The sequence below is a fragment of the Paraburkholderia sp. WC7.3g genome (genome assembly GCF_050436345.1).
Lineage (GTDB): Bacteria > Pseudomonadota > Gammaproteobacteria > Burkholderiales > Burkholderiaceae > Paraburkholderia > Paraburkholderia podalyriae.
Window position 1 is genome coordinate 683,182 of the sequence record NZ_JBNDMA010000001.1, and the last position, 230,686, is coordinate 913,867.

196 protein-coding genes and 5 pseudogenes (1 of these 201 cut by a window edge) are annotated in these 230,686 nt (G+C 63.3%); 103 read left to right on the top strand and 98 right to left on the bottom strand.

Translation table 11 applies throughout. The features are described 5' to 3' along the window. From OKW43_RS03230 to OKW43_RS03265, 8 genes are all read right to left on the bottom strand, one after another. A protein-coding gene (locus tag OKW43_RS03230; RefSeq protein WP_429445207.1) for a calcium incorporation protein MxaA crosses the window boundary here: on the bottom strand, positions 1-360 show its 5' portion. The gene continues 564 nt to the left of window position 1, outside the view; the window shows 360 of its 924 coding nt (coding positions 1-360); it begins with the start codon at positions 358-360; its stop codon lies beyond the left edge, outside the window. Then, entirely contained in the window at positions 357-1,256 is a 900-nt protein-coding gene (locus OKW43_RS03235; RefSeq protein WP_429445209.1) for a DUF58 domain-containing protein, read from the bottom strand. Before OKW43_RS03235 ends, OKW43_RS03230 begins: the two co-directional genes overlap by 4 nt. Positions 1,257-1,276: 20 nt before the next feature. After that, complete coding sequence (locus OKW43_RS03240; RefSeq protein WP_429445211.1) at positions 1,277-2,299, bottom strand: AAA family ATPase; 1,023 nt, start codon at positions 2,297-2,299, stop codon at positions 1,277-1,279. A gap of 208 nt (positions 2,300-2,507) precedes the next feature. After that, the gene (locus tag OKW43_RS03245; protein WP_429445213.1) at positions 2,508-3,512 is read right to left on the bottom strand and encodes a LysR family transcriptional regulator; all 1,005 of its coding nucleotides are present in this window, start codon (positions 3,510-3,512) and stop codon (positions 2,508-2,510) included. Between the two features lie 5 nt (positions 3,513-3,517). After that, a complete protein-coding gene (locus OKW43_RS03250) occupies positions 3,518-4,291 on the bottom strand; it encodes a hypothetical protein (RefSeq protein WP_429445215.1) in 774 nt (257 codons plus the stop codon). After that, positions 4,288-5,199, bottom strand: a complete 912-nt coding sequence (locus tag OKW43_RS03255; RefSeq protein ID WP_187633293.1) for a substrate-binding domain-containing protein — start codon at positions 5,197-5,199, stop codon at positions 4,288-4,290. Before OKW43_RS03255 ends, OKW43_RS03250 begins: the two co-directional genes overlap by 4 nt. A 32-nt stretch (positions 5,200-5,231) precedes the next feature. Then, positions 5,232-5,651 carry a c-type cytochrome gene (locus OKW43_RS03260; RefSeq protein ID WP_187633294.1) on the bottom strand — a complete coding sequence of 140 codons (420 nt, stop codon included), beginning with the start codon at positions 5,649-5,651 and terminating at the stop codon, positions 5,232-5,234. 162 nt (positions 5,652-5,813) lie between these two features. After that, positions 5,814-7,631 carry a methanol/ethanol family PQQ-dependent dehydrogenase gene (locus OKW43_RS03265; protein ID WP_429445217.1) on the bottom strand — a complete coding sequence of 606 codons (1,818 nt, stop codon included), beginning with the start codon at positions 7,629-7,631 and terminating at the stop codon, positions 5,814-5,816. Between the two features lie 413 nt (positions 7,632-8,044). On the opposite strand from OKW43_RS03265, the gene OKW43_RS03270 reads away from it, so the two are divergent. From OKW43_RS03270 to OKW43_RS03310, 9 genes are all read left to right on the top strand, one after another. After that, positions 8,045-8,443: a 4a-hydroxytetrahydrobiopterin dehydratase gene (locus OKW43_RS03270; protein ID WP_429445219.1), complete on the top strand. Its 399-nt coding sequence runs from the start codon at positions 8,045-8,047 to the stop codon at positions 8,441-8,443. Positions 8,444-8,702: 259 nt separating this feature from the next. Further along, positions 8,703-9,728 carry a beta-ribofuranosylaminobenzene 5'-phosphate synthase family protein gene (locus tag OKW43_RS03275; protein WP_429445221.1) on the top strand — a complete coding sequence of 342 codons (1,026 nt, stop codon included), beginning with the start codon at positions 8,703-8,705 and terminating at the stop codon, positions 9,726-9,728. A 70-nt stretch (positions 9,729-9,798) separates the two neighbouring features. Beyond that, positions 9,799-10,725: an NAD(P)-dependent methylenetetrahydromethanopterin dehydrogenase gene (locus tag OKW43_RS03280; RefSeq protein WP_429445223.1), complete on the top strand. Its 927-nt coding sequence runs from the start codon at positions 9,799-9,801 to the stop codon at positions 10,723-10,725. Positions 10,726-10,736: 11 nt separating this feature from the next. After that, complete coding sequence (locus OKW43_RS03285) at positions 10,737-11,960, top strand: ATP-grasp domain-containing protein (protein ID WP_187633495.1); 1,224 nt, start codon at positions 10,737-10,739, stop codon at positions 11,958-11,960. Further along, positions 11,923-12,966, top strand: a complete 1,044-nt coding sequence (mch, locus tag OKW43_RS03290) for a methenyltetrahydromethanopterin cyclohydrolase (RefSeq protein ID WP_429445225.1) — start codon at positions 11,923-11,925, stop codon at positions 12,964-12,966. The genes OKW43_RS03285 and mch overlap by 38 nt, the downstream gene beginning before the upstream one ends. Further along, complete coding sequence (locus OKW43_RS03295) at positions 12,963-13,964, top strand: ATP-grasp domain-containing protein (protein ID WP_429445227.1); 1,002 nt, start codon at positions 12,963-12,965, stop codon at positions 13,962-13,964. The genes mch and OKW43_RS03295 overlap by 4 nt, the downstream gene beginning before the upstream one ends. After that, positions 13,964-14,872, top strand: coding sequence for a triphosphoribosyl-dephospho-CoA synthase (locus OKW43_RS03300; protein ID WP_187633496.1), 909 nt, complete (start codon positions 13,964-13,966; stop codon positions 14,870-14,872). The genes OKW43_RS03295 and OKW43_RS03300 overlap by 1 nt, the downstream gene beginning before the upstream one ends. A 175-nt stretch (positions 14,873-15,047) precedes the next feature. After that, positions 15,048-15,557 (top strand): formaldehyde-activating enzyme, encoded by a 510-nt coding sequence (fae, locus tag OKW43_RS03305; protein WP_187633301.1) that lies wholly within the window; start codon positions 15,048-15,050, stop codon positions 15,555-15,557. A gap of 174 nt (positions 15,558-15,731) precedes the next feature. Beyond that, a complete protein-coding gene (locus tag OKW43_RS03310) occupies positions 15,732-16,109 on the top strand; it encodes a hypothetical protein (protein WP_429445229.1) in 378 nt (125 codons plus the stop codon). A gap of 51 nt (positions 16,110-16,160) precedes the next feature. On the opposite strand, the gene OKW43_RS03315 is transcribed toward OKW43_RS03310, so the two are convergent. After that, entirely contained in the window at positions 16,161-16,667 is a 507-nt protein-coding gene (locus OKW43_RS03315; protein ID WP_429445231.1) for a dihydroneopterin aldolase, read from the bottom strand. Between the two features lie 392 nt (positions 16,668-17,059). Here OKW43_RS03315 and OKW43_RS03320 point away from each other — a divergent pair, with 392 nt between their 5' ends. From OKW43_RS03320 to OKW43_RS03330, 3 genes are read left to right on the top strand one after another with little or no spacing between them, the layout of a single operon-like run. Continuing rightward, positions 17,060-19,099: a sigma-54-dependent Fis family transcriptional regulator gene (locus tag OKW43_RS03320; protein WP_429445233.1), complete on the top strand. Its 2,040-nt coding sequence runs from the start codon at positions 17,060-17,062 to the stop codon at positions 19,097-19,099. Then, positions 19,096-19,725 carry a flavoprotein gene (locus OKW43_RS03325; RefSeq protein WP_187633305.1) on the top strand — a complete coding sequence of 210 codons (630 nt, stop codon included), beginning with the start codon at positions 19,096-19,098 and terminating at the stop codon, positions 19,723-19,725. The genes OKW43_RS03320 and OKW43_RS03325 overlap by 4 nt, the downstream gene beginning before the upstream one ends. Further along, positions 19,704-21,086, top strand: a complete 1,383-nt coding sequence (locus OKW43_RS03330) for a DUF6513 domain-containing protein (protein ID WP_429445236.1) — start codon at positions 19,704-19,706, stop codon at positions 21,084-21,086. The genes OKW43_RS03325 and OKW43_RS03330 overlap by 22 nt, the downstream gene beginning before the upstream one ends. Before the next feature lie 13 nt (positions 21,087-21,099). Here the strand turns inward: OKW43_RS03330 and rpe are convergent, their stop codons facing one another. From rpe to OKW43_RS03370, 8 genes are all read right to left on the bottom strand, one after another. After that, complete coding sequence (gene rpe, locus OKW43_RS03335) at positions 21,100-21,807, bottom strand: ribulose-phosphate 3-epimerase (RefSeq protein ID WP_187633307.1); 708 nt, start codon at positions 21,805-21,807, stop codon at positions 21,100-21,102. Between the two features lie 21 nt (positions 21,808-21,828). Further along, positions 21,829-22,866: a class II fructose-bisphosphate aldolase gene (gene fba, locus OKW43_RS03340; protein WP_429445238.1), complete on the bottom strand. Its 1,038-nt coding sequence runs from the start codon at positions 22,864-22,866 to the stop codon at positions 21,829-21,831. A gap of 44 nt (positions 22,867-22,910) precedes the next feature. Beyond that, positions 22,911-24,962, bottom strand: a complete 2,052-nt coding sequence (gene tkt / locus OKW43_RS03345; RefSeq protein WP_429445240.1) for a transketolase — start codon at positions 24,960-24,962, stop codon at positions 22,911-22,913. A 59-nt stretch (positions 24,963-25,021) separates the two neighbouring features. Next, entirely contained in the window at positions 25,022-25,894 is an 873-nt protein-coding gene (locus tag OKW43_RS03350) for a phosphoribulokinase (protein ID WP_187633310.1), read from the bottom strand. A gap of 55 nt (positions 25,895-25,949) precedes the next feature. Beyond that, positions 25,950-27,053, bottom strand: coding sequence for a class 1 fructose-bisphosphatase (locus OKW43_RS03355; protein WP_429445242.1), 1,104 nt, complete (start codon positions 27,051-27,053; stop codon positions 25,950-25,952). Positions 27,054-27,080: 27 nt separating this feature from the next. Next, entirely contained in the window at positions 27,081-28,076 is a 996-nt protein-coding gene (gene cbbX, locus OKW43_RS03360; RefSeq protein ID WP_429445244.1) for a CbbX protein, read from the bottom strand. A gap of 45 nt (positions 28,077-28,121) precedes the next feature. After that, complete coding sequence (locus OKW43_RS03365; RefSeq protein ID WP_027195078.1) at positions 28,122-28,550, bottom strand: ribulose bisphosphate carboxylase small subunit; 429 nt, start codon at positions 28,548-28,550, stop codon at positions 28,122-28,124. 117 nt (positions 28,551-28,667) lie between these two features. Continuing rightward, positions 28,668-30,167, bottom strand: a complete 1,500-nt coding sequence (locus OKW43_RS03370) for a form I ribulose bisphosphate carboxylase large subunit (RefSeq protein WP_429445247.1) — start codon at positions 30,165-30,167, stop codon at positions 28,668-28,670. Positions 30,168-30,663: 496 nt separating this feature from the next. On the opposite strand from OKW43_RS03370, the gene pqqA reads away from it, so the two are divergent. The 3 genes from pqqA (at position 30,664) to OKW43_RS03385 (ending at position 32,213) form a co-directional block, all read left to right on the top strand. Continuing rightward, positions 30,664-30,738, top strand: coding sequence for a pyrroloquinoline quinone precursor peptide PqqA (gene pqqA, locus OKW43_RS03375; protein WP_113062024.1), 75 nt, complete (start codon positions 30,664-30,666; stop codon positions 30,736-30,738). 105 nt (positions 30,739-30,843) lie between these two features. After that, positions 30,844-31,443, top strand: coding sequence for a DUF447 domain-containing protein (locus tag OKW43_RS03380; protein ID WP_429445249.1), 600 nt, complete (start codon positions 30,844-30,846; stop codon positions 31,441-31,443). Between the two features lie 26 nt (positions 31,444-31,469). Next, positions 31,470-32,213 carry a (5-formylfuran-3-yl)methyl phosphate synthase gene (locus OKW43_RS03385; protein WP_429445251.1) on the top strand — a complete coding sequence of 248 codons (744 nt, stop codon included), beginning with the start codon at positions 31,470-31,472 and terminating at the stop codon, positions 32,211-32,213. Positions 32,214-32,235: 22 nt separating this feature from the next. On the opposite strand, the gene OKW43_RS03390 is transcribed toward OKW43_RS03385, so the two are convergent. The 3 genes from OKW43_RS03390 to OKW43_RS03400 form a co-directional block, all read right to left on the bottom strand. Continuing rightward, a complete protein-coding gene (locus tag OKW43_RS03390; RefSeq protein ID WP_187633316.1) occupies positions 32,236-32,826 on the bottom strand; it encodes an aspartate kinase in 591 nt (196 codons plus the stop codon). A 66-nt stretch (positions 32,827-32,892) separates the two neighbouring features. Beyond that, the gene (locus tag OKW43_RS03395) at positions 32,893-34,005 is read right to left on the bottom strand and encodes a hydantoinase/oxoprolinase family protein (RefSeq protein WP_429445253.1); all 1,113 of its coding nucleotides are present in this window, start codon (positions 34,003-34,005) and stop codon (positions 32,893-32,895) included. After that, entirely contained in the window at positions 34,002-35,045 is a 1,044-nt protein-coding gene (locus OKW43_RS03400; RefSeq protein ID WP_429445255.1) for an ATP-grasp domain-containing protein, read from the bottom strand. Before OKW43_RS03400 ends, OKW43_RS03395 begins: the two co-directional genes overlap by 4 nt. A 14-nt stretch (positions 35,046-35,059) precedes the next feature. Between OKW43_RS03400 and OKW43_RS03405 the strand changes: the two genes are divergently transcribed. From OKW43_RS03405 to OKW43_RS03460, 12 genes are all read left to right on the top strand, one after another. Continuing rightward, positions 35,060-35,821, top strand: coding sequence for a HisA/HisF-related TIM barrel protein (locus OKW43_RS03405; RefSeq protein WP_429445257.1), 762 nt, complete (start codon positions 35,060-35,062; stop codon positions 35,819-35,821). Positions 35,822-36,031: 210 nt separating this feature from the next. Beyond that, the gene (locus OKW43_RS03410) at positions 36,032-37,396 is read left to right on the top strand and encodes a formylmethanofuran dehydrogenase (RefSeq protein ID WP_429445259.1); all 1,365 of its coding nucleotides are present in this window, start codon (positions 36,032-36,034) and stop codon (positions 37,394-37,396) included. Then, complete coding sequence (locus OKW43_RS03415; protein ID WP_429445261.1) at positions 37,393-39,087, top strand: formylmethanofuran dehydrogenase subunit A; 1,695 nt, start codon at positions 37,393-37,395, stop codon at positions 39,085-39,087. The genes OKW43_RS03410 and OKW43_RS03415 overlap by 4 nt, the downstream gene beginning before the upstream one ends. Before the next feature lie 10 nt (positions 39,088-39,097). Beyond that, a complete protein-coding gene (gene fhcD / locus OKW43_RS03420; protein ID WP_429445263.1) occupies positions 39,098-40,069 on the top strand; it encodes a formylmethanofuran--tetrahydromethanopterin N-formyltransferase in 972 nt (323 codons plus the stop codon). After that, complete coding sequence (locus tag OKW43_RS03425; RefSeq protein ID WP_429445265.1) at positions 40,066-40,902, top strand: formylmethanofuran dehydrogenase subunit C; 837 nt, start codon at positions 40,066-40,068, stop codon at positions 40,900-40,902. The genes fhcD and OKW43_RS03425 overlap by 4 nt, the downstream gene beginning before the upstream one ends. Positions 40,903-40,984: 82 nt before the next feature. Further along, complete coding sequence (locus tag OKW43_RS03430; protein WP_429445267.1) at positions 40,985-41,569, top strand: cytochrome b; 585 nt, start codon at positions 40,985-40,987, stop codon at positions 41,567-41,569. Then, positions 41,566-42,600 carry an alpha/beta fold hydrolase gene (locus tag OKW43_RS03435; RefSeq protein WP_429445269.1) on the top strand — a complete coding sequence of 345 codons (1,035 nt, stop codon included), beginning with the start codon at positions 41,566-41,568 and terminating at the stop codon, positions 42,598-42,600. Before OKW43_RS03430 ends, OKW43_RS03435 begins: the two co-directional genes overlap by 4 nt. Further along, the gene (gene pqqB, locus OKW43_RS03440) at positions 42,597-43,511 is read left to right on the top strand and encodes a pyrroloquinoline quinone biosynthesis protein PqqB (RefSeq protein ID WP_429445271.1); all 915 of its coding nucleotides are present in this window, start codon (positions 42,597-42,599) and stop codon (positions 43,509-43,511) included. Before OKW43_RS03435 ends, pqqB begins: the two co-directional genes overlap by 4 nt. A 75-nt stretch (positions 43,512-43,586) precedes the next feature. Next, the gene (gene pqqC, locus OKW43_RS03445; RefSeq protein ID WP_429447315.1) at positions 43,587-44,345 is read left to right on the top strand and encodes a pyrroloquinoline-quinone synthase PqqC; all 759 of its coding nucleotides are present in this window, start codon (positions 43,587-43,589) and stop codon (positions 44,343-44,345) included. Beyond that, positions 44,342-44,620 (top strand): pyrroloquinoline quinone biosynthesis peptide chaperone PqqD, encoded by a 279-nt coding sequence (gene pqqD, locus OKW43_RS03450; protein ID WP_429445273.1) that lies wholly within the window; start codon positions 44,342-44,344, stop codon positions 44,618-44,620. The genes pqqC and pqqD overlap by 4 nt, the downstream gene beginning before the upstream one ends. A gap of 4 nt (positions 44,621-44,624) precedes the next feature. Next, positions 44,625-45,881, top strand: coding sequence for a pyrroloquinoline quinone biosynthesis protein PqqE (gene pqqE / locus OKW43_RS03455; protein ID WP_429445275.1), 1,257 nt, complete (start codon positions 44,625-44,627; stop codon positions 45,879-45,881). Further along, positions 45,878-46,540 (top strand): response regulator, encoded by a 663-nt coding sequence (locus OKW43_RS03460; protein WP_429445277.1) that lies wholly within the window; start codon positions 45,878-45,880, stop codon positions 46,538-46,540. The genes pqqE and OKW43_RS03460 overlap by 4 nt, the downstream gene beginning before the upstream one ends. On the opposite strand, the gene OKW43_RS03465 is transcribed toward OKW43_RS03460, so the two are convergent. Further along, entirely contained in the window at positions 46,510-47,505 is a 996-nt protein-coding gene (locus OKW43_RS03465) for a histidine kinase (RefSeq protein WP_187633330.1), read from the bottom strand. The two genes, OKW43_RS03460 and OKW43_RS03465, sit on opposite strands and share 31 nt — an antisense overlap. A gap of 186 nt (positions 47,506-47,691) precedes the next feature. Between OKW43_RS03465 and OKW43_RS03470 the strand changes: the two genes are divergently transcribed. The 13 genes from OKW43_RS03470 (at position 47,692) to OKW43_RS03530 (ending at position 67,733) form a co-directional block, all read left to right on the top strand. Then, a complete protein-coding gene (locus OKW43_RS03470) occupies positions 47,692-50,067 on the top strand; it encodes a TonB-dependent receptor (RefSeq protein ID WP_429447317.1) in 2,376 nt (791 codons plus the stop codon). A gap of 650 nt (positions 50,068-50,717) precedes the next feature. Further along, a complete protein-coding gene (locus OKW43_RS03475; RefSeq protein WP_429445280.1) occupies positions 50,718-52,406 on the top strand; it encodes a filamentous hemagglutinin N-terminal domain-containing protein in 1,689 nt (562 codons plus the stop codon). Further along, positions 52,378-59,205: a hemagglutinin repeat-containing protein gene (locus OKW43_RS03480; protein ID WP_429445282.1), complete on the top strand. Its 6,828-nt coding sequence runs from the start codon at positions 52,378-52,380 to the stop codon at positions 59,203-59,205. The genes OKW43_RS03475 and OKW43_RS03480 overlap by 29 nt, the downstream gene beginning before the upstream one ends. Continuing rightward, on the top strand, positions 59,202-59,459 hold the full coding sequence (locus tag OKW43_RS03485) for a hypothetical protein (protein ID WP_187633504.1): 258 nt from the start codon (positions 59,202-59,204) through the stop codon (positions 59,457-59,459). Before OKW43_RS03480 ends, OKW43_RS03485 begins: the two co-directional genes overlap by 4 nt. A 36-nt stretch (positions 59,460-59,495) precedes the next feature. Then, a complete protein-coding gene (locus OKW43_RS03490) occupies positions 59,496-59,906 on the top strand; it encodes a hypothetical protein (RefSeq protein WP_187633333.1) in 411 nt (136 codons plus the stop codon). A 42-nt stretch (positions 59,907-59,948) separates the two neighbouring features. Further along, on the top strand, positions 59,949-60,722 hold the full coding sequence (locus tag OKW43_RS03495; RefSeq protein WP_429445285.1) for a hypothetical protein: 774 nt from the start codon (positions 59,949-59,951) through the stop codon (positions 60,720-60,722). Between the two features lie 414 nt (positions 60,723-61,136). Next, positions 61,137-62,573, top strand: a complete 1,437-nt coding sequence (locus OKW43_RS03500) for a UbiA family prenyltransferase (RefSeq protein WP_429445287.1) — start codon at positions 61,137-61,139, stop codon at positions 62,571-62,573. Positions 62,574-62,587: 14 nt separating this feature from the next. Further along, positions 62,588-63,757: a hypothetical protein gene (locus OKW43_RS03505; protein ID WP_429445289.1), complete on the top strand. Its 1,170-nt coding sequence runs from the start codon at positions 62,588-62,590 to the stop codon at positions 63,755-63,757. A gap of 2 nt (positions 63,758-63,759) precedes the next feature. Continuing rightward, complete coding sequence (locus OKW43_RS03510) at positions 63,760-64,098, top strand: small multidrug resistance protein (RefSeq protein ID WP_187633337.1); 339 nt, start codon at positions 63,760-63,762, stop codon at positions 64,096-64,098. After that, complete coding sequence (locus tag OKW43_RS03515) at positions 64,095-65,882, top strand: ShlB/FhaC/HecB family hemolysin secretion/activation protein (protein ID WP_429445291.1); 1,788 nt, start codon at positions 64,095-64,097, stop codon at positions 65,880-65,882. The genes OKW43_RS03510 and OKW43_RS03515 overlap by 4 nt, the downstream gene beginning before the upstream one ends. 57 nt (positions 65,883-65,939) lie before the next feature. Further along, positions 65,940-66,620: a CsgG/HfaB family protein gene (locus OKW43_RS03520; RefSeq protein WP_187633339.1), complete on the top strand. Its 681-nt coding sequence runs from the start codon at positions 65,940-65,942 to the stop codon at positions 66,618-66,620. A gap of 83 nt (positions 66,621-66,703) precedes the next feature. Continuing rightward, a complete protein-coding gene (locus OKW43_RS03525) occupies positions 66,704-67,057 on the top strand; it encodes a DUF4810 domain-containing protein (RefSeq protein ID WP_184061995.1) in 354 nt (117 codons plus the stop codon). A gap of 10 nt (positions 67,058-67,067) precedes the next feature. After that, a complete protein-coding gene (locus OKW43_RS03530; protein ID WP_429445293.1) occupies positions 67,068-67,733 on the top strand; it encodes a DUF799 domain-containing protein in 666 nt (221 codons plus the stop codon). A 938-nt stretch (positions 67,734-68,671) separates the two neighbouring features. On the opposite strand, the gene OKW43_RS03535 is transcribed toward OKW43_RS03530, so the two are convergent. The 3 genes from OKW43_RS03535 to OKW43_RS03545 all read right to left on the bottom strand — a co-directional run bounded on the left by OKW43_RS03535 (position 68,672) and on the right by OKW43_RS03545 (position 70,828). Continuing rightward, entirely contained in the window at positions 68,672-69,103 is a 432-nt protein-coding gene (locus OKW43_RS03535; protein WP_429447319.1) for a sensor histidine kinase, read from the bottom strand. 618 nt (positions 69,104-69,721) lie between these two features. Beyond that, the gene (locus tag OKW43_RS03540) at positions 69,722-69,961 is read right to left on the bottom strand and encodes a hypothetical protein (protein WP_429445295.1); all 240 of its coding nucleotides are present in this window, start codon (positions 69,959-69,961) and stop codon (positions 69,722-69,724) included. 594 nt (positions 69,962-70,555) lie between these two features. Continuing rightward, positions 70,556-70,828: a hypothetical protein gene (locus OKW43_RS03545; protein WP_429445297.1), complete on the bottom strand. Its 273-nt coding sequence runs from the start codon at positions 70,826-70,828 to the stop codon at positions 70,556-70,558. Positions 70,829-71,208: 380 nt separating this feature from the next. Between OKW43_RS03545 and OKW43_RS03550 the strand changes: the two genes are divergently transcribed. Beyond that, positions 71,209-71,430, top strand: coding sequence for a hypothetical protein (locus OKW43_RS03550; RefSeq protein ID WP_429445300.1), 222 nt, complete (start codon positions 71,209-71,211; stop codon positions 71,428-71,430). A 408-nt stretch (positions 71,431-71,838) separates the two neighbouring features. On the opposite strand, the gene aroQ is transcribed toward OKW43_RS03550, so the two are convergent. Genes aroQ through OKW43_RS03580 form a run of 6 tightly spaced genes read right to left on the bottom strand, consistent with a single transcriptional unit; the run spans position 71,839 to position 76,149 of the window. Continuing rightward, positions 71,839-72,276 (bottom strand): type II 3-dehydroquinate dehydratase, encoded by a 438-nt coding sequence (gene aroQ, locus OKW43_RS03555; RefSeq protein ID WP_429445302.1) that lies wholly within the window; start codon positions 72,274-72,276, stop codon positions 71,839-71,841. Positions 72,277-72,294: 18 nt separating this feature from the next. Then, entirely contained in the window at positions 72,295-73,128 is an 834-nt protein-coding gene (gene aroE, locus OKW43_RS03560) for a shikimate dehydrogenase (RefSeq protein ID WP_429445304.1), read from the bottom strand. A 7-nt stretch (positions 73,129-73,135) separates the two neighbouring features. After that, entirely contained in the window at positions 73,136-74,350 is a 1,215-nt protein-coding gene (locus tag OKW43_RS03565) for a CaiB/BaiF CoA transferase family protein (protein WP_187633345.1), read from the bottom strand. Further along, positions 74,347-74,808 carry a MaoC family dehydratase gene (locus tag OKW43_RS03570; protein WP_429445306.1) on the bottom strand — a complete coding sequence of 154 codons (462 nt, stop codon included), beginning with the start codon at positions 74,806-74,808 and terminating at the stop codon, positions 74,347-74,349. Before OKW43_RS03570 ends, OKW43_RS03565 begins: the two co-directional genes overlap by 4 nt. A 1-nt stretch (position 74,809) precedes the next feature. Beyond that, the gene (locus OKW43_RS03575) at positions 74,810-75,202 is read right to left on the bottom strand and encodes a VOC family protein (protein WP_429445308.1); all 393 of its coding nucleotides are present in this window, start codon (positions 75,200-75,202) and stop codon (positions 74,810-74,812) included. After that, positions 75,199-76,149 carry a ketopantoate reductase family protein gene (locus OKW43_RS03580; protein WP_429445310.1) on the bottom strand — a complete coding sequence of 317 codons (951 nt, stop codon included), beginning with the start codon at positions 76,147-76,149 and terminating at the stop codon, positions 75,199-75,201. Before OKW43_RS03580 ends, OKW43_RS03575 begins: the two co-directional genes overlap by 4 nt. Positions 76,150-76,253: 104 nt before the next feature. Between OKW43_RS03580 and OKW43_RS03585 the strand changes: the two genes are divergently transcribed. The 6 genes from OKW43_RS03585 to argE all read left to right on the top strand — a co-directional run bounded on the left by OKW43_RS03585 (position 76,254) and on the right by argE (position 85,181). Continuing rightward, positions 76,254-77,174, top strand: a complete 921-nt coding sequence (locus tag OKW43_RS03585) for a LysR family transcriptional regulator (RefSeq protein ID WP_187633349.1) — start codon at positions 76,254-76,256, stop codon at positions 77,172-77,174. 393 nt (positions 77,175-77,567) lie between these two features. Next, a complete protein-coding gene (locus tag OKW43_RS03590) occupies positions 77,568-79,715 on the top strand; it encodes a molybdopterin-containing oxidoreductase family protein (RefSeq protein ID WP_429445312.1) in 2,148 nt (715 codons plus the stop codon). Between the two features lie 908 nt (positions 79,716-80,623). Continuing rightward, positions 80,624-81,667 carry an AraC family transcriptional regulator gene (locus tag OKW43_RS03595; protein WP_429445314.1) on the top strand — a complete coding sequence of 348 codons (1,044 nt, stop codon included), beginning with the start codon at positions 80,624-80,626 and terminating at the stop codon, positions 81,665-81,667. Between the two features lie 308 nt (positions 81,668-81,975). After that, positions 81,976-82,908, top strand: a complete 933-nt coding sequence (locus OKW43_RS03600; RefSeq protein ID WP_429445316.1) for a hypothetical protein — start codon at positions 81,976-81,978, stop codon at positions 82,906-82,908. Positions 82,909-82,953: 45 nt separating this feature from the next. Continuing rightward, on the top strand, positions 82,954-83,526 hold the full coding sequence (locus tag OKW43_RS03605; RefSeq protein ID WP_187633353.1) for an OsmC family protein: 573 nt from the start codon (positions 82,954-82,956) through the stop codon (positions 83,524-83,526). Positions 83,527-83,984: 458 nt separating this feature from the next. After that, a complete protein-coding gene (gene argE, locus OKW43_RS03610) occupies positions 83,985-85,181 on the top strand; it encodes an acetylornithine deacetylase (RefSeq protein WP_429445318.1) in 1,197 nt (398 codons plus the stop codon). 12 nt (positions 85,182-85,193) lie between these two features. Here argE and OKW43_RS03615 read toward each other — a convergent pair whose 3' ends face one another. Beyond that, positions 85,194-85,925: a GntR family transcriptional regulator gene (locus tag OKW43_RS03615; RefSeq protein WP_133663808.1), complete on the bottom strand. Its 732-nt coding sequence runs from the start codon at positions 85,923-85,925 to the stop codon at positions 85,194-85,196. A 475-nt stretch (positions 85,926-86,400) separates the two neighbouring features. Between OKW43_RS03615 and OKW43_RS03620 the strand changes: the two genes are divergently transcribed. The 7 genes from OKW43_RS03620 to OKW43_RS03650 are packed head-to-tail and all read left to right on the top strand — an operon-like array spanning position 86,401 to position 93,850. Continuing rightward, positions 86,401-87,318, top strand: a complete 918-nt coding sequence (locus OKW43_RS03620; protein ID WP_429445320.1) for an ABC transporter substrate-binding protein — start codon at positions 86,401-86,403, stop codon at positions 87,316-87,318. A 10-nt stretch (positions 87,319-87,328) separates the two neighbouring features. Continuing rightward, a complete protein-coding gene (locus tag OKW43_RS03625; protein ID WP_222945495.1) occupies positions 87,329-88,390 on the top strand; it encodes an ABC transporter substrate-binding protein in 1,062 nt (353 codons plus the stop codon). Then, entirely contained in the window at positions 88,387-89,286 is a 900-nt protein-coding gene (locus OKW43_RS03630; RefSeq protein WP_187633356.1) for an ABC transporter permease, read from the top strand. The genes OKW43_RS03625 and OKW43_RS03630 overlap by 4 nt, the downstream gene beginning before the upstream one ends. 25 nt (positions 89,287-89,311) lie before the next feature. Further along, a complete protein-coding gene (locus tag OKW43_RS03635) occupies positions 89,312-90,100 on the top strand; it encodes an ABC transporter ATP-binding protein (RefSeq protein ID WP_187633357.1) in 789 nt (262 codons plus the stop codon). Next, entirely contained in the window at positions 90,097-90,978 is an 882-nt protein-coding gene (locus OKW43_RS03640; protein WP_429445323.1) for a carbon-nitrogen hydrolase family protein, read from the top strand. Before OKW43_RS03635 ends, OKW43_RS03640 begins: the two co-directional genes overlap by 4 nt. A gap of 29 nt (positions 90,979-91,007) precedes the next feature. Next, positions 91,008-92,549 (top strand): amidohydrolase family protein, encoded by a 1,542-nt coding sequence (locus tag OKW43_RS03645; protein WP_429445325.1) that lies wholly within the window; start codon positions 91,008-91,010, stop codon positions 92,547-92,549. Beyond that, a complete protein-coding gene (locus OKW43_RS03650; RefSeq protein ID WP_429445327.1) occupies positions 92,549-93,850 on the top strand; it encodes a M20/M25/M40 family metallo-hydrolase in 1,302 nt (433 codons plus the stop codon). Before OKW43_RS03645 ends, OKW43_RS03650 begins: the two co-directional genes overlap by 1 nt. 81 nt (positions 93,851-93,931) lie before the next feature. Here the strand turns inward: OKW43_RS03650 and OKW43_RS03655 are convergent, their stop codons facing one another. Beyond that, positions 93,932-94,678 carry an SDR family NAD(P)-dependent oxidoreductase gene (locus tag OKW43_RS03655; RefSeq protein ID WP_429445329.1) on the bottom strand — a complete coding sequence of 249 codons (747 nt, stop codon included), beginning with the start codon at positions 94,676-94,678 and terminating at the stop codon, positions 93,932-93,934. Between the two features lie 271 nt (positions 94,679-94,949). On the opposite strand from OKW43_RS03655, the gene OKW43_RS03660 reads away from it, so the two are divergent. Further along, a complete protein-coding gene (locus tag OKW43_RS03660) occupies positions 94,950-97,103 on the top strand; it encodes a hypothetical protein (RefSeq protein ID WP_429445331.1) in 2,154 nt (717 codons plus the stop codon). 156 nt (positions 97,104-97,259) lie between these two features. Here OKW43_RS03660 and OKW43_RS03665 read toward each other — a convergent pair whose 3' ends face one another. After that, positions 97,260-98,165, bottom strand: a complete 906-nt coding sequence (locus OKW43_RS03665; RefSeq protein ID WP_187633362.1) for a lipid A biosynthesis lauroyl acyltransferase — start codon at positions 98,163-98,165, stop codon at positions 97,260-97,262. A 518-nt stretch (positions 98,166-98,683) separates the two neighbouring features. After that, positions 98,684-99,787 carry a beta-propeller fold lactonase family protein gene (locus OKW43_RS03670; protein WP_187633363.1) on the bottom strand — a complete coding sequence of 368 codons (1,104 nt, stop codon included), beginning with the start codon at positions 99,785-99,787 and terminating at the stop codon, positions 98,684-98,686. 180 nt (positions 99,788-99,967) lie between these two features. Here OKW43_RS03670 and OKW43_RS03675 point away from each other — a divergent pair, with 180 nt between their 5' ends. The 5 genes from OKW43_RS03675 to gph all read left to right on the top strand — a co-directional run bounded on the left by OKW43_RS03675 (position 99,968) and on the right by gph (position 103,628). Then, positions 99,968-100,732: a TonB family protein gene (locus tag OKW43_RS03675; protein ID WP_429445334.1), complete on the top strand. Its 765-nt coding sequence runs from the start codon at positions 99,968-99,970 to the stop codon at positions 100,730-100,732. Between the two features lie 45 nt (positions 100,733-100,777). Continuing rightward, a complete protein-coding gene (locus OKW43_RS03680) occupies positions 100,778-101,557 on the top strand; it encodes a MotA/TolQ/ExbB proton channel family protein (protein ID WP_429445336.1) in 780 nt (259 codons plus the stop codon). Further along, complete coding sequence (locus OKW43_RS03685) at positions 101,548-101,970, top strand: ExbD/TolR family protein (RefSeq protein WP_429445338.1); 423 nt, start codon at positions 101,548-101,550, stop codon at positions 101,968-101,970. The genes OKW43_RS03680 and OKW43_RS03685 overlap by 10 nt, the downstream gene beginning before the upstream one ends. A gap of 147 nt (positions 101,971-102,117) precedes the next feature. Further along, positions 102,118-102,939, top strand: a complete 822-nt coding sequence (locus OKW43_RS03690; protein WP_187633367.1) for an HAD family hydrolase — start codon at positions 102,118-102,120, stop codon at positions 102,937-102,939. Further along, positions 102,936-103,628 carry a phosphoglycolate phosphatase gene (gph, locus tag OKW43_RS03695; protein ID WP_429445340.1) on the top strand — a complete coding sequence of 231 codons (693 nt, stop codon included), beginning with the start codon at positions 102,936-102,938 and terminating at the stop codon, positions 103,626-103,628. Before OKW43_RS03690 ends, gph begins: the two co-directional genes overlap by 4 nt. A gap of 9 nt (positions 103,629-103,637) precedes the next feature. Here the strand turns inward: gph and OKW43_RS03700 are convergent, their stop codons facing one another. From OKW43_RS03700 to OKW43_RS03755, 12 genes and pseudogenes are all read right to left on the bottom strand, one after another. Then, positions 103,638-104,324 (bottom strand): ankyrin repeat domain-containing protein, encoded by a 687-nt coding sequence (locus OKW43_RS03700; RefSeq protein WP_429445343.1) that lies wholly within the window; start codon positions 104,322-104,324, stop codon positions 103,638-103,640. Between the two features lie 16 nt (positions 104,325-104,340). Further along, positions 104,341-104,961, bottom strand: a complete 621-nt coding sequence (locus OKW43_RS03705; protein ID WP_429445345.1) for a c-type cytochrome — start codon at positions 104,959-104,961, stop codon at positions 104,341-104,343. Then, positions 104,958-106,691, bottom strand: a complete 1,734-nt coding sequence (locus tag OKW43_RS03710; RefSeq protein WP_429445347.1) for a pyrroloquinoline quinone-dependent dehydrogenase — start codon at positions 106,689-106,691, stop codon at positions 104,958-104,960. The genes OKW43_RS03705 and OKW43_RS03710 overlap by 4 nt, the downstream gene beginning before the upstream one ends. Before the next feature lie 301 nt (positions 106,692-106,992). Beyond that, the gene (locus OKW43_RS03715) at positions 106,993-107,865 is read right to left on the bottom strand and encodes a VOC family protein (RefSeq protein ID WP_429445349.1); all 873 of its coding nucleotides are present in this window, start codon (positions 107,863-107,865) and stop codon (positions 106,993-106,995) included. Further along, the gene (locus tag OKW43_RS03720) at positions 107,826-108,296 is read right to left on the bottom strand and encodes a hypothetical protein (RefSeq protein WP_429445351.1); all 471 of its coding nucleotides are present in this window, start codon (positions 108,294-108,296) and stop codon (positions 107,826-107,828) included. The genes OKW43_RS03715 and OKW43_RS03720 overlap by 40 nt, the downstream gene beginning before the upstream one ends. A gap of 123 nt (positions 108,297-108,419) precedes the next feature. Continuing rightward, complete coding sequence (locus OKW43_RS03725) at positions 108,420-108,710, bottom strand: contact-dependent growth inhibition system immunity protein (RefSeq protein WP_187633373.1); 291 nt, start codon at positions 108,708-108,710, stop codon at positions 108,420-108,422. Between the two features lie 78 nt (positions 108,711-108,788). Continuing rightward, positions 108,789-108,941 (bottom strand): annotated as a pseudogene (locus OKW43_RS03730) (RNase A-like domain-containing protein); the annotation flags it as partial. Positions 108,942-109,283: 342 nt separating this feature from the next. Next, positions 109,284-110,327, bottom strand: coding sequence for a pyridoxal-dependent decarboxylase (locus OKW43_RS03735; RefSeq protein WP_429447321.1), 1,044 nt, complete (start codon positions 110,325-110,327; stop codon positions 109,284-109,286). 237 nt (positions 110,328-110,564) lie between these two features. Further along, positions 110,565-110,960, bottom strand: a complete 396-nt coding sequence (locus tag OKW43_RS03740) for an RT0821/Lpp0805 family surface protein (RefSeq protein ID WP_429445353.1) — start codon at positions 110,958-110,960, stop codon at positions 110,565-110,567. A gap of 25 nt (positions 110,961-110,985) precedes the next feature. Next, entirely contained in the window at positions 110,986-112,737 is a 1,752-nt protein-coding gene (locus OKW43_RS03745; protein WP_187633375.1) for a SulP family inorganic anion transporter, read from the bottom strand. A gap of 83 nt (positions 112,738-112,820) precedes the next feature. Continuing rightward, on the bottom strand, positions 112,821-113,780 hold the full coding sequence (locus OKW43_RS03750) for a DUF2950 domain-containing protein (RefSeq protein WP_429445355.1): 960 nt from the start codon (positions 113,778-113,780) through the stop codon (positions 112,821-112,823). Between the two features lie 9 nt (positions 113,781-113,789). After that, a complete protein-coding gene (locus tag OKW43_RS03755) occupies positions 113,790-115,283 on the bottom strand; it encodes a DUF3300 domain-containing protein (RefSeq protein ID WP_429445357.1) in 1,494 nt (497 codons plus the stop codon). 349 nt (positions 115,284-115,632) lie between these two features. Here OKW43_RS03755 and OKW43_RS03760 point away from each other — a divergent pair, with 349 nt between their 5' ends. From OKW43_RS03760 to ydiK, 3 genes are all read left to right on the top strand, one after another. Next, positions 115,633-116,106 (top strand): glycine zipper family protein, encoded by a 474-nt coding sequence (locus tag OKW43_RS03760; protein WP_429445359.1) that lies wholly within the window; start codon positions 115,633-115,635, stop codon positions 116,104-116,106. A 43-nt stretch (positions 116,107-116,149) separates the two neighbouring features. Beyond that, positions 116,150-116,737: a hypothetical protein gene (locus tag OKW43_RS03765; protein ID WP_429445361.1), complete on the top strand. Its 588-nt coding sequence runs from the start codon at positions 116,150-116,152 to the stop codon at positions 116,735-116,737. A gap of 73 nt (positions 116,738-116,810) precedes the next feature. Continuing rightward, entirely contained in the window at positions 116,811-118,022 is a 1,212-nt protein-coding gene (gene ydiK / locus OKW43_RS03770) for an AI-2E family transporter YdiK (RefSeq protein ID WP_429445363.1), read from the top strand. Between the two features lie 22 nt (positions 118,023-118,044). Here ydiK and OKW43_RS03775 read toward each other — a convergent pair whose 3' ends face one another. The 18 genes and pseudogenes from OKW43_RS03775 to OKW43_RS03860 all read right to left on the bottom strand — a co-directional run bounded on the left by OKW43_RS03775 (position 118,045) and on the right by OKW43_RS03860 (position 140,080). Continuing rightward, positions 118,045-119,064, bottom strand: a complete 1,020-nt coding sequence (locus OKW43_RS03775) for a hypothetical protein (RefSeq protein WP_429445365.1) — start codon at positions 119,062-119,064, stop codon at positions 118,045-118,047. 19 nt (positions 119,065-119,083) lie between these two features. After that, a complete protein-coding gene (locus OKW43_RS03780; RefSeq protein WP_187633381.1) occupies positions 119,084-119,341 on the bottom strand; it encodes an RNA-binding protein in 258 nt (85 codons plus the stop codon). Positions 119,342-119,373: 32 nt separating this feature from the next. After that, positions 119,374-120,156 (bottom strand): enoyl-ACP reductase FabI, encoded by a 783-nt coding sequence (gene fabI / locus OKW43_RS03785; protein WP_429445367.1) that lies wholly within the window; start codon positions 120,154-120,156, stop codon positions 119,374-119,376. Positions 120,157-120,168: 12 nt separating this feature from the next. Next, positions 120,169-121,344, bottom strand: coding sequence for an acetate/propionate family kinase (locus OKW43_RS03790; RefSeq protein ID WP_187633383.1), 1,176 nt, complete (start codon positions 121,342-121,344; stop codon positions 120,169-120,171). A gap of 4 nt (positions 121,345-121,348) precedes the next feature. Continuing rightward, positions 121,349-122,353, bottom strand: a pseudogene (locus OKW43_RS03795) (phosphate acetyltransferase); the annotation flags it as partial. Positions 122,354-122,387: 34 nt separating this feature from the next. Continuing rightward, the gene (locus OKW43_RS03800; protein WP_187633385.1) at positions 122,388-124,724 is read right to left on the bottom strand and encodes a DUF3141 domain-containing protein; all 2,337 of its coding nucleotides are present in this window, start codon (positions 124,722-124,724) and stop codon (positions 122,388-122,390) included. 131 nt (positions 124,725-124,855) lie between these two features. Beyond that, entirely contained in the window at positions 124,856-125,455 is a 600-nt protein-coding gene (locus OKW43_RS03805) for a PqiC family protein (protein WP_246529981.1), read from the bottom strand. Between the two features lie 8 nt (positions 125,456-125,463). Then, a complete protein-coding gene (locus tag OKW43_RS03810) occupies positions 125,464-127,077 on the bottom strand; it encodes an intermembrane transport protein PqiB (RefSeq protein WP_187633386.1) in 1,614 nt (537 codons plus the stop codon). Next, complete coding sequence (locus OKW43_RS03815; protein ID WP_187633387.1) at positions 127,061-128,341, bottom strand: paraquat-inducible protein A; 1,281 nt, start codon at positions 128,339-128,341, stop codon at positions 127,061-127,063. The genes OKW43_RS03810 and OKW43_RS03815 overlap by 17 nt, the downstream gene beginning before the upstream one ends. Continuing rightward, positions 128,338-129,852, bottom strand: a complete 1,515-nt coding sequence (locus tag OKW43_RS03820) for an efflux transporter outer membrane subunit (RefSeq protein ID WP_187633388.1) — start codon at positions 129,850-129,852, stop codon at positions 128,338-128,340. Before OKW43_RS03820 ends, OKW43_RS03815 begins: the two co-directional genes overlap by 4 nt. A 1-nt stretch (position 129,853) precedes the next feature. Next, positions 129,854-133,087, bottom strand: coding sequence for an efflux RND transporter permease subunit (locus OKW43_RS03825; RefSeq protein WP_429445371.1), 3,234 nt, complete (start codon positions 133,085-133,087; stop codon positions 129,854-129,856). A 13-nt stretch (positions 133,088-133,100) separates the two neighbouring features. Then, positions 133,101-134,348 (bottom strand): efflux RND transporter periplasmic adaptor subunit, encoded by a 1,248-nt coding sequence (locus OKW43_RS03830; protein ID WP_187633390.1) that lies wholly within the window; start codon positions 134,346-134,348, stop codon positions 133,101-133,103. Between the two features lie 16 nt (positions 134,349-134,364). Next, positions 134,365-134,781, bottom strand: a complete 417-nt coding sequence (locus tag OKW43_RS03835) for a hypothetical protein (RefSeq protein WP_429445373.1) — start codon at positions 134,779-134,781, stop codon at positions 134,365-134,367. 160 nt (positions 134,782-134,941) lie between these two features. Further along, positions 134,942-135,328, bottom strand: coding sequence for a response regulator transcription factor (locus OKW43_RS03840; RefSeq protein ID WP_187633392.1), 387 nt, complete (start codon positions 135,326-135,328; stop codon positions 134,942-134,944). 164 nt (positions 135,329-135,492) lie between these two features. Then, positions 135,493-136,113: a response regulator transcription factor gene (locus tag OKW43_RS03845; RefSeq protein ID WP_429445375.1), complete on the bottom strand. Its 621-nt coding sequence runs from the start codon at positions 136,111-136,113 to the stop codon at positions 135,493-135,495. A gap of 5 nt (positions 136,114-136,118) precedes the next feature. Further along, positions 136,119-137,357: a PAS domain-containing sensor histidine kinase gene (locus OKW43_RS03850; protein ID WP_429445377.1), complete on the bottom strand. Its 1,239-nt coding sequence runs from the start codon at positions 137,355-137,357 to the stop codon at positions 136,119-136,121. 1,138 nt (positions 137,358-138,495) lie between these two features. Further along, on the bottom strand, positions 138,496-139,083 hold the full coding sequence (locus tag OKW43_RS03855) for a BPSL1445 family SYLF domain-containing lipoprotein (protein ID WP_429445379.1): 588 nt from the start codon (positions 139,081-139,083) through the stop codon (positions 138,496-138,498). Positions 139,084-139,399: 316 nt separating this feature from the next. After that, positions 139,400-140,080: a hypothetical protein gene (locus OKW43_RS03860; RefSeq protein WP_187633395.1), complete on the bottom strand. Its 681-nt coding sequence runs from the start codon at positions 140,078-140,080 to the stop codon at positions 139,400-139,402. 233 nt (positions 140,081-140,313) lie between these two features. Between OKW43_RS03860 and ppk2 the strand changes: the two genes are divergently transcribed. Beyond that, positions 140,314-141,129: a polyphosphate kinase 2 gene (gene ppk2 / locus OKW43_RS03865; RefSeq protein ID WP_187633396.1), complete on the top strand. Its 816-nt coding sequence runs from the start codon at positions 140,314-140,316 to the stop codon at positions 141,127-141,129. A gap of 130 nt (positions 141,130-141,259) precedes the next feature. Here the strand turns inward: ppk2 and OKW43_RS03870 are convergent, their stop codons facing one another. Further along, positions 141,260-141,421 (bottom strand): hypothetical protein, encoded by a 162-nt coding sequence (locus tag OKW43_RS03870; protein WP_187633397.1) that lies wholly within the window; start codon positions 141,419-141,421, stop codon positions 141,260-141,262. 476 nt (positions 141,422-141,897) lie between these two features. Between OKW43_RS03870 and OKW43_RS03875 the strand changes: the two are divergent. The 3 genes and pseudogenes from OKW43_RS03875 to OKW43_RS03885 all read left to right on the top strand — a co-directional run. After that, positions 141,898-142,071: pseudogene (locus OKW43_RS03875) on the top strand (3-(3-hydroxy-phenyl)propionate transporter MhpT); the annotation flags it as partial. A 54-nt stretch (positions 142,072-142,125) separates the two neighbouring features. Beyond that, entirely contained in the window at positions 142,126-143,268 is a 1,143-nt protein-coding gene (locus OKW43_RS03880) for a porin (RefSeq protein ID WP_429445382.1), read from the top strand. An 11-nt stretch (positions 143,269-143,279) separates the two neighbouring features. Then, positions 143,280-145,007 carry a tannase/feruloyl esterase family alpha/beta hydrolase gene (locus tag OKW43_RS03885; RefSeq protein ID WP_429445384.1) on the top strand — a complete coding sequence of 576 codons (1,728 nt, stop codon included), beginning with the start codon at positions 143,280-143,282 and terminating at the stop codon, positions 145,005-145,007. A 136-nt stretch (positions 145,008-145,143) separates the two neighbouring features. Here OKW43_RS03885 and OKW43_RS03890 read toward each other — a convergent pair whose 3' ends face one another. From OKW43_RS03890 to OKW43_RS03900, 3 genes are all read right to left on the bottom strand, one after another. Continuing rightward, entirely contained in the window at positions 145,144-147,027 is a 1,884-nt protein-coding gene (locus OKW43_RS03890; RefSeq protein ID WP_429445386.1) for a feruloyl-CoA synthase, read from the bottom strand. 107 nt (positions 147,028-147,134) lie between these two features. After that, a complete protein-coding gene (locus OKW43_RS03895; RefSeq protein WP_429445388.1) occupies positions 147,135-148,586 on the bottom strand; it encodes an aldehyde dehydrogenase in 1,452 nt (483 codons plus the stop codon). A 38-nt stretch (positions 148,587-148,624) separates the two neighbouring features. After that, a complete protein-coding gene (locus OKW43_RS03900; RefSeq protein WP_187633401.1) occupies positions 148,625-149,452 on the bottom strand; it encodes a p-hydroxycinnamoyl CoA hydratase/lyase in 828 nt (275 codons plus the stop codon). A 169-nt stretch (positions 149,453-149,621) separates the two neighbouring features. Here OKW43_RS03900 and OKW43_RS03905 point away from each other — a divergent pair, with 169 nt between their 5' ends. Then, positions 149,622-150,506, top strand: coding sequence for an amidohydrolase family protein (locus tag OKW43_RS03905; RefSeq protein WP_429445390.1), 885 nt, complete (start codon positions 149,622-149,624; stop codon positions 150,504-150,506). A gap of 70 nt (positions 150,507-150,576) precedes the next feature. Here OKW43_RS03905 and mhpT read toward each other — a convergent pair whose 3' ends face one another. Beyond that, a complete protein-coding gene (gene mhpT, locus OKW43_RS03910; protein ID WP_429445392.1) occupies positions 150,577-151,806 on the bottom strand; it encodes a 3-(3-hydroxy-phenyl)propionate transporter MhpT in 1,230 nt (409 codons plus the stop codon). A 339-nt stretch (positions 151,807-152,145) separates the two neighbouring features. On the opposite strand from mhpT, the gene OKW43_RS03915 reads away from it, so the two are divergent. The 4 genes from OKW43_RS03915 to OKW43_RS03930 all read left to right on the top strand — a co-directional run bounded on the left by OKW43_RS03915 (position 152,146) and on the right by OKW43_RS03930 (position 153,798). Further along, entirely contained in the window at positions 152,146-152,520 is a 375-nt protein-coding gene (locus tag OKW43_RS03915; RefSeq protein ID WP_429445394.1) for a MarR family winged helix-turn-helix transcriptional regulator, read from the top strand. A gap of 205 nt (positions 152,521-152,725) precedes the next feature. Then, positions 152,726-153,304: a DJ-1/PfpI family protein gene (locus OKW43_RS03920; RefSeq protein WP_429445396.1), complete on the top strand. Its 579-nt coding sequence runs from the start codon at positions 152,726-152,728 to the stop codon at positions 153,302-153,304. A 10-nt stretch (positions 153,305-153,314) separates the two neighbouring features. Further along, entirely contained in the window at positions 153,315-153,446 is a 132-nt protein-coding gene (locus OKW43_RS03925; RefSeq protein ID WP_429445398.1) for a hypothetical protein, read from the top strand. Between the two features lie 13 nt (positions 153,447-153,459). Next, positions 153,460-153,798: a ribbon-helix-helix domain-containing protein gene (locus OKW43_RS03930; RefSeq protein WP_187633406.1), complete on the top strand. Its 339-nt coding sequence runs from the start codon at positions 153,460-153,462 to the stop codon at positions 153,796-153,798. 14 nt (positions 153,799-153,812) lie between these two features. On the opposite strand, the gene OKW43_RS03935 is transcribed toward OKW43_RS03930, so the two are convergent. Beyond that, a complete protein-coding gene (locus tag OKW43_RS03935; RefSeq protein WP_187633407.1) occupies positions 153,813-155,051 on the bottom strand; it encodes an MFS transporter in 1,239 nt (412 codons plus the stop codon). A gap of 192 nt (positions 155,052-155,243) precedes the next feature. After that, complete coding sequence (locus tag OKW43_RS03940; protein WP_187633408.1) at positions 155,244-156,128, bottom strand: hypothetical protein; 885 nt, start codon at positions 156,126-156,128, stop codon at positions 155,244-155,246. A gap of 707 nt (positions 156,129-156,835) precedes the next feature. Between OKW43_RS03940 and ptsP the strand changes: the two genes are divergently transcribed. From ptsP to OKW43_RS03965, 5 genes are all read left to right on the top strand, one after another. Beyond that, positions 156,836-159,382 carry a phosphoenolpyruvate--protein phosphotransferase gene (gene ptsP / locus OKW43_RS03945; protein WP_429445401.1) on the top strand — a complete coding sequence of 849 codons (2,547 nt, stop codon included), beginning with the start codon at positions 156,836-156,838 and terminating at the stop codon, positions 159,380-159,382. Positions 159,383-159,404: 22 nt separating this feature from the next. Then, complete coding sequence (gene ptsG / locus OKW43_RS03950; protein WP_187633410.1) at positions 159,405-161,213, top strand: PTS glucose transporter subunit IIBC; 1,809 nt, start codon at positions 159,405-159,407, stop codon at positions 161,211-161,213. A 120-nt stretch (positions 161,214-161,333) separates the two neighbouring features. Further along, positions 161,334-162,662 carry a c-type cytochrome gene (locus tag OKW43_RS03955; RefSeq protein ID WP_187633411.1) on the top strand — a complete coding sequence of 443 codons (1,329 nt, stop codon included), beginning with the start codon at positions 161,334-161,336 and terminating at the stop codon, positions 162,660-162,662. After that, the gene (locus tag OKW43_RS03960) at positions 162,659-163,141 is read left to right on the top strand and encodes a (2Fe-2S)-binding protein (RefSeq protein WP_187633412.1); all 483 of its coding nucleotides are present in this window, start codon (positions 162,659-162,661) and stop codon (positions 163,139-163,141) included. Before OKW43_RS03955 ends, OKW43_RS03960 begins: the two co-directional genes overlap by 4 nt. After that, positions 163,138-165,456, top strand: coding sequence for a molybdopterin cofactor-binding domain-containing protein (locus OKW43_RS03965; RefSeq protein WP_429445404.1), 2,319 nt, complete (start codon positions 163,138-163,140; stop codon positions 165,454-165,456). The genes OKW43_RS03960 and OKW43_RS03965 overlap by 4 nt, the downstream gene beginning before the upstream one ends. A gap of 120 nt (positions 165,457-165,576) precedes the next feature. On the opposite strand, the gene OKW43_RS03970 is transcribed toward OKW43_RS03965, so the two are convergent. Continuing rightward, positions 165,577-166,050: a carboxypeptidase regulatory-like domain-containing protein gene (locus OKW43_RS03970; protein ID WP_429445406.1), complete on the bottom strand. Its 474-nt coding sequence runs from the start codon at positions 166,048-166,050 to the stop codon at positions 165,577-165,579. Positions 166,051-167,317: 1,267 nt separating this feature from the next. Between OKW43_RS03970 and OKW43_RS03975 the strand changes: the two genes are divergently transcribed. Genes OKW43_RS03975 through OKW43_RS03985 form a run of 3 tightly spaced genes read left to right on the top strand, consistent with a single transcriptional unit; the run spans position 167,318 to position 171,099 of the window. Further along, positions 167,318-167,572: a type II toxin-antitoxin system ParD family antitoxin gene (locus OKW43_RS03975; protein WP_187633415.1), complete on the top strand. Its 255-nt coding sequence runs from the start codon at positions 167,318-167,320 to the stop codon at positions 167,570-167,572. Further along, a complete protein-coding gene (locus tag OKW43_RS03980; protein WP_429445408.1) occupies positions 167,569-170,715 on the top strand; it encodes a CheR family methyltransferase in 3,147 nt (1,048 codons plus the stop codon). Before OKW43_RS03975 ends, OKW43_RS03980 begins: the two co-directional genes overlap by 4 nt. Before the next feature lie 9 nt (positions 170,716-170,724). Further along, positions 170,725-171,099 carry a response regulator gene (locus OKW43_RS03985; protein ID WP_187633417.1) on the top strand — a complete coding sequence of 125 codons (375 nt, stop codon included), beginning with the start codon at positions 170,725-170,727 and terminating at the stop codon, positions 171,097-171,099. A gap of 149 nt (positions 171,100-171,248) precedes the next feature. Here OKW43_RS03985 and OKW43_RS03990 read toward each other — a convergent pair whose 3' ends face one another. Both OKW43_RS03990 and OKW43_RS03995 read right to left on the bottom strand, forming a co-directional pair. Further along, positions 171,249-172,355: a lactonase family protein gene (locus OKW43_RS03990; protein ID WP_429445410.1), complete on the bottom strand. Its 1,107-nt coding sequence runs from the start codon at positions 172,353-172,355 to the stop codon at positions 171,249-171,251. Between the two features lie 66 nt (positions 172,356-172,421). Further along, positions 172,422-173,978: a methyl-accepting chemotaxis protein gene (locus OKW43_RS03995; RefSeq protein WP_187633418.1), complete on the bottom strand. Its 1,557-nt coding sequence runs from the start codon at positions 173,976-173,978 to the stop codon at positions 172,422-172,424. 450 nt (positions 173,979-174,428) lie between these two features. On the opposite strand from OKW43_RS03995, the gene OKW43_RS04000 reads away from it, so the two are divergent. Continuing rightward, positions 174,429-174,773: a BON domain-containing protein gene (locus tag OKW43_RS04000; RefSeq protein WP_429445413.1), complete on the top strand. Its 345-nt coding sequence runs from the start codon at positions 174,429-174,431 to the stop codon at positions 174,771-174,773. Between the two features lie 207 nt (positions 174,774-174,980). Here the strand turns inward: OKW43_RS04000 and OKW43_RS04005 are convergent, their stop codons facing one another. After that, positions 174,981-175,268, bottom strand: a complete 288-nt coding sequence (locus OKW43_RS04005) for a hypothetical protein (protein ID WP_187633420.1) — start codon at positions 175,266-175,268, stop codon at positions 174,981-174,983. Positions 175,269-175,805: 537 nt separating this feature from the next. Between OKW43_RS04005 and OKW43_RS04010 the strand changes: the two genes are divergently transcribed. After that, positions 175,806-176,090, top strand: coding sequence for a hypothetical protein (locus tag OKW43_RS04010; protein WP_187633421.1), 285 nt, complete (start codon positions 175,806-175,808; stop codon positions 176,088-176,090). Between the two features lie 320 nt (positions 176,091-176,410). Here OKW43_RS04010 and OKW43_RS04015 read toward each other — a convergent pair whose 3' ends face one another. The 5 genes from OKW43_RS04015 to OKW43_RS04035 all read right to left on the bottom strand — a co-directional run bounded on the left by OKW43_RS04015 (position 176,411) and on the right by OKW43_RS04035 (position 180,655). Continuing rightward, on the bottom strand, positions 176,411-176,635 hold the full coding sequence (locus tag OKW43_RS04015) for a hypothetical protein (RefSeq protein ID WP_429445415.1): 225 nt from the start codon (positions 176,633-176,635) through the stop codon (positions 176,411-176,413). 276 nt (positions 176,636-176,911) lie between these two features. Continuing rightward, positions 176,912-177,115 (bottom strand): cold-shock protein, encoded by a 204-nt coding sequence (locus tag OKW43_RS04020; protein ID WP_012428559.1) that lies wholly within the window; start codon positions 177,113-177,115, stop codon positions 176,912-176,914. 356 nt (positions 177,116-177,471) lie between these two features. Next, positions 177,472-177,831, bottom strand: a complete 360-nt coding sequence (locus tag OKW43_RS04025; RefSeq protein ID WP_429445418.1) for a PHB depolymerase family esterase — start codon at positions 177,829-177,831, stop codon at positions 177,472-177,474. Positions 177,832-178,122: 291 nt separating this feature from the next. Beyond that, positions 178,123-178,380 (bottom strand): DUF4148 domain-containing protein, encoded by a 258-nt coding sequence (locus OKW43_RS04030; protein WP_429445420.1) that lies wholly within the window; start codon positions 178,378-178,380, stop codon positions 178,123-178,125. Between the two features lie 1,342 nt (positions 178,381-179,722). Beyond that, entirely contained in the window at positions 179,723-180,655 is a 933-nt protein-coding gene (locus tag OKW43_RS04035) for a LysR family transcriptional regulator (RefSeq protein ID WP_018422346.1), read from the bottom strand. Between the two features lie 189 nt (positions 180,656-180,844). On the opposite strand from OKW43_RS04035, the gene OKW43_RS04040 reads away from it, so the two are divergent. From OKW43_RS04040 to OKW43_RS04050, 3 genes are all read left to right on the top strand, one after another. Continuing rightward, complete coding sequence (locus tag OKW43_RS04040; protein ID WP_429445423.1) at positions 180,845-181,645, top strand: putative hydro-lyase; 801 nt, start codon at positions 180,845-180,847, stop codon at positions 181,643-181,645. 151 nt (positions 181,646-181,796) lie between these two features. Continuing rightward, positions 181,797-183,104 (top strand): MFS transporter, encoded by a 1,308-nt coding sequence (locus OKW43_RS04045; RefSeq protein ID WP_429445425.1) that lies wholly within the window; start codon positions 181,797-181,799, stop codon positions 183,102-183,104. A 50-nt stretch (positions 183,105-183,154) separates the two neighbouring features. Next, the gene (locus tag OKW43_RS04050) at positions 183,155-186,787 is read left to right on the top strand and encodes a hydantoinase B/oxoprolinase family protein (RefSeq protein ID WP_187633427.1); all 3,633 of its coding nucleotides are present in this window, start codon (positions 183,155-183,157) and stop codon (positions 186,785-186,787) included. A gap of 39 nt (positions 186,788-186,826) precedes the next feature. Here OKW43_RS04050 and OKW43_RS04055 read toward each other — a convergent pair whose 3' ends face one another. Further along, positions 186,827-187,723: a LysR family transcriptional regulator gene (locus OKW43_RS04055; RefSeq protein WP_429445427.1), complete on the bottom strand. Its 897-nt coding sequence runs from the start codon at positions 187,721-187,723 to the stop codon at positions 186,827-186,829. 102 nt (positions 187,724-187,825) lie between these two features. Here OKW43_RS04055 and OKW43_RS04060 point away from each other — a divergent pair, with 102 nt between their 5' ends. Further along, a complete protein-coding gene (locus tag OKW43_RS04060) occupies positions 187,826-188,689 on the top strand; it encodes an SDR family oxidoreductase (RefSeq protein ID WP_429447323.1) in 864 nt (287 codons plus the stop codon). Positions 188,690-189,119: 430 nt separating this feature from the next. Here the strand turns inward: OKW43_RS04060 and OKW43_RS04065 are convergent, their stop codons facing one another. Further along, positions 189,120-190,079 (bottom strand): GlxA family transcriptional regulator, encoded by a 960-nt coding sequence (locus tag OKW43_RS04065; RefSeq protein WP_187633430.1) that lies wholly within the window; start codon positions 190,077-190,079, stop codon positions 189,120-189,122. 157 nt (positions 190,080-190,236) lie between these two features. Between OKW43_RS04065 and OKW43_RS04070 the strand changes: the two genes are divergently transcribed. From OKW43_RS04070 to OKW43_RS04090, 5 genes and pseudogenes are all read left to right on the top strand, one after another. Beyond that, complete coding sequence (locus tag OKW43_RS04070) at positions 190,237-191,058, top strand: SDR family NAD(P)-dependent oxidoreductase (protein WP_187633431.1); 822 nt, start codon at positions 190,237-190,239, stop codon at positions 191,056-191,058. Between the two features lie 98 nt (positions 191,059-191,156). After that, on the top strand, positions 191,157-192,500 hold the full coding sequence (locus OKW43_RS04075) for an epoxide hydrolase family protein (RefSeq protein ID WP_429445430.1): 1,344 nt from the start codon (positions 191,157-191,159) through the stop codon (positions 192,498-192,500). Between the two features lie 163 nt (positions 192,501-192,663). Next, positions 192,664-192,888: a DUF4148 domain-containing protein gene (locus tag OKW43_RS04080; RefSeq protein ID WP_187633432.1), complete on the top strand. Its 225-nt coding sequence runs from the start codon at positions 192,664-192,666 to the stop codon at positions 192,886-192,888. Between the two features lie 36 nt (positions 192,889-192,924). Further along, positions 192,925-193,050, top strand: a complete 126-nt coding sequence (locus OKW43_RS04085) for a hypothetical protein (RefSeq protein WP_429445433.1) — start codon at positions 192,925-192,927, stop codon at positions 193,048-193,050. 257 nt (positions 193,051-193,307) lie between these two features. Next, a pseudogene (locus tag OKW43_RS04090) lies at positions 193,308-194,135 on the top strand (alpha/beta fold hydrolase). Between the two features lie 209 nt (positions 194,136-194,344). Here the strand turns inward: OKW43_RS04090 and OKW43_RS04095 are convergent. After that, positions 194,345-195,040 carry a phosphatase PAP2 family protein gene (locus OKW43_RS04095; RefSeq protein ID WP_187633434.1) on the bottom strand — a complete coding sequence of 232 codons (696 nt, stop codon included), beginning with the start codon at positions 195,038-195,040 and terminating at the stop codon, positions 194,345-194,347. 1,258 nt (positions 195,041-196,298) lie between these two features. Then, the gene (locus OKW43_RS04100; protein WP_187633435.1) at positions 196,299-196,706 is read right to left on the bottom strand and encodes a hypothetical protein; all 408 of its coding nucleotides are present in this window, start codon (positions 196,704-196,706) and stop codon (positions 196,299-196,301) included. Positions 196,707-196,763: 57 nt separating this feature from the next. Here OKW43_RS04100 and OKW43_RS04105 point away from each other — a divergent pair, with 57 nt between their 5' ends. Further along, positions 196,764-196,928: a phage integrase family protein gene (locus OKW43_RS04105; RefSeq protein WP_187633436.1), complete on the top strand. Its 165-nt coding sequence runs from the start codon at positions 196,764-196,766 to the stop codon at positions 196,926-196,928. A 160-nt stretch (positions 196,929-197,088) separates the two neighbouring features. Here OKW43_RS04105 and OKW43_RS04110 read toward each other — a convergent pair whose 3' ends face one another. Beyond that, the gene (locus OKW43_RS04110) at positions 197,089-198,111 is read right to left on the bottom strand and encodes an IS30 family transposase (protein ID WP_429445436.1); all 1,023 of its coding nucleotides are present in this window, start codon (positions 198,109-198,111) and stop codon (positions 197,089-197,091) included. A gap of 156 nt (positions 198,112-198,267) precedes the next feature. On the opposite strand from OKW43_RS04110, the gene OKW43_RS04115 reads away from it, so the two are divergent. Further along, positions 198,268-198,570 (top strand): hypothetical protein, encoded by a 303-nt coding sequence (locus OKW43_RS04115; protein WP_429445438.1) that lies wholly within the window; start codon positions 198,268-198,270, stop codon positions 198,568-198,570. Between the two features lie 382 nt (positions 198,571-198,952). On the opposite strand, the gene OKW43_RS04120 is transcribed toward OKW43_RS04115, so the two are convergent. Continuing rightward, positions 198,953-200,338, bottom strand: a complete 1,386-nt coding sequence (locus OKW43_RS04120) for a sensor histidine kinase (protein ID WP_429445440.1) — start codon at positions 200,336-200,338, stop codon at positions 198,953-198,955. Continuing rightward, the gene (locus OKW43_RS04125; protein WP_429445442.1) at positions 200,325-201,008 is read right to left on the bottom strand and encodes a response regulator transcription factor; all 684 of its coding nucleotides are present in this window, start codon (positions 201,006-201,008) and stop codon (positions 200,325-200,327) included. The genes OKW43_RS04120 and OKW43_RS04125 overlap by 14 nt, the downstream gene beginning before the upstream one ends. A gap of 148 nt (positions 201,009-201,156) precedes the next feature. Here OKW43_RS04125 and OKW43_RS04130 point away from each other — a divergent pair, with 148 nt between their 5' ends. From OKW43_RS04130 to OKW43_RS04150, 5 genes are all read left to right on the top strand, one after another. Continuing rightward, entirely contained in the window at positions 201,157-201,834 is a 678-nt protein-coding gene (locus tag OKW43_RS04130; RefSeq protein WP_429445444.1) for a response regulator transcription factor, read from the top strand. 143 nt (positions 201,835-201,977) lie between these two features. Then, positions 201,978-203,453 (top strand): efflux transporter outer membrane subunit, encoded by a 1,476-nt coding sequence (locus OKW43_RS04135; protein ID WP_429445446.1) that lies wholly within the window; start codon positions 201,978-201,980, stop codon positions 203,451-203,453. Beyond that, complete coding sequence (locus OKW43_RS04140) at positions 203,450-204,661, top strand: efflux RND transporter periplasmic adaptor subunit (RefSeq protein WP_187633442.1); 1,212 nt, start codon at positions 203,450-203,452, stop codon at positions 204,659-204,661. The genes OKW43_RS04135 and OKW43_RS04140 overlap by 4 nt, the downstream gene beginning before the upstream one ends. After that, on the top strand, positions 204,658-207,771 hold the full coding sequence (locus tag OKW43_RS04145) for an efflux RND transporter permease subunit (RefSeq protein WP_429445448.1): 3,114 nt from the start codon (positions 204,658-204,660) through the stop codon (positions 207,769-207,771). Before OKW43_RS04140 ends, OKW43_RS04145 begins: the two co-directional genes overlap by 4 nt. A gap of 339 nt (positions 207,772-208,110) precedes the next feature. Then, positions 208,111-209,556: a DEAD/DEAH box helicase gene (locus OKW43_RS04150; protein ID WP_429445450.1), complete on the top strand. Its 1,446-nt coding sequence runs from the start codon at positions 208,111-208,113 to the stop codon at positions 209,554-209,556. Between the two features lie 388 nt (positions 209,557-209,944). Here the strand turns inward: OKW43_RS04150 and tnpC are convergent. From tnpC to OKW43_RS04175, 5 genes and pseudogenes are all read right to left on the bottom strand, one after another. Beyond that, positions 209,945-211,586, bottom strand: a pseudogene (tnpC, locus tag OKW43_RS04155) (IS66 family transposase). Positions 211,587-211,676: 90 nt separating this feature from the next. Then, positions 211,677-212,030, bottom strand: coding sequence for an IS66 family insertion sequence element accessory protein TnpB (gene tnpB / locus OKW43_RS04160; RefSeq protein ID WP_429445452.1), 354 nt, complete (start codon positions 212,028-212,030; stop codon positions 211,677-211,679). Beyond that, positions 212,030-212,488: an IS66-like element accessory protein TnpA gene (tnpA, locus tag OKW43_RS04165; RefSeq protein WP_429445454.1), complete on the bottom strand. Its 459-nt coding sequence runs from the start codon at positions 212,486-212,488 to the stop codon at positions 212,030-212,032. The genes tnpB and tnpA overlap by 1 nt, the downstream gene beginning before the upstream one ends. A 73-nt stretch (positions 212,489-212,561) precedes the next feature. Beyond that, positions 212,562-213,026: an amidohydrolase family protein gene (locus tag OKW43_RS04170; RefSeq protein WP_429445456.1), complete on the bottom strand. Its 465-nt coding sequence runs from the start codon at positions 213,024-213,026 to the stop codon at positions 212,562-212,564. Between the two features lie 123 nt (positions 213,027-213,149). Next, positions 213,150-213,464: an amidohydrolase family protein gene (locus tag OKW43_RS04175; RefSeq protein WP_312892516.1), complete on the bottom strand. Its 315-nt coding sequence runs from the start codon at positions 213,462-213,464 to the stop codon at positions 213,150-213,152. A 167-nt stretch (positions 213,465-213,631) separates the two neighbouring features. On the opposite strand from OKW43_RS04175, the gene OKW43_RS04180 reads away from it, so the two are divergent. The 5 genes from OKW43_RS04180 (at position 213,632) to OKW43_RS04200 (ending at position 219,954) form a co-directional block, all read left to right on the top strand. Continuing rightward, the gene (locus OKW43_RS04180; protein WP_429445458.1) at positions 213,632-214,714 is read left to right on the top strand and encodes an IS630 family transposase; all 1,083 of its coding nucleotides are present in this window, start codon (positions 213,632-213,634) and stop codon (positions 214,712-214,714) included. A gap of 84 nt (positions 214,715-214,798) precedes the next feature. Beyond that, entirely contained in the window at positions 214,799-215,485 is a 687-nt protein-coding gene (locus OKW43_RS04185) for a (2Fe-2S)-binding protein (RefSeq protein WP_429445460.1), read from the top strand. After that, on the top strand, positions 215,482-216,492 hold the full coding sequence (locus OKW43_RS04190) for an FAD binding domain-containing protein (RefSeq protein WP_429445462.1): 1,011 nt from the start codon (positions 215,482-215,484) through the stop codon (positions 216,490-216,492). Before OKW43_RS04185 ends, OKW43_RS04190 begins: the two co-directional genes overlap by 4 nt. Further along, the gene (locus OKW43_RS04195; protein ID WP_429445464.1) at positions 216,489-218,630 is read left to right on the top strand and encodes a xanthine dehydrogenase family protein molybdopterin-binding subunit; all 2,142 of its coding nucleotides are present in this window, start codon (positions 216,489-216,491) and stop codon (positions 218,628-218,630) included. Before OKW43_RS04190 ends, OKW43_RS04195 begins: the two co-directional genes overlap by 4 nt. Positions 218,631-219,057: 427 nt before the next feature. Further along, positions 219,058-219,954, top strand: coding sequence for an alpha/beta fold hydrolase (locus tag OKW43_RS04200; protein ID WP_187633448.1), 897 nt, complete (start codon positions 219,058-219,060; stop codon positions 219,952-219,954). A gap of 281 nt (positions 219,955-220,235) precedes the next feature. On the opposite strand, the gene OKW43_RS04205 is transcribed toward OKW43_RS04200, so the two are convergent. The 6 genes from OKW43_RS04205 to OKW43_RS04230 form a co-directional block, all read right to left on the bottom strand. Further along, positions 220,236-222,257: a sigma-54-dependent Fis family transcriptional regulator gene (locus OKW43_RS04205; protein ID WP_187633449.1), complete on the bottom strand. Its 2,022-nt coding sequence runs from the start codon at positions 222,255-222,257 to the stop codon at positions 220,236-220,238. Positions 222,258-222,272: 15 nt separating this feature from the next. Beyond that, positions 222,273-222,539 carry a hypothetical protein gene (locus OKW43_RS04210; RefSeq protein ID WP_187633450.1) on the bottom strand — a complete coding sequence of 89 codons (267 nt, stop codon included), beginning with the start codon at positions 222,537-222,539 and terminating at the stop codon, positions 222,273-222,275. A gap of 60 nt (positions 222,540-222,599) precedes the next feature. Beyond that, positions 222,600-223,106: an acetone carboxylase subunit gamma gene (locus OKW43_RS04215; protein WP_187633451.1), complete on the bottom strand. Its 507-nt coding sequence runs from the start codon at positions 223,104-223,106 to the stop codon at positions 222,600-222,602. Positions 223,107-223,149: 43 nt separating this feature from the next. Further along, positions 223,150-225,474, bottom strand: coding sequence for a hydantoinase B/oxoprolinase family protein (locus OKW43_RS04220; protein WP_187633452.1), 2,325 nt, complete (start codon positions 225,472-225,474; stop codon positions 223,150-223,152). A 10-nt stretch (positions 225,475-225,484) separates the two neighbouring features. Continuing rightward, the gene (locus OKW43_RS04225) at positions 225,485-227,632 is read right to left on the bottom strand and encodes a hydantoinase/oxoprolinase family protein (RefSeq protein WP_187633453.1); all 2,148 of its coding nucleotides are present in this window, start codon (positions 227,630-227,632) and stop codon (positions 225,485-225,487) included. Positions 227,633-227,933: 301 nt separating this feature from the next. Continuing rightward, positions 227,934-229,961, bottom strand: coding sequence for a sigma-54-dependent Fis family transcriptional regulator (locus OKW43_RS04230; protein ID WP_429445468.1), 2,028 nt, complete (start codon positions 229,959-229,961; stop codon positions 227,934-227,936). Between the last annotated feature and the right edge of the window lie 725 nt (positions 229,962-230,686).

The window sequence follows — 230,686 nt, forward strand, 5'->3', positions numbered from 1 at the left end:
CAACGCCGGCAACGTGATCTGCGTGAGCGTCTGCGGCGCGTTGACGACCTGATAGGCAATCACCATCCACTTGCGGCCGTTGGCATCGGTTTCGAGCGTCACGGGCCGGCGTTCGAGCCACACGCCGGTGCGCCCGACCGAAGGCGGCGTGACCGCGCCCACGTCCTGACCGTTGGCCTCCAGCAGCACGCGCTGCGTCAGCACGTCGCCGAGCACATAGCCGAACGCGCGCGGCTCCTGAACCCGCGCAGTCACTACGGCGGCGCTGGCCGTCGCGCACGCGGCGCCGCATAGCGACGCGATCAGCACGCGCATCGCCGCCCGGCGCGCGACACCACCGCGCACGCCCGGCGCGCTCATGCCGTCATCTCCAGAAAGTAGCGCGACATCGCTTCCGGATCGAACCCGCCTTCGACATAGAACGGCCGGATGCCGCGCGCGCCGAACCCGGCGGCGAGTTCGTCGCGACGGCGCGCGACGCCTTCGCGCCAGCGTTCGCGCACGCCTCGGGAGAGCCACACGCGCCGCTCCTCGCCGGACTCCGCATCGTTGACGGCCAGCAGCGACGCGTGGTGCGGCGGCGTGATCTCGGCCGCGTCCCACACGACCATCGGCACCACGCACGCATGCACCAGCATGTCGAGTACCGGCGATAGCCGCGCGAGCGGCCAGTGGAAATCGGACACGACGAACACGAGCGCCTGGCGTCCAGCGATACGGATCGCACACCGCCGCAATGCTTCGACGGCCACACGCGCGGCCTGACCATCCGTCTGACGATCCGCCGCGCGCGCCGCCGCCTCAGTCGCGCATTCGCGCAGCATGCTCGCGAGCAGCGCGCCGGTGCCTCGACCCGTGCGCGCCGGCATGAACAGATCGTCGCGCTCGCCGCTATCGAAGGCCAGCATGCCGAGCCGGTCGCCGACCCGAAACGCGCTATGGCCGAGCGCCTCGACGAAATCGGCGGCGACCTGCAGCTTGGTTTGACGACTGCCGAACCGCATCGAGGCCGACACGTCGACGATCGCGAATACCGGCACCGCGACGCGCTGCAAATGCACGCGCACGAGCCACTCGTCGCGGGCCGCACGCAAGCTCGCGCGCAGATCGAGACGGCGCGGGTCCGGATAGTCGAACAGCCGGCCGTGCATCGCGAACTGCTGACCCGAGCCGAAGCTCGAGCCCGGATGCGACCCGGGCCGCGCGCCGGCCGCGCGCATCGGCAGACGGTAGTGGAATTCCGCGGTGCCGTTCATCGTGGTGTGCGCGCCGGCGCTCAGCGAGGCACCGCGACGTTCGCGACGATCCGCGCGATCAGCGCTTCGGCCAGCGCCTGGCGGCGCAACTCGTAGATCGGCGTGAAGAACACGCGATGACCGAGCGCCGGCAGCAGTACTTCGTGGATGTCCTCCGGAATCAGATGCGTGCGGCCCGCGAGCCACGCGACCACGCGCGCGGCCCGCAGCAGCGCGCTCATGCCGCGCGGGCTCGCGCCCGCGAGAATCAACTGCTGCATGTCGACGCCGTCGAGCGCGATGCCGAACCGCAGCGGCGTCTCCGTTGCCTGCCAGATATCGAGCACGTAGCGCTCGATCGTCTCGCTCGCCTGCACGCCTTGCTGGATCGCCGCGCCGATCCGGTTCAGTTGCTCCCACGGCACGATCGACGGCGTCAGTCGCGAGAGCAGGTCGTCGACGTCATGGAACATCGTGTCGAAGACGAGGCTGCGCCGCGCGTCCACATCGGCCGGCGTCGGCATGTTCAGCTCGAACAGGAAGCGGTCGCGCGCCGCCGACGCGAGCTCGAAGGTCTCTTCCTTCTCGACCTTGTTGCGGTCGGCGTACACGGTCATGTGCGGAAAGCGGTGTTCGCGGCCGAACGCCCACACGGAACGCTCGGCCATTGCGCGCAGCAGCAGCGATTGAACCTGCGGTCGCGCGCGATTGATCTCGTTGAAGAAGAAGGTGGTCAGCTGCTCGCCGTGGCGCAGCAGCGGGCCCGGCTCGATGCGTGGCTTGCCGTCGGCATCGACATAGGTGTGGTAAACGAGGTCGCCCGGCATCAGATCGATCGTGCCTTCGACGCGCTCGAAGTCGCCGCCGACCACGCGCGCGAACGCCCGCAACACGGTCGTCTTGCCGACGCCGACGCCGCCTTCGAGCAACACGTGGCCGCGGGCGAACAGCGCGATGTTGATGAGCCTCAGCGTTTGCCGCTGGCCGACGACGACTCTCGCGACTTCGTCTTCGACCTGCTGGGCGTGAGAACGCCAGTCCTGAAGCTGCTCGCCAGAAACCATCGCTGCGATCCCCTTCCGTGGTGGCGGGCGTTTGATTGCGCGACGCCCCAACGTCGGCGCGCTTCGAGACTCGCCAGCCTTCCGTTCAAGCACGGTTTATGCCGGTCACGCCAACGGGACGCAGGAGTTAAATCGAATCCGAAAAGTTGGCAGCCTGTCACGACAGCCGGGTACAGACTGTGCCATCGACGGTTGCGCGGGTATAACGCTACCGCTTCGCACCGACCGGCGGTTTCGCAAACACCCCCGCAAACGCCGCATATTCCTGCTCCAGATGCACCGCCGCATGGTCGAGCAGAAACTGCCGGAACATCATGCTGGTCGGCGAAAGCTGCTTCGAGCGCAGATGCACGATCTGCCACGTGCGTTCGATCGGCGTGCCGTTCACGTCGAGCAGCGCGATCTCGCCGGTGCGCAATTCCAACTGCAACGTATGCAGGGAGATCAGGCTCACGCCCATGCCCGCCATCACCGCCTGCTTGATCGTTTCGTTGCTGCCGAGCGTGACGGTTTTCGCGGGCGTGAACAGATGCTGCCGGAACATCACCTCGGCCGCGATGCGCGTACCCGAGCCCGGTTCGCGCAGCAGGAAGGTGTCGTGGCGCAACTCCTGCAGATCGAAGCGGCGCGCGCCGCACAACGGATGATTCAACGGCGCGATCACCACCTGAGGATGGTTCGCGAGCGGCTCGGCCGTCGTATCGAGTTCGGGGGGCGGGCGGCCCATGATCGCGAGATCGATCGCGTTGTCCTGCAACCAACGCAGCAACGCGTCGCGATTGCCGACCGAGAAGTGCACGTCGACTTTCGGGTAGAGATGCGAGTACATCGCCAGCAGTTTCGGCGCGAAGTAGGTCGCCGAACTGACGATGCCCACGTTGATCGAGCCGCTGTCGGCTTGCTTCAGCGACATCATCGCGTCTTCGGTATCCTTGATTTCGCCGAGAATGCGGCTCGCGTGATGGGTCAGCACCTCGCCCGCTTCGGTCAGCGTCAGCTTGCGCGCGACGCGCTCGAACAGACGCAGGCCGACCGCATCTTCGAGCTGATGAATCTGCATCGACACTGCCGGCTGCGTCAGATGCAGCTCCTCGGCCGCGCGCGCGAAACTCGTATAGCGGCTCGCGACGACGAAGATCTGCAACTGCCGCAGGGTCAGCGTGCGAATGAAATTCAGCTTGACCCGGTTCGTCGCGAAACTCGCGTTCTGCATTTGATTCAGCGACTCGCTCGCGGCGCATTCGATGACGGTTTCGCCGGCGCCTTGCCCGGCGACGGCAACTTGTTCAGTGCGGATTGAAAGCTCAACGACTCCGTATGCGCCGGGTGCGCGAAGTCATTATTGGGTCCCGGCACGTCGGTGCGAATCTGCACGACCTGACCCGGCACGCCGTCGGCGAGCAGGAACGTGTAGCGCTTGCCCGTGTATTGCGCGAAGCGCTCCGCGTTCGGATCGTTCAGATACGGCTGCACGACGATGCGCCGCGCGCTGACCGGCTTGCCGCCAATCTCGCTCGGCACGCTGTCGATCTGCGGCCCCGCGGCGAGCGCGAGACGCAGACGCTGCTGGAAATAGCGGCGCTGGCCGCCGGTGAGACCCTGCATCTCCGCGATGTCGTGTTCGAGAAAATAGATGATCGCCGGATTGCACTGCAGGCCGCCGATCGGCAGGTTCACGCTGCCGCTATGGTCGGAGACCTGCGCATCGCCTTTCGCGTTGTCCTCGCTCAGCACCAGCACCTTGACGACGTCGGCGCTGCGCGACGGCTGCCCGGAATCGATCAGCGCGTAGTCGAGCTCGGTCTGCGCGGCGACGCCGTGCAGATGATCGGTCAAAAAAATCAGCCGCTCGGCCGGCGTGATCTCGTCGCTGCCCGGCGCCGACGCCGGGCTCGCCGCGCGCGCGACGGCCGGCGCGAGGCACAGTACGCACAGCGTCCCCATCAGCGCGGCGCGTGCCGCGCGCAGCCATGCGCCGCGCGCGCGCGTCATTGCGATGCGTCGCCAGGTTTCGCCGCCGGCGCGTCGACCGGTTTGAGCATCGGCACCTGGTAGGTCGCGAGGATGCTGTCGATCTTGTCGTGATTCGCGCCGATCCATTGATCCACCTTGTCCTTCCATGCCTTCTCGCCGTAGCGCACACCCATCGAAATCGTGTAGTCGAAGCGGATGCCGGGCCCCGCCGGGAACGGCACGAGCCTGACCGAGTCGCCGGCGCGCTTCGCGAAGTAGCCGGCGATCGGCCCCCACAGGAACACCACGTCGACGTTGCCGGCTTTCAGGTCGTGTTCGATCATCTGCCCCGGGTACATGGCCGGATCGCCGCTTTGCACCTGGTACGACACCGCCTGGTCGATCAGGTTGTGGCCGAGCAGCCAGTCCACCGCGGGGGTTTGCGAAAAGATGCCGAAGCGCAGCTTGTGGAGTTGATCGGGCGGCAGCTTGAGCAGGTCGTCGGGGGTCTTGATGCTCGCGAACTCGGGACGGTTCGGCAACACCATCGCGTAGGTCGAGCGCAGATAGGGCTGCGTCGTCGACGTCATGTCATAGCCCTTCGGCACGCCGATGATCAGGTCGCAGCGATAGCGGCCGCTGCCGTCATCCTTCTCGCGCAACGTATGGCGCACGAAGCCCATGCGCTGCGGAAAGTACGTGTATTCGAGCTTGTAGCCGAAGTCGCTGGCCATCTGGGCCGCGATGCGGTTCTCGTAGCCCTCGCCCTTGTCGTTGGACAACGGCATGTTGTTCGGGTCCGCGCACACCCTCAGCACGCCGTCAGCGCCGTCGTTGTTCGGCAGTTCGGGGCCGTCCGCCCGGACCGCGGCACTCGCGAGCGCCGCCCCGCATAGCGCGGCGGCGATGATGCCGACATGCACGGACATGCTTCTCTTATCACGCATCGTAAGCCTCCGGAAGAATGACGGCGCGGCGTTTATTTAGCGTCGATGGCCTGCAGATCGCCCGGCTTGATCTGTCCATCGGAGCGTCCTTTCAGATACGCGTAGAGGTTTTCCCAGTTCTTCTGCATCATCTGGCTGGTGCTGAAATCGGGCATGCCCTTCTCCACCCGGCCGCCGAACACCGTGCGATGAAACTCGGTCTTGTCCAGCGTCTTGAACGCGTCGATCAGCGACGGTCCGACCATGCCCTGCTGCTGCGCGCCGTGGCAGCGTTCGCAAGCGAGCGCGCGCCACGTCTTCCAGCCCTGCAGCGTATTAGTGTCGACCTTGCTGCCGTCGACCACCTTGTACGCGACCTGCGCAATCGACGGATTGTTCTGCGCGTATGCGACGGGCAGCACGACGAGCGCCGCGGGCAACACGGTGAGCAACAGGATAGATCGGCCTTTCATGCACATGTCTCCATCTGAAATAAGCCGCGCCCCGATGCGCTTCATCGACGCATCCACCAGACGGGCACGATTGGGGTGATTCACTGGCCTCGCGAGGCTGATGGGGCGGCCGTGCCTGCTCGGGCCGCCCCGCTCGTTCAGCCGTTCGATTGAGCCGTTGGTTCAGCTCTTTTCACCAGGAATCGCGAACACGAACAGCGTGCCGCCGAGCGCGGTGTACTTCGCGAGCTCTTTATAGCCGCCGACCGCGCCCAGACCTTCGGTCGGCTTTTCGAGGCCGGCCGCCATGCCGATGCCGGCCCAGCCGCCGATGCCCGAGTAGACGCCGACGTACTGCTTGCCCTGATACTCATACGTGAAGACGTTGCCGATGATTCCGGACGGCGTCTTGAAGCGCCACAGTTCCTTGCCGTCCTTGATTCGCACCGCCTTCAGGTAGCCTTCCAGCGTGCCGTAGAACGCGATGCCGCCCGCGGTCGCCAGCACCCCCGACCACACCGAGAACTTCTCCGGCTTCGAGTAGACGATCTTGCCCTTGCTCGCATCCCACGCGATGAAGTTGCCCATCGCGTTGCCCTCGTTGGGGCCCGGATACATCGACAGCGTGGCGCCGACATACGGCTGTCCGGACACGTAATCGACATCGAACGGCTCATAGTCCATGCAGACGTGGTTGGTCGGCACGAGGAACAGATGCGAGTTCGGATCGTACGCCGCCGGTTGCTGGTCCTTCGAACCGAGTGCCGCCGGGCAGATGCCCTTCACGTTGTGATCGGACCCGGCCGCCTGCGTCGAGTACGCCGCGTTGCGAATCGGCAGGCCGCTTTGCAGATCGACACGGTCGGCCCAGTTCACCGCCGGGTCGTACTTCTGCGCGACCAGCAGCTGTCCGGTTTGGCGATTGAGCGTATAGCCGAAACCGTTCCGGTCGAAGTGCACGATCGCGGGCACCTGCTTGCCGTTGATCGTCAGATCGGACAGGATCATTTCGTTGACGCCGTCATAGTCCCATTCGTCGTGCGGCGTCATCTGGTAGACCCATTTGGCCGTGCCGGTATTCAGGTCGCGCGCGAAGATCGACATCGACCATTTGTTGTCGCCCGGACGTTGCGTCGGGTTCCATGTGCCCGGATTGCCAGTACCGTAGTACACAAGATTGAGTTTCGGATCCCACGCATACCAGCCCCACGTGGTGCCGCCGCCGAGCTTCCACTGATCGCCCTTCCACGACTTCAGCGACGAATCCGCGCCCACCGGCACCATCTGGCCATTGGCGTACGTCATCGTCTTTTGCGGGTCGAGCAGCATGTCGTTGTCGGGGCCCGTGCTGTACGCGGTCCAGACCGGTTTGCCGGTCTTGATGTCGTACGCGATCAGACGACCGCGCACGCCGAACTCGCCGCCCGAGATGCCGGTCAGCACCTTGTCGCCGAATACGTGCGGCGCGTTGGTGTTGGTTTCACCGGCTTTCGGATTGCCGTTCTGCGCGCTCCACACCACCTCGCCCGTCTTCGCGTTCAGCGCGACGAGCTTGGTGTCCGCCTGCTGCAGGAAGATCTTGCCATCGCCGTATGCGAGACCGCGATTGACGGTGTCGCAGCACATCACGGAGACGACCTGCTCGTCCTGTTTCGGCTGATACTGCCAGAGGAACGTCTGATCCTTCAGGTTGACCGCAATCACCTTGTTAGGAAACGGGGAGTGGATATACATCGTGTCGCCGATCACCAGCGGCGCGCCTTCATGGCCGCGTAGCACGCCGGTCGACATAGTCCATGCGACCTGCATTTTGCCGACGTTGTTCTCGTTGATCTGCTTGAGCGGGCTGTAGCGGTGATTCGCATAATCGCCCGCCTGGGTCGCCCAGTTGGATGGGTTTTTCATCAGTCCGTCGAGCTGCGAATCGGCCTGCGCAGCCAGAGAGCTAAAGGCTGCGGATGCGAGGATCGCGAGCCCAAGAACCACAGTGCGTAAGTTCATGTCTCCTCCAGAATTGTCCTGCGTTCAACTCACGAATGACCCACGCTACCTCATCGCATCGGCGCGCCTTCTCGAGTGCAGGTAACGATTAACGCCCTATCCCGATTCGATGTCAGGCTTCGCGACGCATGAACGGCCAACGCATATTCCATGCCGGAATAGCGGCAAGCTTTGCCGCCAGTGCCGCGCGGGCCCGGCGACCCGGCACGCTCGGGCACGTGCGGCGCCCGGGCGTCGCACGGATGCTCGCGCGGCGGTAAGCTGGAGGCGTTGCGTCACGCGATGCGGCACATACTGTGTCACTTGCGTGATACGAATCGTGTCCTTTGCGAATCACACGCCGCGGCGCGGGCCTGTCCCTTGCAACGATGCTTCGTTCGGCGAACGATTCGCGCATTCGAGGAGCAACAGCCATGGCAAACACCGAGCACGTCTATACCGACGAAGAGATCCAGCAGCGCCTCGCCGGTCCGCTGCAACACTGGTATCTGGAAGAGGGCTGGCTGCGGCGCAAATACCGCACCGAGGGCTGGAAGGGAACGCTGATGGTGGTCAACACCGTGGGCCACCTCGCGGAAGCAGCGTGGCACCATCCGGATCTGACGGTCTCGTACGCCTTCGTGATCGTCAAGCTGAAGACGCACAGCGCGAAGGGCATCACCGACAAGGACTTCGCGCTCGCGACGAAGATCGAATCGGTGGTTCACTGGCAGCCCGGCCTCGAGGACGGCCCGCTCGAAGGCACACCGTCCGACGATCAGCGCTTCCGCTATATCAAGTACGACGCGCCGAAACCCGCGCAAGGCAGTTGACGCGGGCGCGTATCGCCGGATGAAACAGCGCGTGACACAGTGCGCCTTCGGCGTCACACAGCGTCCATGCCGCGGCCAAACCGCGCCGCGCGCGGCGGGTCATGCTGAAGATTGCAGCGGGCCCAACCCGCCGCGGCAACCGTTGCGCGCGGCTGGTACGGCTTTCGCTTGATGTCGCCGGGCGCACTGCCGCCGGGCCCCGCAAGGCCCCCGCGGTCCAACCCAATCTCGCGCACAAGGACACCTGAGGACACTCGAGATGCCGCTTCAGCTCCGCCGCCTGCCGCCACGCGCCCCTATCACGATCGATGCGCCCGCGCGGCTGCATCTGGGCTTCCTCGATCCGAACGCGTCGCTCGGACGTGCGTTCGGCAGCCTGGGGCTCGTCATCGATACGCACGGCACACGGATCGAAGCGCGGCTCGCCGAACGCGAGCAGATCGGCGGTGCGGTGAGCGCGGCCGAGCGCGAGCGCGTCGCGGTGAGCCTCGCGCGGCTGCAGGCTGCCTATGGACCGGCGACGCTCGCGATCGAGGTTCTGGAGGCGCCGCGCGCGCACACCGGCCTCGGCTCCGGCACGCAACTGGCGCTGGCCGTCGGCACCGCGTTCACGCGCCTCGTCGGCCAGCCGGCGAGCAGCGCCGAACTCGCCAGCCTGCTCGGGCGCGGCGCGCGCTCCGGCATCGGCATTCTCGGTTTCGAGTGCGGCGGCCTGCTGCTCGATGGCGGCCCGCCCGGCGATCTTCGTCAGAGCGTACCGCCGCTGCTGTCGCGTCAGCCGTTTCCGCAACCGTGGCGGCTGCTGCTCGTCAGCGACAACAGCCGCGAGGGCTTGCACGGTGCCGAGGAACGCAGCGCGCTCGCGTCGCTCGCGCCGTTCCCGCAGCGGCTCGCCGCCCATCTGTGCCATCTGGTGCTGATGCAGATCCTGCCCGGCGCCGCCGAGCACAACTTCGCGCCGTTCGCGCATGGCCTCACCGAGCTGCAGCAGACCATCGGCGAATACTTCGCGAGCGCGCAAGGCGGCGTGTTCGCCAGTCCCGACGTCGAGCGCGTGCTGCGCGCGGTCGCCGCCGAACGCACCGCCGGCATCGGCCAGACCTCGTGGGGCCCGACGGGCTTCGCGGTGCTCGCGAGCGCGCGTGAAGCCGAGCGCGCGCTCGCGACCGCGCGCGCGGTGGCGAGCGCGATGCCGCATATCGAATGCAGCGTCGTCGCGGGCCGCAATAGCGGCGCGGCGATCAGCGGCGCCCAGTCACGCGCGCCGCGCATCGACGCCGCATGATGCGCGGCCACGCGCGACATGGCGTTGCCTTGCGCCGTCCCCGAGATTGCCACTGAAACGAGCCCCTGCCATGTCAGAAACCATTGAAAGGCCCTATGTCCTGCACATGTTCACGGCCACGCCGCAGATGAGTCCGTTCGACGTCAACATGGCCGCCGACGCCGGCTATCAGGTCATCGTGCCGTATTGCAACGTCGAAGCGGGCATGGTTGCGAATCTGACGCAGGACGCGATCTTCTCGCGCGGCCCGAAAGGGGTGTCGCGCACCGGCATCTTCATCGGCGGACGCGACGTGATGCAGGCCGCCGATATGCTCGACACGGCACGCAAGGCGATGGTCCCGCCGTTCGAGGTCTCGGTGTTCGCCGATCCGAGTGGCTCATACACGACGGCAGCCGCGCTCGTCGCGCTGGTCGAGCGGCACCTGGGCAAGCAGCACGGCGTCGAGCTGGGCGGCAAGCGCGTGCTGATTCTCGGCGGAACCGGGGCGGTTGGGCGCATCGCGGCGGCGATCGCCGCGTCGCGCGGCGCCGACGTGACGATCGCGAGTCACCACGACCGCAATCGCGCGCTAGGTGCGTCGGCCGAACTCAACAAGCGTTTCGGCATCTTTACCAACGGCATCGGCACCACGACGCCGGACGAACTGCGCGGCGCGCTCGCCGACGCGGAAATCGTGCTCGCCACCGCGGTCGCGGGCGTGCAGGTGGTCGGCAGCGACGACCTCGCGCATGCGAAACGCCTGCTCGTCGCCGCCGACGTCAACGCGGTGCCGCCCGAGGGCATCGCCGGGGTGAACGTGATGAACGACGGCAAGCCGATCGACGGCGTGCCGAACGCGGGTGCGATCGGCATCGGCGCGCTGGCGATCGGCAACGTCAAGTATCAGGTCGAGCATCGGCTGTTCATGCGCATGCGCACGGGCGGCAAGCCGGTCTACCTCGGCTTCCCGCAAGCGTACGACGAGGCCCGCGCGGTAGCGGCCGGTGTCGGCTGAGAGCGGCCATGATGAAGTCGCACCGACCGCTCACGCATGCGCCGTTCGTCGCGCTCGCCGGCTTGTCCGCGCGTTGGCTCGCGCAGTCCGCGGCGCGCGCCGGCCTGCACGTCGCCGCGCTCGATATCTTCGGCGACCGCGACACGCGCGAGGCCGCCGAGCTTTGGTTCGACATTGGCGCCGGCGGTGGCGCGCTCGCGCTCGATCGGGCGCGGCTAGTCGATGCGCTTGCGCGCGTCGCGCGTCTGCCCGGTTTGCTTGGCTGGATTAGCGGCAGCGGGCTCGAACCCTGGATGCCGCAGTTGTGCCGCGAATCCGGCTTGCCGCGCTTTCTCGGCAACGATGCCGAGGCGATCGCGGCCGTGCGCGAGCCGCGGCGTTTCTTCGCGCTGCTCGACGCGTTGCGCATTGCGCATCCGGCTGTATCGTTCGAGCCACCGGTGACGGCCGAGGGCTGGCTGTCCAAGCGCGCGGACGGCTGCGGCGGCACGCATATCAAACCGGCATTGGGACCAGACGCCGCGAGAAATTCGACGCACAGCTACTTTCAGCGCATCGGCCAAGGCCGCTCGTTGTCGGCGCTTTTCATCGGCGCGCACGGCCGCGCGCATCTGATCGGTTTCGCCGAGCAACTCACCTGCGCGATCGGCGATCTGCGCTTCGTGCACGCGGGCGCGATCGGGCCGATCGAGCTGCCGCCAGCGCTGATCGCGCACGCGCAGCAAGCACTCGACGCGCTATGCGCACGCACCGGTCTGGTCGGCATCAACAGTTGCGACTTCCTGTCCGACGGCGCCTCGTTCGACGTGCTCGAAATCAACGCGCGCCCTTCATCGACGATGGCGCTCTACGAAACCGCGTCGCCCGATGCATGGCCAGCCGGCCTGCTCGCCTGCCACCTCGACGCATGCCGCCACGCTCGCGCGCCGTCGGCCGCGAGCCTCGCGCTCGCTCGCGAGCCGCGCTGGCGCGCCGGCCAGCGGGTGCTGTTCGCGCATCGGCCGTTCAGCGTGTCGGCGGCGTTCTCCGACACCTGCCTGCGCGATCCGCAATGCCGCGACGTGCCGATGCCGGGCACCCGCGTCGACGTAGGGCAGCCGGTCTGCACGCTGCATGCGCGAGCGGCATCGGTGGACGCGGTACGCACCGCGCTCGACGCGCAGCACGAACACGTCGTCCAACGAATCGAAACCTGCGATGAACCCGACCATGCCTGCCTCCACGCCCATTACTGACGGCTCACCGCCCGCCGCATTGCCGAGCGTGAACGCGTTGAGCGAGCGCCTCGTCGCGCGGCTCGTCGATCAAGCGGCGCACCTCGGCGTCGCGCTGACCCGGACGGCCGACGGCACCGTGATCGCGGATGCCGGCGTCGACGCACGCGGCAGCCTCGACGCCGGCGTGCTGATCGCGCGTATCTGCATGGGTGGTCTCGGCCGCGTCGCGGTGCGCGCGAACGTCGACGCCGCGCCGCTGTGGCCGACGATGCTCGAGGTCAGCACGTCAGCGCCGGTGCTGGCCTGTCTCGGCAGCCAGTACGCGGGCTGGAGCCTGTCGGCAACCAGGGAGCAGACTGGCGGCAAGAAGTTCTTTTCGCTCGGCTCGGGGCCCGCGCGCGCGCTCGCGGTCAAGGAGCCGCTATTCGACGAGCTCGGCTATCGCGACCGCCACGAACGCGGCGCGCTGGTGCTCGAAGTGGACCGCCTGCCGCCGTCCGTCGTGATCGACAAGGTGCTGCACGACTGCGGCCTCGCGCCCGACCACCTGACGCTGATCGTCACGCCGACACACTCTGTCGCGGGAACGGTACAGGTGATCGCCCGGGTCGTCGAAGTTGCGCTGCACAAAGTGCACGTGCTCGGCGTGCCGCTCGACGAGATCGTCGCGGGCACGGGCTCGGCACCGCTGCCGCCGCCCGCGCCCGACGGCATTCAGGCGATGGGCCGCACCAACGACGCGATTCTGTACGGCGGCCGCGTGCATCTGACCGTCATGCACGACGAGATCGCGCAGCGTCTCGCCGACAGCCTGCCCTCCGCCAATTCGCGCGACTGCGGCCGGCCGTTCGCGGACGTCTTCACGGCCGTCAACTTCGACTTCTACCAGATCGATCCCGCGCTGTTCGCGCCGGCCGAGGTGTGGGTTAGCAGCCTCGAAAGCGGCGCGACCTATCATGGCGGCCGCCTCGATGCCGGCCTGCTGCACAAACAGTGGGGCGGCGAGTCCGTCGCGCGCCGATGATCTCGCCAGGCCTGCGCATCGCGGTCATGACCGACGAAACCGGCTGGCACACCGGCCGGCTGAAAAAAGCGTTCCGCGCGCGTGGCGCCGAAGCGCGTTGTGTCGATCTCGCGGATTGCCGCATCGACACCACATGGCTGCCGCACGGCCTCGTGGTGCCGGGCTTCGGCCGCACGCTGCCGGACGCCGTGTTCGTGCGCGGCATCGCCGGGGGCACCTTCGAACAGGTGACGCTGCGGCTCGGCATCCTGCATGCGCTGCGCGAATCGGGCGTACCGGTCTACAACGACGCGCGCGCGATCGAACGCAGCGTCGACAAGTCGATGACGAGTTTCCTGCTGCATCGCGCCGGCGTACCGACACCGGCCACCTGGGCCGTCGAATCCGCCGCGTTCGCGCAACGCGTACTGATGCGCGAAGCGGCCGCCGGCCGCCAGGTCGTGCTCAAACCGCTGTTCGGCTCGCAAGGCCACGGGCTCAAACGGCTGGGCGCGCGCGGCGGGCTGCTTGCGCCGTTGCCGTCGCTCGCGCGCTATCGGCAGGTTGCCTATCTGCAGCGCTTCGTCGCGAGCGGCCGGCCCGGTTTCGACTGGCGCGTGCTGGTGATCGGCGGCAAGGCGGTTGCGGCGATGCGGCGCAGCGGCGGCAAGGGCTGGATTCACAACGTCGCGCAAGGCGCGCGCTGCGAGAGCGCCGAACTGACGGTCCCGCTCGCGCAGACCGCCGTGCGCGCAACCGCCGCGCTCGGGCTGGACTACGCGGGCGTGGACCTGATCCCCAACCCCGACGACGCCGCGCTGCCGCTCGTGCTCGAAGTCAACGGCGTGGCCGCGTGGCGCGGGTTGCAGTCGGTCGTGCCGCTCGATGTCGCGGCGGCGCTCGTCGACGATCTGTTCGATCGCAAGCTCGCGGCGCAGCGGCGCGCGAACGAGCAGGCCCGGCAAGCCGCTAGCGCCGGATCGCCCGAGCAGTCTGCGCAGCGCCGCGCTCGCGCGTGATGCCCGACACTCGCGCGATCCCCTTCGAGCACGCGCGCGCGGCCTTCCTCGCAGCCTGTGCGCTCGACGTCACCACGCCGAAACCCGGCAACGTCAGCACGCAAAGTCCGGGGCACGGCATGGACGCGGCGCAGTTCCTGGCTAGCGCGGACGCGTCGCTCGACGCGCTGTTCGCGCGCGGCGCCAGGGTCGGACAGCGCATTCTCGACGCGGTCACGCGCACCCGCGCGGCCGTCGGCTGCAATACGAATCTCGGCATCGTGCTGCTCGTCGCGCCGCTCGCCGCGGCCCTCGACGCAACCGGCGACCGGCCGGTGTCGGCGCAAACGTGGCGCGCGGCCGCGGGCGACGTGCTGAGCCGCCTCGACATCGAAGACGCACGGCTTGCCTACCGCGCGATCGCGCTCGCCAATCCCGGCGGTCTCGGCGACGCGCCCGAGCAATCGGTCCACGCGCCGCCGACGGTGGGGCTGCGCGAAGCGATGCGGCTCGCCAGCGAGCGCGACAGCATCGCGCGGCAATACGCGAACGGTTTCGCGGACCTGTTCGACACCGGCCTCGCCGCGTACGACGACGCGGCGCCGCAGGCGCACCCAACCGCGCCCGGAAATCCAGCCGAACGCGCGATGCTCAACGTGTTTCTCGCGTTCCTCAGCGGCTGGCCCGACTCTCACATTGTGCGCAAGCACGGGCTCGCGCTGGCGCAGAGTGTCACGCTGATGGCACGCGAGCAGCACGCGCGCTGGCGCCAAACACCGCCGGCCATACGCCCCTCGGCAAGCGATCCGCAGCTCGATGCCTGGGACGCCAAACTGAAGGCGCAGGCGATCAATCCCGGCACCAGCGCTGACCTCGCGGTGGCCACGCTGTTCGTCGCGCGCTGTGTCGAAGGGCGCGGCGAACCCTGAGTCGCACGGCCGGGCACGACCTGAACATGCGCGCCGGCATCCCCGCAGCCCAACTGGCACGGAACCTGTTAGTTAGTACCGCCGTGCATTCCCGCACCGTTCTCGCGATGCCTTTCCGGATGATCGAGGGCGGCGCCTCGTCAGCAGGTCCATACCTACGCATTGGAGGAACAGAATGGCCAAGATCAACCGCGTCATGATCGGTGAGTCGCTCGTCGGCGATGGCAACGAGGTCGCGCACATCGACTTGCTGATCGGACCGCGAGGTTCGGCTGCGGAAACCGCGTTCTGCCACGCGCTCACCAACAACAAGGACGGCTTCACGTCGCTGCTCGCCGTCGTCGCGCCCAATCTCATCACGAAGCCCAATACGATCCTGTTCAACAAGGTGACGATCAAAGGCGCCAAGCAGGCCGTCCAGATGTTCGGCCCGGCGCAGCACGCGGTCGCGCTCGCGGTGGCCGACAGCGTCGAGGACGGCACGATCCCCCAGGAAGAGGCCGACGATCTGTTCCTCTGCGTCGGCGTGTTCATTCACTGGCAGGCGGAGGACGACAAGAAGATCCAGGAGTTCAATTATCAGGCGACGCGCGAGGCGATCAAGCGCGCGGTCAGCGGCGACCCGAGCGCCGCTGACGTGGTGGCGAAGAAGGGCAGCGTCGCGCATCCGTTCGCGCCGAACTGACGGCGCATGCCTGGCGCAGGAGACGCGGCGCCGTTGGCAGTGTCGTGCGCGAGGCTATTCGCGGCGTCATTGCCGGCCCCGCCTCCTCGCGCATCCCGGGGCCTCGCGGCCGCCAGGCACGCACGTCGCGCAGCGGTTCGCGAAGCTGCTTCAATGCTCTCGCAGAGGCATTCAATGACCAACAGATGTCGCGCGCTTCTCGCCCTTACCACGCTGGTGCTCAGCGCGCCGCTCGCGTGGGCGGACGCCTACAACTATCCGACCGAGGGCCGCGTCGAATACGTGCTCAGTTGCATGGACGACAACGGCCACGATTTCGCGAACGTCTACAAGTGCTCGTGTGTGATCGACAAGATGGCCGCGTCGTTGCCGTACGACGAATTCGTCGATCAGTCGACCTTTTCGAAGTACGCGACGCTCGGCGGCGAAGGCGGCGCGGAATTCCGCGTCGATCACGCGAAGTCGCAAACGAAGCGCTTCCGCGCGCTGCAAACCAGCGCGTATCAGGCGTGCGGACTCAGTCCGCAGAGAACGTCGACCGTGGCGAAATGAACGCTGGCTGAAACGCACCGGGCGCCTGGCGCCCCCAGCTAGGCGCCCCCCTCAATTCGGCACCAGCCCCTCGCCCAGCGACGCGTAACGCGCGAGCCCCACGCCCGCCGCCGAGCCATCGCCGCGCCGCCGCTCGATCTGCACGCCGACAGCCGCCAGGTCGGCAAACTTGGCCGGTTTCGCGAGCGACACACGCACCCAGTGCGCGCCGAAGTCGGCGATCAGCAGTTGCGCGATCGTCTCGGCGAGCGCCTCCAGCAGCCGAACGCGGTGCGACGCGAATAACGCGAGCAGCGCCTCGCGCACGGCCGCGTAGTTGACCGTATCTTCGATCCGGTCCGTCGTGCATGCGCGGATCGCGGGCACGCCGATGGCCAGGTTCACGCGCACCGGCTGCGCAACATGCAGCTCGCCGCTATCGATACCGATGACCGTCTGGCCGATGAAATTCTCGATGAATACGATGTCGAGCCGATCGGGCAACCCGCCGGCATGCGGGCCGGGATTCGCGCCGAAGCTGGAAAATGCGGCAAGGCGAACAGTATCGATACGATCCATGATGGTCTCCGCCGCGGCGCGGCCCTAGATTGAACAGCTTGTGATGAAGAGCGGAACAGTAGAACAGTAGAACTGAACGGCGCGCGACACACTCTGTCCCGAAGCTGCGACAGGCATGCAACGTGCAGACCAGTTAACGCGGTCGCTAAGGCGGCCACGCATCGAGAAAAGCAAATTCCGGGCACAGTGAGGTAAACCCAGTGTGACTTTCTGTTGAACCGATCTTGCATCGGGCGTACAGTTTTAAACACTCGCCTGGTAGCAGGGCCGGCCGCGAGCGCGCAAGCGAACCGAGATTTCGCCGCACCGAGGACAGACAGGCTTGATAAAGCGGCATTCGCGGCGTGCGAAGCAGTCACGCTTGCCGAAATGACGCAACGGAGACAGATCCCATGTCGTTGCTTGCTGACAGCAATACGCACGTCCGGGAAGTTCTAAACGTCGTCAACCACCAGTTGACCACGCGGCCGACAAGCGAATCCGTCGCCCAATCGTGGACGCGCTGCATCAACGAATTCCGGCTGGACCCCGCGCGTTTCGTACCGCCGCCGGTGCTCACCGAGTACGAACTCAGCGCCCGCCGCGAGGCGCTCGGCGATCTGATCGCGTGTTCGAAGCTCGAAATGACGACGCTCTATCAGCAACTGGCCGACCCCGAACTGGCGGTCGTGCTGGTCGATTCGGGCGGCGTGATCGTGCATCAGGTGTCGTCCGTGCCGTTCGCCGAGGCGGTCGCCGGCGACGGCTTTCGCGTCGGCGCGCTGTGGAGTGAACGCGAAGCCGGCACCAACGGCATGGGCACCTGTCTCGCGGAGCGCGACTGCATCGCCGTCTGTCAGAACGAGCATTTCTATCCGCGCTATACGTCGCTAACTTGCTCGGCCGCGCCGATCTTCGACGACGGCGGCGAAATCGCTGGCGTGCTCGACGTCACGAGCCGCTCGAAGCTGCTGCAGCAGCACTCGCTGGTGCTGGTCGGCATGTCGCGGCAGATGATCGAAAACCGTCTGCTCGATGCGCGCTACCGGCACGCCAACATGATCCATTTCCACAGCCGCCCGGAATTCGTCGGCACGCTGCACGGCGGCAAGCTCGCGGTCGGCGACGACAGCACCGTGCTCGCCGCGAATCGCAGCGCGCTGTTCCAGCTCGGCTTCCGCTCGCTCAGCGAACTGCGCGGCCGGCGCATCGAGGAAGCGTTCAACGCGTCGCTCGAAGACATGATCGCGCGCAGCATTCGCGGCTCGTTCCATCCGGTCACCGTCTACAGCGCGAACGCGACGAACCGCTTTTTCCTCGTCGCGCAGACGCCGCAAAACGCCACCGGGCGCGTGACGCGCGTGCTCGTCACCGACTCCGCCGTGCGCGGCAGCGCACCGGACAAGCACGACAAGCACGCGCCAGCGCCGAAGCTCGACGAAATCGCCCACCTCGAATTCGGCGACCCGCGCATGGCCTCGCAGATCCAGTTGGCCGCGCGCGTGATCCAGCGCAAGATTCCGATCGTGCTGCGCGGCCAGACCGGCACCGGCAAGGAAGTTTTCGCGCAGGCGCTGCATAGCATCAGCCCGCATGCCGACGGTCATTTCGTGCCGGTCAACTGCGCGTCGCTGCCGGAGAATCTGATCGAGAGCGAGCTGTTCGGCTATCGCGCGGGCGCGTTTACCGGCGCGCAGCGCGAAGGCCGGCGCGGCAAGATCGTGCAAGCCAACGGCGGCACGCTGTTTCTCGACGAGATCGGCGACATGCCGCTGGTGTTGCAGGCGCGCCTGCTGCGCGTGATCGAGGAACACGAGGTCACGCCGCTCGGCGCCGAGACCACCGTCAAGGTCAATTTCCAACTGATCAGCGCGAGCCACCGCAATCTGCTCGAACTCGTGCAGACCGGCCAGTTCCGCGAGGATCTGTACTACCGGCTCAAGGGCGTCGAGCTGAATCTGCCGGCGCTGCGCGAGCGCGTCGACAAACTGCCGCTGATCCATCATCTGCTCGCCAACGAAACCGACGATCCGCCCGATCTGACGCCGGAAGCCGAACACGCGCTGCTGACCTACGCGTGGCCCGGCAACATCCGTCAGCTGCGTCACGTGCTGCAGATGGCGATCGCGCTGTCCGACGGTGAGCCGATCCGTTGCGAACATCTGCCGCCCGAGCTCACGCAACGCGCGTCGGCGCTCGACCTGCCCACCGCGTTGCGCCTTGCGAACGCGGACATGGACGGGCACCTCGCCGACGAAGCCGACATCTCGTCGCTGAACGCAATCCAGTTGAACGAGCGCGAAACGGTGCTGTCGCTACTCGACGAGCATCGCTGGAACGTCAGCAACGTCGCGAAGGCGCTCGGCATCAGCCGCAATACGCTGTACCGCAAGATGCGCCGGCTGCATATCCGGCTGTCGCACGAAGGCTCGCCGCTCGATCTCGACGCATGACCGAGTCGTCCCCCACGTCACGCAGCGAATCAGCTCGCAAGGGTGCCCGCGATCTCGCCGACTTCAAGCCGGACGCGCGCTTCGCGTGGTGCGTGACCGGCTCCGGACACATGCTCGATGAATCGATCGCACTCGCGCGGCGCTTGCCGCGCGTCGATCTGTTTCTCTCCGCGGCGGCCGAGGAAGTGCTGCCGCTCTACGGCTGGCCGCTCGACAAGCTGCGCGAACACTTCCGCGTGCTGCGCGACAACAGCGCGAGCGGCGTGCCGGTCGGCATGCTGTATCACGGCGTCTATCACACCGTCGTGATCGCGCCCGCCACCAGCAACACGGTCGCCAAATGCGCTTACGGCATCTCCGATACGCTGCCGACCAATATGTACGCGCAGGCCGGCAAGCAATGCATCGCCGGCATCGTCTTTGCATGCGACACCGAACCGAGCGTGATCACGCATAGCCCGGACGAATGGGTCGAACTGCGGCCACGCGCGATCGAGCTCGACAATGTCGAGCGTCTGGCGCGCTTCGAATACACGACGCTCGTGCGCTCGCTCGACGAACTCGAAGCGGCGCTCGCCCAACGCCTCGCGACTCTCGACCTCGCATGGACCACCTCCTCTTCCTGACCGGCCGGCTTGCCGAACCGAGCCTGCGGCGCGTGCTCGACGGCATGGCGCCGACGCCGTTCAGTTGGGAGGTGCGCGAGATCGGCCTGCAGGTCGCGGCGTTGATGACCGTCGAGATGATCCAGCGCCGCGTCAGCGTGCCGCTGGCCGCGCAGCGCGTGATCGTGCCGGGCCGCTGCCGCGGCGACCTCGACGCGCTGAGCGCGCACTACGGCGTGCCGTTCGAGCGCGGTCCCGAGGAGGTCAAGGACTTGCCGCAGTTTTTCGGGCGCAAGGCGAAGCCGTTCGATCTGAGTCGCTACGACACCGAGATTTTCGCGGAGATCGTCGACGCGCCGCGGCTCGACCTCGACGGCATCGCCGCCCGGGCGCGCGAGTATGCGGCCCAGGGCGCGGACGTGATCGACATCGGCTGTCTGCCTGACACGGCGTTTCCCCATCTCGAAGACGCGGTGCGGCGGCTGAAGGCCGAAGGCTATCGGGTGAGCGTCGATTCGATGCGCAACGACGAACTGCTACGCGGCGGCCGTGCGGGCGCCGACTATCTGATGAGCCTGAACCTCGACACGCTATGGATCGCCGACGAAGTGCCGTCGACGCCGATCCTCGTCGCGCGCGAACCCGCTGACCCAGCCTCGCTCGACGCCGCGATCGACGCGCTCCGCGCGCGCGGCCGCGCGTTTCTCGCCGATCCGATTCTCGATCCGATTCCGTTCGGGCTGGCCGCGTCGATTGCGCGCTATGTCCGCTTGCGCGAGCGCTATCCCGACATCGCGATGATGATGGGCATCGGCAATGTGACCGAGCTAACGGAGGCCGACACGAGCGGCATCAACGCGGTGCTGCTCGGCATGGCGGCCGAATTGCACGTTGGCGCGGTGCTCGCGACGTCGGTGAGTCTGCACGCGCGGCGCGCGCTGCGCGAAGCCGATGTCGCGCGCCGCGTGATGCATGCCGCGCGCGACGCGCGGGTGCTGCCGAAGGGCATCAGCACCGAACTCGCGACCGTCCACGCGAAGCGCCCGTTTCCGTACAGCGCCGAAGAAATCGACGAATTCGCGCGCGGCGTGCGCGATCCGAATTTTCGTGTACAGATCAGCGCCGACGGCATTCATGTGTACAACCGCGACGGCCACCGGCGCGGCGACGATCCGTTCGCGCTCTACCCGCAACTGAATCTCGAGACCGACGGCGGCCACGCGTTCTATATGGGCGTGCAGCTTGCGCGCGCCGAGATCGCATGGCGGCTCGGCAAACGCTTCGATCAGGACCAGCCGCTCGACTGGGGCTGCGCGGTCGACCGGCCCGAAGAAGATTTGAGCGCATGGTGCGCGCCGGGCGAGACGATGAAGAAGCGCTGAAAACGCAGCGCCGTCAGTGCATGGCGGCCACCCGCGCGGGTTCGCCGACGGTAGCCAGTTCGCCGCGCATGCCGCGAATCGCCTGCGCGCGATCGTCCGCGCCGAAGACGGCCGATCCAGCGACGAACACATCCGCGCCCGCCTCGGCGACACGCGCGATGTTCGACACCTTCACGCCGCCGTCCACTTCGATCAGCAGGGGCCGCCCGGTGCGCTGCATCGTCATGTCGACGCGCTCGCGCAGGCGCCGCAGCTTTTCCAGCGTTTCAGCAATGAACGCCTGGCCGCCGAAGCCCGGATTCACCGACATCACCAGCACGACGTCGAGCATCTCCAGCACATGATCGAGCACCGAGAGCGGCGTCGCCGGATTCAGCGCGAGTCCCGCGCGCGCACCGTGCGAGCGGATCAGTTCGATGCTCCGATGCACGTGCAGCGTCGCCTCGGGATGAAAGGTGATCAGGTTCGCGCCGGCCTCGGCAAACGCCGACACCAGCGGATCGACCGGCGTGGTCATCAGATGCACGTCGAACGGCAGCGTCGTGTACGGCCGGATCGCCGAACACACCAGCGGCCCGACCGTCAGGTTCGGCACGTAGTGGTTATCCATCACGTCCAGATGAATCCAGTCCGCGCCGGCCACCGTCACGTCGCGAATCTCGTCGGCGAGCCGGGCAAAATCCGCCGACAGCAGCGACGGAGCAATCAGAAATTCGCGCATCGCGTTCTCCGTGCCAGTGCGTTAGTGGTAGCGGCTCGCCATCGTGTCGAGCGGCAGCGGCTTGATGCGCGCCGCCTGCCCCGCGCAACCGAACGCCTCGAAGCGCTCGACGCAGATCGCGCTCGCCGCCGCGGTGGCGGCTTTCAATGCCGCGCGTGGATCGAACTCCGAGCGGGCATGGGCAAGCGACTTGCGCATCGCGCCGCTCATCGCGAGACGGATGTCGGTGTCGATGTTGACCTTGCGCACGCCGTGCGCGATGCCGCGGCGGATTTCGTCGACGGGCACGCCGTAGGTGGTCGGAATCTCGCCGCCGTACTCCCGGATCACCGCGAGCCATTCCTGCGGCACCGACGACGAACCGTGCATCACCAGATGCGTGTTTGGTATCCGCGCATGGATCGAGGCGATCCGGTCGATCGCCAGGATGTCGCCTGTCGGCTCGCGGCTGAACTTGTACGCGCCGTGCGACGTGCCGATCGCGATCGCGAGCGCATCGACGCCGGTCGCGTCGACGAAGCGCCGCGCTTCGTCGGGATCGGTCAGCAGATGCTCGCGCGTCAGCCTGCCTTGCGCGCCGACGCCGTCCTCTTCCCCCGCGGTGCCGGTTTCGAGCGAGCCCAGACAGCCCAGTTCGCCCTCCACCGACACGCCGACCGCGTGCGCGGCATCGACCACGCGCCGGCTCACGTCGACGTTGTAGTCGTACGCGGCGGGCGTTTTCTGGTCGGGCAGCAGCGAGCCGTCCATCATCACCGACGTGAAGCCCGAGCGGATCGCCTGCTGACACACCGCGGGGCTCGCGCCGTGATCCTGATGCAGCACGAGCGGAATGTCCGGGTGAGCTTCGAGCGCGGCGAGCACCAGATGACGCAGATAAGGCTCGCCGGCGTATTTGCGCGCACCGGCCGACGCCTGCAGGATCACCGGGCTGTCGGTGGCCTCGGCCGCGCGCATGATTGCCTGGATCTGCTCCATGTTGTTGACGTTGAACGCGGGCACGCCGTAGTCGTGTTCGGCCGCGTGATCCAGCAGTTGCCTCAGGGTGATGAAGGCCATTGCGTGCTCCTCGATATCAAATGAAATCTGCTCGGGCGGCGAGCTCAGTGCGCACGGTCCGCAACGCGCCGCGCTTCGTCGACCACCGCCTGCGCGTTCAGCCGGAAATGCTCGAACAACGCGGCCGCCGGGGCCGACTCGCCGAACCTATCGATGCCGACCACGCCGCCGTCGATCCCGACGTATTGCCGCCAGAACGCGCGCACGCCAGCCTCGATCGCCACCCGCGGCACGCCCGGTGGCAGCACGGCGTCGCGCCAAGCGCGCGGTTGCCGGTCGAACGCCGTGGTGGATGGCATCGACACGACGCGCGCGGCGATGCCGGCGGCTGCGAGCGGCGCGATCGCATCGAGTGCTAGGGAAACTTCCGAGCCGGTGGCGATCAGAACGATGCGCGCCGGTGGCGCGTGCCCTTGCTCATCGGGCCAATCGCGCAACACGTACCCGCCACGCGCGATCGCGGCGACCTGCCCGGCGGAGCGCGTCACGAAGCGCAGGTTCTGCCGGCTCAGCAACAGACATGTCGGTCCGTCCCGTTCCACCGCGCTGACCCAGGCCTGCGCGGTCTCGACGGTGTCGCACGGACGCCAGACGTCGAGCCCCGGAATCAGCCTGAGACTCGCCGCATGCTCGACCGCCTGATGCGTGGGTCCGTCTTCGCCGAGCCCGATCGAGTCGTGTGTGTAGACGAAGATCGAACGGATTTTCATCAGCGCAGCCATTCGCAACGCGTTGCGCGCATAGTCGGAGAACGTCAGGAAGGTGCCGCCGAACGGCAGGTAGCCGCGATGCAGCGCGATGCCGTTCATCACCGCGCTCATGCCGAACTCGCGCACGCCGTAGTGCACGTAGTTGCCGCCGCGTAGACCGTTTTCATCGCTGCGGACGTCGACTGCCTGTGGCCAATCCGTCAGGTTCGAACCGGTCAGGTCGGCCGAGCCGCCGAGCAGCTCCGGCAGGCTGCGCGCGAGCGCGCCGATCGCCTGCTGCGAGGCCTTGCGCGTCGCGATCGATTCGGCCGCGCAATCGGCATCGCGCAGCAGCGTGCGAGACGTGTCGTGCCAATGCGCTGGCAAGCTGCCTTCCATACGTCGCTCGAATTCGGCGGCCTCGGCCGGATAGTGCCGGCGATACGCGTCGAACCGCTCGCGCCACTCGGCTTCGGCGGCGGCACCGCGCTCGCTCGCGTCGAAATTGGCGCGAATCTCGTCGGGAATCTCGAACGGCGGATGCGGCCAGCCGAGCGCGCGGCGCGTGCGTTCGACCTCGTCGGCGCCGAGCGGCGCGCCGTGCACGTCGTGGGTGCCGGCCTTCGACGGCGCGCCCTGGCCGATCACCGTGCGGCAGCAGATCAGCGTCGGCCGGCCGGTGGCGCGCGCGGCGTGCAACGCGCGATCGACCGCGTCGACGTCGTGGCCGTCCACCTCGCGCACCACGTGCCAGCCGTAGGCGGCGAAGCGCGCGGGCGTGTCGTCGGCGAACCATTGCGCGACGTGGCCGTCGATCGAGATGCCGTTGTCGTCGTAGAGCACCGTCAGCTTGTCGAGCTTCAACGTGCCCGCGAGCGATGCCGCTTCGTGCGAGACGCCCTCCATCAGGCAGCCGTCGCCGGCGAACACGTAGGTGCGGTGATCGACGATCCGATGCCCGGGCCGGTTGAACTCGCGCGCGAGCAACGCCTCTGCGAGCGCCATGCCGACGCCGTTCGCGAGCCCCTGGCCGAGCGGCCCGGTGGTCGTTTCGACGCCAGGCGTCACGCCCACTTCGGGATGCCCCGGCGTTTTGCTGTGCAACTGGCGAAAGCGCTTCAATTCGTCGATCGGCAGGTCATAGCCGCTCAGATGCAGCAGTCCATACAGCAGCATCGAACCATGGCCGTTCGACAGGATGAAACGGTCGCGGTCGGGCCACGCGGGATTGCGCGGGTTGTGTTTCAGATGCCGGTCCCACAATGCGACCGCGATCTCGGCCATGCCGAGCGGCATGCCCGGATGTCCCGACCGCGCGGCTTGCACCGCGTCGATCGCGAGCATGCGCAGCGCGTCGGCCATCGGGCGCGTGGCGGGTGCGTCAAGCGGTTGCGCGACTGCACTCATCGAATCTCTCCTTGCGAAATGAAGCTCGGCATGAAGCTCGGCATGCATCGGGGTACCGGTCAGGCGCGCGAGCGCCGGTCGATCAGTTGCAGGATCATCGGCGTGAAGATCAGCTGCATCGCGAGTCCCATCTTGCCGCCCGGCACGACGATCACGTTCGGGCGCGACATGAACGAGTCGTGCAGCATCGTCAGCAGATACTGGAAGTCGATGCCCTTGGGCCGCGCGAAGCGGATCACGACGAAGCTCTCGTCGGGCTGCGGGATCTCGCGCGCGGTAAACGGATTGGACGTGTCCACGGTCGGCACGCGCTGGAAGTTCACGTGCGTGCGCGAGAACTGCGGGCAGATGTAGTTCACGTAGTCGGGCATGCGCCGCAGAATCGTGTCGACCACCGCTTCGTGCGTGTAGCCGCGCATCGTCTGATCGCGATGCAGCTTCTGGATCCATTCGAGGTTGATGATCGGCACGACGCCGATCAGCAGATCCGCATGCCGCGCGATGTCGATGTTCTCGGTCACCGCCGCGCCATGCAGTCCCTCGTAGAACATCAGATCGGTATTGGGCGCGACGTCCTCCCACGGCGTGAAGGTGCCGCCGTCCTGCTTGTAGAGCTGCGCTTCGCCCGCGTCGTGCACGTAGTGGCGAAACTGTCCGCCGCCGTTTTCGCCGTAGCGCGTGAACAGCGTTTCGAGCTCTTCGAGCAGATTCGCTTCCGGTCCGAAGTGGCTGAAATTCGGCACGCCGTCGCGTTCGCGCTCCTGCATCGCGGCGCGCATGCCGTTGCGGTCGTAGCGATGGAACGCATCGCCCTCGACGATCTGCGCATTGATGTGCTCGCGTCGGAAGATATGCGTGAAGCTCTTCATGACGGTGGTGGTGCCCGCTCCGCTCGAGCCGGTCACCGCGATGATCGGATGTTTGACTGACATGCGTTTGTCTCCGGATGACTGTGTTCTGTGCGCTGTGCTTGCGGTCGGTCGCTGATCACGCCATGAAATCCGGCAGGAACAGCGAGCGCGTGCCGAACAGCGGCGACGTGAAGGGCTTGTCCTCGCCGCGGTCATATTCGCCGTGATAGCGCGCAATCCGCTCGACCTCGTTCTTCGAGCCGAGGATCACCGGCACGCGGCCATGCAGCGCGCGCGGCGCGACATCGAGAATGCGCTCGCGGCCGGTGATCGCGAGGCCGCCCGCCTGCTCGACCAGAAAGCTCATCGGATTCGCTTCGTAGAGCAGGCGCAGGCGCCCTTCCATCGCCGGCGTTTTCGAATCGCGCGGGTACATGAACACGCCGCCGCGCATCAGGATGCGATGCACTTCCGCGACCATCGACGCGATCCAGCGCATGTTGAAGTCGCGCGCGCGGCAGCCGCTGCGGCCGTCCTTGCATTCCTGCACGTAGCGGCGCACCGGCGGCTCCCAGAAGCGCTCGTTCGACGCGTTGATCGCGAACTCTGCCGTTTCTTCCGGGATCCGGATGTTCGAATGCGTGAGCACGAAGTTGCCGATGTCGCGCTCCAGCGTGAAGCCATGCGTGCCATTGCCGACCGACAGCACCAGCATCGTCGCCGGCCCATACACGGCGTAGCCGGCAGCGACCTGTTCGCAGCCGGGCCGCAGGAACGCGGCTTCGCTCGCCGCATGTTGCGCGGGATCGCGCGCGCGCAGCACCGAGAAGATCGAGCCGACCACGCCATTGATGTCGATATTCGACGAGCCATCGAGCGGATCGAACGCGAGCAGATATTCGCCGCGCGGATAGTCCGGCGGAATCGCGTAGACGTGCTCCATTTCCTCGGACACCATCGCCGCCAGCAAGCCGTCCCACTCGCATTGCTGCACGAAGACGTCGTTGGTCGACACGTCGAGCTTCTTCTGCTCCTCGCCATGCGTGTTGATGGTCTGCGCGGAACCGTAGTTGCCGCCGAGCGCGCCCTTGGTCAGCATCGCCGAGACCGATTTGATGGCCGCCGCCACGTCGATCAGCAGCGCGGAGAGTCCTGCGGTGTCCCGCGTGCTTTCCGAACACGGCGGGCGATCGAGCGTGTCGATCAGGAACTTCGAAAGTGTCGTGCGTCCGTCCTGCATGGCGTTCTCCGTCGATAGTGTCGTGATTCAGCCCGGCGGCGCCGGAACGACGCGCGCGGTGCAAGGCGATGGCGAGGACGGCTGCGGCGGCGCGTCGAACACGCGGCTCGCGCGCACGTCGGCGGCGTCGATCAGCGTCAGCGTGGCGGCGTCGACCGGCTCGCCGCCCTGCAATGCGCTCGCGAACAGGCGGTTCGCCTGGCGCAGCCGCGCGCGGTCGAGCGCATTGCGCACCGAGCGCGCGTTGGCGAAATTCGGCTGGCGGATGCGGCGCGTCAGATAGTCGGCGAACGCGCGGCGCGACGCCGCATCGAAGCGGTAATGCATGGCGCCGAGCATCCGCTCGGCGATTTCGAGCAGCTCCGTGTCGGCGTAATCGGGAAACGTGATGTGATGCGCGATGCGAGACCGGAAACCCGGATTGCTGTCGAAGAACACTTCCATCCGCGACGCGTAGCCGGCCAGAATCACGACCAGATCGCTGCGCTGGTTCTCCATCGTCTGCAGCAGGATTTCGATCGCTTCCTGCCCGTAGTCGCGCTCGTTCTCCGGGCGATACAGGTAATACGCTTCGTCGATGAACAGCACGCCGCCCATCGCGCGCTTGAGCACGTCGCGCGTTTTCGGCGCGGTGTGGCCGATGTACTGGCCGACCAGATCGTCGCGCGTGACCGACACCAGATGATTGCGGCGAATATAGCCGAGCCGGTGCAGCACTTGCGCCATGCGCAGCGCAACCGTCGTCTTGCCGGTGCCGGGGTTGCCGGAGAAGCACATATGCAAGGTCGGCGCGCCGCCCGCGAGACCCAGCGAAGCCCGCGCGCGCTCGACCAGCAGATGCGCGGCAACTTCGCGAATGCGCGTTTTCACGGGCGCGAGCCCGACCAGATCGCGATCGAGCTCGCCGAGCACGTCGCCGATGCCCGAGTCGCGGTACAGCGCCGCGAGGTCGATATGGGGCGCGGCTGCGTCGCTGTGCGCGGCAGACGCGGGCAGTGCGTCCACGGTGGCGGCGTCTGTCATGGTTCCTCCTCGCTGCGGGTTGGGTCGTGCGAGCTGGCGGCGGCGTCAGCCCGCCGCGCCATAACGCTCGCCCGCGGGCCGGTCGCCCGCATAGCCCGTCATGCTGTAGCGCTGCGTGCGTCCCTGCGCGTCCTGCCGCAACAGACGGAAGCCCGGCTCCACGTCCGGCCGGTTGACGATGAACGACAGGCGCATCGTCTCGAAAGTACGCACCGAGTCGAACGCGTTGACCTTGATGTAGTGCTGCGGCCGCGCCTCGCGGCACGCCCTGACCTCCTGCAACACGCCGGCCGCGTCGTGCAGGTCGAACATCGGCAGACCCCACATTTCCCAGTAGGTGTTGCGCGGATGCGGGTCGTCGGTGAATTCGACCGAACAGGCCCAGCCCTGGCGCAGCGCGTAGTCGATCTGCAGGCCGATTTCCTCATCGGTCAGCTCGGGCAGGAAAGAAAACGTTCCTTGAGTAATACGCATGACGAACCTCGTGGATGGATGTCGCGTTCAGAACGGCGTCAACGGTGCCCCGCGCGGTGCCGTTGCACCGCGTGGCGGATGCGCTCGTGAGGCGCTCGCGGGAAAAGCTCGGCTTTGCTAGGCCGCCGTCGGCGTGGCGGCGAAATCGGGCGTATCGGTCGATGCGTAGTTGAAGCTCACGTCGCGCCACGTATCGAGCGCCTGCTTGAGCGGCGTGCACCAGCGCGCGGCGGCTTCGAGCACGTCGGGCCCTTCGCGCAGAATGTCGCGGCCCTCGTTGCGCGCCTTCACCATCGCTTCGAGTGCGACGCGGTTCGCGGTCGCGCCGGCCTGGATGCCGGCCGGATGGCCGATCGTGCCGCCGCCGAACTGCAGGATCGCGTCGTCGCCGAACAGCTCGAGCAGCTGATGCATCTGCCCCGCGTGAATCCCGCCCGAGGCGACCGGCATCACCTTGCGCAAGCCGGCCCACGGCTGATCGAAGAAAATGCCGCGCGACAGATCGACCGCGTTGTGCGCGTCGCGGCACACGTTGTAGTAGCCCTGCACCGACAGCGGATCGCCTTCGAGCTTGCCGACCGCGGTGCCCGCATGCGCGTGATCGACGCCCGCCATGCGCAGCCATTTGGCGATCACGCGAAACGAGATGCCGTGATTGCGTTGCCGCGTGTACGTGCTATGCCCCGCGCGATGCAGGTGCAGGATCATGTCGTTCCTGCGGGCCCAGCGCGACATCGACTGGATCGCGGTCCAGCCGATCACGAGGTCGATCATCACGATGCACGAGCCGAGTTCCTTCGCGAATTCGGCTCGCTCGTACATGTCCTCCATCGTGCCGGCCGTCACGTTCAGGTAGTGCCCTTTGAGCTCGCCGGTCTCCGCCTGCGCGCGGTTCACCGCCTCCATCGCGAACAGGAAGCGGTCGCGCCAATGCATGAACGCCTGCGAGTTGATGTTCTCGTCGTCCTTCAGAAAATCGAGGCCGCCGCGCAGGCCTTCGTAGACCACCCGTCCATAGTTCTTGCCCGACAGACCGAGCTTCGGCTTGACCGTGGCGCCGAGCAGCGGCCGTCCGTACTTGTCGAGCCGTTCGCGCTCGACGACGATACCGGTCGGCGGCCCCTGAAACGTCTTCAGATACGCGACGGGGATGCGCATGTCTTCGAGCCGCAGAGCTTTGAGCGGCTTGAAGCCGAACACGTTGCCGATGATCGACGCGGTCAGGTTCGCGACCGAGCCCTCTTCGAATAGATCGAGTTCATAGGCGATGTACGCGAAGTACTGCGGCTCGTCGGCGCGAGAGACCGGCACCGGCTCGACGCGATATGCCTTCGCGCGATACATGTCGCAGGCGGTGAGCCGGTCGGTCCACACCACCGTCCACGTCGCCGTCGAGGATTCGCCGGCCACCGCGGCCGCCGCTTCCTCGGGTTCGACACCGGGTTGCGGCGTGATGCGAAACAGCGCGATCACGTCGGTGTCTTTCGGTTCGTAGTCCGGCTGCCAGTAACCCATCTCGCGGTATTTCATCACGCCCGCCGCGTACCGCTCGCGCGGCGTGTGCGGATCGCGCGCATCAGATTCGGGCTGGATCGGCGGTTGACTGAAATCGTTCATGACGTGTCCTCGAAGGTGGCAAGCGCACTGACGGAAGAACGAAGCGCTTGGTTTGCACTGTAGACACGGACACGCCCAACGGGAATTCACGATTTTATTTGGCAGACTTAACGGATCGGTTATTACTCCAACTTCGGCTACCACATCGTGAGGTTCTTTTTCGAGCCGTGCGACGCGAATGGGAGCAGAATGTGTCGGTGAGCGATGCGGGCACGACGTGACAGCGCAAGCAAATCAGCGAATCGCGATGGCACACTTTGCTTCGTTTTCGCCACACCGCGCGGTGGCTTGCGTCTGGCATGCCGCGCGGACGCCACGGCGTGGCGCAATTCGCCGGGTGCTGTATTGGCTGTCGAACGCACGCCCGCCTGGTTGGCCGGTACGCGCATGGGCACGGAGCTTGCGTGATGCCGGCTGCCGTCGACACCGGGCGTTACGCCGGGCCGGCGGCGCAACGCTGTTCCACCCGCTGTTTCAACCGAAGGAGAAAGCGCGTATGCAATGGACGACTCCGAGTTACACCGACGTACGCCTCGGTTTTGAAATCGTGATGTATGTCGCTACGCGTTAAGCCCGCAACCGGGCCGCACGCTGCGGCCCCCTTGCGGTTCCCGTTTGTGTTCGACCTCTGCTGACGGCCGGCCTTCCGGCGCTGTCGGGACACACGTTCCCAGCCATGATCCACGAAACGATCGTCACCACGGCAGCGTGCGATGGCCGTCCTCATATCGCGCCGATGGGCGCGCGCTACGAGGGTGAGCGCATCATCCTTGCGCCTTTCCGCCCGTCGGTCACGCTCGACAACGTGATCGCGACGCGCGCGGCGGTGCTGAACTTCACCACCGACGTGCGCATCTTCGCGGGCTGCGTCACGCACTGCGCGACCGATTGGCCGACCGTGCCCGCCAGCCGCGTCGCGAGCGTGCGTCTGGCCGAATCGCTCGCCCACGCCGAGCTCGAACTCGACGAACTGCGCGACGACGCCGAGCGCCCGGTGCTGGTGATGAAATGCGTGCACCGCGAAAACCACGCGCCGTTCGCGGGCTTCAATCGCGCGCAGTCGGCTGTCGTGGAAGGCGCGATTCTGGTGAGCCGGCTCTTCATGCTGCCGGCCGACAAGGTCGATCACGAAATGGCCTATCTGCAGATTGCGATCGACAAAACCGCCGGCGACCACGAGCGCACCGCATGGGGCTGGCTCGTCGCCACGATCGCGCGATATCGCGCGAGCCTCGAAGGCGCGGCGCATCAGGCCGCCACTTCGGTCCATCACTGAACCCCTTCCCCTCGCGGAGAACCCCGATGACCGCATTGCTCGCGAGCGTCCGCTCGGCTGACGAAGCATTCGACGCGGCACGCGCTGGCGCCGAGCTGATCGACCTGAAGGAGCCGAACGACGGCGCGCTCGGCGGCCTGTCGATCGGCGCCATCACGAACATCGCGCGAGAGCTGCGCGCGCGCTACCCGGTCAAGCCGATCAGCGCGGCGATCGGCGACGTGCCGGCCGATGCGTTCGACGAGATCGCCGCGCGCGTCATCGACGTCAGCGACGCCGGCGTCGATTACGTGAAGGTCGGCGTCGCGCGCGGACCGGCCGCGCGCCGCTGTATCGAGCAGCTGGCGAGTCTGCCGGCCTCTGTGGTGCCGGTGCTGCTGTGCGACGGCGGCATGGACGACGAGTTGGTCAGCCACACCGCGGCGCTCGGCTTTGCCGGCCTGATGTTCGATACCGCGAGCAAGGACGGCGGCACGCTGTTCGATCACGTCGACGTCGACACGCTCGCGCGCTGGTTGCGGCTCGCGCGCCAGCGCGGCGCGATGGCGGGCATCGCGGGGGCGCTCGGCTGGGCGCAACTGCCGCAGATCCGCGCGCTGGCGCCCGACGTGGCCGGCTTTCGCACCGCGCTGTGCGCCGACGGGCGCCGCTCGCGGCTCGATCCCGAGCGCGTCGCGCAATGGGCGAGCGCGTTGCATCGGCCGGCCGCAGAGGTACGCGTCGATAATGCCGCGCCGTTGCCGGGCTCGACGAACGCGACGCGGCTCTAGGGTCTATTTAGCTGGTCACCGATCACACCACCGGAATATTCAGCAAACGGTCGCGCATCAGCGCGACGTTGCTCTTGTCGAGCAGTTCGACCACATAGTTCGCATCGGTCACATAGTCGACGAACCTGCGGTCGACCACCCCCGCCGCGACCAGCGTTTCGAGCGGATCGTCGGCGGCGATCGGACAGGATTTGACGACGATGAGCCGCTCCGCGTTGAGCATCGTCGATAGCCAGGCGGCGAGACTGTCCGAGGTCGTGTCCCAGTTGCTCATCGCATCCGGCGTGTCGCGCATCAGCGCGGTCGGCACCCACACGGCGACTTGGCCGTCGCGCAACGTGCGGCGAATCTTCGCCTCGCTCGACGCGATCACCAGTTCGGGCGAGACGCCCTGCATCAGCAGCGCGTATTGCGTCATCGCAAGCAGACACATGTTGTGCGCGGCCAGATCGTCGAAGTTCCACTCGCCCTGGTACTGGCGCACCTTGTCCGCGAAATCGCCACCGCCGGGCACGATGACCACGCGTCCGCCGCCGACTTCGCATAGCTCGCTGAGCCAGTGGCGCAGCGCCGGGTCGTGACTCAGGCTGCCTCCGATCTTGACCACCCACATAACTGTTGCCCTCGCGTCCAGTTGAGTGCCCGGCCCGGGCCGCTTCGTTTCGCAACTTCGTTCTACTCATGCCGCGCGCGCGGCGATACCACGCGTGCGTTGCCGCCGCGCTTCCGGTCGTTCGCGCGCCGCGAGCAGCGCGACCGCCACGCTCGGCGCGCAGGTCGCCGCCCATGCCGCGCAGGCGTCCGGCACGCCCGCCAGCGCGCCGAAGTCGATATAGCCGCGCGCCTCGTCGCACGCCAGGGCGGCGACGAGGAAGCGGCCGCAGCCAGCGCCCACCAGCGGCGCGGCCGCGAGCGCCGGATGCGCGGCAACCACTCGCATCAGATTCGCGCCGATTTCGCGCAATTGCAGCGCGCGCCAGCGCCGCGCAAAGTGCAGCCATTCGACGTCCGACGCGTCGTGCGCGTCGCGCCCGATCATCCGCGCGAGGCGCGCGCGGCTCGCCGCCTGCGTTTTCGGGCCCTGGTCGGCGCTTGGCTGCGCGTCGTGCAGCGGGTCCAGTTCGCCGGTCAGCCGGTAGACGTCGGCGGTCGTCGCGAACCATTCGTTCATCACGTTGAGCGTGGCGCCGCCGAATTCGATCCGATGCGCGACGCCGCACAACGGCGTGCGCACGACGCCGTGATACACGAGTTCGCCGGTCGCAAGCCGGCCCGCGTCGGTCGCGGCACGCGCGACGACGCGGCCGTCGACGATCGGAATGATGTCGGTGGTGGTGCTGCCGATGTCGATCAGCAGCGCGTCAGCCCTGCATGCGGCGACCCAGCTCGCGGTCGCGAGCCAGTTCGCCGACGCGACCTGACGCCAGCCGGCAGCGCAGTCGGCCGCGGCGAGCCAGCCGGCGGCGCCGGCGTAGAAATGCAGCGATGAACCGAGCCGCTGCGCGAGCGCGGCGACGATCGCGCGCACCCCTTCGGCGCGATCCGCGAACAGGTCGACCATCTCGCCGGTCATCGTCACCGCATGCTGCGCGGCGTCCGTGCGAGCCTGCGGCCAGCGCTCGAGAACGAGGTCGATCGTGCGGTGCAGATGGTCGAGTCCCTGCCATAGCGGACACGGCCATTGCACGACGTCGAGCACGGCGCCGCCGCCGTCGACGAGCGACACCTTCACGTGCGCGCCGCCGACGTCCCAGCCGAACCGCGCCGCCGGTTCCGAACGGACGGCGTTCAAGGGCGCACCTCGCGCATCGGCGAATTGGCGCGCGCCGCGCCGCGGCGCTCGATGCGCACGCCCTGCGCGGCCAGCAGCGCGCGCGTCAGCGCGCTCCCGCGCGCCGCCGACAGCCCCGCAAACGCGACCGTCAGACGCGGATTCACTTCGATCACGACTGGCCCGCGTTGCGGATGCCACACCACGTCGATGCCGACGAAGCCGCACAACCCCGGAATGGCTCGGGCGACGCGTTGCGCGAGCGTGTCGAGCGTGCGACCCATGTCGCTGCGACGATCGATCTGATCGACCAGCACACCGTCGAACTGGACGATCCGCGCGATGTCGCCCGACGCGTCGCCGCCACTCAAGCCGATCTGCTGACGGTTGATGCTGACGAGCTCGGTAGCGTCGCCGTGGCAGATCAGCGACAGGCTCAACGGCTCGCCGTCCACCCACGCCTGCAGCACCGGATTGCGCGCCGCGGCCGCGCGCGCGTCGTATTCGGCGCAGGCATCGGCGAAGCGCTCGTACACCATCGTGTCCAGCCCGCCCGCGCCGTCGTCGGGTTTGACGACCCAGCGGCCTGCGTGCCGCGCCGTCGTGTCGCCCGGTTCGAGCGCCGGCGTCGTCGCAATGCCATGCGCGGCAAGACACGCCGCGCTCGCGCTCTTGCTCGACGCGACGCGGATCGCTTCCTTCGCGCAGCCGAGCCAGCGCGCGGCGCCGACCGCATCGTGAAAGCGCAGCAGCAGCCCGTCGCATTCCGGCGCGACGATCCACGCGTAATCGTGCTCGCGCGCGGCGCGCGCGACGAATGCCGTCATCGATTCGCCGGGCGCGGCCATACAATGCGCGTCGCCCGCCGCTAACGTTTCGAAGCGCGAGGTCGCGAAACTCACGTGCACGCCGTCGAGTTCACGCAGAGCGGCAACCAGCGCGTCGCGCATCACGCGTCCTTCGACGATTAGCGCGCTCAAATCGGCAAGACTGCCAGGGTCGGCGAGTTCGGGGTCGATGCCGCCGCCGGTGAGATACTCATAGACAAAGATCTTGGTCAAAGGAAAGCGCCCCTATGCAGGTGATACCTGTTCTCGATCTGCTCGACGGCCATGTCGTGCGCGCGGTGCGCGGCGAGCGGAGCGCCTATCGGCCCATCCAGTCCCGCCTCGCCGCGACGAGCGAGCCGCTTGCCATCGCCCGCGCGCTGCTCGATGCCAGCGGCGCGCGCACGCTCTATATCGCCGATCTCGGCGCCATCCTGGAGCGCGGCACGCATGCGTCGACGCTCGCCGGCTTGCTCGCCGCGCTGCCCGGCGTCGAGCTGTGGCTCGACGCGGGTTTCGCCGACTACGCGTCGATGCGCGCGCTGTTCGAGCGCATCGACGACGCTGTCACCGAGCGCCACGACTACGACGACAGCCATGCTGCCGGCCCCCACCGCGCGACCCTCGTGCCGGTGTTCGGCTCGGAGACGCTGCGCGACATCCACGCGCTGCATGCGGCACAGCGCGCCGGTCTCGCGCCGATCCTGTCGCTCGATCATCGCGCGGGCGAACTGCTCGCCGCGACCGCGCTCGACCGCTCGTCGGCGTGGTGGCCGTCGCGCGTGATCGCGATGACGCTCGATCAGGTCGGCAGCTACGCCGGCCCCGATCTCGCGACGTTCGAACGCCTGCGCGCGCAAGCCGCCGCGCACACCACGCTGATCGGCGCGGGCGGCATCCGCAATCGCGACGATCTGGCCGCCGCGGCCGGCACCGGCGCAAGCGCATGGCTGGTGGCATCCGCGCTGCACGATCGACAGATCGACTGCGCGCATTCCGATTCCGCGTAGGCCTTCCATACAATTTCCATGCCACGCGATTCAGCGGCGCTTTATGTAAACGGAACACAAGCTGGACGGTTTGCGTGTGACACTCTGCTCCAGAACGTCACACATGTTGTATGGCGCAACAGGCCGTTGAACGCGCAGCCCGCTTCGGCGCGGCCCCCGCTCGCTGCCGCCGCGTCCAAACTCGGCATGGAGCTTGCTAAAAGCTGCCCCATGCATAGCCCCTCCATCGATCCATCGCCCCCCAGCCCGAGCGCAACGCGCGCCGCGGCGCTCACACGCGACTGGATCTGTCCGTTCTGCCCTTTGCTGTGCGACGACCTGGTCGCCGCTTGCCGCGACGACGGCACGCTCGAGGTGCCGGACACCGAATGTCCGCGGCTCGCTCACGCGCTCGCCCACTACGCGGCGACGGACGCGCAATGCGTTTGCAGCGTCGATGGCAACGAAGTGGATAGGGATGCCGCGCTGGCGCGCGCCGCGCAGTGGTTAGCGAACGCGCACCGCCCACTGTTCGGCGGCCTCGCCACCGACGTCGCCGGCACCCGCGCGCTGTACCCGCTCGCCGCCGCCTGCGGCGCGATCCTCGATCATCTGCACGGCGATGCGCTGACGCCCGCGACGCTCGCGTTGCAGGACCGCGGCTCGTTCTTCACGACGCTGTCCGAAGTGCGCACGCGCGCCGACTTGCTGGTGTTCTTCGGTTGTCAGCCGTCGCGGCGCTACCCGCGCTTTTTCATCCGCGCGCTGGCGGGCACCGAACTCGCGCGCGAGCTGATCTTCGTCGGCTGCGAAGCGGACCCGGCCGCGGCCGGCTTCGCGCAAACGCGCATCGACACGCTGCTGCCGGACGCTGATGCGTACGACACGCTCGCGCTATGGTCGGCGCTCGCCGAAGGACGCGACGCGGGCGCGCTGCGTCAAGGCGCCGGCAGCGACGCGCTCGCGTCGTTGCACGCGCGCATCGCCAGCGCGCGCTATACGGTGGTCGTCTACGAACCGGCCGCGCTGCCCGCGCCGCACGCGGCGCTGCTGATCGAAGCGCTGCACCGGATCGTGAAGGCCGCGAATCGTACGACGCGCGCCGCGTGTGTCGCGCTCGGCGGCGACGATGGTGCGTTGACGGTCAATCAGACCGTCACGTGGCTGTCCGGCTTGCCGCTGCGCACGCGCGTGTCGAAGCCGGCGCGCGTCGCCGGCGCCGCGCCGCTCGATCACGATCCGCACCGCTATCGCACGGCGCGGCTGCTCGCCGAACGCGAAGTCGATGCGCTGTTGTGGATCGCGGGCTTCGTTCCGCAGACATGGCCCGCGTCGCTCGATCCCGCGCTTCCATTGATCGTGCTCGGCCATCCGGCGCTCGCGGATGCCGCGAGAGCGCGTGGCGCGAACACCGTGTTCGTGCCGGTCGCGACACCGGGCATCGACAGCGGCGGGCATCTGTTTCGCGTCGACGGTACGGTCGTGATGCCGCTCACCGCCGCGCGTGGTGTTGCGCTGGAGTCGGTCGCGTCGATTGCCGCGAAGTTGAGCGAACGGATGAGCGAACGATCGAGTCCGCGCGAGGACCCGCCATGACCCTCGTTCGGCTCAAGGGCGGCACGCTGTTCGACCCGATTCACAACGTCAACGGCGAGCGCCGCGACCTGACCTTCCGCGACGGCCGCATCGTCGACGTGCCGCCCACCGCGCCCGCCGATCGCGAATACGACGCGACCGGCATGATCGTGATGGCGGGCGGCATCGACCTGCATTCGCATATCGGCGGCGGCAAGACCAATCTGTCGCGCCTGCTGCTACCCGAGGACCATCGCGCCGATCCGCCGCGCGAGGCCGCCTACGAAGCGGCGCGCGACGACAACGGCCGCTATCTGCGTCTGCCGTCGTGCGGCGTGTGCACGCCGGGCACGCTCGCGACCGGCTACCGCTACGCCGAAATGGGCTACACGGCCGCATTCGAGCCGGCGATGATGCCGTCCAACGCACGCCACACGCACCTCGAAATGGGCGACACGCCGATCATCGATCACGGCGCGTACGTGATGCTCGGCAACGACGAACTATTCCTGCGAATGCTGGCCGCGCGCGACGACTTCGAACGTCTGCGCGATTACGTCGGCTGGACGATCGACGCGAGCAAGGCGCTCGGCGTCAAGGTGGTGAACCCCGGCGGCATCTCGGCGTTCAAGTTCAACCAACGCTCGCTCGACGTCGACGAGCCGCACGCGCACTACGGCATCACGCCGCGCGACGTGCTGCGCACGCTGACGCGCGCGCTGACCGAGCTGCGCGTGCCGCATCCGCTGCACGTGCACACGAGCAATCTCGGCGTGCCCGGCAACCTCGCCTCGACGATCGCGACGATGGACGCCGCCGACGGCCTGCCGATCCATCTGACGCATATCCAGTTTCACAGCTATGGCACCGACGGTTCACGCAAGTTTTCGTCGGGCGCGCGGCAGATTGCCGAGGCCGTAAACGCGCGGCCGAACGTGTCGATCGACGTCGGCCAGATCATCTTCGGACAGACCGTCACGGCCTCCGGTGACACGATGATGCAATTCCGCAACGCGCCGCTCGCGCGGCCGCACAAGTGGGTCGTGGGCGATATCGAGTGCGACGCGGGCTGCGGCGTGCTGCCGTTCCGTTATCGCGAACAGAGCTATGTGAACGCGCTGCAATGGATCATCGGCCTCGAGATTTTTCTGCTCGTCGACGACCCGTGGCGCGTCGCGATGACCACCGACCATCCGAACGGCGGCCCGTTTACCAGCTACCCGCATCTGATTCGCCTGCTGATGGACAAGCCGTTTCGCGATGAGCAGCTGGCGAAGCTGCATCCCGAAGCGCAGGTCGCCAGTGCGCTGCCGGAGCTCAAGCGCGAATTCTCGCTGTACGAGATCGCGATCATCACGCGCGCCGGTCCCGCGCGGCTGCTCGGCCTACGCGATCGCGGCCATCTCGGCGCGGGCGCGGCGGCGGATATCGCCGTATATCGCGACGAGCCGGACCGCGAGCGGATGTTCACGTCGCCGGCCTACGTGTTCAAGGACGGCGAGCTGGTCGCGCGTGACGGCACGCTGGTCGCGACGCCGACGGGCGGCATCCATTTCGTCGCGCCGCAGTACGATCGCGGCATCGAGAAGACGCTGCGCGCGTATAGCGACGCGCATCTCGCGAGCAACTTCGCCCACGCCGCGATCAGCGACGACGAAGCCTGCCGCTGCTGCCGCGGCGGACGGCTATTGCCCGTCGAATGTCTAACCTGACGCGTCCACGATGAACGCTCCCGCCCCGCTCGACATCAACGGCACCGCGATCGACGCGACCTTCGCCGAAGCCTTTCCGATGAAGGCGACCCGGCTCGTGATCACCGCGCACACGCCGACATGGGCGATGCACGCGGCGAACTCGCTGGCGGGCTTCGCGACCTCGGTGATCGGCTGCGGCTGCGAGGCGGGCATCGAGCGCGCGCTCGCGCCCGATGCAACGCCCGACGGCCGGCCCGGCGTCGCGGTGCTGTTGTTCGCGGTGTCGTCGAAGGAGCTCGCGAAGCAGATCGGGCGGCGCGTCGGCCAATGCGTGCTCACCTGCCCAAGCACGGCCGTCTACGGCGGCATCGATCCGGCCACGAGCCGCGCGCCGCTGTCCGACCCGGCGCCGCTCGGCAGCGGACTGCGCTTTTTCGGCGACGGCTGGCAGATCGCGAAGATGATCGACGCAGGGAACGGACCCACGCGTTACTGGCGTGTGCCGGTGATGGACGGCGAGTTCGTCTGCGAAGACACGGCGGCGACGGTCAAGGCCGTCGGCGGCGGCAACCTGCTGCTGCTCGGGCGCGACCTGGGCGCCGCGCTCGCGGCCGCCGAAGCCGCGGTCGCGGCGATGCGCCGGTTGCCGAACGTGATCATGCCGTTTCCCGGCGGCATCGTCCGGTCGGGCTCGAAGATCGGCTCGAAGTATGCGGGCGCGACCGCGTCGACCAACGACGCGTTCTGCCCGAGCCTGATCGGGCTCGCGCGGCGCAGCGAGTTGAGCGCGGAGGTGGGCTGCGTGCTCGAGATCGTCATCGACGGCCTGACCGACGCCGACGTCGGCGCGGCGATGACGGCCGGGATCGGCGCGGCCGCCGGGCTCGGCCGCTCGGCCGGCGTACTGCGCATTTCGGCGGGCAACTACGGCGGCAAGCTCGGGCCGTACCACTTTCATTTGCACGAACTGGCGGCGGACCTCGACGGGAGCCGCGCATGAGCACGACCACGTTGCGCGTGAAGACACCGCCCGGCTTTCGCGTCGATGCGGCCGCCCTGTCGCCCGCGGCGCTGGCCAGCATCAGCGTGGCCGAAATCGAGCGCATCGTGCTGCCGGGCGGCAACGAGCGCTGTGTGGTCGGCGACATATTCGAGGTTTCGCGCGATGACGCGCCCGTGTCCGGCGACGAGATGACCACGCTGCTGATCGACGGCGCCGCGCGCTGGCTCGACCGGCTCGGCGCGCGAATGGACGGCGGACGGCTCGTCGCGCGCGGCTCGGTGGGCGATTACAGCGGCTTCAGCATGAGCGGCGGCTTACTCGAAATCGAAGGCGACGCGGGGCACTTCACCGGCTGCGAAATGCGCGGCGGGCGTCTCACGGTGCGCGGCGACTGCGGCGACTTCGCCGCCGGCGCGCTGACGGGCGATATGGAAGGCATGAGCGGCGGCACGCTGACGATCCACGGCAACGCGGGCGCGCGGCTCGCCGACCGGATGCGCCGCGGCCTCGTGCTGGTCGGCGGCAACGCGGGCGACTTCGCGGCGGCGCGACTGGTGGCGGGGACCGTCGGCGTGGCGGGGCAACTGGGCGCGCATTATGCCTATGCAATGAGGCGTGGCACGCTGCTGCTCGCGCAACGGCCCGAGCCACTGCCGCCCCCTACTTTCACCGGCGGCGGACACGGTTTCGACGTATTCTGGTCATTGCTCATACGCAGTCTCGCCGCCGAAATCGCGCCGTTTTCGCTGTGGCGCGCGGACCGTCTGCCGGTCCGCTTCACGGGCGACCTCGCGGTCGACGGCCGCGGCGAAATATTGATCGTCGGCTGACTCAGCGCTATGTCAGCCAGGACTGAAACGATGTTCGGCCATCAACAGACATCCCGCAACGATGTTGCATGGAGACAGGGGCATGACGACAGCGGATTCTGCCAACGCGAAGCCTGATATCGACGCCGACGCAGCCGCCAGTGCGGGCGGCCCGCGCTATGCCGGGCTGCTGATCGCGTTGCATTGGCTGATCGCGCTCGGCATCGTCGGGCTGCTCGCGCTCGGGCTTTATATGGTCGGATTGCCGAAGGGCTTGCCTGTCAAGGCGACGCTGATCAATCTGCACAAGTCGCTCGGACTGACGGTTTTCCTGCTGGTGCTTTTGCGCATCGTCGCGCGGCTGGTCCTTCACCGGCCTCCGCTGCCGCCGATGCCACCGTGGCAACGCGCCGCCGCGCGCACTACGCAGGGTCTTTTATATGTCGGCATGGTGGCGATGCCGCTTGCCGGGTATCTCGGCTCGTCGTTCAACACCTACGGCACGCGCTTCTGGGGCATCCTGCTGCCGAAGTGGGGCTGGGACGACGCGCATCTGCGCGCGCTGTTCTTCGGCCTTCACCACGCCATCGGCTTCGCGCTGATCGCGCTGACCGTGCTGCACGTGGCGGGCGCGTTCAAGCATCAGTGGATCGATCGCGACAACCTGCTTGCGAGGATGCTGCCATGACGACACGCAGCGCATCGCACCGCATGCAAGCAGCCGCTGCGCTCGAAGCACATACACTGCGCACGCGCGACGGTCATCGCGTGTGGTATGCACTCGCCGGCGCGCGCGACGGCGTGCCGGTCGCGGTGCTGCACGGCGGCCCGGGCAGCGGTAGTCAGCCCGGCGTGCTGCGGCTCTTCGATCTGCAGCGCTTTCGCGTCGTGCTGATCGACCAGCGCGGCACGGGTGCATCGACGCCGCACGGCAGCGTGCGCCACAACCGCACCGACTATCTGATCGCCGATCTCGAAGCGATTCGCACGCGGCTCGGCTTCGCGCGCTGGGGCGTGCTCGGCGGATCGTGGGGCGCGGCGCTCGCGCTCGCGTATGCGGGCCAGTGTCCGCAGTCGGTGGCGGGCGTCGTGCTGCGCGGCCTGTTTCTGACGTCCGCGCGCGAAGTACGCGGTTTGTTCATCACTTCGCGCAAGCGTGCGCCGCGCGCATGGTCGAGACTGCGTGCCGCTGCCTGCTGTGAGCAACCCGCGACGCTGGCCGCGCGTTGCGCCACCCACTTGCAATATGGCGCGAACGAAGCGCGGCAACGCGCGCTCGCGCTAGCCTGGCGCGGCTATGAAAACGCGGTGCTCGCGAGCGCATCGCCGGGTGGCGCCGCACAACAACGTGCGAACCCGCGAAACACGCGCGACTCGCACCGCCACGCCCGCAAGCTGATCGGCAAATACCGGATTCAGGCGCACTACCTCGCGCATCGCTGCTGGCTCGGCGAAACGCGTTTGCTGTCGTTCGCGCGCCGCGCGGCCGCGGCCGGCGTGCCGATCGCGGCCGTGCATGGCTCGCGCGATCCGGTGTGTCCGCGCGGCAATCCGCGGCGCCTCGCGCGCGCGGTTCCGTCCACGCGCGTCGAGTATGTGAGCGAGGCGGGTCATCTGGCGAGCGACCCCGCGCTGCACGCGCGCGTCGCGCACGTGCTCGCAGCGATGTTCATTCCCACCGTCGACGAGGGGCGCAGCAGCCTGCGTCGCGCGGCATGAAGATCAAGGTGCTCGGCTCGTCGGCGGGTGGCGGCTTTCCGCAGTGGAACTGCAATTGCGGCAATTGCGACGGCGTGCGTCGCGGCACGGTGAAGGCGACGCGCCGCACGCAATCGTCGATCGCGCTCAGCGCGAACGGCGAGGACTGGCTGCTCGTCAACGCGTCGCCCGATCTGCTCGCGCAGATTGCCGCGCATGCCGAGCTGCAGCCGGCTCGGCGCGCGCGCGACAGCGGGATTGCCGCGGTGCTCGTGATCGACGCGCAGATCGACCACGTAACCGGCCTCTTGATGCTGCGCGAACGCGACACGCCGCTGCCGCTGTATGCGACCGATGCGGTCTGGCAAGACCTGCGCTCCGGCTTTCCGGTCGCGCCGATCCTGTCGCACTACTGCGGTGTCGAGCATCGCCGTATCGCGCTCGACGGCGCGCCGCTCGCGCTCGACGCGCTGCCCGGCATCCGCATCGACGCGTTGCCGCTATCGAGCAAGGCGCCGCCGTACTCGCCGCATCGCGACGCGCCGCAGCGCGGCGACAACATCGGGCTCACGCTGACGAACCTGCAATCGGGCCGGCGCGTGTTCTACGCGCCGGGGCTCGGCGCGATCGAGCCGCACGTGCTGGCGGCGATGCGCGGGGCCGATCTGCTGCTCGTCGACGGCACGCTATGGACTGACGACGAAATGATCCGCCTCGGCCTGTCGAAGAAGACGGCGGCGGATATGGGCCATCTACCGCAGAGCGGCGCGGGCGGCATGATCGAAACACTCGATTCGCTCGGCGCGAAGCGCAAGGTGCTGATCCATATCAACAACACGAATCCGATCCTGATCGAAGACGGCCCCGAGCGGCGCATGCTAGGCGAGCACGGTATCGAGGTCGCGTACGACGGAATGAGCTTCGAGCTTTGAAGTGCGCGGTGAAGAGTACAGAGACAGATGCGGTAACGAGGCGCGGCTGTGAACGACGATAAAACCGGAGACGGCATGAACGCGAAAGACATTCAGCACACAATACCGACACGCGACGCGAATACACCCCAAACGCAAGGCACCGACCTGCCTGCCTGGAGCCGTGAAGAATTCGAGGCGCAGTTGCGCGCGAAGGGCACCGCCTATCACATCCACCACCCGTTCAACGTGAAGATGAATAGCGGCGGCTGCTCGCGCGAGCAGATTCGCGGCTGGGTCGCGAACCGCTTCTACTATCAGATCAACATTCCGCTGAAGGATGCGGCCGTGCTGTCGAACTGCCCGGACCGCGAGACGCGCCGCCGCTGGGTGCTGCGCATTCTCGATCACGACGGCTACGGCGGCGCGGAAGGCGGCATCGAAACCTGGGCGCGTCTCGCGGACGCGGTCGGCTTGACGCGCGACGAACTGTGGTCGCTCGAACACGTGACGCCGGGCGTGCGCTTCGCCGTCGACGCGTATGTGAATTTCGCGCGTCGCGCGCCGTGGCAGGAAGCGGTGTGCTCGTCGCTGACCGAGATGTTCGCGCCGCAGGTGCATCGCGACCGGCTCGCGAGCTGGCCCGAGCACTATCCGTGGATCGAACCCGAGGGCCTCGCGTATTTCCGTTCGCGCATCTCACTCGCGCAGCGCGATGTGCAGCACGGACTCGAGGTCACGCTTGCCCATTTCACGCGACGCGATCAGCAGGAACGGGCGCTCGACATCCTGCAGTTCAAGCTCGACATTCTGTGGACCATGCTCGACGCGATCGAGAAGGCGTTTCCGCAATGAACGACTCGACACGCGCCGACCCCGCCACGCCGCTCGCGATTGCGAAGCCATTTCGCCTGCAATGGGAGCCCGCGCAGAACGCGCACGTGCTGCTGTACCCCGAGGGCATGGTGAAGCTCAATCAAAGCGCGGGAGAAATCCTCAAGCGCTGCGACGGCACACGCGACATCGATACGCTGATCGCCGAACTCGAACGCGCGTTCAACACGGCCGGCATCGGCAGCGAGGTGCGGGCCTTCATCGCCGACGCGCATGGGCGCGGCTGGCTGGAGTAGCGCGATGACCGATCTCTCCCAACCAGGTTCCCAACCAGGCTCGCAAGCCGGCGCGCAGCCGCAGACCAGCGTGGCGAACGCGGTGCCGCCACCGCTGTGGCTGCTCGCGGAGCTGACCTATCGCTGTCCGCTGCACTGCGCGTTTTGCTACAACCCGCTCGACTACACCGACCACAGCCGCGAACTGACCACCCGGCAATGGCTCGACGTGCTGCGCGACGCGCGCGCGCTCGGCGCGGTGCAGCTCGGCTTTTCGGGCGGCGAGCCGCTGGTGCGCGACGACGTCGAAGTGCTCGTCGAAGAAGCGCACAGACTCGGCTTCTACACGAACCTGATTACGTCGGGCGTCGGTCTCACCGATCAGCGCCTCGGCGATCTGAAGGCCGCCGGGCTCGATCACATCCAGCTGTCGTTCCAGGATTCGACGCAGCAGTTGAACGACTTCCTGAGCAGCACGCGCACGTTCGAACTGAAGCAACGCGTCGCCGTCGCGCTCAAACGGCACGGCTTTCCGATGGTGATGAACTGCGTGCTGCATCGCTACAACCTGCCGCACGTCGACAAAATCATCGACATGGCACTGGCTCTCGGCGCCGAATATCTTGAGCTTGCGAACACGCAATTCTACGGCTGGGCGCGCGCGAACCAGGCGCAACTGATGCCGACGCGCGAGCAGCTCGAAGAAGCCGAGGCGGTGGTCGCGCGCTATCGCCGCACGCATGGCGAGCGCTGCAAGATCTTCTTCGTCGTGCCCGACTACTTCGAGCGGCGTCCGAAGCGCTGCATGAACGGCTGGGGCGCGGTGTTTCTCGGCGTCGCGCCCGACGGCGCCGCGCTGCCGTGCCACGCGGCGCGTGGCCTGCCCGGCCTGACGCTGCCGAACGTGAAGGACATGCCGTTGCGCGACATCTGGTACGACAGCGACGCGTTCAACCGCTTTCGCGGCTTGCACTGGATGAAGGAGCCGTGCCGCAGCTGCGACGAAAAGGAACGCGACCTCGGCGGCTGCCGCTGCCAGGCCTTCCTGCTCACCGGCGACGCAGCCAACGCCGACCCCGTCTGCGACAAATCGCCGTTTCACGAAAGCGTGATCAAGATCGTTCAGCGCGCGGCATCGGCATCGGAAACCGCGGCGAGCGCAGCGGCCCGCGAACAGACGATCCTGTTCCGCAATGACGCGAACTCGCGCAAGTTCGCGGCGGCGGCCCGCGAGCCTGACCCCTGCGGCGATGACCGGGCCTCACCCGGAACCCCATCATGAGTGCCGACACCATCTCCGTTCTACTCGTCGACGACCATGCGGTCGTGCGCGAAGGCTACCGGCGTCTGCTCGAACTGAACGCCGACGTCGAGGTATGCGGCGAAGCGGGCGACGCCGCGCAGGCCTACCAGCGTTTTTGCGCGCTGCGGCCCGACGTGGTCGTGATGGACGTATCGCTGCCGGGCGCAAGCGGCATCGAAGCGATGCGGCGGATGCTCGCGCGCGAGCCGGACGCGCGCGTGCTGATCTTCAGCGCGCATGAGGAATCGATCTTCGTGCGGCGCGCGCTCGATGCCGGCGCGCTCGGCTACGTGACCAAGGCGAGCGCGCCCGACGTGCTGGTCGAAGCGGTGCGCTCGATTGCGCGGCGCGCCGGCTATCTGAGCCCGGACATCTCGCAGGCGCTCGCGCTGCGCACCGCGTTCAACGAAGGGCCGCCGGGGCGTCAGTTGTCGGCGCGCGAGTTCGAGGTGCTGCGGCTGCTGGTGCAAGGCTATACGCTGCCGAGCATCGCCGAAAAGCTGGGCCTGAGTCAGAAGACGGTGGCCAACCACCAGTCGGTGATCCGGCAGAAGTTCGGCGCCGACAACGGCGTGCAGCTCGCACAGATGGCAAGCCGCCTCGGACTTCAGTTCACGGGCTCGGCCAGTCCCGCGTGAGCGGGCACCCGCGCGCAGAACAGAAACCCGCCTTGCGGCTCGCTCGCGACGTGAAACTCGCCACCGAGCGCCTCGACGCGTTCGCGCATGCCGATCAGCCCGAGCCCGCTGCGCGGCTTCGTCAGATCGGTGCCGGGGCCGTCGTCGGCCATCGTGACGACGATCTCGTCGATCTGCGTGCCGTTGTGTTCGCGCGGCGCGCGCACCATGAACAGTTCGACGCGCGCGCGGCGCGCGAACTTCGACACGTTCGTCAGTCCTTCCTGCACCAGCCGATACAGCGTGATCGTCAGCGCATCGCTGAGGCCGCTGAAATCGCCTTCGACCGTCACCGAGAACGACGCGTCGGGCAAGCGCTCGCGCCAGCCGTCGACGCAATGTTCGAGTGCGCTCGGCAGGCCGAATTCGTCGAGACCGATCGGCCGCAGCCGGCGGATCATGCCGCCGATCTCGCGATACACATGCGTCGCGCTCTGCATCAGCCCAAGCGCGATGCGATGAATCTCCGGCTCGCGCTCGCCCGATAGATCGCGGATGCGCGCCGCGTCGAGCGAGATCGCGTTCAGGTATTGGCCCAGCTCGTCGTGCAGCTCGCGCGCCATATGGCGGCGCTCCTGTTCCTGCGCCTGCAGCGCCTGACTAGCGAGGCGCCGGTTGTCGGCGAGCAGCCGTTCGGCCTGTTCCTCCAGCATGCGGCGCTGGCGCACTTCGCGGCGCGCATCGCGATAGCGGCGCCGCGCGAACCACGCCAGCGCGATCGACAGCACGAATAGCGTGCCCGGCAACTCGTCGAGCTGGAAGCGCTCCATGCCGCGCGTGAACCGGTAGGCTTTCTCGCTGACATCGAACGCGGCGCCGAGTACCGCCGCGAGCACGGTCACGCCGACGACCCAGCCGACATCGCGCCAGATCGGCGACGGCGGCGGGCGGCCAGCGGAAGAGGAATGGATCGGTTCGCTTGACATGACGCTTGCATTCTACTCAGCGCCGGCACGCGCAGCGGGTTTTGCGCGGGTTTTGGGAACGCTTCCCTGGCAGATCGGGAAAAGCTCCCGCGCGGCTTACAGACGCGTATGCGAAGCTTTGCAGCAACCTCAAACAATTAGCGACACGCGCACCGATCAAGCCGGCGGGAGACAACAACGATGAGCATGCGATCACAAGCACGCCGCAAACGCCGGCTTCAGCGGCGCGTCGGCATTACGTTTTGCGTCGGCATTACGTTTTGCGTCGGCGGTGCGCTCGCGGGTCTGTCCACGAGCGTATGGGCGCAGACCGAGCCGCCGGTCGCGGCGTCGGCGCCAGGCTCCGCGTCTTCCGCCGCAGCAGGGAACGACGCCAACAGCAACACGACACCCGCCACGACGCTCGCGCCGATCGTCGTCGTAGGCACCACGCCGCTGCTCGGCATCGGCACGCCGCTCACGCAGGTGCCGGCCAACGTGCAGACGGTCCACGCGGCCGATATCGAACGGCAGCACCGCCAGACGCTCAGCGATTTCCTCGCGGCGAATCTGCCGAGCGTCACCCTCTCCGATGCGCAGGGCAACCCGTATCAGATGAACCTGTTCTATCGCGGCTTTACCGCGTCGCCGCTGCTGGGCACACCGCAGGGCTTGTCGGTTTTCGTCGACGGCGTGCGCGTGAACGAGCCGTTCGGCGACGTCGTGAACTGGGATCTGCTGCCGCAACAGGCGATCGACACGATGCAGCTGATTCCCGGCTCGAACCCGGCTTTCGGCTTCAACACGCTCGGCGGCGCGCTGTCGATCACGACGAAAAACGGCAAGGACAACCCGGTCGGCGAGGCCGAAATACAGGGCGGCTCGTGGGGACGCAAGGCCGCGCAGATCGAACAGGGCGGCACGATCGGCCAGAACCTCGACTACTACTTCACCGCCAACGCCGCGAACGACAACGGCTGGGCCGAGCAGAACGAGAGCCGCATTCGCCAGGTGTTCGGCAAGCTGCGCTATACCGATGCCGACACGACACTGTCGTTGTCGGCCGGCGGCGCGGACAACGATCTGCACGGCGCGCAAACCATTCCGCGCTCGTTCCTCAATAACCCGAGGCAACCGTACACGTATCCGGACCGGAATCAGAACAGCGCCGGCTACCTGACGCTGTCGGGCGATCATGACTTCAACGACAACGTCGAGCTGAGCGGCAACACGTACTACCGGCACTTTCGCAACGCCAACACCAGCAGCAACGTCAACAACGACTACGGCAAGATCAACGCAGACGGCAGCGTCGACACGTTGCAGGCGACCAACCTGCAGTCCACCGTGACGACCGACAGCTACGGCGCGAGCCTGCAACTGACGCTGCTCGGCAAGCTCGGCGGTATGCAGAACCAGTTCATCGCGGGCATGGCCGTCGATGCCGCCGATTCGCGCTTCACGCAGTCGTCGCAGGACGCGGCGTTCACCGATTCGCGCGCGACGGTCGGCATTGGCAATTTCGCGCAGCAAACCGACGCGAACACGCACAACACGAACTACGGCATCTATCTGACGGACACGCTGTCGCTCACGCCGCAGTGGTCGCTGACGCTGTCGGGCCGCTACAACTGGGCCGATGCGACGATCGGCGACGAAACCGGCACGCAGCCGCAGCTCGACGGCCACCATACGTTCTCGCGCTTCAATCCGGCGGTCGGCATCAACTGGAATCCGACGCCGGCGCTCACCGCGTACGCGACCTACAACGAGGGCATGCGCTCGCCGACCGCGATCGAACTGGCCTGCGCCGATCCGAACGCACCGTGTTCGCTGCCGAACAACTTCATCTCCGATCCGTCGTTGCAGCCGGTCATTTCGAAGACTTATGAAGTCGGCGCGCGCGGCAGGATCGGCGCCAACACGACATGGAGCGCCGCGGCGTACAGCACGACGCTCGACAACGACATCGAGTTCATCAGCAGCAACGGCGCGGGCAGTTCGCGGGGCTTTTTCCAGAACGTCGGGCGCACGCGCCGGCAAGGCGTCGAACTGGCTGGGCAGACCCGGTATGGTCCATTCACCGTGACCGGCAGCTATAGCTATGTCGACGCGACTTACCAGTCGACGTGGCTCGAGAGCAGCCCCAGCAACTCGAGCGCCGACGCGAACGGCAACATCACCGTGCGGCCCGGCGATCACATTCCCGGCATTCCGGCGACGACCGTCAAGCTGCGGCTCGATTACGCGGCCACCGCGAAATGGCGAATCGGCACGAACCTGACGTGGCGCGGCAGCATCTACGCGCAGGGCGACGAGAACAACCAGGACGTGAACGGCAAGATCTCCGGCTATCTGCTGATCGATATGGACACCACGTACCAGCTGACGAAACAGTTGCAGGTGTTCGCATCGGTGTCGAACCTGCTCGACAAGCGCTACGCGAGCTTCGGCGCGCTCGGGGAGAACTTCTTTACCGGACCCGGCAATACGTTCAACGGCGCGGCCCCGGTCAACGAGCAGTTCGTCGGGCCGGGGGCGCCGAGGGGGTTTTGGGTGGGGATGAGGTATGCGTGGAAGTAGTGGCGCTTGGCGGGGCGGATCATATTGAAGCGCGGCGGCCGGGCGCCGCCCTGTTTCACTTCGTGGAAGCTGTCATGAGCACGCCGAACCGTCACGACATTATCCAGCCTGATTCGTTGGTCGAGACCATTGCGCGCATTCGTGTCAAGCGGGGTTGCGCCCGTTAGTGATTAGCACTCTATCGAGGCGGGCGAGAACGGTGATGCAACCCACACCCCGGTTTCATCCTGTTTCTGTTGTTCCATTTGACCGCTTCTGATTCTCCTGAAAACACCCGACGAATTAACCATCTGAAGGAGTCTCGGTCAACAGCTTTAATTTAAGATAGATCCGTTTTGACAAACATTGACAATAAACGTTAAAAAAAGTGGCAGACTTGTAACTCCTGGCTTTACCACGACGAAACACTAACCGGTTCTGTCAGCATTCCAATGAAGGCGGCTTGATTGCCGCCTTTTTCAATTGCGCAGCGAGAAGCAGACGTTTATTCGTTTGCATATTGGGTCCGCACATATTGGCGCTTTGCGTCCATCAGACAATTCCTGTTTTTTGATTTCTGTTGTTGCTTCGCACTGCATTGACAATTTTTAACTTCCCCGAGCGGTGGAAGGAGGTATTTTTCGGCAGGTTAAAAAAATACGCTACGCAGAATGAATAAGAACATGTTCAGGCTGGTTTTCAGCCGGTGCCGGAGTATGCTCGTCGCTGTTGCGGAAACCGCCATTGCCCACGGCAACGCAAGTCAGGGCGAGACCCATTCATCGGCCTCACGGCGCCCGCTCACACTGTTCGCCATGCGTCACGCAGCTTTCGCCGCGCTGGTGCTGTGCGGACTCGCACCTGTTCTCGCGGATGCGCAGATCGTGCCCTCGGGCGCGCACGCGCCGAATGTCATCCAGACCCGCAATGGCCTGCCGCAGGTCGATATCAACAAGGCGTCGAATGCGGGTGTTTCGGTTAATACGTATTCGCAGTTCGATGTGCAGAAAAACGGCGCGATCCTGAACAACTCGCCCGTTATCACGAACACGCAACTCGCGGGACAGGTGAGTGGTAACCCGAATCTTTCGCCAGGCCAGTCCGCGCGGATCATTCTCAACCAGGTCAACAGCAATTCGCCCAGCCAGTTGCGCGGCTATCTCGAAGTGGCGGGCAACAGGGCCGAAGTCGTCGTGGCAAACGGTTCCGGGATCGTGGTCGATGGCGGCGGCTTCATCAATACCACGCGCGGCATTCTCACCACCGGTACGCCGATGCTCGACGCGGGCGGCAACCTGAGCGGTTTTAACGTAACTGGCGGCATGATTACCGTCCAGGGCGCGGGCCTGGACGCGACCAATATTGATCAGGTCGACCTGATCTCCCGCGCGGTGGAGGCTAACGCGGCCATCCGTGCCAACGGCCTGAATGTTATCGCCGGCGCGAATCAGGTCAGTCACGATACGCTTGCGGCCACCCCTATTGCGGGCGATGGTCCCGCGCCGGGCGTGTCTATCGACGTGAGCCAGCTTGGCGGCATGTACGCCAACCGTATCCTGCTGGTGGGCACCGAGAACGGTGTCGGCGTATCGAATGCGGGCGTCATCGCCGCCCAGGCGGGCGACCTGACGCTCACGACGCAGGGCAGGCTGGTTCTCACCGGCAAGACAACCGCGAGCGGCAATCTTGCGGTGTCAGCGGCGGGCGATGTGGACAACAGCGGCTCAACCTACGCGCAGCAGAACCTGACCATCAGTGCGGGGAACGTCACGTCAACCGGCACCCTCGGTGCGGGCATCAATGCGGATGGCAGCGTTGGCCAGAGCGGCGATCTCAACCTGAGCGCGGCAGATACCCTTTCCGCGACCGGCCAGAACATCGCGGGTGGCAATGCCACGCTTAAGGGCAACAACGTAACGCTTACGGGCAGCCAGAGCGCTGCTAACGGCGCGCTCACTATTTCCGCCGCGCAGACGCTTGACACCAGTGCGGCGACGCTCAACGCGACGCAGCTATCGCTGGCGGCAGCGAACCTCACCAACCACGGCGGCACCCTCACGCAGACCGGCACCGGGCCGACAACCGTCAATGTGTCCGGTACGTTCGACAACACGAACGGATCGCTGGCGACAAACAGTTCCAGCCTCACGCTCACGCCCGCTGCGCTCATCAACGACGGCGGCAGGATCACGGATTCCGGGACCGGCACCCTGTACGTTGCCACCGGTTCGCTGTCGAACAACACGGGCACCATCGCCACGAATGGCTCACTGGACGTCCACGGGGGGTGTGGTATCGAACCGGGGCGGGACGCTGGCGGGGCAATCGTCCGTGACGTTTCAGGTGGCCTCGCTCGATAACCGCGCAGGCGGCTATGTCGGCGCACGCGACGTATCGATAAGCGGCACGGGCACACTGAACAACGAGGGCGGCACGGTGCAGGCCGACGACGTGCTTGACGTGTCAGCGCAGAGCGTTGTGAACGATGGCGGCACGATTGCGAACGGCGGCACCGGGGCTACGACGGTGAGCGCGAGCGGTGCACTCACGAACACCGGCAACGGACTGATCGGCGGCAACGGTGACGTGTCCGTCGCGGGAGGCAGCGTCAACAATGCGGGCGGCACGCTCACCGCGTCCGGCGCGACAACTGTCCAGTCCGGCAGCACGCTCGACAATTCAGCGGGTCTGATCCAGGGCAACGGCAGTGTATCGGCCGCGGCATCCGGCGCGCTCGTCAATACCGGCGGCCAGATCGAATCGGACGGCGCGGGTACGACATTGCAGGTGTCGGGCGCATCGGTGGACAACACGAATGGCCGTATCGCAAATGTCGGCACAGGCGCGACGACCATTAGCGCGGCAACCATCACGAACGCCAACACGGGCGGCTTGAGCGGCGCTGGTACGATTGGCGGCAACGGTGACGTGACTGTGAACGCGCAGACGCTGTCGAACACGGACGGCGCACAAATTGTGTCAGGTCACGACCTGACGCTTGACGCGACGCAGTCGGTGAGTAACACGGGCGGCACACTCTCGGGTGCGAATAACCTCACGCTCGACCAGGCAGGCGCGACGGTCGTGAACCAGAATGGTTCGATCCACGCCAACGGTGCGCTCGGTCTGAACGTGGCGACGCTCGACAACACGTCGGGACGGATCGGCAATGACAACGGTAGCGGTGGCAGCGTTGCCATCACGGCTGGCACGCTGGCCAACAAGGGCGGCGCAATCGGTAGCGACCAAGACCTGAGCGTCGCGACGAATCAGCTGACCGGTGACGGCCGCATCGTGGCGGGCCGCGACGGCGCAGTAACCATCAATGGCGACTACACGCTCGACACCGCCAACCTGATCCAGGCGAATCACGATCTGAGCTTCACCACACCAGGCAGCTTCACGAACCAGGGGACGCTCGCCGCGGTCAACGCGCTGACGGTCAATGCGGCGAACGTGGACAACCAGGCGGGCGCGGACCTCAATTCGGCCAGCACCACCGTCAACGCGGCGAACGCGATCACCAATGAAGGCCGCATCGAAGGCGACACCGTTACGACGAATAGCGCCACTCTGGCCAACACCGCCACCATCATTGGCAATACCGTCACGGCGAACGCCAGCCAGTCCATTGTGAACACCGGCCCCGCCGCCATCATGGCCGCCGCTTCGCAACTGAACCTGTACTCGCCCGGCGATATCTCGAACACGCGCGGCGCGAACCTGTTCAGCCTGGACGATATCAACATCGCCGCCAACGCGACGCGCGACGGTAACGGTCTGCTCGCGAACCGTAGTGATTCAGTCACCAACGACCAGTCCACCATCGAGGCGCAAGGCAACATCGAAGTCGCGACGCAGACGCTGACGAACTCGCGGCCCGCGCCCACGGTTAAGACGGTGACAACCGATGTCGAGACTAAACACCAGACCAAGCGCGACAAGTACATCATCTGTCCGACCGGTGGTTCGATTCCGGCCTGCTCCAATCCCACCTGGAGCGATGACTACAAGAATCCGCTCGACGCAACGTTCAGCGCCTCGCAGATCGTGTCGCAGACCTCGGGGCCGAATGCGACCGACAACGTGCTGGTCGTCAACGTCAACGGCCAGCAACAGACGATCTGGTACAACACACTGACGAAGAACGCTGACGGTTCAGTCACCGTCAACTACTGGGACGACTACGACCCGAACATCAACTACCTGCCGTCGACCGAATACCCGACGTTCAGCGGTGGACATAATGGTTATCAGGTCGTCGAGGTCGCGAGAGACACGACGACCACCACGCAGCAGGACCAGGTAACCGGTCCGCAGGCCCAGCAGGCGCAACTGCTGGCGGGCGGCAACCTGACGCTGGCGAACGTCGGCACGCTCAACAACAGCTATAGTGCGATCGCAGCGGGCGGCTCGATCCAGGTCGGCGCCAGCCAGCAGGACGGCGAGATTGCCAACGGCAGCGGCAATTACGGCGGCACGCTGGTGAACAATACCGGACAGACGCTGTACCAGTACCAGCGCCAGGACATCGTTTCCACCTATGCGTGGAACGTGGACACCAGCCAGGACCGGCAGACGGTGACGGAACCGTCAATCGTCCTGACGCCTGTGGCGATCGGTGGCACGGGCGGCACGATCATCGCGAATAACGCGGTCCAGATCAGCGGCACCGACATCAACAATACGAATGTTGCAGCGGCGAATTCGGCCACGGGCGCGACAGGCGGCACGCTCGGCGCGAATCAGGCGCTGACGGGCCAGCAGGCCAAGGCCCCACAGACGGTCGCGAGCAGCACCGGCGCGCTGAACGTCACGTTGCCAAAGAGTGGTCTTTACACGTATCAGACCGCGCCCGGCGCATCGTATCTGGTGGTGACCGACCCTCGCCTGACCAGCTACACCAGCTTCATTTCCAGCGACTACATGCTGCAGCAGCTCGGCCTGAACCCGCAGACCGTGGAGAAGCGCCTGGGCGACGGCATGTACGAAGAGCAGCTTGTACGCGAGCAGATCACCCAACTGACGGGCCGCGTCTACCTTCAGGGCTACACGAACAACCTGGACGAATATCAGGCGCTGATGACGAACGGCGTGAACGTGGCGCAGCAGTTCGGGCTCGAACCGGGCATTGCGCTGACGGCTGCGCAGATGGACGCGCTGACGAGCGATATCGTGTGGCTGGTCAACCAGACCGTCACGCTGCCCAATGGCAGCACGCAGCAGGTACTCGCGCCCGTTGTCTACCTCGCGCAGACCCATGCGAACGACCTGCAACCGAGCGGCGCGCTGATTTCCGCCGATGACGTCGAGATTCATGCGACCGGCAGCGCCACGAACAGCGGCGTGATCAAGGGCGGCACGCAGACGGTCGTGAGCGCCACCGATATCCTGAACCGTGGCGGCACCATCGGCAGCAGCGGGACGAATGGCACCACGGTCGTGGCCGCGACGAACGATGTGGTCAATGCGTCCGGGATGATCAGCGGCAACCGCGTTGCGGTGCTGGCGGGCAACAACATCATCAATACGACGCTGGTCGACACGGTAGGCGTGAGCAACGCGGCCAGCGACAGCAGGATGAGCACCACGCTGCTTGGTGCACAGGGCACGATTGCGTCGACCGGCGACATGGTGGTTGCAGCGGGCAACGACCTGACCATGCACGGCGCGAATATCACCGCAGGCGGTGACGCGCAGATCACGGCAGGACATGACATTACGGTTGACGCGGTGCAATCCACAACGTCGCAGTCCGGGATGCAGAACGCGCAGCACCATTGGGATGCGAGCAGCACGGTCAACGAGACGGGGGCGATCACGGCAGGCGGCAGTCTTGCGATGCAGAGCGGCAACGACACGACGCTCAGGGGCGCGGCCGTTGCGGCGGGTGGCGACATGGCGGTGGTCGCGGGCGGCAACCTGACGGCCACCACGGTGACGGACACCGCCACTTTCAACAACGTTGCAACGGACGGTCCCTCCCGCAAGGAGGTTGACCATACGTACGATGAGCAGGCGGTCGGCACGACGTTTACTGCAGGCGGCAATGCGACGCTTGGCGCGATCAGCACGGACACCAGCAAGGGCTATGTGACGCTGACCGGATCGACACTCGCGGCGGGTACGGGGGCAGCGACGATTGCGGCAAGCGGCGACGTCACGCTGAACGAAGCCCGCGAGGAACATGACAGCTACGTGGCGACCGAATCGAAGCGCGGTAGCGCATTTCACGGCTCGACCACGGACACGACACAGAACACGCAGGCAAATATCGGCGTGGCAAGTATAGTGGCAGGCGATACCGTCAACATCAGCGCGGGCAAGGACCTGACCGTGAAAGGCTCGACGGTGGCAGGCACGAACGACGTGAATCTCGGAGCGGCTGGCAACGTCAACATTACGACCTCGCAGGATACGCAGACTACGTCCACGTACTACCAGAAACATGAGTCGGGATTCGGTACGAGCGGCGGCGTCGGTATCTCGGTCGGCAGCAAGACGCAGACCGATACCACCAACACGTCGCAGGTGACGAACACGGGCAGCACAGTTGGCTCGCTCGCGGGCAATCTGAGCATCGCCGCGGGCAATGATCTGCATGTGACAGGCAGTGATCTCATTGCTGCGAAGAACGTCACCGGTACGGGCGCGAACGTGATCATCGACGCCGCCACCGACACCACGCACTATGACGAGTCGCATGCGGTCAAACAGAGCGGGTTCACTCTTGCCGTGAAAGCGCCGGTAATCGATGCCATATCGAATGCGGTTGACCAGACACATGCCGCCAGCAACAGCAAGGATGATCGGGCGGCGGCATTGCACGGCATGGCGGCAGCGAGCGCGGCGTGGGACGCGAATATGGCCGCCGGCGGCCTGGCCAGCGATCTTGCGACGGGCACCACGCCTCAGATGAAGGTCGAACTCAGTTTCGGCTCCAGTAGCTCGAAAAGCACCTACGCGGAGGACTCCACCACAACCGTAGGGTCGAACGTGACGGCTGGCGGAACAGCGGCGTTTGTCGCAACGGGTAACGCCACGCCCGGCAGCGGCAACGTGACCATCGCCGGTTCGAACGTGAATGCCAGCGACGTGATTCTCGCGGCGCAGAATCAGGTGAATCTCGTCAATACGACCGACACCGATTCGACGCGCAGCACGAACCAGTCGAGCAGCGGCAGCGTCGGCATATCCTATGGCAGCAGCGGTTTCGGCGTCGATGCCGCCATGTCGAAGGCGCACGGCGACGGCAATACCGATGCGGCCACGCAGAACAACACGCATGTGACGGCCGCTAATACGGCGACAATCATTTCGGGCGGCGATACGAACATCATCGGGTCCAACGTGAGCGGCCAGCAGGTGAATGCCAGCGTTGGCGGTAATCTCAATATCGCAAGCGTACAGGACACGATGACGAGCGCCGCGCATCAGGAAAGTACTGGCGGCGGATTCAGCATCAGCCAGGGCGGCGGGAGTGCGAGCTTCAGTCACACCGACGCGAACGCGAGCGGCAGCTATGCGGGTGTCAATGAACAGGCTGGAATCTCGGCCGGTGACGGCGGATTCAACATCAGTGTCGTGGGTAACACCGACCTCAAGGGCGGCCTGATCGCCAGCGAGGCCGATCCGTCGAAAAACACGCTTTCGACGGGTACGCTGACGTTCTCTGACGTTCAGAATTCATCCAGTTATGACGCACATTCCAGCGGAATCGGCGGGGGCATCACGGCGGGCGATGGTGGCGCGAACTACAGCACGCACGGCAGCACGTCAGGCATCAACGGGGGCGGCGTCGCGCCGATGCTAAGCCAGAACGACAGCGGCAGCGACAGCGCGACGACGAAAAGCGCGATCAGCGCGGGAACGATCATCACGACCGATGCGGCGAAGCAGACCCAGGACATTGCAGGTTTGAACCGGGACACATCGAACACGAACGGCACGGTAGCAAAGCTGCCGGACGTCAATGCTCTGCTTGACCGACAGTCCGACATGATGGCGGCGGCGAGCGCAGCGGGCGAAGCCGTTTCCCGGCGGATTGGCGACTATGCGAAAACGAAGTATGACGAGGCAGCCGCCGCAGGCGATCAGGCAAGCATGGACGCGTGGAAGGAAGGCGGCACAGATCGCGCGATGATGCAGGCGGCGGGCGCGGCCCTTGTGACCGGCCTGGCAGGTGGCAATGCCATCGGTGGCGCTGCCGGCGCTGCGATTGCGTCGATTGCGGCCGGACAGTTGAACAACCTGAGCGATGCAATTGCCGGTTCGAATCCGACTGGCAATGCCTCAATGAACATAGCCCTCGGGAACATCGTGGCCAATGCGATTGCCACGGGCGCAGGCGCGGCGGTGGGCGGCAACGCAGGTGCAGTCTCGGGGTACAACGTGGACCGGTTTAATCGGCAACTGCACCCTGAAGAAAAGACCCTCGCGAAGCAACTCGCGGATAAGAGCGGCGGCAAGTACACTGAAGCACAGATCGAAGACCAGATGCGAATCATGGGGGTGACGGCAAATGGTACCTACGAAACGGGCACAGCTACCACGTTAATAGGACAAGTCCCCACTGATTCGGGAGCTCAGTGGATCGGGGCTCCCGCAACGAGTGACGGACAGACGGTTCTCACGCGGAAGACTGCGCAAGCAGATTCGCAATTGCAGTCGTACATTCTTGCGAACTACAACTCTGCGTCGCCGGGTGGCGTGCCGAGTCAGTACACGTATGATCTTTCATCGGGCGGCGGCGCGTTGAACGTGACTGGACCTTTTACCAAATTCGATCAGAGCGATGTGGCGTTCATGCGTAACACGACGGCAGATGCGGCTGGAATGATCTCGACCAACGCGGGGCGCGTTGGGGCAGCAGCAGCGGCAGCGGGTGCGATTCCCTCACCTTACGCTCCTCTCTTTAATGCCGCAGCGTTTGGTTCAACGGTGACCGGTTGGCTCGCAGACGGGATTACACAAGTAGCGCGCCCCGACCCTGGCTCATACGTTACTGGGGGGATAGTTGATTTGACCTTGGGCGGAATATCGAACAAATATCCTTTGGCGGGTCCTGGCTTAACTGAGCTAGGAACTTGGTTAAAGGGGACTGGCGGTGTTACGGATGCCGCATCGAAACTGAACAGTGCCGTTGGGGCAAAAAAATGAAAATCATTGAAAACGGAAATTTCTCGTCGTGGTTCAGAATACTGTTATGGGCTGCTGGCATTACGATTAGCGTTGCGTCGTACAGACTTCTTTCTGGCATGTCCATGTTCGTCGGTGTGACGGTCGGAATGATTGTACTCGCGACCGGAACCTACGCAGAGAGAGCGAATTTATTGCGTTTGAAACCCTTTGACAACAGCTACAAGAAAGCACGCGATAGCTACAAGACGAAGGACGACAAACAGGACGAATGAATCGTTAAGGCAGCCGCCGCAGCCGATCAGGCTGGCATGGACGCGTGGAAGGAAGGCGGCACAGATCGCGCGATGATGCAGGCGGCGGGTGCGGCCCTTGTGACCGGCCTGGCAGGCGGCAATGCCACCGGTGGCGCTGCCGGCGCTGCGATTGCGTCGATTGCAGCCGGACAGTTGAACAACCTGAGCGATGCGATTGCCGGTTGGAATCCGACCAGCAATGCGGCAATGAATGAAGCCCTCGGGAACATCGTGGCCAATGCGATTGCCACGGGCGCAGGCGCAGCGGTGGGCGGAAATGCAGGTGCAGTCTCGGGGTACAACGTGGACCTTTTTAATCGGCAGTTGCATCCGGATGAGAAGAAGGCGATTGCGGATAAGGCCAACGGCGACGCGGCGGAAGAGAAAAAGCTGACGCAGGCGGCGTGCTACGTAGTGAAATGCTGAGCCGAGTATCCCCAGGGAAGCGACCAGTACAACGCGAATTACGTGAGTCAGCTTGAGGCGTCGCAGCTTGGGCCGGAGATTGATTGGGTGAATCGTCAGCAGGGGGCGCGATTGTTTGTCTACACGCCGACACAGAAAATTGGTGATGCGCTTCAGAGTGACCCGCTGGGCGTGACAAAGGATGCGGCCAAGATCGTAACGGGCGGTTTGACGGTCAAGACGGGTGCAGGTATTTGTGCGACGAAGGGCGTAGGGTGCGCAACAAGTGGAGGCTGGATGGTCGCGTTCGATTTGAGTGACATGGCCGAAGGAGTGGATGGTTTGTATAACCGCTATAACGGGATCAGTTCACCGGGTACAAATCCATTGCGGTATGGATTCAAGCTGGTGTCGCCGACGTGGGGAAATGTCGCATATGATGGCGCTAATTTTGTGTTCTCAATTGCCGCGCTGAATGCGCCCGTTCCGCTCAAGATGGGCATTGCTGATGGTCTGAACCGTCCGAGTTCGATGTTTGATGTGATGGTGCCGCAGATCTGTAACAATAAACTGATTCCATTTGTTAACCAGGCGCTTCCACATGGTACGAATCAGGGAATACTACTGTTTGGCGTAGGCACAAAGGGCGTGACGGTTATCAATGACATCCGGCATGCCGGAGACCAGAAATGCATTGGAGAAGACTCTACGCAACTATCCAAATTGCCGCTGTGGTTGGTGGAATTGCAATTGGGGGAGCTGGATGCTGGGCTTTTGTTATTGCTGGATTTTGCCGTATGGCCTTCCAGCTTGATGAAAACAAGGCCATGGCGTTAATTTGTCTCCCTCTCTTCATTGGGCTAATGATTTGGTTTATTCGGTTACTACCGAAGCATCTTCGCAAGGCCGGAATGTCGAGTGACGATCCCGAAACATTCGGTCCGTGGTTCAAGCGGGACGGTGAGGCCTGAGATATTGGGCGCGCATTCGTGGCGCGCTCAAAGAATAAGATTCGAAATAGCTATGAAAATCAGAAAGAGGCTGGCGCTTCTTCCGCTCACAGCCTTTGTCTGTCTCGCGACTCAGGCACAGCAGGTACCGACGCCAGCGGATACCACGGCAGCGGCACGCGCCAACGCAGAACAGAACCAGCAGGTGCACCTGTAGCGCGCGGTGCACAGGAACGCAAGACCAGGGTGTACGCGCGTCCGGCATGCGCTCAACTGCACCGCAGAATAGGACGGGTTGTTTGTGCAAAAGAATACCGATTTTCCGCTGATTGTAGACCTGGACGGAACGCTGACATTGACCGACACGCTGGCTGAGTCCGTCATCAAGGTCGTGAAGCAGAATCCATTGAATCTCATCCGTTTGCCAATATGGCTGTTGAAAGGACGTTTGGCATTCAAGCGAGAGATTGCCGCCCGCTCCACTATTGCAGCCGAGCACCTGCCGTATCGCAAAGCGTTAGTCGACTATCTGATTGCCGAAAAAAAGCGTGGCCGTAAGATCGTTCTCGCCACTGCCGCGCACAGTTCGATTGCGGAACGCGTGTCCGCGCATCTGGAACTCTTCGACGCGGTGCTGGCCACGGAGGGCGACACCAACCTGAGAGGACGGACGAAGCTTGAGAAAGCGCGCCTATGCGTCGGCGAGCGGTTCGTCTACGCCGGCGACAGTCGTGCTGACCTGCCAGTATGGCTCGGTTGCCAGGCGGCCGTTCTGGCTGGCGCTTCGCCACGTCTTGCCAATCTGGTTCGCACGAATGTCCCTGTTGAGCGGGAGTTCCCAAACAGCAAAGCCGACCTTTCGCTCTGGCTGAAGGCGCTGCGCGTTCACCAGTGGCTCAAGAACCTGTTGCTTTTTGTACCCTTGCTGACGGCATTTTCCTTCTTTGATACAGGCAAGCTGGTGACGCTCGCGCTAGCATTTGTCTCGATGTCGCTGGGCGCATCAGCGACCTACATCGCGAACGATCTCTGGGATCTGGATAGCGACCGACGGCATCCCCGCAAGCGGCAGCGGCCCTTCGCGAGCGGGGCATTATCGATATCGAGCGGCATCCTGTGTGCGGTTGCGCTACTCGTCACGTCGCTCGCTCTAGCGTTATCAACATCGGCAGCGTTTGCGGTGATGCTCTTGTTCTACCTGATCTTGACCACCGCCTACAGCCTGTTTCTAAAAACGCGCGTGATGATCGACGTCATCGCGCTCTCACTGCTGTATACGCTGCGAATCTTCGCGGGATCGGTGGCGGTAAACATCAACACGAGTCACTGGCTACTCGCGTTTTCCGTCTTCACATTCCTGAGTCTCGCGCTCGTCAAGCGCTGCGCCGAACTGGTGTCCCTGCGGATGAGCGCCGACGCCGTCACGGTGGGGCGCGACTATCGTGTTGCGGATCTTGAAGTGCTGTGGCCGCTGGGTATCGGCTCGTCCTTCTCGGCAGTGATTGTCTTCGGCCTTTTTATCAACGCGCCGGAGACGATCGACCGGTATGCGGTACCCGGACTGCTGTGGTTTGTCGCAATCGGCCTGATCGCCCTGTTCGCGCGCCTGTGGATCAAGACCGTGCGGGGCGTAATGGATGACGACCCGTTAGTCCATCTGATCAAAGATCACGGCAGCCTCTTTAACATTCTGATCATGGTCGCCACCATGATGACGGCCCACTTTGTGCAGCTTTGACAGGTCCCTGCAAAATGAATTTGAAAAACAGAAACAGGATGCTGGCGTTCTGCCGGTTCTCGATCGTATTCGTCCTGCTGCTCGTGTGCGCAGGAAACATCACGAACAGCGTATTGCTGAAGTTCGGATTTCGCGACGATCACAAGCTGGACGGCTATGCGCAAAGCCTCACGCTGGTCAGCATGGTCGAGGGGACGGCTCCGCGGCCGTACGTCTACCGCTCCACGTTTGCCAAAGCGGCGAAGTACATGGCCGGGCAATTGAACCCTGCGCTCCGGCAGAAACTGTTCAAGTCCATCAGTCGCTATGATTCGCTGCACCATAGCTACTTCAGCGGCGTCCCGGACACGTACTGGACGCTGATGGTCGCCATCACGTACCACATCGTCTATTTCTTCGTGGTGCTGTCGATGGCGCTTGCGCTATTACTGATCTACAAGCTGGCGCGGATGCGTGGCCTGTCGTTCGGGCAGGCACTCGGGTTTCTGGCTGGCTTCAGCTTCATCTACCCACTTACGTTCCAGGCGGGCGCGTACTACTACGACTTCATCGAAATACTGGGCGTGTTCAGCGCATGCTATTTCATGCTAAAGCGCTGGATGATCCCCTGCACGCTGGCGATTGCGTTTTTCTCGTTCAACAAGGAAACGTTCTTTCTTGTGCCACTTGCGTTGTTCTTCCTGCACCAGCGGGACGTCCCGATGCGCAGCCGGTTCAGCTGGCTGGCGCTCCAGTTGGTATGCTGTTTCGTCAGCCGGGATTTCCTCATGAACGGCTACGAAGCGAACAGCGGCGGTTTCATCGAGTTTCACGCGAAGGAAAACCTGCTGTTCTGGCTTAACCCGGCTTCATACGTTCGTTTCTATAACCTGGTTGCCAAGGGCATCCTGACCCCGAGCCTTCAGAATCCGCTGATCCTTGTGCCCACGATTGTGTTCTTTCGCCGTGCGTGGCAGGAGACCAGTATGAGCGACAGACGATACTTCCTTGCCGCGTTCCTGCCGCTCCTCGTTCTGTTCGTGCTCTTCGGCTATACCGACGAGATCCGCAACCTTTCCCTTGCTTTCCCCGCGATCGTGCTCGTCGCATTGAATGGCGCGAGCCGTTTCGGGCAGATCTTCTCGAACGCAGAAAGCGATCAGACGCACGTTGAGACGCGCGTGCGTTCCAACGTGGCAGGCTAGTCATGTCGTTGATCGCGTTGATTGCCAGCGGTATGTTGAGCGGACTGGCAAGTGTTCTGCTGCGGCTCGCCGCACTTCGGGCGGCGACACCGTCAGTAGGTGAATGGGTGCCGCTTCTGCTCCGCGTGGCCGCAATAGGTTCTTACGGAGTCGGATTTGTTCTCTATGCGCTTGCGCTTCGCAAGGCCAGTCTGGGCGTCGCCTATCCGTTGATGGTCGCTGTCTCGATCCTGGTCGTACTGGCGTTCACGGCGCTGCATGAGCAGATGTTAAAGCCGACTCAGCTGGTCGGCGCGGTAGTGATTCTTGGTGGTGTGTGGTTAGTTACAAGGCCGGCATGACAAAACAACAATCTCTGCAGGTCAGCAGGGCGGCGCTGTCTGTCCTTCCGTTGGCGGCAGCGCTCTTTGCGCTAGGTAGTTCGACTTCACTCGCGCAGCAGGCGCCGACTCCGGCAGATACAGCCGCAGCGGCACGCGCCAATGCCGAACAGAACCAGCAGCTCCAGCAGCAACGCGACGCGCAGCAGCGTGAGAAGACCGTCAACGCGCCTTCGGTACGCTCGAGCGCGCCGAAGGCCAGCGTCTGGCCGGAACTGCCTGCTGAAACGCCATGCTTTCGCATCGAATGGTTTTTGCTCGACGTACCTGCCACGTTACCTGATGCCGTGCGCAAACAGGGTGCATCCGCGTTGCCGCTCGACCGCTTCGCGTTCGCCCGCGAATGGCTCGACCATTACCGGGGGCAATGCGTCGGCAAGGCAGGACTCGACACGCTCACGAAAGGATTGCAGCAGGCTATCCTGAGTCGCGGCTACATCACGACACGCGTGCTGCTGCCCGAGCAGGACCTGTCAACCGGCACGCTGAAGTTTGCACTGGTGCCCGGTGTCGTGCGTGCAATCCGCTTCGCCGACCCCGCCACGCGCGGCACATGGAAAACCGCCTTCCCGGCGCGCGGTGGCGATATGCTGAACCTGCGCTACCTCGAACAGGGACTCGAACAGATGAAGCGCGTCAGCAGCCAGGACGTGGACATGAAAATCGAACCCACTGACGTACCGGGCGAAAGCGATGTGGTCGTGACGGTAAAGCGCGCGAAGCCCTGGACGGTGGTCGCGTCGGTGGACAACTCTGGCAGCCGCGCCACCGGCAAGCTGCAAGGCAACCTGAGCCTTGGCATCGACAACCCGCTCGGGCTAAACGACATTTTCAACGTCGGTGTGAGTCAGGACCTCGAATTCGGTGACAAAGGTCTCGGTTCGCACGGCTGGAACGGCTTCTATTCGGTTCCGTGGGGCTACTGGACCGGCACGCTATCGGCCTACACGAACACGTACTACCAGCAGATTGCGGGCGCGAATCAGACTTTCGTGTCGAGCGGCAACGCGCAGACCGTTGACTTCAAACTGCAACGGGTGCTCATGCGCAGCCAGAACAACGTACTTGGCGCGCAGTTCCGCCTGACGAAGCGCTTCGGTGAAAGCTTCATTGAAGACACCGATATCCCGCAGCAGCGGCGCAACAACACGTTCATCGAGGCGGGGCTTACCGATCGCCACTACTTCGGCGCGTCGAAGTTCGATGGCAGTCTCGCGTACCGTCAGGGCGTGGGCGGACTAGGGGCAACGCCAGACTTCTACGAGAGTGGCCCGACTTACCGCTTCCGCATGGCCAGCTTCGACGCGAACCTGTCGGTGCCGTTCAAGGTCGCAAGCCAGCCATTGCGTTACGTGACGAGCGTGCATGGGCAGTTCACGAACAACACGCTGAACTATATCGATGACCTGACCATCGGCAGCCGTTACACGGTGCGCGGCTTCGACGGCGAAACGATGCTCGCGGCCGAGCGCGGTTTCTTCTGGCGCAACGAGTTGCAGCTACCGGTTGGATCGACCGGACAGTCACTTTACGCAGGCATCGACTACGGGCACGTATTCGGACCGAACGCCGCATATCTCGCCGGGACACAACTGGCAGGTGCGGTGATCGGTGTGCGCGGTAGTGCATCAGCAAAGGCTGGCGCGCTCGCCTATGACCTGTTCGCCGGGACGCCGATCTACAAGCCGTCAGATTTTCCCACTGCGCGCGTGACGCTCGGTTTCCAGTTGACCGCTCAATTCTGATATTCACCCTGCCGACGCTATCCGGGTTTTCGGCGTTTCAACAAAGAGGAAAGCAAAATGAAGTTATCGAAAACGAATGGCCTTGGAGCCGTTGCTGTTGCCGTTGTGGTGGCGCTGGGCGGATGTGCAACCGAGTCGTCGCGCTCGCTGCCGGTGCCCCCCGTCGCCAGTGCGCAGAAGCCAGCAGTGGGCCAACCCATCGGCATTTCAGTCGGCAAGTTCGACAACCGGTCGAGCTATATGCGCGGCATCTTCTCGGACGGCGTTGACCGTCTCGGTGGGCAGTCCAAAACCATCCTGATCACGGCGCTCCAGCAGACTGGGCGCTTCAATGTGCTCGATCGCGACAACCTCGACGAAATCCGCCAGGAAGCAGGCTTCCTCAAAAAAGCACAATCGATCAAGGGGGCGCGCTTCGTCATCACCGGGGACGTAACGGAGTTCGGTCGCAAGGAGGTTGGCGACCGGCAGCTATTTGGCATCGTCGGCCGTGGCAAGAGTCAGGTGGCCTACGCAAAGGTCAGCCTGAACGTCGTCGACACGACGACATCGGAAGTCGTGGCGTCGAGCCAGGGGGCAGGTGAATTCAGCCTTTCGAACCGTGAAGTCATCGGCTTCGGTGGTACCGCCGGCTACGACTCGACACTGAACGGCAAGGTGCTCGATCTGGCGATCCAGGAGGCCGTCAATCACCTGGTCGAGCAGGTCGATGCAGGCACGCTCAAGGCCGCACAGTAAGTGCGCCGGGCCATTGCGGCCATCCACTTTCAACCGTAGCTGCAATAAACATAATGACGCGATTCACGATGAATCATAGCCGCATGATGCGGGGAATCTGTCTGCCAGTAATGGCAACAGCCATGCTCCTCACGGGATGCGCGGCGAACCGCCCCCAGCCGCTTTACCAGTGGACCGGCTACCAGCCAGCCGTGTACGACTATCTCAAGGGAGAAAAGGCTCCGCAGGAGCAGATCGATGCGCTGGAAAAGGCCCTCCAGGACATCAGCGGCAAGGGGCACATGCCGCCCCCGGGATTTCATGCGCAACTGGGCATGCTGTACGCGAGTGTCGGGAACGACACCCAGGCCATGCAGGAGTTCGAGTCCGAGAAGCAGCTGTTTCCGGAGTCCTCGACCTACATGGACTTCCTGATGAAGAAACCGAAACAGCCCTGAGCGAGCCGCCATGTCCAAGATCCTTTCCTTCAAACTCTGGTTTGCGCTATCGACTGTTGCACTGCTGTCCGCGTGCGCGCAACCTGTGAAGCACGCCGACTATACGGCATTCAAGAACAGCCGGCCGCGCTCGATCCTGGTGCTGCCGCCGACCAATGAAACGGCGGACGTTCAGGCGACCAACAGCATGCTCTCGCAGATGACGATGCCGCTCGCCGAATCCGGCTACTACGTGGTACCGGTAGCGGTGATGGACGAAACGTTCAAACAGAACGGCCTGACGATGGCGGCCGAGATCGAGGCGACCTCACCCGCGAAGCTGCGCGAAATCTTCGGTGCCGACACGGCCCTGTATTCGAAGATCACACAGTACGGCTCCGTGTACCACATCGTCGACAGTGCAACAGTCGTAACGGCGTCCGCCAGGCTGGTCGATCTCAAGACCGGTGACGTGCTATGGCAGGGCAGTGCGAGCGCCAACAGCAATGAGGGCAACAACAATGCTGGCGGTGGCCTGATCGGCATGCTGGTCATGGCAGCGATCAAGCAGGTTGCGAATTCGCTGACGGACAGGGGGCACGATATTGCCGGAGTGACGAGCTATCGGCTTCTGCATGCCGGGCCACCGAACGGGCTGCTTTACGGGCCACGGTCACCTCAATACGGCACTGATTGAACAATCCTCGATCAGCAGGGACTGGCTGTGGCGGCAGATGGCTCGTACGGTACTGGGTTGTCGACGGCACCGCATTTGTATTCCTGACGCAAAAGCCGCCGGTCCCCATGGAGGAGCTCTTCAATCGAGGGTTTTATGGTGCGTCTGGCTTACCCGGATCAGAAGGTTCGTCAGCGGGGACGAGGCGTTGCCGGGATGATTCCGTTCCGGGGCAGACCTCGTTACGACGAGGTGCTTGGCAGTGTGCCGAAATATCGTTATAGCGAATTGGGGGACCGGCTGTGCCGGTTTCACCATTCGGCTGCGACATCGCCGTTGCCGGGTAGTCAGTTGATGCGTAGAAAGTAGGACTTGGTCGGACAGACGATGTCAGAGCGTCGGTCCCAATACGGCCAAAACCGGCCGCTCGAAAACCACACGCCGATCGTCGACCATCAGGGGACGCATCTTCGTTAGCGGGCAAGCAAGTCGGATGGAACTTCATAAAATCCAGTTCACGCTGGTTGCGCTTAGCCACTGCGCACGAATGGGCGACCATGCGCTAATCCCTCCCGATGGCAGCTGCGAAATAACTCTTCGCTACGAAGGAGAACCGCCGAATGGTGATTCATACCATGTTGCCACGATAGGCGGCCGCAAGTTGCCCGGGTATGCATGGGGCTCCATATTTTCGACATCCGCTTGCTCGAGCTTCGCAGCGTTCAGTTGGATGGAGCGCCAGAGGTGGACAGCAGTCATCGATGTGAGACGCAGCTTGCACTTCCTCTTGCCCGTGTATCTCTATCATCCGCGGATCGAATGGCCCGCGGTACTAAATGAGCCAGCCTCGGGCCCAGAGCACTATACCGCCGTAGGCTCCGAGGGCCGGCGAGCGTTTTGATCCAGCCATAGCCGCTCTATCCAGCGCGATCCCGTGTGCTCGGCAAAGACTGAGCTTTTCAGCCTGGACCTCGTCGCTCTTGCGGCGAACACTCCGATGTCGCGTCAAGCGGCACTTGCCTTGGCAGGCTCACCGTAAAGACTGTCCGGCCGGAGTCTGAATCGACGGTGACTTGCCCGCCGTGGGCTGCAGCAATCCGATCTGCGATGAACAATCCCAGTCCGAGACCTGCTCCCACCGCCGCGTTGCCGGCGGGTTTTCCCGAGCGCCCTCTCGGTTTGAACAGGCTGGCTAGCATGTCGGCCGGTATGGGGTCGCCCTCGTTGCAGACTGACACGTGTACTAACGCGTTACTTGTGCCGTCCACCGTTACCACAATGCGCCCGGCAGGTCTGCCGTGATGCGCGTTACCGAGAAGGTTGGACACCACCTGGCCTAGCTGTCCGGCGTCCCAGACACCATGCACATTGCCTTTCACGCGAACTTCCATCGCGTGGCCCTGGCTGACCGCATTTATTTCATCGACAGCCTGCAGGCATAGTTCGCCAAGATTGAACGTTCGCTGGGCGCTCGACGGCAAGACGGCGCTGGGCCAGGCTCGAGAGAATCCCCCGATCTGCTCGTGACAGGCTGGAGCATGCCCGGTCTGGACGGCATCGCCCTATGCATTGCGTTTAGCGGGGACTCCGTTCTGAAGACCGTTCCCATCATTCTGTCTTCCTCCCTTGAGTTGCCGACTCATCATATGTCGCCGCTGTATGATGCGTTTCTGCGGAAACCGGCACCGACAGCTGCCTTGCTTACCGCCGTATCATCCCTTATGCAACCCGTTTCGCTTACCGGCGAGGCGCATGGATGACGGCAAGGCGGGGGCGCCGCCTGTTATGGTCCCAGGTTGTCACTGGCATCCGGTGGATGCGTTATCGGACGGGTCGTTGCCCGGCGAAGTCGAATTCGTCGTTGACGGTTGTCTGACCTGGTTTCCTTCCGCTCGCCGTTCTGCATGACAATCGGGGCTTGCCGATCGCAAGCTGCTGCCAAGCAGGCGCATCCATATCGGCCCGCGTGGGGCCGACTGACGAGATCGCCGGTGCGGCGCAACAGGGGTTCATCCCTTACGGACGTAGCGGTCAGACACGACGTTGCGCCGATGTATCCATGCAATCGCCAGTTCGATCGCCTGATCCCATGCTTCCTGCGATTCCGCCAGATCGCCTTCGACCCCAAGCGTCTGGCTTTCGCCCTCGCGGTCAGTAATGACCGCGGCTGCTTGGTAACGACCGCTTTCGGTTTGCGTGATGAGCGGACGGATCAGGAAACCGCGGTAGGTAACGTCTTCCTTTTGCATACAGCCTCCTACGCCAATGGTGCAAGCAACGCCGCTTCAGACTTTGCGACGTTGCCGGATCGTGCATCTCGTCTCGGATACCGCAAAACTCGGGCCAAGCCAGCCACAATACGAGCAGCAATGCTGTTCCCGTCACCGAGGCGAAAGGGACAAAAAAGCGAACGCGCTGCTGCAGTTTTGGGCTCGGCCTAGCTTTCGATGGCGCACGGGAGCCGCGCTTGGCCGAGACGCGCGGAAGTCTTGGGCACGCGCATTGCGTGGCGTGCAACCGGACGCGCCCTGTCCGCGAGCCCACCGTCAGATACACGTCAACGCAAAGTGCGAGGCACGTCGCGCACCGGGTGCATGTTCCGCATTGACTGGCAGCGAGCTGCCAGTCCCACCAGTATCGATGAAAGCGGAACGGACTATCTATACAGGGTCGACGGCTGCCCGATCGCGGTCAACGGCGGACCACACGGCCTGATCTATGTCGGTGACCGCATCTGGTTAGCAGGGAGCGTAACGTCGTCCGTGGGCTCAAATAGCATGGTAGCGTTTGGTTGTTGCTGCGGAAGGAACCATTGAGGTTGAGGTGCCGGGAACGTCGTCGTTCTATTGGCCCACACCCTGATGTGCTGCCGCTATGGCAGCATCACGCTCTTTTTTGGCTGCTGCTTTTTTCTCATCGAAAACTTTTTGTGCAGCGGCTACGTGCTTGTTATAGACACGATTGGCTGCGGCCACCTGTTGGTGCATCCTCACGATTTCGTCGGGATGCTCTGCGGCCGCCGGCGCACTGGTTGCGGAATTGTCTTGAGCCCAAACGGACGCGTTTGAAAGCACTGCAACGAAAATGGCCGAAGTGGTAACCGCAAGAAATTTCATGATGAACTCCCGGGGATATTTGCGGATATGTCGCCGTCCAAACGTCGACGGATTTTTCAGCCTACTCGGCCAGGCGGGTGAGACCAATGGGACCAAAGTCCGATAGCGGCCCCGGAATTCCGTATTCCCACCGCGCTGGAGCCCGACCCCATTGAAACCATATGCGCAGTGAGCGGCCGACAACGCTCACGTCAAAGGCGATGCGCAGCCCTCTCGCGGCATGGTCCTTGCGCGGTTGTGCAAACCCCTGGTCGGAAGATTGAGGCGGGACTTGTCAGCCTGCGGACTGGCAGCGGGCTAACCTGCCATTAGCGACAGTTCAGAAGCCACAGACGCGGAATATCGGTGGCGGTGAAAGATGACGCAAAGGAGAAAAATCGGTGCCGGCAAGAACGATTAGCAAGGGCAAACACACCTACCGTATTGAACCGATCCGACTGGCTGAAGGCGGGTACACATTTGAGATCGTCCATATTGACCATACTGGAGACGCGATCAAAGAAGTGCGGCACGAACCGGGAATCACTTACGCGACAGAAGAGGCCGCCATGGACAATGGACTTCATGTGGCGGCAGAAATGGCTGAACAGCAGGACGACTGAACTCCGGAAGTTGTCGAGCTTGGCGCCGGGACACCCGCCCGCCGCCCCACGGATCGAACTCAGGAATGCTTCCAGCCGCCCTTGAAGTGACCGGGCCGCGCCGCTCGTTGAATACGATGTTCGGCTCGCCCGTATGCCTGGCCGCTCCACATCCCGTAACGGACGACCAGCGAGCGAACTGCTAGGGCCGAATGGGATCGATCACGGTCCGACGGACGAGGCGTGACTGGGGCGATCCCGTGCGACAGGACGACGGGCAAGGATCGGCCACGAGCAACCGTTGACCGCATTGTCGCCGACGGCTGCTCTGAACTGAATAGCGAACGATCGCCTGTTTCCAAACCCCCTCGCATTTGTTCTCGGCAAAAGGGATATGCACAGAGCAACCAGGCTCACATTGCTTCGCCCCTACTGCACCGCAGCTACCGCCGCCCGGAGCGCAAGCAGATAGCTTTGCGAACCAAAGCCACTGATCTGGCCCGTCACAATATCCGCGAAAACCGACTTGTGCCGAAACGGCTCACGCGCGTGAATGTTCGACATATGCAGTTCGATCACGGGGCAAGTCAGAATGGCCAGCGCATCGCGAAGGCCATAGCTGTAATGCGTCCATGCACCGGCGTTGATCAGCACAGCATCGACACCGTCTTCGAAGGCGCGATGGATACGTTCACACATCGCCGCTTCGCTGTTGGTCTGAAATGACTCCACCCGCACCTTCAGTTCCACGGCGAGATCTTGAAGACGAGCATCGATCCGTTCGAGCGTAATGGTCCCGTACTGTTCGGGGTCACGCTTGCCGAACATATTGTGACTAATGCCATGCAACATCAGGATGTTCTTCATACACTCTCCAGATCGCGCTTAATCGAGCGGAACCGTCAGCCGATCGATCACCGCTTGCGTTTCGGGCCGTACACCGCGCCACCATAGAAAGGCCTCCGCGGCCTGCTCCACCAGCATGCCAACGCCATCGGCCACACCGGCGACGCCCGCATTGCGCGCCAGTCGCAAGAACGGCGTGAGATGCTTGCCATATGCGAGTTCATAGGCAGTTCCACGCGGACTGAAAACACTGGGCGGCACAGGCGGTAAATCGCCCGTGAGGCTCGCGGAGGTCGCGTTGACCACCAGATCGAAGCGCCCCATCCGGTCGAGTTCGCCGTAAGCACACGCTGTTATCGGCCCATGCTGGGTCAATTGCGACGCCAGCGCTCGCGCCTTCGCGACATGGCGATTCACCATCACCAGTTCAGCGGGACGCGCACCCAGAAAAGGCAGCAACGCGCCGCGCGCCGCGCCACCCGCACCGAGCAGCAGCACACGCTTGCCCTCGAGCGGCGCGTGCAGGTTCACTTCGATATCGCGCAGCAGACCGATACCGTCGAAGTTCTCGGCGAAAACCCGGCCCTCTTCGAACTTGAATGCGTTCGCCGCGCCCGCGAGGGTTGCGCGCTCGCTGTGCTCATCGGCCATCGCGAATGCGGCGAGTTTGAACGGCGCGGTGATGTTCATACCCTTGCCGCCCGAAGTGATGAATTCGCGCACCGTTGCCGCGAATGCGTCGTCAGGCTCGCGCGGCCCCTCGATCGCCGTGTAGTGCATCGCCTGCTGGGTGGCTTCGGCGAAAAGACCATGAATCAGCGGCGATTTCGTATGGCCGATAGGATGGCCAATCACTGCATAGGTATCGTTCATCGTTGCCTCATTTGTCGAACAGCACGCCGTCCGTTTGCATCGCATCGATCTCGGCCGACGTGAAACCGAGCGATTGCGCGACTTCGGCGTTGTGCTGGCCAAGATCGGGCGCGACCTCGCGTAGCGTGGTGTCGCACGCAGAAAACCGGAACGGCAGATTCGGCAGACGCAGCGTGCCGTAGCGCGGATGCTGCTGCTCAACGATCATGCCGCGCGCCCGAATCTGCGGATCGGCAATCACTTCGTCGATGCGTTGCACCTTCGCGCAAGGCACATCGATGCCATCGAGAAGTTCGAGAATCGGCGCCACGGAACGCACCGCGACCCACGGCTCCACCACGGCGAGAATCTCCAGCCGATGCGTGTTGCGTCCGACGCTGCTGTGGAAACGCGCGTCCACGCCGAAGCCGCGCGGGCCACCGTTCGCCTCGATCAGAGCGGCGAAGCGCTTCCAGGCGTCGTCAACCTGGGCCGCTATCACCAGATCGCCGTCGGTCGCGCGAAACACGCCGTAGAGCGTCGAGCCGGGCATGTCGTGTCCTGTTTGCTCAGGCAGCACATCTGCAAGCGTGTAGCTCTGGACCGCGTACTCGTGCATCGACACGAGCGTGTCGTAGAGCGCCATGTCGATGTGCTGCCCGCGCCCGCTCTTCACGCGGCCGAGCAGCGCTGCATTGATCGCCGCGACCGCGTGAATGCCCGTGTACATATCGCCGAGCGAAATGCGCAGAAGCGGCGGACGTTCGCCCGGCGTGCCGACCATTTGCATGATGCCGCTCTTCGCCTCCGCGATCAGGCCGAAACCCGCGCGATGCGCGTCCGGCCCCGTGTGCCCATACGCCGAAATCGAACAGTAGACCAGCCCCGAATTGCGCGCCGAAAGCGCTTCATAGCCCAGCCCGAGCTTGTCGAGCGCACCGGGACGATAGTTCTCCACGAACACGTCCGCCGAATCGCAGAGCCGCTCCATGAAGGCTTTGCCGCGCGGGTCCTTCGTGTTCACGCTGACGCCGCGCTTGCCCATGTTGAGCTGCAGAAAATAGCCGCTGGTGCGATCGTCGAGCACGGTCGCGTGCTGGCGTCCCGCGTCGCCGCTGCCGGGTCGCTCGACCTTGATCACTTCCGCGCCGAGCGCCGCGAGGCAACGCCCCACATACGGACCCGCCAGAAAGTGGCTGTAGTCGACGACGCGAATCCCTTCGAGTGGACGAGGCTGCTTCATCGTGCGGCTCCCGGACGACGCGGCACCATCAGACGATGCTCGCCGCGCTGCACGACTTCGCCATGCTGATTGATGAGTTCCGAAGGTAGAACGACGATGCCCCAGTGGGGACGGCTCTTGCTATGTCGCATCGAACCAACGCGGAATTTCACACGCAACACATCGTCGACCTTGATCGGCAGAACGAAGTCCCAGCTCCAGCCCAGCGACATGCCCGGTAGAAAGCGATAATCGCTCTGCGTTTTCAGGCCATCCGCAATTGAGAGACCGAAGAGGCCATGCGCGACGAGGCAGCCGAAGTGGCTCGCGTTCGCATACTCCTCATCGACATGCACAGGCGTGTGATCGCCGGTGAGATCGGCATACGCCAGAATGCGTTCTTTCGTGACGGTGTAGTGCGGGCTCACGCATTCGTCGCCTTCGCGCGCGTCGTCCCAGTATTTTTCAACGATCGTCATTTCACGCCTCCGAGCGCGGATCGATGGCGAGCGCCTGCGCAACGCAGCGCGCGGGTTTCGCCTGAATGAATTCGATGGCGAGGCCATCGGGCAAACGTAGCCAGTTCGTATCTTGCGGCATCGGCTGCACGTCGTAGCGACGGGCAGCGGCGAGTGCAACCTCGACGTCCTCACACATGATGCCGAGATGGCCGAGCCGCCCCTCTGGGCCTTCGAAATCCGGCACATGGATGAACTGCATGCCCCCGAGCGCCCAGTACTGGCGCGGCGCTTCAGGCGTGCCGTCAACCTCTCGCATCGTCATGCCGAACACGTCTTCGAAAAAGCGAATGTGCCAATGGATGTCACGCACGAAGATCGCGAGATGTTCGAGATAAGCTTTCGGCGCGCTCATGCTTGCGCCTCCGCCTTCTGGCGATCGGCCATCGCACGCTCGACGCCCTTGATGCATGCAACGAGCGTCGCGTTGACGGGTGTCGGCACGCCGTGGCGCGCGCCCCAACGCACGACCGAGCCGTTGATGAAGTCGATTTCAGTGACGGAGCCTTTTTCGAGGCTCTGCAGCATCGACGTCTTGAACGCAGCGGGCAAACCTTGGGCGGCAAGGGTCCACGCCCGCTCGGGATCGGTCATCGAAAGCGTCACGCCCGCGGCCTGAGCTGCCGCGATCGCTTCGGCGACGGCCGCCAGCGAAGTCGCCTTAAGCAAGGGTTCGTCGTAAAGCTGGCCATAGGTCAGTGACGTGATGCCAGTCAGCGCGCCCGTCGCGACGTTCACCAGCAGCTTGTCCCACATGGTGCCGACGATGTTGTCGCTGACCTGCGTCGCAAGGCCCGCGTTGTTGAATGCTTCGGCGATACGCCGAACGCGATCCGTCACGCGTCCGTCCAGCTCGCCGATGATGGTGTGCTTGCCCACGACGCCCGATTCGATATGCCCAGCGCCGCGCAGCACGCCACCCACGTAGGTCTTGCCCGCCAGCACGCGTTCGCGGCCCACGGCGTCGGCAAGAATGTCCTCGTGACCGAGGCCGTTCTGCAGCGACAGCACCACCGTTTCCAGTCCCACGAGCGCCTGCGCACCGCGAATCGCTGCGTCGGTATGGAACGATTTGACGAGCACGATGACGACCTCGGCCGCCCCCACTTCGTCCGGCTCCGTGGTCGCGCGGACCTGCACCTGGCGCGACCCACGCGCGTCGTCGACGCGCAATCCGTGCGTTCGCATCGCATCGACGTGGGCGGGAGCGCGGTCGATCAGCCAGGTCTCGTGGCCGCCTTCGGTGAGCGTCGCGCCGATCGCGCAGCCCAGCGCGCCTGCCCCCAGAATTGCAATTTTCAAGAGCGTCTCCTTAACGTGTGACGTCACGATAAGAGCCACCGACCGATGTCGCAATGCAATGGCTACAATGGCGTCATTGCCTCACGCAATAATGGTGAATTACGATGACCTCGACCGATCTGCCCGACCTCAAGCTTCTCCAACTGTTCGACCTGCTCTACGACACGCGCAGCGTGACGCGCGTGGCAGAGCAACTCGGTCAAAGCCAGCCGACCATCAGCATCTGGCTCGCGCGGCTGCGCGAACATTTGCACGATCCGCTCTTTATTCGCACGCCGGGCGGCATGGCGCCCACGCCGCAAGCCGATGCGCTGATCGGTCCGTGCCGGGAAATCCTGGAATCGTTGCGGCGCTTCGCGGCTTGGGAAATCGCGTTCAATCCGGCCACGGCGCAGCGGCGGTTTCGCATCTGCATGACCGATGCGAGCCATGTGACGCTGCTGCCGCGCCTGCTCGCGCATGTCCGCGCGCAAGCGCCGGGCGTGCGTCTGGAGGCTGCGCGGATCGATGGCAATACGGAGCGGGCGCTCGAATCGGGTGAGGCCGATCTCGCGATTGGATACGTGCCTTGGCTGAGCGGGGGCATCTACCAGCAGCAGCTTTACGAGCAGGATTGGGTGTGCCTCGCGAATCGCCATCATCCGCGTATCCACAAGCGGCTCAGCATCAAGGCGTATCGGAGCGAGGCACACGTCGCGATTACGGCGGGAACAGGCACAGCGCTGCTCGAACAGGCGCTCGTGCGCGAGCGTATCGAACGGCAAGTCGCGCTCGAATTACCCGGCTTTCTGGGACTTGGCGCCATCGTGCAGACCACGGACCTGATCACGACGCTGCCGCGCCATATAGGCGAGACGCTGGCGCACGCCAGCGATCTCGCGGTCCATCTGTGCCCCATTCCCGTCGAGGGTTTCGCCGTGCGGCAGCACTGGCATGCGCGCTACCATCACGAGGCAGGCAATCGCTGGCTGCGTTCGGTCGTCGCCCGGCTGTTTGGCATTTCGGGTGTCAAAGTTGTCGGCTGACGATTTCGGATGTTGGGATCGATGTCGTCTAGTCCGCCATGAGCGGACAATCGCACGCAGACGCCCATCGTCCGCTTCGCTAACGTTCGTATCGACTCCCATCTTCGTGAGGGCGTGCTTCTCGTGCGACGGGCCGTCGCGAGGCCCGATGTCCCTGCCGGGGCGCGGCGTGCCGGACTTGCGGGCAGTGGCACTCGCAACAGGTCGCGGGCTATTGCCAAAATATGAACGCCGTTTATAATAGCGAATGGATGGCCGCAGTCTGGCGGCGATCTAACGCTAGTCATATGCGGGTGCTCTGTGATCTTGCAGGTATCCGGCTCGGCTTTAACATTTACGCCGAAAGTTGTGTGTGGTTACCAGGTGTGGGCCACACTACAGGAGGAGCTCGCCGTGCCACGCGAAGCCGTCACCGCCTGCCGCATCTGCGCCGGCAACTGTTCACTGCTCTTGACCCTGGACGACGCCGGACGCGTCGTTGCTGCGCGCGGCGACCGCGACAATCCGCTCACGCGCGGCTACGCCTGTATCAAGGGCGCGTATCTGCATGAGGCGCATAACAGCGCGGAGCGGCTCTTGCACCCGCTGAAACGGCAACGCGATGGCAGTTTCGTGCAGATGCCGCTTGACGTGATGTTGGCCGAGATCGCGGCGCAACTCCAGACACTGATCGAGCGCCACGGCGCCGATGCGGTCGCAGCCTTTCGCGGCACCATGAACTACTCTAACCTCGCCGCCAATCATATGTTGCCCGCCTTCCTCGCGGCGCTGGGTTCGAATTCGTTTTTTTCTACAATGACCATCGACCAGTCGGCCAAATGGGTGGCATTTGAGCGACTGGGCGGCTGGGCTGCCGGCAAAGATCCGTACGCGCTCGCCGACACGCTATTGTTCGTCGGCACCAATCCGCTAGTGTCGCTATCCACGTTCAACTTTGCATTGCAGAATCCGGTCAAGCAGCTCCACGAAGCGAAGGAGCGCGGCCTGAAGCTGGTGGTGATCGATCCACGAGAGACAGAGACCGCCCGCCATGCCGATGTCTTCCTGCAGGTGCTGCCGGGCGAGGACCCGACCGTCCTGGCTGGCCTGCTGCGCATCATTCTGTGTCGCGGCTGGCACGACGCTGAATTCTGCGCGCGCTACGTCAAGGACCTGCGACGAATGGCGCGCGCGGTCGAGCCGTTCACGCCCGAATACGTCGCCCAGCGCGCCGGCGTAAGCGTCGAAGGGCTCGAAGCCGCCGCTGCGGCCTTCGCGGAACCCGTCCGGGAGGCCGGCGGCCTGCGCCGCAAGCGTGGCTCGGCCGCGTCGGGAACCGGGCCCAACATGGCGCCGCACTCCAATCTGGCCGAGCATCTGGTCGAATGCCTCAACGTCGTGTGTGGCCGCTTCGCTCGCCCCGGCGACCCTGTACCGAATCCCGGCGTGGTCGCCCCACGCTACCAGCGCCGCGCCGAAGTGATTCCGCCGCGCCGTTCCTGGGAGTCCGGCTGGAAGAGCCGTGTCGGCGGCTATGGCATGCTGTTCGGCCAGAAGATGAGCGGCACGCTGGCCCAGGAAATCACTACGCCTGGCGCCGGCCAGATCCGCGCGCTGTTGGTCGACGGCGGCAATCCAGTCGATGCCGTGCCCGATCAGCGCCGCATCGCCGATGCGCTGCGCCAACTGCAACTGCTGGTATGCATCGAGCCATTCATGACTAACACTGCGCGGCTCGCGCACTATGTGATTCCACCGAAGCTGATGTTCGAGCGCGCCGACCTGCATTCGCGCGACTACGAGTCCTACATCATGTTCCAGCCTTACGCACAATACTCGGCCGCCGTGGCGACGCCGCCGGAGGGATCCGAAGTCGTGGACGACTGGTTCGTATTCTGGGATCTGGCGCGGCGCCTGGGCAAGACCATCATATTCGACGACGTTCCGCTCGATATGCGCGCAGCCCCGACCACCGACGAGCTGCTTGCGACTCTGGTTCGCCACGGCTCGATCTCATTTGACGAACTGAAGCTGTACCCACAAGGGAAAGTCTACGAAATCGAACCGATGATCGTGCAGCCCGGCGAGCCAGCGAACACCGCGCGCTTCGATGTGATGCCGGACGACGTCGAGCGCGAACTGGCGGGCGTACTGAACGAAGCGGGGGCGCCGCCGGGGTTCACGCATCGCCTTGCGGTGCGGCGCGTGCGCGACGTGCAGAACACCATGTACCACCACCTGCCCGCGGTCCGCCGACGCATGCCGTTCAATCCGGCCTTTGTGCATCCCGATGACCTGGCTGCTCAAGGATTGACCGAAGGCCAGTGTGTGGCCATTGTTTCGCCGCACGGCCGCATCCGAGCTATCGTCAAAGCGGACCCCGCACTGCGCCGAGGCGTCGTGTCCATTCCGCACGGCTGGGGACCGATGCCCGACGAGGAACCCCAAACTTACGCCGGCGCCAATCCAAACCAGTTGCTCAGCACTACGGTTGGCCTTGATCCGATCAACGCCATGCCGGTAATGAGCGCGATGCCGGTACGCATCGAAGCTGTAGACTGAATCGCAAGAGAGAACCCCCCTTTTCGAATCGAACGGTTTGTTTTCGAGCACGAGGATGCAGCTACCCGGCCGTCCTGCCTTGCCCGAAATCTGGCGAGCGAGCGAACGAAAGACCCCTTGGATTACGAAACACCGGCTGAACGAACCTTGCTGTCAAAAGAGTGAATCGGATAACCCACTTCTATCGGAATTACTCCACTGCTCTCGCTTGCCTGTACGCTTGCTTCCATCTTGCGTTCGAGTAACCCGCCTTGCGTGACGTACCGACGCACGGCACTAGCCCTTGTTGAACAGGCTCAGGACACCGGAGATAGATTTCGCTGCCAGAACGAGCAGAGCGCCGGAGACGTTGTAGTCGACGTTGTACATCAGGTCCGTCAAGTAGAACATAGGTAGCGCAATTAGCGGATGGCATATCGTGCGGCTTATCAGGAGTCTCATAGACATCTCACGCAATGTCGATTGCCCGAAGCGGTAGGTCACTGGACGCGAACCGATGGGTGCAAGTGGGATGGCGCAGCGGGCTTCGGATAGCCATGGAAGATTTCGCCACGAGAACGGCTGACGTTGATCCCGTCACGTTCCGTCCTGTACCAACTCTGCCTCTCGCAACCGCTTGCGGTCCTGCCCGCGCGTCGACGTTTTTTGTCCGATCGTCCACGTCTTGCCGATGGTGCGCGTAGCAATTGCCGGGCGTCCAGAAAGATTGCCCTGCACTCCTGCCAAATTGCTCGATGTGTCTGCACGAGACACGCCTCATGAAGCGCCTCAGCAGGCGGGGTGGAATCATCCGTAAGGGATTTGTCATCGATTAGCGCAACGGGTATAACATGTACCCCTCGGCCAAATGACGAATGACCGCCATCGCAGTTCCTTGCCTGGGAAATCGCATTTCACGCGAGCTATTCATGGATGCAGTTTCCGACGTTCTGCGCGCTGTGCGCCTAAGCGGCGCGGTGTTCCTGAACGGAATCTTCACGGCACCGTGGTCCTTGATAGGCCGCACCGATGCGGCGCTCTGTGCGGCCTACCTACCGCGTTCAGAGCGGGTAGTCTCCTATCATCTGATCATAGAAGGGAGTTGCTGGGCGAAGTTGGCAAACGACCCGCATTCAGCTATTCATCTCAATGCCGGAGAACTGCTGGTGATCCCGCAAGGTGAAGCGCATGTGATGGGCAGCGCCATGGATGTTCCGCCTACGCCGTCGGAGTCGCTATTAGCCGGTCTGATGGTGGAAACACCCGGTGAGGTAATGACGCTGTCCCACGGAGGCGGAGGAGCGACGACTCGCATCGTATGTGGCTTTCTAGCCAGCGACGATACGCTGAGCAACCCACTGCTCTCATCGCTGCCGCGACTCTTCAAGATTGATATGCGTCACGATCCGCGCGCGGCATGGCTTGAGTCCTCTCTGAAGTTTGCTGCCGCCGAGGCAGGGGATTCGCGTCCGGGCGGCACGATCGTGCTCGCCAGACTGTCCGAACTCCTGTTTGTCGAGGCGGTGCGTAGCTGTATTGAAGCGCTACCCGCGGACCAGACAGGATGGCTTGCCGGCGTGCGCGACCGCTATGTGGGGCGCGCGCTTTCCTTGCTCCATGCTCAATCGGTTCACCCCTGGACCGTCGATGAGCTTGCGCGCAAGGTGGGGTTATCGCGCTCGGCGTTGGCGCAACGGTTCACCGATCTTCTTGGACAACCGCCAATGCAGTACCTTGCGCGATGGCGCATGCAGATTGCGGCGCACGAACTGCTGATCGGCAGTAAGTCACTCGCGGCAATAGCGGAGCAGATCGGCTACGAGTCCGAGGCGGCGTTCAGTCGAGCCTTCAGACGCGAATTTGGAATGCCGCCGGCAAGCTGGCGCCGGAGCAAAGGAAAGTTGGACGGCACTGCCGTATCCAGGCAGGCATCACTAAGCGCAAGTGGTATCGCACCGCCACCGGTTCAGTGACACCGTTCGCCAAGCGCAACGGTGCGTCGATAAACGTCAGCAAACGCCCGAACTGATCGGTGGCTCATTGCGCCAATTGGCCAGATCAATCGCCAGCGTGCCTCTGGCATGCCCGACTCAACGTTCATTCACGCACCTCAATGCTGACGCGGCGTTTCAGTCATATCGTCCGGCGGCCCGATCATAGAGCTTCGCATATCCCCATCGTACATTGAGCGTACCGGAATGCCAGATCAGCTATCTGGTTCTGACCGGTTGATGGACACGCACAACTCGACCGCGTGGCGGTCTCTATTGGGAGCAAGGCTATGAAAGCAGTATCGCGACTTTCCGACCGCGATCGTTACGCCCGGTGCATTCGCGCCTCAAAGATGGTCAGTTGGGATATCGACCGTGACGTGATTGGAGGCCGCACTTTCGACACATCCCAGAAGTATCTGCCCGACGGGCTCTCACTGGCGCCGAATTTCTTCACCCTGTCTGGCAGTGAGAAACGGTTTGTCAGTCAGATTCAGGGCCGCACGTATGCAAACGTGTTCGGGCTGGTCGAACGCTTCATCAACGCAAAGGTGCTCGAAGTCGGACGCGACTACTGGCTCGGCGACCAGGTGGCTCTTGAGGCGCTGGTTCGGTTCAGCGAGGAGGAGCTCAAGCATCAGGCGCTGTTTCGCCGGATCGACAAAATGATCGGTGAAACCCTGCCGGCCGGCTATCGCTTCGACGTCGACCCCGATGCCATTGCGGCTGTGATCCTCGGGAAGAGCACCTGGGCGGTACTGGCGCTGACGTTGCATATCGAACTTTTCACACAGCTTCACTATCGTCAGAGCATCAATCCAGACGATCAGATATCCGAACTGTTCAAGAACGTATTTCTCTATCACTGGAAGGAGGAGAGCCAGCACGCCATCCTTGATGAACTCGAATGGCAGCGTCACGACGCCACTGTGACGGCCGATGAGCGCGACAAGGCTGTCGACGAGTTCATCGAGCTGGTCGCCGCAGTCGACGGCATTCTGCAGGCGCAGGCCGCAGCCGATGCGCGTTATTTCGCGGCGAACTGCGGCCGCGCAGTCGACGAGGTTGAAACGCTGTCGATCGAAGCGAATATTCTGGAGGCTTACCGGTGGCAATACATCCATTCGGGTGTACGCCATCCCCACTTCGGGGAGGTTCTTCATAGGCTCATCTCCGAAGACCAAGGCATGCGCATCCAGACTGCGCTTGCCACGCTGCAATGAGATTGACCGAAACGGAACAACCCGCGTAGGTAAAGGAGATGCGATATGAATGCGAATGCACCGACCCAGGAACCTATTGTCGTCAACGGCATCAACGTCGACGACCTGTTCGCGCTGATTGAGAGCGTCAGGCGCGATGCCTCGAAAGCCGCCACCAGTTGGCGCATTGCTACGACATGGCAAGGCCAGACCCGGACTCGCGCGGAGGTAGACGGCTTCTCGATCGGAGGACAGAACGTGTCGCGCCGGTTCACGATCGATATCGATGAGCCTTGCGAACTTGGCGGCTCTAATCAGTTTGCCAACCCTCAGGAGCATCTGATCGCGGCGCTGAACGCTTGCATCACGGTGGGTTACGCGGCGCAATGCGCCGTTCGCGGGATTACGCTCCAATCTCTCAAGGTTGAGACTGAGGGTGAAATCGATCTCAGAGGGTTTCTTGGGCTCGACTCCCAGGTGGCAAACGGCTACGAGAGCTTGCGTTTCACCGTTCGTATCAAGGGCAGCGGCACCAGGCAGCAATTCGCCGAAATCCACGACGCTGTGATGGCCACGTCTCCCAACGTCTACAACCTGGCGAATGCGGTCGCCTTGAAATCGACGTTTGTGGTCGAGTGACTTCGAGATGGGGCGCGGCGGTACCCGAATCGTTTCCGCGGCGCTTTTTTTTAACGGACGGAGGCGAGAGCACGCACGCCCAACTTCTCAAACCAGGTATTCGCCAACAACGCCGAACGACGACCGATCGCTTTGGGCAAGGACCGCAGGCCGATCTGAGTAGGCGAAAGGCCGTTGTACGTCGCAAGCAGTCGATTAGTTTTTGCCTGGTCGAAGGGCAGTAGTGGCCCGGCTGCTGCCTGTGGCGATCGGCAGCGTCCGACCGTTTATAGGACCCTGAAACAAGAAGAGGACACCGGCTCTGTCGACCGCTACGACGTACGCTTAAGCAAATCGGTGCAGGCGTTACAGAGATCGGTCTGGGTGAAGGATCAATATGGGATATGCATTCACACCTCAAACAATTTCGTCGGCATAGAATTGATCGATCCAACACCGAGACAAAGAGGTCACTGGCCATGCCTGATCAGCCGACAGCTAGCGCAAGCAATCGCGCGCCTTACCTTGCGCTAGTTGAGGAGCTCATTCGATACGACACGACCAGCAGCCGCTCCAATCTCGGCCTGATCGAAGCAATCCGGGATCGCCTTCGAGCCCGCGACGTCGAAGCGCTTCTCGTCTATGACCGGTCCCGGCAAAAGGCGAATCTGTTCGCGACGTTGCCAGCGATGCACGGCGAGACGAATGGCGGCGTCGTGCTGTCCGGACACACCGATGTCGTTCCCGTAACCGGCCAGAACTGGTCAAGTGATCCCTTCGATCCGGTCATCCGCGGCGATCGAATCTACGGCCGCGGCTCGTGCGACATGAAAGGGTTTATCGCCGTGACGCTCGGCTTGTTACCCGACATCCAGAAGCGCCGGCTGCGCGAGCCGATTCATCTCGCATTTTCTTTCGACGAGGAAGTCGGCTGTCTCGGCGCGCCGTTGCTGCTGGCGGAACTTGCGAAACGCGGCATTCGCCCGGCTGGGTGCATCGTCGGTGAACCGACAAGCATGCGGCCCGTCGTCGCGCACAAAGGCAACAATGCTTACCGATGCTGCGTGAAGGGTCTGGCCGGCCATTCGTCCCGCACGCCGAGCGGCGTCAACGCGATCGAATATGCGGCGCGGCTGATCTGCCGCATCCGCGAGGCCGCCGATCTACTTCGCCGCAACGGCCCGTTCGATCGCGCCTTCGACGTGCCATTTTCGACGGCGCAGACCGGCATGATCTCAGGCGGCATCGCGATCAACACGATTCCCGAGCAGTGCGAGTTCTTCTTTGAGTATCGCAACCTGCCTTCAGAAGATCCAGAACGCTTTTTCGAACAGATCGCCCGCTATGCCCGCGAGCAACTGGTACCGGAGATGCGCGCGGTGGCCGACGTGGCGTCGATCTCGTTTGAAAAGGTCGGCACGACCCCGGCGCTCGACAGCGCGGAACAAGCCGCCGTCACGCGACTCGTGCGGAGCCTGTGCAACGACTTCGAGACACGCAAGGTGACCTACGGTACCGAGGCCGGCCTGTTCTCGCAGGCTGGAATTCCGACTGTCATCTGCGGTCCTGGCAGCATCGACGATGCCCACAAGGCGGACGAATCCGTCGAGTTGTGGCAACTCGCGGAATGCGACCATTTCCTGCGGCAGGTACTCGAAACGCTCACCGCGCCCTGAAGCACGCCGACGTCATTGGCCATCGAACAGGATCGCCTCCAGATCGTCGTGCTCTTCCTCGGGCTCATGCAACCGGAGCGTGGCTTCGATATGTTCGAGATGCTCGATCATCACTTTTTGCGCCAGCTTCAAGTTACCCGCTTCCAGCGCATCGATCAGGCGCGTATGTTCGTCATGCGGACACGCCTTCGCCGTCGGCGCGTTGTAGAGCAGGATGGTCAGGCAGGTGAGCATCTGCAGGCCGCGCATCGTACGCTCGACGAAGCGATTGCCCGACACCTGAGCGAGCATCACGTGGAATTCGCCTGAAAGTCGTACCGAGGTGCGCCGGTCATCACGCTTACGGGCCTCATCTTCCTGTGCCACATGCGCGCGCAAACGCGCCAGGTCTTTCTTCGTCGCGCAACGGCACACCTTTTCGATGATCGGCAATTCGATCTGACGCCGCGCCTCGAACAACTCGCGCGCCTCCTCCACCGTCGGGCTCGCAACAAACGCGCCGCGATTCGGCACGATCGTGACGACAAGTTCGTGCGCCAGTTGCTGCAACACTGTCCGCACGGTGGTGCGGCTGACGCCAAAAATAGTGGCGAGCCGGTCTTCGGCGAGCTTCGTGCCGGGCTGCAGCCGATGCTCCGAGATCGCATTCATCAAGCGCTCGTAAATCACGTGGCGATGCGCGCCGTCGAAGGAGCCAGCCACTTCGTTTTCGGCCGTCTTCGCCCTCTTCTTATCAGTCGGCATGAAAGGATCCTGGTAATGAGCTGAATCACGACAAGGGCAACGTGCGCGGCTGACTACACCAATTGCACTGCCTCGCCGCAGTGCAAATTATCGCCGATATTGCACACAAGTTATATGCCAAATCGCATTTTTGTTGCAAGCAAATTGTACGACTGTGTCCGTCATTCCTTGTTAGACCAAGGCTAAACATGCTTGAACGCATGATGCCCAGTCACTGTGCCGAGCGCAACATGGCGGTGCGAAACCAGCCTTTCTGCCACATTGTGGTGCGTTTTTTTGAAAACAGGACGAGACACGATTGTGTACAAACGTTGCGATTTATTTAAAACAATACCCTCGACATCCTGTAAACAAAGCGATGCGCCTCAGCGCATACGAAGCCCCGCTTGCTGGCACGGTCTTCGCTAAATGTGGTCAAGCCCTCGCGTGCGGCAAGCCGTCTGCCCGAGCGATTCCCTGACTCCCAGATCCTGTCATGCAAAAACTGCTCCTGGCGCACGGCAGTGCGCTTTCCAATCTCGCGTTGTTCGTTGCGGTCGATACCGGCCTGTTCGAGCGTCATGGCCTACAGGTCGAAGCACCGCCGCTGACACATTTCAGCTCCACCGCTGCATTGCTGAGAAGCGGAGAGGCTGATCTCGGCACCACCGGCTTTACACAGCCGCTGGTCGATCATGCCCGGCCCGACCCGCTGCGCATTGTCGGTGGCAGCGGCAAGCTCGGCATGGCGCTCGTGGGGCAGCCGGGCCTGTCGATGAGCGATCTGCGCGGCCAGCATGTAGGAACCTTCGCCGACGATCCAATGGAAGTCCTGCTGCACGATGCACTATGGGTGCACGGGATGGATCTCATGCAGGTCGAACGCGTGCTGTACCCATCGCTCGCCGAGGCGGTCGCCGATCTGACCGGCGGCCGCCTCGCGGCGCTGACGTTGATCGAACCGTGGATTTCCCGCCTTCGGCTGCGCGGCTTCGAGGTGCTGTGCGACGGCTTGCACGCTTGGGGCGGCGACTATCCCGACACGTTGCTCGTCGCCCGCAAGAGTTTTCTCGACGCACATCCTGAGATCATCCGCGCGGCCTTACGCGCAATGCTCGATGCGCAGGAAGCGATTACGAACAATCCCCGCGAAGCCCTGCGCGCCAGCGCCTACCGCTACCCCGAATTCGCGCTTGACGAACTGCTGGCCGGCGTCGCCGCGCAGCCGCCGATCATCGATATTCGCCCGCTTCGCGAGTGCATTCTCGCACGTGCCCGGTCGCTGGAAGCGCTCGGACGAATGCAGGTTTCCGCCTCGATTGGACAGATTTTCAGCTTCGATCTGCTGGCACAAACGCTTGCGCAGTCGCCTGCGGAAACTTTCACATCCCCATCTGCCGTTCAATCTCTCTAAGGACCACGCGATGTTCAGGAAATTTGTTCAGCAAGACCCGAATGGTTACCCGTTGACCGAACTCGGCAGTACGCGGCGCGAATTCCTGATGCGCGGTGCGTGTCTGGCCGGCGCCGCGGCGTTGGGCGGTGCCTATCTACCACAGGCCATGGCGGCCGGCCCGCTGACCCTCAAGGCGACGCACGGCACGGGTCTCTGCAATTGTCCGTTCTTTCTCGTCAAGGAACGCAATCTCGCGCAGGGCGTCACGCTCGACTTCGTCACTACCCCGTCCAATGCGGACATCGCGGCGCTCTTCGGCGCGGGCGTGGTGGACGTCTCCGTGGTTCCGTACACCAACTTCATGACGCTCTACGATGCCGGCGCACCGATCAAGATCGTCGCAGGCTCGGGCGTGCAGGGCTGCGTGATCGTCGCGCAGGCGGGCATCACGTCAGCGGCCCAACTGCGCGGCAAGACCATCGGCACATTCCAGGCCGATACGCTCGAAATGCTCCCGTACGATTACCTGAAGAAGGCCGGCATGAGTTTCGCCGACGTCAAGGTGCGCTACTTCGGCACGTCGCCGGAGCTGGCGCAGGCGTTCATCGCCGGGAACGTCGATGCAATGTGCCACATCGAGCCCTACGCGACGCAGGCGTTGAAGGCGAGGCCGGGCTCCGTGCAGCTTTCGAACGGTGTGGATGTATACGGCGCGAACTACTCCGACTGCGTTCTCGCGGTGCGAAGCAAGCTCCTGCACGAAAACCGCGATGCGGTGAAGGCGCTGATCAAGGCGATGATGGTCGCGCAGCATCAGGAAGAACTGGACCGCGCCTCGGCCGTCAAGGACACCGTCGGCAAGTACTTCAAAACGAGCTACGACGCCACGCTCGACGCAGCCGCGAAGCAGCCGGCGATGATCGATCAGCGCAGCAACCAGAATTTCATCCTGCAGCGGGCGCAGAATCTGAAGGACCTGCGCTACATCAAGCGACTTCCTGGCCCTGACATGTTCGACTGGGGGCCGCTCGATGAGGTGATCAAGGAAAACGGCGATCTCTATGGCCAGCTCAAGCTGAAATCCGCATGAAAGCCGATCCGACGACCCTCTTCGCGCACCGGCGCGTGGTGCGCCCGGCAGCAAGTGGCCGGCCACGCTACAACCTCGTCCGGCGACTCGTGCCGCTTGGCTGGGGAGTCGCCTCGCTGGCGTGCTTCATTGCCGCATGGGAACTGGCGTGGGCCGCAGGTTGGGCAGATCCGCTTCTGTTGCCGCCGCCGCACATCTTCCTGCGCAACTTCGCGTCGCAGGCTCAGTACTTCATCCCGACTGACGTGATCGGCGAGACGTCCAACGCGACAGCGCTGAAGTCGCTCGCCATGACAATCGTCGCAACAACGTTGCGGGTGTTAAGCGGCCTGGTGCTGGGCTTCGTCTGCAGCGTGGCGATGGGCGTCGCGATCCGCTACTTCCGCCTGCTCGGCAACCTCACCTTACCGACGATCACGCTGCTGGCTCCCATTTCACCGATCGCGTGGCTCCCGGTTGCGATCTTCCTGTTCGGAATCGGAAATGCGCCCGCTGTATTCATGGTGTTCATCTCGCTTTTTTTTGTCATGACCGTCTCGACGATAAGCCAGATCGACAACGTCAGCCGTACCCACCTTAACGTCGCCGCCGTGATGGGCGCGACGCGCGCGCAAACGTTCCGTCATGTGATTCTGCCGGCCATTTTGCCGTCGCTCTTCATGGTGCTGCGCATGAACCTGTTCGGCGCGTGGATGGTAGTGCTGGTGGCGGAAGCGACCGGCGTCGGCAGCGGGCTCGGTCAGGTCGTCATGCTCGCGCGCAATACCTTCAACTCGAGCCTGTCGTTCTTCACGATGACGCTGATCGGCGTCACCGGCTTCGCCTTCGACGTTGCGCTGCGAATCGTCCAGCGCAAGGTGCTGTTCTGGGTGCCAGGTAACGGTTTGGGGAAATGATATGAGCCAGAATGAATCAGCTTCCATGCAACCGCCGCTCGTCACCTGCAAGGGCGTCGGCAAGACATGGCAGACAGACGGCGCACCGTTCGTTGCCTTGCGTGACGTCGACCTGAATATCGCTCGCCGCGAATTCGTCGTGTTCCTCGGCCCAAGCGGGTGCGGCAAAAGCACTCTGCTCTATCTAATCTCAGGACTGGAACAGGTATCCAGCGGCCGCATCGCGTGCGGTGGTGCCGAGGTGAGCGGACCGGGCACGGACCGTGGACTCGTCTTCCAGGACGCCTCGCTCTTTCCGTGGCTGAGCGTGGGCGAAAACATCACCTTCGGCCTGAAAATGCAGCATATGCCCAAGGAAAACCGGCGGCGTGTCGCAGAGGAAATTCTTGAGCGTGTCGGCTTGTCCGAAGCCATCGACAAACGGCCCGACCAGCTCTCGGGCGGCATGCGCCAGCGTGTTGCCGTGGGGCGTGCACTCGCGCTGAAGCCCGAGATACTGCTGCTCGACGAGCCGTTCGCCGCGCTGGACGTGCAAACGCGTGCGAAGATGCAGGACTTCCTGATCCAGGTCTGGCAACGAAGCAATGTGTCGATGGTCTTCGTCACTCACCACATCGACGAAGCGATTGCGCTCGCCGACCGCATTGTCGTGTTTACGGCACGCCCGGGGCGCATCAAGACCATCATTCCGGTCGATCTTCCTCGTCCGCGGGACACGCGCAGCCTGGCGTTCCACGATCTCAGCGTCCATCTGACCGACCTGATGCGCGATGAAGTCGATCGCGCCTTCGCCGAGCAGGAGCGGGTCCGATGAATCGACTGGTAACCCTGAGCACACTTCGGGCCGCGGCGCTGCAATTGCCTCCCTGCACAACCGACCTTGCCGGCAACGAGGCCGTGGCATTTGCCGCCGTGCGCGCCGCCGCTGATGACGGCGCCCAGTTGATCGTCTTGCCCGAGTTCTCAATGGTGCCGTACTTCGCGAGCGCGCCGGGCGGGCAATATCGTGACTGGGCGCAGCCCGCCGACGGTCCCCTCGCCGCACGCTGCGCCGCGCTGGCCAGGGAGCGTGGCATCGCCCTGTTCGTACCGTTCTACGAAATCGATCGGGCGAGTGGTCGGTATCACAACGCCGTGCTCGGCTTCGACGCCGACGGCAATCCGCTGCGCGCCGGTCCGGTTGCGCGCAAGCTTCACCTGCCTGTCGGCGACGACCCGCCGCCCGGCTACGATGAAGCCGCGCACTTCACGCCTGGCGACGCACTGCACGTCATGCAGGTAGGCGCATGGCGCATCGGCGTTCTGGTCTGCTACGACCGCCGCTTTCCAGAATGCTGGCGCGCGTTGCGTGCGGCCGGCGCCGATCTCGTCATCGTGCCCGTCGCGGGCAGCGGTGGCGACGATATGGATTTCTTCGTCGGGGAGCTGCGCACGCACGCGCGGGAAAATGGGCTGGCGGTCGTTTGCGCGAACAAGACCGGTGACGAATTCCTCGATGGCGTGCGCATCGACAACTATGGCGAGTCGTGTGTGATTGCCGCCGACGGCGCTGTACTCGCCCGCCGGCCAGGCAACGAAGGACCTGGCATCGTCAGCGCGACGCTCGCGCATGCAGACATCGCGGCGACCCGCGAAAAGCTGTCTTACTTCGACCATCGGCGTGTCGATCTATACGACACACCATCGTTCTGAAACTTTCCTCCGTTCAGGTAAAAGCAACCATGTCCGAAACATTGATTGTCGCTGGCTGGATCGTCAAGGGCGTCGCCGACCGGCACACCGCAGAGGTCATCCGCGACGGCGCGCTGTATCAACGCGACGGCGTAATAGTCGAGATCGGCGATGCGCAGCAGCTGATCGCAAAGTATCCGAACGCGCCGCGCCTCGGCTCGCCCGATACGGTGTTGATGCCTGGCTTCGTCAACAGTCACCATCACGTCGGCCTGACGCCGCTGCAACACGGCTCTCCGGACTACGCGCTGGAACTGTGGTTTGCGAGCCGGATGGGTACGCGCGAGATCGATCTTTACCTCGATACCCTGTACTCCGCCTTCGAAATGATTGCGTCCGGCATTACCACCGTGCAGCACATCCACGGTTGGCGGCCTGGTCCGCTGTCGTCGATACATGAAGCCGCTTCAGGCGTCCTGAAGGCGTATCGGGACATCGGTATGCGCGCGTCGTACAGCTTCGCCGTGCGCGAGCAGAACCTGCTCGTCTACGAAGCCGACGAAGACTTCGTCAAACGCCTGCCGGCCGACATCGGACCTAAGGTCGGTGCGCATCTGAAAGCGCAGCAGGTCCCGCTGGCCGATCATCTGCAGTTGTTCGACATGCTCACGCAGGACAACGAAGGCCAATCGCTGACCCGGATTCAGCTTGCACCTGCCAACCTGCACTGGTGTAGCGATGAGACACTGCTTACCATCAAGGAACGCGCCGACAAAGCCGGCGTACCGATGCATATGCATTTGCTCGAAACCGCCTATCAGAAGGAATACGCGCGCCGCCGGACCGGCAAGACGGCGGTCGCGCATCTGAACGATCTCGGTCTGCTCGGTCCGTCGCTAACCCTCGGCCATGGCGTGTGGCTGACGGAAGCAGACATCGAAATGGTCGCGCATACCGGCACCTGCATCTGCCATAACTGCAGTTCGAATCTCCGTTTGCGCAGTGGCGTGGCACCCTTGAATGCGTTCGCCAGATACGGTGTGACGGTCGGCATGGGGCTCGACGAAGCGGGTATCAACGAAGACCGCGACATGTTGCAGGAGATGCGCCTCGCACTGCGGGTACACCGCACGCCGGGAATGGACGACGACGTGCCGACCTGCCCACAAATACTGAAAATGGCCACTGAGGATGGCGCTCGAACCACCCCGTTCGGCGCACAAATTGGGCGCCTGGAAACCGGACGCCTGGCCGATCTGGTGCTGATGAACTGGAAGACCGCCACGTATCCGTATCAGGACGATAACATTCCGATGCTCGATGCGCTCATGCAGCGCGCCAAGACCAATGCTGTCGATGCCGTGATGATTGCCGGCGAAGTGGTGTACCGGGATGGCCGGTTCACGCGCGTGGATCGCGATGCGATCCTCAACGAGATCGAACAGACTCTCGCGAAGCCGCGCAACGAGGTGAAGCAGGCGGAACGGGAACTGGGCACCGCCGTGTTCCCTCATGTAAAGGCCTTTTACACCGACTATTTTGCTGAAACGCCGCCGCGTCAGCCGTTTTACGCCCCTTCATCACGGAACTGATGGACCGAATGACCACGCAAGCCCTTTTGGAAGCGGTCGACGATCGTTTCGACGCTGAAGTCGAATTTCTGGCCGCCCTCGTTCGCGAGCCCTCTGACAACCCGCCCGGCGATTGTGCGGGTCACGCCGATCTGGCCGCCCGCGCGCTAGAAGCGCTCGGCTTTGAAGTCGAGCGACACGTCGTGCCGGCAGACGCTGTCGTTCAGGCTGGCATGTTCAGTGTGACCAACCTGGTCGTTCGGCATCGCTTCGGCGACGGCCCGACGATTGCACTGAACGCACACGGCGATGTCGTGCCGCCCGGCGAGGGCTGGTCGAGCGATCCTTACGGCGCCGAGATCCGGGATGGCTATATGATCGGACGCGGTGCGGCAGTCTCGAAGTCCGACTTCGCCACGTACGCTTTCGCATTGCGCGCGTTGATCGAGACGGCTGCCCCGCTGCAAGGCACGGTCGAACTGCATTTGACCTACGACGAGGAAAGCGGCGGCTTGCTGGGTCCCGGCTGGCTGCTTGCGAACGGCATCGTAAAGCCCGACTTCGCGATCTGCGCCGGCTTCTCGTATGCGATCACGACCGCTCACAACGGTTGCGTGCATCTCGAAGTCAGCGTGCGCGGCAAGTCCGCGCACGCCGCTCGCCCCGACACCGGACACGACGCGCTTGAGGCGGCCACGGCGGTGTTGCAGGCGCTCTATGCGCATCGCGCGGAACTGGCCACGATTCGCTCCGCGACCACCGGAATCGAACATCCGACACTCGTAGTGGGGCTGATCGAAGGCGGCATCAATACCAACGTCGTGCCCGATCTGGTGATCCTGCGGCTCGATCGGCGCGTGACGCCGGAGGAAGACGCGGCTGCCGCGCGAACGCGCGTGGAGGAAGTCGTGCGGCATGCTGTCGCCGGGCTGCCCGGCATCAGCGTCGAATTCCGCGAGGTGCTGATCGCCTCACCGATGAGGCAGTTGCCCGGCGCGGAGCAGCTCGTCGCCGCATTGCAGGCGGCGGCTCGCGTCACGATCCAGACGGAGATTACGGCGGAAGGTGTGCCGCTCTATACCGATGCCCGCCTGTACTGCGAAGCCGGTGTGCCGACCGTGATCTACGGAGCCGGACCTCGCACACTCCTTGAGGCAAACGGACACCGGGCGGACGAGCGAGTGGCGATAGAAGATCTGAGGCGGGCTACGAAGACCGTCGCTCTGGCGCTCAGCGGCTTACTGAAGCCGAGGTGGGAACATTCGCAGAAACCGGCCGAAGGGCCGGAACGGGTCGCATGCTGCCGGTCGACGCCAGGCTGAGACCGGCGAACATGCGTCGTTAGATGGGGCGTGTACTGCGTTGCTCGCGCGACCATTCTCGCGCGCGATGCGGCCAGGGATCTATATGAAGCTTGCGCCTCCGTTGACGGGGATCGTTTGGCCCGTGATGAATGCGTTGCCGACGACCATCCGCACGACCTCCGCGACCTCGCTCGCTTCGCCCAAGCGCCCGACGGGCAGCCTTTCTGCGACGTTGGACGCCTTAAGCGGTCCAGCCATTTCGGTGTCGATCGGTCCCGGTGCAACGGCGTTGACGGTGATCCCTTCGCGGGCGAGCCGTGCCGCATAGCCGCGCGTCAAGCCTTCGAGGCCGGCTTTCGATGCGTTGTAGTGAACGCCGACCAGGCCGGGGCCGCGGGCGGCGGCCGACGACACATTGACGATGCGGCCCCAGCGCCTCGCGCGCATGCCGGGCAGCACTGCCTGCGTGCAGAGAAACGCCGATTTCAGATTGACGGCGAGCGTTCGATCGAACTCCGCTTCCGCGAGATCGTCGATGTCGACGATCGTCGCGGTGCCCGCGTTGTTCACGAGCACGTCGATGAGGCCGAAGCGGTTTTCCACCTCGACAATCATCGCTTCGACGTCGTCTCCGACCGATACGTCGGCGCATACTGCGATCGCGCGGCCTCCGGCGCGTTCGATTTCCGCGACGACGTCGGCCGCGTCGTTCTCGCGTTGCCGATAGTTGACGGCGACCGCCGCGCCGGCTGCGGCAAGCGCGATCGAAATGGCGCGTCCGATTCCGCGCGAGCCGCCGGTCACCAAGGCGACACGATCGTTTAAGTTGAGCGAATGAGCTGGCATCGTGGAACTCCTCAGTTGCGGGGGGCAGAACCGGTTGTGGCCTCGTCTGCGAAGCGTGGTGTCGCTGAGCGAGGCGTTGCCGGAAAGCATCCTAGTTTGCCCCCTTCAAAGCGCTTTCGCCGGAAAGTCGCCCTGCTGCTTTCATCGATCTTTCGGCCGTTCTGGCTTCAATGCCGCCGTTGCAGCTAGACTGGGCCGAAGGGCGGCTCAGGGTCCGACTGCTGCCCGACGCGCAAGGGCGAGGAATCAAACCGCGCGGTGCACGAATCCGGTGTCGCTGGCGCTCGACGACCGGACGGTCCACGAGGCGATGGACAATGCGATGCGCGTTCGCGGCCGACGGAACGTCTTGACCAGGCTCGTGCAACGAGCCAGCCTTCAGCAGCCTCGGGTACTGGTCGTCGAAGATATTCACTGGTCGGACGCGTCGACGCTTCGGGACCTCGCCGGACTATCCGTGACGGTGGCCGGGTGTCCGGCCATGCTGGTGATGACAGCGCGGACGTTGGGCAATTCGCTCGACCAGTCCTGGCGCGCAGCAACCGACGCGCCGTGCTCGCTCGTCGAACTGGGTCCACTGAGCGCTGGCGAGGCGCATGAGATGGCCGAATCGTTTGCTGGTGCAGAGGCGGATCTGGCGGAGCGCTGCATCGAACGGGCCGCGGGCAACCCGCTGTTTCTCGAGCAACTGCTCAGCAACGCGGAGGAGACTGCGGGAACTGGCGTGCCGGGTTCGGTGCGAAGTCTCGTGCAAGCGCGGCTGGATCGACTTGATCCCACGGACAAAACTGTCCTGCAGGCGGCCTCGGTGCTGGGCCAGATCTTTGAGAAGGAGGCGCTCGACTATCTTGTCGATGGCACCGGCGCTGCCTTGGAACCCCTTGTGCTGGATCGCCTGTTGCGGCGCCAGGGCAGCGGATTCATGTTCCATCACGCACTGATTCGCGACGGCGTCTATGACGGGCTTCTGAAAAGCCGGCGCCGTGAGCTGCATCGTCGCGCCGCACAGTGGTACGGCGAGCGTGAGCCCGTCCTGCGGGCCGTGCATCTCGATCGCGCGGGGGACTGCGAGGCGGCGCGTGCCTATTGCGACGCGGCGCGCTCGCAAGCGTCCGGATACCGCTATGAATCCGCGCTCCAGCTCGTCGAACGCGGGCTCGAACTCGCGGATGCGCGGACAGACCGCGTCGCACTCGACTGCCTCCGGGGCAACATCCTGCATGACGTCGGTGACATGACGTCTGCACTCGAAGCATTCGAAAACGCCCTCGAGGTTGCTGCTAACGACGCCGAACGTTGCCGGGCATGGATGGGGCGTGCCACCGTGAAGCGGGTCATAGACGATCTCGACGGTGCATGGGCTGATCTCGACTGCGCCGCCGCAGCCGCCACCGCCGAAGACCTCCTGCACGAGGAAGCGCGCATTCACTTCCTGCGCGGCAATCTGTGCTTTCCACGCGGCGACATCGACGGCTGCATACGCGAACACGGGCGCAGCCTTGCTCTCGCGCGCGAAGTGCGCGACGCCGAACAGGAGGCGGCTGCGCTGGGCGGGCTCGGAGACGGAGAGTACATGCGCGGCCGGATGATCAGCGCACACGACGCCTTCAGTCGCTGCATCGAACTCTGCCAACGCCACGGGTTTGGACGAATCGAGGTGGCCAATCTTCCAATGCGCGCGATAACGACCTGGTTTGCAGGCGAGGCGAAGGCCGGACTCGATGCCGCTCTCGCCAGCGTCACGGCGGCTGAGAAGGTCGGCCACGTACGTGCGGCCGCTGTTGCCCACCACGCTGTCTGGCACTGCCTGCACGACCTCGCGGACTGGGATCGTGCCTGGGAGCATGTCGGCCCGGCGCTCCAGTGCGCGCGCGAGCTGAAATCAAGGCGATTCGAAGGCGAAGCGCTCGCGTTTCGCGCGGAATTACATCGTGTCGCCGGCCGCCGCGGCGAAGCGCTCGACGATATCGCGGAGGCGCTGGCAATCAGCCGGGAAACAGGCATGACCTACCTGGGCGCAACCTATCTCGGCGTCCTTGCGCGGGCGACAGATGACGTCGCCGTCTTCGGGAGTGCGCTCGCGGAAGGGGAAGCCTGGCTCGCCGCCGGGGCGGTGAGCCACAATCACTTTCTCTTTCGACGTGACGCGATCGACGCATGCATCGACTGGCGACGCTGGGATGACGCTGCACACCATGCTGCAGCCCTTGAGGATTACGCACGCCGCGAGCCGTCAGCCTTTTCGGCTTTCTTCGTGGCACGCGCACGCGCGCTTGTCTCATACGGGAAGGGCAATCGGGACCTGGCATCGTTGAACGAACTCCGGCGGCTCAAGCAAGAAGGCGGGAAGTCAGGTTTCCTTTACGCTATCCAGGCGATCGACGCTGCACTCTCACGCGAACGCGAGGCGAAGCACTCCGGCTGAGATCGACGCGAGAGCAGGGATCGACGTCGGCCCGGGTGCCCGGTAGTCAGGCCGCGTCCAGTCAGATAGCGGACCTGTGCTTGTCAGTCGAGCTCATCGCGTTCCCTCACGAAAGCACACAACCAGGAACGGTCGCATGCCTTACGGACGGCGTGCTCAGTACACGCCTGGCACGCCCGGTGGACGATTCTTGAAGCGACGATGCACCCAGTAATATTGCGCTGGGCACTGACTGATCTGCGTTTCAAGAAACTCATTCATTCGGCGCGCGTCGATCGTCTCACTTTCTGAAGGAAAGTCGCTGAGCGGCTCGAAGATGGTCAGCTTATACCCGCGGTAATCGGGCAATACTTCAGTCACGAATGGTACAACCCGCGCATTGGCCAGTCGAGCAAGGCGCGAAACCGAAGTGAGTGTGCAGGCGGGGACGCCAAAAAACGGCACAAAAACGGAGTTGTGTGTGCCGTGATCCATATCAGCAGCCAGCATGACTGGTTTGCCTGAACGAAGTAAGCCGACGATCTTTCTGGCGCTTGTCGAACGTTCAATCATCTCGGCGCCAAATCTGCCGCGTTGCCGCTTGGCTAGATTGCAAAGGCGCGCGTTCGACATGCGTGTATACAGTGAGGCGGCGGGCAGGCGCGTTGAGTAGAGTATGCAGCCAACCTCGATGCTCACGAAATGGAAGCCCAGAAAGATGGTCGGTGGAGCATTCCTGTCTTCCAGATCGATTCGACTTTCGATGTGGACCAGCTTCCGTATCCTTTGCGCGCTGCCAAACCATTGAATCCCTCGTTCGAAATAGCTTCGAACGACGTGGCGAAAATGGTTTCTGGCAATGTCGTCGTACTCGCACTCGCTCTTGCCGGGAAAACAGAGACGCAGATTGACGAGAACGATATGTTTTCGGGAACTTGGAAGTGCATATAGCATTGCCCCAAGCGCGCTGCCGAACCTTGCGACGAGCGTATAGGGAAGGACTGCGAAGACGCGCAGCAGCACTACAATCAGAACATAGCCTAAATGCGCCAGGAACCTACCCCGCTCGTGAGAATCACTCATCGCGAAACGGAAAAATACGAATACTTACGGACGTCTAACACAATTCGAGATCCTGGTGGCGTAGCATGGCGACGGCGGAGAAGTATCGCACGCACTACTTTATGACGGGCTACCCAAGTGGACGCGCTACGGGTTCTTCCTGGCGAAAACAACTGTGCATGGCCGGCAGGCGCCCCGCCACCGATAGACCACCAGGGCGGCCATTCTACTTGAAAGCCACCGCCGAGTTCGATTGTGGCGAAGGGCAGATCCGGATCGACTGCCGTCCGGAGACAGAATGGTCTCGCGAGTGTCGGTTTGTTCGGTCGCGTCCGAGGCAAGGAGAACGTGATGCAATCAGCCATAGACGCCATGCTCAGCGCATGCGGCGGCGGCGCGCTGAGCATCATTCCCGAGGTCATCGACGCCTGGATGCAGACGCGCAATGACCCTCACCCGCGAACAACTCGCGGCGGCGGTGCCACGGGCGAACATACTGGTATGGCAGGACCCGATAACAGCTCATTCGCCCGCCCAGCTCAATGCGATTCGATCGAGCCGTCGCTGCGCGGATACGTGACGATGCCCCAAGCGAGCGGCAGCTCGCCGATCTGCTTGATCGGCTGATAACTGTTCGCGTCGAGCACATAGACCGCGTCGGAGCGCCCGCACGCGACCATCAGCTTCGAGCCGTCCGGCGTGAAGCTGAAATGCCAGCAGCGCTGGCCGACCGGCACATCGGCGACATGTTCGTACGTGTGACCGTCGAACACCTGCACCACCTTGTCGCGCGCGGCGGCCACGAAGAGCCGCTGACCGTTCGGACCGAACGCGACGCCATAGGGCCCGAGTTTGGTGTCGACGGTCTTGATGACGTCGAACGTGTGCGCGTCGATCACGACCAGCTTGCTGAGCGACTCCAGCGTGACCACATAGTGCTTGCCGTCGGGCGACAGCCGGATGCCGCGCGGCCGGCCGCCCGCCGCGAGCTTCACGGTTCGGATCGGCGCGCCGGTTCGTGCGTGATAGATCGACACCGTATCGTCGCCTTCGTTGGTGACGAGCATCGTCTGGCCGTCGCGCGAGAACTCAATGCCTTCGGTTTCGTGGCCGCTCGTGACCGAGCGGATCACACGCCAGTTTTTCATATCGATGATCGCGATTTCGGCGGGCGGCTTGTTCGCGTCGTCGTCGTCGGCGCCTGGCTTGCCGCCCGCGTTCGCGTCGGGTTTGCCTGCCGGTTTGGCTCCCGGTGGGCCGCTCTCCTCGCCGGGCTCGTAGGTCACGTACGCGTAACCGTTGCGCACGCGCACATATTCAGGGTTTTTGCCGATCTTCACGCGCTGCACGACCTTGCCCGTGGCGGTGTCGATCACCGCGAGATCGTTCGTGTTCTTGTTGGCGACCAGCAGGCGCGTGCCGTCGGCGTTCAGGCTCAGGCCGCGCGGGCCGTCCGCGCCGACCGGAAAGGTCTGCGCCAGCGTCATCTGGTCGATATCGATCACGCCGACGCCGGCCTTCTCGCTCGTCACGTAGGCGAGCGGCGCGGCCGCGGCATGCGCGGCGCTCGCGGCCAGCACGAACGCGCAGGTCAGCGCGACGGAACGGCGCGGCGGTCGGGGGAAAATCCGTGTCTCCAGCATCGTGGTACTCCGGGTTGAAATCGCGGCGCCGCGATGGTTCGCGTCATCGTTTCAAGGTAGCCCACCGGGCGATTGTTTGACAACGCGAATCGGACGGGAGATTTTCCCGAATTGCTTCGCGCCGGCCGTTGCGGGTTTGAAAAGCAGCGGCTGCGAGGGACAATGAGCGCGGAGGTGGCGATGATGCTGCAAGTTGCCATGGTGAACCCAGCAAGTCCTACGCATCGCGCGGCCGGTTACCGTGGCGTGGCCATCGTGCTGGGCGCCGTGATCGTCGCGCATCTGGTGCTGCTCGCCATCGCGTTGAGCGCGCGCAACAGCATCGTCGAGCGTCAGGTCGAGCCGCGCACGATCACCGCGTTGCTGCTAAGCCCCGAGCCCCCAGCTCCCGTCGTTTCGCCTGCGGCGCCGCCCACGCCCGCCGCTGTCGTTCCGCCGGCGACCACGCCGCCCGTCACGCGCCCCGCCGCGCGCGTCAAACCGGCGCCACAGCCGCGCACGCAGGTGCCGCGCAGTGTGGAAACGCCGCTGCCCAAGCCGTCCGCGTCGCGCGAAAGCAGCGCGCAGCCAGCCCCGCAAGCCGCCGTGCCCGAGACGGCAGCGGCCGCCGCGCCGTCGGCGGCAGCGGCGCCCGCCGTCCATCCGGCGATGCCCGCGTCGAGCGAGCCGCGCAACGTGTCGCATGTCGACTGCTCGATTCCGAAGCCCGACTATCCCGACGTCTCGAAGCGGCGCGGCGAGCATGGCACCGCCATCGTGCGTTTCGTCGTCGGGTTGAGCGGGCATATCGAAACGGCGCAGCTGCAAACCAGCAGCGGCTCCGCGCGGCTCGACGACGCAGCGCTCGCCGCCGTGCATGCGGGCGCCTGTCAGCCGTACACCGAAAACGGCACGCCGGTGCGCGCCGCGTACTCGCAATCGTTCGTGTTCGGACTGACCGAGTGAGCGAACCGCGAATCGGACCAGGGACACCCAACGAAGGAACTCGCCATGCAACACTATGGACTCGCAAACGTCTGGGATTCAGGTGATATCGTCACGCGCGGCATCCTGAGCGTGCTCGTGATCATGTCGGTGCTGTCGTGGACGGTGATCATCGTGAAGCTGTGGCAACTCATCCGCCTCAGGCGCGTGACCCGCCACAGCGACGCGCGTTTCTGGAGCGCGGACCGCTTCGACGACGGACTGCGCAGCCTCGGCCACCCGGAATCGACCGCGCGCGACAACCCGCTGCTCGCGCTCGCGCTGGCGGGCCATGAAGCCGCGACGCACCATCGGCAGACGCAGCAGCATCTGCACGACCGGATCGACGTGTCCGACTGGATCACCCGGCGTCTGCAGGACACGATGGACGAGACGATCGCGCGCCTGCAAAGCGGCCTCGCGATCCTCGCGTCGATCGGCAGCACCGCGCCTTTCGTCGGGCTGTTCGGCACCGTATGGGGCATCTACCATGCGCTGATCGTGATCGGCGAAACCGGTCAGACGTCGATCGATCATGTCGCCGGTCCGGTCGGCGAGTCGCTGATCATGACGGCGTTCGGGCTCTTCGTCGCGATTCCCGCCGTGCTCGGCTACAACGGCCTGACGCGCGCGAACCGCTCGATCGTCGCGCGCCTGAAGCGTTTCGCGCACGGCTTGCATGCGTACTTCGTGACCGGCTCGCAATTGCCGTCGAGCGCCGGGCCGCAGATGCGCGTGGTGCCGCGCGGCACCAACGCGACGAACGCGACCGGCGCAAGCCGTGACGGAGACCTCGAATGGCAATGAGCCCTTTCTCCGACGACGACGATCAAGGTCTGATGAACGAGATCAACATGACGCCGCTCGTCGACGTGATGCTGGTGCTGCTGATCATTTTTCTCGTGACGATCCCGGCGCTGCAACATGCGGTCCGGGTCGATCTGCCGCACGCGAGCAGCCAGCCGGAAGCGGTCAAGCCCGCGCACGTGGACGTCGTGGTGCAGGCGGAGGGCACCGTCATGTGGGATGGTCAGCCCGTGAGCGACGACGGCTTGCGCGCGCGCATCGCGCAAGCCGCGCTCGCGACGCCGCAGCCGGAGCTGCATTTGCGCGCCGATCGCAAGGTGCCGTATGAGCGGGTGGCGATCGTGATGTCGGCGGCGCAGCGCGGCGGGCTGACGAAGATGGGCTTCGTGACCGATCCGCGGTTGGGCAATTGACGCCGCGCGGCGCGCGAGTTCAGATGCGCGCGGGTACCTAAAGTCCGCCTTATCGGCGGCGAAAGAATCTCTGAATTTGCATCGGCGAGCGGCTCGGCTATCGTGGTGCGTGTCTGAACGACACACCGCCCTCGGGAGGACCGCACGATGCAAGCCCTTATCTTCGACGTCGACGGTACGCTCGCCGACACCGAGACCGCTCATCTGCACGCATTCAACGCCGCGTTTGCGGAAGCGGGCCTCGACTGGTTCTGGGACGAGGCGCTCTATGCGGGTCTCCTGAAAGTGGCGGGCGGCAAGGAGCGTCTGCTCCATTACTGGCGCACGGTCGACTGCGAGGAAGCCGGTGGCGCGCGGGTGCGAGAGGCGGTCGACGCGCTGCACGCGCTGAAGACGCGCCACTACACCGAGCGGATGCGCGAGCGCGGCGTGCCGCTGCGACCCGGCATCGCGCGTCTGATCGACGAAGCGAACGAGGCCGGCTTGCGCGTGGCGATCGCGACGACCACGACGCCCGCCAACCTCGACGCGCTGCTGCATGCGCATTTCGGTGCGAGCTGGCGCCATCGCTTCGCGGCTATCGGCGACGCCGGCACCACGCCGGCGAAAAAGCCCGCTCCCGACGTCTATCGCCACGTGCTCGAACAGTTGGGCTTGCAGCCCGCTGCCTGCCTCGCCTTCGAAGACTCGCGCAACGGCCTGCTGGCGGCGCGCGCCGCGCGCGTGCCGGTCGTCGTCACGCCGAGCGCGTTTACCGCGCATGAGGACTTCGATGGCGCGCTGGCCGTGCTGCCTCATCTCGGCGATCCGCATGCACCGATTGTTTCGATGGTGTGCGGCGAATGGCCTCGCTGGGTGGATCTGGCGACACTGCGCCGCTGGCATCACGACGCCGCGCGCCGTCCCGATCCGGCCGCGCGCGGCGCACTGAACGGGGCCCAAGCGCGCGCGACCGGCAGCGCGCGATGACGATCAACCACGATTGCCGCGCCGTCCTGATCGATCTGGACGGCACGATGGTCGATACCGCGCCGGACATCGTCGCGGCCGCCGGTCTGATGCTGAGGGACTTCGGCGCCGCGCCGCTGCCGTATGACATGGTGACCGGCTTCATCGGTAACGGCGTGCGCCAACTCGTGCGACGCTCGCTGCACGCCGCGAGCCTCGGCGAGCACGTCGAGCTGGAGCACGCGCAGGCCGTGTTCGAGCGGCACTACGCGATGACCAACGCCGAGCTGGGTCGGGTCTTTCCTGGCGTGATGGCCGGCTTGCGCGGATTGCGGCGGCGCGGCTACCGCTGCGCGTGCGTGACCAACAAGCCACAGTCGCTGGCGGCAGCGCTACTCGATAAAACGGGGCTTGCCGCTTATCTCGACGTGCTGGTCGCGGGCGACACCGTGGCGAGCATGAAGCCGTCGCCCGAGCCGCTTTGGCACGCGTGCCGGCTGCTCGACGTCGAGCCCGAACGTTGCGCGCTGGTCGGCGATTCATCGGTCGATGTCGCGGCGGCGCGCGCGGCCGGTTTGCCGGTCTTTATCGTCAGCTATGGCTATGGCAGCGCGAGCGGCCCGGACATGCCGCGCTGCGACGCACTGATCGATTCGTTCGAAGCACTGCCGGCGATTCTGGCGCAAGCGCGGCCGGCATGGCGCGCGTGATTCGAGCCCCTAACTCGCCGACAACAACCCCGCGACCCGCTCCGACTTCGTCTGCACCGCGATATCTTTCGCCGTCATCCCCCGGTTGTCCTTCAACGACCGGCTCGCGCCGCGCGCCAGCAACAATTGGGCGGTTTCCGCGCGATCGTATCCCGCCGCCCACATCAGCGCGGTCAGATCGTTCTTGTAGGTCCGGTTCACGTCGATGCCGGCATCGAGCAGCTCACTCACGACCCTGGTTTGCCCCTGGCCCGCCGCATATTCCATCGCGGTCTTGCCGACGCGATCCGTCGCGAGCGGATCGGCGCCATGCGCGAGCAGCAGCGCGACGATCTCGTCGAAGCCGCCGTAGGCGGCGGCCATCAGCGGCGTATCGCCCGGCGCGTTCGCATGCTGCACGTTCGCGCCGCGCTCGATCAGCGTGCGCGCCATCGCCGTATCACCTTTCTTGCACGCGGTGACGAGCGCGGTGTCGCCGATCCGGTTCATCGCATCGACCGACGCGCCGCGCTGCAACGCCGCGGCGACGGACTGCTGATCGTCGTCCCTGGCGGCCGACAGCAGTTGGCGGTTGATTTCCCCCTGGTCCTGCGCGAGCGCCGGCACATAACCGCCGAACGCGCCGCCGAACGCGCCGCCGAACGCGGCGGCGAGCACGACGGCGGCCGCAAGCGGCCGGGTGAACAGCACTGTCATGATGTCGTCCCCCGTGCTACTGAAGATTGTTGATATAGGCGGCCAGATGCTGGATGTCGTCGTCGGTCAGATTGCGCGTGACGCTGGTCATGTTGCCCGCATCGTTGGTGCGCGTGCGCGAGCGAAAGTCCTGCAATTGCTTGACGATGTACTGATACTGCTGGCCCGCTACCCGCGGAATCTCGTTCAGCCCGGAAAAGCCGCCCAGGTGGCACATCGTGCACAGCACCTCGGCGGCCTTCTTGCGGCCCGCTTCGATGCTCGCGCCATCCGCGTTGAACGGCACCGGCACGAGCTTCTGCGCGGCGAAGTAGTCGGCGAGGTCCTGCATATCCTCGCTCGACAGGTTCGCCGCCATCGGCGACATGCGCGGATCGCTGCGCCGCCCCTGCTTGAAGTCCTTCAGCTCCAGATACAGGTAGCGCGCGGTTTGCCCGGCCAGAATCGGATAGTCCGGACTGGTCGAATTGCCCATCGGCCCGTGACAGGCCACGCACACCTGCGCTTTCGCCTTGCCCGCCTCGGCGTCGGCGCGCGCGCCCGACGGCAGCGACGCGGCGATCAACCCGCCGCACAGCAGCGCCACCCGCGCAGCGCGCGCCACACCCGGCGCTCCCCGCAGCGCCGGCCGCCTCATGGCACCGCGAACACGATGACGCTATTGCCGCGCTTGTAGTCGAGCTGCGTATTGCCGCCCGCCGCCACCGCGATGTACTGCTTGCCGTTCACCGTGTACGACACGGCTGGCGCGTTGACGCCCGCGCCGCACTGGAACTCCCACAGCTTCTTGCCGCTGGCGGCATCGAACGCGCGGAACAGGCCGTTGCCCTCGCCGTTGAACACGAGACCGCCCGCAGTCGCGAGCACGCCGCCGATCAGCGGCTGCTCGGTCTTGTAGTCCCATGCGATCTTGCCGGTGTCGACGTTGACGGCCGACAGCTTGCCCCATTGCTGCTCGCTCGGAATCACCTTGAACGCGCCGCCGAGCCACAGCTTGCTACCGCCGGGATAGGCGGCATCCTCGACCTGATACGTCATCGGCTGATGCAGGTTGGCCGCGTAGACGAGGCGCGTGTGCGGATCGAATGCGATCGGCGACCACTCGACGCCGCCGTTCGCGCCCGGCAGCATGCGCGCGCCGGCCGCGGTCGGCAAGGTCCACATGTTCTCCTGCGGAATCATCGCCTGCGAGAAGCGGATCAAACGGCCAGTCGCGCGATCATGCACGTACACGTGACCGGTCTTGCCCGCATGCACGATGCCGGGAATCATCTTGCCGTCGTTGTCGCGCACGTCGATCAGGACCGGCGGGCTCGCCGCGTCCAGGTCCCACACGTCGTGCGGCACGTACTGGTAGTGCCATTTGTACTTGCCGGTGTCGAGATCGATCGCGATGAGCGAATCCGTATAGAGGTTGTCTCCCGGCCGGATCGCACCATACAGGTCCGGCGACGGATTGCCGGCCACGAAGTACACCGTATGCGTCTGCCGGTCGATCGCCGGCGTCATCCAGACGCCGCCGCCGAGCGTCTTGTAGAAGTCGCCGCCCTTGTCGGCCAGCTGCTTCTTCTCCGCGTCGATATCGCGCTTCTCATCGCGGCCGGTCGCGTCTTTGGTGGCCCACACGCCTTCCTGGCCGGTTTCCGGAATCGTGTAGAAGGTCCACAGCAACTGGCCGGAATTCGCGTCGTACGCCTTCACGAAGCCGCGAATGCCGTACTCGCCGCCGTTCGTGCCGATCAGCACCTTGCCGTCGACGACCGTCGGCGCCATCGTTTCCGAGTAGCCCTCGTCGGGATTGGCGATCTGGCTTTGCCACAGCACGTTGCCGGTTTTGGCGTCGAGCGCGACGAGCTTGGAGTCGAGCGTGCCCATATAGAGCCGGTCACCCGAAATCGCGACGCCACGATTGTTCGGCCCGCAACAGAACGTCGTGACCGGACCCATCTTGTGCTTGTAATGCCAGAACTCTTTGCCCGTCGTCGCATCGATCGCGTATACGTGATTGAACGACGTGGTCAGGAACATCACGCCGTCCTTCACGATCGGCGCCGTTTCCATCGACTCGCTGACGGCCGTCTGGAAGATGAACGCCGGCCTGAGCTTCGCGACGTTCGTCCGGTTGATCTGCGAGCCGGGGTAATAGCGCGTCTGCGCGTACGAGCCGTTCGAATGCAGCCAGACCGCCGTCATGCTGCCGGCGCGATCGAGCTGATCCTGGGTCACGGGCTGAAGCGTCGATGGCACCGGCGCGGCGGTGGTGGTCGAGCTGTTCTGTACTTCGTCCGCGGCATGGGCCGCAGGCAAGCCGAACGCGATGGCGAGCAGTGGCAGGCCGACAATTCCTTGAATGCGGTTGAATGACATGAGCGTCTCCTAGCTTTTTATTGTTCCTATTAATTGCAGCGCAGGAGTGCGACATGGATCCACGCGGACGACAGCGTGAAAGAGCACGATGGCGCAACCCCCGCAGACAACAAATGCGTACGACGTCGAATCGTTGTTAGCTTTGTCAGGATGGGTCGGCTTCGCAGAGTGGGGAGAAGTGATGCACGGGTCCGCGGAAAACCGGCTCGATTAAGGGTAGGCCATGTGGTGTGGATTTTCTAGATTAAATCGTTAAGGAATGGGAATCGATCAGCGTGCACCAGCAGTGCGCCGGGCGACATCAGAAACGGCCGCCGCGCGAATCGGCACCCTTCAGATAGTTCTGGTTGGTCTGTTCCGGATTCCGGTTCACCAGCGCTCGCGCGTAGAGCGGATGATGCAGGCTCCGCACTTCGTGCTCGAGCCTGAAGCAACGCTCTCCGGACGACAGATCGACGAGGTCGGCAAATCGGTATTGGTGTGGCACTTCTCCATATACGAGGCCTTTTGCGTTGAGGCGCTTGAACGGCTCCGAAAAAGCAGCGGTGTAAATGGCGATGTGGTGTCCGTCGTATTCAGGAATGGGCTCGGTCGTTTCCGCATACAGCAGCAGCTGATGCGTGCCGATGTCGATCACCGCGCGGTGCAATCGATGCTTCTCTTCGATGTCGACGGTCGCATCGAACATATCGCGGTAGAAGCGCGCGATCGGCAACGCGCTGCCGACCGGTACATCGATCTTCACGAACGCGATGCCAAGATCGATTTCCGACCAGCGGTCCGACGCGGATCGGCTGGAGGGATTGAGACACTCGTAACGGTTGCCCCACGGACAGGTCACTTCGATGCTGCCGGAGCGCTCCGTCCATCCGAACGCAGTGCCGGCGAGCAGTGGCTCGACCGAGCGCAGACGCATCGCGAGCGCTTCGAGTTCGCCCACCACAAGACCGACACTGCCGCGCAGACGTTGCGCCGCCCCGTGCGGCAGGTGAATCTGCGACCGGCCGATGTTGATCCACATATTGTCGATACCGGTCATCACGAACGGATCGCGCGTGAGCCCGAGTCCGGTGACGTAGAAGGCGGTCGCGAGCACCTGGTTGGGAATCTTCAGGTTCACGTGCTCGAGCAGGATCAGATTGCCGGTATCGTCGTTAGCGTAAGAGTGTTCCATGTGTTTGCCTTGTGCATGAGCCGCGAAGCGCTGGACAAATTATGCATCAACATGGCAGGCATTTCGCGGACGGCGCGCAGTGCGCGCACTACAAGGCTTGACCATTCCATGTGCTCATCTCGCCTTCGATAGTATCGCCACAGCCTCATGATCGCCACATATGCCAAAGCAGCAACGATCAGATTCATAGTTACCGTCGCCACGAAAAATAAATCATCGGCATCGCGGATACGAAGCCGGTTGGCGACGTGTAGCCAGAAAAGTTCCCGGGTTTCCGGCATCGGTATGGGATACGTGTGAACGTAGGGCAGGAAAAGACGGAACAGGCGCTTATCGCGCCGTCGCTCACGACTCACTAATGCGCCGGCCCGCGTTGGCCGATAGCAGCTGTGCATTTCCTTGCCCTGCTGCGCCGGCTCGAATACGAGCAACGCTCCGACAAGCTAATTGAGCTTGCTCGTGCATCGCACGTTGTGTTCCAGCTTTTCCGCGAACATCGCCGCGCGTGCATGCGCCGGGTGGCATCGAACCACCCTCGCGCGGCGACCAGTGGATTACTCGCTCAGAAGGCGCTTCAGCTCGTCAAGGAATGAGGCTGTAGTGTGGCCCCACAGATTAGGATCAAACCCTGAACCGTAATCTCTTTCGAACGCAGAATCCAGGTCGGACGGATGTTCATTTATGAACGAATTTATTTCATCAATTATTTCTTTTCGATATTCCAGTGGGATATCATTTTTATAGCATGAGACAATTTCAGGGATTGTGTTTCCCCACAAATCAAAATCCTCATTGAAATACGCGCCGAAAAGCTCGTACATTCTAGGGTAGCGCTCTGATAACATTGGTTATCCTTAGCCGACGTGGGCGGTTAATATGTAGTACGGCATATTGTTATATTCCTGAAACTTCAGAATTACGGTTACTTCCAGCACCCCGCCGACAACCTGCAGACCGCCCCATAGCCGGTTGGAAAGCATCTCGGTGGGGCTGATCGACTGGCGGGAGAGTACCGCGGCCAGTTGCGGCGCACTGAGCACGACGCGCACGCCGTCCGAATTCTGTTGATACGACATTCCGAACTCCTCTGTAGCTGTTGGGGCTGCCAAGCTAGCAGGCGACCACAGGGCTATGGAATGGGCGATGGATGATTTTAGGGTTTCGCTACGTTCAGCGAAATGTCAACATTTGTCCGCGTGGGAATGCACATCGTGACGCGTGTGGAGCTTCGGCAGGATGTGATCGACCACGCTAACCGTGTTGGCCGCAATATGGCCATGTGCCCACGCCCATTGCATGACGGCGTGCATGCGTTGGCGGGTGCCACTCAATGCGACAAACACGGCAATCGCCGCCGGGCACGATGCTGCCTTCCACCTCAGTCTTCGCGATAGCCCCGGACGTCCCGTCTGTCACGCTCAGCACTTGCTCGGCGTCTCCTGCCCCGCCGCGTGTCTGTGCAACTCGGGCGGCGTCGCGTTGCCGCCATGTTGTTCGAGGTATTTGCACGCGCTGACGATGTCGTTGGCAAGCAGTCCCGCCACGGTCCGGTTGACATGCGGCCTCACCACGACCCGCAGGCTGTTGACCGATTCCGCGTTGGGCGGCATCGAATAGGCCGAGAGCACCCAGCCTTTTTCGCGCACCTTGTTCGAAACGTCGAACTCGTTGAAATTTTTGATCTTGCTGTCGAGCGTCACGGCCACGACCAGAATCCGCTGCGTTTCGTTCACCATCGTGAAGTATCCGCTTTCGACGAGAACGCCCCGCAACGCGATCGCGTTATCGAGCGTGTGCTGCATGATCCTTCGATAGCCTTCGAAACCGTGCCTGAGGAACATGTAGTACTGCACGGCCACCTGCAACGCGTTACGGCTGAAGTTCAACGTCGCAGTCGGCATTTCGCCCTGGATATCGTCGTCCCCGCCGGTGAAGGTTTGCCCCGCGAGGGCCACGACGGCAATCGTGTTTTGATCCACGTACTTGTCCAGATGTTCGGCCGTCAACCTGTAGTTGCCTGGCGTCAACGGCACGATGCGCGGCTCGACGTCGAAATCGCGAAGGAATTTCTTCCATACGATCTGCACGTTGCCGTCCGTCACCATGTTCGGTTTGCTGCCGTCCTTGCCTTGCGCTTCCCGGTTCTTGCGCCAGTTCCATTTGTGCGCGAGACCGGCCAGCATGCAGGCCTCCGACGAACCCACCGTCGCGGTGCCATACGGCTCGACGCCTTTGGGTCCGTTCCATCGGTGATGCAGCCATTGGACCATCAGCAATTCCATCGCGAACGCCTGCGGGTACATGTCATGGTCGATATAGTTCTTGAAGATGTTGCGCTTCGCGGTCTCCGCCGCTTCGGGTTCGGCCCACGTCGTGACGAACGACGACATGTTCAGCATCGGATTGGCGTCGGTCCATTCCGAGCTGATCGATTTGACGTTCGGCGACACCGTGATGCGCATCTGTCCGATTGCAATGGCCACTAGCAGCGTCGCCGTGACTGCGGCGAGAGCGGTTCGCCCGTTGACACCGACGTGAGAGCGGGTGTGTCGTAAATGGATAGCGGCCGCCCGGTTTTCTCCAGAGGTCAGCCGAGCTCCGGAATCGGTCTTTTCCGGTGAATACAATGGTTCTTCCGGCGAGGCAAAACAATACGACCTTGGTCTGACGAAATTGATGCACTGCTTACGCGCGCGTCCTTATTTCCTGAGAACTTTCCACAGCCCATTGCCGGTTTTGCAGGCGACCGGCGTCCAGCTCTGGGTCTGCCCTTTCGCGACCGCGACGAGCGTCACGGTCCGGCAGGTTCGGTCGCCGTCCTGCGTCGTATCCCGCGGCGTCACCGTGCCCGTGATCGAAACGGGATTGCCGGTCCCCGCATTGCTCCACTCGATCGATTCGCCATCCTTTTTTGTGTCGAGTGCCTTTTGCGCCGCATTGTTGAGCGCTTTACGGTCAGCGTCGCGCATGTACGTAATGGGCGTGTCCTTCAGAAAGTTCAGGTTCGATGCATGACACAAAACGGGGCCGGCCAGCAGCGCCGCCGCGAGCCACCGCGTGAGCGCGCGGGAGCCGGAACGAAATTGGCATGACATGGGTATCTCCTCGATTTCATCTGCGTCATCTGCGCTTCGCGTCGTCCGCGAGATCGCCGTTTTGCTGGAACGCGTCGACGGCGTCCGCCACCGAAGCGCGCCGGCCGATGTGGCCGACACGAACTTCGAGTCCCTCGGCGCGCAGCATGTCGCGCACCTCCGCGTGGGCGCCGACGACCTTCATCGCGGTGCCCGCGGCCTGAAGCGCGACGTGCAACGCTTCGAGCATGCGCGCGCCCGCCAGATCGACGACCGGCGACGCGGACAGATCGCAGATCACGAGCCGGACAGGCTCGGGCGCGGCGTGGATCAATCGCCAGATCGTCTCGCGCACGTGCTCGACGTTGAAGTACAGCAACGACGCTTCGACGCGCACCGCCAGCACATGTGCAATCGTTTCGTTTTCGGTATGACGTTCGAGATCCGAGAAATAGCGCGTGCCGGGAATACGCCCCAGCATCGCGACATGCGGATGCGCGGCGCGGCGGATGATCAGCAGCATCGACACGAGCACCGCGACGATCACGCCCTTCAGGATGCCCAACAACAACACCGCCGCGAACGCCACCATCGAAATCGCGAATTCGAAGCGGCTCACACGCCACATATGACGCAATTCACCGACATCGACGAGGCCCTTCACGGCCACGAGCACGATCGCCGCCAACACGACGTTGGGCAGATTCGCGAGCAGCCCGGTGAGGAACATCAGGCAGAATCCGATCGCGAGCGACGCGAATACCAGCGCAAGCGCACTTTTCGCGCCGGCCTTGTCATTCACTGACGATTGCGAAAGGCCGCCCGCGACCGGATAGGCCTGGAACAATCCCGCGGCCAGATTGGCCGCTCCGAGACCCAGCAATTCCTGGCGGGCGTCGATCTCGTCACCATGCGCCTGCGCAAGCGCGCGCGCGGCCGAAACGCTCTCGACATAGGCCAGCAGCAGACACGCGAACGCGAGCGGGACGATGCCGTCGACATCGCGCAACCGCAGCCCTGGCAGACGGAATTCAGGCAAGCCCCGCGGCAGCGCGCCCACCAGCGTGAATCCGCGGTCGGCCAGCGGCGTGACCGACAACACGACGATCGAGGCAGCGACGACGACGAGCGCCACCGGACGCCCCGGCAAAAATTTTTCGCCGAGCAGCAGCAACGCGATGCAAACGAGGCCGAACCCGAGCACGCTGACGTTGGTGAGCGGAAGCTGCCCCCACAGCACGGCGATCCGTTCGAAGAAAAACTCGCCGCCGCCTTTTACGCCGAACAGTTTCGGCAGTTGGGTCATCGCGATCGTCAGCGCGGCGCCCGCCTTGAAGCCGAGCAGGATTGTCTCGCTGATGAAGCTGACGAGCGAGCTCAACCGCAGCAGCCAGCCGATCACACACATGCAGGCGATCAACACGGCCGTGAGCGCCGAAATCGAAGCCCAGCGCGCCGGGTCGCCGCCGGCCATCGTCGCGACCGTCACGCCGACCAGCATCGAAATCGCCGAGGTCGGGCCGATCGCGAGCTGGCGCGACGAGCCGAACAGCGCGTAACAGACGCCGCCGGCCAGATAGCCGTAGATGCCGTATTGAGCCGGCAAGCCCGCGAGCGACGCATACGCGAGCGATACCGGAATGCCATAGGCCGCGAGCGTCACGCCGGCGACCGCGTCCTTCACGAGCCATCGAGGCCGATAGCTTCGCAGCCACTGCGCGGGAGGAAACGCGGCACGCCACCCACGCACGGGCGGCGCGGCCGTCGAGCGGCCGGTGACGCTGGAAGGGTTGTTCAACGTAGCGCCTCGAGTATGGAAGCTGACTTGACGGAAGCACCGGCGCGTTCTGCGGCCATGGCTTCAGCGCACCCCGAAGCCGCTCAGAGCGGTTCCTTGACACGCTGCCACGTGCGATCCGGATTGAACTCGGTCACGGGCGGCGCATGCGCGCCACGGTCCTTCTGATAGATCACGCCGTTGTTGTTGACCACGAAGGTCATCACACCGCTCGTGCCGTAGTGCGCCGGATAAGCGACCATCGCGAAGCCCGCGATCATGTGCCCGTTGATCACATAGCTGAACGCCCCGCCCGGCGCGCTCTTGCCCTGGCGCGTCAGAATGCGGAACTGGTAGCCTCGGTAGGGATCTCCCGCCGCGTGGCCTTTCAGATATTCGGAGCTGGCGGCCACGAGCGGGCCGAATGGACTCTCCTCCTCGTCGCTGTTTTGGTCGGTGTGCCAATAGAGGCCGTCGTGCCGGCCCGGCGTGCTGGCCAGTTTTTGCGCGTATTCGAGCAGGCCGTCGTGGTTTCGGTCTTGCGACGCGTATTGGCGCTGCGCGTCGATATAGGCCTGCAGCACCTTGATCGCTTCGCGCTCGTTGGAGCCGATCCGTCGATTGATCAGTTCTTCTTCGCCCTGCTCCGTGGCGAAGTGCCACGTGCCCCCCTCTTTCACGATCGGCACCGGCATGGGCCACGCCTCGTCGCCGACCAGCAGAATCCGCCGGTTCGGTCCCCTGTCGTCGAGCACATGATAGGCGTCGAGCTCCTTGCTCGCCTTGGCCCAGTTCGCCTCGTTCTCCGCCTGATCGGGCGAAACCACGAGGCTTTTGTGCGCTTCGCCGAAGATCGCGACGAGCGCCGCTTCGTCGTCGGTCTTCAGTGCGCTGGACAGCGCGGCGACCGCGTCTTCCGGTGTGGCGAACGTTCGCTGCCCTTCGGCGAACGCGGCCAACGGAACCGACAGCGCGAGCACCATCGCGCACAGTCGGCGCGATGACGCGACACGCCGCCGCAAATCGTCGCGTGCGCGCTTTCCGGGGATGCTCTGCCCGCTCATGGCTGCTCCTTATCGCCGTCCGCCGCCGCCGCGGCCGCCACCGCCACCGCCGGCCCGCGGCGAGAAACCACCACCGCCGCCGCGTCCGCCGCCACCGCCGGAAAATCCGCCGCCGCCTTGCGCCGATTGACGGCTCGCCGCGCCGCGCGCGCTGTTGGCCTGCGCGTCGCGCGCCGAGCCGTAGCCGCTGAACGCGTCGCCGCCGCGCGACTGCGCCGCGCGCGGATTCGCTTCCCGTGTGCCCGCCGACGTCGCCGGACGCTGGCTCGGCTGCGGCCGCCCTTGCGCGCCCGCGCCACCGCCCGCGCCACCGCCAGCGCCCGCGAAGTTCGCGCCCCCACCACCGCCCGCGCCACCGCCACCGCCACCGCCCGCGAAGTTTGCGCCCGCACCGCCGCCCGCACCGCCACGATTTCCGCCTGCGAGACCGCCGCCTGCACCTGCACCGCCGCCGCGAGAGGGCGGATCGCCGACCCGTTGCGTGCGCGCCGAGCGGTCCGCGACGCCGCTGACCTGCCCCGGCTTCTTGTCCGGGGTCCACGCTGACGAGCCCCCTCCCTGCGCGCGACCACCGCCGCGGTTGATGTCGCCCGTGTTGATATTGCCGCGCTCGACGTTTCTATCACCACGTTCGACGTTTCTATCACCGCGCTCGACATTTCTATCACCACGTTCGACGTTTCTTTCGCGGTTGATATTGATGTTGTTGTTGCCGCCGCCTCCGTAATTCGTTTCATAGTGTCCGCCGTTCCACGCAGCGGTAATCGCCGCGCCCCAGATCAGCCCCGTCGCGAGTGCGGCGCCGGGCGCGTACGGATAGTAGTAGGCCGGATACGGCGTGGGCGCGTAGGCGTAGGTCACGGGCGCACTTGCCACGACGACGGTCTGCGGGTTGTACTGCGGGACGTAGATCACCTGCGGATCGGCCGGCTGGATCTTGATCACTTCTTTCTCGACGACCACGACCTGTTTGTCGTCGGACTTCAGATGCCCCGCCGACTGCGTTTGCCGGCGGAAGCGCTGAATCGCCTGGAGCACCGAGCTCTGATCGGCAACAACGGCTTCGCCTAGATTGATGGTCCAGTCGAGATCGTTGCTCATGTTCTTGACGATGTCGGGGTAATTCAGCAGCGCCTTCACCGGATCGTGCCACGCGTCGTTGAGCTTCAACGACTTGTTGGTCTTGTACTGATCGAGAAAGCGGTCGGCCTGGACGATTTCGACGGGATAAGTGGAGGCGGGAAGGATGATCGCGACCAGGTCGTCCGGATATAGCGCGATCGGTCCGACGAGTTTGTCGAGCGTCGCCGCGGGAATGGGGGCGTTCGGGGCGGCGTTCGCAGGGGCGTTCGCGGCCGGCGCCTGCGCCAGCGACAACACAGCGCAGAACGCGCCGCAGCACGCGAGAAGCGCCGCGCCCAGCACATGGCTGACACGTCGCGCGCGACTGTCGACCGTTGCAAACGGAATAATGCGTGCAAGAGCACGCGGATCGCGGTCCATCGATGCTTCCCCTCGCGCTTCGTCAGCGCCCCCCGGCTTGCCATGCTGCCCGGCATTCCTGAGTCGCCATGTTTGACAGACAGTTCTCCGAAGCAATGGAAACGACATGCACCTGTTGCATGCATACAGTTTGGAAACCAGGGACGGGATTGCAAATACGACCTTGGTCCCATTGCGCGCGACAGGCCTGCGACGCCATGATGAAAGCGAACCTGCCATTGCTGCGCGACCACCGCGCGGCAACCGGTCCCAGCAGAGTTTCCATTCACGGGTGCCGGTTGCGCCCTCACGCCTGAGCGAACAGGCAGCCGGCGACTTGCACCCGCGCGTGCTCACGCAAGGAGCTGTCGTGAATAAATCGACGAAATACTTCATTGTCGCCGCGTTGACCGCATCGCTGTCGTTGGAAGGCCTGGCGCAATCGCGGCCGATTGCCTATCCGGCCAGAGGTCAAAGCCAGCAGCAACAGCAGCAGGACGAAGGCGCGTGCTATTCGTGGGCGCGCAGTAATACCGGCGTCGACCCGACCGCGGTCGCCAATGCCCCGCCCCCGCCTTCCGGACCCGCGGTGGGAGGCGGCGAGCGCGTGCAGGGCGCCGCGCGCGGCGCGGCCGGCGGCGCGGTCATCGGCGCGATTGCGGGCGATGCCGGCAAGGGCGCCGCCATCGGCGCCGCGACCGGCACGATGGTCGGCGGATCGCGCGCGCGGCAGAACCGGCGCGCGGCCGCGGCACAGTCGCAGACGCAAACGCAGGGCTCGATGGACACGTTCAATCGCGCATTCGCCGCGTGCATGTCCGGGCGGGGCTACACGGTCCAATGAGCGCGCAAGCGCGCGTCCATTCGCGGCGTTCAAGGAGAGCAGCATGACAAACGGCAAACTCATCATCGCGGCGGCGCTCGTGTGTCTCGCGAATACGGGGTTCGCTCAGACGGAAGCACCGGTCGTGGTCAAGAGCGAGCCCGGCAAAGTGAGCATGTCGGGCACGGTCAAAACGACGTCGACTGTCGTCGGCATCGAGCCGGAAACCCGCACCGTCTGGCTCAAGGATCCGAAGGGCAAGGTCGTGCAGGTCGTGGTCGGCGAGGAAGCCCGCAACTTCGATCAGATCAGGGTCGGCGACGTGGTCAAAGCCGAGTATTCGCAGGCTCTGACCATCACGCTGAAAAAAGGCAACGCGCCGCTGACCGCCAACGAAACGCAAATGCTCAATCGCACGCCGGCGGGCGCGAAACCCGGCGGCTCGGCCTCGCGCGAAGTCACGATCATGGCGAGCGTGGTCGCCGTCGATCACCAGAGCGGCGCGGTCACGCTGAAAGGCCCGCAAGGCAATACGGTGGACCTGATCGTGCAGGACCCCGAACAGCTCAAGCGGATCAAAAAAGGCGACCAGATGCAAGCGGTCTATACGGAGGCGGTGGCCATCTCCGTGGAGCCGCTCGCCAGCAAATAGCGGACATGCCTGGCCCGCGCGCGTGAGCTTGCCGATCAGCTCAGCGAGCCATTCGGGAGGAACCGCAAACACAATGGCGGACACGGCCCAACGCCCCCCGCAGCCGGAGCCGCAGCCGCGGCCTGAAGCGCCGCGTCAATTGCTGCGGCCCACGGTCGATCTCGCGCAGATCCTGCTGGCCATCGGCGCGCTGCTGTTGCTGATCGGCGGCAGCCTTTACATCGTGCATCCGTTCGTGCCCGCGTTGATATGGGGCACGACGATCGTCGTCACTACCTGGCCGCTGATGCTCAAGCTCCAGCAGCACCTCGGCGGCCGGCGCTGGCTCGCCGTGATGATCATGCTGCTGGCCGAAGTCGTGGTGATCTGCATTCCGACCTACGGCGCGGTGTCCACGCTTGCCGATCATGCCGACGACATCATGGACTTCGTCAAAGGCCTGCCTGACTACTCGCTTCCGTCGCCCCCGCGCTGGCTGACCGGCGTACCGTTGACCGAGCACTTCACGCGCGAATGGCAACGACTGTCCGAAGCGGGACCGGGCGGCATGCTGGCGAGGATCGAGCCCTATGCCGCCGTGCTCGCCAAATGGCTGCTGGTTCAGATGGGGCTCGTCGGCGCATTCGCGTTGCATCTGCTTCTGATGATCATTCTGTGCGGCCTGTTGTACGCCAAGGGCGAGGCCGCGGTCGAGTTGGTGACCGCCCTGGCGTTGCGGGTTGCACCGAACAACGGCAAGGGCATCGTGCATCTGACCGGACAGTCGATCCGCGCGATCGCACTCGGCGTCGTCGTGACCGCACTGGTGCAGGCGTCACTCGGCGCGGCCGGCATCTGGCTCGCGGGCATTCCGTTCGCGGCGGTGTTGAGCGCGCTGGTGTTCGTCATGTGTCTCGTGCAACTGGGCCCGCTGTTGCCAATGCTCGGCTGCGTGATCTGGCTCTTCATGCACGACTCGCAGCTGACGGCGATCGTGCTGCTCGTCTGGGCCCTCTGCGTGTCAGCGCTCGACAACGTTCTGCGGCCGATACTGATTCGCCGCGCCGTCGCGCTGCCGTTGGTGCTGATTCTCGCGGGCGTGCTCGGCGGCCTGATCGCGGTGGGGCCGGTCGGCCTCTTCATCGGCCCGGTCATTCTCGCCGTCACCTACCATCTGCTGCTCGCATGGATCGCGCTACCGAACCGCGTATCGGCGCAGGACGATCCGGCCGGTCTGGCAGAAGCCGCGCATGCCGCAAGCCTCGCTTCGGGGCCGGACGATCAGAGCGGAAAGGCTCTTTCATGAGCGAACCAAAGCACGGCTCGCGTCAGATCAGACGATGCGCATGCTGCAGCGTGCTGCGGGGCGGCGCGAAATCGCCGCGCCGAAAGCGCACCGTCGAGAAGACCCGTATCGCGTTGGGACTCGCCGGCAGACGCGCAAGGCGAAACTCGATTTCGTGCGCGGGCCGCGCATCCCCCTCTGCCACGACGACGTTCATCCGGTCGAGCCGGAACGTGCTCTTCATCACATAGAAATGTGCATCCGGCGCCGCCAGCACGCCGCAAACCAGATCGAGATGCCGCTCCAGCGCTTCGGTCTTCAGGCCCAACTGCGCCAGAGCGCGATCGTTCTCCTCGATCTGCGCCTGCAGCCGCGCCACTTCCGCGAAATTCGACGGCGCGTCGCTGCCGAGCAACGAGCGCACGCCCGCCCCCTGCCGTTCGAGAATCGTCAGGCGCGTTTTCAGAAGCGCCTTTTCGCGTTGCAGTTCGTCCTGCCGCGAGGTATCGGCCTCGATCTTAGCGATGCCTTCGAGCACGAGCTGATCGACGATCCGCAGCACGATTTCCCGTCGCAATGCGGCTTCGGATTCGCCGCACACGCGCACCTGGTGATCGCTGAAGTTGATCGTCGTCTGCGCGATGTCGGTATGCGTCGCCTCGCCGTATTGCCCGACACCGAAAATATGTCGCTCGTCGATGGCCATGCCGAGCACCGCGAAGGCTTCGTCGGCAGCGGGACGATCGTTGAAAAATACGTTGAGTTCGTGCGAGCGGTTAAAGGGCGGACACACGTCGTCGGGCGTGGCGAAAAAGGCGTGGATGTACGGGTCCGACGCCCAGGCCGCCGCGTTCGCTTCGCGCGCGGGCGGCACTTCATCGACGAGCCGGACCAGATAGGCGGTTGTGTGTTGCACGGCGGGCAGCAGGCGCGACGCGTAATTGCGCGCGAGCCGCAACGACGGACAGAGTCCAACGATTCGCTCGACGATTGCCCTCGCCTGCGGATCGTAGCTCGCTTCGGACCCGGCGCGCTTCGTCAGCCACCGCGACAGCAGACCCATGCCCGGCTCCCGTCGCCCGTCACGATTCGTCGCGCTCCGGCAGCAGCTGCGCGACGATCGTGTGGTTCTTCCAGAACAGGTTATGGACGCGGTTTTGCAGCACGCGCAGTCCGTCCCTGCTCACGGCGTCGAACACGACCACCGCGCCGGGCCTCGAGCCCGTGCCGTGCACCCGCTGGATCGAGCTGAAGCGCGGGAACCCGTACCGGATCAGGAACTCGCCGATCTCTTCGTCCGAGACGCTTTCCTCGACGTTTCCAAGAAACAGTTCAGCCATGATGCTTACTCCCTAGGGTCTGTTTACATACCCTATGCCACGATGTTCAGTCCGCCGTCGATATACAACGTGGAACCGGAAAGCCGCCGCGCATACGGCGTGGCCAGAAACGCGCAGCTATAACCGACATCCATGATGTCGGCCAGTTCGCCGATCGGCGCGCGCTGCACCGCTTCGTTGAGCAGCAGCTCGAAATCCTTCAAGCCCGATGCGGCGCGGGTCTTCAGCGGCCCGGGAGATATCGCGTGCACGCGGATGCCGTTCGGCCCCAGCTCGAACGCGAGATAGCGCGCGCAGGCTTCGAGCGCCGCCTTGACGGGGCCCATCAGGTTGTAGTTCGGCACGACCTTGTTCGCGCCGTAATAGCTCATCGTCAGCATGGTGCCGCCGTCTTTCATCAGCGGCGCGGCAAGGCGCGCCATCCGCACGAATGAATGACAGGAGATGTCCATCGCGCTCAGGAAGCCTTCGCGCGACGATCGCAGCAGTCCGCCATGCAAATCCGCTTTCGGCGCCCAGGCAATCGCGTGAACGAGAATATCGAGGCGCCCCCAGGTCTTCTCGATCCGATCGAAAACGGCCTCCATCGCGCCCTCGCCCGTTACGTCGAGCGGCATGAAGATCTCGGCATCGAGTGCTTTCGCAATCGGTTCCACATGCGGCAGCGCCTTGTCGTTCGCATAGGTGAGCGCAACGCTCGCGCCGAGTTCGTGAAACGCCTTCGCACAACCATAGGCAATCGAAGCTTCGTTGGCGACGCCGGTCACGAGAGCCTTTGTTCCTTCCAGAATCAAACGCGATTGCTCGACAGACATGGTGAAACTCCTCTATGCGACGAAAGCGAGCGTATGGCGGGCGATCATCAGTTCCTCGTTGGTGGGCACGACCCAGACCGGCAGCTTGCTCGAAGCGCGGCTGATCAGCGGGCCGCCCGCCCGATTGGCCGCGTCGTCGAGTTCGGCCCCGAGCCACGCCGCATCGCGCACGATGCGCTCGCGGATCGCGACGGCGTGTTCGCCGATGCCAGCCGTCAGCACCAGTGCGTCGAGACCTTGCATCGCCGCGGCGAGACTGCCGAGTTCGCGCCCGATGCGGTAGGTGTACACGTCGATGGCAAAGCGCGCGCGCGGGTCGGCGCTGTCGAGCAGTGCGCGCATGTCGCCCGAGAGGCCCGACATACCGAGCAACCCCGAGCCTTTGTAGAGCAGGTCCGCGATCGCCCGCGAATCCATCTGCAACTCGTCGAGCAGATACAGAATCACGCCGGGGTCGAGGGTGCCGCAACGCGTGCCCATCGGCAGGCCTTCCACCGCCGTGAAGCCCATCGTGCTGGCCACACTCTTGCCCGCGACCATCGCGCACATGCTGGCGCCGTTGCCCAGATGCGCGACGACGGTGCGTCCCCCCGCCGCGGCCGGCGCGATCTGCGGCAGCACGCTCGCGATGTATTCGTACGACAGCCCGTGAAAACCGTAGCGCCGCACGCCGCGCCCGGTAATCGACGCGGGCAGCGCATAGGCCTGCGCGGTCTCGGTCTGCGTGCGATGAAACGTGGTGTCGAAGCACGCGACCTGGGCAAGCTCGGGACGCAACTGCGCGAGGATGCGAATCGGTTTCAGGTTATGCGGCTGATGGAGCGGCGCGAGTGGGCTCAGGCTCTCCAGCTCGTCGAGCACGTCGGAGGTCACGACGACGGGCCCGGCAAAGTGCTGCCCGCCGTGCACGACGCGATGCCCGACCGCCTTGAGCTGCTCGCCGCCGCCGTGGTCGCGTAAAAAACCGCCCAGATATTCGATCGCGCCCTGATGACCGAGCTGGTAGCCATCGCCCCATTCGTGCGAGCTGGCCTCGCCGTCACGATCGGTCGCGCGAAACCGCGGGCTCGTGTAGAGCGCTTCGATCTGGCCGCGCAGAATCAGTTCGAGTTGCGCGTGTTGCGCGTCGAAGGCGCTGAACTTGAGGCTCGACGACCCGGCGTTCAATACGAGGATCACATCCGCCATGACGTCACCCCAGCACCTTGCCGGCCTCGCGCCGCGCCTTCGCCACCAGCGCGGCGACCGCGCACGACGCGAGACGCGTCGTCAGCGAATCCGCGCGGCTCGTCAGAATGATCGGCACGCGCGCGCCGAGCACGATACCCGCCGCGTCCGCGCCGGCGAGAAACGACAGGCTCTTCGCGAGCATGTTGCCCGCTTCAAGGTCCGGCACCATCAATACATTGGCGCGTCCGGCAACCCGCGACTCGATGCGCTTGATGCGCATGGCTTCGAGGCTGATCGCGTTGTCGAGCGCGAGCGGACCGTCGACGAGCGCGCCGGTAATCTGGCCGCGATCCACCATCTTGCACAGCGCAGCCGCTTCCACCGTCGATGGAATCTTCGGATTGACGCTCTCGGTCGCCGACAGGATCGCCACGCGCACTTCGTCCAGCTTCAGCGCGTGCCCGAGGTCGATCGCGTTCTGCAGGATGTCGACCTTCTCTTCGAGCGTCGGCGCGATGTTGATCGCGGCGTCGGTGATGATCAGCGCGTTCTCGTAGGCGGGCACGTCCATCACGAAGCAATGGCTGACGCGCCGCTCGGTGCGCAGGCCCCCCTCGCGGCGAATCACTTCGGCCATCAGCTCGTCCGTATGCAGGCTGCCTTTCATCAGGGCCTCCGCCTTGCCTTCGCGCACCAGTTGCACGGCCATGGCGGCAGCGGCATGGCTATGCGGCGCATCGACGATCGTGAAGTCCGATATGTCGATCTCGTGCTCCGCGGCAATCGCTTCGATGCGCGCGCGCGGCCCGACCAGCAGCGGCGCGATCAGTCGCATCCCGGCCGCTTCGACCGCGCCGTTGAGCGAACTCGGGTCGCATGGATGCGCGACCGCTGTCGGCAATGCCGGCAGTGTCTGGCTGAATTCGATCAGCCGCTGATACTTCGCGTGCTTTTCCATCGACGTATTCCTCTTGTGTACGGCGGGTTGGGTTCGCGCCGCGCGGCGCGCCGTGCTTACGCTTGTGGCGCGTTCACGTCCGGCCGCGCATCGCGCCGGTCGCTCACGCGCGAGTGCGGTCGGGCAAACGCGCGTCGCGCTTGCGGCTCACGCGCGGACCCAGCACCGCGCGGATGCGTTCGTATGCGTCCTTTTGCGCGGCGTCGGGCGCGGAGTTCAGCACGCGCTCGTCGCTCACCAGCTTGTCGAGCAGTTGCAGAAAGCGCTCGCGGTCCTCGCTGTGGGAAAGCAGCTTCGGCAGCGTGGCAATCGCCTCATCCGGTTCGAAGCTGACGATGATTTCCTGCTCGCCCCGGATGCGCCGCCAGTGATCGGGGCTGATGTCCGGCAGGTACTCCGCGTAACTTTCGGCGATCTCCTTGCGCAGCTCGAAGCGCGCGAGCGGCAACGACGCGCCCTTCTGCGACAACAGGAACGCCGCGCGCGCCAGCGCCTCCGTGTAGCCGCCGTCGCCGATCGCCTTGAGCGCCGTACGCACGAACGGCAGCTCGCGCGGATCGATCGCGCCGGCTTGCGCGGGCGTGCTGTCCGCGGACGGCTTGCTGAGATACGTCGCATACAGATTCGCGTACACGCTGAAGAAGCTGGCCTCGGTCGCCGCGTCGCGCATCGCGCGGTAATAGTCGAGGGACGCGCTGATCATTTGCGAGCCGTTGTGTTCGAGCTTGCTCCACGGATTATCGGCGGCGGTCCGCTGGCGATTGTCACGAACGGCTTGTGCGGCCGCCGGCAGCCAGCCAAGCCACGGGTTCATCGCGGACACGGCCCAGCGCTGCCAGCGCAGCGGATGAAACTGGCGCAGCATGCGGGCGCTCGTTTCGTTCGACATCGCCTGCACGAACGGCTGCGCGAGCAGTTCATACATGCGCTGATTCAGATTGGACACCGCCGCGACTGCTTCGAACGGCTTTTCGTCGATGCGGCCGAAGCGGTTCAGATGCGCGGCTATTTCCTCGAGCCGCCGCTCATGAAATTCGACTGCGTATTCGATCTCCCCGGCCGCGTTCCTGGCCTCGCTGATGGTCATGCCGTAAAGGCCCGGCGGAAACGTTTCGATGGTCTCGAGTACGGAGACAATCTGCTTGTGCTCCTTCTTCGCGACTTTCCCGGACACGAAGATGCCCAGATGCCCGATGTTTTCGTGCGTCAGACCGACGATCACCTGGCCGCGCGACTTGATCTCCTCGGTGCTGCCATACAGGTCCGCCACCCAGTTGAACGCCTGTTGAGGCGGCGTGATGTTGTCGCCCATCGACGCGAACAGGATGATCGGCGAGCGGATCTCACGCAGATCGAAAGTCTGGCCGCTGCTATCCGCTACTCCGCCCGACCACAGCTTGTTGCCGACGAACAGGTTGCGCGTGATCCATTCGATCTCCTCGCGATTCATCAGGTAGTAGCTGCCCCACCAGCGCTCGAATTCCAGAAAGCGGGGCGGCTCGGTGTCGATGTTCGAGAACAGGTGGTAGTACTTGTCCCAGAACGTGTTGGCGGGGTTAAGGTTTTCGAAGTTCTCCACCAGATACGCGCCGTCGAACTTGCCGTTGCCGAGATCCGCCGCGTACGACGCGAGCCACGCGCCGCCCATCATGCCGCCCGCGTAGCGCATCGGGTTGTCGCCCTCGCCTTCGCTCCAGGCCGCGCTCCAGTACGACATCGGTGCGCCGTTGATGACGATCGGGCCGGTCTCTTCGGGATCGGAACTGGCGAGCATCATCGCCGCCCAGCCGCCCTGGCAATTGCCGATGATCGCGGGCTTCGGACTGTCGGGATGCAGCGCGCGTACCTTGCGCACGAATAGCTGCTCGGCGCTGCACACGTCGAGCAGAGTCTGACCGGGCTCGGGATCACGAAAGAACACCACGAAGTAGACGGGGTAGCCCGCGCGCAGCGCGACGCCCGCCTGCGAATCGTCCTTGAAGCCGCCGATGCCGGGGCCGTGCCCGGCGCGCGGATCGATGATCAGATACGGACGTTTGCGCACGTCGACGCCCACGCCTTCGAGCGGACGAAGTTGCAGCAGCGCATAGTTGACCGGCCGCTCGAACGTGCGGCCATCGAGCAGCATGTCGTAGTCGAAATGCAGTACCGGCTTGGGACCGCTGACGCTGCGTTCGACGAACTCGTTGCCGCGCCGGTACAGCGTGTCCCAGAAGAGCAGCGAGCGCTGCGCGGCGTCCACGGTGTATTGCCATGCGTTGAACGGGTCGAACAGCGTGGCCGCGACGCTTGCCGGGACGCTGTCATTGTGATCGAACCCCAGCGTGTCGGTGACCCGCTCGTTCAGATGCCGCTGGGCGATTTGCGTGCGCTTTTGCAGCACGTGGGTGATTTTCGCGGCAATGTCCTGGCTATGTGACAACAACGTTTCAGCGTCCATCGGGCGACTCCTGAAAGGTGCGCTACACGATCGTCGCTCGGGAGCGCGCCGTGCATCGATTGAATCGTGGAGTCGGCCCCGGCCTCTGGCAATCGGACCAAAGTCGTATGCCCGCGACCCGGTCCGACGCGTCAATGAGCCGGGTTCGCTTGCACCGCGGCGGCGATGTCTCGACTCACCGAGGCGAGCGCGCGATCGTGAGCGGCGATGATCGGCTCGAAACCCGGACCGGACACGGTCTCGCGCGCGACCGACCGGCCGGTGACGGCGCGGCCGTTGCCCGGCGGGCGCACGGCCCATAGCACGTCGACGGTGACGTCGCGCCCCGGCACGGACTCGAAGCGCATCACGTCGACCCGCACGTGCCAGACCGCGGAAGGATCGCGTACCGCATCGAACACCGAAATCTGCTGCGAGTTCAGCAGCGCGCCGAGGTCGGCCGCGATCGCGCGGCCAATGCCGCCGTTCAGCGGCTGCGCCCAGCGGTCGAATTCGTTGACCTCGACCTCGTTGTTGCCGATCCGCGTGACGATCTGCGGCCGGTCCACCACGTCGGGTATCGTGACCGGACCGATCACCGCCGCGATGGGCGGGCTCGCGCCGGTGCTGGTCAGCGACTCGTCGGGGCTGAGCGTGTAGAAGTTGGTCGTTGGCGACTTGCAGGCGCCCAGCAAAGCGCCGACGAGCGCGAGAATCAGGCCGGCCGTCAGGCGGCCCATAAAGCGGGCCATCGCATATCTCATGGCTTCTGGTCCTCCGACTTGCCGCGCACGAGCGATTCCGGATGCCGCGACAGATAATCGGCCAGCGTGCGCAGCGAGGCCGCGGTGCGCGTCAATTCGCGCATCGCGTCTTCCGTCGATTGCTGCAGCGACGAGTCCGGCTGCAGCGCGGCATTCGCGGAATCGAGCGTGGACTGCGCGGACAGCAGCGTGTCGCGCGCTTTCGGCACGACTTGCGTGTTGAGCTCCGCGAGCATCGCGTTGGTCGTGCGCAGCGTCGAGCGCGCGTCCTTGCCGATGTCCCCGAACGGTATGTCGTTGACCTTGGCGAGCAGACGCGTGACCGAGTCCTGCAGCGATTGCAGCGTGCGCGGAGTCGCGGGCATTTCGGGCGGCGTCTTGCTCCAGTCGATCGACGCCTTCGGCACGTCGGCGAAATAGTCCAGCGCGAGATAGAGCTGGCCGGTCAGCGGATTGCCGCTTCTCAACTGGAAGCGGAAGCCGTGCTCGACGAGGTAGTTGGCGAGACTGCGCGGGTTGTCGGTGATCCGTCCGCCGGCGCCGTCGTTCTGATAGCGCGACGTGAAGCGCTCCGGATAGATATTGATCTCGACGGGAATGCTGAACCGGCGGGTGACCGGATCGAAGCGCGTATAGATCGCCGTCACTTCGCCGATCACGACGCCGCGAAAATCGACCGGTGCGCCGACCGTCAAGCCGCGTACCGAATCCGTGAAATTCACCGCGTATTTGTCGACGATGCGATCGTGCACCTTCATTGCGTCGGCGCGCGTGGTGTACAGGTCGAACGGGGTGGCGGCATCGGCGGCCGTCACGACCTGCGAATCCGGCGGCGATTCGAACGCGATGCCGCCGATGATGATCGACACGATCGACTGCGATTCGACGCGCAAGCCATTGCTGTCGAACGCCACGTCGATACCGCTCGCGTGCCAGAAGCGCGTATCGGTTCTCACGAACCGGTCGTACGGCGCATTGACGAAAACCTTCACCGTGACGCCGCGGCCGTCGGGGTCCAACTGGTACGACGCCACCTGGCCCACCTGGAGCCGGCGGAAGAACACGGGCGTACCCACGTCGAGCGAGCCGAGTCCGACTCCATGCAACGTGTACTCGTGCCCCGGCACGTCGCTCGCGATCACGGGCGGCTCCTCGAGGCCGACGAAACTGCGGCGCGCTTTGTCCGAATTGCCGACGTCGACGTCGATATACGAGCCCGACAGCAGCGTGCTGAGCCCCGACACCGTGCCGCCCGAAATGCGCGGACGCACGACCCAGAAGTGGGTGTTGTCGACGAGTAGGTCCGACACGTCGCGCGTCACCTCGGCCTTGGCCACCACGCGCTTGTGGTCCGGCGACAGCGAGACCGCTTCGACCACGCCGATATCGACGTCCTTGAACTTGAGCTTCGTCTTGCCCGCTTCGAGACCGTCGCCCGTCTTGAAGCTGATGCTGATCTGCTCGCCGCGCTCCATTACCGCCTTCACTGCCAGCCAACCGCCGATCAGTATCGCGACGATCGGCACGAGCCAGACCAGTTGCATCCGCAAGCGCGAGCGCGGCACCGGCTCCGCCGCAGGCAGATCGGGATCTTCATTCGGAGTGGACACGGTTTGTCTCCAATGCGTCCCACATCAGGCGCGGATCGAACGACATCGCGGCGAGCAGCGTCAGCACCACGACCGCGCCGAACGCGATCGCCGCCGGCCCGGCCGTGATCGTCGCCAGCGCCTGGAACTGCACCAGCGCGACCAGCATCGTGATCACGTAGATATCGAGCATCGACCATCGCCCGATCAGCTCGATCATGCGATAGATCCGCGTGCGCTGACCCGGCAGCCATTGCGAATGAAGCTGCGTCGACAACACGAGATACGCGAGGCCGAGAATCTTCAGCATCGGCACGACGATGCTCGCGATGAACACGAGCAGCGCAAGCAGCCACGAGCCGGACACCCACAGATAGACCACGCCGCTCATGATCGTGTCCTTCTGCGAGCCGAACAGCGAGCTCGTGTGCATCACGGGCAGCACGTTCGCCGGAATGTAGAGCACCATCGCGGCGATCAGATACGCCCAGGTCCGCGACAGGCTGGCGGGCTTGCGCTGATGCAACGGCGCCTTGCAGCGCGGACAGACATGCTTGCCAGCGCCGCCGGGCTGCCTGGCCAGCAGGCCGCATTCTTCGCACAGCACCAGTTCGTAGGCGGAGGCCGTAATGGCGTTGCGGCGCAAGCGCAGCGGCGGCAATTTAAATGCTCGGGCGCCGCCCCTCTCGGTGATGCGCCCCCACACCTCGCGCGGATCGAACGTCGCCGACGCGGCCGCGAGCAGCAGCATCAGCGCGATGAACGACCACAGCGCGGTGCCCGGCACCACCCTCGCGATATGCGCGAGCTTGACGAGCGCGACCAGCAGACCGAGGATCAGCACCTCGGTCATGCCCCACGGCCGCGCGAACTGAAATAGACGAAAGCCGTTGGCCGCGCTCCACGGCAAGCGCCCGAAGCGCAGCGGCAGCAGCAGCCAGAGCATCGCCACGGTCTGCAGCACCGGCGTGACGATCGTCGTCACGCCGACCAGGATGGCGAGCGGCCACGTGCCGTAGATGTACAGCATGCGCACCGAGCCCGCGAGCGTGGTCTGCACGATATGGCCGTTCAGCGACAGACCGACGATCGGAAACAGGTTCGAGATCACGAGCAGCACCGCGCACGCGCACGTGAAGGCGAGCGCATACTCGGGCCCGTTCGAGCGTCCTCGTCTGAGCTCCGCGCGGCAACGCTGGCAGCGTAACGCATTGCCGGCGGCGGGCGGCGCGCCGAGCTGAAGCAGGTCGCACTCTTCGCAGGCGATGAGTTCGTTGTGCGTCATCTCGCCTCCACTGCGGCCGAAAGTCCTGCCGGCGCGGGCGCGTTCTGCGAGACCGGTGCCATCGCCGTCGGCGTTTGCTCTGCGGGCGGCGGCACCGTCAGTTTTTCCGCCTCGAGCACCCAGCCTCCGCCCATCGCCTTGTAGAGCGTGACGAACGCGGTCAGCACCGCGCCCTGGGTTTGCGTATAGGTGAGTTGCGCGTTGAAGAGACTCCGCTCCGCATCGAGCACTTCGATGTAGCTCGTATAACCGCCTTCGTAACGCTGCCGCGCGAGGTGCGCGTAGGTGTGCAGCGCCTCGACCTGGAGGTTTTGCGCATCGAGTGCCTGATGCGTCTTCTGCACGGACACGAGCGCGTCCTCGACCTCCTGGAACGCCACCTGGATCGACTTTTCGTACGAGTACAGCGCTTCCTGCTGGCGCGCTTCGGCCTGGTGCACCTGGCCGGTGATGTTGCCGGCCGTGAAGATCGGCTGCGCGACGCTGCCGGCAAATGACCACACCCGTGCGGGCCCGGTGAACAGATTCGAGAACTGCGTGCTGACGGAACCGAAAAGCCCCGTCAGCGAGATGGACGGGAAGTACAGCGCACGCGCCGCGCCGATCAGCGCGTTTTGCGCGACCAACGCCTGCTCGGCCTCCAGCAGGTCGGGACGGCGTTCGAGCAGATCGGACGGCAGCCCCTCGGGAATCTGAGGCGTGCCCATCTGCGCCAGTTCACGGCCGCGCAGAATCGCGCCGGGATTCTTGCCGATCAATACCGACAGCGCGTCTTCCTGCTGGGCGATCTGCGCTTCGATCTGCGGCACCGTGACCCGGGCGGCTTGATACTCCGACTGGCTCTGCGCGAGCTCCATCTGCGAGACCTCGCCGCCGTGGAAGCGAGCCTCGAAAACGCGCACCGATTCCGCGCGGCTTTCCACGGTCTCCTTCGCGATGTCGAGCTGCCGGTCCAGACTGCGCAGATTGATGTAGGCCGAAGCAACCGAGCCGACCAGTGTCAGAATCGTGGCGCGGCGGCCCTCTTCGCTCGCGAGCAGATTCGCGCGCGCCGCCTCGGTTTCCCGGCGCACCTTGCCGAACAGATCGATTTCCCAAGCCACCGACAGCGACGCGTTGAACTGGTTGTAGATGGGGCTCACGCCGTTGGGCAGCGGCACGCCTTGCTCCTGCGAGACGCGTTGACGCGACGCGTCGGCGCCTGCCGACAGTTGTGGGAACAGCGCGGAACGCGTGGTCACGAACTGCCCCCTAAACTCGTCGACCCGCGCGGCCGCGACCTTCACGTCGCGATTGTCCTGCAGCGCGGTGGCGATCAGCTGATCGAGCACCGGGTCCTGAAACTGCTCCCACCACGCGGTGTTGGCGATGCCCGCAGCCTCGCCCTGGGCGAAGCGATAGGTGGCCGGCACGTCCACCGCGGGGCGCACGTAGTTGGGGCCGAGCAGGCACCCGCCGAGCCCGAGCAGCATGACGGATGCGAGCAATCGCGCCGGAGCCGTCCCGAGCATGTCATTCCCCTTCCCGCGCCGCGGACGGCGCCTCGCTCGACGCGCCGGGCCCGGCTACCGTGGTGGGGCCGGGTCCTACGCCGCCGCTGGCCTGCACGTCCGCTTTCGGCTTTTTGCCGCCGCTCGAACGCGAGGACATCGACTCGAGCAGGTAATAGAACATCGGGATGAAGAATACGGCGATCGCCGTCGCGCCCAGCATCCCGCCGATCACACCGGTGCCGATCGAATGGCGGCTGTTGGCCGACGCGCCCGTCGCGATCGCGAGCGGCACGCAGCCAAGAATGAACGCGAGCGAGGTCATCACGATCGGCCGCAGCCGCTCTTCGGCCGCGGTCATCGTCGCGTCGAATACCGATGCGCCCGTCTCGCGATTGAGCACCGCGAACTCGAAGATCAGGATCGCGTTCTTTGCGGCGAGCGCGACCAGCATCGTCAAACCGATCTGGAAGTAGACGTCGTTGGACAGGCCGCGCAGCATGATCGCGAGCAGCGCGCCGAACAACGCGAACGGCACGGCCATCAGCACGCCGAACGGCAGCGTCCACTTCTCGTACTGCGCGGCGAGGATCAGGAACACCATCACGAGACCGAACACGAAGACGAGCCCGGACGTGCCGCCCGACTGCCGTTCTTCGAATGCCTCGCCGCTCCACGCGACGTCGTAGCCTTCCGGCATCTGCGCGGCGATCTGTTCCAGCGTCGAGATCACCTGTCCGGAGCTGTAGCCCGGCGCGGCATTCGCAGTGACCTTGATGGCCGGGAAATTATTGAATCGCGTGACGAGGTCCGGGCCCGTCACAAAGCGGTAGCTCGCCACCGACCTGATCGGCACCATCGTGCCGTTCCTGCTGCGCACGAAGATCTGATCGAGATCGGTGGGCTTCAGCCGATACGACGGCTCCGCCTGCAGAATCACCTGCCACAGCCGGCTCGAACGATTGAACTGCGATACGTACAGCGAACCGAACATCGTCTGCATCGCGCTATAGACGTCTTCGACCGGCACGCCGAGCGTCTCCGACTTGTCGCGATCCACGTCGACCAGCAGTTGCCGCGACGCCGCATTGAACGTCATCGTGACGCCGGTCAGCTCCTTGCGCGCCCGCGCTTTCTGCACGAACTGGTCGGCCACGCCCGCGAGCTGTGCGATGGAAGCATCCCCCTTGCTCTGAAGCCACACCTCCGTGCCGCCTGTCGTGCCGAGCCCCGGAATCGACGGCGGGTTGACCGGCACAATAATGCCCTCCTGCACGTTCGCGAAGTGGCGATACGCGTCGAGCAGCACCTGGCGCGCGTTCTGCGTCGCGCGGTTGGCGCGCGTATAGCGTTCGTCGAAGCTCTTCAGACCGACGAAGAAGGTGCCGGCATTGTTCTTGTTCTGGCTGTCGAGCAGGCTGAAACCATCGACCGTGGTGATGCTGCCTACCGCCTCCTGTTTCATGAAATAGTCAGTGATGACTTGCGACACCTGGCCGGTGCGGTCGAGGCTAGCCGCGTCCGGCATGATGACCGCGCCGAGCAGATAACCCTGGTCTTCAGGCGGCAGGAACGCCGACGGAATCGAGCGCATCATCAGCACCGCGAGCACGATCATCGCCGCGAAGAACACGAGCCCCATGACAAAGCGCTTGATGATGAGCTTGACCGCGCGTGAATAGCCCGACGTCATGCGGGCGAACTGATTGTCGAACCAGCGGAAAAAGCCCTTCTTCTCGTGGTGCGCGCTTTTCAGCAGCAACGCGGCGAGCGCCGGTGACAAGGTCAGTGCGACGATGCCGGACAGCACCACCGAAATCGCAATCGTGATCGCGAACTGCTTGTACATCTGGCCGGTGATGCCGCCGAGAAACGCGACCGGCACGAACACCGCGCACAACACCAGCACGATCGCCACGACTGGCCCGGCGACTTCGTCCATCGCCCGTTTCGAGGCCTCTTTTGGCGAGAGCTTGTGCACCGTTATGTTGCGTTCAACGTTCTCGATCACGACGATCGCATCGTCGACGACGATACCGATCGCGAGCACCATGCCGAACAAGGTCAGCATGTTGATCGAAAAGCCCAGCGGCAGCATGAACATGCAGGTGCCGACGATCGACACCGGCACCGCGATGATCGGAATCAGCGTCGCGCGAAGGCTTTGCAGGAATACGAACACGACGATCACGACGAGCACCAGCGCTTCGAAGAACGTATGGATCACGTCCGAGATCGACGCTCGCGTGAACTCGGTCGTGTCCATCGCGATTTCGTAGCTCATGCCTTCCGGAAACGACTTCTTCAGCTCCGCGAGTGTCGCGCGCACCTGCTTCGCCACGTCGAGCGCATTGGCGCCCGGCTGCTGATACACGGCGAGCACGGTGGCCGGCTTGCCCTGGAAGCGGCTGCGAATCGAGTAGTCTTTCTGGCCGAGCTCGGCGCGGCCGATGTCCTTGAGCCGCACGATCGCCGCGCCGCCGCTCGCGGCGCGCACGATGATGTTGTCGAACTGCGAAGGCTCGGCGAGGCGCCCCGTGGTCGTGACCGCGAACGATTGCTGGACCGCTCCGCTGGTCGGCGACTGTCCGATACTGCCCACCGCGAACTGCTGGTTCTGGTTCGCGACGACCCGTTGCACGTCGGCGGCCGTCACGCCCAGCTGGGCCATCCGGTCGGGCTTCAGCCAGATCCGCATCGCGTAGTCTGGCGTGCCGAAGATACTCGACTGGTTCGCGCCCGGAATCCGCTTGATCGCGTCAAGCACGTAGATGTTCGTAAAGTTCGCGATATACGTCGAATCGTAGCGGTCGGTGGGCGAATAGATCGCGATCACCATCATGAACGCCTGCGACTTTTTCTGTACCTGAATGCCCTGCGCCTGTACCGATTGCGGCAGTTGCGGCAGCGCGAGATTCACGCGGTTCTGCACGTCGACCTGGGCCAGTTCGGGGTTCGTGCCGATCTGGAAGTACACGTTGAGCGTCATACTGCCGGTCGACGAACTCGACGAGTTCATGTAGATCATGTTGTCCGCGCCATTGACCTGCTGCTCGATCGGTGCGGCGACGTTGTTCGCGACGACCTCGGCGCTGGCGCCCGGATAGGTGGCGGACACCGTGATCTGCGGGGGGGTGATGTCGGGGTATTGCGCGATCGGCAGCGAGAACATCGCCAACGCGCCGCCGAGCGTGATGACGATCGAAATGACTGACGCGAAAATCGGCCGATCGATGCAGTAGCGCGAAATGTTCATGGCGGCTGCCCCGTCACTCGGCGGCTGGCGCTGCCGCGGCGCCTTGCGATGCAGCCGTCGCCACCGCCGCCGGGCTTTTCCCGCCGGCCGCCACGGTTTTGACGATTTTCAGCTGCGAATCCGCGGTAACGCGCTGCGCGCCGTCCACGACGATGCGCTCGCCCGCCTTGAGTCCGTCGGAAACAAACCAGTTATCGCCCTGCCAGTCGCCGACTTCGACGACGCGCTGATGCGCCTTCGAGTCGCTACCGACGACCCACACGAAGTGGCTCTTCGCGCCCTGCAACACCGCGCGCTGCGGCACGAGCGTCGCATTGGGCCGGATCGCGCCGGAAACGCGGGCCCGCACGAACTGGCCGGGGCGCAACGTGCCCTTCGGGTTTTCGAAGGTCGCGCGCACGAGGAAGGTTCCCGTTTCGGTGTTGAACGCCGGGTTCGCGAAGTCGATCTGGCCTTGCTCGGCATAGGACGAGCCATCGGCGAGAATCAGATGCACGGAGAAATCGTTGTGCGCGGGAAATCGCAGATAGCCTGCCGCAATGTCATCCCGGTACTTCAGCATCTCGTTCTCCGAGATGCTGAAGTTCACCCATATCGGATCGAGCTGGTACACGTAGGTCAGCAAACCGTTCGAGGTCGCCGTCACGTAGCTGCCATCCTGCTGACGCGCGAAACTCGACAGGCCGTTCAGCGGCGACTTGATCGTCGTGTAGCCGAGGTTCAGCAGCGCGGTGTCGACTTCCCCCTGGGCGGCGATCACGGCGGCGGCGCTTTGCTTCTCGTTGCCGACCGCGTCGTCGAGATCCTTCTTGCTCAATGCGTTCTGCGCCGCCAACGGCTCCACACGGGCGAGATTGGCTTTGGCGACTTCGAGACGCGCCTGCTGCTGCGCCAGCTGACCTTTCGCGGTCTGCAGCGCGGCCTCGAACGGCTTGCGGTCCATCTGGAACATCGTTTGTCCCGCCTTGACCAACGCGCCTTCGGTGTACATGCGCTTGTCGAGAAAGCCGTCCACCCGCGAGCGGATCTCGACTTCACGCGAACTCTGCGTTTGCGCGGTGAATTCGAAGTCGACCGGCGTGTCCTGCTGCGTGATCGTCATCACGGTCACTTCCGGTGCGGCGGCGACCGGCGGCGGAGCAGGTTTCTTGCACGACGCGAGCAGCGTGAGCAGCGCCAGCGCCGCGACGACGGCGGGCAACGTGAGAGCGCCGCGAGAATCCGGCCGCGGCGAGACCAAGGACACGGGGACGGTTTTCATCGCGCACTCCACATGCTCACAAGGGCGTGCAATTGCCGAACAGTACGAAGGCGTCGTTTCTGTTCGCGATCGTCAGCGTCATTTCGCCGTCCGCCGAATCGACGACCAGCGTCCAGCCAAAGCCCATCTCATTCCCAAGGATGAGGACCTGATCCGCGTCCTTGTTGACCGAGAGCATCGGCGTCGTGCGCGCGGGACCGACGACGACGCGTTTGTCGAAGTCGAGAGTCAGGAATTTCGGCAGGCCGAGATCCGCGGGCAACGAGCGCGTGCAGGCGATACCCGGATCGCAGGCGTGGGCGTCGATCGTCGCGCAGACCAGCCGCTTGCTGCCGTCGAAGTCCGCCGCGCCCACCTGCAACGCAACGGTACTGAGAAGAATCGCGAGACAAACCGAGCTTGATTTCATCACGTGCGCTCCCGCTTTTTTCATTGAACGTCGCCGCGCTGCGCGCCGCGCACTGTTCGGTCCCGCGTGCAGTGCGGCGCAGCCAGCGTTCGGTTCGACGCCCTGGCTGAGTTCAGTTTCGTGGCCCGAAGAAGCGGCGACAATCGGACCTTGGTCTCATATCATCCGGCGCGATGACGCGCCCTCAGGGCGTCGGCGGACCGCCGATGGCCATCTCGACCGCCTTGAACAGGATCGCGCTGGTGAAAGGCTTGCGCAGATACGCGGCCGCGCCCGCCGCAAGCGCGGTCTGGCGGACGGAGAGATCGTCGTAGGCGGTGATCACGATGACGGGCACGCCCATTTGCGCGAGCTGACGCTGGACTTCCAGACCGTTGGTTCCAGGCATCTGGACATCCAGAATCACGCAGGCAGGCCGATACGACGGGATAGCCGTTAGCGCATTCAAGAACTCGTCGCCGCTGTAAAACGTCTCCGCCCTGATACCCTCGGAATGCAGCAAACGCTTGATGGCTCGGCACACCGACTCGTCATCGTCGACCACCGCAACGAATTGGTTAGGGTTGACCATATGACGCCGCGAGCGGACAGTCGCTCCACAAAGTAGACCACTGATGCTTTAGCGTAATGGGTGAAAGTCCAATGAGATATAAGACTTTGGTCCACTAGCGGTATCGACCAACACCGGCCAGAGTGGTAGGCAACGCGGAAGTGGGCGCCCGATTCGGGCGATTATCATTCGTCGGCCGTACAAACGCCGGCCTTTTGCACCAGCCGCACGAGTTCGACGATCGATCGGGCCTTCATCTTCTCCATCACGCGGGCCCGATGAATCTTGATGGTCTTTTCGGCCGCGCCCAGATCGCTCGCAACCTGTTTGTTCATGCGGCCGGTCACGACGAGTTCCATGACTTCACGCTCACGGCGAGTCAGATGCCGCATCCGCTCTTCGATTTCCTCGCGTTCGTGGCGCCGCCTGCTTTCGATGCACGCGCGCGCGAGCGCGCGATCCACCGCGGCGAGCAACAGCGAGTCGCGCACGGGCTTGGGCAGGAAGTCGACCGCTCCGCCCTTCATCGCGTCGACGCTCGAGCTGATGTCGCCGTGCCCGGTCAGAAATACGATCGGCAGAAGCTGATCGAGCTTGCACTGCACTTCGAGTCCGGTCATGCCCGGCATCTGCAGGTCGAGAACGAGGCAGGCCGGCATGCTCGTCAAATCGGCTCGTTCGAGAAAGGCTTCGGGACTCTCGAAGCATTCGACCTGGTAGCCCGAGGCGCGCAGTAATCGGGCGAGCGCGCAGCGCACGCTGCCGTCGTCGTCGACGACGAATACGCGAGTGGCGGTCTGGTCCATGATGATCAGAGCACCCGTCCCTGTCGCATATCGGTCGCCACGGGAAGCGTGACGTGAAACGACGCCCCTTTGCCCTCGTTGTTTTCCGCCCACAGCCGGCCGCGGTGCGCGGTGATGATCGTGCGGCTGATGGAAAGGCCCAGGCCTAGCCCCTGGGGCTTGGTGGTGAAAAACGGCCGGAAAATCCGCTCCATGCTGTCGACGCCGAGGCCTTGCCCGCGATCCTTCACCGTTAACCGTATCAGTCCTCCCGGTTCCTCACGCACCGTCGTATCGACGATCCGTTCCGTGGCAGGACAATCTTTGACCGCGTCGAAAGCGTTGAGCAGCAGGTTCAGGATCACCTGCTGAAGCTGAACCTTGTCGCCGCAAATCAGCGTCAGATTCTCGGGAATGTCGAAGCTCGTGCGCACGCCGCGCGTCGACGCATCGCTGTGCACGAGCATCGCGATGTCGCGCACGACGTTGCCGAGGTCCAGCAACTGCAATTCGACATCGCCTTTGCGCACCAATGCGCGGATCTTCTGCAGCACGTCGTTCGCGCGGCAATTGTCGGCGACGATATCGTCGAGCGCTGCGCGAAGCTCCACCGCGTTGGTCGCCCCCGAGTCCATGAATTTGCGCGCGGCTTGCGCGTTGAACAGAATCGCGGTAAGCGGCTGCTTCAACTCGTGCGCGAGAGATCCGGCCAGTTCGCCCAATGAAGACACGCGCGACAGATGCGCGAGTTCCCTGGTATTTCCATCGACTTCGCCGCAGACACTGCAATCCGATAGCGCGGTAATCCGCAATTCCTGATTGTGCACGCGGCAGCGCGTGGTTTCAGCCTCCGCGTGAAAGCCGCCGCCGTCGCGGCGCCGCGCGATCAGGATCTGCGTGGTCGCGACAGCGGGGATTTTTATTTTCGTGCCATGATCGCCGAGGTCCGAACGATCGGCGTTGATGCCATCGATCGGAAACAGCCTGGAGGCTGGCGCACCGATCAGCTCTTCCCTCGTATAGCCGAACAGTTGCGCCGCGCGCGCGTTCGCGAAAATGATCTGGTCCCATTGATCGACCGCGACGATCGGGACCGGCAGCATTTCGAGCGTCTCGCGCAGCGGCGTTCTCGCGTCGAGCATGCGTTGCGCACTGCGATCGCCGTCGCCGTGCAGCCACGATGCGCACGCGACCACACAACGTTGCCAAGCCGGCAACGATTGCAGCGGTTCGTGGGGATCGCGGGTACTCTGTCGGCTCGACATGCCAGGGATGCTGCGAAGGCGTTGAAACCGGTGATGCCTGGGTGAAGACTGTCTGGAAGCGTCGTGCCCGGACAGTGGCGGACCGTCGGTGCGCGCAGTGTCGACTTGTAAAGTGTGGCTTCGGACCACGTGGCGCGGTTGCGCGTACAAGGACATGAAAATTCCCGCTACTCCGATCGCCAGGTGTCTGCCGTGCACGATCAGATTAATCATGGGCGCCTCCGAGTCCAGTGCGAACGGATTCCGTACAACTGCGACGTCTTTATGCTGGGCTTCGAACTACGTAATTGACTTCACAATCGGTACTTCGCACGTCTGGTGGCTGGAACTCAGTATAGGCTATCCAGAACCAGTTACCGTCCGATGATCCAATTTTTGCCGCTCCTTCGGGAAACTCCTCAATCGTTCCCTGCTTTGTCCGCCATCGCTCGTCGATCGCCGACAGTGTTTGTTAGGCAATTAATTATTCCCGCGCGAGGCGCGCCTGAGGCCTTCCTATTCGCGCGCGCAAAATCGTTAGCAAACGTATTTGCACAGATCGAGCCGCATGTGCTCTTTTTCGTGGCGGATTCGTACTAGTGCGGTTATGCCTGACCTGACACTGCTTTCAAATGAAAACGCCGGGCCGCAAAGTTTTCGCGCACTGCGAATAACAAAACCATCGAGTATGGCAACGCTAAATCGCTGACCGAATTTATTCCTCGTCGGACAACTTTATCTTTGCTCAGCCGACGTATTTACCGAATTATTCCGGTGCGAATCAAAATAGTTTTTATGCCAGACAGATGGGTAAACGCAGGGCCCGGCAAGAGAGCGCGTTTCGTTATGCCTTTTACACCGGTATTGAACACACACGACGAGCAGGGCTAGAACTCGCAGCGGTTCGTGAGGACAGTCAATGGGAAGGATGATACGAGGCCACGCGTGGTGAATCCGCCAGGAAATATCCGCTGCGCGTCGCCTTGCGCGTGCAAAGCGTGTCGCGCGGCATCGCTGTAACGAAGCCGCGATAACACGCGATGGAAGAATTCGCGCCCAGTACGAATGCGTGGAAAGCCATCAAGAGCAACGACGCGCCGCGTCGTGCCGCCGCACGACAGCACGATGACGAACGAATGCCGCCGCTTGCCCCGGTTCGCTACAGGTTCATCCGCGTAACCTTGGTGCCTGCCAGCGACACGTCGGCCATCAAGCCCGCGTTGGTCAAGACAATCGCGATGACCTCGGCGGTTGCCGATGAGGTATCGATCGCACCGTTAGCCCCGACTTTCAGCAGCGAAACCGAAACATCGCCGCCGACCGACCAGCCCGCCGAATTGCGGAATTTCGTGAGCGAATCCTGCGTCATGAACAGGAAGAACACGGCGGTCGATTGCGCGCCGGCCTGCAATCCGAACGAAGCCGCAGCGGTACTGAAATAGCCGACCGTCGCTCCCCCGACGTGCAATGCGCCTTCACCGTACTCGCCGCCGACGATGAATGCCGCCTTCTTCACCGAAGGAAACACCAGCACGCCCTGCGCCTTCGATAGGAGCTCGTGCGAGCCTTGCACCGTATCGAACAGTTTCGACATCGCACCGTTCACGGCCGCGTCGATCTGCTGCCGTTTGGCGGCATCGGTCGCGGCACTCTCGCCGCCCCCGCCGGTCGTCGTGCAACCCGCCAAAGCCAGACTCGCAGCCATGGTTGAAAGCGCGAGCGTGTGCACAAAGTTCCGTCTGTTCACTATCGACCTCCGTTCTGGTTACGATGCGATTCGCCAGTCCTGATGTCTGGAAGCCTCGATCTTTTTTCTCTGCCGTGAAGCGGCATGGCCGCCCAAGGAACCGTCAACGCCCTCGCCGCGCGTCGATCTTCCAGGCGCACGTCGCGAGCATCGGAAGCGTCGCCTCTTCGATAACCGGAGCGACGACTGCAACGCTTGCAGATACATGATGTCACGCTGCAACGGATGCGGAATCGGACCTTAGTCTTACAGGCTAGTGGGACGTCGATATGCGAAACGCGAAGTCAGCGATGGGACCCGGGCCCGCCGGTATCGATCATCCGCCGAGCGCAATGATCGCCACGGTGAGCAGGACGCCGAGGGCCGCCATCGCCAGGCCGGCTTGCCAGCCGTGAAATCCCGCGTAACGGCCCAGCGCCATGCCGCTGCCGAATAACATCGCAATGGTCAATCCACGGGACACGATCAGCGCAGTCGGGACGTTCGCCAACAGCAGGAAGGGCAACGCGACCGGGAATGTCGCACAGACCACGAGCAGAAAGATGCCCATCGCGCCGATGAAGTCGTCGCGCACAAACACGGCGCGCTGCGGCAGATCGGGCCGCGCGGCAACACGCCCGCGGATGGACTCGAGCTCCGTATCGCCGATCAACGGTTTGAGCCATTCCGCCATCGCGTCGCGAAGCGTCTGAACGCCCGCGGCCGGATCCGGCTCGCTTCGCACGGCGTGCGCAAGCGTCACACGCCTGCCGCGCGCCACCAGCGTACGCACGAGGTACATCACCGCGTCCGCGAGGCCCCAAGCGAGATTGCAGCCGAGCGCGGTGTAGAACATCTTGTGCCCCGCGTTGGCACCCGCGCCCACGGCCGATACGGTGCCGACGAACGTCAGCGCCATGAAGAGGCCGAAACACAGCTCACACACGCGATCGACGACATCGAGAACCGGCTTCCTATCGCCGACGTTTTCCTGCTCCGTCAGACCGGTGGCATCCATGAGGCCTCCCGTGGCGATGGCGTCGATCGAACCCGCGCGCTTCGCTGGCATTCGGATGAGATGCGGCGACGACAGTCGGATCGGGCACGCGCGAGCAGACGCCCACAGCATACAGCGCGCTCTACGCCGACGATATTGGACCAAGGTCGTATGGCCCCGCTTCGCGCGGCGCACTACCTTAGGAATGGATCATTGCGTAATACCCTGGAACAGTCCGCGCTGGGGAGAAGAGTATGGCCAGAACAAAGTCGGAAAACGCGCAGCCCGTGGAAGACAGGACGCTGTCTTACAAGGACTATCGCAAGGCGCTGTTCGATCTGCATGTCGAACTCGTCAAGCTGCAGGAGTGGGTCGTGCAAACGGGAAGCAAAGTGTGCATCGTCTTCGAGGGACGCGACGGCGCCGGCAAAGGCGGCACGATCAAGGCGATGACCGAGCGCGTCAGTCCGCGCATCTTCCGCGTGGTCGCACTGCCTGCGCCGAGCGAACGCGAAAAAAGCCAGATGTATGTGCAGCGCTACTTGCCGCACTTGCCGGCCGCGGGCGAAGTCGTGATTTTCGACCGCAGCTGGTACAACCGTGCGGGCGTGGAGCGCGTGATGGGCTTCTGCTCCGAGGAAGAAGTGCAGAGCTTCTTCAAGGCCGTGCCGCTCGTCGAGCGGGCGATCGTCGAGTCAGGAATCATCCTGCTCAAATACTGGCTCGAGGTTAGCCCCGAGGAACAGACTCGCCGGCTAGAGGCACGCATCAACGACGGTCGCAAGGTCTGGAAACTGACCGAGATGGACCTGAAATCCTATAGCCGCTGGTATGACTACTCGCGTGCCCGCGATGCGATGCTCGCGGCGTCGGACACTGAATACGCTTCATGGTACATAGCGAATTCAAACGACAAGCGTCGCGCGCGACTGAACATCATCAGCGACATGCTTCAGCGAATTCCGTATAAGCAGCCGGCTCGCAAGAAGGTCACGCTTCCGAAACGGCAAAAGCCGGACGGGTATAAGGAACCAGACTATCCGTTTAAATATGTGGCCGAGAGGTATTGATCAGGGCGGTGTTCGAAGAGGCGTGTGCTCACGCGCCTAACGCAATTTGCCAAACAGAAGCAGGCTCACCGTGCGGATCAGTTCTTCGGCCAGGCCAAAGCGGCGCGATGTGATGTAAACGAGCCCTGGTTCAAACGTACGGCAGCGTCGCTTCGCAGCCGGCTTCAACGAGGCTTCGGCGATAAGAAAAGGCCGCGAGCGGATAGTCGAAGAAGAAGCGGCCCGTCTCCTGCTTTTGCACATAGAGTCCGCCCTGCATTGCGGCGTCGCAATTCGCAGCGTGCGCGTCCACGCGAACCTTTCGGCGGCAATTCTCTTTTCACGTGTTCTCTGCCATACGTCTGCAAGCATGCGGTCGCGCCATGCGCGAGCCCGGGCGACATCAACCACGCATGGTTGGCGCCCGCGAGCATTTCCTGCAGCGCGACTTCGAGAAGCTACGGCAGGCCCTGTCCGCCGTGCTCAGTGTCGAGCGACAAGGTCCATCACGAATCGCACCGCAGGACGCGAGACACCACCAACTAGGGTATTTACCCAATATTTCGTGCTTGCAACGTCAGGATACCTGACATCAGAATACAAGCCTGTCACAGCAAATAGGCGCGTCATTCAGAACGCGCTTTATTTTGCCCACTATATCAAGCTACCTGATATATCAGGCAATGATTCGCAGTGACTTTCGAAATCAAACAGACCTTTAGGCGACGGATATGAGATCGACCGGAACGGCACTATCGGGAGACGACGTGACGACGCAACGAAACACGGGGCGCGGCCGCGGCCGTTGGACGCCTCGGCTCCGTGGTGGGTCCGCTCGCCGCCGGACAACCGCTAACGATGGGACGCAGCGCCTCCACGGTGATCGGCGCCAGCATCCCCGTCACGCTCATCGCGGCAATCGCCGCGCTGATGCTGTTGCGCCGCCCCCGCGCGACAGACTGAACCCGCCGTAGTCTCAATTCGCAAAAAACACACAACAGGTCTGGAGATACCAACATGCAATTGAAGTCGACTCACGTCCTCATGTTCGGCGCGATGTGCGCGCTGAGCACTGGAGCCTTGGCGCAATCGAGCATAACGTTGTACGGCATCGTGGACACAGGCATCGAGTACGTTTCGCACGCCAACGCGAACGGCGACAGAGTCTTTCGGATGCCAGCCGTTACCGGAGAGTTTCCGTCACGCTGGGGGCTCCGCGGCAATGAAGATCTAGGCGGCGGCTACAGCGCCGTTTTCACACTTGAAAGCGGCTTCAACGTGCGTGACGGTAGTTCGGGACAAGGCGGCAGGCTGTTTGGACGCCAGGCCTTCGTGGGTATCAAGAGCCCTTATGGAACGCTCGCGTTCGGCCGCCAGTACACGATGACCTATCTCGCCGTTCTGGGCGCGGACATCATCGGTCCAGACATCTACGGCATGGGCTCGCTGGATGCCTATGTGCCCAATGCACGCGCCGACAACTCGGTCACCTACATTGGTTCGTACAAAGGCTTCACGCTTGGCGCGGGCTATTCATTTGGTCGGGATGCGGCGGGAACCGGCAACTCACCAGGACAAGGTACCTGTACGGGCTCGGTTCCGGGCCATACCACGGAATGCCGCGACTGGTCGGCAATGATCAAGTATGACTCGCAATATTTCGGTGCCGCGGCGTCGTATGAAGAGCAACGCGGCGGGTCGACTGCAGCCGCCAACTTCTTCGACGGTCTTGCGCCGACTCCACTGATCAACGCGGCGGACAAGGACGCGCGTACGCAACTGAGCGCCTATGCACAGTACGCGGGTGCGAAGATCGGCGCAGGTTGGTTGGGTCGCCGCGTGGTCACGCAATCGCCGACGGTGCCGAATATTCGCTCGGACCTGTTTTTCCTGGGCGCTTCGTACACGGTCACGCCTGCAGTCCTCGTCGACGCAGAGGTGTATCGCATCATCAATAGCGACCACGATACCCGCGCCACGATGGGGACGTTGCGCACCACGTATTTGTTGAGCAAACGTTCATCAGTCTATGCGCAGGCTGCGTATCTTGCGAACAGCACCAAGGCGCGTTATTCGGTCAGTGGCGGCGGTGGCGGCACCACGCCGGGCGCGGGCATGGGGCAAACGGGCGTGATGGTCGGCATTAAACACATGTTCTAACAGAGGTCAAAATGAAAAAAACCACAATTGCGATGTGCGTATCGGCGGCATCTGCGATGCTGGCAGCCTGCGGCGGCAGCTCCGATTCTATTTCCACCAGTGCTACGCAGTTGCCCCGGCTCTCCGCGGCGCAACCGGCAACGTTGTCAGGGAACTGCGCCGCGCTTGCAGCCAGACTGACGTTTGCCAACACGACTTTCACCTCCGTCGCCGACGTGCCGGCCGGAACGCTCAAGGTGGCGGGAAAATCCATCCCCGAACATTGCGTGATCCAGGGGAAAATGAATCAACGCACGAGCACGGTCGACGGCCAGGCTTATGCGATTGGTTTTGAAATGCGGCTGCCTATCGCATGGAATGGTCGCTTTTTTTATCAGGCGAATGGCGGCCTCGACGGCAACGTGACGCCGGCAACGGGAGTGCTCAGTGGCGGTGGCCCGCTGAACAACGCTCTAAACATGGGTCTCGCCGTGATCAGTTCGGATGCGGGCCATTCGGCGTCGCAAAACCCCTTGTTCGGTCTCGACCCCCAGGCGCGTCTCGACTACGGTTATAACGCCGTTGCTACCCTCACGCCAATGGCCAAGCAGGTAATCAAGCTGGCCTACGGCAAGGGGCCCGACCGCAGCTACTTCGAAGGATGCTCTAACGGTGGCCGTCATGCGATGGTGGCGGCCGCCAGGTCGTTCGCGGATTACGACGGGATCGTCGCGGGTGACCCGGGCTTTCATTTGCCAAAGGCAGCCATCGGGCAGATGTGGAGCGCACAGCAACTGGCTACCGTTGCTACCGCGAAAACCTCGGCGGGAATCGCCGATATCACTACCGGCTTGACGACTACTGAGCGGCAGCTCATCGCATCGAAGATCATTGCGAAGTGCGATTCGCTGGACGGTGTGGCGGACGGCATGGTGCAAGACATTAAAGCGTGCCAGGCGAACTTCAACCTGGCGACGGACGTGCCGACGTGTTCGAGCAATGGGCGCGATGGCACTTGCCTCACCCCGGCGCAAAAGCAAGCCGTCGGAAATGTTTTCTCCGGGGCGAAAAGTAGCAACGGCAGCGCGCTCTATGCGAGCTTTCCGTATGACGTCGGCGTCAACGGGTCCGGGTGGGCTCAGTGGAAGCAAAGCAACTCCATCAGCCTTGACCCGGGCGCGACAGCCTTCGTGTTCACTTCGCCGCCACAGAGCGCTTCGATTCTCAGCTCGATCGGGGCGTACGCGCTGAACTTCAACATGGACACCGACGCGCCGAAAATCTTTGCAGCAAGCGGTGCCTATTCCGAGTCTTCGTGGTCGTTTATGACGCCGCCAAACGAGACGGATTTGAGCGGCTTGAGGGGCCGGGGCGCGAAGTTGATCGTGTATCACGGAACGAGCGATCCGGTGTTTTCGTCGAACGATACGACCGACTGGTATCAGCGTTTGTCCACGGCCAGTGGTGGAGATGCGAGCAATTTTGCGCGCCTCTATACAGTGGCAGGGATGAATCACTGCAGCGGCGGCCCGACGGCGGATCAATTCGACATGCTGACGCCTATGGTCACATGGGTCGAACAAGGGCAAGCGCCGGATCGTGTCATCGCAACGGCACGTGACACTACCAACGCGATTCCGAATAGCGAAGTGCCGACTGACTGGGGTGTCGGACGCACACGTCCTCTCTGTGCCTACCCGAAGGTCGCCCGCTATACGGGCGCAGACGTGAACTCGGCGAGCAGTTTCACCTGCAGCTAAGCCACTGACTGTGTGAGAGGAATTGTCGCAATCGGCCCGTCCGACTGGATGACTCCTCTCGCACGTTAGGTGAAAAACTGCTCGCGCACTGGTGCCTTGGCAAGAAGTTCGATCACCAACGCAACTCGCGACAAACTCATCGCGTCGTCTCCTTGTTTGCATATATCACGTCTGGGTCTCCCTCATCATTCGTATGCAGCCTCTCAACTAATGCCGCACGATGCTGCAGAACCGCGCGCTGGTTGATCGAGCCTTTGTCGGTAATCTCGCCGCGATCGAGCGACGGTGGCAGCTCGAGCAGTTGCATGCGTGCGATGAAGCTGGCGCTCCCCGTCGCGCTCGCGTTCAAACGCAGAAGCAGGTCGGCGAAGAAGGCTCGCACGGGCAAAGCATTCAATACGTCGCGCACGCCGGCCGCATCTTCGAGGCACGCCAGCTTGCGGCACGCATCCACGCGCGGGAAGATCATCGCACCGACGTCATCACGATTGATGCCAGTAATTACGGCGTCCTGCACGTACGGCGCGCCTTTGCTGATGATGCGCGCGCGCATCGGCCCGACGCTCACGAAGGTCCCTGAACCGAGCTTGAAATCCTCGGCGATACGACCATCGAAGGCCAGTCCCACTTCTAGCCGCTGCGGATCCACAAAGCGCACCGCATCCCCAGTGCGATAGTAGCCTTCCTCGTCGAATACGTCGTGCGCCTGCTCTGGCGAAGCGCGCCAGTACCCCTTCATGACGTTTGGCCCGCGAAAACGCACCTCGAGCTTCCCGTCGACCGGCGCGACTTTCGCACGGCATCCCGGTGCGGGCAAGCCGATGTAGCCCGCGCCCGAAAATGGGCCGGTCGTGAAGAGGCACGAGGGTGCCGTCTCGGTCATACCCAAGCCCGCCATAATGCGGATGCGCTCACCGCAATACTTGAGCGTCACACACTCGAGCCGCTCCCATGCGGCTTTGGAAAGGCCCGCACCCGCAAAGAAATACATTTTGACTCGCGAGAAGAAGCGCTCGCGCAATGCAACGTCAGTTTCGAGAGCGACTGTCAGTTCTTCCCAGCCCTTTGGCACGTTGAAATAGATCGTGGGCGCAATCTCGCGCAGATTGCGCAATGTCTCATCGAACTTGCCCGCGACCGGCTTGCCATCGTCGATATACAGCGTGCCGCCGTTATAAAGCACGATGCCCACGTTATGGCTACCACCGAACGTATGGTTCCACGGTAGCCAGTCAACCAGCACGGGAGGGTCGATGCCGAACTCAGGGAAAGTCTCCAGCAGCATCTGCTGGTTTGCACAAAGCATCCGATGCGTGGTCGGTACGGCTTTGGGCAAACGGGTCGAGCCCGATGTGAAGAGGAACTTGGCGATGGTATCGCCGCTAACCGACGCATGTGCGCTATCCACGTTGGTCGGGACCGTATTCAACAAGGTCTGAAATGGTGTAACGCCTGGAGCCGCGCAGGGCGCGACGCTCACCCGTTCGACATCGGCGGCGAGTGCCGAATCTAGCGCAGACGTGTAGGCGCTGATGTCGTCGGCGAACACGAGGCCGGGCGTGAGCAGATCAAGCACGTGGCGTAGCTTGCCGTAGTCGCCCGACAGCAGTGAGTACGCTGGCGAGACAGGCGCGTATGGGACACCGGCCCACATCGCGCCCAACGCCATCTGCATGTGTTCGATGCCGTTGCCCGAAAGAATGACAAGCGGCCTCTCGGCGCTCAGTCCACGCTGCAGCAATGCCTCGCCGATCGCGCGAGCTTGCTCGAGCATCTGCGCGTAGCTCACGCCCTGCCACTCTCCGGCCGAATCGCGCCTCGCGACCAGCCACCGATCGGGATGCTGACGCGCACCGCTAGCAAGCCGGTCAGTGAAGCGCTCCGGGTAAGCGCCGAGTGCTTCCTGCGTGTCGATATACCAGCATTCGCCCCGTCGCTCGATACGCGGCGAGACAGAACCGATAGCGACGCGCCGGTATCCCGCTGCGCCGTCACTTGCGTGGCCCTGGTTTGATTCCAACACCTGTCTCCTTGTTTGCGCCGCCTGTTCGCGCCTGCGTAGGGCGGGCTTCATTTCATCGGTACGCGGCCCAGCATGACCGCTACGTGCGCCTTACACCGCGATATTTAGATCGGGTAATGCCGTGGACCTGTCTGCACCGTGATCCAGCGCAACTCGGTGAACTCGGGAATCGACGCCTTGCTGCCGAAGCGTCCGTACCCGCTCGCTTTCACGCCACCGAACGGCATCTGTGCTTCGTCGTGCACGGTCGGGCCGTTGATGTGGCAGATGCCCGACTCGATGCGCTTCGCGACGTTCATCGCGCGTGCGACATCGCGGCTGAACACGGCGGCCGACAAACCGTACTCGCTATCGTTGGCGACCGCCAGCGCCTCTTCGTCACCGTCCACGCGCTGCACTGTCACCACGGGGCCGAACGATTCGTCGGCGTAAAGCTTCATTTCGCGCGTGACGTTCTCGACGATAGCGGGCTGCATGATCGCGCCGTTCACCTTGCAACCGAGCGGCAGCTTCGCACCCTTTTCGCGGGCGTCTTCGACGAGCGCGCGAATGCGGCGCGCCGCCGCCTCGCTTTCCAGCGTGCCGAGAATCGAGCCCGGCTGGGTCGGATCGCCTGCCTTCAGCATGCGCGCTTTCGCCACGAGCTTCTCGACGAACGCATCGGCAACCTTTCGATCGACGATCACGCGTTCCGTCGACATGCAGATCTGCCCTTGATTGAAGAACGCGCCGAACGCAACGCCTTCCACGGCAGCGTCGAGGTCCGCGTCGTCGAGCACGAGTACCGGCGCCTTGCCGCCCAGTTCGAGCAGCGCCGGTTTCAGATGACGCGCCGAAAGCTCGGCGACGATGCGCCCGACACGCGTCGAGCCGGTGAAATTCACGCGCTTCACGGCAGGATTCGCGATCAGACGCTCGACGATCGCGGGCGCGTCTTCCGGCGCATGCGTGAGCACGTTGACGACGCCTTCGCCAAGACCCGCGTCGTTCAGCGCCTCGCCGATCAGCACATGCACGCCAGGACAACCTTCCGACGCCTTCAGCACGACCGTGTTGCCGCACGCGAGCGGCATCGCCAGCGCCCGCGTGGCGAGAATCACGGGCGCGTTCCACGGCGCGATGCCGAGCACCACGCCGCACGGCTGGCGCACGGCCATCGCGAGGCTGCCCGGCACGTCGGATGGAATCACCGCGCCGTCGATCTGCGTCGTCATCGCGGCAGCTTCGCGCAGCATGTTGGCCGCGAGCATCACATTAAAGCCGTACCAGTTCGCCATCGCGCCCGTTTCCGCCGCGCCGATCGCGATGAACTCGGCCGTGCGCGCGTCCATGCGGTCGGCGGCTGCGAGCAGGCGTTTGCGGCGTTCCGTCGGCGTGAGCGCCGCCCATGCCGGGAACGCGCTCGCCGCGACAGCGACGGCCGCATCGGCATCCTCGACGGTGGCCGCCGCGGCGCGGGTGGCAACCGCGCCCGTCGCGGGGTTGATGCGCTCGAAAGTCTTTCCGTTCGACGCGGCACGTTTCGCGCCGCCAATCAACAGGTTCGTTTGATGCATTCTTCATCTCCTCGGTGCGTGCCGCTGAAGTGCGCCGCTTAGCGCTTGTAGGCCTGCAGGCCCGGCTTGATGGTCTTGTCGTCGAGGAACTGCTTCAAGCCTTGCTCGCGGCCGCCTTCCCGATCGCGATAGTTCGCCTGGTCGAGTTTCGCGTACAGGTAGTCTTCGTTCTGCTCCCACGTGAGTTCGCGCGAACGCTTGAAGCCATGCTTGGCGTTGCGCAGCACGACCGGGTTCTTGTTCAGCAGTTTCGCCGCGAGAGCGATCGTTTCGTCGCGCAGTTGCGCGAGCGGCACGCTTTTGTTCACGAGACCCATCTTCGCGGCTTGCGGACCGGTGAAGGTGTCGCCCGTCATGACGTAATACAGCGCTTCGCGATGACCGACGGTGTCGGCCATCGCCTTGCTCACGAGGTTGCCCGGCGGAATGCCCCAGTTGATTTCGGACAGCCCGAACACGGCTTCATCCGCGGCGATCGCGAGATCGCACGCGACGAGCGGAGAAAAGCCGCCGCCGAAGCACCAGCCATTGACCATCGCGATGGTCGGCTTCGAATACATGCGCAGCAATTGCCATTGCCAGCGGCTCGCGTCGCGGCGAATCCGCTCCTGCAGTACGTCCGGACCCGCATCCACTTCGCGGAAATACTCCTTCAGGTCCATGCCGGCCGTCCACGCGCTGCCTTCACCGGTCAGCACGAGAACCTGGGCTTCGGCGTCGAGTTCGAGCGTTTCGAGAACGTCGATCATTTCCTTGTTCAGCGTCGGGCTCATCGCGTTGCGCTTGTCCGGACGATTGAACGCGACCCAGGCGATTCCGCCTTCCACCGTGACCTTGACCGTTTTCCAGCGTCCTTCGTAACTCATCTGCATCTCCATATCAATACCGCCCTCGCGGCTCGACTACAATTTAATATCAGGCACCCTGATACGTAAAGTACAATATAGATGTCTTGGTACAAACCCCTAACCGCATGGCCGATCCGTTCAATCGCCGCATCGCGCTGTCAGCTTTGATTACAGATAGGAGACACCATTGAACATCGATCAACTCAAGGCCATCGACACCCACGTGCACGCCGAGGTGTCGTGCTGCCAACCGCCCGATCTGTTTGCAAAAGAATTCGATGAAGCCGCCGACAAATACTTCGGCACCGTGCTCAAACAAGGGCGCCGCCCGACCATTCCGGAAACGATCCAGCACTATCGTGAGCGCAATATCGGCTTCGTGATGTTTACCGTCGACTGCGAAGCGAACATCGGGCGCCGTCGCATTTCGAACGAAGAGGTCGCGCAGTTCGCGCGAAATAACCCGGACATCATGATCGCGTTCGCCAGCATCGATCCGCACAAAGGCAAGTTCGGCGCGCGCGAAGCGCGGCGGCTCATCGACGAGCACGGCGTGCGCGGTTTCAAGTTTCACCCCACGATGCAAGGCTTTTTCGCCAACGATCGCCTCGCATACCCGCTATACGAAGTGATTGCCGAGTACGGGCTGCCGGCGGTTTTTCACAGTGGACACTCGGGCATGGGCTCGGGCATGCGCGGCGGCGGCGGCTTGCGCCTGAAGTATTCGGAGCCGATCTACCTCGACGATGTCGCCGCCGACTTTCCCGACATGAAGATCGTGATCGCGCATCCATCCTGGCCGTGGCAGGAGCAGGCGTTGTCGATCGCGCTGCACAAGCCGAACGTGTATATCGACCTGTCGGGCTGGTCACCGAAGTACTTTTCGCCCGAGCTGGTCAAGTATGCGAACACGCTGTTGCGCAACAAGGTGCTGTTCGCGTCCGACTTCCCGCTGATCCGCCCGGACCGCTGGCTCGAAGACTTCGACACGCTCGACATCAAGCCCGAGGTGAAGCCGCTCGTTCTGAAAGAGAACGCTGTCAGGTTGCTTGGCTTGCGGGCCGAGGCATGACGCAAGCGCGTCACGCATCAACGATGGCCCGGCGCCAGAACGCCGGGCCAACCGGTCCATCAACAGCTACTTATCGTTTCGCGGCGTTCGAGCGGATCACGAGCAATGCGGTAATCGCCGCGATGATCGTCACCGGCACGCTCGCGCCGATAACGAGGGCGGAACTCTTTCCCATCGAAAGCAATTGCCCGGCGGCAACGGGGCCAACAATGGAACCGACGCGCCCCACCGCCACCGCGGCGCCGACACCCGTACCGCGTACGCTGGTCGGATAACTGGCGGCGGACAACGCATACAGCATCGACTGCGCCCCGACGACGCCCATGCCAGCAAACAGCACGGCAACCGATAGCGTCTCGATGCTAGCGACCTGAGATAGCGCAACCAATGCACCGACGATGCACGCATAGATTGCCGTGACAGACAGCCCTTGCCTGAACCGGTCCATCAGCAGACCGATGCCCAGCACGCCGATCACACTGCCGACGTTGAAAAAGATCTGCGCGATTCCGGCCTGCGAACGGCTCATGCCGCGCCCCACGGTCAACGAAGGCAACCAGTTCAGCAGGAAGTAAAGAACGATCAGCGTGCAGAAGAAACTGATCCAGATACCGATCGTCGCCGCGGCGCGACCCTCGCCGAACAGGACTTCGCGCGTCGAAAGGAGCGCCTTGTCCAACGTAGCCGATTCCCGCGACCCGGTGGCGAATTCGCGGGACTCGGGCAGCAGCATCATCAGCAGCGGAATGACGATCAGTGGTCCGGCGCCGCCCACGTAGAAGATATGACGCCACGCGGCGGCGCCCGCGCTCAGCACGGCGATCAACGCGGCCAGCGCGCCGCCGAGCGGCATACCGCAATACATGACGCTGACCGCTGTATTGCGGTGACGCGGATCGACCGCCTCGGAAGACAACGCGATCAGGTTCGGCATCGCGCCGCCGAGCCCGATGCCCGTCAGCACTCGCGCAATGAGCAGACTTTCGAAGCTCCAGACTTGCGCGGTCGCAATCGAGAAGATGCCGAATATCGCCATCGAGATCATCAGAACGCGCTTGCGGCCGATCCTGTCGGCAAGTCTGCCGCCGATCATGGCGCCCGGCAGAAGCCCGAACATGCCGGCGCTGAAAGCGAGCCCCAACTGGCTGACCGACAAGCCGAACTCGTGTGCCATGCGAGGCGCCGCAACGCCAGTGGACTGCAGGTCGACACCCTCCAGTACCGCGACGAGAAAGCACAGTGCCAACGTTAATGCGGTACTCGAGCCTGCGGCACTCGACCGGTTCGCAATGCTTGACATGACGTCTCCTTCACCATTTTGATTGAATCGCCAGCGGCGGCCTGCGCTTCGTTCTTCGACGAAGCGGTCCCGGGAAGGAGAAGATTTCTGACAGTGGTGATCTTGCGTCACTTATCAGAGTCCTTCCCAAAGCGTCCCTCGGAATCCACGATGAGTCTAGTCTCAGGGTTCCTGATATTGAAAGTAGAATATGATATGCCTGGTAGAAACACCTAAGGCAACCTGATAATGATCAAGACAATGGAGAAGCGGCGAACGCCCCCTGCCAAACAGGCCGGTTCAACGAGAACCGGTGCGCCACCTGCCCGCGTTTCGTATCTGGTCGGCCAGTTGGACCGATTGCTCAAACGTAGTCTTATCGATGTGCTCGGCGAATTCGGGCTGACCTTGCCTCAATTCACTGCGCTGTCCGTGATCAGCGCCAGCGGCGCGATGACTAACGCGAAGCTTGCCGAACGCTCGTTCATCACACCGCAGTCGGCCAACGAGGTAGTCAAGACAATGGAAGCAAACGGTTGGGTCGGACGCGTTGGGCACCCTACCCACGGTCGACTGATTCATCTGTTTCTGACCGACGAGGGGCGTCGGGTACTGCGGGAATGCGATTCGGCAATCGACGCGCTCGAGGCGTCCATGCTGGACGGATTGACGGAAATCCCGGTCGATACGCTGCGCAAGGTGCTGCAGCGATGTGTGTCGAATCTGCGCGCTTGACAGACCTTCCCAATGGCAGAAGAGTCGCGCTCGAATAGAACGTGACGCTTGTTTGCTCAGTGAAATCCCTGGTCGGCATTTAGCCGCGTATTACCTGTCCCACTGCGTCGATCGCTATATTGCTTCATGACGGCCGCCGCCTTGCGCACACCGCGACAGCGCGGCCGCCTCGCCATTTCCCCACCCGATTCGACAGGAAACGAACATGTCAAAGCGCATTCTTATCATCGCCGGCGATTTCGTCGAAGACTATGAGCTGATGGTGCCGTTTCAGGCGCTCGCGGCAGTCGGACATACGGCGCACGTCGTCGCGCCCGACAAGCGCGCGGGCGACGCGATTCGCACCGCGATCCACGACTTCGAAGGCGATCAGACCTATACGGAGAAACGCGGCCATAACTTCACGTTGAACGCCGATTTCGCTTCGGTGAATCCCGCGGCCTACGACGCGCTGCTCGTGCCCGGCGGCCGCGCCCCTGAATATCTGCGGCTCAACGACAAGGTGATCGACTGGGTGCGCCAATTCGCCGAAGCGAAGAAGCCGATTGCCGCCGTCTGCCACGGCGCGCAATTGCTGGCCGCGGCGGGTGTGATCGAAGGCCGGCGCATCTCGGCGTATCCGGCCTGCGCGCCCGAAGTCAAGCTCGCGGGCGCGCAATACGTGGCGCTCGACTGGCCTGACGCCATCACCGACGAGAACTTCGTCACCGCGCCCGCGTGGACATCGCACGTGAACTGGCTCGCGCAGTTCCTCGCGCTGCTCGGCACGCGCATCGAGCATTGACGAGCGATGGATGCCTGCCGGTACACGGCAGGCATCCATCGCCGGCGAGGACGTGCCCGCGACCAACCGTGTTACGCTCGATCACGACAGCATCGGCGCCCGCACGGCGCGCTTCGCGTCCCGCGACGTCACCATTTGCTAGAAGGGCAGACCGTATGTGCAACGTCTATGTCAACGCTGATCCGATCCTCTACGAGTCGCGTACGCGCGCTCTGCGCATTCATGGCGTCGTGACTACGGTGAGGCTCGAAAATCTGTTCTGGGACGTGCTTCGGGAAATCGCCAACCGCGAGAGCATGACGACGACCCAGTTCGTCGTGAAGCTCCACGACGAACTGGTCGCCTCGCGCGGCGAAGAGCCGTTGAATTTCGCGTCGTTTTTGCGCGTTTGCTGTTTGCGCTATCTGTCGACGAGCGCCGCGCGCGACGAGGCCGCCGGCGACGTGCCGCGCAACGCCCCGTTTCAACCCAGAGTCGTGAAGACGGCTGTTTGACGGATTGCGTTGCGTCAGTCAGCCGACGCGTCGCAGGCGCAATCAACAGAAGATGCCGTGGCGGGTCGTTCCAACACAGCAAGCCGTTGCAGTGTCACGAGGCCCAGTAGCGCGAGTCCGAGTCCCAGCGTGAAATCAGCGTGAACTCCCGCACGGTCGACGATGGTGCCCCCCACTGCCGAGCCCACGGCGATCGCCACCTGGATGATGCTGACGAACATGGCCGACCCCGCTTCGGGCAAGTCTGTCGTGCCGCGTTGAATCCACACGCTAAAGCAAAGCGGAAGCGCTCCGAACGCGACTCCCCAAAGCAGCATCCCCACCGTCTCGCCGATCGGCGAATGTTCAAGCAGCAACATCGAAGACATCGCACCCAATAGCAGCAGAACCATCGCGGCAACGGATTTCTTCAGATGGTCCGAAATCGTCACCGACGTCAACGCATTGGAGAAGAACCCAATCAGACCGAATCCGAACAGCAACAGCGTGATGGCACTCAACGAGAAGTCGTGCTCGAGCAACGGAGCAATGTACGTGTAGGTCGAGAAATGCGCGCCGAAGACGAGCGCGACCATCACCATGCTCAACCTCGTGTGAGGCCGGCCAAGCAAGGTTTTGAAATCGGCGATCCGTAACGCCGATGCCGACGGCAACGAAGGCACGAGGAACGCCTGCGCCAGTAACGCGAGCGACACGAGCCCCGCAGTGGCGGCGAACGCCATACGCCACGATGCAAACGACGCGATGAACGTGCCGAGCGGCACGCCGATCACGGTTGCGCAGGTCACGCCGGTCAGAATGGTCGCGGTCGCTTTGGCAGCGTCCTTTGCCTGCACGAGTCGCGGAGCGGCGGCCGTCGCCAGAGTCCAGAAGCCCCCTAACGCGCCACCGAGCAACGCCCGTCCTACCAGCATGACCGCCAGGCTCGGTGCGATTGCGCACACCACGTTCGCGATCAGCAGTACCGCGGTGAGCAGCAGAAAAACGTAGCGCCGGTCCATGCGGCCCGCGCCGACTATCAGCGTCGGCGCCAGGATGGCCGCCATCACGCCCGGCGTGGTGACCATCAGACCGGCGACACCGGTCGACACGCCAAGGTCCTGTGCGATTTGCGGCAACAGCCCGACAGGCAAAAACTCGGCCGTGACGAATGCGAATGCGCTCACCGCTACAGCGATGACGGATAGCCACTGGGCGGCCGATGTTGAATTTTCTTGCAGGGATGCTGGAGTCGTAGGTGTATCGATGTGCATGATGCCCCAGATGTCAGGTTGAAGTCTGACACTTTAGGCGGGGTCTCACGTCGGAAAAAGAGTCGTCCGCTGAAAAGACTAGCTAACGTGGCTGAACAATGCGCGTTGTTCACGGCCGCGTCGTATCGCAGCGTTGGCGCGGCATGCGTGCCGCGCCATGAGCCTGGAGCGAAGCGCCAATGCGCGCGTGCATCATTCGAGGCGCTGCACCGCGAACACGAGCCCGTGCTCCTCGTTGACGATGTGCCGTCGATAGCGATCGGGAAGCAACGCGCTGACGGCTTGCCACACGGGCAGCGCAAGATGCCCGATGTCTTCCACCACGACCCAGCCGCCTCGCCTGACCTTTTTCAGCCCGAAGATCAGCGTCTGGATGTTGGCATTCGGAGAATGCAGACCGTCGTCGATGATCACGTCGCATTCGCCGTCCACCGATCGCGCGAGCTGCTCGAAAGTGACGGGCTCGGTCTGGTCGACGAAGAACGTCTCGATGCGCTCCTCCTGGAAGAGGACCCGGCGGTCGATGTCCGCGCCATAGATCCGCGCGAAAGGCAGAAAGTCCCTGAACGCCCTGAGCGATCCGCCAGGCTTGCCCGCGACCATATACGAAACGGTGTCGGAATGTTGGGTCCCGATGCCGATTTCGATCACCGAGCGCATGGCTTCGCGATTCGCAAGGATCGCGCCGTACAGGTGGTGGTAGCTGTGGTGGTTCGACTTGTCGCTGCCTTGAGCGTCGAAGTGCTGCTTGAGCGCATTCGCGGCCTGCCGTTGTTCGTCGGTGGCCGGAAAGTCGGCGATTTCCGTGACGGGCGTCTTTGGCTTTCCGACGGAGGCCGCCAGCTCGCTCAACAGGGGAATCGTCTCGTTGATCGCCTGGACCGTGAGCTTCGACCGGGCCTTGTAGCTGCCTTCGCTGTACGGAATGAATTGCGGGAAGGTGCGCAGCACGTTCAGCACGCTGAAGTTGCTGAGCCTGCGCTGGGCGGCGCGCGCGTAATGATCGACGAGCGCGAAAGGCGCACTGTGGGAATTGCTGCGGAAGCGGGACTCGGTGCTGGCGACGGTATCACGCATAGTCGACCTCCTTCAGTCGGGTAATCGTGTCGTGCATGGAGTAGCAAGCCGTATGAGAATTCACGCAAGGCTCGACCATGAACTACTTCGTCGCCCGGCGCAAGCCCTTGCATGTTCCGGGCCAACATGACAGCGGCATTGCGACGACCGCGTGAAGTACAGGCAGCTTTCGCTAAGCGAGTAAAACACAGCTGCAGAGAAAGAGTCACTGGCAAGTTAGTAAAGACCATGTCGGTCTCGAGTCGACAAATCGGAAAATTCAGGCGCTTGCGTGCGAAATCGTCTCGTCTTGCAATCTGCGCTCAGTAACATATGCTCCTTGTCAGAGCGCTTCTCAGGTCCTTTTTCCGGGACCACGGTGCAAACGGTCGTCCACAGGCGCGAGGCGGTCCTACAAAGCAAAACAGCGCCGTCGCAGCGCGCCTGACGTCTGTCCGTTCGCCCCGGGGTCGATGCTGTGTGGGCGGCACCATCTTGAGAGCCGAGATATCACGCGCAACGAAACCCGTTTTGCGCATACCGGTGACGAGCGCGACCTTGTTTGGCTTTCCTGAGTTTCTGTCACCGACGCTTTTGTGACGTGCGCCGCTCACAGGTGGGTCAGCGGCGTAAGCGGCAATGGCGCCGACCGTACGTGTGAATGTCGCGCTCATGCGGCTCGAATCGAGCCAGTTCAGGCGAGCGTCAATGTACAAGGAGTGTTGTCGATGAAAGCTCCTCACCGTCCTCTGCGCGTCGAGTTGATTGCGCCGCTCTCGGGCGTACTGATTCCTCTCGACAGCGTGCCCGATCCGGTCTTCGCCCAGAAGATGGTCGGCGATGGCGTGTCGATCGATCCGACTTCGGATGAACTGCTATCGCCGCTCGCGGGCAAGGTCACGCAACTCCATAGCTCCGGCCATGCGATAACGATCACGGGCGACAACGGTCTGCAAGTGCTGCTGCACATCGGACTCGACACCGTGTTGCTGCGCGGCGAGGGGTTCATGCCGCTGGTCAAGGAAGCCGACGCCGTCGTCGTGGGCACGCCGCTGATCCGCTTCGACCCGATCGTCGTCGGCGCAAAAGCAACCAGCCTGCTCACGCAGATGGTGATCGCCAACGGCGATCTCGTCACGCGCTACGTTCCCGCGAACGGGCTCGTCGTTGCCGGCACCGACGTCGCGCTGTACGTCGAACTGGTCGGCAGCATCGAGGGCAAGGATACGGCCAGCGTCACCGGCACGATCCTCTCGGATGAGATCACGCTGCCGAATCCGGCGGGCCTGCATGCACGACCCGCCGCTGTCGTCGCGGTCGAAGCGAAGAAATACAAGTCGGAGATTCGGCTGCTGCGGGGCGACGCCAGTGCAAATGCGAAGTCCGTCGTCGCGATCATGGGGCTCGCCACGCAGTTCGGCGACAAGCTGCGCGTCGAGGCCCGCGGTCCCGACGCGGCAGAGGCGGCCGGCATCGTCGCGCGTCTGCTTGCCGAGGGATCGGGCGAAAAGCCCGGTGATGCGCCCGCACCCGCGGCGGCTGCGCCAACCGCACCGGCTGCGCCGGCGCCAGCGCAAAGCCAGGCGGCTGCCGCCGACACCGACGAATTCATAGGCGTATCCGCTTCGCCAGGGCTTTCGGTCGGCAGGATCGTGCAGTTCCGCCAGCAGGTCATCGAGGTCAAGGAAGCGGGTGAGTCGCCGCAACGCGAACGGGCGCAACTCGAAGCGGCCCAACATCAGGCGCGCCAGCAGATCGAATCGCTGAAGGCGACGCTCACCGATCCGTCGAAAGCGCAGATTCTCGACGCGCATCTCGAGCTGCTGGACGATCCGGACCTGATCGACGCCGCGATCGGTCACATCAGCGCAGGAAAGAGCGCGGGATTCGCGTGGCGCGACGCATTCCAGAAGCAGGCAAGCACGCTCGACAAGCTCGACAACCCGCTGCTGCGCGAACGCGCCGGCGACATACGCGACGTCGGCCGCCGTGTGCTCGCGCTACTCGCCGGCGTGAAGCAGGCGCAGATCGACGTGCCGGACGAGTCGATCCTGATTGCCGAGGAACTCTCACCGTCCGATACCACGTCGCTCGATCGCAGCAAGGTGCTCGGCTTTTGCACGACGACCGGCGGCGCGACGAGCCACGTCGCGATCCTCGCGCGCTCGCTTGGCATTCCAGCGATTTGCGGTATCGACGCGCGCGCGCTGCAACTCGCCGACGGTACGCCCGTCGTGCTCGACGGTTCGCGCGGCAGCTTGCGGCGCAACCCGAGCGCCGACGAACTCGAGAAGGCGCGCGAACGCATCAGGCGCCAGGCCATCAAACGCGAAGACGACAAGCTCGCGGCAAGCAAGCTCGCGATCACGGCCGACGGCCATCGCGTCGAAGTCGTCGCGAACATCCGCAATGCGCAGGAAGCGCGCGACGCGGTAGCGGCCGGCGCCGAAGGCGTGGGTCTGTTGCGCTCCGAGTTCCTGTTCGACGCACGAGACACCGCGCCTACCGAGGACGAACAGGCCGCCGAATATTGCGCGGTCGCGCAAGCGCTTGGCCGCGAGCGTCCGCTGGTGGTCCGCACGCTCGACGTCGGCGGCGACAAACCGCTGTCGTATCTGCCCCTGCCGAAGGAAGACAACCCGTTTCTTGGCCTGCGGGGTGTGCGCGTGAGTCTGGAGCGTCCCGACATCTTCCGCACGCAACTGCGCGCGATCCTGCGCGCGGCGCCGCTTGGTTTTCTGCACGTGATGTTCCCGATGATCGCCACCATCGACGAAGTGCGGGCGGCGCGCAAGATCCTGCTCGACGAAGCCGGCGATCGCGCGGCGAGCGTGAAGGTGGGCGTGATGATCGAAGTCCCGGCCGCCGCGCTGATCGCCGAGCCGCTCGCACGCGAAGTCGATTTCTTCTCGATCGGCACGAATGACCTCACGCAATACACGCTCGCAATGGACCGTGGCCATCCGCAGCTTGCGAAGCAGGCCGACGCGCTGCATCCGGCGGTGTTGCGTCTGATCGGCATGACGGTCGACGGTGCGCATAAGCACGGCAAATGGGTCGGCATTTGTGGCGGCATCGCGTCCGATGCGATGGCGGTGCCGGTGCTCGTGGGCCTCGGCATCGACGAGCTTTCGGTGAGCATCCCCGCGGTCGGTTCGATCAAGGCCCAGCTTGCACGGGTGACGACCGACGAAGCAAAGAAACTCGCCGCCGAGGTGCTGCGTCTGGGCACCGCCGCCGAAGTCCGCGCGCATCTGTCGCGCTTTGCCGAATGAGCGGATCAACAGGAGATCAGCCATGTTCTCGCATGCCTTCGGAGTCTTGCAGAAAATCGGCAAGTCGCTGATGCTGCCCGTCGCCGTGCTTCCCGTGGCGGGTCTGCTGCTCGGCCTCGGCGCGACCGACTTTCACGGTTACGTGCCGGCCGTCGTGCTCGCGCTGATGAAGAACGCGGGCGACGTGATCTTCGGCAACCTGCCGCTGATCTTCGCGATCGGCGTCGCGCTCGGCTTCACCGAGAACGATGGCGTCGCCGGCATCGCCGCTACGATCGGGTATCTGGTGATGACGGCGACGTTGGGTGTGATAGCCAGGCTACAGGGCATCGAAGCCGACACGATCATGGGCATTCCGTCGATCCAGACCGGTGTGTTCGGCGGCATCCTCGCCGGTGGTCTCGCCGCCTGGATGTTCAACCGCTACTACCGGATCACGTTGCCGCCTTATCTCGGCTTCTTCGCCGGCAAGCGCTTCGTGCCCATCGTGACCGCAATCGGTGCCATCGTGCTCGGCGCGATCATGTCTTTCGTGTGGCCGCCGATCGGTAGCGCGATCAAGGCGTTCTCGCACTGGGCAGCGGTTTCGGACCCGCGCACCGCCGCCACGGTCTACGGTTTCGTCGAACGCCTGCTGATTCCTTTCGGCCTGCATCACATCTGGAACGTGCCGTTCTTCTTCGAAATGGGCAGCTACCTCGACCCGACGACCGGCAAGACGGTTCACGGCGACATCACCCGTTATTTCGCGGGCGACCGGACCGCGGGCATTCTGGCAGGCGCATTCCTGTTCAAGATGTTCGGCCTGCCGGCCGCGGCGATCGCGATCTGGCATTGCGCGAAGCCGGAGAAGAAGGTGGCGGTCGGTGGCATGATGGTTTCGGCCGCGCTGACTTCTTTCCTCACCGGCATCACCGAGCCGATCGAGTTCGCGTTCCTGTTCGTCGCGCCGGTGCTTTACCTGATTCACGCCTGCCTCGCGGCGTCGGCGCAGTTCGTGGCCAACACCTTGGGCATGCGCATGGGCTTCACGTTCTCGCAAGGCGGCATCGACTTTGTGATGTTCAACCTGATCGGCGGGAAGGCCACGCACGCGTGGTACGTGTTCATTCTCGGTCCGATCTACGCGGTGATCTACTACGGGGCGTTCCGCTTCGTGATCACGCGCTTCAACCTGAAGACGCCGGGCCGCGAGGACGACACGGTCGAAACCGCGCCGCTCGCCGCGAGCGGGGCGGGCGGGCGTTCGCGCGAACTGGTGCTGGCGTTCGGCGGGCGCTCGAATATCACCAGTCTCGACGCGTGCATCACGCGGCTGCGTATTTCCGTGAAAGACCCCGCGGGCGTCGACGAAGCAAAGCTGAAAGCACTCGGCGCCGCGGGTGTGGTGCGCGTGGGCAACGGCGTGCAGGCAATCTTCGGACCGTTGTCGGAAAACATGAAAACCGACCTGCAGGAATATCTGAAGACAGCGGGCACCGAAGCGGATCTGCCGCTGGCCGGCGGGCCGGGCATGGAAGGCGTGGCAGCGGCGGCGACTGCCGCGGCTGCGGCTGCGGCTGCGGCAACTGTCGCGGCCGCAGCGCAAAGCTCGCCGCAACAGACGGAGCGCGCGGAACAGATTCGTGCGGCGCTGGGCGGCGCGGCCAACATCAGGAAGCTCGACGCGTTGGCCGCCACACGGTTGCGTGTCGAGTTATCGGACCCGTCGCGGATCGACGCGGCCGCACTGAAAGCGGCCGGCGTGCTCGCGACGCAAGCGTTGAAGAACGGCGCGCTCGATCTGATCGTGGGTCTCGGCTCGGGCAACCTGGCAGGCGCAATGCGATAAGCGCAAGCAGGTATCGTCAGCGAATGCCGCGCGCTGCACCGCCTCGCGGGTACATCGACTCGACGCGCCCGCATCGCGCGATCGGCGCGGGCGGCCTGGCGGCCTGGCGATGGAGGCTAGATGAAAGGCAGACGGGCGGTAATGGCAGGCGTGGCCGTTATCGTGGTTGCCCTGATGGGCGCATACCGCGGATACGCCGCGCATGCCGGGGAGCCCGCGCCGAGTCCCGTGACCGCACCCGTGACCGCACCCGTGGTAGCCAGCAGCGATACCGCGGCCGCGGCGCGCGGCGCGAAACTCGCCGCCGTTGGCGATTGCGTTTCGTGCCACACCGCGACGGGCGGCCAGCCCCTCGCAGGCGGACTGCCGCTGCAAACACCCTTCGGCGTCATTTACTCGACCAACATCACCCCGGACGACGACACCGGTATCGGGCGCTGGTCGCTCGACGCGTTCGCACGCGCGATGCGGCGCGGCGTGTCCAGCGACGGCCATCTGCTGTATCCCGCGTTCCCGTATCCGCACTTCACGCACATCAACGATGCCGATATCGGCTCGCTGTATGCGTGGCTGATGAGTCGCGCTCCGATCAGCGCTCCTACGCCGCACAACGAGCTGATTTTCCCGCTCGGCTTCAGGCCCATCATGGCCGTGTGGAATCTTCTTTACCTGCATACCGGCGACGAAGCAGCGCCGTCCCCGTCCGAAGCGTCAGACGTCGCACGTGGGCGTTACCTGGTCGAAAGCCTCGGTCATTGCGGCGCGTGCCACACGCCGCTCAACCGGCTCGGTGCCGAGCGCCGCGACCGCGCGCTGCAAGGCGGCACGATCGAGGGATGGGATGCTCCCGCGCTCACCGACCTCGCGGCACGCCCGACGCCCTGGACGCAGGCACAGCTCGTCAGCTATCTGCGCACCGGCCTCGCGAGCGAACATGGGGCGGCGGCGGGTTCGATGCGCCCCGTCACGCGCATGCTCGCCGACGCTTCCGCCTCCGACGTAGACGCGATTTCCGCCTATCTGCTGGCGCTGCCAGCCGGGGCCCGAAGCGGGCCCGAGCATGCCGTCGCTTCACCCCCCGCTTCCGCTGCGAGCGTGCCCGTTTCGACCTCGCCCCGCAGCGGCGCGAATCTTTTCGCGGCGGCCTGCGCATCGTGCCATGCGCAAGGCGCGCCGATGTCGACCGATGGTGCCCGACCGCCGCTGTCCCTTTCCACGGCCGTCAACGCCGACAGCCCACGCAACACGGTTCGCATCATCCTCGATGGAATCGACTGGCACGAGAGCGATAGCGCGCCCTTCATGCCATCATTCGCCAACACATTCACAGACGCGCAGATAGCGGAACTCGCCAACTACACGCGCGAACGCTTCACCGCACGCGGCTCATGGCCCTCGCTCGACGCCGACGCGGTCGCGCATTTTCGCAAGGACGGCCTGCCACGATGATCACACTCAACGTCAACGGTGTCAGTCATACGGTCGAGGTCGACCCGTCCACGCCGCTGCTCTATGTGCTGCGCAACCAGTTGCAGCTCGATGGCGCAAAGTTCGGCTGCGGTCTCGGTCAATGCGGCGCATGCACGGTCAGCGTCGGCGGCGAGCCGGTGTTCTCGTGCCTGATGCCGGTCGTGGCCATTGGCGATCGGCCAGTGGGAACCGTCGAAGGACTTGGCACCGCAGAACATCCGGGACCACTTCAGCAAGCCTTCATTAGCGAGCAAGCCGCGCAATGCGGCTATTGCATCGCCGGCATGATCATGCGCGCGCACACGCTGCTGGAGCGAACCCCGCACCCAACCGATGAACAGATTCGCCGCCACATGCAGCCGAACCTGTGCCGCTGCGGCACGCACATGCGCATTCTCGCGGCGATCCAGCAAGTCGCGACGGCTTCGCCGCGTGCGGACGGCGGAGCACAGTCGTGAGCGACGGCCGCCCATTCCCCGTCGCTCGCGACGGCGGCCCGGATGACCCCGCGCGGCGCCGCTTCGTCGTTGGCGGCTCGCTGATGGTGAGCTTCGCGATCGTGCCTGGCATGGCCGCGCTCGCGCAAACCACCACCGAAGCGGGCACTTTCACCGCGAACGCTCCGAAACTGCCGGGCAGTCTCAAAACCACGCCGTTGCTCGATGCGTGGATCAAGGTCACCCCTGACGGCCACGTGAGCGTATGCACGGGCAAAGCGGAGCTTGGCACGGGCATTCGCACCGCGCTGCTGCAGGTCGCCGCGGAAGAGCTGGATCTCGCGCCTGATGCGATCGAGCTGATCACCGCCGACACCGCCGAAACGCCGAACGAAGGCTACACTGCAGGCAGTCACACGATGGCGGACAGCGGCAGCGCGATCCTCAACGCCGCGGCTCAGGTGCGCACGCTGCTCGTCGCGAGCGCGGCCTCGCAGCTGGGCGTCGCCGCATCGGCACTCACTACACGCGACGGCGCCATCATTGCGGCCGACGGAAGACGGGTGACCTATGGCGAAGCCGTGCGTTACGCGAACCTCCATCAGAACGCACAGCCCGATGCAGCGACCAAGCCGCCATCGTCGTACGCCGTGATTGGCCATGCGCTGCCGCGCGTGGATATTCCGGGCAAGGTGACGGGCGGCGCCAGCTATGTCCAGGATCTGCGGCTGCACGGAATGCTGCATGCCCGCGTCGTCCGGCCGCCGTCTTATGGCGCGAGCCTCGTTGCAGTCGATAGCGGGCGCGTCGAGGCGCTGCCCGGCGTCATCAAGGTCGTGCACAACGGCAACTACCTCGCGGTGGTCGCCGACGACGAATGGCGCGCGATCCTCGCGATGCGTGAGCTCGCGCTCGCCGCGCAATGGCGGCCCGGGCCGCCCTTGCCCGATCCGGCGAACATCCACGCGTTGCTGATGACTCTGCCTTCACAGGAAATCGCGGTGGCCGACCAGCACGATCAGGACGAAGTGACCGGCGCGGCCGCGCCCGGGGCGACGTTGCGGGCGCGCTATTCAAGGCCGTATCTGACGCATGGCTCGATTGGGCCATCATGCGCGGTCGCGCAGCTCGACAACGGTGTGATGACCGTGTGGACGCACACGCAAGGCGTCTACCCGCTGCGTGCAGGCATCGCCGGCATGCTCGCCATGCCGCCCGGCCAGGTGCGCTGCGTGCATATGGAAGGTTCGGGGTGCTACGGACACAACGGCGCGGACGATGTCGCGGCCGACGCCGCCCTCATCGCACGGGAGCTGCCTGGCCGCCCGGTGCGCGTGCAATTCATGCGCGAACAGGAACACCTGTGGGAGCCGTTCGGCCCGGCAATGACAGTCGAGGCGAGCGCAACGTTCGATGCGGCAGGCACGATTGCCGACTGGCGTTACGAGCTATGGAGCAACACGCATAACAACCGCATCGAGAATGCGGGCCGTCTTTTGCCCGCGCAACTGCTGGCGCAACCGTTCACCCCCGCGCCGCCGAAGCCGATTCCGTTGCCGGAAGGCGGAGGCGACCGCAACAGCATTCCGCTTTACCGCGTGCCCAGCCTGCACGTACGGCATCATTTCGTGCCCGCGATGCCGATACGCGTGTCCGCCATGCGCTCGCTGGGCGCGCACATGAACGTGTTCGCGATCGAGAGCTTCATCGACGAGCTCGCCACCGCCGCGCACGTCGATCCGGTTGCATTTCGCCTCAAACATCTCGATGATCCGCGCGCCCGTGACGTCATTCGCGCCGTGGTCGATCAATTCGGCTGGCGAGCCCGCACCGGGCGAACCGGCGAGGCGAGCTCGCGCTCGCACGGTACCGGCTTTGCGTTTGCCCAATACAAGAACCTGATGGCCTACCTTGCCGTCGCGATGGACGTGACGGTCATGCGCGATACCGGCGAGCTCAGTATCGAGCGCGTCGTAGCGGCCGTCGATTGTGGGCAGATCGTGAATCCGGACGGCGTGCGCAATCAGATCGAAGGCGGCATTCTGCAAACCACGAGCTGGACGCTCTATGAAGAAACGCATTTCGACCAGCAACGCATCACGAGCTTCGACTGGAGCACTTACCCGATCATGCGCTTCTCGTCCGTACCCCGACGCGTGGACGTGCTGTTGATCGACCGGCCGGGCCTGCCATTTCTCGGTGTCGGAGAAGCGGCGCAAGGCCCGGCCGCCGCGGCGCTCGCGAACGCGATCGACGACGCGACCGGCGTGCGGATCCGCGACTTGCCGTTGCTCGGGCCAAACGGGAGGAACGTGCTCAAGCATGAGGCTTCGTGAGACTCGTTCACATTTTGTGAAAGCCGATATTCACCGGCTCCCTTTCCGACCTTCCCGGCCCCCGGTTCTTTCGCCAACCGAATACGGCACGCACGACCTTCGGCGCGCCGCCGCGAGCGCTCAGTGACTCGACGGAAACGCGAACGTCGCGCGCGCGCTGCCATTGCCGCGGACGTTCACGTTTTGCTTTCTGGTAACGCCGCTGTAGGTGGCGCTGACCGTATAGCGCCCTTGAGGCAGCCGCACGAGCATGTACGGCCCATGCGAAGTGGTATCGAGCACCGTTGCGCCGCCAGCTTTGCCAATCTGCACCTGGACGTCGGCCACATAGCTCGCACCGGGACCGGTGAACTGCAAAGACAGCGGCCATTGCCTTCGTGCCTGCCGCAGCGCGGTTGACTCGTCGCGACCGACTCCGCCGGACACGAACGATATGTCGCCCTGTTGCTGCGTCGCTGGCATGCCAGTTCTATGAATCTCGCTGGCGGTCTGCGGAGCATCCGTTTGCGCCATTGCGACGCTTGCCTGAACGAGTGTGAATGCCGCGGCGAGCAGAGTCGACGCGATCCGGGGAGCGTTTCGTTGAATTTTCATCGTGGTTGCTCCTTATAGTGTTGCCGGCTGCGGGTTAGAGTGCGTGCCCGGTCCGTCGGATGGAAGCTTCGGCGGGCTCGGCGTTGCTTCAAGCATAGGAAAGAATCGTCGATGCGTGAAGAAGCGCCAGACTAGGGCTCGCCGATCCACTGAAGTTATCCGAAAGTCCCCTCATTGGAGCGAATTCCGGTAATCCGTAAGCGATTTGACCTTGCACTGCGGTACCGGCGAATCCGGATGACACGTGGGAGATTTACGTAGCGTTGTAATTTTGAGCATGCCTGTCTCCGCAAGCCCTACCGGCACCACTTCCCCTAAATCCGCCCGCAGCGCCCGCTCGTGAAGACGCGCGAGTGTATGGGGCATGTAATTTGCGCCAATTCCAATGACCGGTCGAAGTGCAACAGGCCCGCAAGTCGCGTGCATGCCATTCACCGAAAGCCGGATTGCAGCCAGGCCAGGAGGAATCTGCGATGAAACTAACTGCGAGACATTTTGTAATTGCGGCGTCGGTCGTGCTGCTGGCGATGGGTGCATCTGGATGCAAGCGGGCGGACAACAGTAGCGCGACCAGCGGCGCAGCGGCGGGCAGTAGCGGCCCGATGGCTAACCCCGCAGCGACCGGGGCGATGGGCGCCGCAAGCGGCCCGGCGGCAGCATCGGGCGCCAGCCAATAACGGTAGACAGGTCAATATCTGCGGTGGTGATTTCCGGCACATCAGGGACTGTTTCAACGACTGGAAGCGCCAACCGCTTGTTTATCGCAGCGCGATATATGGCTGGTGATGGCAGCCTACGCGGAGTAATGTCCGTCGCGCACGGGCGCTACTGAACACGAGGCAGATGCACGCCGTACGCGGCTTCCAGCCGGTCGACGCGCCCATTTCAGCGTGTGAGTCTTGCGCCCGACGTTGCGATCCGAGCGGAGGCGCGCCCCATCGACATGCTTCTGCGTGCCCCCGGCCTGGAATAGTCCAGCTGGCTAGCGAACGTAGACGTAACTTCAACGTCGGCTCTGCGCCGCCGAACTGTGGCCATTCGATGGCGCCGGTTGAATGTCCTTTCCCAGGTCGCGCCCGAAACGGCCGTTCCCCCCGCGTCCGGGCGTTCGGGCATCACCTAACTTCACGACAACCTCGCACGATCACAGCGACGAGCTGCGCCTGGCCGAACACTGCGCGAGACAAAATCTGAAGGGAGCGCGCCCATGGACTCGGGTACGACAAGGTAGTACCGTTAGAAGGCTATGCTTTGGAGAGGGCCACCCATGTCGAGCAAATACGCACTCAGCGTGTCGCTGACGGAGCACCTGTGTCACCTTGTCAACGAGCAGGTGGCCTCGGGCCGTTACCGCACTGCGAGCGAGGTGGTGCGGGAGGCGCTTCGCCTGCTGGAATCACAGTTGTCGAACCGGGGACCGTCCACCCAGAATACCGTTGCGCCGGCCAATCGCACCCCGGCCTCGGGCACTCGCGATGACGACCGCGAACTGCCGACGCAAACGCCTGGGAGAGATTTGTGAACGATGCATCGCGGTTCCCGGTTGCCGGCGTCGGCGCCTCGGCCGGGGGAATAGAGGCGCTGGACGGTTTCTTTCGCGGGATGCCTGCCGAGCCCGGCGTTGCTCTTGTCGTCGTGACGCATCTCGGCCCGGAGCGTGAGAGCCTGCTGCACGAGATCATGGCGCGATATACGGCGCTACCGGTACAGGTCGCGGCCGACGGTATGCGGGTGGAGATAAACAGCGTCTACGTGGCGCCGTCCAATGTGGTCCTCGGGATCGGGAACGGCCATCTCCGGGTTCAGGTGCAGAGTACAAGCCGGCGCGAGCGCAAGCCCATTGACATCTTTTTCAGCGAGCTGGCAAATGACCAGGGCGAACTGGCGGTGGGCATCGTTCTGTCCGGCGGCGACTCCGATGGCACGCTCGGGATCAAGGCAGTCAAGGAGCACGGCGGTCTCACCATGGCGCAGATCGCGGACGGATTCGGGCCGCAGCACGCAAGCATGCCCGAGAGTGCGATCGCCACGGGGCTCATCGACTTTGCCGTCCCCGTTGAACAGATGGGGCCGAAACTCGCTGAATTCGCCCATAGCACCTATGTGCTGGACGATATCGCCTTCAAGGCCCAAAACGCGGCGGAACAGCAACAGATCGATGACGCGCGAAAGGAGATTTGCGGCATCCTGCGCGGCCAGCTCGGTCACGACTTCAGTGGCTACAAGGCCAAGACTTTCATGCGCCGCGTGCAGCGGCGCATGCAGGTAATCCATGCCGAGACAGTCGATGTCTATGTCGAACACCTGCGGCGCGATTCGCAGGAAGTCGGCGCACTGTTCCGCGATCTTCTGATCAACGTGACCAACTTTTTTCGCGACGCGGAAGCGTTCGAAAAGCTCGCGAATACCGTCATCCCGCGGCTTTTCGAGGAGCGCGGAGTGGACGATGTGGTGCGCGTCTGGGTCCCCGGTTGCGCGACCGGGGAAGAGGTCTACTCGCTGGGTATCCTGCTGCGCGAACACATGGATAAGCTTGCGATCGTGCCCCGGGTGCAGATCTTTGCCAGCGATATTGACGAACAGGCACTTGCAGTCGCGCGCGCAGCCAAATATCCTGGCCAGTTACTCGATAGTGTGTCCCCCGAACGCCGGGACCGCTTTTTTATTCCCGACGGCGCGAGTTATGTCGTGGCCAAAGAGGTGCGCGACCTGTGCATCTTCTCGCCGCACAGTGTGATTCGTGACCCGCCTTTCTCCCGGATCGACCTGGTCTCCTGCCGTAACCTGCTGATCTATTTCGGCCAGGATGTTCAGGGGCAGGTCATTCCGACGTTCCACTATGCGTTGCGTCCCGACGGCTACCTGTTTCTTGGCACATCGGAAAGCGTCAGTCAGTTCGACGATCTGTTTGCACCGGTCGAGAAAAAACATCGCATCTTCCGTCGCCGGTCGGTGCCCGCACCGCACCTTCGACTCCCGCTGATGGTCTCGTCGATGCGGACCGGTCGCGCGGGCGAGCTGACGGCGCGGCGCACGGAAGTTGGCGGTGTTGCACTGCGCGAGATGGTCGATGCTCAGGTGCTAGAGCGGTTTTCGCCGCCTCACGTGCTCGTCAATCGCGACGGTGATGTTGCGTACTATTCAGCGCGGACCGGCAAATATCTCGAACCGCCCGCCGGCATTCCCTCGCGTCAGATATTCACCATGGCGCGCAAGGGCATTCGCCTCGAACTACGAACGGTGTTCCGCGAAGCGGTCGAATCCGGGCGCTCGGTGACACAGGAAGGCATACCGGTTGAGGAAGACGATGGACGCGTGCAGATGGTCACTGTGACGGTCGAGCCGCTCAACAGCCGGCCCGGCGTTGAGCAGCTTTATCTGATTCTGTTCATTGATCAGGGGGCGGTCCTGAGCCGCGAAGAAGCATTAAGTCGTGCTCACGCTGCGCACGACGGCACGACGGTGCAGATGGAACGGGAGCTGCGCGACACGCGCGAGCGCCTGCAATCCGTGATCGAGGAATACGAGACCGCACTGGAGGAACTCAAGTCGTCGAACGAGGAACTTGTTTCGGTCAATGAGGAGATGCAGTCGACCAACGAAGAGCTGGAAGCGTCGAAGGAGGAACTGGTCTCGCTCAACGAGGAACTGCACACCGTCAATAGCGAACTGAACGGGAAGATCGAAGCGCTCGATCGCGCAAACAGCGATCTGCAAAACCTGTTCGAGAGCACGGCGGTCGCTACAGTTTTTCTGGACCGGCAGCTCGTGATTCGCAGCTTCACGCCCGCCATGACGAGCGTATTCAGTATCCGTCCGGCCGACCGGGGACGGCCCATTACCGACCTGGCGAGTCCGCTGAATATGCCGGAGTTTGCCAGCGATATCGCGCGCACGGTGACTGAGGGCGAAGTGATCGAGCGTCGTGTCGATAGCAACGACCAGGCGATCAATTATCTGGTCCGTCTCGCGCCCTACCGCAATGGCGACCGGCGGGCGGAAGGTGTGGTGGTCACGTTCCTGAATATTACCGGCCTCACCCACGCCGAGGCACGCCAGAAGGTGCTGATTGCGGAACTCCAGCATCGCACGCGCAATCTTCTCGCACTCGTTGAATCAATCGCGCGTCAGACCTTGCGCAAGGAGCCGCCGCTTGAAGCATTTGCCTCGCGATTGCGTGCCCTCGGGCGTCTGCAGGGGATTCTCGGGAAAGCGGCGGGCGAGCATGTCGATCTGGGCGACATCGTACGCATGGAGGTTGAAACGATCGCCGGTGTCGACGCTGACAACAATATTGCCATAAGCGGCCCGAGCGTTCCCCTCGGCCTCGAATATGTTCAGAACATCATGCTGGCCATACACGAACTCGCAACGAACGCGTTGAAATACGGAGCGCTAAAAAACCGCCAGGGGCGGCTGGATATCCGCTGGCGTGTTGAAGACATCGGGCAGGACCAGTCATTGCTACTGCTGGATTGGCGGGAAAGCGGTCTGGCCGTCCCGCCCGACCCTTCGAAACGTGGCTACGGACGACAGTTGATCGAACAGGCGCTGTCTTACTCCTTGCGGGCAAAGGCAGAACTGCTCTTTTGTGACGATGGGATTTCGTGCCGGATCGAAATGCCGTTTGATCGAAAACGTTCCAGTGCTGCCCACCAGACCTGAGGAAAACTGATGGGACAGGGTACAGAACTTCAGGGACGCCGGATACTGGTTGTCGAAGACGACTTCGTCGTTGCGCAGGCGCTTTGTGGCCTGATCGAAGAGGCCGGTGCAACGGCTGTGGGCCCGATCGGCTGGGCGGACGAGGCGCTGGCATACATCCAGTCCAATAAGGACGCCTTTAATGGCGTGGTGCTCGACGTTAATCTGCACGGGCAGAAGTCGTACCCGATCGCGGACTGGCTGACCGAGAACAGCGTCGACTTTGTCTTTACAACCGGCTATGGCGCCGAGGCGCTCGATCCTGCTTATGCCGGCTGCCCGCGGTGCGAGAAACCCTTCGATCCACGTGTTCTTTTCAGGCTGCTCGGTTCCAGCGCTCTCTAGATTGAGTCTGCGGCGTCTTCTTCGTCGAAGTTTCTGGTCGCGGCTGTTGGACGTCGCCAGGGAGCGGACGCGTCTGCACGCGACTGGCGCCCAGTGAAAGCCGAATCAGGAACGCCGTGCTCACCGCACGGCGATCCGGGAATCAAACCTCAATCGGCGTTTGTGCCGTCGAACTCAACGATTTCAACCCAGTTCGCGCCCTTGCCGACCGGATACTGTCCGATCGCACTCAACTTGCCAGTCTTACGATCGATGTTGTAAACGCCAAGGCTCGTCGACAATTGTCCGACAGCCAGCAAGTACTTGCCGGACGGATCGATATTGAATCCACGCGGTTGCTTTTCGGTCTGGTATGTACCGATACGCGTCAGCTTGCCAGAGGCAGCGTTGACCTTGTACGCCGCGAGCGTGCTCGATGTGCGCTCTGATGCAAACAGGAATCGCCCGTCCGGGGTCAGGTGGAGATCGGCCCCCCATGGATTGCCGCCGGAGAAATCGGGCGGCAGGATCGAGACTGTTTCGACCGGCTTGACGGTGTCGCGGGTGCTATCGAAGGCGAGTACGTGCAGCTTGCCGTCGAGTTCATCGATCAGGTACGTGAAGCGATGATCCGGCGAGAATACGAAGTGGCGTGGTCCCGATTTCGGCGGCAACGAATAGGCGGGCGCGGTGTCCTCGGTCAACTGCCCATTCGAGGAGTCGAACTTGAGACGAAGCCAGGCATCCGCGCCGAGTACCGACGCGAATACGAAACGGTTGTCCGGAGCGTTGCGAATCGCATGAGCCATCGGGCCGGTCTTGACGGTCTGCTGTACGTTGCCGACCACACCATCCGCGCCGATCTGATTCACCGCCAGAAGGTTGCCGCCATATGACGCGGAAAAGAGGTAACGGCCGTTTGCGTCCGTCGAGATATACGCCATGCTATCCGCAAGCGGCGCCCTGCCGAGTTCGATCAGCCGGCCATCGAGCGGATTGACCGCAAAGCTCACCACGCGATAAGGCTTCGAGCGCAGTCCTGCGTAGAGCCGGAGATGATCTGGCGAAAACGACATCGGCATCACCGTTGCCCCGACAGAAACAGTCTCCACGGGCGCAAGCGAGCCGTTCGACTTGTCGAGACTGAACACCGAGATATCCTGACTATCTGCATTCGATACATACGCGTACGTCGTGGCCTGTGAAATGCAGCAGAGGGAAGCACCGGCAATCAGAATTGCGGTGGCGCCCAGGAAGCCTTTAACGTTCATGTTCATATTCCAGTTAGAAATGATTTGAATTGTCTGAATCAACCACGGCTTTGCCTCGATCAATCGGAGCTTCTATTGCGCGGCGAGGCGGAATGCCGAGACTGCATCCGTCATTGACTGCGCCTGCTGTTCGAGCGCGCTCGCGGCAGCGGCGGCTTCTTCGACGAGTGCCGCATTCTGTTGAGTCGCCTGGTCCATCTGCGTAACCGCCTGGCCGACCTGTTCGATGCCCGTGCTCTGCTCGTTCGTTGCTGCCTTGATTTCATTCATGATGGTGGCCACGCCGCGCACGGCGCTAACAATCTCCTTCATCGCCTGACCCGCCTGCGCGACCAGGCTGTTGCCGTTAGCCACATCCTGGACCGAGACGCCGATCAAGGCCTTGATCTCTCGGGCGGCGTCCGCGCTGCGCAGAGCGAGACTGCGAACTTCGCTTGCGACCACGGCGAAGCCGCGTCCCTGCTCACCGGCCCGTGCCGATTCGACTGCCGCATTCAGCGCAAGGATATTGGTCTGAAATGCGATGCTGTCGATCATCCCGGTGATCTCGGCGATCCTGCGCGAACTCTGGCTGATTGCATTCATTGTCTGGATGGCGCGCTCGACCACTTCGCCGCCATGCTCGGCGACATCGGCTGCGCTCGAAGCCTGTGTGCTTGCCTGCTGCGCGTTATCCGCGTTCTGTTTGACGGTGGACGTCAATTGCTCCATGCTGGCCGCGGTTTCTTCCAGCGCCGCTGATTGCTGCTCTGTGCGGCTCGACAGATCCACATTGCCCGCGGCAATCTCGCGCGCGCCGCCGTAAATGGCCTCGCAACTGTTGCGCACGTTCGCCACTGTCTGAGCCAAACCACGCTGCATCCGCTGCATCGCCGCGAATAGCTGACCGATCTCGTTGCCGCTCGCCTCGGGGATGCGCGCTGTCAGATCATTCGCCGCGATTCGATCGAGCAGATTGGCGGCGTCGTTCAGCGGAGCCGTCACGATGCGCCGCAGCGCGAAATGCGAAGCGACGATCAGGGCCAGCGCCGCGCTCACTCCGAAAATAACCAGACTGACGACCCACGTATATTCGCGATCGACCTGCGCGATGGCATCGTTCGACAACGTGTTAGCCATGCTCTGGAATTTCTCGACATTCACCGAATACGCCACACCGGTTGACGTAATGTCGTGATCGTTGATAGCGGCGTAGGCGTTCGTATCGCCGGCACGCAGAGCATCGGAGGCTTTCTTCAGGATCGCGGCGAGGTTGACTGACGATTCGATCAACTGCTGCTTCAACCCGTCGTCCTGCCCACGAAAAACGGCGGCGCTTCGAAACGACTCGGTTTCCGCAGCCGCCCGGTTCATCGTCGTTTCGGCGCTCTTCAATGCCGAGTCTCGCGTCGTCTCGTCGTTGCGCTCCTTTAGCGCTGAGTAGGCTCGTGTCAACGCGGCTCGAGTGCGTGTGGAGTCCTTGTATGCGTCGTTGACGAGGATTTCCTGCGTCGCGATCTGATGGATGCGGTTGAGATTGGCATTCGCGCGGCTGAGCGTGGCGACACCGATCACGCCGCCCAGCAAAATCATCGCCGCAAAGATCAGGAAGACAGTCAGGAGACTATTTCGAACCGATACGTTTCTCATGCCGCTTTTTCAACCCGTTGTTGTACGATGACTTGTTTATCGGCAGATTAGGCGATCTCTTTAGAAAATGGGCATGCCGATAGGCTTGATGCGGGACATCAGACTTCTGCCAGACATTGGTATGCGTTCAAGCACGCTTCGCCTGACACCTTGAAACCCGCTCGCCCGGGTATTGGGAGGATCGACAGGCTCAGACATGGGAAAACTGCTTCAGATACCGTCATCAGCTAACGTATGCAGTTCGTGGGAAACTGCAATGGCGATAGTCAGATACTCGCTCTCTCGTACCTGGGCAATTGCTACGCCTGATTCACCTCGCCAAATCGACGCGAGGGGTTGCCCTGCCAATACAGGTAGCTTGTAAGCCGAGATCCGCTGTATCCGTTCGCCACTCGGCCCGCTTTTCAGCCCACCATTTAGCGCTTATCGAAGCAGGATTTCATAGCCGACATGCGAAACGCGCCTTACATCAAAAGCCGGTTGCTGATCGTCGCGGCGTTCGCGTTGCCAGCGTTCGTCTTCACCAGCGGCTGTAAGTCCACGGTGACGCCGCCCTTGACCGCGCCGGGGAAGATCGCCACTGACGACGCTGCGCTCGCCGCCCGGGTGAAGCAGGCGCTCGTCGCGGACCCGGAACTGAGATCCTTGCCGATGAGCGTCGCGACGTATCGAGGCGTCGTGCAGTTGTCTGGATACGTGGATTCGGAGGCACAGATTCAGAAAGCGCTTGCCGTGACGCGCGGCGTGCCGGGGGTGCAATCCGTGAGCAACGAACTGCTCCTCAGGCCGCAATGACGCGCGTTTGCCGGAAAACAGATGAACCAATGCTCAACGCCGGGTAAAGGGTCCGTTGCGCAGCGCAATGCTGCCATAGCGGTCGCCAAAGGGCTGGAGGTGCCGGCCACCTTTCATCTGGGAGCGACGATCAGATCGGCCATCAGGCAGAGAGTAATTCGTCGCATGGTCGAGCACATCGGTGGATGCTGCCCGTCAGCGGCGTTTTCATATGTCGATGACCGAAGCGCCGCTCACCTTTCCGTCGACGATGTCCTTTCCCTGCTGCCGGGCGGCTCGCCTTGCCGTACCGAAGTCAGAGAATGTATGCGCTAGGTTCAGCCTGAAGACCCGGCTTGCGGTGGGAATTGCTGTCGCGGCCGGACGACATATCCGTACTGCAATTTCATAACCTTCCGCGTAACGGGAATGTCCGTCAAAGCGACTGAATGTGCGGGGAAAGACAAGGGGGTGAAGTTCGTACCCCTTGTAGAGAAAAAACGGGTGTGTCGACATGTTGGTCACTCCACAGGGGGTGATTCACTATACCCCTGAACGGGCTACACCGGGCGGCGCTGAGACTGTTACCAGAATTGAATTGACCGATGGTACTGTCGCGCGTACCGTGAAAGTTAGGATTGACAAAAGCGGGGCACTGCCCGGATTGTCATGGCGTTTGCCTGGATGGCCGGGCGATGGCTGTCTGCCTCGTTCCACCTCCACGCTTACGTGGCAAACTCTTCAAGAACACCACCATCAACAGCGTCTGCCTGCCGCGCGATGAGGCTGGCCGAGGATACGGAGAGTGACCCACTTCGTGAGTTCGGGGCAGCGCGGTGCGCGATCGGACAAACGTGAGCGGAATGCCGGGTGAGGGAACGCCTGCGGAAGTTAAGCACGAAGTTCAGGTATCCGTGTACCGGACAGCTGGCCAGGAAACTCCGTTCCGGTCGCCTCGTCGGTGTCGCTCGGGGGCGTTCGGATATCTCCTTCGGCCAAACCTGCACAACGATCAAAAACGTGCTGCTTGCTGCGGCCAAAAGGAGTGACCTGATGACAACCATTCGCCATTATCGCGGTCTCGATATTTCCCTACTCGTGTATCCGCATCGCACGACTCAACCGGGATATGGTCACAACTACGAGGAAGGATTCGATGCGTCGATTCGCATCAGCGATCCGGACTCCATGACGGACAGCCCACGAAGTCGCCTATTCCGTGTGCCCGGCAAGAGGCCCTTCTTGAATGCCGGCGACGCAAGGCGCGCGTCAGTGGCCTACGCCGAAATGCTGATTGATACTGACGGCTTTGATCGCAGCACCCTGGAATCCCCCTGACTGCTAGAGCCAGAACCGGAATCTATGCAGAAGGTACCCGTGTTCGTGCGCGCCAGGGACACGCCTTAAACAGTGTGCATTGCCGTCCGCCCGCGCCTGCGTTCTCACTTCGACCTGCTCTGAAAGCTCAAGAGTGTCGTCGACTTCGATGTCGTGCGTAAATTGCCAAAGACATCGATATGGAAAATCCAGAGGTTCGCACTGAGCGCCGGCTCAAATCGGAAGGTAACCGATCGATCGCGCGTGATATTTTCGCGCGCCTTATTGCACGAGTCCTGATGGCTAAGATGCGTTGAGCGTGCTGAACTGGGGCGTTGCCTTTAACCGCGCGTGTCGACCCAGTTGCGTGCCCAACGTGTCGAGTGCTGCAACGCCTGCTCCTCACTCGTGAAGTAATCTAGCGAATAGAACTGGTAACGGCCGTCGGCGCGCTCGCTATCGGCGCGCTCGAGCAGCAGGTTGGAGGAAAAACTACCGTCGGGCAAACGATGCGCCGAAGGCTGGACGGCATAGCCGTTGTATTTTTGAATTTGTGTGTTCTGCATTTTAGTTTTAATAATGTCGAGTGCGCGCGTGCCTTGCGGAATGTGCAGGGGCGCGTCGATTCAAAGGCATCTCAGGCCGAATCTGGAGCAGTCGGAAAGCGAAGACATGGCGCGAATGCCAGAGGGGAAAATGAGCGCAACGAGACGTATGGCGCTTGGCAAGCTGCTGGGTAAACAGATACAGCGAGGGGCGAACGCGTCACTTCAGGAAACAACGCTTCGCGAGGATGTCGCTGCAACCCGGCGTCCGTCGCGGAACGCCGGGCTCTTCAAACTTTACAGCGGCTTGATGTTAGCTGCCTGCAGACCCTTCGGGCCTTGCTTCGTTTCGAAGCTCACCTTCTGATTTTCAGCCAGCGTCTTGAAGCCGTCGCCGCTGATTTCGGAGAAGTGAGCGAAAAGGTCGTCACCGCCCTTGTCCGGGGTGATGAAGCCAAAGCCTTTGCTGTCGTTGAACCACTTAACGGTACCGGTATCCATGAAGAATCCTTGAAAAAAATGGGGAAAATGTGCTCCGTTGAAGAGCGTATGAAGAGTCAAGGAGGGAGAGGACAACGAATACCGCTGAGGAGCGAGCAATTGATGAACAGCAATCGAACTTCTTGAACTTCAGACGACAGCCTAACCGCCCGGTGGTACCAGCGTCAATACTTATCTTGTAATTGTTCCACGAGGCGGCCCGTTTTGCGGACGAAGCGATCCAACGACCGGATGCGCCGCTCGAAGCTGCGAAGCGGCACGCCTCGATCGATTTACGGATTGGCATACCATTTCGCTGTGCCTGTATGGCCGACATACACTATATGCAGAACGGGCGCCACGTTGTCGCAACGCAGTTAGCACAAGACAGGACGACACTGTTGCCAAGCGGATGATGAAGGAAGAAGCGCAGCATTTCTGCACTTGCATCCGGACCTGTGGGGGCCTGAGGCCGCCTCGGAAAAAAGACCGTGCCCTGTTGCCCGCGCCAGCCTTTCGGGCATATTTGCCGCTTTTCTTCGCCGCGAGCCCGAAGTTAGATTGTGCGCGCATCGACCCGGAAGACCGGAATGCACACCGGCCGCGGCATACAGCTCGGGAGGCTCGGCGATCATGATCGCCGCCATTGCGGCCCCTGCGGACATCCCCGCGACATACGCGCGCGTAGGATCGACGTTGTGGGTTGCGATGATTTCGCGTGTGATGCCAGCGATCAACGACGGCTCGCCGCTCTCGCGGTGCTGTAGCGCAATGCGTTGCGCGAGAAATACGGTGGCACCGGCTACTGAAAGTGCATATGGTCATGCGACTGGTCGCAAGGCTTAACCCGTCAGACGACGCCACCATCATTTTCCCACGCCCTTCAGCGCCACTCTCGGGCCTTCGGTTTCGCATTCATCGTCCGCGCTCTCGCGACAGTATCCCTGCCATTTTCCAGGACCGCAGATGAAAGATGACGACCAGGATGGCAAGCCTCAGACCCGAGCGGTGCGAGCAGGCACCTTGCTTCATTGCCCACCATACTCGGCGTTTAAGCGGTCGAGTTCGCCCGATTGGCGTGCTTGCTCAAGCTCATGCTTGACCTGGGCTCGGGTCTTTCCCATTGGAGCGCCAGCGTCGCTCCTCGTGGCGGTCACACCACCCACAGAGTCTGTCGAAGACACGGCGGGACCTCTGGGCTGCGTTGCAGGCGCCATATCTTGCGCCTGGATGTATCCGAATGCGAGAACCGCGGCGATAGCTGCCGCGACTTTAAGCGGTTTCATATCTATGTACTCCACAAAGTTCAATTGGTTTGGTTTCTTGAACCGGCCAATAGAGCCGCTATTTCAAATGCGGCCCCCCGGAACTATCACGGCACGGGCAAAGCGGTCGGACGATAAACCGCGGTGGGACACTCCCCGGCTGCGCTCCGACTTAGTTGCCGAAAAAAAGTCGCATTGAGGCCTCGGCTGACCCACCTACCGCTTAAAACGAGACTCGAGCAACAACCAATAGACCTTTTCTCGCTCCCTGCTGATTCTTGCTTTCGCTCCGCCAAATGCCATACAGCGTCGTCTCCGACGCTGTATGGCCGAGCAAATGCGAAGTTGGCTTGTGGCACCGTTTGTGCCCAAAGCCGAACTTATTCGATGACTATCTGGTAATGACGCGAGGCTGGTACCGGGCGGGGCAGAAGGATGCGCAATAAGTGCGCTGGCGAAAGGACGTTGTAAAGTCGAGCCAATAAGACCTTGCTGCTTTAATGTTATAGGACGCAAAGACCGTGACTGCTAGCGGAATCGAGAATCGCCAAATCAGGGGCGACAGTCGCGCCTGGTCGCGTTCGCCGGTCCGACGCCCCATGACGCTGAGGACGCGACTCCGGTCAAGGCATCGCTCACCGCCGCGCCGCCCGTTGATATCGGCAGGTCTTGAGTGATTGATTAGACGGCCTGCACAACCGAGAGCTTGGCTGTGTCGACTACCCGGTGCGCTGATTCCCATGAATCGTATTGACGCTCAAGCACCCTCTTCCATGTGGGCAGCAGTTTCATCACGGTATAGCACGACTGCCACAGTTGAGGCACGCTCTGACGCGTCGGGCGAGCGCGAACACCTGAATGTCACGGTAGTCGTAATGGAAGATGCTTGCATTAGCCGTTAGCCGTTAGCCGTTTATCGAACCATTCGCTCTTGATGCCAACTTCGTAGTCGGTCAGATACGCTGGCGTAACGGCGGACACTATGCTTTGCGTATATGCTGCCGTTATAACCTCCTGAACGGAAGCCGCGCGCATAGCGAAAATAGGCGCGCACGTTATTACAGATCGCGTATTCCGGCGTCAGGTCCCAGGTCGACGCACGCCATGTGCTGGTCAGATCCTCCTTCGACAATGACTGGAGCAGTCAGCGGCAATCGAATACGCTGATGGCAGAGAAACCTCGCATGGCGAACCGCTCCTATGTTCTCCCGCATGTGCATTGCCCGCGCCCAGTTCGTCGTTCTGTCGTGGGCCACGTGTTCTTTTCCTGGCTCAGCCGGCGCCATTGGCCATCTACAGACGCTCATCCATGCTTTCGTACGATGTTCGATCCGTTGAATCCGCCACTCGCAAGAGCCGGGCTCTACAGCCGCTCGATCAAGCGTCGGTCTCCCTGCTCGCAGTATTCGTGACACGCCGCACGTGCCGCGTTAGCTGCGCCGTGCACGAAAAGCGGCGCATCCGCGCGTCGGGACATCGACACCACGATGGACGGCGGCGAGGGCTGCAGCGGCAGTTCGACCACCTCGCCTCGCGCGATCAGATCATCGACGAAAAGACGCGGAATTGCCGCCACGCCGAAGCCATCGCGCACGAGTTGCACGATCACCGAAATCGATGGTGAACCCGTAATGCGCGTATCCGCGAGCGGCACGCCGTTGGCGAGCGCGAGCTTGCTGACGATGTCCTCCAGTGCGCGATGAGGCGCCGTCCCGCGCCCGAATGTGAGGATCGGATGACGCAGCACGCGTTTCGCGAGTCCGCTGCGCGAAGGCGGTAGCAGCCCCGCTCGCGCAATCCAGTGCACCGGATAGTTCGCGAGCGCATCGCATACGATCGATTCCTCGTCGCTGCCTTCCACGCGAACGATGAGGTCGAGTTCGCCCGCCATCAGACGCCGCTGCAGCACCACACTGACATCCACAGCAAGCTCCACTTCGAGCTGCGGATAGTCCTTCGAGAGCCGCCGCATATAGTCGGCAAGCCAGCTATGCACGACCGTCTCGATCACGCCGAGTCGCAACTTGCCGCGCATCGCGCCTTCATGTGACGCGGCGGCCTGCAACTGGCGCGTCGCCTCGACCACGGCCTTCGCGTAGCCGAGCAGATATTCGCCGTTCGGCGTGAGCCGAAATTCGCGGCTCTCGCGATCGACGAGCACGGTATGCAATTCGTCTTCCAGTGCCTTCAGGCGCTGCGAGATCGCGGCCGGCGTGGCGTGAAGCGCGGTCGCCGTAGTGCGGAAACTGCGCAGCTTGGCAAGCGTGACGAAGGTTTCGAGGAAGCGTGTATTCATAAGCCAAAGGTGGGCGATGCAACGGGAGCCAACCGCTCCAAAAATCTCAACATGACTCGGGAAAACCCGCGATTCCGTTAAGAAATTCTATCCACCTCGGGCAAAGAAAACTAGCTGGCGTCACATTTTCTTCTTTTCTATGCTTCGCCTGACGGTAGGCAAAACGCATCGCCCACCGCAGATAAACCGATGCAACCGCCAGAGCACGCTAAGACCATGACTCCATTCGAATTCCGCCAGGCCGTCCGTCACCGCGACTTCCGTGGCCCGACGGCCGGCCATTGCGGCGACTACGCGCAAGCCAATCTCGCGATCCTGCCCGCTGCGCACGCGCATGATTTCCTGCGCTTTTGCCATGCCAATCCGAAGCCATGTCCGCTGCTCGGCGTGGGCGAGGCTGGCGACTTCCGCGTGCCGATGCTCGGGCGCGACATCGACATCCGCACAGACGTGCCCGCGTACAACGTCTATCGCGACGGCGACCTGAGCGAGCGTGTCGAATCGATCGAAGCAATCTGGCAGGACGATTTCGTTGTATTTGCAATTGGCTGTTCGTTCTCGTTCGAGCACATGCTCGCGAAGGAAGCCATCGGCCTGCGCCACGTGGAAGAAGGCCGCAACGTGCCGATGTACCGCACCAACATACCGAACCAGCGGGCGGGCGTGTTCGGCGGCGAACTCGTCGTGTCGATGCGGCCGCTGCGCGGCGCCGACGCGATCCGTGCCGTGCAGATCACGAGCCGCTTTCCGTGCGTGCATGGCGCGCCCGTGCATATCGGCGATCCAGCGGAACTCGGCATCGTCGATCTCGCGCGCCCCGAGTTCGGCGACGCGGTGACGATCCGCGCGGGCGAACTGCCTGTCTACTGGGCTTGCGGCGTGACGCCGCAAACGGCACTGATGGCCGCGAAGCTGCCGCTCGCGGTTGCGCACGCGCCGGGCCACATGCTGATGACGGATATCACCAACGCGTCGCTGGCTGTTTTCTGACCGTCCCGGCGGCGCGCGCGGCGCCGTCGCGTAACAAGCGATTCACAGCACCTTGAAGCCATGCGGCCGCGCGGCCCGGAGGGAATGACGCATCCCTACGTTCGTGCGTGGCTTCGATCGTTACCCATGCGTCTATCCATAGGAGCAGCAGATGGACAGCAAGACACTCACGGCGAGCGCAGACGATGCCGCCGACATGAAGTCAGGAACGGGAAGCCCGCAGCTTTCCTGGTATGCCGAAGCCGGTCCGCGCGCGCGTCGCGCGTTCTGGAGTTGCAAGATCGGCTACATGCTCGACGGCATGGACACGCAGATGCTTTCCTTCGTCATCCCGACGCTCGTCGCGACCTGGGGCATCTCGCTCGCGGACGCGGGCTTCATCGGCACGTTGACGCTGCTGTCCTCTGCGCTCGGCGGCTGGATTGCCGGTATTCTTTCCGATCGCATCGGCCGTGTGCGCACGTTGCAACTCACCGTCTTGTGGTTCGCCGTGTTCACCGGCCTATGCGGCCTCGCGCAGAACTACGGCCAGTTGCTCGCGGCTCGCGCGTTGATGGGCTTCGGCTTCGGCGGCGAGTGGACGGCGGGCGCGGTGCTGATCGGCGAAGTGATCCGCGCGCGCGACCGCGGCAAGGCGGTCGGTCTCGTGCAGTCGGGCTGGGCGCTCGGCTGGGGCATGGCGGCCCTGCTCTACGCGGTGCTGTTCTCCGTGGTGGCGCCTGAAATCGCGTGGCGCGCATTGTTCCTGATCGGACTCGTCCCTGCCCTGCTCGTGCTCGCGATCCGCCGCTATGTGAAGGAACCTGAAGTATTCGAACAGGCCAAGGTTCAGCAGCAGGACACTCAAGACACGCCGCGCTTCACTGAGATCTTCTCTCCCAAGCTGCTTTCGACGACACTGCGCGCCGCACTGCTTACGACGGGCGCACAGGGCGGCTACTACGCGATCACGACGTGGCTGCCGACTTTCCTCAAGACCGAACGCCATCTCACGGTGATGGGCACGGGCGGCTATCTGGCGACGATCATCGCGGGCTCGTATGCGGGGTATCTGTGCAGCGCATGGCTCACGGACCGCATCGGCCGCAAGCCGAACTTCATTTTGTTCGCGGTGGGCTCGATGGCGATTGCCTTCGTGTACACCTCGCTGCCGCTCACGAATGCATCGATGCTGTGGCTCGGCTTTCCGCTCGGCTTTTTCGCGTCGGGCATTTTTTCCGGCATGGGCGCGTTTCTCACCGAACTGTTTCCGACACGTGTGCGCGGCTCGGGCCAGGGGTTTTGCTACAACGTCGGACGCGCGATCGGGGCGCTGTTTCCGGTGCTGATCGGCGTGCTGTCGAGCCGTTTCGGCCTGGGCACGAGCATCGGGATTTTCGCCGTGGCCGCGTATGGCGTACTGATCATCGCCGCGCTGACGCTGCCCGAGACGCGCGGCCGCGAACTCGAATCAGCCTGATTTTCACCTTGCGCACACCACTACCACTTTCGCATCACGACCACGACACCATGAAGCACGATTACGCCTCCGATGTTTGCACACCGTCCCGATGGCAGTTCTGGATCGACCGCGGCGGCACGTTCACCGATATCGTCGCGCGCTGCCCCGATGGCACGCTCACCACGCACAAGCTGCTTTCGGAAAACCCGGAGCAGTATCGCGATGCGGCTGTCGCCGGGATTCGCCATTTGCTTGGCCTGCGAGCCGGAGAACCCATTACGTCGCGCGACGTCGAGATGGTCAAAATGGGCACGACGGTCGCGACCAACGCGCTGCTCGAACGCAAGGGCGAGCCCGTAGCGCTCGTCACCACGCGAGGCTTGCGCGATGTGTTGCGGATTGCGTATCAGAACCGCCCCCGCCTGTTCGATCTCGACATCGCGTTGCCGGAAGCGCTCTATGAAAGCGTGGTGGAAATCGACGAACGTGTGAGCGCGCAAGGCGAAGTGATCGCGACGCTCGATCGCGCGGCAGCGGAGCGCGCACTGCGCGAGGTCTACGACAAGGGCATCCGCGCGCTCGCGATCGTGCTGATCCACGGTTATCGCCACACGTCGCATGAAAGCGAGCTTGCGGATCTGGCGCGCCGAATCGGCTTCACTCAGATCTCGGTTTCCCACGAAGTCTCGCCGCTGATGAAGATGGTCTCGCGCGGCGATACGACCGTGGTGGATGCCTATCTGTCGCCCATCCTGCGCCGATATGTGGATCAGGTCGCCAGCGAAATGCCGGGCGTGAACCTGCAGTTCATGCAGAGCAGCGGCGGACTGACACGCGCCGATGTATTTCAGGGCAAAGATGCGATTCTCTCCGGCCCGGCGGGCGGTATCGTCGGCATGGTGCGCGCGGCACAGGCAGCGGGCTTCGAGCGCGTGATCGGCTTCGACATGGGCGGCACGTCGACGGACGTCTCACACTTCAACGGCGAGTTCGAGCGCGTATTCGAAACGCAGGTGGCAGGCGTGCGGATGCGCGCGCCGATGATGAGCATCCATACGGTGGCGGCAGGTGGCGGCTCGGTGCTCGGCTTCGACGGCGCCCGGCTGCGTGTCGGCCCCGACTCGGCGGGCGCCAATCCGGGTCCAGCGGCGTACCGGCGCGGCGGACCGCTCGCGGTCACCGACTGCAACGTGATGCTCGGCAAGATTCAGCCGGACTATTTCCCGCGCGTCTTCGGTCCGAACGCGAACGAGCCCCTCGATCGCGAGGTCGTCGCTGAACGCTTTCGGGCACTCGCCGATGAGATTTTCGCGGCTACGGGTCAGCGTCGCACACCAGAAGAGCTCGCTGAAGGTTACCTGGAGATCGCCATTGGCAGCATGGCTAACGCGATCAAGAAAATTTCAGTGCAACGCGGCCACGACGTCTCGCAGTATGTGCTGACGACTTTCGGCGGCGCGGGCGGCCAGCATGCGTGCGGTGTGGCCGACGCGCTCGGCATGACGCGGGTGTTCGCGCATCCGCTTGCGGGTGTGCTCTCCGCTTACGGTATGGGCCTCGCGGATCAGACGGCGATGCGCGAGCGAGCGCTCGAAATCTCGCTCGACGACTCATCGCTTGCGACGCTGGAAGCCGCGCTCGATGCGCTCGCGGCCGATGCCACCAGCGCACTGCTCGCACAGGGCGTCGACGCCGCGCGTATCACGACCGAGCGACGTGTCCATCTGCGCTATCAGGGCACCGATTCGTCGCTCGCAGTGCCAGCGGGCAGCGTCGATGCGATGCGCGCCGCTTTCGAAGCTGGGTATCGTCAACGCTATGCGTTTCTGATGGCAGATACGCCGCTCGTCGCGGAACTCGCTTGCGTCGAAGCGATCGGCCATTCCGACGCGCCAGTCGATGCCGCCAGCCTGCCGCAGCGCGCGGCGGGCGACGCGGCCCATGCGCAGTCGGTTGTGCGCATGTATTCGGGCGGTAGCTGGCACGACGCATCGCTCTACCAGCGCGAAACGCTGTGCGCAGGCGACACGCTCGACGGCCCGGCGATCATCGCCGAAAAGAACGGCACGACCGTGGTCGAGCCAGGATGGCAGGCGGTGCTGACCGTTCAAGGCAACGTAGTGATGACGCGCGTGCAACCGCTGCCCACGCGCCGCTCGATCGGCACCGAGGCCGACCCTGTGCGCCTCGAAATATTCAACAATCTGTTCATGTCGATTGCCGAGCAGATGGGATTGCGTCTGCAAAACACGGCGTATTCGGTGAACATCAAGGAGCGCCTCGACTTCTCGTGCGCGATCTTCGACGCTGCTGGCAATCTGATTGCGAACGCGCCGCACATGCCCGTGCATCTGGGATCGATGGGCGAGAGCATCAAGACCGTCATCGAGCGAAATCGCGGCGCGATGCGCGACGGCGATGTGTTCATGCTCAACGACCCGTATCACGGCGGCACACATTTGCCCGACGTGACCGTCATCACGCCCGTGTTCGCAGACGGGTCGGCCGAGCCGCTCTTCTACGTCGGCTCGCGCGGCCATCATGCGGATATCGGTGGAATCACACCCGGTTCGATGCCAGCCGCTTCGTCGCATATCGAAGAAGAAGGCGTGTTGGTCGATAACTGGCAGCTTGTTTCAGCGGGCGTGCTGCGCGACGCCGAAACACGCGCGCTGCTCGCGTCCGGCCGCTATCCGGCACGCAACGTCGCACAGAACATGGCCGATCTGCGCGCGCAGATCGCAGCGAACCAGAAGGGCGTGGACGAGCTGCGCCGCATGGTCGCGCAATTCGGCCGCGACGTGGTGCTCGCCTTCATGCAGCACGTGCAGGACAACGCCGAAGAAGCGGTGCGCCGCGTGATCGGCGCTCTCAAGAACGGCGCGTACCGTTACGAACTCGATAACGGCGCGGTGATCGACGTCGCCATTCGCGTCGATGCCGCGACGCGCAGTGCGACCGTGGACTTCAGCGGAACGTCCGTGCAACTGCCGAACAACTTCAACGCGCCGAAGGCGGTCTGCATGGCAGCCGTGCTGTATGTGTTCCGCACGCTCGTCGGCGACGACATCCCGCTCAACGCGGGTTGCCTGAAGCCCCTCACGGTGATCGTCCCGGACCGCTCGATGCTCAATCCGGTCTATCCGGCAGCGGTGGTCTCGGGCAACGTGGAGACATCGTCCGCGATTACGAATGCGCTGTATGGTGCGCTGGGCATCGTCGCGTCCAGTCAGGGCACGATGAACAACTTCACGTTCGGCGACGCGCGCTACCAGTACTACGAGACGATCGCAGGCGGCAGCGGCGCGGGCGATGGCTTCTGCGGCGTCGACGCGGTACAGACGCACATGACCAACTCGCGCCTGACCGATCCCGAAGTGCTCGAATGGCGCTATCCCGTGCGGCTCGAGTCGCACCTGATCCGCGCGGAGTCGGGCGGTGCCGGACGCTGGTGCGGCGGTAACGGCGCGATCCGGCGCATCCGCTTTCTCGCGCCGATGACCGCGTCGATTCTCTCGAACAACCGCATTCACGCGCCTTTCGGCGCGGCAGGTGGACGCGCGGGAAGGCGGGGCAGCAATCGCGTCGAGCGCGCGGACGGCGAGATCGTCGCATTGGGCCATATCGCGAGCGTCGAGATGGCCGCGGGCGACGTGTTCGTGGTGGAAACGCCGGGTGGCGGCGGTTTCGGGGAAGCGTAATGGCTCGCACCGCCGATACCGCTGCGGTCGGCACCGGTCTCACGGTTCTCCCACATATCCAGCCAATTCCTCAGGTCTTCCTGTCGGAAAAGCTTCCTTGATGTGATCGAGAAAGGCGGAAACGCGAGGGCTTAGCAAGCGTCTCGAAGGATAAAGCGCCCATAGTGCGATGTCAGGGCCGTCCAGCTCACCCCAGTGTGCAAGTCTGCCGGCCGCGAGGTCATGGCTCACCAGCGATACCGGCAGGCAAGCAGCACCAACGCCGAGACGCACTGTATCGCGAACCATGATCAGCGACGACAGGTGAGCAACCGGCTCGATCGATATGCGCGATTTTCCGACGGAACCTGTGACATCCCAGAAAGCAATCCGATCATGTCTCGCGCGAAGGACAGCCGGAACACTGGACGCATCCGTCGGTCGCGCCAAATCCGGGTTGGCCACGACGACCAGCCGGTCGCGCAGGAACACCCGTCCGATCAGGTTCTCATCCGGATCGGGGTTGACCCTGATCACGAGGTCGTACCCTTCCTCAATCATGTCGACGGGCCGATCTTCCGTCGTGACTTCCAGCCGCATCTCGGGATATTTCAGCGCAAACGTGGCGACCAGCTTGCCCATTGCGATATGGGAAAAGAGCGCCGGCGCGCTGATGCGTAGTCGACCGCGTGGTTGTTCGCTCCCTGATGTGATGGCGGCAGCGCTCTCGGTGAGCTCGGCGAGGAGCGCACCCGTCCGCTCGTAGAGGGCACGTCCTTCCTGGGTGAGTTTCAATCCGCGCGGTCCACGTTCAAACAGCCTGACATGAAGGCTGTTTTCGAGTTCGCTGACCCTGCGTGAGAGCGTCGCCTTCGGGCGCTCGGCCGCACGAGCAGCCTCGCCGAAGCTTCCGTGACGAGCGACGAGATTGAAATCAGCGAGAGCAAGAAGATCCATGCGTTCCACCAGTGAGATACCCCGTCTCTTTATAGCATCTTCCGGACCGGGCATGGATCACTTACCTTGGAGGCATCCCAACCCAACCTAAGGAGTAACACCATGACTATCCTCGTTACCGGTGCCACTGGCCGTGTCGGCCGCCAGGTCGTCGATCAGCTTGCCACCCGCGGAGCCGACGTGCGCGTGCTCGTGCGCGATCCCTCGAAGGCCGACTTTCCTGCCGGAGTGGCTGTCGTACAGGGCGACATGCTCGATATCGACTCCCTGCGCAAAGCATTCGCCGGCGTCCGCACACTGTTCCTGCTCAACGCCGTGGCAGGCGACGAATTCACCCAGGCGCTCATCACGCTCAACGTCGCTCGCGAGTCGGGCGTCGAGCGCGTGGTCTACCTGTCGGTCATGCACGCCGAGCGCTTCGTGAACGTGCCGCATTTTGCAGTGAAGTTCGGCGCCGAGCGGATGATCGAACAGATGGGCTTCAGCGCCACTATCCTGCGTCCGGCGTACTTCATGGATAACGATCTGATGATCAAGGACGTTCTCGTCAATCATGGCGTCTACCCGATGCCCATTGGCAGCAAGGGAGTCGCGATGGTCGACACCCGCGACATTGCGGAGGTCGCGGCGATCGAACTGTTGCGTCGAGATCAGGCTCCTGGCAAACTGCCCGTCGACATCATCAACCTCGTCGGGCCTGACACGTTGACGGGTTCGAAGCTCGCCTCCATCTGGTCAGAGCTTCTTGGCCGTCCGGTTGCCTACGGCGGGGACGATCCCACCCAATTCGAGCAGAATCTGGCGAACTTCCTGCCAAAGTGGATGGCGTATGAAATGCGGCTAATGGCCGAGCGCTTCGTCAGCGACGGCATGGTGCCGGGAGCCGGCGACGTCGAGCGTCTTTCCAGCATTCTGGGTCGCCCGCTACACTCGTACCGCGACTTTGCCGCCAGACTGGCTGGCTGAGCTTCGCCCCCCTTCTAAAAGCTTGACGGACTGACTCAGGGCGTGAAGCGGGCATCCGATTCGTCGGCTAAGCAATGGCCGATTCCGAAGTCAAGCGGACATGCCCCATGCACGCAATCAACCAGCACTGTCGCATTCTCTTCTCGCTGCGCTATTCCTGGCTTCGACCGCCTTGCTGCTGTTGGAAAGGCCCTTTCCAGAATGTGCCTGCCGACGGTTCCGAACACGAACGCGACAACCAGCCCTTTAATGTTCTTGCCTTCGCGCACCACTATCGCGTCCAGCCCGGTCGCTGGCTCGATCAAAATGGAGCAGCCGCACGAAGGCGCTAAAGGGAGGCGCGGCCGCCGAGGTTGTCGGCAGAAAGTCTCCGCCTGTTATCTGCGCAAGCCGAAATCCAATGACGAAGTGGACACGCTTTCCCACCCGCCTAAACACCGATCCGGTCACCGGCACGAGCCTCACGCCGCACTTCCTGCGGCGGTAGGCCAAAGCCGCGCATGAACGCTTCGCGCATATGCCGCCGATCGCGAAACCCCGTCTCTCTCGCAATCACTTCCAACGAGTGCCGGCTCTTCTCGATCATCAACCGCGCGGCTTCGAGCCGCAACCCTTCGATCGCCTTCGCGGGCGACTGTCCGGTCTCCAGAGTGAACACCCGGCTGAACTGCCGCGGGCTTAGATGCGCCGAACTCGCTAGCTCCTCGACGGTGAGCGGCCGGCTCAGGTTCGTGCGTGCATAGTTCAGCGCGTCCTGGATGCGGTCCGATTTGGGCGCCAAGTGGAGCATTTCCGAATGCTGCGACTGGCCGCCCGCACGCCGCTGATGCATCACGAGCTTGTGTGCGACCGAACGCGCCACGTCGGCGCCGAGATCTTTCTCGACCATCCCAAGCGCAAGGTCGAGCCCGGCAGTCATACCCGCCGAGGTCCAGATCGGCCCATCGACAATGTAAATGCGGTCTTCTTCGATGTGGATGTCCGGAAACCGGCTCATCATCGCGCGCCCATGGGCCCAATGCGTCGTCGCGCGCCGGTTCGCGAGCAGGCCTGCTTCAGCCAGTACGAAACCACCTGTACAGATGCCGGCAATGCGTCGCGCACGCGTAGCCGCCTTGCGCAGGAAGGCGAGCATTTCGGCGGACGGAGGCGAGGCGAGTGGTGCGTTGACACCCGCCGCGATCCACGTGTCTATCGCGACGCGTCCCCTGAAGGGGCGCGTGACGACGCACATACCAAGCGAAGAGCGCACCTCGCCGCCCGCCACGGAGAAGTTTTCGATCGTGTAGAAGGTTTCGCCCGCCGCAACGTTCGCGTATTCGAAAACCGACTGTGACGCGAGCGCCATCACCTGAAAGCCATCGCTCAACAAATATCCGATCCGGTGCATGTAGCCCTCCGCTATTCATCAGGTCAAACACCCGCTGCGAAAGCATGCTGGAAATCGCATGTCCTAAATCATGACCCTATACGTCATTTGAGTCGTGGCTAATCCGGACCACAATAGGTTCACGCAATCACAAGCGAACATTCAACAGGAGTCCATCATGATGCAGGCATATCAGGGTACCGCGCTCATTACGGGCGCGTCCACGGGCATCGGCGCGGTCTATGCCGAGCGGCTCGCCAAGCGTGGCTATGATCTGATCCTCGTTGCGCGCAGCCGCGACCGGCTCATCCGTCTCGCCGGGCGCATCGCCAACGAAACCGGCCGGTCCGTCGAGATCATCGACGCCGATCTCAATGATCCGGCTTCACGCGCTACGGTGGAAGCGAAGCTGAAGGAAGACGCCAGCATTACGCTGCTCGTGAACAACGCAGGGGTCGGCACGCATACGCCATTGCTCGACAGCGATGTCAACGCGATGACGCGGATGATCGACCTGAACGTTAACGCACTTACCCGCCTCACGTATGCCGCGGCGCCAGGCTTTGTCTCGCGTGGCAAGGGCGCGATCATCAACATCTCGTCGATCGTCAGTATCGCGCCGGAGCGCCTGAACGGTGTGTATGGCGGCACCAAGGCCTTCGTGCTTGCCTTCAGCCAGTCGCTGCATCACGAACTCGCCATCAAGGGTGTGAAGGTCCAGGCAGTGCTGCCCGGCGCCACGGCCACCGATTTCTGGCAGAGCGGCGGCTTGCCGATCGAGAACCTCGATCCGGCCATCGTCATGTCCGCAGACGACATGGTCGATGCGGCGCTCGTCGGCTTCGAGCGAGGCGAGCTGGTCACGATTCCGTCCCTGCACGACGGTGCGAAGTGGGACGTCTTCGAAGCCGCGCGCCAGGCAATGTCCGGGGAACTGTCATCCAGCAAGCCTGCGCGTCGCTATACCGCCGAGGACGAACGAACCGTCCAGGACGCATAGAAACGAACGCCCGAATGACGCCCGACACGCTAACGCAGCCGCTCCACGTAGCCGTGGACGCCGCAAGGCTGCTCACTCGTACTCAACGGAGTATCACCATGTCCATAGTTTCAGCCGCGCATACCCGGCGCAGCTTGCTTGCCTATTCGATCGCAAGCGCACTTGCCCTTTCTGTGGGCTCCGCCTTCAGTCATGCTCAAGCCGCTTCGGTCGTGGATCAGCCTTCCGCGAACCCGGGCGTGGTGGCTGAAGACGACTCGATCCGCCCATTCCACGTTCACGTTCCGGACGCAACACTCGTCGATCTCCGCCGCCGCATCGCGGCGACGCGGTGGCCCGATAAGGAGACGGTCGCTGATCAAAGCCAGGGTGTGCAGGAGGCGAAGATCCAGGCCCTCGTGCACTACTGGGGCACGGACTACGACTGGCGCAAGACGGAGGCACGATTGAACGCCTTGCCGATGTACGTGACCACGATCGACGGCGTCGATATCCAGTTCATCCAAGTGAAATCCCGCAACCCGAACGCGTTGCCGCTGCTCATCACTCACGGCTGGCCTGGTTCGCCCCTCGAAATTGAAAAGGCCATCGGTCCGCTCACCGATCCTACGGCCTATGGCGGCCGTGCGGAGGACGCCTTCGATGTCGTCATCCCCGCGATGCCCGGCTACGGTTTCTCCGGCAAACCGACCGGCACTGGCTGGGATCCCGATCACATCGGCCGGGCGTGGGACGTTCTGATGAAGCGTCTGGGATATACGCACTATGTGTCGCAAGGCGGCGATTGGGGTTCGGTGGTGGCGGACGCGATGGGGCGTCAGGCTCCCCCAGGCCTCCTGGGCATTCACGTCAATATGCCTGCGACAGTGCCACCGGAGGTCGCGAAGGCGCTCAACAATGGCGAACCGGCGCCGGCCGGGCTGTCCAGTGCGGAAAAGGCAGCGTATGAATCACTCGCCAACCTGTACAAAAAGGGCGGCGGCTATGCCGCCATGATGGTCACTCGCCCGCAAACCGAGGGCTACAGCCTGGCTGATTCGCCTGCGGGTCAGGCAGCCTGGATGTACGACAAGTTCGCGGCCTGGACCTATAGCGGTGGCGACCCGGAACGCTCACTCACCAGGGATCAGATGCTCGACGACATCACGCTGTACTGGTTGACGAACACTTCGACCTCGTCGGCGCGGCTCTACTGGGAGAACAACAACAACAACTTCAATGCTGTGGAGCAGAAGACAGCCGAGATTTCGGTCCCCGTTGCCGTGACGGTCTTTCCCGGCGAGATCTATCGGGCGCCGCGCAGCTGGACCGAGCGCAGTTATCCCAAGCTCACCTATTTCCACGAAGTCAACAAAGGCGGCCACTTTGCAGCATGGGAACAACCGCAGCTCTACGCCGAGGAGCTCCGCGCGGCGTTCAGGCCGCTGCGCAAACAGCTATGAGGTCCCGCCGGCTGTTGTCGCACGAATGCGCGGCAGCAGCCGACTTCAAGGGTCCACATTTCAACGCGTTCCTGACATAAAGCGCCCGGTATTGCGATGAGCTGCCACGAGTCCAATGTGTCCCGGGCGTTTACCAGCCCTTCATCGTTTCAAGGAGAACAGCATGAAAACTTCGATCATCGCTTTGACTTTTGCCGCATTCACCGCTTCGGGCGCGGCTCTGGCCACCGAGAGCGCCACGCCCCCCACTGTCGCGCAGACGGAGCAATCCGGTTCGAACCACGTCGGCGCGTCGCCGAAGACGCGTGCCGACGCGCGCCACGAATTGGTGCGGGCGCAGCAGGACGGCCAGCTCGCCAGTCTCCGCACGCTCTATCGCGGAAGCTGAAACCTGCTCATTGACATATTTATCCGAGGTTCCATCATGAACAAGCAGTTCATCGCCGCCCTCCTCATCGCAGCCAGTGCAGCTGCTACGGGCCCCGCCTTCGCCAGCAGCGGCTTCGGTCCGGCCCCGCACTACGACCCGATCGCAGGCGCGCCTGCGTAGCAACGCGGTCTGAATAGCGAGACCATCGCCATCGATCAGGCCAGCGCCGATCACGGCACGCGGGCGTTCGGCGGCATGCCCGATACGACATCGCAGTCGGGTACACGGCTCGCGGGCCGCGATCCTTTTTCCACCTACTCGCATCACTGATGCCACCGCGGCGAGGACTTCATCATGACTCGAATCGACAAAGAGTCACCCATGCTACCCGCCGCGCAGCGAATACCGATCGATACAATCTCAAAGCAGATAAAGCCATGCCGGACGAAATGAATCTTCGCCGTCGCCGCCCGCTGCAGACGACTATCGCAGGCATTGGCCTGCTGGAACTCGGCCTCAGCGAATTTGCCAACGCGCAATCGGCCGGAAACACCAACCACATCAACACCAGGATCCCTGCGCGCGTCGCATCATTCGACGCTATTCGCCAGGTCAACGTCGGTGCACTCAGCGTCGGCTATGTGGAAGCGGGACCGAGCAACGGCCCGGTCGTGATCCTGTTGGATGGCCCTATGACATCTACAGCTTCGCCGAAGTCACGCCATTGCTCGCCGCCGCGGGTTATCGCGTGATCGTGCCGTATCTGCGCGGCTACGGCCCGACGCGCTTCCTGTCCGCCGATACTCCGCGTAACGGGCAGCAAGCCGTCCTCGCGGCTGACATCGTCACGCTGATGGACGCGCTGAAGATCGAAAAGGCCGTGTTCGGTGGGTTCGACTGGGGCGCGCGCACCGCCAACATCATCGCCGCGGTTTGGCCGGAACGGTGCAAGGCGATGGTCTCGGTGAGCGGCTATCTGATCGGCAACCAGGCCGCCGGCAGCGTGCCGCTTCCACCGAAGGCAGAGCTTGCATGGTGGTATCAGTTCTATTTCGCCACGGAGCGCGCCGACCATCGCGGTGCCGACCATCACGCTCGAAGGCGATGCCAACGGCGCGCCGCATCCCGAGCCGGCTGCCTACGCGAAGAAGTTCACGGGCAAGTATGTACACCGGAACATCGCCGACGGTATCGGGCACAACCTGCCCCAGGAAGCGCCGAAAGCGTTCGCCGACGCGGTCATCGACGCCGCGCGCATGGGGTGATCGCTGCAGCGAGCGCCGGCGTCGCGTCGCATCCGGACGCTGGCGCTGTACCCGGGAATAACATTCACATGCAACGCATTCGAATTCAACGTGCCATTGTGAACTGTCAGGCCCCGGAGTTTGGCGCAACGGGTGTATCACAACCTCACCTACTGCAACAGACCTGACAGAGATCGGTCTCAGCGCGGCGCGCGCGCTTTCCCGCATAATCATAGGCCTTGTAATACCGACCGCCCCAGAACTAGTAACTCGTTGAACTGGGTCACCAGTTCAAAACACAAAGCAAACAACAGGGTATAAAAGGGCCCGGGAAATCTGTGCATCCAGCCCAGAATCGGCACTGAAAAACGCGTTCTCACGGCGTCCCGAGTCATTATCCAGGTGATGGTCGCTCCAATCGCCGCCCCCGCGAGTATGTCGGTCGGATAGTGCCAGCCGAGATAAACGCGCGGCAGACATATGAAGATCGCGGTGTATAAAAGTGCGAGCATGCCGACGCCGCGCGAAACCATACAGATGCCAGTTGCAACCGAAATCCACAGCATAGCGTGGTCACTCGGAAAGGAGCTCCACGCTGGCAGCACGGCCGCTTCCAGACCACCCGATGGAAAATTCAAGTGCAGCTCAGGATTAAAGAGAGGCCGCATACGGAATGGCAAATAATGGGCAACAATCCTGAATATTGCGAGCGCAAGAAGGCCGCTCGCGATCGTCGCGACGACCATTTCACGCTCCCATTCGCCACGCTGGCTCGGCTTGAACCATATCCACCACAATACGGGCATGAGCACCAAACCTTTGAATGTGTATAGGTCCGCGATGACTCTTATCGCGTGGTTCAACATGGCGTAACTCAAAGCAATGTGCGTCAGGAAAGTCTGGATTGCTGTATCAAAAAGGTCCATTCTGCAATTCCTCCAAACTTTTTAGTTATAAGGTTGAGCAGCGGGAGCAGGCACGGGTTGTGTCGCGCTCTGAAACCTGCCGTCGTCAAAGCCAAAAACCATCACATCTCGCGCGACGTTGGATCGTGCGGATGTTCTTGAGGTGAGCGGTGCTTTGACGGGCGCCAAGTCAACGATTCTGATCGACGCAACCAAATGCTGGATTGGGAACGATGACGAGTTCATCGATACCTCACATCTCAAGCGTGTCGCCCGCCAACATGCTTCCGACTCGCAAACTTTGGCCGACAGCGCAGCGGCCTTTCTTCGAAGAAGCGTTTGGCGTTGGTTGGGCGTGTCGTGGCGCCTTATCAGGTGAGCGTAGGCATGCTATCGGAAACAAGCTCGGGGCTGGATTTGCCGAACCTCGGCAAAGCGGGATGGATCCGGTTTCCGATGCTACGTTCATCTCTGTTAGATCTGCCTTCAAAAGAACCTCGTCTCGGCGACAGGAGATTGGAAGCCATCCAGACGCCGCCTGATTGGATTGTCGACCCGTGTTGTCCGGTTTATTGCTTCAGATGTCTCATGCTCGAAGAGATCGACGTTACTGCATCGCGGTGGAAGAGAAAGTGGCTCGACCCGGCCGCGGCTGCTCTCGCACAGTCAGATATAGCTGAGTTGCGTCTATAGCGCAGGCTTCGATTCGAGAAGACTCCGGCGAATGGGAGCGATAGTCATTCCACCAATCGCATCTGCCCGCGGGCTTCGAGTCGTTGCTGCGCAGGAACTTTAGCCTTGCGACGTATTCGCGGTCTCTCACGCAGGCACATGGCCCGACGAGTTCGTGCTTCGTCATCCACACACACGCACAGTCCTCCGGGCGCGTGACCGTGATCGTGTATTCGTCGTCAAGAGAAGTAGTCAACACAGGGGCTTTACCAGGCGACTCGAAAAAGATCTTGGGCATGGGATCGTTCGCCTTTGGTTTCTACCTCGCGCAGCCGAGCGACCTGCGGTGTATTGTTGATCGGGTCCTTCGTGCAGACAGTTAATGCACTGGTTCGTTGGCTTGCATCGCCGCTTCAAAACGGCCACCATTCCAGTGTCCTCCTTAGTTTTCGAACAATCCGTGCGATATCGAACGTTCGCGCTCACCGGTGCCGGTTGTGCTCCGGCGATGCCTTGATTGCGACGCGCGGCCGGTGGTCTGGCAACACGTAGCCAGCGAAGACGGTTACTCGCGGCGGGTTTCAACCTGCGCTGAAGACCTCCCTCTTCAACCACGACGAACGACAAAAGTCGTGCAGCCGATCGCTGTCAGGCAGAGGTCGGCCAACTTCGGCCCTTCAACCTCACAATCTGGATTGCTGACAATGAAGCGTCTTTGCTGCTTTGCCAGTGGCGACCGCTCATGCCGACATTCACTTTGGTGTTTTGCACGCTGTCTCCTACTAAACGCAAATCGATTGTCGCTAGTGACGGCTGCGCGTTCGATTCCATGTGCCGCAATTTCCTTGGTCAGCGATGTAAGCACGTAGTCGGCCCATAACAGGTTGTGTGTTTGGCTCATTTGCCGCAAGATGTCTCCGCGAATCGGGTTGGGTTGTACTTTTGTCAAACTCCATATCGTCGTGGCCTGATTACGTGCGTCGCCAGGTATCTGGTTCGGCGCCTGGCCGAGCATCTACGTGCCTCGACCCGCACGCACGGCAGGTCAAGGCTGACGGCCGTAACGCTGAAAATGATCGAGCAGGCCGCCGAACTGGCCGCGGCTACACCAGCGGCCAAGCACGCCGTCGGCATGCGGTTGCGGCCGATGGTCTCGCAGCGTCTGCGGAACGCTGGCATCCCCACGCTGGGCGATCTGGTCGCGTACTGTAACTGCGCGTGTCGCCCGCTCGCTTAAGGAAGACACGCTCGAAGAAATCGAATGACTGCATCGCAGATCTTGAACGGCAATTCAACCGCTTTAGCGCATGATGGATTCACGGTAACCCACCGGCCTCCCTGGAGAAGAACATGACTCGCTTTCAAGGGCGGTTTCAAAGGTGAAGCGCAACAGCGGGTTAATGAACGGAAGCTGAAGTTATGGAAGCGGTTGCGAGCATACGTTCGAACACCTCGAATGGCGAATGAAATGCATGCGTAGCACGCGGTCGGCTGTTGAGGCTGTCGGCGATGGCATCGAGTTCGTCCTGGCTGTAGATCGAGAGGTCGGTGCCTTTTGGCAAGTACTGACGCAGCAGCCCGTTGGTGTTCTCACAGGTGCCGCGTTGCCAGGGGCTGTGCGGATCGCAGAAGTACACGCGCACGCCGGTGGCGGCGCTGAGCTCCTGATGGCGGGTCATTTCCTTGCCCTGGTCGTAAGTGAAGCTCTGGCGCAGGGGCGCAGCGATCGAATTCAGCTTCGCAGTGAAGCCGGCCAGGGCCGAGGCGGCGGTGGCGTCGTCCATCTTCGCCAGCAGCACCAGGCGACTGGTGCGCTCAACCAGCACGCCGACGGAAGACTGGTTGCCGGCACCCTTGATAAAGTCGCCTTCCCAATGGCCTGGCATCACCCGGTCATCGACCTCAGGCGGGCGCACATGGATGCTCACCATGTCGGGGATCTGGCCGCGCCGGTCAGTGCCCCGCTTGCGTGACATACGCGTGCTGTGGCCGTGGCGCAGACAGGCGATAAGCTGGCGGCGCAGCTCGCCGCGTGGCTGGGCATAGATGGCGGTGTAGATGGTCTCGTGCGAGACATGCTGGGTCGGATCGTTGGGCCACATGCGCTTGAGGGTACCTGAGATCTGCTGGGGCGACCACTTCCATTCCAGCAGGGTGAGTACCACGCGCCACGACACGCTTTGAGGGTGCAGCTTGGGACACGGGCGCGCAGCCTCGCGTCGGCTCGTGCTGAGCGCCTGCGCTGGTGCAGACGCATAGCCCACGGCAGAACACGTGTTCCTGGTCAGCTCGCGGCTCACGGTTGACGCCGCGCGCCCGAGTGTTCGGGCGATGACCTGAACGCTCGAACCCTGCTGCTTCATGCTTGCAATCGTCATGCGTTCTTCAGGCTGCAGTTGTTGGTAACTTCTTTTTTGCATTGGCACACCTTACACGAGCAAGGTGTTGCACTTCAAATTTGATCGCGCCGATACTTAAGAACTTCGGAAAACGGAAAAAATATACTTCTCAAGCGCGTCGAATCGAGGCCGTTAGACAGCACGCAGTACTCACGTTTTCTCTATCGGGAGATTTAGATGTCCATTCAGGCAATCAGTCAAAGCACCGTGCAGACAACAGACTCCTCTCTTGCTTCGACTTCGACTTCGACTTCGGGTTCAGCGTCGACGGCGCCGACCTCAAGCACTAGCACTTCGTCCACGACAGGAGCTAGCGGCAGCAAGTCTACGTCGTCGTACACCGTCAATATCAGCAACGCTGCCCGCGCCATGCTTGCAGAAGCAAGCGAGACCTCGGTTCAAACTGCACAGGAAGCAGGAAAAGGCGATGGACAGGCGCAACGCCTTCTCGCCAAAGAGGCGGCCACCAAGGCAGCCTGAATACGCCACGCGCTCTACACTTGAAGGAACAGGCCGCCGCGTCGCATTGGCGGCGTTCTGGCAGCGAGGATCGGCTATCGTCATTCACATTGTATGTAATCGCCACAAATCGCTTGCTCTGCTGCCGTACGTCGAAGCCGACCGATTTATACGTTAGTACCCGTCATCGCCGCATCTGACAAAGGGTAGCAATCCTTTCGCGCAGCGCAACTCCCGCCGAATTCCAGATTGCGCGCCCTAACGTTGATGACGTGTGCGTGGAGCGCCAATCTGAGCGCTTTTTTCGCGCAGGACTCTGTCTGACATGGAACAGTACGCGGAGCAGAAGCTGAGGCCCTCCGAGCACCTCAAAGAGCGTGGTCAATGCATCGGCAGTTATCGATCATCGGCTATCCGCAAGATGACGTTGGGTATGTTGCGCGGGTTTGAACAGGCTGATCTCGCAACCGAGGTTCGCGTCGTGGAACGCCAGCGTCATGCCGTGCATGCCGGCCACGGCGGTGGCAAGACTGAGCCCCAGGCCGCTGCCGGGCGTATGACGGCTCGCCTCTCCACGATAGAAACGGCGCAGGACGGCATCGCGCTCAGTCGGTGCGATGCCCGGTCCATCGTCGCGTACCGTCACGCCGACCCCTCGTCCGTCGTGCCACAGCGTGATGTGCACAGCTCCGCCATGCGGTGCGAACTTGATGGCGTTTTCCACCAGATTCGCCAGTGCCTCGAATAGCAGATTCGGATCGCCCTGGATCTCCAGCGGCCCGGAAACGGTGCGCTGCAGTTCGAAGGCAATCTGCTTGTCTTCGGCGGTCGGCTCGTAGAACTCGAACACGTCGTCGGCGACGGCGGCCAGATCGACGCTGGTGAAGCCGGCGCGGCGCACGCCGCTTTCGATTTCCGAAATGCGCAGCAGGGCGTTGAAAGTGCGTAGCAGGCCGCTGGTTTCCACGATGGTTTCATCAATGGCCGCGCGATACTCTGCTTCGGTTCTGGCGCGGCGTTGCGCACGTTCGAGTCCGCCGAGCACCCGCGTGAGCGGCGTGCGTAGATCGTGCGCAATCGCATCGCACACACCTTTGACCTCGTTCATCAGGCGTTCGATTTCGTCGAGCATGCCGTTCACGACGACCACCAGCCGGTCTATGTCGTCGCGTTTCGCATGCACCGGCAAGCGCCTGCCGAGATTGCCGGCGACGATTTCCTCGATCGACGCGGTCACCGCATCGAGCCGCCGCATCGCCGAAACGCCAATCAGGGTCGCCCCGATCAGGCCGATCACGAGCGTGATCATCGCAGTGGAGAGCAGCGCATGCAGCAGTTCGTCGTCGAAGTGGTCGAGCTCGAGGGTGTTCTGGCATTGCAAAGCGATGCGGTTATCGGGCACGTGCGCGGCGATGCATCGGCCAGGCGGGTGGCCCGGCAGATTTGCGAGACGCATCGAAAACGGCTGGCCAAAGACGGAGATGGCCGGCAGATCGCCCGCATAGCCGCCAGCAAGATGTTTGCCGCTGGCTTCGAACAGGCCGAACGGGCGCTGGCGGCGCGGATCGATCTGGTTCTGATGTTCGAATCGCGCGACCAGTTCATCCGGCGCTTCGCGTTTCAACTCTGCGTGCTCGCGAAGCAGCCAGTCGTCGATGCGCTCCTGTTCGAAGCCGGTGATCTCGCGGTACAGGTAACCGAACAGCAGCATCGCGATCACGCCGAACAGCACCAGGAACAGCGTGGCGAGGCGAAAGCCGGTGGTGCGGTGCAGTTCAGTCAGGCGCATGTAGCATATACCCCGAACCGCGCACGGTATCGATCATCGGAGCTGTCCCGTCCGGGTCGAGCTTCTTCCTGAGACGGCTGATGTGCACGTCGATCACGTTGGTCCGCTCGTCGAGCCGGTAGTCCCATACCGCTTCGAACAGCATGGTCCGGCTCACCACCTGGCCTTGGTGCTGCATCAGGTATTCGAGCAGCCGGTACTCGCGCGGCAGCAGCAGTACCGCGCGGCCGGCGCAGGTCACTTCGCGTTTGAGCGGGTCCAGACGTAACGGGCCGACCTGGTACTCCTGCACAGCGGGCGCCGCCTCGCGCCGGCGCATCAACGCATCGAGCCGCGCGGTCAGTTCGATGAACTCGAACGGCTTGGTCAGATAGTCGTCGCCGCCGGCGCGCAAACCGCGCACACGTTCGTCGACCGCGGACAGCGCGCTCAGGATCAGCACCGGCGTGGGCACGCCGGCGCTGCGCAACGCCGACAGCATGCCGAGCCCTTCGAGGCCGCCCGGCAACATACGATCGAGCACGATAGCGTCATAACTGTTGGCGACCGCGAGCATCAAACCGTCGCGGCCGGTGCTCGCGGTTTCGACCTTGCAGCCGTGATCGGTGAGCGCTTCAACGATCTCTGCGAGAGTCTGCTCGTCGTCCTCGACGACCAATACGTTCGACATGCCTTTTTCCAGAAATGAGCGAGCGTCGAACCTGCGCTAGCCGGCCGATTTACACTACGCTCGTACCTAAGATCTCCGCAGTATGCCGCGCGGAGCTGCACAGGCGTTTCGCGCCAACGTGAAAAAATTTTAATGTAAGCCCCAGCGCATGCGAATCCTGCTGATCGAAGACGATATGCGCGCCAGCCAGTTCCTGGCGCGTGGCCTGAGCGAGAGCGGTCTGATTGCCGACACGGTGGCCGACGGCGCGACCGGGCTCGCCTATGCGCGTGAGGGCATCTACGACGTGATTGTGACTGATCGGCGCTTGCCGGCGCTCGACGGCCTGGCTCTCGTCCAGCAGTTGCGCGCCGGCGGGGATACGACGCCGGTGCTGATGCTGTCGGCGGTCGGCGGCCTGAACGAACGCGTGGAGGCGATTCGCGCAGGTTGCGACGACTATCTCGTGAAGCCATATGCCTTCGTCGAAGCGCTGGCAAGAATCGAGGCGCTCGCGCGGCGCGCCGATCGCAGCAGGATGAGCGAGCGGCTCGAATGCGCGGACCTGGTGCTCGATACGCGGGCGCGCACTGCAAGCCGCGGCGGGCGCGATCTGCGCTTGCAGCATCGCGAATTCCTGTTGCTCGAATGTCTCGCGCGCCGCGCGGGGCAGGTCGTCACGCGCAGCATGCTGCTTGAAGCGGCATGGCACTACGATTTCGAGCCGCGCGGCAACATCATCGATATGCACATGCATCGGCTGCGGGCGAAGGTCGATCGTGATTATCCCGCGGCGCTGATTCATACGGTGGTCGGCGCCGGATACGTGCTGAACCCGGCGCCCTGACACGCGCTGCAAGCCTTGCAAGCCCCGGCTGGAGCCCGCCGCTCTGGCATGTTGCGCCGCATTAAATTTTTTTAATCAATGGGCGAAAGCGCCGACAGGACCCGCTGGCTAATCTGGCGACATTTCCTCGTTAGGGTTCTCCCATGTCAGGGCTGTCCCGTTCCGCGCAGACGTCGCGCACCGTGAGTCCTCCCGTCCTTTCCTGCGTGCGCGCCGCCTTATATGCGCTCGGCCTCGCGGCGCTCGCCGGCTGCTCGCTTGTGCCTGTCTATCAACGGCCGGGCGCGCCGCTGGCGCAATCCTTCGACGGGGCGGCCGGTGGGTCGCTCGCCGCTACCGTGCCAGTCAGAAGCGGCTGGTGGCGCGAGTATCACGACCCCGCGCTCGACGCGCTGATCGATCGCAGCCTGCGCAACAACTTCACGCTAGCGTCCGCGATTGCGAGCGTCGAACAGGCGCGCGGCAACGCCGAGCGAGCCGGTGCGCCGCAGTATCCGTCGCTATCGCTCGGCGCCAGCTTCGATCGCAGCCATCAGGGACGTGGCTCGACCACGAAGACCCAGAGCCTGTTCGCTGAAGCCAGTTACGAGGTGGACTTCTGGGGCTTCAACGCCGCCAACGCCAGCGCCGCCGACCTGCTCGCGCGCGCCTCCGGCTTCGATCGCGACACGGTGGCGCTGACGCTGACCGCATCGGTCACCGACACGTATTTTCAGGTGCAGAGCCTGCGCCGCCGGCTCGCGATTGCGCGTTCCATTTCCGACGATGCCGCGCGCGTTCTGCAACTGCTGCTCGCGCAACAGCAGGCGGGCGTCGCGACCGAATTGCAGGTGCAGCAGCAGCGCAACGCGCTCGCCACCTTCCAGGCCGCCGTGCCGGCGCTGCAACAGCAGCTCGATACCGACATCCATGCGCTCGCGGTGCTGGCCGGCACCACGCCCGAACAATTCACGGTCAGCGATGCCGCGCTCGCCGACATCCCGATTCCCCAACCGCGCCCCAATCTGCCCGCGAGCCTGCTGGAAACGCGCCCCGACATCCGTTCGAAGGAGGCGCAGTTGCAGTCGGCGAATCAGAGTGTCGGCGCGGCGCGCGCGGCCTTTCTGCCGAACATCGTGCTGACCGCGGACGGCGGGCTGAGCAGCAAGTCGCTGTCGCATTTCCTGTCGAGCCCGTTCGCCAGTCTCGCCACCTCGCTGGCGGCGCCAATCCTCGACGGCGGCGCGCTGCGTGGCCAGTTGCACGCGAGCCAGGCGGCCGAAGCGAAGGGCGTCGCGGATTACCGGCAAGCCGTCATAACCGCGCTGCAGGACGTGGAGGACTCGCTCACGGCGGCGCAACAGCAGCAGCTCGCGGAAGCCGCCGACCAGAACGCCGCCGACGCCGCCCGCAAAGCCGCCACGCTCGCGCAAGCCCAGTACAAGCTCGGCACCGTCGACTTTCTGACCGTGCTCGATACGCAACGCACGCTGTATCAGTCCGAAGACACGCTGGTGCAGGCGCGGCTCGCGCGCCTGCAGGCGTCCGTGAGCCTGTTTCGCGCGTTCGGCGGCGGTTTCGGCGTGACCAACGATAGCGACAGCAGCAGCGCCCCCCCTTCTATGGCTTCCAGCTCATGAAATCCGCAGATCTTCCGAACCATGAAGCGCCGCGTGCGCGCCGGCGCGTCCTTCTCGCCGCAGCGTTCGTCATCCTTATCGTGATTCTCGGGGCGTCGAGCTGGCCGAAGCATCGGGCTGCCAAGCCGGCCGCCGCCGTGCCGGTCAATGCCGGCCATCCGGTGAGCCGCGACTTCCCGATTCGCGTCGCCGCGGTGGGCACGGTGCTCGCGCTCAATACCGTGGACGTCAAAGTACGTGTCGACGGCCAGTTGCAGCACGTCGCCTTCACCGAAGGACAGGACGTCAAAGCCGGCCAGTTGCTCGCGCAACTCGATCAGGGACCGCTCACCGCCCAGTTGCATCAAGCGCAAGCGGCGCAGCGCAAAGACCAGGCATCGCTCGATAACGCGCGCCTCGACCTCGCACGCTACTCGAAACTGGTCGGCATCGGCGCGGCGACGACTCAGGCGGTGGACACCGCGAAGGCGCAAGTCGAGGCCCTCGCCGCGACGGTCGCAGCGGACGCCGCGCTGGTGCAGAGCGACCGGCTGCAACTGGGCTTCACCACGCTCGCCGCGCCGTTCACCGGACGCGTCGGCGCACGCGAGGCCGATATCGGCGCGATCGTTCATCCGACTGACACGACCGGTATCGTCACCGTCACGCAGATGGAGCCGATCACGGTGCTGTTCTCCGTGCCGCAGGACGTGCTGCCTGAACTGCTCGCGAATCAGGCGAAAGCGCCGCTCGCGGTGAACGTGACCTCGCGTTCCGGCAGCACGCCGCTCGCCGACGGCACGCTGGTGTTCATCGACAGCGCGGTCGATCCTACGACCGGCCAGATCAGGCTCAAGGCTTCGTTCACCAACCAGGACCGCAAGCTGTGGCCCGGCGAACTGGTGAATGCGCGCGTGCTGGTGCGCACCGATACGCAGCGGCTCGCGGTGCCGAGCCGCGCGGTGGTGAACTCGCAGAACGGCACGCAGCTCTATGTGATCGCCGCGAACGGCACCGCGCAGATGCGCCCGGTGCAAACCGGGGTCACCGTTGATGGCATGACGGAGATACGCAGCGGCATCGCGCCCGCGGATCTCGTCGTGTTCGACGGCCAAAGCCGCTTGAACCCGGGCGTGCCGGTGGCGGCGACCACGGTGGCGGCGGTTGCCAAGGCGCCGGCCAACGCAAACTCGGCGGGCAGCCAGACTGATCAGGATAATCCGTCATGAGCCTCATGGAACTGTTCATCAAGCGGCGCATCGCGACAAGTTTTCTGGCGATCGCGGTGCTGCTGGTCGGCGCGGTGGCGTATTTTCTGCTGCCGGTCGCGCCGCTGCCGCAGGTCGATTTTCCGACCATTCAGGTCGTCGCCAAGTTGCCCGGCGCGAGCGCGGAAACCATGGCGACCTCGGTGGCGACACCACTGGAGCGGCAACTTTCGCTGATTGCGGGCGTGACACAGATGACGTCGTCGAGCTCGCTCGGCAACACCAGCATTGCCGTGCAATTCGATCTCTCGCGCGACATCAATGGCGCGGCGCAGGATGTGCAGACGGCGATCAACGCAGCCGGCGGCACGTTGCCGAAGAACCTGCCGAACCCGCCGACCTATCAGAAGGTCAACCCGGCCGACTTCACGTTGCTGTCACTGGCGCTGACGTCGCCATCGCTCACGCTCACGCAACTCGACAGCTACGCCGAAGACTATCTGGCGCAACAGATCTCGCAGATGCCCGGCGTCGGTCTGGTTGATTTCCACGGCCAGCAGCGGCCCGCAGTGCGCATCCAGCTCGATCCGGACAAGCTCACCGCACGCGGCCTGACGCTGGAAGATGTGCGCTCGATCGTCGGCGTGCAGACGGTCAATGCACCGAAGGGTAGCCTGAACGGCCCGGATCGCTCGGTGATCTTCAACGCGACCGACCAGATCACGACCGCCTCGCAGTATCGCGATCTGGTGGTGGCATACAAGAACGGCGCGCCGATTCGCGTGTCCGATCTTGGCACCGTGCTGAACGCCGCCGAGGACAACCAGCAGGCCGCATGGCTTCAGCACGAACGCGCGATCATCCTCGACATTCACAAGCAGCCGGGCTACAACGTCGTGCAGACGATCGCCAACATCACGGCGAAGCTGCCCGCGCTCGAAGCGATGCTGCCCGCGGCCGCGCATCTGCATGTGGTGGGCGATCGCACGCAAACCATCAACGCGTCGGTGCACGACGTGCAGTTCACGCTGATGCTGACGATCGCGCTCGTCGTCATGGTGATCTTCTCGTTCCTGCGCAACGTATGGGCGACCATCATTCCGAGCCTGACGATTCCGCTGTCGTTGATCGCCACGTTCGGTGTCATGTATCTGCTCGGCTATAGCCTCGACAATCTGTCGCTGATGGGCTTGACCATCGCGGTAGGCTTCGTGGTGGACGATGCGATCGTGGTGATCGAAAACGTCATGCGGCATATCGAAGAGGGCGTGCCGAGAATGAAGGCCGCCTTGCTTGGCGCGATGGAAGTGCGCTTCACGATCATTTCGATGACCATCTCGCTGATCGCCGTGTTCATCCCGATCCTGTTGATGGGCGGCATCGTCGGCCGGCTGTTCCGCGAATTCGCAGTGACGGTGAGCGCCGCGATAGTGATGTCGGCGCTGGTATCGCTGACCGTCACGCCGATGCTGTGCGGCTGGCTGATCCGTTTGCCCGAGCCGGATGGCGGCGGCCGGACGCGCAGGCTCGAAGCATGGCTCGAAGCCGTCTTTAGCGCAGTAGAGCGGCGCTACGAACGTGGCCTCGACTGGGTGCTGGACCGCCAGAAGCTGATGCTGGCTGTCACGGTGGCGACGATTGTCGCGACCGGCGCGTTATTCGTCGCGATCCCCAAGGGATTTTTCCCGCAGGAGGACTCCGGTCTGATCATGGGCGTCGCGCAGGCCGCGCCGGATATCTCGCCCCGCTCGATGTCGCAGAAGATGCAGCAGGTGGGCCATATCATCGAGGCCGACCCCGCCGTCGACAACGTTTACTACTGGATGGGTCCTAACCCGACCGTGAGCCAGGGGCGCGTCATGATCAACCTGAAGGCATTCGGCCAGCGCAAGGACAGTGCCCCGCAGGTGCTCAACCGTTTGAAGCCGCAGCTGGCAAAGGTGATGGGCATTTCGCTGTCGATGCAGGTTCGTCAGGATATTCAGGTGGGCGGCCGTATCAGCGCTGCGCAGTATCAGTACACGTTGCAGGACCCCGATATCAATGAGTTGAATCACTGGGCGGGCGTCCTGACCGATCGCCTGTCGAAGCTGCCGCAACTGGCCGACGTCACGTCCGACCAGCAGGCCGCCGCTACCAGCGCAACACTCGTGATCGATCGCAGCACCGCTTCGCGCTTCGGCATCACCGCGCAAGCCATCGACGACACGCTTTACGATGCATTCGGCCAGCGGCAGATTGCGACGCTGTTCACGCAGTTGAATCAGTACCACGTCGTCGAAGAAGTGGACCCGCGCTTTCAATTGACGACGGATGCACTGGCGCATCTCTACGTGCGTTCGCCGCTCACGAACGAACTGGTGCCGCTCGACACGCTCGCCAGGATCGAGAACAACGTGTCGCCAATTTCGGTGAATCACCAGGGCTTGTTCCCGGCCGTGACGATCTCGTTCAATCTGGCGCCGGGTCAGTCGCTTGGCAATGCGGTCACGGCGATCCACCAGGCCGAAGTCGCGGCAGGCAAGCCCGATAGCCTGACGGGCTCCTTCCAGGGCACAGCGCAGGCGTTCCAGGCGTCGCTCGCCAGCGAACCGTATCTGATCGCCGCGGCGCTCGTGGTGGTCTATCTGATTCTCGGCATCCTGTACGAAAGCGCGATTCATCCGCTCACCATCATTTCGACGCTGCCCTCGGCGGGCGTGGGCGCCTTGCTCGCGTTGATGCTATGTGGGCAGGATCTGTCGATCATGGGGATGATCGGCATCATCCTGCTGATCGGTATCGTGAAGAAGAACGCGATCATGATGATCGACTTCGCACTGGTGGCCGAGCGCGAACAAGGCATGTCGCCGCGCGAGGCGATCCGGCAGGCCTGTGTGCTGCGCTTCCGTCCGATCATGATGACGACGCTCGCCGCGCTGTTCGGCGCGCTGCCGCTCGCGCTCGGCCATGGCGCCGGTGCGGAGTTGCGCGTGCCGCTCGGCATAGCGATTGTCGGCGGACTGATTGTTTCGCAAATGCTGACGTTGTTCACGACGCCGGTCGTGCACCTGTGGTTTGACCGTCTGTCGCATTGGCTGGCTGATCGGCGCGCGACGGGCAGTGTGGTCGAGCGGGAGGCCGTCGGTTGACTGCCTTCTGCCTGCCTGGGGGCTTTTCTTCTTTGTCGCCATGGAAGCCGCGGCCGTGCGCTGAATTTCCTGAGCTAACGATTAGTACACTTTTGCCCCGTCTCGTGTACGAGCGGCCGCTTGCCTACCACAGAGCGGACACTGTCCACAACCGCGCGACGGGCAGTTGAGGGTCGGTTTCGGGCGACCGCGTCGGATCGATAGGACTTATTCGTCACACGCTGGATTCCGACCGCCATCCATCGACCGACGGTGGCCACGAAACGTTCGGGCGTCTAACTCCTCCATTGCCGCCCAACTCTAACCGCTAGAATTGCGGTTTCAGCCCGGAATACGCCCATGTCTTTTGCCTCGCTTGGCCTGACCGATCTCTTGCTGCGTAATGTGAAGGACCTCAATTACCAGACACCTACGCCGGTGCAGGTCAAGGCGATTCCTGCTGTGCTCAGTGGCAAGGACGTCATGGCTGCGGCACAGACCGGCACTGGCAAAACGGCGGGTTTTGCGCTGCCGCTGTTGCAACGGCTGGTGCAACACGGCCCGGCGGTGTCCAGCAACCGCGCCCGCGTTCTGGTGCTGGTGCCCACGCGTGAACTGGCCGAACAAGTGCTGCAAAGCTTTATCGATTACGGCAAAGGGCTCGACTTGCGATTTCTGGCCGCCTACGGCGGTGTGAGTATCAACCCGCAGATGATGACGTTGCGTAAAGGCGTGGATGTGCTCGTTGCCACGCCGGGCCGTTTGCTGGATCTCAATCGCCAGAACGCAGTGCAGTTTGATCAGGTACAAACGCTGGTGCTGGATGAAGCCGACCGCATGCTGGATCTAGGCTTTGAGCGCGAACTCAACGCCGTCTTTGCTGCCTTGCCCGCTCAGCGCCAGACCCTACTGTTCTCTGCCACGTTTACCGATGATATCCGCGCCATGGCGGCGGGCATTCTGCGCGGCCCGGTCAATATCAGCGTCAGCCCGCCCAATGCCGCGGCCAGCAAGATCAAGCAGTGGGTGGTGCCGGTGGATAAAAGGAACAAGCCTGACCTCTTCATGCACCTTGTGGCTGAGTACAACTGGAAGCACGCGCTGGTGTTCGTCAAAACCCGCAATGGCGCGGATTACCTGGCGGCGATGCTGGATGACGCGGGCTATGCGGTCGACACCATCCACGGCGACAAGCCACAACCCGCGCGCCTGCGTGCGCTGGAGCGCTTCAAGACGGGCGAAGTACATATGCTGGTAGCCACCGATGTGGCTGCGCGCGGGCTGGATATCGACAGTCTGCCGCTGGTGATCAACGTTGATCTGCCGATCGTGGCGCAAGACTATGTGCACCGTATTGGCCGTACCGGCCGCGCGGGCGCCAGCGGCGTGGCGGTGTCCCTTGTGTGTGCCGATGAAGCGCCGCAACTGGCCGCGATTGAAGCGCTGATCCGGCAAACGCTGCCCCGTGAAGAAGAGCCGGGTTTTGAAGCCGAACACCGCGTGCCGCAAACTAGCGCGACGGGCCAGATCATCAAGAAACCCAAAAAGCCTAAGAAGCCGAAAGTGCCGCAAGCTGCGCCGGGCGCCCTGCAGGGGCTCAGCAAAAAGCCGCGCCCGCAAAGTGGCGAAAACAAACGCAAGCCTGCGGCGCAGCGCGCTGTGGCCGCGGGTAAAGGTACAAGCTTGTCCAGCGGTAGCCCATTCAGCGTGCAAAAGCCACGCAGCAAACCCGCCGGCAAGCCAGCTGCGGGTTCACGTAAGCCGGCTGGCAAACCCGCTGGTGGCCGCGGCAAACGCCAACCCTGATCCGTGGGGATGAGTAACGCCAGCCCTGGAACAGGCTGGCGGTTTGCGGCCCGCTGGCAGGCAGCGGCGCGGCACGGGCGTGCATCAAGTCGGCGGGTAACGGCGCACTGATTCCAAACAGCTCCAGCTATCTACTGGATAAATGAAAATCGAATTCTCGGTGAAAGTGAAATTCGCTCTGACGACATTGTCACTAGTGAACATGCGATCAAGACGGTCGACGCCGACGCGAAGGTCAGCGTTGATTCGTGGCTGATGCGTGAAGAGTTGTAAGCGCGAGCTTTAGCACACCGAATGGAGAATTACTTGCAAGTGACGGTCGAGCGTAGCCGCATCACTGGTTGATGGAAGCGCGCGCAGTCACGATGACGGGCGCGTGGCCAGTACGTCAGCCTGTCTCTGCCTTGGCCTGCTGTTGCCGCGCATAATTGAACGGCAACAGGTCGGTGACGTCTGCATCGGGCGCACGCTGCGGCAGCTCCGTGAGTACATGCAGCAGGTAATCGTACGGCTCGACGCCGCAAGCCCGGCACGTCAGCACCAGGCTGTAGATCGTGGCGCTGGCCTTCGCGCCATCAACCGTGTCACTGAACAGCCACGATTTTCTCGAAGTGGCAAACGGCCTTACGTCGCGCTCGATCACATTGTTATCGATGGGGGCGCAACCATCAGTGACGTAGCGACTGAGATATTCCCACTGGTTGCGCGTATAGGCAATCGCCTTGCCGAGCAGGCTTTGCGGCGTCACCTTCGGCGCCAGTTCATCGAGCCACGCCTTGAAGGCCTCGAGCAGCGGCACGCTGTGTTTTTGCCGCAATTCGTATGTATAGTCCGCACGTGTCTGGCCGGCGGGCAGATCGCCTTTGGCCAGTGCCTCAACGCGGTATAGGGTTTGGAAGTACTCAAGCGCCTTCGCCACGCGAGCATTCGGCATCTTCTGCTTGCCAGAGTCCGTCTTTTTTGTAGCCGCCTTGTCCGCCTTGACGAACAGCCTGCGCGCGTGTGCCATGCATCCGAAGTGCGTTGCATTTTTAAGCGTGCGCCAGGCACTGTAACCGTCGCTCATCAGCATGCCACTGTAGTTGCCCAGAAACTTCTTCGGATGCTCTTGGCCGCGCCCCGGCTGGTACTCGAATAACACCACGGGCTCGGCGCAGTCCTGGGCACTGCGGTAGCACCACATGTAGCTCTTGCTCAACGCGGACCTGCCGGGCTCTTTGAGTACCTGAACTGTCGTTTCATCGCCGTGGATTAGTGGCTGCGACAGCAACGTTTTTATGTAGCGCATCGTACAGGCGGCTGTAGTGCAGTTCGCTGGGGCGAATGACCCAATGGGCGAGCGTGCCGCGACTCACCGGAATCTGCCAGCGTGCGAGCGCCTCCTGCATCCGGTACAACGGCATGCCGTCGACGTACTTCGCGATCGCGACCGTCGCGATCACCGATGCGTCCGCATGGCTACCCGGGATCGGCTGAATCGGCATCGGCGCAAGCATGACCGGAGTATGTTCGGCGTGCCGCTCGCAGTGTCGGCAGGCCCACTTGGAACGTACGTTTTTGCGGACTGTCCACTTGACCTCGACGTGCAACTGTTCGCTGACGTCCTCGCCGATGCGATGCATCGGATTGCCGCAACAGGGGCAGCCTCGCTGGTCCTCCGGCAGGTCGTATTCGACTGGTTCACGCGTCAGGTACGCCGGCAACGGCTTGCGTCCGGCCTTGCGTCGTTCAGGCTGGCTGGCCGATGGCAATCCGGTGTCGGGCAGCGCGGACTGGACTTCCTCATCGTTCTCGTCGCAGGGCTCGGTCCGTGCAATCTGCTCGGCTTCGTCGAACACACGATCCTTGCGTTTTTCGCTTTTCGGTGCGTAATGCTCGGCCTGCAGCAGGCGGACCTGTTCTTCAAGTTGCTCGACGCGCTGGTTCAGTTCGTCGATGTGTTTCGCGTCGTCGGCTACACGCGCTTCGAGCGCGTGGATATAGCCCTCGACGGCCCGGGGTACGTGCTTGAGGTCGAGTGCATTCTTCATGCGCTCCAGGGTAGCGAAGCGCGGCGCGTCGTAGGTTTACGTCAATTCGTTAAGGGCGCACTTCCCGTTGTTTACGTGCAACGCACCGGGCTAGCTGGCGTGCTGGTAATGGCGCACAGGATGACGGCGAAGCGCGTCGATGTCGATGCCATCGAGCAGCCAGTGAAGCTGCTGCGTCGTCAGTTCGATCACCTCCTCATGCCGTCGCGGCCAGACGAAACGGTCTTCCTCAAGCCGACGCAGCAGCAGCCAGAATCCGGTGCGATCGTACAGCAGGAGCTTGATGCGATCGCATTTGCGGTTGTGGAACGCATACACGGCGCGGGCGAGAGGGTCCATCTGCATCGAGTCCTCAATCAGGGCGGCAAGGGTATTGATGCCACAACGGAAGTCGATCGGCTCGCGGTAGAGGTAGACCCTCAGGTCATCGGCGAAGCGCAGCATCAGCGACTCCTCAACGCGTCGATCATCGCCGTGAGCAGCGCCGTATCCTGTTGGCCACATTCAAGTTCAAGACTCACCCCGTTAGGCAACTGCGCCACCAAGCGTGAGGGCAACGGCGGGCGGTGCGAGGGCCTCACTGCTTCGCGTCGCGTTGAGGCTGCCAAGGCTTCGGACGTCGCCGGTCCGGGAGGTGCGAGCTCTACGACCGGCACGAACGCCGGCACGTGAACGTCAAGGGGCTTCTCCGTGCGGCGGCACTCTCCGCGCTCGCGCTGGACCCATTTTCGCAACTGGTTGGCGTTCACGCCAGCCTTGAGAGCCAGCCCGGACACCGACACTCCTGGCCTTTGGCATGCCTCGATCAGCCGGCGCTTGTCCTCTGGATCAAAGCAGCGCCGGCCGCCTTCATCGATATGCGTGACTTTGAGAGGGAGGAAGTCAAGATCGTCTGGGGTCATGTTTGCGTCCGCAAGTTGTTGTTGCGGACACAAGCTTGACCCTCCTCAGCTGGGTTCGCCAGATGCGGAGGAATTACCGCTTACGAAGAGTTTCTTGTCGCTTTCGTCGATAAGGACTCACATCGGTTTCGATTGCATTGGGTGCAGGTGCCAAGCGGTAGGCACGTCGCGCGTTGGCGCCCAACACCTGACGCACCGCGTCTTCGCCATGTGATGCGATGAGGTCGAGTAAGAATCCGAACCACGCTCGGCCAGAACCCGCGCAGCGCACAACGGGCCAGTCGCTACTCCAAATGGTGCGCTCTACGCCGAACACATCGAGCACCTGCGTCGCCCAAGGTTCCAGTTCAGAAAGACGCGTGCCCGGCGCCGCTTCGTTCCATAGCCCCGAGAGCTTGCAGTAGACCGACGCATGCGTCGCCAATGCCGCGAGCCCATTGATCCATGCATCACGGTCGCGTGTGGACGAGATGACCGGCTTGGCGGCGTGGTCGATAACCACGGTCAGCTCGGGGCGGCTCTCGATCAGGTCAAGCATCGCCGGTAATCAGCGCATCGAAAGTCAACCTGGCCTGCGCCATCGCCGTCAGCGCCCTATCCGCGAACGGCTTGCGGATCCACGCAGCATCGGGCAGATCCTGCAGCATCGGGCGCAGCCCCACTAGCCGCGGATGCCCGGCCAATCCGGCGATACGCTCCGCAGCGTCGGGTTGCTCGAAGTCGACCCAGCCGACGACACCGGCGACGAGATCGGGACGAGATCGGGACGAGATGCCGCACATTCAAGCAAAAACGATGTTTCGGCCTCGGTTGGCACGGCCTGCACGACGATGCCAGCCCCGACGCCGAGTGGCCCGAACTCACGCTGCCAATCGTCCACGCCGAAGTCGCGATAGATCGCGGTCAACTCGGGGGTGAGCCATGCGTAGTCACCGCGGGAGATATCCCAGACGTGAAAATGCGCATCGATGTACATCAGCCGATCCCCTCATATGATTACGGATACGTTAGCGACCCGGCTCGCCGCGGCGCGCGAAGCGCGAACCCGCCCTGCCAATCCCGCGCTAGTGTTCCGTCCCAGAAATAACTTTGCATAAATCCAGATTATTTCTATGATCGAGTCACGGTGTGTAGGAGGCGTTCATGGGACGCAAAGGAATCGAGGTTGTCGTATCCGAGCTGGAGCGAGAACAATTGCTATCAATGAGCCGCTCGCGTTCACTGCCTCACTCTCTGGTCCGCCGGGCAAAGATTGTCTTGATGGCCGCTGACGGTCATACGAGTCAGGAAATTGCAACGCAGTGCGAAGTGACGCCGCCGGCGATCACGCACTGGAAGAAGCGGTTTGTCGCGCAGGGGCTTGCCGGCCTGCATGATGAAGCCCGTCCAGGCCGGCCTCGCACGCATGACGATGAAGCGGTAGCGGAACTGCTGGCGAGGATACTGCATGAGAAGCCGGACGGTGCAACGCACTGGAGCGTGCGGTCCGCTGCTGCGCAGACAGGGATTTCGAAGAGTTCGGTGGCCCGATATCTGTCGTTGTTCGGTGTACAGCCCCATCGTTCAAAAAGCTTCAGGCTGTCTAACGATCCCTACTTCATAGAGAAGGTGCGCGATATTGTCGGGCTGTACCTGAGCCCGCCGACCAATGCCCTGGTGCTGTGCGTCGATGAGAAGAGCCAGTGCCAGGCGCTGGAGCGTACGCAGCCGATGTTGCCGATGGGGCTGGGCTATCTCGAGGGAGTGACGCATGATTACGTCCGGCATGGCACCACTACTCTGTTCGCCGCGCTCAATTCGGCGACGGGTGAAGTCATTGCGCAATGTAAGCCGCGCCACCGACATCAGGAATTCCTGGCGTTTCTCAAGCATGTGGACCAGGCGGTGCCTGCCGATCTCGATGTGCATCTGATCGTCGACAACTACGCGACACACAAGCATCCGAAGGTCAGGGCGTGGCTGACAAGGCATACGCGCTACCACATGCACTTCACGCCGACCTACTCAAGCTGGCTGAACCAGGTTGAACGCTGGTTTGGCCTGATTACGCAGCAGGCGATTCGTCGAGGGTCGTTCAAGAACGTGCGCCAACTCGTTACCGGCATTGAGCGGTATATCGAGCAGTACAACCAACACGGCCGGCCGTTCGTATGGACCGCGACTGCCGATTCAATTCTGCAGAAAGTGGCTCGGCTATGCAAAGTTATTTCTGGGACGGAACACTAGGACCTGGGACCTGGGGCCTCAATCAGCATCAGGTCGAAATCGGCTCACCTAATCCTGGCCCGCTTGCAAGTGTCGAGCGAGTGCATGCGAGCAGCTCGCCGTTGCACTGCCAGCCGGATCGATTCTTGGGAGACGGTGCGGAAGCAGGAGGGATATCGTCCCTTGATATCGACTCCATATGGTCTATATACAAGCAGAGTGATTGTTGAAACCGGCAAGGAATTGGGAATGGACGACGCTACTTTCGGGGAGCAATCAGGTCCAAATGGAGACGCCGGGCTGCATTGGTCAAGCAGCGTCACGGTGGCGATGCGTGTGAACGGCCAGCCGCGGGCCGCAACGGTGAACCCGCGCGTCACGCTGCTGGACTGGTTGCGCGAAGAGTCGGGTCTCAGCGGCGCCAAGAAGGGCTGTAATGAAGGCGCATGCGGCACCTGCACCGTGCTGGTCGACGGCAAGCGGATGAACAGCTGTCTGACGCTCGTCGTGCAATGTGACGGCTGCGAGGTCACGACTGTCGAAGGTCTGGCCGCCTCCGACGGGACGCTGCATCCGGTACAGCAGGCATTTATCGAGCACGATGCCTTTCAGTGCGGCTATTGCACGCCCGGGCAAATCGTCTCCGCGGTCGCCTGCATCGCTGAAGGGCACGCGACCGATGAGGCGAGCGTTCGCGAATGGATGAGCGGCAATCTGTGCCGCTGCTCTTGCTATCCGCAGATCACGGCGGCCGTGCTCGATGCCGCCGGCGCGGCCGGAGACGAACGATGAAAAACTTCGAATACGCGCGTGGCGCAACCGCGCAGCAGGTAGTCGCGTCGCTGGCGGCGGGCAACGTGGCGATCATCGCGGGCGGTACGGAGCTGCTCAACTGGATGCGGCTCGGCATCGCAGCGCCCGATCGCGTCATCGATGTCGGTGGACTCACAGGTCTCGTTCGTATTGTGCGCGAGCGTGACGATCTGGTGATCGGCGCGCTGACGGACCTGAACGTGATCGGTGAAGACGCGCTTGTCGGCGCCCACGCGAGCGCGCTGGCTCAAGCCTGTCTGCTCGCCGCCTCGGCGCAGGTGCGCAACCGCGCGACGCTCGGCGGCAATGTGATGCAAAAGACGCGATGCGCTTATTTTCGTTCGGAAGCGCCGTTGCCATGGGGCTGCAACAAGCGCAATCCCGGGTCGGGCTGCCCCGCGCGCAATGGCATCAACGAACGGCATGCAATCTTTGGCTGGACCGATGCATGCGTCGCGATTCAACCGTCCGATCCGGCTGTGGCACTGGCTTGTCTGGATGCGACAGCTGAGGTCATCGGGCCGAACGGCGTTCGAATGATCAAGATGACGGAGTTCCACCTGACGCAGCAGGAAGCGGCCGGCATGGGCGGCGATGCCGCCCGCCTCGAGACGAGACTGGCTGCCGACGAAGTGATCGTCTCCTTTCACATACCCATCCGCGCGGACGCACGATCCGCCTACGTAAAAGTCCGCGAGCGCGCGAGCTACGAATATGCGCTGGTCTCGGCAGCCGCATCCGTGGAGCTCGATCGGGATCGCATTGTGTCGGCGCGCATTGCACTTGGCTCGGTGGCGCAACGCCCGTGGCGCCTTCCAGCCGCGGAGGTGTCGCTGGCCGGGCAGGCGCCGACCAAGGAAGTGGTCACGCCGATTGTCTACGCGGCAATGAGCGACGCCCGGCCGCTCGCTCACAATGGTTACAAGGTGACGATGGCGCGCACTGCCGCGGTGCGTGCGTTACTGACGGCAGCAGGGCGATCATGAGCATCGGCACGGCGGTCTCCCGCGTGGAAGGTCAGGCGAAGGTCACGGGACAGGCGAAATTCGCGGCTGACAACACGCCGCCCGGCACGCTTCATGCAGCGTTGGTCGGCGCGCCCGTCGCGTCGGGCCGGCTGATCGACGTGGATGCCACCGCGGCCCTTACCTTACCGGGTGTGGTGCGGGTGCTTACCGCGCACGATATGCCGCGATTCGGTGCGGTTCAGCCGCCTGCGGCGGTGCTCGCACTGCCGTTGCAAAACGACGCGATCCGGTACGAAGGCGAGCCGGTCGCAATCGTGCTTGCGGAATCCATCGAGGCGGCGGAAGCCGGCCGCGATGCCGTGCTTGTGCGTTGCGAGCGCGACGACCCCATCCTTCCCGGCGCCGCGACGCGCGAGCCGCCGCCCGAGCCACGCATGCTCGGCGACGATCTGGAGATGGGCGACGTCGATGCGATTCTCGGAACCACACAGGCAAGCGTGGCGGCGACGTATATTCAAGCCGCGCGTCACCACAATGCGATGGAGACATCGGGCACCGTTGCGCGATTCGAGCACGGCAAGCTCACGCTGTGGGATGCGGTTCAGGCGAGCGAGAATGTGCCGCTTGTCATAGCCGCGGCACTCGGCATGAGGCCGGACGACATTCACGTGATCGCACCGCACACGGGCGGCGGGTTCGGCTCGAAGGGATATGTGTGGCCGCATCAGATTCTTGCTGCCGCCGCGGCACGCGTCGCGGGGCGGCCCGTGAAGCTTCATCTGCGGCGTCACGATCAGTTCGTCTGCGTCGGCTATCAGCCGTGGATGGAACAGGACATCAAGCTTGCGGCAACGGCCGACGGCCGGCTCAGCGCCATCGATCACGAAATCGTCAATTCGAGCGCGATTGCGGACACGCATCTGGAGCCCGCAAGCGAAGCAAGCAAGACGCTTTATGCGTCGCCCGCCATTCGCACTAAGCAGTGGCTGGAGCGGCGCAACATCAACGTGCCCACGCCAATGCGCGCGCCGGTGGAAGGTCCGGGGCTATGGGCGCTCGAAAGCGCGATGGACGAACTCGCCGTGGCGCTGAAGATCGATCCGCTCGATCTACGACTGGCGAACTACGCCGAGGTCGATCCGCATACGAACAAGCCTTGGTCGTCAAAAAAGCTTCGCGACGCATATGAGGAAGGCGCGCGCCTTTATGGCTGGCGCACGCGCGGCGAGACGCCACGACGAGACGGAGCGTGGCGCATCGGACATGGGATGGCGACGAGCTCGATGGGCAATTTCCGCTTTCCCGGCGGGGCGCGCGTGCGCCTGAGGTCCGACGGCACGGCGCTGATCGAGGCGAACACGCACGATATCGGCACCGGCACGCAGACGGTCTTTTGCCAGATCGCGGCCGAAGAGCTGGGCTTGCCGATGGAGAACGTGTCGATTGTGTGGGGCGATACCAACCTTCACCCGGCGAGTCCCGTCTATGGATCGAGCGCCACGGGCAGTACGGGAAGCGCGATCGCACTGGCTTGCCGGGAAATAAACGCGAAGCTCGATGCGCTCGGCGGGAAAGACGTTCGCGCGAGCCTGCGGCGGGCCAATCTACCGGAGATGGTCGCGGACGGTGCGTTCACGCTTCCGGGTGGCGCCGGCTTCAGCGCGGACGGCGACGGTACGCCATACGCGATGCGGACGTGGGGTGCGATCTTTGTCGAAGTAGGCGTCGATCCCGAGCTTGGCCTCGTGCGCTTGCGCCGGGCGGTGGGTGCCTATTCCGCGGGCCGGATTATCAATCCGAAAACGGCGCGAAGCCAGATGACGGGCGCGATCATCTGGGGTTGGGGCAAGGCGACGATGGAAGAAAGCGTGCAGGAGCCAAATACCGGTGGCTGGCTCGCGAAGAATCTGTCGAACGTGGCGGTCCCGGTGAATGCGGACATTCCGCTCGATATCAAGATCCACTTCGTCAGTGAGTATGATCCGCATGCAAGTGCGATCGGTACCCGCGGCATCGGAGAACTCGGCGCGACCGGCGTGGATGCCGCAGTGGCCGCAGCCGTCTACGACGCCATTGGCTTGCGTGTGCGCGACCTGCCCATTTTGCCGGGCAAGATACTGGAAGGCCTTTCGAGTCAGCACGCCGCTGCGGGGTAGCAATGCGGCTCGGTCGTGAGTTGAATGCTCAGGACAGACGGCACCACAGTGTTGCGCGCCTTTCGCACCGCGACGTGCTCTATGTCGCGTCGACGGCCGACAAGACGGTGCTCGCGATTTTTGGCGCTGCGTCAGCGACAGAACGCGATGAAGGTTCACGGATTGGCCAGGCCAAGCGCCCCGTGAGCCCCTACCGCTCCAAAAACTGAACGACAGCATGTCACCTCGCCTCGCACCCCGCGGATTTCGAAATTCCAGCGGGACGCGATTCAGATCAGTGACGAACTACGCGATTTCAGGCATCAGTATCGCGCGTCGTTTCTCCGCTGGGCGAACCAGGCGACGCGGGAAACCGGTTACCGTTAAACGACTGCCGCCAGGGATTGCACCATAACGATAATGTTTATATCTCTCGAAGGGCCTCGCCATGTTTGATGGATTCGAAGCCGTTACCGTCGATACTGGTGAATCAAAGATTTTTTTACGGACCTCGGGATCTGGAGTTCCATTACTACTTCTTCATGGCTTTCCTGAGACACATCTGATGTGGAGGGAGGTTGCATCACTGTTGGCCAAACAATACACAATCGTTTGTCCAGACCTTCGTGGTTACGGTAATAGTGGTTGCCCGAACTCGTCTTTCAACCATGAGCCGTACAGCAAGCGAGCCTTGGCTCGCGATATGATCAACGTGATGCGGCAGATCGGGCACGATCACTTCTCAGTTGCCGGGCATGATCGAGGCGCACGGGTTGGACACAGAATGGCGCTCGATTTCCCTGATCAGATCCTCCATTTTGCAGCGTTCGATATATTGCCGACCGAGGTGATGTGGGATAACGCAGATGCAAGATTCGCCTTATCGTTTTGGCCGTGGTCGCTGCTGTCACAACCATCGCCGCTTCCGGAGCGGCTCATTTCAGCCGCGCCTGAAGCTGTCGTGAACGATGCTCTGGATTGCTGGGGGACAAAGGGCGAAACATTTTCGCAGGAGGTACGAGAAGCATATGTCGACGCTTTACGCGACCCAGTGCGGGTCCATGCGATTTGTGAAGAGTATCGAGCAGCGGCAACTATCGATCGTGAACATGATCGTAGTGATATCGCTTCCGGCAAAAAGATCATGTGCCCTTTGCTAGTCGTATGGAGCAAACATGGAGGCATTGAGTCTTGGTACCAGGAGCACGGTGGACCTCTTGAACTATGGCGAAAGTTTGCGCACACGGTTCAAGGTCACGCCATTGATGGTGGGCATTTCTTCCCGGAAGAACTCCCAACTGAAACAGCAAGCATTCTTCACGAGTTCATATCGAAGAGCGCCTGACGTTGGGTATTTTATCAGTGGCCCATGTCGGGGGTATTCCAAGGCACGAGTACCGGGTAATCGTCGGCGCTCGTCGCGAGTAGGAGACGCTGGAATAGCCAGGACAAGTACAGATACGGGTCGGTGCTTTGGCCTTACAGGTGTCGACGAGCGAATAGAGATTCTCGCTTGGCATCGTTAAGCTCTTCTCGCGTTTGCAAGCCGCGCGCAGCGATCCACTCTCGAAGCGCCGGGGTGCTTTACGAAGCCAGCTTCGCCCGTCGGCCATGCGGCCGGACCTCCTAACGGCCCTGGTCCCGGATTTCAACTAGCGTTCGATCCAGGCCATATTTCCTGAGCTTCTGGTACAGCGTGCTCTTCGCAATACCCAACTGCTTTGCTGCCGAGGTCAGGTTTCCGCGAGAGATGGCGATCGCGCTGCGAATTGCCCCCTGCTCCGACGCTTCCATCGTGCCCGAGCCGCCGGGGGAGAAAGGCTCATCGCAACCGGCGCGGATCGGCTCGTCTCTCTCGCGCAGCTCCGGTGGCAGATCAGCGAGCGTAAGGACCTCTGAGCCTGCCGTAAGAATCATACTTTCCACCACGTTATGAAGCTCCCGGACGTTCCCCGGCCATGAATACGCACAGAGCGCCACAACCACTTCATCGTCCACCGCCGGGCAAGCCCGGCCAAGCTCCGTCGCAAACTTCCGGACCAGATACTCCGTGAGGCGGCGAATGTCCCCCGGCCGGTCGCGCAGCGGCGGAATACGGATACTGGTCACCGCGACGCGATAGAAGAAGTCCATTCGAAAGCGCCCTTCTGAGACCTCCTTTCTCAAGTCGCGATTGGTCGCCGCAACGAGACGAAAGGTCACCTTCCTCGGGGCGTTTTCGCCGAGCCGATAAATCTCCCCCTGTTCCAGCACGCGCAGGAAATGTGGCTGCAGATCTACCGGCATTTCGCCGATTTCGTCGAGAAACAAGGTTCCGCCATTGGCTGCTTCGATCTTGCCAAGCGCGCCCCCTCGGCGTGCACCGGTGAAGGCGCCATCACCATAGCCGAATAGTTCACTGGCGAGTAGTTCGCGTGACAGGCCCCCGCAGTTGAGTGCAATAAAAGGCCCCTCCTTCGCCTGGCTCGCGTGATGGATTCCCTTGGCAAACAATTCCTTACCCACGCCAGTCTCGCCGAGCAACACAACTGGTGCATGTGAACGTGCTATCTGGCGGGCCTTGTCCACGGCATCGAGCAATGCCGGAGCTTCGCCCTGGATGCGTTCGAAGCCGGCCGTCGATCCACCCTCGGCGCCGCGACCGGATGCGCTGCTGACCCTGCGCGCAGTGCTGTGACGTTGTGCGAACGGCACGATCAGCAAGCTACCGATGCGCCTGCCATCGTCGATCACCGGCTCGATCCAGTCAGGCTGAATCCAGTGGGGGAGATCCGTCGTCACATTGGTAAGCGCAGAGTCGGCGGCAAGCGCCAGAATCCGTTTTGGCCGTGCGAGCGAAAGATCACCGCCGGCTGCCGCGATCGCAGCTTCGGCGTGCTCATTGACCTTGATCGGATAGCCGCCATGGTCGAACACCACGGCGCCGTCCGACGCAAGCATCGCGAGGCGCCTCATGCAGCGATCCAGCAACCGGTAGCGAAGCTCCATGGTCCGCGCAGCCAGACGACTCTCGATCCGGCTGGCTGCCGTGACGACCAGCGCCAGGCTGTGACGGTTGTAGGATTCGGACAGGCCGGACACGTCGATGACGCCGATAATCGTACCGTCGCGCGGGTCGCGGATCGCATTGGCCGAGCAGGTCCAGCGCTTGATGCCGGCGCAGAAGTGTTCGGCAGAATGGATCTGCACGGGCTGGCCGACCTCGATCGCCGTGCCAATCGCATTGGTGCCACAGATCATTTCGTTCCAGGACGCGCCGGGCAGCAGCTGAATCCCTCGCGCGGAAGCAATAGTAGCTGGGTCCCCCTCGAGATTCAGGATGGTGCCGGCCGGCTCGGCAAGCGCCATGACCGTTTCGGTTTGCGCAAGAAAGTCGCGTGCATCCGCCATCACTGGAGCACTCGCCTCGACTAGATCGCGGTGACTGCGTTGCAACGAATACAGTAGATGTTCGTCCAGCGGCGGCGGCGCATGGCCCAGCGTGGGATCCACTTGCCAATCGAGGCAGCGCTGCCATGATGTGTCAACGAGGTGCCGCACAACACTGTGCGGTGCTTCTCCGCCGCTCAGAAACCGTTCCCAGGCGGCCATGACAAACGCTTCGTCGCCAGGGTTTGAGAACATCTGCGTGGCATCCGGCATATCCATTACTTGTCTCCTTCTTCACGCCGCCTTATACCGCACCGCAACATGACGGATGCGGCCGACTCGTGCCAGAAGATGGGCAAGATCGATGCCATCGCGAGAACGCCGAAAGAGGAAGCTCAGCGCACCGCCGAACGTTTGATTTCCGGACCATGGCTCCACGGGACCGTTCGATTTTCGAATGGTCAGATTGAGCCGCTCGCAGGCGGGCAGAGTCCACTCGTTGCGGCGCATCAAACAACGTGCGGGCTGTGAGAAAGCCACACAGCGGCGGCGCCATTCCATGGAATGGCGCCGCCCGCGGGGGAGTACCGGGCGCGAGACAACTGCGCCCTGAGCCATGCGCTAGTCAGCGCGCTCGGGAACCGGCAACTGCAGCCAGTCCTTGTAGAACGCCTCAATGTCCGGCTCGAAATCGTGAATCACCGGATACCACGGCGTCGGCGCTTCGACGTCGTGCATGGTTGCGCAACTCGGACAGTAATACTCGCGGTAGACCTGCCACTGGGTGTCCGGCGCCATGAGCTTCGGATAGACTTCGAGCATGGCCTCCTCTGTGTCGCGCACATAGACATTGGCATACAGTTTCCAGTTTTCGCGGTAGTCGCAGAACTCATGGCCGCAGTCGCATTTGACCAGCCAGTGTTTGCTCTTCGCGGCCTGCACGATATGCAGGTGTGGTCCAAGCGGCAAGACTATCTTGTCGGGCCACGAGACTTTCCCCTGCAACACTTCGAGATACTGGCTAAAGCGCTCATGATCCTTCGGCATGGACAACATGCGTACGGTCGTATCCCAGTCGAGTCGTCCATCGACCAGATTGCCGACCTGTTCCTTCGTGTAAGCAGACATTTCGCTACTCCTTGATTTGCTTCGATATCGATACCGGCATGGATTACTCTTCGACCTGAACCACCGTGGTCACGTCGGGCAGCAACGAGAGATCCATCCGGTATTTCGAGCCGTAGGACGGCACATCCAGTTCTGCCTCGGTCATGTTCCAGTCGGCAGGCAGGTCCCAGAACTTCCGGAAGTCGTTGAGGAATTTCTGCGACAACCCGAAGCTGGTCGCGAACATGTGACGTACCGGGCGCGATGCATGTTTGGTGAGGACGCGTTCACGCTCTTCCTTCATCCATTCCCGCGTCGGCAACGAGCGGGCAAGCCGCTCCTTGCGGATTTCGCCACGGCGCTTCAGCGTCTGTTGCGCATTGACCGTCCAGATCCCCGTTGCGTCCTGCGACAACACCGCGCCATATACCTTCTCGGCAAACTCCGGGAGCAGAAAACCGTTGTTGAGGTCTTTTGCAATGGCTTCTATCTCCCGATCGAGTGGATCACCAAAGCCCGGACCTCCGCGCAGGTAATTGAGGTACAAGTCATGGTTCTCGTAGCAATCCTCCGTCGTCATGCATTGCTTGTCGCGCTTGACCTTGGAAGTCGCGTCGATATGCCGCTCGTAGTCCGGTTCGTCGGGATTCGTGTCGCCGCCGAGGGGCAGCGAGAGTCCCTGCGCGATTCGCTCCTTCAGGCCCGTCTTGTGCGCCTCGAACCGGTAGCCGGTGGCAGACGGATAGCCGCCCATGAACCCCCAGTCACTGTTCATGTAGCCATTGCCCATGAAGAACATGGTCCAGTCCTGGGCCTTCCAGACCATGCGCAGCGTTTCGAAGCCACACCCGCCGCGGTACTTGCCATAGCCACCGGAATTGGCTTTGACGTTGCGCCCGAGATAAAGCAACGGTTCGGCCATCTCCCAGATCTCGATGTCGCCCATGTCGCCTTCCGGGTTCCAGATCGCGGCGGCGTGATTGAGACCGTCCCTGATGGCGCCGGCGCCCGTGCCACACGAAGAGGCCTCGAAGCTGTTGACCGCGTGCACCTCACCGTCCTGGTTGATGCCGCCGCCTTGCAGCCAGTTCGATGTATTGGCGTTGCCGGCGTTGACTTCTTCCAGATAGCCACGGCTGAAGTACGCCTGGCCGAGCCCCCGCCACATGGCACTCCACCCCGATACCAGGAAGTGCCATGCATAGGCGTGCCCGGTGCGGCGATCGTCCGGGTTCATCCATGTGCCCTTCGGCAGGCGGAACTCCGTGCCGAAGTAGGCGCCGTCGTTGATGCGCTGTGTCGGCACCAGGGTCTGGGTCATCATGACCCAGATGCCACTCGTGAACGCCACGTGGTGGGCGTTATAGGTGTGCCATCCCCAGCGGCTCGCGCCTTCGAAATCGAGCCGCCATGTGGCGTCGGCCCTGATCGTCATTTCGACCGGCGAGTGCATGATGGTGTCGATCTTGGCAAAGGCCGAGGGCGTCTGGATATCTTCGTGGGCGTAGGGCACATCCACAAATGCGACCTTCCGGTATTTGCCCGGCAGCGTCATTGCCTTGATGCGGCTTTGCAAGCCACGACGGCCCTCTTCGATGACCTCATAGCTGAACTTCTCGTAGGCTTCCAGCCCCTCGGTGGCTATGATCTCTTCGACCATGTCGCGGATCATGTGACAACCGGCGATCCGGGTGCGCTCGTCGAGGATCCAGTATTTCGGCGTGCGCACCGAACGCTGGCTTTCGTGCAGCCAGTCGCGCAGCGGCTGGTCGTTTACGCCGGTCTTGCGGCAGGTGATCTGGTAGCCATCGCCGAAGCGTTGGACCTGACCCGTCGACATGGAACCCGGCGTCACCGCACCGGTGTCGATCACATGCGTCACCCCGCCTACCCAGCCGATGAGCTTGCCGGCCCAGAAAATCGGCACGATCGTCGCAATATCGCAAGGGTGAACGTTGCCGATCGAGCAATCGTTATTGGTGAACATGTCCCCGGGATTGATGCCCGGGTTGTCCTCCCAATTGTTCTCGATCATGTACTTGATCGCGGCGCCCATCGTGCCGACGTGGATGATGATGCCGGTCGAAGTCAGCACGCAGTCGCCGACCGCGTTGTACAGCGTGAAGCATAGTTCCCCTTCCTGCTCGACGATCGGCGAAGCAGCGATCTTCTTCGCGGTTTCGCGAGCATGCACCAGACCGCCGCGGATCTTGGAGAACAGCTTCTCGTAGCCGATCGGGTCCTTCTCGCGCAACTCGAGCCGCGCGAGCCCGTTGTAATGGCCCGTCTTGCTGGTGCGCTCCATGATCTCGGCGCGGTATGCTTTCAGGGTCTTGCCGTTGGCGAGCAGTTCGGGATGGCCGACTTCCTTGGATGACATGAGGTTCATTTTCGTCTCCTTACTTCACTTCTTGCAGATGGAACAGACGGTGCTTGTCGAGCGTGGTTTCGAACCCATCAGGCACGACGAAGGTGGTGGAGGCGGACTCGATGATGGCCGGCCCCACGATATGGTTGCCCGCCATGAGCGACTCCATCTGCCAGATGTCGGCTTCGACCCACGTCTTGTGGCGATAGAACGGGCGCTTGCCGAGATACGCAGACTTGGGCGGTGTTGCGCCAGCCTCCGGATCCTCGGGCAGTACGGGCTTCTGCGTGGCGACAAGGCCGCGCATGATGGCGCCAGTGGCACTGAAGCCGAGTTCCGGTGAGCGGGCGGAACTTGCGTACACTCGCGAGTAGGTCTCCTCGAACGCGTCGGTAATCTTCTTCCAGTCAGCGGCGGAGGCAGCACCACTGATTGGCGAAGTAATCTCGAGGTCGTTCAGTTGTCCCATGTATTGCATCCGGTAGCCGGGCAGCAAGGTGATGTCTTCCAGCTTGAAGCCGTTGATGACGAACTCCTCGACGACCTTGTCGGCCAATTCCTTCCACGCTTCCTGGATGACCGAGCAGGCCGCCGCTTTCTGTTCGTCGGGCGCGTCCGGCGCGACCGCGATATCCACGCTCTTGTCGTAGCGGTACTCGAAGTCGGCGCATGCGCAGCCGAACGCAGAGAATCCGGCGGCCCATGCAGGGACGATCACGTCCTTGAAGCCCAGGCCTTCCGTATATCCGTAGGTATGCACAGGTCCAGCCCCGCCGTACGAGAAGCACACGAACTCGGTGGGGTTGTAACCCTTCGCGCTGATGTTGGCGCGCAGGTATTCGTGCAGGCTCAGATCGAGCAGTTCGATCACGCCTGCAGCGGCATCCTCCACCGAGAGGCCAAGCGGATCGGCGATCTGTGCCTTGATGTGTTGCCGTGCCCGCTCGACGTCGAGCTTGATCGCGCCGCCGAGGAAGTTGTGGGGGTTCAGATAACCAAGCACCACATGGCAGTCGGACACCGATACCGTATCGAGTCCGCTTTCCGGCCAGCATGTACCCACGCGATAACCCGCGCTATCGGGCCCGAGCTTGATGGAACCGCTATAGGGATCGAGCCGTACAAAGCTGCCGGCACCCGCGCCCACCGAATCCATCGCTACCAACGGCAGCGACAGCACGAGACGGGCCATGTCCGGATCGGAGGCAATCGCAAAGTTGCCCTTGGTGATCAGCGCCATGTCGAAACTGGTCCCGCCGATATCGCTGCATGCGATGTTCTCGTAGCCCAGTCTTTCGCCAAGCAGCCGCGAGCCGATCACTCCCCCGATCGGACCGGAGACAATCGTGCGGGCGAGCTCTTTGGCCTTCCAGCTGATCGTCCCGCCGTGTGTGGCCATCACCCGCAGATCGAACTTCGCGCCGTGCTTCCTGAAACGGTCGCTGACCTTCTTCAGTGTCTGCCGTGACGGTTCAGCCGCGTAGGCTTCGAGAATGGTAGTGTTCGTCCGGTGGCTTTCCTTGCGCGACGGGTAGTAGTCGACGGACGCGAAGACCGGCATGTCCACGCCGATTTTCTTCAGTTCATCGCGGCAGACATCGCGAGCGCGCTTTTCGCTCGACTCATTCTTGTGGGACTGCAGCAGACAGATTGCAATCGCCTTCGATCCGGCGTTCACGAGCTCGCGCGTCGCCTTGCGCACTTCGTCTTCGCGCAGGGGGATCACGATTTCACCCTGAACATCGGTGCGTTCTGTCACCCCCCGGGTGCGCGAAAGCGGGACCAGCGGTTCGTCGTAGCGATGGGTGTTGAGGTGAATCCGTTCTTCCAGCGCGTAGCCGAGATAACTCTGGATGGCCCGTCCCATGGAGTGAATCTGTTCGAAGCCTCGATTGCAGATGAGTCCGACATCCAAACCCTTGCGCTGAACCACGCGATTAAGCATCGCCGTACCGGAATAGACGCATGTGACCAGTTCGGGATACACCTCATCGACCTCACGGCCCCACTGGGCCAGCGCATCATGCGACGACTCCAGAATCGCCAACGACTCGTCTGCGGGATTGCTTTGGGCCTTACCAACCACAAAACGTCCATCCGAGCGCACGAAGAAGGTATCGGTCATCGTGCCGCCGGCATCGATGCCCAGTACCTGGACGTGTGAAAGTTGCTGTTCCATTAGTGTCTCCAGCTCTCCTTGATTGAACATCGCCTCGACGGGGAGGCGCGATGCGAAGCGGTTATTGCGATTCGCTTCGGAGGAGCTAAAGGCAAGGGATATGCCACTGACTGCCGAATCGGCGTCTTGTCGGCAAACTATTGAATGGAATGGCTTTGCGGGAAACTACCGGCATGCTCGCGGTGGACGAGACCGTCGCACAACGACCGGTTCCTGAACGGTCGGCCGTTTGGAGAGCGGAATTCGAACGCAAGTCTGACGGGAAGCATGACGTGCAAGAACCAGTAGACCGAATTCAACGTCATCGACTCGCGCGCCGGGTGACCCCCAGGTCACGCACCAAGGCGTACTTCCGGATCTTCTGATACAGCGTGCTTTTTGCTATGCCGAGCTGCGCGGCCGCCTCGGTCAGGTTGCCCTGGCATTGCTGGATCGCAAAGCGAATCGACTCTGCTTCCGCCATTTCCAGCGAACGGATCTTTTGGCGCGCAAGCGCAGACATCCCAGAGGACGCCGTCTCTCGAATACCCCCGGGAGAAATGGCCAAAGCACCGATTTCGGGCGGCAGCTCGGCGACTGTCATGATTCCGTCGCGGGCCATGAGTACCGCGCCCTCGATCGCATTTCGCATCTCGCGGACGTTACCTGGCCAAATGTAGTTCAGCAGGCATCCATACGCCACGTCGTCGAAGACGGCATGGGTTACGCCGTACCGCTCGCGCGAGACAGTCAACCAGTGTTCGATCATCTCGGGCAAATCCGTCTTCCGTTCGCGCAGCGGCGGTATCGAGATGTTCGTGACGGCCAGCCGGTAATACAGATCCATGCGGAATCTACCGTCAGCGACGTCTGCACGCAGATCGCGATGCGTGGCGGCGATTAGACGGAAGTCGACCTTGCGAGGCGCGTTGTCGCCCAACCGGTAGATCTCCCCTCCCTCCAGCACACGCAGCAAATGCGGCTGGATGTCGAGTGGCATTTCGCCGATCTCATCGAGGAACAGCGTGCCGTGATTCGCCGCTTCGATTTTCCCTGTCATGCCGGACTTACGTGCGCCGGTAAATGCGCCTTCGGCATAACCAAACAGCTCACTGCTCAATAAATCGCGCGACAAGCCACCGCAGTTCAGCGCGACGAAGGGACCGTCTGCCCTCGAGCTGGCCTGGTGAATGCCTTGCGCGAACAACTCCTTGCCAACGCCGGTTTCACCCAGCAGCAGTACGGGGACCGAGGCTTTAGCCAGCTGCTGCGCCTTCTGGATAGCCGCCCGCAGTGCAGACCCCGCGCCGACAATGCGAGAGAACGCCGCGGCAGGCTTGGGTTCGGCGACCGGCATCGCTTCGGATAACGAAGCGGCGCGCCGACTGGCAGCCGGCGCAATCAACATGAAGCCGAGCGTGTCGGCGCCTTCAGCAACGCGTTCAATCCGTGCGAGGCGCAACCACGCCGGTGATTGCGGCGACATGGAGCCACCGGCAATCCTGGCGATGTCCGGGATCGGAAAAGCGTTGTCCAGTGCGCCTGGAACGCCAAGCCGCGCAAAGGCGGCTGAGGCCTCCGGGTAGGCTCTGACGAGACGTCCGGACTCGTCCACCACGACGACGCCGTCTGTATGACCGGAGCAGTAAGCCATGCAACGCTCCATCAGGTGCAGACGGCGCTCCATTGCGAACTTCCCAAGCCGGCTCTCGATACGCCCGGCCATCGAGACGATAAACGCCAGGCTGTGCTGGCTGTAGGTTTGCGCAAGGCCCGAGACATCAAGTACGCCGAGTACGGTGCCGTCAAGCGGGTCGCGGATCATCGTAGCAGAGCAAGTCCACTGCTTGATACCCGCGCAGAAATGCTCCGAACCATGGATCTGGACCGGTTGCCGCAAAGCGAGGGCGGTGCCGATCGCGTTGGTGCCGCAACTGAGCTCAGTCCAGTTACAACCAGGTATCAACCGGACCTCGCTGGCGGGTTCAACGATGCGCGCGTCGCCGGCTAGTTCGAGGATCATGCCGTCCGGATCCGCGAGCAGCAGAATGGTCCCCGTCTGCGAAAGGAACTCACGTGTCTCCTGGATAAGCGGCACGCTTGCATGCATCAAGCGGTCGTTCCTGACGCGCAAATCGAACAGAGCCCCTTCTTCAAGCGGCAGTGGGGCGCCTGCCGCATCAGGAGCCACGCGGCCATCAAGGCAACGATGCCAGGAATCGTCAACGACGCCACGGAGGGCACCCGAGGGCCGCTTGTCACCTTGAATCAAACGCTCCCACGCCGCCATGACGCTGGTGTCCCGATCAGGACTTGAAAACCAGTCCATTGGCGTGCCTGTCTCTTTCATGCTGTCTCCGTGTGAGCAGAGTACCTCACCCGATCAGAGGGATCGCCTTGCCATAAGGCGTTTTCTTTTTTTTTGCCAGGGACGCGCGATTGCCTCAGTCGATAGGCCGCCGCCCCAGCGCGCGTCGCGAGCGCCAAGGCGCGACTCTACGCCGCGCCGCTGCCCATCAGCGATCAATCACGACGCGGTCACCATACAGGCGCGGACCTCCATCTGAATTCTATCCCTGAAATACAGCACCGTCCGGAAATCGAACGCTTTGCGCAACTGGCACCCGTTCAAGCGCCATAAAACATACAGAAAAATGCATAAAATCAATGACTTGATATCGCAGCAGCGATGTTGGCATGGCCCATGCGTTTGACTGGGCCAAGGCGAGCGCATGTTGATTGCGCGCTCGGTCTCATAGCAGCAAAGCGCTCACCATTGCGCGACAGGAAAGAAGTCGAAGGAGAAGACGATGAACACCGGTCAGAGATCCCTGCGCTTGCTGGTCGAAAAGTGGCTGGCGCCCACTCCGACGAGGCCGGCTCACGTCACTCGGTTTAGTCGCATGGGTACGAGTCAGAGACGCTATGTGTGCGTCGAAGCATTACATTCGAGCGGTCTGCTGGCGATTTTTTTCTTCAGACACGATGACGGATCTTGGTGTGTATTCCCGCCTGGCACGGAAAGCCCGACCATGAAAGTGTGATCTGCTTTAGGAGATCATGACCGAAATTGAG

Coding starts and splice junctions, on each gene's coding strand:
- OKW43_RS03235 (WP_429445209.1), bottom strand. CDS start 1,256: ATGAACGGCACCGCGGAATTCCACTACCGTCTGCCGATGCGCGCGGCC.
- OKW43_RS03240 (WP_429445211.1), bottom strand. CDS start 2,299: ATGGTTTCTGGCGAGCAGCTTCAGGACTGGCGTTCTCACGCCCAGCAG.
- OKW43_RS03245 (WP_429445213.1), bottom strand. CDS start 3,512: ATGCAGAACGCGAGTTTCGCGACGAACCGGGTCAAGCTGAATTTCATT.
- OKW43_RS03250 (WP_429445215.1), bottom strand. CDS start 4,291: ATGACGCGCGCGCGCGGCGCATGGCTGCGCGCGGCACGCGCCGCGCTG.
- OKW43_RS03255 (WP_187633293.1), bottom strand. CDS start 5,199: ATGCGTGATAAGAGAAGCATGTCCGTGCATGTCGGCATCATCGCCGCC.
- OKW43_RS03260 (WP_187633294.1), bottom strand. CDS start 5,651: ATGAAAGGCCGATCTATCCTGTTGCTCACCGTGTTGCCCGCGGCGCTC.
- OKW43_RS03265 (WP_429445217.1), bottom strand. CDS start 7,631: ATGAACTTACGCACTGTGGTTCTTGGGCTCGCGATCCTCGCATCCGCA.
- OKW43_RS03270 (WP_429445219.1), top strand. CDS start 8,045: ATGGCAAACACCGAGCACGTCTATACCGACGAAGAGATCCAGCAGCGC.
- OKW43_RS03275 (WP_429445221.1), top strand. CDS start 8,703: ATGCCGCTTCAGCTCCGCCGCCTGCCGCCACGCGCCCCTATCACGATC.
- OKW43_RS03280 (WP_429445223.1), top strand. CDS start 9,799: ATGTCAGAAACCATTGAAAGGCCCTATGTCCTGCACATGTTCACGGCC.
- OKW43_RS03285 (WP_187633495.1), top strand. CDS start 10,737: ATGAAGTCGCACCGACCGCTCACGCATGCGCCGTTCGTCGCGCTCGCC.
- mch (WP_429445225.1), top strand. CDS start 11,923: ATGAACCCGACCATGCCTGCCTCCACGCCCATTACTGACGGCTCACCG.
- OKW43_RS03295 (WP_429445227.1), top strand. CDS start 12,963: ATGATCTCGCCAGGCCTGCGCATCGCGGTCATGACCGACGAAACCGGC.
- OKW43_RS03300 (WP_187633496.1), top strand. CDS start 13,964: ATGCCCGACACTCGCGCGATCCCCTTCGAGCACGCGCGCGCGGCCTTC.
- fae (WP_187633301.1), top strand. CDS start 15,048: ATGGCCAAGATCAACCGCGTCATGATCGGTGAGTCGCTCGTCGGCGAT.
- OKW43_RS03310 (WP_429445229.1), top strand. CDS start 15,732: ATGACCAACAGATGTCGCGCGCTTCTCGCCCTTACCACGCTGGTGCTC.
- OKW43_RS03315 (WP_429445231.1), bottom strand. CDS start 16,667: ATGGATCGTATCGATACTGTTCGCCTTGCCGCATTTTCCAGCTTCGGC.
- OKW43_RS03320 (WP_429445233.1), top strand. CDS start 17,060: ATGTCGTTGCTTGCTGACAGCAATACGCACGTCCGGGAAGTTCTAAAC.
- OKW43_RS03325 (WP_187633305.1), top strand. CDS start 19,096: ATGACCGAGTCGTCCCCCACGTCACGCAGCGAATCAGCTCGCAAGGGT.
- OKW43_RS03330 (WP_429445236.1), top strand. CDS start 19,704: ATGGACCACCTCCTCTTCCTGACCGGCCGGCTTGCCGAACCGAGCCTG.
- rpe (WP_187633307.1), bottom strand. CDS start 21,807: ATGCGCGAATTTCTGATTGCTCCGTCGCTGCTGTCGGCGGATTTTGCC.
- fba (WP_429445238.1), bottom strand. CDS start 22,866: ATGGCCTTCATCACCCTGAGGCAACTGCTGGATCACGCGGCCGAACAC.
- tkt (WP_429445240.1), bottom strand. CDS start 24,962: ATGAGTGCAGTCGCGCAACCGCTTGACGCACCCGCCACGCGCCCGATG.
- OKW43_RS03350 (WP_187633310.1), bottom strand. CDS start 25,894: ATGTCAGTCAAACATCCGATCATCGCGGTGACCGGCTCGAGCGGAGCG.
- OKW43_RS03355 (WP_429445242.1), bottom strand. CDS start 27,053: ATGCAGGACGGACGCACGACACTTTCGAAGTTCCTGATCGACACGCTC.
- cbbX (WP_429445244.1), bottom strand. CDS start 28,076: ATGACAGACGCCGCCACCGTGGACGCACTGCCCGCGTCTGCCGCGCAC.
- OKW43_RS03365 (WP_027195078.1), bottom strand. CDS start 28,550: ATGCGTATTACTCAAGGAACGTTTTCTTTCCTGCCCGAGCTGACCGAT.
- OKW43_RS03370 (WP_429445247.1), bottom strand. CDS start 30,167: ATGAACGATTTCAGTCAACCGCCGATCCAGCCCGAATCTGATGCGCGC.
- OKW43_RS03380 (WP_429445249.1), top strand. CDS start 30,844: ATGATCCACGAAACGATCGTCACCACGGCAGCGTGCGATGGCCGTCCT.
- OKW43_RS03385 (WP_429445251.1), top strand. CDS start 31,470: ATGACCGCATTGCTCGCGAGCGTCCGCTCGGCTGACGAAGCATTCGAC.
- OKW43_RS03390 (WP_187633316.1), bottom strand. CDS start 32,826: ATGTGGGTGGTCAAGATCGGAGGCAGCCTGAGTCACGACCCGGCGCTG.
- OKW43_RS03405 (WP_429445257.1), top strand. CDS start 35,060: ATGCAGGTGATACCTGTTCTCGATCTGCTCGACGGCCATGTCGTGCGC.
- OKW43_RS03410 (WP_429445259.1), top strand. CDS start 36,032: ATGCATAGCCCCTCCATCGATCCATCGCCCCCCAGCCCGAGCGCAACG.
- OKW43_RS03415 (WP_429445261.1), top strand. CDS start 37,393: ATGACCCTCGTTCGGCTCAAGGGCGGCACGCTGTTCGACCCGATTCAC.
- fhcD (WP_429445263.1), top strand. CDS start 39,098: ATGAACGCTCCCGCCCCGCTCGACATCAACGGCACCGCGATCGACGCG.
- OKW43_RS03425 (WP_429445265.1), top strand. CDS start 40,066: ATGAGCACGACCACGTTGCGCGTGAAGACACCGCCCGGCTTTCGCGTC.
- OKW43_RS03430 (WP_429445267.1), top strand. CDS start 40,985: ATGACGACAGCGGATTCTGCCAACGCGAAGCCTGATATCGACGCCGAC.
- OKW43_RS03435 (WP_429445269.1), top strand. CDS start 41,566: ATGACGACACGCAGCGCATCGCACCGCATGCAAGCAGCCGCTGCGCTC.
- pqqB (WP_429445271.1), top strand. CDS start 42,597: ATGAAGATCAAGGTGCTCGGCTCGTCGGCGGGTGGCGGCTTTCCGCAG.
- pqqC (WP_429447315.1), top strand. CDS start 43,587: ATGAACGCGAAAGACATTCAGCACACAATACCGACACGCGACGCGAAT.
- pqqD (WP_429445273.1), top strand. CDS start 44,342: ATGAACGACTCGACACGCGCCGACCCCGCCACGCCGCTCGCGATTGCG.
- pqqE (WP_429445275.1), top strand. CDS start 44,625: ATGACCGATCTCTCCCAACCAGGTTCCCAACCAGGCTCGCAAGCCGGC.
- OKW43_RS03460 (WP_429445277.1), top strand. CDS start 45,878: ATGAGTGCCGACACCATCTCCGTTCTACTCGTCGACGACCATGCGGTC.
- OKW43_RS03465 (WP_187633330.1), bottom strand. CDS start 47,505: ATGTCAAGCGAACCGATCCATTCCTCTTCCGCTGGCCGCCCGCCGCCG.
- OKW43_RS03470 (WP_429447317.1), top strand. CDS start 47,692: ATGCGATCACAAGCACGCCGCAAACGCCGGCTTCAGCGGCGCGTCGGC.
- OKW43_RS03475 (WP_429445280.1), top strand. CDS start 50,718: ATGAATAAGAACATGTTCAGGCTGGTTTTCAGCCGGTGCCGGAGTATG.
- OKW43_RS03485 (WP_187633504.1), top strand. CDS start 59,202: ATGAAAATCATTGAAAACGGAAATTTCTCGTCGTGGTTCAGAATACTG.
- OKW43_RS03490 (WP_187633333.1), top strand. CDS start 59,496: ATGGACGCGTGGAAGGAAGGCGGCACAGATCGCGCGATGATGCAGGCG.
- OKW43_RS03505 (WP_429445289.1), top strand. CDS start 62,588: ATGAATTTGAAAAACAGAAACAGGATGCTGGCGTTCTGCCGGTTCTCG.
- OKW43_RS03510 (WP_187633337.1), top strand. CDS start 63,760: ATGTCGTTGATCGCGTTGATTGCCAGCGGTATGTTGAGCGGACTGGCA.
- OKW43_RS03515 (WP_429445291.1), top strand. CDS start 64,095: ATGACAAAACAACAATCTCTGCAGGTCAGCAGGGCGGCGCTGTCTGTC.
- OKW43_RS03520 (WP_187633339.1), top strand. CDS start 65,940: ATGAAGTTATCGAAAACGAATGGCCTTGGAGCCGTTGCTGTTGCCGTT.
- OKW43_RS03525 (WP_184061995.1), top strand. CDS start 66,704: ATGATGCGGGGAATCTGTCTGCCAGTAATGGCAACAGCCATGCTCCTC.
- OKW43_RS03530 (WP_429445293.1), top strand. CDS start 67,068: ATGTCCAAGATCCTTTCCTTCAAACTCTGGTTTGCGCTATCGACTGTT.
- OKW43_RS03535 (WP_429447319.1), bottom strand. CDS start 69,103: ATGGAAGTTCGCGTGAAAGGCAATGTGCATGGTGTCTGGGACGCCGGA.
- OKW43_RS03540 (WP_429445295.1), bottom strand. CDS start 69,961: ATGCAAAAGGAAGACGTTACCTACCGCGGTTTCCTGATCCGTCCGCTC.
- OKW43_RS03545 (WP_429445297.1), bottom strand. CDS start 70,828: ATGAAATTTCTTGCGGTTACCACTTCGGCCATTTTCGTTGCAGTGCTT.
- aroQ (WP_429445302.1), bottom strand. CDS start 72,276: ATGAAGAACATCCTGATGTTGCATGGCATTAGTCACAATATGTTCGGC.
- aroE (WP_429445304.1), bottom strand. CDS start 73,128: ATGAACGATACCTATGCAGTGATTGGCCATCCTATCGGCCATACGAAA.
- OKW43_RS03565 (WP_187633345.1), bottom strand. CDS start 74,350: ATGAAGCAGCCTCGTCCACTCGAAGGGATTCGCGTCGTCGACTACAGC.
- OKW43_RS03570 (WP_429445306.1), bottom strand. CDS start 74,808: ATGACGATCGTTGAAAAATACTGGGACGACGCGCGCGAAGGCGACGAA.
- OKW43_RS03575 (WP_429445308.1), bottom strand. CDS start 75,202: ATGAGCGCGCCGAAAGCTTATCTCGAACATCTCGCGATCTTCGTGCGT.
- OKW43_RS03585 (WP_187633349.1), top strand. CDS start 76,254: ATGACCTCGACCGATCTGCCCGACCTCAAGCTTCTCCAACTGTTCGAC.
- OKW43_RS03595 (WP_429445314.1), top strand. CDS start 80,624: ATGGATGCAGTTTCCGACGTTCTGCGCGCTGTGCGCCTAAGCGGCGCG.
- OKW43_RS03600 (WP_429445316.1), top strand. CDS start 81,976: ATGAAAGCAGTATCGCGACTTTCCGACCGCGATCGTTACGCCCGGTGC.
- OKW43_RS03605 (WP_187633353.1), top strand. CDS start 82,954: ATGAATGCGAATGCACCGACCCAGGAACCTATTGTCGTCAACGGCATC.
- argE (WP_429445318.1), top strand. CDS start 83,985: ATGCCTGATCAGCCGACAGCTAGCGCAAGCAATCGCGCGCCTTACCTT.
- OKW43_RS03615 (WP_133663808.1), bottom strand. CDS start 85,925: ATGCCGACTGATAAGAAGAGGGCGAAGACGGCCGAAAACGAAGTGGCT.
- OKW43_RS03620 (WP_429445320.1), top strand. CDS start 86,401: ATGCAAAAACTGCTCCTGGCGCACGGCAGTGCGCTTTCCAATCTCGCG.
- OKW43_RS03625 (WP_222945495.1), top strand. CDS start 87,329: ATGTTCAGGAAATTTGTTCAGCAAGACCCGAATGGTTACCCGTTGACC.
- OKW43_RS03630 (WP_187633356.1), top strand. CDS start 88,387: ATGAAAGCCGATCCGACGACCCTCTTCGCGCACCGGCGCGTGGTGCGC.
- OKW43_RS03635 (WP_187633357.1), top strand. CDS start 89,312: ATGCAACCGCCGCTCGTCACCTGCAAGGGCGTCGGCAAGACATGGCAG.
- OKW43_RS03640 (WP_429445323.1), top strand. CDS start 90,097: ATGAATCGACTGGTAACCCTGAGCACACTTCGGGCCGCGGCGCTGCAA.
- OKW43_RS03645 (WP_429445325.1), top strand. CDS start 91,008: ATGTCCGAAACATTGATTGTCGCTGGCTGGATCGTCAAGGGCGTCGCC.
- OKW43_RS03650 (WP_429445327.1), top strand. CDS start 92,549: ATGGACCGAATGACCACGCAAGCCCTTTTGGAAGCGGTCGACGATCGT.
- OKW43_RS03655 (WP_429445329.1), bottom strand. CDS start 94,678: ATGCCAGCTCATTCGCTCAACTTAAACGATCGTGTCGCCTTGGTGACC.
- OKW43_RS03665 (WP_187633362.1), bottom strand. CDS start 98,165: ATGAGTGATTCTCACGAGCGGGGTAGGTTCCTGGCGCATTTAGGCTAT.
- OKW43_RS03670 (WP_187633363.1), bottom strand. CDS start 99,787: ATGCTGGAGACACGGATTTTCCCCCGACCGCCGCGCCGTTCCGTCGCG.
- OKW43_RS03675 (WP_429445334.1), top strand. CDS start 99,968: ATGATGCTGCAAGTTGCCATGGTGAACCCAGCAAGTCCTACGCATCGC.
- OKW43_RS03680 (WP_429445336.1), top strand. CDS start 100,778: ATGCAACACTATGGACTCGCAAACGTCTGGGATTCAGGTGATATCGTC.
- OKW43_RS03685 (WP_429445338.1), top strand. CDS start 101,548: ATGGCAATGAGCCCTTTCTCCGACGACGACGATCAAGGTCTGATGAAC.
- OKW43_RS03690 (WP_187633367.1), top strand. CDS start 102,118: ATGCAAGCCCTTATCTTCGACGTCGACGGTACGCTCGCCGACACCGAG.
- gph (WP_429445340.1), top strand. CDS start 102,936: ATGACGATCAACCACGATTGCCGCGCCGTCCTGATCGATCTGGACGGC.
- OKW43_RS03700 (WP_429445343.1), bottom strand. CDS start 104,324: ATGACAGTGCTGTTCACCCGGCCGCTTGCGGCCGCCGTCGTGCTCGCC.
- OKW43_RS03705 (WP_429445345.1), bottom strand. CDS start 104,961: ATGAGGCGGCCGGCGCTGCGGGGAGCGCCGGGTGTGGCGCGCGCTGCG.
- OKW43_RS03710 (WP_429445347.1), bottom strand. CDS start 106,691: ATGTCATTCAACCGCATTCAAGGAATTGTCGGCCTGCCACTGCTCGCC.
- OKW43_RS03715 (WP_429445349.1), bottom strand. CDS start 107,865: ATGGAACACTCTTACGCTAACGACGATACCGGCAATCTGATCCTGCTC.
- OKW43_RS03725 (WP_187633373.1), bottom strand. CDS start 108,710: ATGTTATCAGAGCGCTACCCTAGAATGTACGAGCTTTTCGGCGCGTAT.
- OKW43_RS03735 (WP_429447321.1), bottom strand. CDS start 110,327: ATGCGCATCACGGTGTCGCCGAACGTCAAATCGATCAGCTCGGAATGG.
- OKW43_RS03740 (WP_429445353.1), bottom strand. CDS start 110,960: ATGTCATGCCAATTTCGTTCCGGCTCCCGCGCGCTCACGCGGTGGCTC.
- OKW43_RS03750 (WP_429445355.1), bottom strand. CDS start 113,780: ATGAGCGGGCAGAGCATCCCCGGAAAGCGCGCACGCGACGATTTGCGG.
- OKW43_RS03755 (WP_429445357.1), bottom strand. CDS start 115,283: ATGGACCGCGATCCGCGTGCTCTTGCACGCATTATTCCGTTTGCAACG.
- OKW43_RS03765 (WP_429445361.1), top strand. CDS start 116,150: ATGACAAACGGCAAACTCATCATCGCGGCGGCGCTCGTGTGTCTCGCG.
- ydiK (WP_429445363.1), top strand. CDS start 116,811: ATGGCGGACACGGCCCAACGCCCCCCGCAGCCGGAGCCGCAGCCGCGG.
- OKW43_RS03775 (WP_429445365.1), bottom strand. CDS start 119,064: ATGGGTCTGCTGTCGCGGTGGCTGACGAAGCGCGCCGGGTCCGAAGCG.
- OKW43_RS03780 (WP_187633381.1), bottom strand. CDS start 119,341: ATGGCTGAACTGTTTCTTGGAAACGTCGAGGAAAGCGTCTCGGACGAA.
- fabI (WP_429445367.1), bottom strand. CDS start 120,156: ATGTCTGTCGAGCAATCGCGTTTGATTCTGGAAGGAACAAAGGCTCTC.
- OKW43_RS03790 (WP_187633383.1), bottom strand. CDS start 121,344: ATGGCGGATGTGATCCTCGTATTGAACGCCGGGTCGTCGAGCCTCAAG.
- OKW43_RS03800 (WP_187633385.1), bottom strand. CDS start 124,724: ATGGACGCTGAAACGTTGTTGTCACATAGCCAGGACATTGCCGCGAAA.
- OKW43_RS03805 (WP_246529981.1), bottom strand. CDS start 125,455: ATGGCCCGCTTTATGGGCCGCCTGACGGCCGGCCTGATTCTCGCGCTC.
- OKW43_RS03815 (WP_187633387.1), bottom strand. CDS start 128,341: ATGACGCACAACGAACTCATCGCCTGCGAAGAGTGCGACCTGCTTCAG.
- OKW43_RS03820 (WP_187633388.1), bottom strand. CDS start 129,852: ATGCTCGGGACGGCTCCGGCGCGATTGCTCGCATCCGTCATGCTGCTC.
- OKW43_RS03825 (WP_429445371.1), bottom strand. CDS start 133,087: ATGAACATTTCGCGCTACTGCATCGATCGGCCGATTTTCGCGTCAGTC.
- OKW43_RS03830 (WP_187633390.1), bottom strand. CDS start 134,348: ATGAAAACCGTCCCCGTGTCCTTGGTCTCGCCGCGGCCGGATTCTCGC.
- OKW43_RS03835 (WP_429445373.1), bottom strand. CDS start 134,781: ATGAAAAAAGCGGGAGCGCACGTGATGAAATCAAGCTCGGTTTGTCTC.
- OKW43_RS03840 (WP_187633392.1), bottom strand. CDS start 135,328: ATGGTCAACCCTAACCAATTCGTTGCGGTGGTCGACGATGACGAGTCG.
- OKW43_RS03845 (WP_429445375.1), bottom strand. CDS start 136,113: ATGGACCAGACCGCCACTCGCGTATTCGTCGTCGACGACGACGGCAGC.
- OKW43_RS03850 (WP_429445377.1), bottom strand. CDS start 137,357: ATGTCGAGCCGACAGAGTACCCGCGATCCCCACGAACCGCTGCAATCG.
- OKW43_RS03860 (WP_187633395.1), bottom strand. CDS start 140,080: ATGGATGCCACCGGTCTGACGGAGCAGGAAAACGTCGGCGATAGGAAG.
- ppk2 (WP_187633396.1), top strand. CDS start 140,314: ATGGCCAGAACAAAGTCGGAAAACGCGCAGCCCGTGGAAGACAGGACG.
- OKW43_RS03880 (WP_429445382.1), top strand. CDS start 142,126: ATGCAATTGAAGTCGACTCACGTCCTCATGTTCGGCGCGATGTGCGCG.
- OKW43_RS03885 (WP_429445384.1), top strand. CDS start 143,280: ATGAAAAAAACCACAATTGCGATGTGCGTATCGGCGGCATCTGCGATG.
- OKW43_RS03895 (WP_429445388.1), bottom strand. CDS start 148,586: ATGCATCAAACGAACCTGTTGATTGGCGGCGCGAAACGTGCCGCGTCG.
- OKW43_RS03900 (WP_187633401.1), bottom strand. CDS start 149,452: ATGAGTTACGAAGGACGCTGGAAAACGGTCAAGGTCACGGTGGAAGGC.
- mhpT (WP_429445392.1), bottom strand. CDS start 151,806: ATGTCAAGCATTGCGAACCGGTCGAGTGCCGCAGGCTCGAGTACCGCA.
- OKW43_RS03920 (WP_429445396.1), top strand. CDS start 152,726: ATGTCAAAGCGCATTCTTATCATCGCCGGCGATTTCGTCGAAGACTAT.
- OKW43_RS03925 (WP_429445398.1), top strand. CDS start 153,315: ATGCCTGCCGGTACACGGCAGGCATCCATCGCCGGCGAGGACGTGCCC.
- OKW43_RS03930 (WP_187633406.1), top strand. CDS start 153,460: ATGTGCAACGTCTATGTCAACGCTGATCCGATCCTCTACGAGTCGCGT.
- OKW43_RS03935 (WP_187633407.1), bottom strand. CDS start 155,051: ATGCACATCGATACACCTACGACTCCAGCATCCCTGCAAGAAAATTCA.
- OKW43_RS03940 (WP_187633408.1), bottom strand. CDS start 156,128: ATGCGTGATACCGTCGCCAGCACCGAGTCCCGCTTCCGCAGCAATTCC.
- ptsP (WP_429445401.1), top strand. CDS start 156,836: ATGAAAGCTCCTCACCGTCCTCTGCGCGTCGAGTTGATTGCGCCGCTC.
- ptsG (WP_187633410.1), top strand. CDS start 159,405: ATGTTCTCGCATGCCTTCGGAGTCTTGCAGAAAATCGGCAAGTCGCTG.
- OKW43_RS03955 (WP_187633411.1), top strand. CDS start 161,334: ATGAAAGGCAGACGGGCGGTAATGGCAGGCGTGGCCGTTATCGTGGTT.
- OKW43_RS03960 (WP_187633412.1), top strand. CDS start 162,659: ATGATCACACTCAACGTCAACGGTGTCAGTCATACGGTCGAGGTCGAC.
- OKW43_RS03970 (WP_429445406.1), bottom strand. CDS start 166,050: ATGAAAATTCAACGAAACGCTCCCCGGATCGCGTCGACTCTGCTCGCC.
- OKW43_RS03975 (WP_187633415.1), top strand. CDS start 167,318: ATGTCGAGCAAATACGCACTCAGCGTGTCGCTGACGGAGCACCTGTGT.
- OKW43_RS03985 (WP_187633417.1), top strand. CDS start 170,725: ATGGGACAGGGTACAGAACTTCAGGGACGCCGGATACTGGTTGTCGAA.
- OKW43_RS03990 (WP_429445410.1), bottom strand. CDS start 172,355: ATGAACATGAACGTTAAAGGCTTCCTGGGCGCCACCGCAATTCTGATT.
- OKW43_RS03995 (WP_187633418.1), bottom strand. CDS start 173,978: ATGAGAAACGTATCGGTTCGAAATAGTCTCCTGACTGTCTTCCTGATC.
- OKW43_RS04000 (WP_429445413.1), top strand. CDS start 174,429: ATGCGAAACGCGCCTTACATCAAAAGCCGGTTGCTGATCGTCGCGGCG.
- OKW43_RS04005 (WP_187633420.1), bottom strand. CDS start 175,268: ATGTCGACACACCCGTTTTTTCTCTACAAGGGGTACGAACTTCACCCC.
- OKW43_RS04010 (WP_187633421.1), top strand. CDS start 175,806: ATGACAACCATTCGCCATTATCGCGGTCTCGATATTTCCCTACTCGTG.
- OKW43_RS04015 (WP_429445415.1), bottom strand. CDS start 176,635: ATGCAGAACACACAAATTCAAAAATACAACGGCTATGCCGTCCAGCCT.
- OKW43_RS04020 (WP_012428559.1), bottom strand. CDS start 177,115: ATGGATACCGGTACCGTTAAGTGGTTCAACGACAGCAAAGGCTTTGGC.
- OKW43_RS04030 (WP_429445420.1), bottom strand. CDS start 178,380: ATGAAACCGCTTAAAGTCGCGGCAGCTATCGCCGCGGTTCTCGCATTC.
- OKW43_RS04035 (WP_018422346.1), bottom strand. CDS start 180,655: ATGAATACACGCTTCCTCGAAACCTTCGTCACGCTTGCCAAGCTGCGC.
- OKW43_RS04040 (WP_429445423.1), top strand. CDS start 180,845: ATGCAACCGCCAGAGCACGCTAAGACCATGACTCCATTCGAATTCCGC.
- OKW43_RS04045 (WP_429445425.1), top strand. CDS start 181,797: ATGGACAGCAAGACACTCACGGCGAGCGCAGACGATGCCGCCGACATG.
- OKW43_RS04050 (WP_187633427.1), top strand. CDS start 183,155: ATGAAGCACGATTACGCCTCCGATGTTTGCACACCGTCCCGATGGCAG.
- OKW43_RS04055 (WP_429445427.1), bottom strand. CDS start 187,723: ATGGATCTTCTTGCTCTCGCTGATTTCAATCTCGTCGCTCGTCACGGA.
- OKW43_RS04060 (WP_429447323.1), top strand. CDS start 187,826: ATGACTATCCTCGTTACCGGTGCCACTGGCCGTGTCGGCCGCCAGGTC.
- OKW43_RS04065 (WP_187633430.1), bottom strand. CDS start 190,079: ATGCACCGGATCGGATATTTGTTGAGCGATGGCTTTCAGGTGATGGCG.
- OKW43_RS04070 (WP_187633431.1), top strand. CDS start 190,237: ATGATGCAGGCATATCAGGGTACCGCGCTCATTACGGGCGCGTCCACG.
- OKW43_RS04075 (WP_429445430.1), top strand. CDS start 191,157: ATGTCCATAGTTTCAGCCGCGCATACCCGGCGCAGCTTGCTTGCCTAT.
- OKW43_RS04080 (WP_187633432.1), top strand. CDS start 192,664: ATGAAAACTTCGATCATCGCTTTGACTTTTGCCGCATTCACCGCTTCG.
- OKW43_RS04085 (WP_429445433.1), top strand. CDS start 192,925: ATGAACAAGCAGTTCATCGCCGCCCTCCTCATCGCAGCCAGTGCAGCT.
- OKW43_RS04095 (WP_187633434.1), bottom strand. CDS start 195,040: ATGGACCTTTTTGATACAGCAATCCAGACTTTCCTGACGCACATTGCT.
- OKW43_RS04100 (WP_187633435.1), bottom strand. CDS start 196,706: ATGCTCGGCCAGGCGCCGAACCAGATACCTGGCGACGCACGTAATCAG.
- OKW43_RS04105 (WP_187633436.1), top strand. CDS start 196,764: ATGATCGAGCAGGCCGCCGAACTGGCCGCGGCTACACCAGCGGCCAAG.
- OKW43_RS04110 (WP_429445436.1), bottom strand. CDS start 198,111: ATGCAAAAAAGAAGTTACCAACAACTGCAGCCTGAAGAACGCATGACG.
- OKW43_RS04115 (WP_429445438.1), top strand. CDS start 198,268: ATGTCCATTCAGGCAATCAGTCAAAGCACCGTGCAGACAACAGACTCC.
- OKW43_RS04120 (WP_429445440.1), bottom strand. CDS start 200,338: ATGCGCCTGACTGAACTGCACCGCACCACCGGCTTTCGCCTCGCCACG.
- OKW43_RS04125 (WP_429445442.1), bottom strand. CDS start 201,008: ATGTCGAACGTATTGGTCGTCGAGGACGACGAGCAGACTCTCGCAGAG.
- OKW43_RS04130 (WP_429445444.1), top strand. CDS start 201,157: ATGCGAATCCTGCTGATCGAAGACGATATGCGCGCCAGCCAGTTCCTG.
- OKW43_RS04135 (WP_429445446.1), top strand. CDS start 201,978: ATGTCAGGGCTGTCCCGTTCCGCGCAGACGTCGCGCACCGTGAGTCCT.
- OKW43_RS04140 (WP_187633442.1), top strand. CDS start 203,450: ATGAAATCCGCAGATCTTCCGAACCATGAAGCGCCGCGTGCGCGCCGG.
- OKW43_RS04145 (WP_429445448.1), top strand. CDS start 204,658: ATGAGCCTCATGGAACTGTTCATCAAGCGGCGCATCGCGACAAGTTTT.
- OKW43_RS04150 (WP_429445450.1), top strand. CDS start 208,111: ATGTCTTTTGCCTCGCTTGGCCTGACCGATCTCTTGCTGCGTAATGTG.
- tnpB (WP_429445452.1), bottom strand. CDS start 212,030: ATGCTGCGCTTCGCCGATGACCTGAGGGTCTACCTCTACCGCGAGCCG.
- tnpA (WP_429445454.1), bottom strand. CDS start 212,488: ATGACCCCAGACGATCTTGACTTCCTCCCTCTCAAAGTCACGCATATC.
- OKW43_RS04170 (WP_429445456.1), bottom strand. CDS start 213,026: ATGCTTGACCTGATCGAGAGCCGCCCCGAGCTGACCGTGGTTATCGAC.
- OKW43_RS04175 (WP_312892516.1), bottom strand. CDS start 213,464: ATGTACATCGATGCGCATTTTCACGTCTGGGATATCTCCCGCGGTGAC.
- OKW43_RS04180 (WP_429445458.1), top strand. CDS start 213,632: ATGGGACGCAAAGGAATCGAGGTTGTCGTATCCGAGCTGGAGCGAGAA.
- OKW43_RS04185 (WP_429445460.1), top strand. CDS start 214,799: ATGCGAGCAGCTCGCCGTTGCACTGCCAGCCGGATCGATTCTTGGGAG.
- OKW43_RS04190 (WP_429445462.1), top strand. CDS start 215,482: ATGAAAAACTTCGAATACGCGCGTGGCGCAACCGCGCAGCAGGTAGTC.
- OKW43_RS04195 (WP_429445464.1), top strand. CDS start 216,489: ATGAGCATCGGCACGGCGGTCTCCCGCGTGGAAGGTCAGGCGAAGGTC.
- OKW43_RS04200 (WP_187633448.1), top strand. CDS start 219,058: ATGTTTGATGGATTCGAAGCCGTTACCGTCGATACTGGTGAATCAAAG.
- OKW43_RS04205 (WP_187633449.1), bottom strand. CDS start 222,257: ATGGATATGCCGGATGCCACGCAGATGTTCTCAAACCCTGGCGACGAA.
- OKW43_RS04210 (WP_187633450.1), bottom strand. CDS start 222,539: ATGGAATGGCGCCGCCGCTGTGTGGCTTTCTCACAGCCCGCACGTTGT.
- OKW43_RS04215 (WP_187633451.1), bottom strand. CDS start 223,106: ATGTCTGCTTACACGAAGGAACAGGTCGGCAATCTGGTCGATGGACGA.
- OKW43_RS04220 (WP_187633452.1), bottom strand. CDS start 225,474: ATGAACCTCATGTCATCCAAGGAAGTCGGCCATCCCGAACTGCTCGCC.
- OKW43_RS04225 (WP_187633453.1), bottom strand. CDS start 227,632: ATGGAACAGCAACTTTCACACGTCCAGGTACTGGGCATCGATGCCGGC.
- OKW43_RS04230 (WP_429445468.1), bottom strand. CDS start 229,961: ATGAAAGAGACAGGCACGCCAATGGACTGGTTTTCAAGTCCTGATCGG.